Source organism: Stenotrophomonas sp. OVS01A (assembly GCF_019969775.1).
In the GTDB taxonomy this organism is placed as follows: Bacteria; Pseudomonadota; Gammaproteobacteria; order Xanthomonadales; family Xanthomonadaceae; genus Stenotrophomonas; species Stenotrophomonas indicatrix.
This window is the reverse complement of sequence record NZ_JAHXYV010000003.1, coordinates 114936-338328: the sequence shown is the minus strand read 5'-3', so window position 1 is coordinate 338328 and position 223393 is coordinate 114936. Positions and strand designations below refer to the sequence as shown.

Sequence of the window (223393 nt, the reverse complement as noted above, 5' to 3'; positions counted from 1 at the left end):
GCGCAACCCACCCGCCCGGCCACGGACAATTTCCGTGCGCGTCCACCACGGAAAAGAAAGAGAAGATCAAAAGCCGAAGCGGGTCGCTCCGCTCGGCATCCACGCATGGCGTGGATCTACTGGCCGTCATCGGAAACTGTCGGGGGTGGGGCGGTGTGGGGCTGCAGGACCGTTGGCGCCATGGATGGCGCCATCGAGCCCCCATGGATGGGTTAACGGCGTGTCCTGCAGCCCCACACCCCCCACCAAACCCACAGAAATCCAGAGCCGCTGTTGCAGTTGCAGTTGCAGTTGCTTCCAGCGGGTGCAGGGCGGCAAGCCCTGCAGAAAAGCACAACTAGGTCACCCAGCCCGCGATCACCAGCAGGGCCAGCACCGCCAGCCACAGCAGCAGCATCCGCCACACCAGGCTCATCGCATCCCGCAGGTCCGGCAACCGCTGCCACACCGGCAGCAGGCCCGCTTCGGTGTAATCGTGAGCGTCCTCGCGCAGCTCGGCATTGACGCTGGCACGCGCCACCGCGCCCAGGAAACCAATGCCGCCGGCCAAGCGCTCACCATGCGCCTGGCGCCATGCCTTCCAGGCCGTGTCGAAGTTGCCGACCAGGGCCATCGAGAACGCCATCAACTGTGCCACCGGCCACTCGATCCAGCCCAGCAGCCGCTGTGCCAGCGCCAGCGGCTCCACCGGCACGCGCGCACGCATCGGGCTTTCCGCCATCAGTGCCAGCAGGCGATAACCGAGAGCCCCCACGGGGCCCAGCAGCAGGAACCAGAACAGCACCGCGAACCAGCGCCGCAGGGCGTTGAGCACGGTCGCCTCGACCAGTGAAGGAACATCCTCGCGCAGGCTGCCACCGGCCGACTGCAGGTTGCGTACCGCCGCCTGCCGGGTCGGCGCATCGTCGGCATCGATGATCGCTTCGATGTCGCGGTCCAGATCGCGCGGGCCCCAGCACCAGGCCAGCACGGCCACGCCCAGCAGCAGCGCCGGAAGGCCGAACAGCACCCCGCGCAGCAGCCAGGCGACCAGCGCCATCAGCAGCAGTGGCGGTACGATCGCCAGCGCCACGCCGGCGGCCCCCTGCCAGGCCCGACCACCGCGCGCGTCCAGCCAGCCCAGCCAACGCCGGAAGCCGTCGAAACGGCGCAGCGACGCGGCAGCGGCCGGGGCGACATGGCCAAGGGCCAGTGCCACCAACACGGCGACCAGGGTGGTGAACATGGCAGGTCTCCCTACGAGCGAGCGTTCGGCGTCGCTACCTTACCTGTCGCAGCGTCGCCGTCAGCGGTGAACCGTACTGTAACCGGCAGCGTGTTCAGGTGGCGGCAATGCTGGCGCCGCCAGATGCCGGTTGCTGGCGGTACCAATGCTCGATCAGGCCCCGCGAAATGGAAATCGGCGGTGACAGACGGATGCCTTCTCCATCGTCCTCGACGTCACGCGCGAGGGCCGCGCCGACTTCCTCGGCGCTGAACCAGCGCGCGTCTTCCAGTTCGCCATCCACGGTCGGCACGTCGTCGTGTGCCTGCGCACGGAATCCGACCATCAATGCGCCGGGGAACGGCCAGGGCTGCGAGCCCAGGTACTGGCAGGCGGTCACCCGCACCTTGCTCTCTTCGTGCACTTCGCGCGCTACGGTCTGCTCGAAGGTCTCGCCCGGCTCGACAAAGCCGGCCAGCACCGAATAGCGGCGCGGCGCCCAGTTGGACTGGCGGCCCAGCAACAGCCGGCCCTGGTTTTCAACCGCGACGATCACGGCCGGGTCGACGCGCGGATAGTGTTCGGTCGCGCACTGCGGGCAGCGGCCGACGAAGCCCCCCCGGGCGAACGTCACGGCGCTGCCGCAGACACCGCAGAAGCGGGTACGCGATTGCCAGTAGGACATGCCACGGGCGTAGCTGAAGGCGGTCGCATCGGCCACGGTCCACAGCAGCGCGGCCTGGCGCAGATCGAGCCGGCGTGGCGCGGTGACGGTCACGCTGGCCGCTTCCACCGAGAACCACGCCTGCTCGCCACGCAGGCCGAGGAAGATCGCAACACCCGGCCCGCCACCGACATCGGCGCCGGTCAACGCCAGCGGCTGGTCGTCATCACCGGTGAAGGCGGTGCCGTCCTGGTCCAGGACAAGAATGCGCGCATCGGGCCACAGGCGCGCCAGAGCATCGGCATCTTCGCGCATGGCATCGGCGCGCTCCAACGGTTCACCCACGAAGGCAAAACCGGAAAGCGGCGAAGGAGAATTGAGCATCCAGCTAGCCTGCCGCCAATCACGGCAAGTGGCAAGCCGCAGACTGTGCAGAAACCCGCCTGTGGTTGCAGGAAAGGCCATCCACGCATGGCGTGGATCCAGCGAAGGCAGCGCGCGGGGTGCATGCCCCACGCCCTGCAATTACATGCTGAAACTGCTGCCGCAGCCGCAGGTGGTCTTGGCGTTCGGATTGCGGATCACGAACTGCGCACCGGTCAGGCTCTCGGTGTAATCCACTTCGGCACCCATCAGGTACTGCAGGCTGAGCGGATCGACCAGCAGGGTGACCCCGCTGGTCTGCACCGCCAGGTCATCGCCGGCACGGTTCTCGTCGAACTCGAACCCGTACTGGAAGCCCGAACAGCCGCCACCCTCGATGTACACACGCAATGACAGGTCGGGGTTGCCCTCGTCCTGGATCAGTTCCTTGACCTTGGCCGCAGCGGCCTCGGTGAAGTTCAGCGGCCGATCCAGCGACTGGTAGTCGGGCGCGGCGGCCGGCGTGGCGCCGGGGAGGGAGACGAGCGTGTTCATGGGCTCAGCATGGGGGCGCCGGCGCTGGCTTTCAAGCCATCGCCTCGGCCAGCTTGCGGCGGGCGGCGGTGTCGCCCTTGCCGTCAGCGGACGCTTCGCCTTCCGGCGCCGGCAGGGCCTGCATCGGGGCGCTGGCATGGATCAGCCGGCCGTTCAGCTGGGCACCCGCATTCATTTCCACCACCTGGTAGTGAACATTGCCGTTGACCCGCGCACTCGGGGTCAGTTCGACCTTCTCGGTGGCATGGACATCGCCGTCCAGGCGGCCACTGATGACCACCACCTGGGCGCGGATCTCGCCTTCGATCACGCCATGCTCGGCGAGGGTCAGGGTCGCCGCGCTGGCGCCCTCCTGGGCAATCACCTTGCCGTGGATGCGACCTTCCACGTACAGGCCACCACTGAATTCCACATCGCCACGGATCACCACCTGGTTGCCGATCAGGGCATCCACCACCAGTTGGCCATCACGGCTGGATTTGCTGCTTCCGAACATCTGCCTACTCCCCTTTGCTGGCCGGTGCGCCGGCCTGTTTCCAGTCGAATACCTGCGTGGTGCCCCCCGCACCACTCCCCAATGTCACCTTCACCCGTTGCGGGGTGAAGTCAGCCGGCAGCATCACGCTGCCGGTGAGCTGCTGGAAGTACCGGAACGAGTAATCCTGTCCCGGCACCTTGCTGCGCTGGTGCAGCTCGTCCCAGCTGATGGTGGCCAGCTTGCCGTTCTTCACGCCTTCCACCGTGAAACGCATCTGCCCTTGGCTGATCGCTCCGCGGTTGAGGTTCTGCGTCAGCACCACGCTGTACTGCCAGGTGCCGGCCGATTCCGGGCTGAATTCAATCGAATGGGTGTTCAGGCCCTTGCGCTGGCTGGTCGAGCCCACCAGGCGTTCGTAGAAGGCGACGTCAGCGCGCAGGCCGGCGATCTCTTCATCGCGCTCGGCCAGCGAGGACTGCACTTCGTTGTTGGCGGCGCGGCTGATGCGGTCCGACGCTTCCAGCGTGGCCTGCTTCTGGCGCAGTTCGGTCAGCTGCGTCTGCAGCGTATCAGCGCGCTTCTCGGCAGCTTGCACGCGCTGGCCCTGTTCACCGCGCGGCGTGCCCAGCCAGCAGCCACCCAGCACCGCAAGCACCAGGCTCAGCAGCCAGATGCCGGCGATCACCAGCAGGCGACGGCGGTCGGCGGGTGGTTGCGCGGCACCGGGAAGGCGGACCTGCACGCGCATGGGAGGGCGGTTGTTCATGGGTAGTCTCCGTGGCAGCGCCGAAGCGCCGCCAGTACGGCCCCTGGGGCAAACGACGGGCTAGTGTATGACAGGAACGGCAGGTTTCCCCGGTGCCGGCCGGTACCGGGCGGTGGCATTCAGCCACTCCATGGTCGATAGTGTGGCACCCCGCACAGTTCCGCCGCCGGAGCACGCCATGACCGAAGCCCACCTGTTCGTGATCGGCATCCTGCTGGCCTGGCTGGCCGGCATCCGCGTTTACCTCACCGTATTCGGCGTCGGCATCGCCGGCCTGCTCGGCTGGGTCGACCTGCCACCGGCGCTGCAGGCCACCGAGTCGTGGTGGGTGCTCGGCACGTCGGCGGCGCTGGCCATTGCCGAATTCTTCGCCGACAAGATTCCCGGCGTGGATTCAGCCTGGGACCTGGTGCAGACCCTGGCGCGCGTGCCCGCCGGCGCCTTCCTCGCGGCAGCGACACTGTCGCCCGATGGCGACCTGGGCACCGGCGCACTGGTCGCCGGCGCGGGCGTTGCGCTGGCCAGCCATGGCCTGAAGGCCGGCACCCGCGCCCTGCTCAATACCTCACCGGAACCGGCCAGCAACTGGGTCGCCTCTGCGGCCGAAGATACCGTGGTGATCGGCGGCTTGGCGCTCGCGCTGGCGCATCCATGGATCGCGCTGGTGGTGGTGCTGGCCTGCAGCCTGGCCGGCGCATTGCTGGTCTGGCTGGTCTGGCGCACCCTGTGGAAAAGCGTGCGCTGGTTGGCACGTGGCGGCAGCGACGACGGACAACGGCAACCGCGTACCGGCTGATCGGCAGGCTTGTCGCATAATGGCCGCGAACACCAGGAGCATCGATGGCCGCAAACGAATCCGCCGCGGGCCCCCGCCCGGGACGCGCTGAAACCCCTCCGGCCGATCATTGGCAACGTTGGGCCGCCCCCTTGGCTGCGGCAACGCCTGCCGAAGCAGTACCGGCGGTGTCAGAGACACCCGCCCTGTCGGTGCCCGGCGACGGCGCCCGACTGGCGGCTCCGCCGCCCCTGCCCTCCACCGCCGCACTGCCCGAGGCGGGCAACAGTGACATCCCGCCTGTCGATGCCGACTCGCCCTACCGCGTGCTGATCGTCGAAGACGATCGTGCCCAGGCCCTGTTCGCACAGAGCGTGCTGCATGGCGCCGGCATGCAGGCGATCGTGCTCGGCGATGCCGATGGCGTGCAGCAGGCCATCCGCGAGCAACGCCCTGACCTGATCCTGATGGATCTGCACCTGCCCGGGCTGGATGGCATGCGGCTGACCGCGATGATCCGCCAGCAGCCCGCCATGCAGCTGCTTCCGATCGTCTTCCTCAGCGGCGACCCGGATCCGGAGCGCCAGTTCGAAGTGCTCGACTGCGGTGCCGACGATTACCTGAGCAAGCCGATCCGGCCGCGCCACTTGATTGCCGCGGTGGCCAACCGTATCCGCCGCGCACGCGCGCAGGCAGCGACCCTGCCCGGTGCCAACGGTGCACCGGCCACCAGCAACCCGGAAACCGGGCTGCCCACGCGCCACCACGTGCTGCAGCAACTCAACGCGACGCTGGCGCAGCACGACCGCGGTGGCGTGTTCTTCGTGGAAATCTCCAGCGCGCTGGGCCTGCGCGAGCGCTATGGCTATGCGGCCTTCGAGCGGCTGATGGTGCAGGCCGGGCAACGCCTTGCCGAGGCTGGCCATCCGCACCTGCTGGCGCGCCTGAACGACAACAGCTTCCTGCTGCTGGCGCGCAACGCCGATGAGGACAGCCTGGAAGCGATCGCCGGCACCCTGCGTGAGCAGCTGTCCGCGCGCGCCTTCGTGATCCGCGACGACGAATCGGTACACCTGCGTGGCGTGGTCGGCTACGCGCCGCTGTCGCCGGGTTTCGACGATGCCAGCAGCGCCCTGGAAGCGGTCGAACGTACCACCCTGCAGGCACGCCTGCTCAGCGCCGGCGTGGCCGGCCACGTGCATCGCCAGGTCACGACCGAGCAGGAGCACCTGGCGTTGCTGGAAGGCCAGCTCGAGCTCGCTTACCAGCCGATCGTCGCCGTCGCCGGCGGCAGCAGCGCGCAGTACCAGTTGTTGCTGCGCCTGCGCCGGACCGATGGCAGCGTACTGACCGCCGGCCAGGTGATTCCGGCCGCCGAGGCGGCCGGCCGCATCGCCGACCTCGACCAGCAGGTGCTGGAGCATGCGATGGGTCTACTCGACCTGTATCGCCACGCCACCCAGCCGCTGAACCTGTTCGTCTCGCAGTCGCTGCGTACCCTGCAGCGCGATGCCTTCGCCGACTGGCTGCTGGAATCGCTGCAGCAACGCCGCCTGCCCGGCAGCGCGCTGGTGATCGACGTGCGCCTGCCCGACGCGCTGATCCACACCGTGCCGTTGCAGCAGTTCTGCCAGCGCATGGCCAGCGTCGGCGTGCGCTTCTGCCTGAGCCAGTTCGAACCGGGCAGCGAAGCCCTGGCCCTGCTCACCCAGCTGCCACTGTCGTTCGTGCGCATGGCCGCACGCTTTTCCAGCAGCCACTCCAACCCCGATACGCGCGAAGAACTGCGCCGATCGATCGAGCAGGCGCATGCAGCCGGCCTGCAGATCATCGGCCAGCAGATCGAGGACCCGCAGGCAGCGGCCGCGATGTGGGTCGGCGGTGTCGATTACATCCAGGGCAACATGGTGCAGTCGGCCGGCAGCGACCTGAACTTCGACTTCCACAACGCGGTGCTCTGAGTGTCACCGACGGTCGCGCTGTTGGCGGTACTGGCGCTGGCCATCGTCGCCCTGCTGGTACTGGGCCTGCGATTGCGTTCGCGCAATCGCGCGCTGGCGGCATTGCAGCGCGAACGCATCACCCTGACCAGTGAACGCGACCAGCTGCGGCGCACCACCGAGCGCCAGGGCCAGCTGGAACATCAGCTGCTGCAGGCCAAGCAGGCTGCAGAAGCAGCCGTGCTGGCCAAGGGCGAATTCCTGGCCACCATGAGCCATGAAATCCGCACGCCGCTCAACGGCATCCTGCCGATGCTGGAGCTGATTGCCCGCGGACCGCTGGGCGAAGACCAGCGGCAGATGCTGGCCACCGCCTCGGCCAGCTCGCAGCAGCTGCTGCGCATCGTCGATGACATCCTCGATTACTCGCGCCTGGAAGCCCAGGCGCTGGAGCTGGAGATCACCAGCTTCAACCTGCGCGAACTGCTCGATGGCGTGGTGCAGCTGCTGCAGCGCGCCGCCGAGGCCAAGGGCCTGACGTTGAGCCTGCAACTGGATCCGGCCGTGCGCCTGCCGGTACGCGGCGACCCGGTGCGCCTGCGCCAGGTCCTGGGCAACCTGCTGGCCAATGCCATCAAGTTCACCGCACGCGGCCAGGTGCAGTTGCGAGTGCAGCGGCTGGGCGAAGGCCCCGCCCAGCACCAGCTGCGTTTCGAAGTGGTCGACACCGGCATCGGCATCGATGAGGCCCTGCAGGCGCGGCTGTTCCAGTCCTTCAGCCAGGCCGACGCGTCCACCACCCGCATCTACGGTGGCACCGGCCTGGGCCTGGCCATCTGCAAGCGCATCACCGACCTGATGCATGGCGACATCGGCGTGCATTCCACCCCAGGCCAGGGCGCAACCTTCTGGTTTGAAATACCGCTGCTGAAGGTTCCCGGCGACCTGCCGGCGCTGGCCCGCTCGCCGGCAGCGCTGCTGCTGTACACCGCCGATGCACAGCTGCAGCCACGCGTCGAACGCATCGCCGCGCACCACGGCCTGCAGGTGCAGCCGCTGGCCAGCATTGATGAGGCAATGGAACGCCTGCGCGCAGCACCACGCCCGGGCCAGAGCACACCGGCATGGTTGCTGGTCGACGCGCGCCACCGCCGCAATGGCGAGGTGGCCCTGCAGCGCGCCTTGGCCGAGCGCGGTGCCGACGACGCACTGCAGGTTCTGTGGCTGCAGGATGATCCGGTTGCAGCACGGCCGCGCCAGCAGCAGCTGCACAGCACATTCAACGATGCCGACCTGCACGCCCTGCTGGCCCAGCCAACAGCCACTGCACGCCCGGCAGCCCTGCTGGCCAACGCCGAAGACGCCAGGCCGGCCGCCGCGCTGCCACCGCTGGATCTGCATGTGCTGCTGGTCGAAGACAACACGGTCAACCGGATGGTGGCCGAGCACCTGCTGCGGGTCTTCCAGTGCCGGGTGCGCAATGCCGCCGACGGCGAGCAGGCCCTCGCACTGCTGCGCGAAGGTGGAATCGACGTGGTGCTGATGGATTGCCAGATGCCGGTGCTCGACGGCTACAGCGCGACACAGCGCTGGCGCAGGGAGGAAGCCGAAGCGGGGCGCACGCGGTTGCCGATCATCGCGATGACCGCCAACGCCATGGCCGGTGATCGCGAACGCTGCCTGCAGGCGGGCATGGACGACTATCTTTCCAAGCCGATCACGCGTGAAGCGCTGCATGCGCTGCTGCAACGCTGGGGCCGGGTTTCCGTGGATCGCGGACATGCACCGCTGCCGGAACCCGTGCAACCTGCCGCAACCCCGAGCGTGCCCGACGGCGAAAGCCTGGACGATGAACGAACGCGCGCGATCCCGATTCCGCAGCCGGTGCTTGATCGCAGTGTGCTGGATGAACTGCAGGCGGTGATCGGCGATGCCGCCGCGCAGATCGTAACGGTGTTCCTGGAAGACGCACCGCAGCTGGTGCAGCAGCTGCAGCAGGCGGCGCAGGGCAACGACATCGAACGCCTGCAGGCGCTGTCGCACAGCCTGAAATCCTCCAGCGCCAACGTCGGCGCGCTGTCGCTGTCAGCGGTGGCGCGGCGGATCGAACTCGAAGCCCGCAGTGGCAGCCTGCAGCGCCCTGCCGTGGCAGTGGCGCTGCTGGTGGCGGAGTTCGCCCGCGCGCGCGTGGCGCTGACCGGCTACCTCGCCGACCAGGCCCGTTGAATCACTCTTCGAGCTTGCTCAGCAGGTACTTCGGCTCACCGATGCGCTCGATCAGCTCCAGCTGGGTTTCCAGCCAATCGATGTGCTCTTCCTCGGAGTCGAGGATCTTCACGAACAGCTGGCGGCTGACGTAGTCGCCGACCGAATCGGCATAGGCCACGGCCTCGCGCAGGGTGACCACGCCATCGCGTTCCAGCGACAGATCGCACTGCAGGATCTCGGTCGGGTTCTCACCGATGCGCAGCTTGCCCAGCGCCTGGAAGTTCGGCAGGCCTTCAAGGAACAGGATGCGATCGGCAAGCATGTCGGCATGCTTCATTTCCTCGATCGATTCCTTGTACTCGTGTTCGGCCAGTTCCCTGATGCCCCAGTTCTTGAGCATCTTGGCGTGCAGGAAGTACTGGTTGATCGCGGTCAGCTCGTTGTAGAGGACCTTGTTGAGGAATTCGATGACCTTGGTGTCGCCCTTCATGGGGATGCTCCTGCACGCTGAAATCGCGGGCACTGTAGCGCCTTGAGCGCGCGCGTGAAGGAACGCGAATCGTGCGCATTGGCCACTGCGGCCAACAATGAAGACCAGGAGAGCGCGGCGTCAACGCGCCGCGAAGCGACTCAGGCGACCTGCGCCAGGCCCAACACCGGCAACGGCAGATCGTGGGTGGCACGCGCCTTGGCCAGCAGCTCGCCGGCCATGTCCAGGCAGGAACCGCAGGTGGCGCCGCATCCGGTGCGCATGGTCAGCTCGGCCACCGACGTGACGCCATGGCTGGCGGCTTCGCGGATCTGGTGGTCGGTAACACCGTTGCAGATGCAGACGTACACGGGCGGGAACCAGGGCAGCAGGCCAGTAGCGGCCTGGTCGCTATTCCAATGGAAACGAGAATGGTTGTCAATCAGAGACCTGAACCATTCTCGATACGGTTCAGAGTACCGTCGAATCCACCCGGTACGAGGCGGCTACAGGGACAACAGCCCAAGTGCCAGCACCGGTGTACTGAAGAAGACGATCAGCCACTGCACACCACCACCTGCCGCTCTCAGCCGCAGCAGGTAGTCCGCCAGGAACAGCGCACCCGCACAGGTCGCGGAGGCGAGGCAAACGCCCAGCGCAAGCGGCATCCATGCGATGCCGCCGAGGACCACCACGCTCAACAACAGCCAGGGGAGGCTTGCCAGACGGACAGCCAGTCCCTGCCGGAAATACCCGGCAGACGTGCGTTGCGACCGTTCGGCCCGCTCTTTGCGCAACCTGCCCGTCAAAGGGCTCCCGGTTCACCCTTTGCTTTCCGCGGCCAGTACCCGCCGCGCATGGGCGTGCGCTTCCTGGGCCTGTCGTGGCCGGCCGCGTGGCCTGGCATCCAGGCCTCGGCAGCGCTCTTGGGCATGGCACTGATGCCCTGCCCCGCCACCCCCTGGGCCAACGGCGCCAGATGTCGCAGGGCGCGCGCATAGACGCCACGCTTGAACACCACCACATGCTCCACCGGATACCAGAAGTCGACCCAGCGCCAATGATCGAACTCAGGCGAGTCGGTATGGTCCAGGCTGACGTGGGCCTCATCACCGGTCAGGCGCAGCAGGAACCAGACCTGCTTCTGGCCGATGCAGACCTGGCGTTCATTGCGGCGGATGGCACGCGCCGGCAGCTTGTAACGCAGCCAGCCCGGTGTCGCCCCAAGCACTTCAACGTGCTCCGGCAACAACCCGGTCTCTTCCTGCAGTTCACGATACATGGCCTCGACAGGCGTCTCGTCGGTGTTCATGCCACCCTGCGGGAACTGCCAGCCATCCCGGCGCACACGTCGTGCCCAGAACACCTGCCCGTCCTGCCGCATCAGCACGATGCCGACGTTCGGTCGATAGCCGTCCGGATCGATCACGATGCGGACTCCTAAGAAAATCTACTGGTTGGGACTATCCCATGCCGTCTGTCGGGCCACAAGCACGATACAAAGGTGTTGACAGTCCTTGTACACATCAGCAGAATAGCGGGCTCACCAAGGCTATGTAGCTCAGCCGGTTAGAGCACAGCACTCATAATGCTGGGGTCGGTGGTTCGAGTCCACCCATAGCCACCACGTTGAAGTTGTTTTTCAACGTGAAAAGTGAGAAAATAGTTACACGTTACATTGCCCCTTAGCCAAGCGGTAAGGCACCTGACTCTGACTCAGGCATCGGTGGTTCGAATCCATCAGGGGCAGCCAAATTAAAAAGAAAAAGGCCTGATCGAAAGATCAGGCCTTTTTCTTTTTAATTTGGTCACGCATCCCACCTTATCCCCGCGCCTGTCGGCGCGCGCCCTTGAACAACAAGGGGGCTCTCCTCCAGAGAGGGATCCGGGGTCGGATCCTTTTCCAAAGGAAAAGGCCCTGACCCCACCCCATCGCCAGCCGCTGGCCGGCAACCTTGAAATGCGCAGCCCCAGAACGACAAAAGCCCGGCCGAAGCCGGGCTTTTGCTTTTCCATCCAGCGGGCTCCCGAAGGAGCCCAACCAGGCGCGGTAAATCAGCGCTTGGAGAACTGGGTGGCGCGGCGGGCCTTGTGCAGACCGACCTTCTTACGTTCGACTTCGCGGGCGTCGCGGGTCATGAAGCCAGCCTTGCGCAGCTCGGACTTCAGGGTTTCGTCGTACTCGACCAGAGCGCGGGCGATACCCAGACGGATCGCACCGGCCTGGCCGGTGGTGCCGCCGCCAGCGGCGGTGACCAGGATGTCGAAGCTCTCGGTGTTCTTGGTCAGCTCGAGCGGCTGGCGCACGATCATGCGAGCGGTCTCACGGCCGAAGAACTCGTCCAGCGGACGGCCATTGACGGTGATGTTGCCCGAACCCTTGCGCAGGAACACGCGAGCGGTGGAGGACTTGCGGCGGCCAGTGCCGTAGTTTTGAGTGATAGCCATGATTAGATATCCAGAACCTGCGGCTGCTGTGCGGCGTGCGGATGCTCAGTGCCGGCGTAGACCTTGAGCTTGCGGTACATCTGGCGACCCAGCGTGCCCTTCGGCAGCATGCCCTTGACGGCGGTCTCGATCACGCGCTCCGGGTGGCGCTCAAGCGCCTGGGCGAGGGATTCGGTCTTCAGGTTGCCGATGTAACCGGTGAAACGGTGATACATCTTGTCCTGCAGCTTCTTGCCGGTGACGACAATCTTTTCTGCATTGATGACGACCAGGTAGTCGCCGGTATCAACGTGTGGGGTGTAGACCGGCTTGTGCTTGCCACGCAGACGGCGGGCCAGCTCGGTGCAGAGACGGCCCAGGGTCTTGCCCTCGGCGTCGACGAGGTACCAGTCGCGCTGGACGGTCTCGTTCTTGGCAGTGAAAGTGCTCATGAAGAACTCTTGGTTAGGTCGGGCTCATTGCGGCGAAGGACTCGCCGGAACTCTGCCACGCGTTGTGAAAGGTGGAGCGTAAGGGGCGGCATTGTACGCAGCTTGGCTGGCGGGTGCAACCGGTCCCCTGCCCCGGGTTGGCAGGGGACCGGGGCCGGGCGAGAATCGGGCCTCCCCCCGCTCCACGTCGTGCCGCCATGACCGTGCTTCGCCAGACCACCCCGCTGGACCACCTGCTGACCGAGGCGCAGCGCGCCCTGGACACGGTGTTCGGCAACCCGCCGGCCAGCCGCCCCTATCCGGCCACGGACACCGGCGAGCCCGGCATGGACAGCGCCCAGCGTCGCCACGCGGCCGGGCTGATGCGCATCAACCATGTCGGTGAGGTCTGCGCCCAGGGCCTGTACTTCGGCCAGGCCGCGGTGGCACGCGACCCGGCGACCCGCGAACATCTGCTGGAAGCGGCCCAGGAAGAGACCGATCACCTGGCCTGGTGCGCCACCCGCCTGAGCGAGCTGGACAGCCGCCCCAGCCTGTTCAATCCGCTCTGGTACGCCGGCAGCTACACCATCGGCACCCTGGCCGGGCTGCGCGGCGACGGCTGGAACCTGGGCTTCGTGGTCGAGACCGAGCGCCAGGTGGAAGCCCATCTGGACGAACACCTGGTCGACCTGCCGGCCGGCGACCTGCGCAGCCGCGCGGTCATCCGGGTGATGAAGGAAGACGAGGCCCGGCATGCCGAACATGCCGAGCAGGCCGGCGCGCGCCGCCTGCCGTTCCCGATTCCGGGCGCGATGGCGCTGGCCTCCAGGGTGATGAAGACCATTGCCTACCGGCTGTGAGGCCACCTGACGGTAGTGCCGGCCGCTGGCCGGCAGCCCCGCATGGGTCGCCGCAGGTCATGAGGTTGCCGGCCAGCGGCCGGCACTACCAGGGCTTAGTTGGGTGACACCAGCTTCAGGCCGATCACGCCGGCCACGATCAGGCCCACGCAGGCCAGGCGTGCCGGCGAGGCGCTGTCGTTGAACAGGTAGATGCCCAGTACGGTCACGCCCATGGCGCCGATGCCGGTCCAGATCGCATAGGCCGTGCCGACCGGAATGTTCTTCATCGCCTGGCTCATCAAGTACAGGCTGATCAGCGCCGACACCACCGTCAGGGCGGTCGGCACGGGTTTGCTGAAACCTTCGGAGTACTTCATTCCAAGGGCGAATCCGATCTCGAACAGACCGGCCAGCAGCAGGTAGATCCAGGGCATGGGTGGGGGCTCCTTACCTTTTTGGGAAAAACGAAACGGCCCGGTGTTTTCACACCGGGCCGTAGGTCGGTACATCGCCGTGGAACTGAAGATTGCGCCAAGCGCAGGCTCCACGGGGCGGGGCGTCCCGCCTGGGTGGCGATGCCCACCGGCATCGCACATGGGTCACTCAGCCAGGTTGCGGCCGTGGAACAGCTCTTCGATCTCACGACGCAGCAGCGCTTCGATCTTCATGCGTTCCTTGAACGAGATGTTCTTGGCCTTTTCCTCGAACAGGTACTGGTCCAGGTCGAAGTCCTTCAGGTGCATCTTCGTGTGGAAGATGTTTTCCTGGTAGACATTGACGTCGAACATCTCGTAACGCGACTTGATGTTCTTGGCCAGGAAGTTCTGGATCGAGTTGATCTTGTGATCGATGTAGTGCTTCTTGCCCTTCACATCACGCGTGAAGCCACGGACACGGTAGTCCATGATCACGATGTCCGATTCCAGGCTCTCGATCAGGTAGTTCAGTGCCTTCAACGGCGAAATGACGCCACAGGTAGCCACGTCGATATCGGCGCGGAAGGTGGCAATGCCTTCCTGCGGGTGCGTTTCCGGATAGGTGTGCACGGTGATGTGCGACTTGTCCATGTGCGCGACCACGGCATCGGAAATCAACTCCTTGCCGGCCTGCTTCTTGTCGATCACCGGCTCTTCGGAGATCAGGATCGTCACCGAGGCACCCTGCGGATCGTAATCCTGGCGCGCCACGTTGAGGATGTTGGCGCCGATGATCTCAGCGACATCGGTCAAGATTTGAGTAAGCCTGTCGGCGTTGTACTCTTCATCGATGTATTCAATGTAACGCTGACGCTCCTCTTCGGTGCGCGCGTAACACACGTCATAGATGTTGAAGCTCAGCGCCTTGGTGAGGTTGTTGAAACCCTGCAACCTCAGGCGAGGCAACGGCTTGACCACGGCGGTCGATTCCTGTGTAAGAAGGGAAAGGGGGAATTATGCGGCATAAGTGTCTCCAGGGGGAACGTGAAGACGCTCAGGTTCTGGCACACTGTTTGCCCTTAACAATTGCGCTGGTTAAGCTCCGCTATCGACCCCGTGAATCCGTTCATGCGCAGAGGGAGCGCCCCTATCGTGTCAACCGTGCGCCTAGCTAGCAGCCCATTGGCCTTGGACATCGCAACAATCGACCGCTTCCTGGCACACAGCCACCGGCGGCGCTATCCCACCCGTACCGACGTCTTCCGACCCGGTGACCCGGCGGGGACCCTGTATTACGTCATCAGCGGCTCGGTTTCGATCATGGCCGAGGAGGAGGAGGACCGCGAGCTGGTGCTGGGCTATTTCGGCGCCGGTGAGTTCGTCGGCGAGATGGGCCTGTTCGTGGAGTCGGACCGCCGCGAGGTGATCCTGCGCACCCGCACCGCCTGTGAGCTGGCCGAAATCAGCTACGAGCGCCTGCATCAGCTGTTTCTCGGCCCGCTGTCGGCCGATGCCCCGCGCCTGCTGTACGCGCTGGGCCAGCAGATCTCCAAGCGCCTGCTGGACACCAGCCGCAAGGCCAGCCGCCTGGCGTTCCTGGATGTCACCGACCGTATCGTGCGCACCCTGCACGATCTGGCGCAGGAGCCGGAGTCGATGAGCCATCCGCAGGGCAGCCAGCTGCGCGTCTCACGCCAGGAACTGGCCCGCCTGGTCGGCTGCTCGCGCGAAATGGCCGGCCGGGTGCTGAAGAAGCTGCAGACCGACGGCCTGCTGCACGCCCGCGGCAAGACCGTGGTGCTGTACGGCACCCGTTGACCACCCGGTGTCCGCCGGGCATGGCCCGGCGCTACCACAAGACCTGCGCCGGTAGCGCCGGGACATGCCCGGCGGACCGCCGTACGTGCGACGTACCATCGCATGTCCCGCACACCCGCTTCCGCTAGGCTCGATCCATGGAACTGAGCAGCGAATTCTGGTGGTTCATCCTCATCGGCCTTGGCGCACAGCTGGTCGATGGTGCGCTGGGCATGGCATTCGGGCTGGTTTCTTCATCGGTGCTGCTCAGCATGGGGCTGCCTCCCGCACAGGTCAGCGCCAGCGTCCATACCGCTGAGGTGTTCACCACCGGGGCATCCGGTGTGTCGCATCTGGTAGCAGGAAATGTCGACAAACGCCTGTTCTTCCGCCTCGCGCTGCCCGGCGCACTGGGTGGTGCACTCGGCGCGTACGTCCTGACACAGGTCCCTGGCGACCTGATCCGCCCACTGATCTACCTGTACCTGCTGGTGCTGGCCATCATCATCCTGGCCCGCGCGGCCGGCCGCTGGATGCCCAAGGGCGAGATCCGCCGGGTGCCGGTGCTGGGTTTCTTCGCTGGCCTGCTCGATGCCAGCGGCGGCGGCGGCTGGGGCCCGGTGGCCACCTCCACCCTGCTCGCCCGCGGTGGCCAGGCCAGGACCACCATCGGCACCGTCAACGCGGCCGAGTTCGTGGTCACCCTGACCATTTCGGCCACGTTCCTGCTGTCGATGGGGGTGCAGCACCTGCAGATCGTCGCCGGCCTGTTGATCGGCGGCATGATGGCCGCGCCGGTGGCGGCGGTGCTGGTGAAGCGGGTGAAGGAACGCTGGGTGCTGGTCGCAGTGGGCGTGCTGGTGCTGGGCATCAGCCTGTTCCAGGTAGGCCATGCGCTGTTCGGGTACCTGGGCCGCTGACCGCCCGCCGGGCGTGGCCCGGCGCTACCCGCGTGGGATTTGGTAGTGCCGGCCGCTGGCCGGCAACCTCATGAACTCCGGAAACGCGTGCAAGGTTGACGGCCAGCGGCCGGCACTACCGGGTCCCTGCCCGGCGGGCAGGCGGGATCGATTACGCCTTGTCGCCACCGCGGTCCACGCAGCCCCAGTTGAGGATGCGGGTACCGGCTGGCAGCACGCGGCGGAAGAATTCCACCTTGGCCGGCTTCGGGTTGACCACCACCGGCGCTCTCGCCGCCAGCAGCAGCGGCAGGTCGGCGGTGCTGTCGGAATAGGCGATGTCGATGTCGCCGTAGCCGCGCTCGCGCAGCATGCGCATCTTCTCTTCGTTGTGGCAGTGGCGGGTCGGCCCTACCCCGCCCAGACGCGGCCCCACTTCGGTGCCGATCACTGGCACGTCCTGGTGAGCGACAAAGGCCAGGATCGCGCGGGCCAGCTCCGGCGGCGCACCGGTGGCCACCACCACGCGGTCGCCCTTGGCACGATGCGCGGCGAACACCTCCAGCGCCTGCGGCAACAGCTTGGCGCGCATCTGCGCCTCGTTGCGCAGCACGTAGGCGTCGATCACCTTGTTGAACTCACGCGCGCGGTGCAGCCCGAAACTGCCGATCCAGACATAGACCGAGATACCGGCACGGCGGGTCGGCAGCATCGCCACCATCGGTCCGGCGATCGGGGTGACCAGCAGCGCCGCCAGCATCCGCAGCGGGTTGCGCTTGATCAGCGAGGCGAACAGGTGGGTGCCCGAATCGCCGTCATACAGGGTGTGGTCGAAGTCGAAGACCACCAGCGGCGCATCCTCGCGCGGCGTTGGATAGTGCGTTTTCATGCTGCGAAGAATAGCTGACGCAGACCCTCGCCCGGCTCTTCCACGCGCATGAAGGCCTCGCCGACCAGGAACGAGTGGATGCCGGCATCGCGCATCAGCGCCACGTCCTGCGGGCCGAGAATGCCACTCTCGGTGACCAGCAGGCGATCGCGCGGCACGGCCAGGCGCATGTCCAGCGTGGTCTGCAGCGACACCTCGAAGGTGCGCAGGTTGCGGTTGTTGATGCCGATCATCGGCGCCGGCACCTGCAGTGCACGTTCCAGTTCGTCGATGTCATGCACTTCCACCAGCACGTCCATGCCCAGCGACATCGCCAGTTCGGACAGCGTGGCCAGCTGCGTATCGTCCAGCGCGGCGACGATCAGCAGGATGCAGTCGGCGCCGAGCACGCGCGCCTCGACCACCTGGTAGGCATCGATCACGAAGTCCTTGCGCAGCACCGGCAGCGTGCAGGCATCGCGGGCCTGCTGCAGGTAGACGTCGGCGCCCTGGAAGAAGTCCACGTCGGTCAGCACGGACAGGCAGCTGGCGCCGCCGAACTCATAGCTGACCGCGATGTCGGCCGGGCGGAAGTCGGGGCGGATCACGCCCTTGGACGGGCTGGCCTTCTTCACTTCGGCAATCACCGCCGGATCGCCATTGGCGACGGCGGCCTGCAGCGCGCGCACGAAACCGCGCACCGGTGGCGCATCGGCCAGCGCGGCCTGCAGCTCCTCAAGCGGCCGCTGGGCGCGGCGCTGGGCTACTTCTTCGGCCTTGCGGGCCAGGATCGTCTGCAGGATATCGCTCATCGTCGTCGGGTCGGTGCTGGGGCGGTGAGGACGACCATTATCGGCCATCGGGTGGGTCAGGCTGAACCGCGCGCTCAGGCAACCAGCGCGCGGGTCGTATCGACATACTGCTGCAGGCGGGCACGGGCGCTGCCGTCGGCGATGACCGCGCGGGCACGGGCCAGGCCGTCGCCGATATCGCTGGCTACGCCGGCCACGTACAACGCTGCGCCCGCATTCAGGGCGACGATGTCCAGCGCCGGACCCGGCTCGTTGTCGAGCACCGCGCGCAGCATGGCAATGGATTGCTCCGGGCCGTCCACGCGCAGGTTGCGGCTGGCCGACATGGCGATGCCGAAGTCTTCCGGATGGATCTCGTACTCGCGCACCTTGCCGTCGCGCAGCTCACCCACCAGGGTGCCGGCGCCCAGCGAGATCTCGTCCATGTTGTCGCGGCCCCAGACCACCATCGCACGCTCGGTACCCAGCTCGCGCAGCACGCGCGCCTGGATGCCCACCAGGTCGGGATGGAACACGCCCATCAGCACCGACGGTGCGCTGGCCGGGTTGGTCAGCGGCCCGAGGATGTTGAAGATGGTGCGCACGCCCATCTCGCGACGCACCGGCGCCACCACCTTCATCGACGGATGGTGGATCGGCGCGAACATGAAACCGATGCCGGTCTGTTCGATGGCCGCGGCCACCTGCGCCGGCTGCAGCTCGATCGCCGCGCCCAATGCCTCGACCGCATCAGCGCTGCCGGACTTGGACGACACGCTGCGGTTGCCATGCTTGGCCACGCGCGCGCCGGCGGCCGCAGCAACGAACATCGCGCAGGTGGAGATGTTGAAGGTATGCGAGCCATCGCCACCGGTGCCGACGATGTCGACCAGGTGGGTGGTATCGGCGACCGGCACGGCCAGCGCGAATTCGCGCATCACTGTCGCCGCGGCGGCGATCTCGTCGATGGTTTCCTTCTTCACGCGCAGGCCGGTGAGGATGGCGGCGGTCATCATCGGCGAGACGTCGCCGCGCATGATCTGCCGCATCAGGTCGACCATTTCGTCGAAGAAGATTTCGCGGTGTTCGATGGTGCGTTGCAGGGCTTCCTGGGGGGAGAAGCTCATCGGAATACTCCTTGGATCAGGCAGCCGGGCGCTGCAGGAAATTGCGCAGCAGCGCGTGACCGTGCTCGGTGAGGATCGATTCGGGATGGAACTGCACGCCCTCCACCGGGAACTGGCGGTGGCGCAGGCCCATGATCTCTTCGATCGAGCCATCCTCGTTCTCGGTCCACGCAGTCACTTCCAGCGCATCGGGCAGGCTGTTCTTGTCCACCACCAGCGAGTGGTAGCGGGTGGCCTGGTAACCGTCCGGCAGGCCGGCGAATACGCCCTTGCCCTCATGGCGGATCGGCGAGGTCTTGCCGTGCATGATGTTGCCAGCACGGATGACCGTGCCGCCGTAGACCTGGCCGATACCCTGGTGGCCCAGGCACACGCCGAGGATCGGCGTGGTCGGCCCCAGGCGCTGGATCAGCTCCAGCGACACGCCCGCTTCGTTGGGCGTGCACGGGCCGGGCGAGATGACGATGCGCTCGGGTTTCTGCGCGGCGATCTCGTCCACGCTCATCGCATCGTTGCGCACCACCTTCACCTCGGCACCCAGCGTCTGCAGGTACTGCACGAGGTTGTAGGTGAAGCTGTCGTAGTTGTCGATCATCCACAACATGGTCAGGTTCCGTCGCTTATCAGGAAAATGGCGTACACGTTTTCGGTGTAGGTGATGGGGCCCGCTTCGATGGATTCGGGCAGGCGCGAGCCCGTGGTCTCGATGCTGTTCATCGGCGCCTCGGGCGAGGGCGGCGAAGGCGGCGTCCCCAGATCGCCGCTGCCGGGCCAGCTGCCTGCCTGGATGCCGTAGGCGAAGTTCGGCGCCACATCGGAAATGCTGTACAGACCGCGCAGCTGGGTGCCGTAGGCCTTGGCCAGGCCCTGCGCGGACTCGCGGGTCTTGGCTGCGGCCTCGCCCTTGAGTTCACGGCGCAGCGCCACCTCGCCCGAGTACGTCGGGGCCAGGCTGCTGACCTGTACGTTCTCGTTGGCCTTCAGCGCACCCAGCACATCCTGCATCGCCTTCACGCTGGCAAAGCTGGCGCGCAGCTGGCGTGACACGCGCGTACCGATGAAGACCTGCCGGTTCTGCTCATAGCGCGTCGCTGGGCCGATGCGCAGGTTGTCCGCGCGCACGCTGCCGTCCACCGCTTTGTGCTGCTTGAACAGCGCCAGCACGCGGGCGACGTTGTCCTGCACGCGGCGACGCGCGGCATCGGCATCCATATCTGTCTCTTCGATGTTCAATTGCAGGCCGAACCGGTCCGGCATCACCGTTCGCGCGCCCTCGCCCTTCACCAGCAGGTGCGGCTGCGAGGGAATGGTGTTGGCCTGCGCCCAGGCAGACGGGGCCATCGTGGCCAGCAGCGACGACCACAGCAATGCGCTCAGCAGCTTCATGCGGTACTCCTTGTCTTGAACGGAAACAGCGAGGGGTGCTGCGGCGCAGGCCACAGCACGGGGAAACTCACAGGCCCTTGGCGGCCTGGGCGACGGCACGGAACAGCGCGCGGCCCTTGTTCATCGTCTCGTCCCATTCCTTGTCCGGGTCCGAGTCGTAGACGATGCCGGCGCCGGCCTGCACGTACAGGCGGCCGTCCTTGATCACGGCGGTGCGGATCGCGATCGCGGTATCGGCATCGCCGTGCCAGCCGATGTAACCGATGCTGCCGGCGTAGACATTGCGCTTGATCGGTTCCAGTTCGCGGATCACTTCCAGCGCGCGGATCTTCGGCGCGCCGCTGACCGTACCGGCCGGGAAGGTGGCGCGCAGCACGTCGGCGTAGCTCAGGCCCGGCTGCAGCTGCCCGGTCACTTCGCTGACGATGTGCATGACGTGGCTGTAGCGTTCGATCACGAACTGCTCGCCCACTTCCACGGTACCGGCTTTGGACACGCGGCCGGCGTCGTTGCGGCCCAGGTCGATCAGCATCAGGTGCTCAGCGCGTTCCTTCGGATCGGCCAGCAGCTCGACTTCCAGCGCCTGGTCCAGTTCCGGCGTGGCGCCGCGCGGGCGGGTGCCGGCGATCGGGCGCACGGTCACTTCACCCACGCCTTCATGGGTATGTTGCAGACGCACCAGGATTTCCGGCGAGGAGCCGACCACCTGCAGGTCGCCGACATCGAGGAAGTACATATAGGGCGAGGGATTCAGTGCCCGCAGCGCGCGGTACACATCCACCGGGCGTGCCTTGAACGGCACGCTCAAGCGCTGGCTGAGCACCACCTGGAAGATGTCGCCGGCACGGATGTACTCCTTGCTGCGCTGGACCGCATCGACGAAGCCTTCGCGGGTGAAACCGGAAACGAAATCGGACTCGTCCAGCACGTCGCTGGTGAGCGGTGCAGGATAGCCGGCCCCCGGCGCGCGCAGCCTGGCCGCCAATGCGTCCAGGCGCGCCTGCGCCTGCTCGAAGGCGCCCGCTTGGCGCGGGTCGGCGTGCACGATCAGGTACAGCCGGCCCTTCAGGTTGTCGAACACCGCCAGCTCATCAGAGTGCAGCAGCAGGATATCCGGGGTGCCCAGTTCGTCGCGGCCGGCCGGCGATGCCAGGCGCGGCTCGATGTAGCCGATGCACTCGAACCCGAACCAGCCGACCAAGCCACCGGTGAAGCCCGGCAGGCCTTCCAGCTTCGGCACCGAGTGAGCACTGCGCAGCGCCTCGACCTCGGCAAACGGATCGGCCACCTCGCGGGTTTCCACCACCTGGCCGTCCTCGCGCACCGTCAGGGTGTGGCCGTGGAAGGCGTACACGCGACGTGCCGGCAGGCCGATGATCGAGTAACGACCAAAGCGCTCGCCGCCTTCGACGGATTCAAACAGGTAGGTATTGGGGCCGTCGGCGAGCTTCAGATAGACCGAAAGCGGCGTGTCCAGGTCGGACAGCACTTCGCGGACAACGGGAATATGGGTGTGGCCTTCAGCGGCCTGCTGCTGAAACTGAGCGTGCGAGATCAAGACGACTTTCCTTCCGGGACACAGCGTTATGGGGACGGACGACGGCAACAGGCCACCATCGCCACCAACGGCGTGCGGAAGAAAGGGTATGCGGGGTCGTCAGGCTGGACACGCAATGACTGTATCGCAGCTTTGGCCGCAGGGAAACCCTTTGGCGACGGGCGGTTTGCGCCGCCCTAGCCCATCCGCCGTGCCTGTTCCTGGGTCTCGTGCACCTGCTGCTGGGCCAGCGACACCCCCTGCGCCTGCTCGCGAGTGGCATTGATCGCGTCCATCTGGGCGGTGCTCGCGCTCAACGGCTGGGCCATGCCCGCCGCCACTTCGACGTGGGCATGGCGACGGTGCGCGGCGTTCAGGTCGGGCGTATCCACCGCGAAGGCGCGGCTGTGGTCGTCGCTGAGCACCACGTGGGAAATGGACTCCAGCCCCTCGCGCCTGGCCTGCACGGCCAGTGCGCCGGCGAGCTGGTCGCTCTGCAGGTCAGGCACCCGGTTGTGGGCGCGGTCCAGCGCGTGGACCCCGGTCTGGGCACCCACAAACAGGGGGTTGCCGGCATGGGAGGGATGATCGATGCCGATCGCCTGCGCCGAGGGTTCGGCGGCACGGCTGGCCTGCCGGCTTTCGGCGGCAGCCTGGACGTGCGGGGGCCGCTCGACCAGTTTCCGGGCGGCGGCCTCCTGCTTGATCAGTTCCGAGTCCAGGCTGGGGATGACCGTCGGATCCATGCCATGGCGGGCGGTCGCCTCACTGAAGGCCGGCATCATTCCGCGGATGACGCGTTCGGACTTGTCGAGGTTGTGCAGCTTCGCTGCGTCCAACGCCAGGTTGCCGGTCGGCAAGTGGGTCGCAGCGGCAGCCCCGATGCCCACCGCAGCACCCCCTACCGCGGACAGGGTGATCGGCGCCTTGTCGGTAATGCCCTTCACATGGGAGGCCACCAGGTCATAGCCGCGGTCAACATGGGCGCCGGCGGTGGCGAACCCGTTCTGCAGCTTGCCAGCGACCCATTGGCCGTCGTGGTTGATGGCGGCGGCCACGCGCTCGCCCGCCGCGCGCGTGCCTGCTGCATCGGCAAGGGCCTGTTTCGTCGCATGCTGCGCATGTTGCTCGCCGTGGTCACGGACGTCTTCGGCCTGCCTGGCAAGCCTGCCGGCGACGTTGTCCGCGCCCACCCGGCCAGCGACCCACGATAGTGCGGACAGGCCATGGGAGCGGGTCTGCGATTCGACGCGGTGCAGGGTGGATTCGATGCTTCCGGTCAGTTCGCGCCCCGAAGCAACCACCGTGCTCGTCGCCCGGGTACCCAACTGCAGGCTGGCCGAGCCCATGTTCACCACCTGGCCGATGACCATGCCTTCGGTCTTCAGCACACGCTCGACGCCATCGCCCGTTCTGTCCAGCACCTGGGCAGTGGCAGCACCCGCCCGCTCGACCTGCTCACCAGCCAGGCGACCGCTGCGCATACCGTAGGCCGTGGCGTGCAGCACGGTGGACAACGGCCCCGCCAGTTCCGCCACCTGGCTGGGCGGCGCCACGTGCGGGCGATCGACGAGTGCCCCTTGCGCGTCGCGGGTCTTGGGCTCAAGCAACAATTCCAGGCGCCCTGCCGCGAGCGGAATATCGCGCAACGCCTGCTGGCCCGGCTGGCTCGCCAGTTGTTCGATGAACTGGGCGGCGGAGGTCTGCGCTCCCGGGGGCAGCATCTCGCGCAGCTTTTCACCGACGACCTTCTGCATGGCCGGATCCTTCAGCACCATGCCCAGCTCGTTGGCAAGCACGCCGTAGCCACGACGCTGCTGCTCGCTCAGGCGGTGCATGCCGTTCTGCACATCGTTCAGCACTTCACCGGTGGTCTGGTAGGTGTGCACGGTCTGCTGCGTATCGAAGGTCGGCAGGCCGTTGTCCTTGGCGAAACGCGCCGGGGTAGCCGGATGCAGGCCGGCGGCGTTGAACGTGGTGGCACGTGCGCCGGTGACTGCGGACGCGGCGGACGCCATGCCGCCACCGAGGGAGTGACCGGCGATTTCGAAGCCACCGGGGCGCTCCTGATTGACGATGGAGGCAAGACGCATGGCGCGATCGTAGTAATCGCTGCGCATGCCAATGCCCTGCTGACCGTTGTTGAGGAAATCCTCGCCACCGGATTCGCGCCGTCTACTGGGCGAAGACGGATCGACAATTTTCCCCGTAGAGCCCTTGTACACGATGACGGGCTTCGCATCCTCGCCTAGAACGCGCTTGTCAGGGAGATAGATTTCAGCGCGAAACCCAGAGTACCTGGGCTGCAGCAACTCTTTGAGATCGTCATTCGAGATGTCGATTCCAGCGGCACGAAGTGCGGCTGGATCGCTGCTCGCACGCGCCCAGCCAACCGGCGCCTGGCCCTCATGATTCGCGGCTCGATACACATCAGCCGCCAGCCCTGACATTTCACGAGCGTGATACGTCTCTTGGAGACGATCCGCCTCCTTGTCATTCCCACTTTCACGCAGTTTCTGAACAAGAAGATTCTGTTCCTGGACGGCGCGCGAGCGCGCCTCAACGTCTGCACCACTCATGGCAAACTCCATTGCACTATGAAAGCCGCGTATCTCGATCCGCGAGACTTATGGATTATCAGAACATTTTGCTAATGTCACGTCTTCACCGGTTCAACAGGAAGACCATGTGCGTCGTTCTTCACAACATGACGACAAAGCTGCTCATTTGCGTGGCATGGGTCGCACTTCTCCTGGCTACGGGCTGCTCCGTCTCCTCCGCACACGGGGCCAGCGACTACTTTGACGGCGGGGCATTGCGACTCGCCATTGCCGCCGAGAATGGCGACGTCGAATCCATCCAGCGCCTTATCAAGGATGAAAAAATCGATCCGGATAAAACGTTCTCCAATCGGGATGGCATTCCGTTGATCGCGTGGCCCCTGCGAACCCGCAACATTGAAGGGCTCAGGGCACTGTTGGAGGCCGGCGCAGACCCCAATGCGCGCGAGTCAAAGCAGATGAATGGAGAACTGATCAGGTTCGACAACGCGATGGTCTACGCGGCCAAGATGGATGACCCGCGCTACTTGGAGCTTCTGCTGAAACACGGCGGAAACCCCAATACGCGAAACGTCAACAACGAAACGTTGCTTCTGCAGGCTTTCCTCAGCGGAAATCAGTGGAAAAATGTGCAGGTCCTGGTGGAAAACGGAGCGAACATCAATGAGTCCAGCCTGAAAAGCCTGGGCGATGACACGGTCCTGAGCTGGTACACGACGCGAGGCGGCTTCGACTACGCTTACTGGCTACTGGAACATGGTGCTGATCCAGCGATTGCAAAGCCGGAAGGGTCCAGCCAGCCTGGCCGGCAGAAGATGGTCGAGGACATCTACTGGGAAATCACCACACCGGACAACCTGCCGTGGCAGAAGAAGTGCCAGCAATGGCTGGCTGAGCGCAACATCCCCCGCCCGCCGATGCCCGAACACATCCGCAGGAAGCGCGAGGCCTTCAAATTCCCGAGCAAGGAAGAAGACATTCCGCTGCTCTGATTCCTGTCTCAGCTGCCGGAAAGCAGCACGCAGTCATCCGGCAGATGCATCCGCACCCTGCCCGCCACGCAGTCGATGCGGAAGCGGCGTGCCTGCACCGGTTCGCCGTCCAGGTTCAACGTCAACGGCTGCGGTGCGTCGATCTGCAGCCACGGCAGCTGCGCGCGCGTGGCGACACGTTCAAGCGCCGCCTCCTTGCCGCCGGTCAGCATCTGTCCAAGGGTGGCTGCGACTTCACCCTCCAGTTCCGGCACCACGGTGACGTCCAGCAGGCCGTCATCGATCAGTGCCTGGGGGCACAGCTGCTGGCCGCCACCGGCCTGACGGCCGTTGCCGATACCCAGCGCGATGAACCCACCTTCCCACTGGAAGTCCGGCCCGCTCAGGCGTGCGGTGATGGGTTCGATGCGGCCGAGCTTGGCGATACCGGTGATGACATAGGCCAGTCCGCCAAGCATCTTCTTCAAGCCGGCATCGGTTTCCACCGTGACCTGAGTACCGAAGCCACCGCTGGCGAGGTTTGCGCACCACCATGGCTTGCCGTCGGCATCGACGCGCAGCAGGTCCATGGGGCGTGGGTGGCCGCCGGCAATCAGCGCGAAGGCCTCCTGCGGCTCCACCGGAATGCCCGCAGCGGTGGCGAAATCGTTGGCGGTGCCCATCGGCACCAGCGCCAGCGAAGGCAGCGCCTCAGCCGGCTCGTCGCGATGGGCCAGCGTCTCGGCCACCGCGCTGAGCGTGCCGTCGCCGCCGGCCGCCACGATCACGTCCACGCCGTGGTCGATGGCTTCGGCGACGTAGCGCTCGGCATCACCGTCTTCCCAGGTCACCCGCACTTCCAGCTGCACGCCGCGTTCGCGCCAGTGGCCCACGGCCTCGCGCAGGTCATCGTTGCCTGCGGACTTGCCGTTGAGGATCAGGCGCCAGCGGGGGGTGCTCATGCGGTGCTTCCAGGGAAGGGCGGCACAGGCTAGCAACCGCGCGTTCGGGGCCAGTGAAAGGCGGCGGCCACCGTTCAGGTCAGGGCGCTGGGCTCGCCCGCGCGGCATGTCATGCAGGTGTCATCGGCCACCGGGAGAATGGAAGGCCATAGCAGGGACGACGGATGGAGGCAGGATCAGCCTCCCACGCATGCAGCAAGGCCACGCCAGCGTTTGGCGTGGCTTTTTTTTTGCTGCGCGGCGCTGCATATCGGCTCACAGGTAAGCCTCGATGGGACCGTGCAGGAGGCAGCTGTCGAAGGCATCGATGCTGCACAACATCGCTTCATCAATTGCGTACTCCTGCAACAGAAGGTTGAGCGCCGGAATTCCGGTCACGAACCTGCGTTCCACCCTGGTCTGCGCGTCCTGCATGGCGTAGTCGTAGTCGAAGCCATAGGCGGTCTCGGTGAAGCGTGCGGCATGGGTGATCATGCGCAGCTCGTAGGTGTCTTGTTCGCCAGAGATGACATGGGCGAAACAGCGCAACCCGGTGTCCGCCGAAGCCAGCTCCGCTGCCAGTGCCCATCCCTTTTCAAGCGCCGCGAATGGCCGCGGCGGCGGCGATGGGTGGCGGCGACGCCAAAGCATCATGGCGCGTTCCACGTCATGGCCAGCGGCCTGCAGCTCGATGGCGGCCTCGGCGACCCCCAACCCTGTGCGGTGCCCGTAATCGGCCACGAGCTGATCAACCACCAAGGCGTGCGCCTGTGACAGGTCACCGCCGGCAGCCTCCAGCGCCTGCCTGCAGACGGCAATCGGGGCCGGCAGCCGCTGGCGGAGTGCGGCAATGGCGTATTTCATCGGCACACCAGTCACCAGGAAACGACCTACCCGGCGAATGCCTTCAGCGCCTCACCTTCCAACCGGTACACCGTCCACTCGTCCTGCGGTCTGGCGCCGGCTGCGGTGTAGAACTCGATGGCCGGCGTGTTCCAGTCCAGCACCGACCATTCGAAGCGACCACAACCTTCAGCTACCGCCTGGCGGGCGATGTACTTCAGCAGCGCTTTGCCCGCGCCGGAGCCGCGTTTTTCCGGGCTCACGTACAAGTCTTCCAGGTAGATGCCCTTGCGCCCCAGCCAAGTGGAATAGTTGTAGAAATACACCGCGTAGCCGATGGCTTCACCGTTGGCCTCGCAGACCAGCGCGCGGGCGGTGGCGTCGGCGCCGAACAGGCTTTCGGCGATGCCGATCTCATCGGTCTGCACCGACTGCTCGGCCTTCTCGTAGATCGCCAGTTCGCGGATGAACCGAAGGATCAGGCCGGCGTCGGCGACGGTGGCCGGGCGGATGTTCAACAGTGCCATGGGCGAAGAGGGAACGGAGGGAATTGAACGAGCTTAATCCCCTCCGTCCCCTTTTTGTCAGCGCGCTGCAGCGACGTTGGCGCGCATCTGCGCGATCACGTCCTGGTAGCTGGTCTTGGCGTTGAAGATGGCCGAGCCGGCGACGAACGTGTCGGCGCCAGCGGCGGCGATCTCGCCGATGTTGTCGGCCTTCACGCCACCATCGATCTCCAGGCGGATGTCACGGCCGCTGGCATCGATCTTCTGGCGCACCACGCGCAGCTTGTCCAAGGCCGACGGAATGAAGGCCTGGCCGCCGAAGCCCGGGTTGACCGACATCAGCAGCACCAGGTCGAGGTCGTCCAGCACCCAGTCGAGGATGTCCACCGGGGTGGCCGGGTTGAGCACGATGCCCGGCTTGCAGCCCAGCGAGCGGATCAGCTGGATGGTGCGGTGCACGTGGCGGCTGGCCTCCGGGTGGAAGCTGATGTAGGTGGCACCGGCCTCGGCGAAGTCCGGGATGATGCGGTCGACCGGCTCGACCATCAGGTGCACGTCGATCGGCGCGGTGACGCCGTGCTTGCGCAGCGCCTGGCAGACCATCGGGCCGATGGTCAGGTTGGGCACGTAGTGGTTGTCCATCACATCGAAATGGACCCAGTCCGCACCTGCGGCGAGGACGTTGTCGACTTCCTCGCCCAGGCGGGCGAAGTTGGCCGAGAGGATGGAAGGAGCGATGAGGCAGTTGGACATGGCCGGGGCCTTCGGAACGGGGAAAGGGGTCTCCCGCCCGCAGGCGGGGCAATGGGGTCAGCGCTTGCGCAGGGTCTTGATGCGGTCGTAGGCGGCGTTGATGCGCCGCGACTTCTGCTCGGCCTGCTGCTGCAGCTCGGGGGCGGCGCCGCCCAGCTTGTCGGGGTGGTACTGGGAGATCAGCTTGCGGTAGGCGCGCTCGACCTCGGCATCGGTGGCCTCGGAGGTCAGCCCCAGCTCGCGGTACGGGTTCTCCTTGTTCAGGCGGAACCAGTCGCTGTCGAAGGCATGCCCCAGCAACAGGCCGACCACCGCGCCGAACAGCGGATTGGGCCGGAACAGCAGGGCGCCGGCGATGAATCCGAGCAGTTTTCCGTACCAGCGCATGGCGCTCCGGGGTCGGCCGACGAAATGGACGCTCATTTTACGTCACAGCGGGCCCGGACCGCTTTACACTAGGCCGCCCGCTGACCAGTTGCGGGCCCGCCGGGTCCCCTGGGCAGCCGTCTCGACGAAGCCCCAGGAGTGCCCGTGCCAACCACGCTGTTGCAATCCGATCTCCCCGGCCTGCCCTTGCGCCACCGCGGCAAGGTGCGTGATGTGTTCGATATCCCGCGCGAGCGACTGCCGGCCGGTACCCCACCGGGGGACTACCTCTTGATGGTCGCCACCGATCGCCTGTCGGCGTTCGATGTGGTCCTGCCCGACCCGATCCCGGGCAAGGGCGAGATGCTCTGCCAGGTGTCCAACTTCTGGTTCGCCAAGACCGCGCACCTGATGCCCAACCACCTGACCGGCATCGATGTGGCCAGCGTGCTGCCCGATGGCGTGGACGCGGCCCTGTACGCCAAGCGCGCGGTGATCACCCGCAAGCTGAAGCCGGTACCGGTGGAAGCCATCGCCCGTGGCTACCTGATCGGCAGCGGCTGGAAGGACTACCAGCGCACCGGCAAGGTCAGCGGCATCGAGCTGCCCGACGGCCTGCGCCAGGCCGAGCAGCTGCCCGAGCCGATCTTCACCCCCTCGACCAAGGCCGCCGTTGGCGACCATGACGAGAACATCGACTTCGACGCGATGGTGAAGACGGTCGGTGCGGAAATGGCCGAGCGGGTGCGCGACGCGACGCTGCGCATCTACAAGTTCGCGGCCGATTACGCACGCGAGCACGGCATCATCCTGGCCGACACCAAGTTCGAGTTCGGTACCGACGCCGACGGTCGCCTGTACATCATGGACGAGATGCTGACGCCGGATTCCTCGCGCTACTGGCCTGCCGACGAGTACGAAGTGGGCACCAGCCCGCCGAGCTACGACAAGCAGTTCGTGCGTGACTACCTGGAGACGCTGGACTGGGGCAAGACCGCCCCGGGCCCGAGCATCCCGGCAGAGATCATCGAGCGCACCCGCGCCAAGTACGCCGAGGCGCTGCAGCGCCTGGCCGGGATCAGCGTCGACTGATTCCCCTGCGCCCCCGGCCCGGGTGGCGGGGGCGTTCTGAGTGCGGTAGTGCCGGCCGCTGGCCGGCAACCCCGGCGAACCTGCAGCCAGGCATGGCCTGGCTCTACTGGAGGTTGGCAGTGCCGGTCGCTGGCTGGCAACCCCGCGAACCTGCAGCCAGGCATGGCCTGGCTCTACTGGCGGTTGGTAGTGCCGGCCGCTGGCCGGCAACCCCGGCGAAACTGCAGCCAGGCATGGCCTGGCTCTACTGGCGGTTGGTAGTGCCGGCCGCTGGCCGGCACCCCCGCGAACCTGCAGCCAGGCATGGCCTGGCTCTACTGACGGTTGGTAGTGCCGGCCGCTGGCCGGCAACCTCGGCGAAACTGCAGCCAGGCATGGCCTGGCTCTACTGACGGTTGGTAGTGCCGGCCGCTGGCCGGCAACCCCGGCGAAACTGCAGCCAGGCATGGCCTGGCTCACTGACGGTTGGTAGTGCCGGCCGCTGGCCGGCAACCCCGCGAACCTGCAGCCAGGCATGGCCTGGCTCTACTGCCAGTTGGTAGTGCCGGCCGCTGGCCGGCAACCCCGCGAACCTGCAGCCAGGCATGGCCTGGCTCTACTGCCGGCCCCGCCCGGGGTATGCTGGCCACATGCAGACCAGCACCCAGCTTGCGCGTCCGATCGACCGCTATTTCGCCAGCTACTCCGACGACCACCGCAATGTGGTCAACCAGCGCATCCACGTGGTGGCGGTGCCGGCGATCCTGTGGTCGGTGGTGGCCCTGCTGTGGTGCGTGCCGCCGCTGATCACCTGGTTCCAGTACGGCATCTGGTCGGCGTTCGCGATGTTCAGCGCGTGGTGCTTCTACAACAAGCTGTCGCGTCCGCTGGGCATCGGCATGCTCATCCAGTTCTTCGTGTTCGGCTGCCTGTGCCGACTGCTGGAAGCGGAAATCGGCCTGCACAACCTGCGCTCGCTGGCCATCGGCGTCTTCGTCGTCGCCTGGATCGCGCAGTTCATCGGCCACAAGTTCGAAGGCCGCAAGCCCAGCTTCCTGACCGACCTGACCTACCTGCTGATCGGCCCGGCGTGGGTGATGGCCAAGGCCTATCGCAAGCTCGACTGGCGCTACTGACCAGCGTCGCCGCGTCGACGCCTTCGTTTCCTGAACGGGCAGATCCCGTCACCGACACTGCACGGCGTGCCTGCCAGCCTGCCGCGGTGACCTCCTCACCTTGCCCCGCCCAGCGGCGGCGGTCCCTGTGCGACAGGGGCTGCGCTGTCCCTGCGTGGGCGTAGGGTGGACCTGCCCACCGGGTCCTGATGGGTCATCCGCGCGGCATGCTGCATCGCAGAAAAAATGAATCAGCGCACGTTACATGCAATTGATCGCTGTTCAATGGGTTTCGGCGACATTTGGCAGCCTGTTATGCTCCCTGACCTGCTCGTGAATCATGGATTCCCTGCATGCTCCCCAGCCTGCCCCTGCTGCTGGCCCTGCCGTTCCTCATGGCAGTGGCTGTCGCAGCCTTCCCCCGTAGTTCGCGCTCGACTGCTGCCTGGCTGGCGGCGCTGGCGCCGTTGGGCGGGCTGGCGATGCTCGCCTGGCTGACCCCATCGGTGCTTGATGGCCAGGTGGTGCGCACGATGGTGCCGTGGCTGCCGCAGATCGGCCTGGACTTCACCCTGCGCCTGGATGGCCTGGCTTGGATGTTTGCGGGGCTGGTGCTGGGCATCGGCGCGCTGGTGGTGCTGTATGCGCGCTATTATCTCAGCAGCCAGGACAACGCGCACCGCTTCTATACCTACCTGTTGCTGTTCATGGGCGCCATGCTGGGCATGGTGCTGTCGGGCAACCTGTTGCTGCTGATGGTCTTCTGGGAAATGACCAGCATCAGCTCGTTCCTGCTGATCGGTTTCTGGTCGCACCGCCAGGACGCGCGCGAGGGCGCGCGGATGGCGCTGGTGATCACCGGCGGCGGCGGCCTGGCGCTGCTGGCCGGCGTGCTGCTGATCGGCCGCATCGTCGGCAGCTTCGACCTGGACGTGGTGCTGGCCGCCGGCGAGCAGATCCGCGCCAGCGCGCTGTACCCCTACGCCCTGTTCCTGGTGCTGGCGGGCATCTTCACCAAGAGCGCGCAGTTCCCGTTCCACTTCTGGCTGCCGCACGCGATGGCCGCCCCCACCCCGGTGTCGGCCTACCTGCACTCGGCCACCATGGTGAAGGCCGGTGTGTTCCTGCTGGCGCGCCTGCATCCGGCATTGGCCGGCAGCGATCTGTTCTTCTACACGGTCAGCGGCATCGGTGCGATCACCCTGCTGATCGGTGCCTGGAACGCGATCTTCCAGCATGACCTGAAGGGCCTGCTGGCCTATTCGACGATCTCGCACCTGGGCCTGATCACCCTGCTGTTCGGCCTGTCCACGCCGATGGCGGTGGTCGCCGGCGTGTTCCACATCATCAACCACGCCACCTTCAAGGCCTCGCTGTTCATGGCCGCCGGCATCATCGACCACGAGACCGGCACCCGTGACATGCGCAAGCTGGGTGGCCTGCGCAGGCTGATGCCGTTCACCAGCGCGCTGGCGATCATCGCCTCGCTGGCGATGGCCGGCATCCCGCTGCTCAACGGCTTCCTGTCCAAGGAAATGCTGTTCGCCGAAGCGCTCTCGGCGGGCGGCACCGACACCATGCGCACGGCGGTGTCGATCGCCGCGCTGCTGGCTGGTGTGTTCGGCGTGGCCTACAGCCTGCGCTTCGTGCACGACACGTTCTTCGGCAAGGGCCCGCATGGCCTGGACCGCGTGCCGCACGAACCGCCGCGCTGGATGAAGGTGCCGGTGGAGATCCTGGTGGTGATCTGCGTGGCGGTGGGTATCGCCCCGGCCGTGACCGTGGCCCCGGTATTGCACGCGGCAGCCGCCTCGATCCTCGGCAGCGCGATGCCCGAGTACAACCTGTCGATCTGGCATGGCTTCAACCTGCCGCTGGCGATGAGCGCCGCTGGCGTGGTCGGTGGCGTGGCCCTCTACTTCGGCCTGCGCAAGCTGATCGATCTGCATGCGGTAACCAACACCACGCCGGGACGCAACGTCTTCCACCACCAGCTGGACCTGCTGTCGGCCGGTGCGCAGCGGTTGACCGCCGGCATCGCCAACGGCAGCCTGCAGCGCATGCTGCTGGGCCTGGTGCTGGTGGCGATCGTGGTCGCCGCCGCGCCCTACATCGCCAACCCGGCCTCGCCGGAATGGACCAGACCGCAGCCGATCCCGCTGCTGGGCTGGGCGTTGTGGCTGGTGATGATGTCCTGCGCGGTGGCGACCCTGCGCATGTACAAGCAGCGTCTGCTGGCCGTGCTGCTGGTCGGCGGCGTCGGCCTGATGGTGGCGCTGACCTTCGTGTTCCTGTCCGCACCGGACCTGGCGCTGACCCAGCTGCTGGTGGAGATGGTGACCCTGGTACTGATGCTGCTGGGCATGAACTACCTGCCGGCACAGTCCGGCCCGGAGCGGCCGCGCTGGCGCAAGCGCCGTGATGCGCTGATCGCGATCGTGGCCGGTGCCGGCCTGGGCGCGCTGGCGTACAGCGCGATGACCCTGCCGCCGAACACCATGGCCGGCGAGCTGCTTGCCCGCGCCCTGCCCGAGGCGTACGGCCAGAACGTGGTCAACGTGATCCTGGTCGACTTCCGCGGCTTCGATACCTTCGGCGAGATCACCGTGTTCGGCATTGCCGCACTGGTCGTGCATGCGCTGCTGCGTCGCACGCGGATGGCGCCGGAGCAGATCATGCCCGGTCCGCCGATCAAGCTGCCGGTGCCGGCCGATCTGGCCCAGATCATGTTCCCGCTGACCCTGACGGTCTCCATCTTCCTGTTCCTGCGCGGCCACAACGCGCCGGGCGGCGGCTTCATCGCCGGCCTGGTGCTGGCAGTGCCGCTGCTGATCCAGTACGTGATCCAGGGCACCGCCTCGGTGGAGTCACGCTTCGGCTTCGACTACATACGCTGCATCGGTACCGGCCTGCTGATCGCCATCCTCAGTGGCGCCGCGTCGATGCTGTTCGGCGTGCCGTTCCTGACCAGCGGCCACCTGGACCTGCACCTGCCGTTGATCGGCGATGTACCGCTGGCCAGCGCGATTGGTTTTGATATCGGCGTGTACCTGGTGGTGTTCGGTGGCGCGATGCTGATGCTGTCGATGATGGCCACCGTCAAACCCTCGCGGACGCGCACCGCGCGCAAGGGCGAGATCGACCTGCAACGCCGCTCGGCACGAACGGGGGAGATGCACTGATGGAACTGGCCCTGGCCTCTGCGATCGGCGTGCTGACCGCCATCGGCATCTACCTGCTGCTGCGCGCGCGCAGCTTCGATGTGATCCTCGGCATGACCTTCCTGTCCTACGCCACCAACCTGCTGATCTTCGCCGGTGGCCGCGTGGTGCAGGGCAAGGCGCCGGTGCTGCAGGAAGGCGTGGAGAGCCACCTGGGCAACTACACCGATCCGCTGCCACAGGCGCTGGTGCTGACCGCCATCGTCATTGCCTTTGCGATGACCGCCGTCAGCATCGTGCTGGCCATGCGCAGCCGCAGCGACAACCACAGTGACCACGTGGACGCGCACGAGCCGGACGACGATGCACCGCCGCGCCGGGGCGAGGACCGCGCATGAATCATCTGGTGATCCTGCCGATCCTGGTACCGCTGCTCGGCGCTGCGCTGTCGCTGTTCGTTGAACACCGCCGCTATGGGCCGAAGGTGCAGCGCGCCGTGGCGTGGACCGCGCTGGGCGCGCTGGCGGTGGTGGTCGGCCTGTTGTTCGCCGACACCGCTGGCGGCGACATCCGCGTGTACCTGCTGGGTGACTGGCCGTCGCGCCTGGGCATCGCACTGGTGGCCGACCGGCTGTCGGCGTGGATGCTGCTGACCACCCTGCTGCTGGCCATCCCCTGCCTGCTGCATGCGTGTTCGGGTTGGGACCGGCGCGCACCGCACTTCCATGCGCTGTTCCAGTTCCAGCTGGTCGGCCTCAACGGCGCCTTCCTGACCGGCGACATCTTCAACCTGTTCGTGTTCTTCGAGGTGATGCTGATCGCCTCTTACGGCCTGCTGCTCAGTGGCGGCCGTGGCCTGCGCATGCGCATCGGCCTGCACTACGTGGTGTTCAACGTCACCGCCTCGACCCTGTTCCTGATCGCACTGGGCCTGCTGTACGCCTCGCTGGGTTCATTGAACATGGCCGAGCTGTCGCAGCGCATCGCCGAAGTGCCGCCTGCGCAGCTGACCCTGGTGAAGGCGACGATGGGCCTGTTGCTGCTGGTGTTCTGTGCCAAGGCCGCGCTGATGCCGCTGTACCTGTGGTTGCCCGAATCGTATGCGCGTGCGCCGGCGGCGGTGGCGGCGCTGTTCGCGATCATGACCAAGGTGGGCCTGTATGCCGTGCTGCGCATCCAAATGCTGTGGTTCGGCGAGGATGCGGGGGCGATGGCCGGCTACGGCCGCGACTGGCTGCTGTGGGCCGGCGTAGCGACGCTGGTGCTGGGTGGCCTGGGCGCGTTGGCCGCCGCGCGCCTGCGAGTGCTGATTTCGTATCTGGTGATCGTCTCGGCGGCCACGTTGTTCATCGCCTTCTCGGTGGGCACGCCTGAGGTGCTGTCGGCCGGCCTGTACTACCTGCCGCACAGCAGCTTCGTCGCCGCCGCACTGTTCCTGGTCGCCGACCTGATCCGACGCCGCCGTGGCGGCGCCAGCGACCGCAAGGAAGTGATCGCACCGATGCCCGGCAAGGAGACCCCGGCCGTGCTGTTCCTGATTGCGGCGGTGTCGGTGGCCGGCCTGCCGCCGCTGTCCGGCTTCCTGGCCAAGGCCGCGCTGTTGGCCGGCATGCCGGCGCAGTACACCGGCGCGGTGTGGACCGCAGTGCTGGTCAGCAGCCTGCTGGTCATCATGGGCCTGACCCGCGGCGGCATCCGCCTGTTCTGGCGCGTGCCGCTGCCCGATCCCGATGCACCGCCACCGCGCAAGGCACCGCTGCGTCGTGTGGAGCTGTTTGCCGCCTGCATCCTGCTGGCCTACGGCATCGGCATGACCTTGTTCGCTGCCCCGCTGATGCAGCACACCGACGCCATCGCCACCCAGCTGCTGCAGCCGGGCGACTACGTGCAGCAGCTGCGCGCGACCACGCCGGAGATCCGCCAGCCATGACCGCCAAGCGTTCCCCGATCCGCCGCCTGCTGCCCTCTCCCGCGCTGAGCGTGATGGTGGTGGTGTTCTGGCTGTTGATGTCCGACAGCTTCACGCTCGGCCAGTTCCTGCTGGGCCTGCTGCTGGGCGTGGTCATTCCGCTGTTCGCCGCGCGCCTGGACCGCGAGTTCGCCCGCATCGGCACCCTGCGGCCGCTGCCGAAGCTGCTGTTCGTGACCCTGTGGGACATCCTGATGTCCAACATCCGCGTGGCCATCCAGGTGCTGGGCCCGGAAAAGAACATCCACCCCGGTTTCATCTGGCTGCCGCTGGACATCGCCAACATCCACGGCATCGCCGCGCTGACCAGCATGATCACCCTGACCCCCGGCACGGTGTCGGCCGCCCTCAGCGACGACCGCAAATTCCTGCTGGTGCACGTGCTGCACCTGGAAGACCCGCAGGAGCTGATCGACACGATCAAGCGCCGTTATGAAGCCCCGTTGATGGAGATCTTCCCATGACTGGATTCCAGATCATCCAGACCACCCTGGTGGTGTGCATGCACGTGGTCGGCCTGGCCATGCTGCTGGCCACTTGGCGCCTGCTGCGCGGGCCGACCGTGCCCGACCGCATCCTTGCACTGGATACGCTGTCGGTGACCGCCATCGCCGAGTTGATGCTGTTCGGCATGTACCTCAATTCGGCGATCTACTTCGAGGCGGCACTGATCATCGCCATGCTCGGCTTCGGCAGCACCGTGGTGCTGAGCAAGTTCGTGCTGCGCCGGGACATCGTCGAATGATCACCTTCATCCAGATCGCGCTGTCGATCCTGCTGCTGTTCGGCTGCTTCTTCATCCTGGTCGGCGCACTGGGCCTGGTGAAGCTGTCCACCTTCTTCAAGCGCCTGCACGCACCGACCAAGGCCAGCACGCTGGGCGTGGGCTGCGTGCTGGTGTGCTCGGTGTGCTACCACATCTTCCTGGGCCAGGACCCGCAGCCGCGCGAGCTGCTGATCACCGTGTTCCTGTTCATCACCGCACCGATCAGCGCGCACCTGATGGCCAAGGCCGCACTGTCGCTGCTGATGGAAACGCGCCCCAGCCTGCCGGGCAACGAGCGGGCCGAAGACGAGCAGCTGCCCCCGCCGGAACCGGAGCGGGAAGAGGAAACCACCGCGCGTTGACGGTGGGTGCCGACCGTTGGTCGGCACGACCCCGGATAACCGCCAGTAGAGCCAGGCCATGCCTGGCTGCGAGTTCGCCGAAGTTGCCGGGCAGCGGCCGGCACTACCTCAGACCGGTGTGACCAGCGCGATTTCCAGCCCCAGCCAGGCCACGAACGCGCCCAGCAGTACCGCACCTTCGATGCGGCTGATGCGCAGGTCGCCGCGCAGCATCGGGTACAGCACCAGTGCGAAGGCCAGCACCGCCGGCAGTTCCAGGCGCACGAACGAGGCTGGCAACGCCAGCGGCTGCAGCAGCCCCATCGCACCGATCACCAGCATCAGGTTGACCACGCTGGAGCCGAGCACGTGGCCCAGCACCATGTCGCCGTGACCACGGCGTGCTGCCGCGACCGCGGCCGCCACCTCCGGCAACGCAGTGCCGATCGCCACCGGCAGCAGACCCACCAGCAGCGGCGTCCAGCCCAGCGCGGCGCCGAAATCAGCGGCGGCACCGACCACCAGGCGCGCGCCCCAATACAACGCCAGTGCGGCAACCAGCAGGCGCAGCACGTTCAACGGCAGGCTGGTGCGGCTCAGGGCCGACTCGGCAATGATCGCCTGTACCTCGGCGCTCTCATGGCGTCCGCGACGCAGCAGCAGGAACTGCACCACCACGAACCCGGCCACCAGCACGCCGGCCTCCCAGCGCAGCAGGCGGCCATCGAGCCCGAACACGATCAGCAGCAGGCCCGCGGCCAGCAGCCCCCACCACAGCACGGCCTGCAGGCGCGCGCGCAGCAGCAACGGCGCCACCATCGCGGCCACCGCCAGGGTCAGGCCGAGATTGACCACGCTGCTGCCGACGGCATTGCCCAAGGCCAGCTCCGGCTGGCCCACCACCAGCGCGCGGGCGTTGACCGCCAGCTCCGGCAGCGAGGTGGTGATACCCAGCAACAGCAGGCCTGCGGTGAATGCACTGGCGCCGAAACGCTGCGCCAGGCCGGACACGGCTTTGACGATGGAGTCCCCACCCAGGGCCAGCAACAGCAGGCCGAGCAGGAACCAGGCAATAGCAATAGCGATCATCGGGCGCTCCCCAGCGGTCGTGGCGCGATTCTACGCTCGGCCCACCCGCGGCGGGTGAGCCGAGGATGGCCGATCAGCCGCAGCCTTCGGCGTAGTCCACCTGCGGGGTCCTGCCGACCCGCCAGGCGCCGACCTTGCCGTCAGCGCCGAGGGCGAAATCGATGATCGCCGCCCCCTCCTGCGCCGGGCGCACGCGCAGGTGCTGGGCCTTGTCGTCGTACTTGTCAGGACCGACGTCGGCGCGCTCGGGATAGAGCACCTGCAGCTCGCCCAGGGTCATGCCGACCCGGCCGCCACCGGGAGCGACGATGGACGGGCTGCGTACGTCGTAGCGGACCAGCTTGCGCGCCTCGAACATCAGGCGCGGGTCTTCGGCCCCCTGCGGGTGCAGGAAGTAGCAGCCTTCATTGGCATCGTCGGCAGGCAGCGGCTTGCCCGTGGCGTCGGTACCCAGACCCTGCAAGGGGGTGCCGAAGCCACTGCGGACCTCGGCGATGCCTGCGCCCAGCGTGGCGCCGCCAAAGCCATCCAGGCGTGCCGGGCTGTCCCTGCGCGGATCCACCGGCGAAGCGGTGGCCAGGTCGGCGTCGGCGGGAACGGAGGCATCCTTCGCCGGTGCGGTGGCCGCGGGCGGCGCTGCCGGTGCGGCGGTCTCGGGACTACGGTTGCAGGCGGCCAACGACAACAGCAGCAGGCCGGCCATCGGGAGATGCTTCATCGGTGCGGATCCTTGGCACAGGGTGGGTGCACGCTACCGCAGCCGGCGTGCAGGCGCTGCATTGTCATCGCGGTTTCATCGCCCTCATTCAGGCTGGGCGAGCACCGACTTGGCTGTCCTCCCCATGCAACCGCGCAAGACCGACCTCGCCCGAACCGCGCTGCAGGCCCACCGCGCACCGCTGGACATGCGCCAGCGACGCCTGCTGATCCTGTGTGATGGCCAGCGCAGCATCGCCGAGCTGACCGCACTGCTTGGGCAGGACGCGGCAGCGATGGTGATCCAGCTGATCCAGGGCGGCTACCTGGTGACCGCTGCGGACGCACCCGCCTCCACGCCAGTTGCGCCGGTTGCGATGACGGCTCCGCTGGCGCCGTCAGTCACTGCCGCTTCTGCGGCGCCGGTCGAGCGCCGCCGCTCGCTGGTCGCCGCGCGCATCTATGTGCTGGGAATCCTGGAGATGCAGCGGCATCCCAACGCAGCGGCGCTGTTCCGCGACCTGCAGCAGGCGCGTGCCGAAGGCGAGGTGCTGCGGGTGATGCAATCGGCGCTGCAGGTGCTGCCGGCGCTGACCTCGGAAGGGTACTGCCAGCGCGTGCGGCAGCGGCTGATGGAGGCGCTGCCGGTGGAGCATTGCAGTGCGTTCGCGGCCATTGCCTGAACCGGCGAACAGCATCCACGCATGGCGTGGATCTACTACATCACGTGCCCGGATGGATCCACGTCACGCGTGCACGCGATATCGCGATTCCCGGTAGATCCACGCCATGCGTGGATGCGATATCGCGCTTTCCGGTAGATCCACGCCATGCGTGGATGCAGACGATCAACGGAAATTGTTGCGCAGGCCGTTCCAGCACTGCTGGTAATCGCCCTGCCGGTGGCTTGCTGCCAGCGCCTGCGCCGTCGGGCGGATCACCCCGCGGGTCTCGAACATGAAGGCCATGGTGTCCTTGATCACATCCGGCTTGGACAGGTCCGCATTGGAGGCTTTGTCGAAGGTCGGGGCATCCGGACCGTGGCCGCTCATGCAGTTGTGCAGCGACGCACCGCCCGGCACGAAGCCTTCGGCCTTGGCGTCGTAGGCACCATGCACCAGGCCCATGAACTCGCTGGCGATGTTGCGGTGGAACCACGGCGGGCGGAACGTGTTCTGCGCCACCAGCCAGCGCGGCGGGAAGATCGCAAAGTCCATGTTGCTGGTGCCCGGGGTGTCGCTGGGCGAGTGCAGCACCAGGAAGATCGACGGATCCGGGTGGTCGTGGCTGATCGAGCCGATGGTGTTGAAGCGGCGCAGATCATAGCGGTACGGCGCGTAGTTGCCGTGCCAGGCGACCACGTCCAGCGGCGAATGATTGATCGGCGCACGCCACAGGCGGCCGTCGAACTTGGCAATCAGTTCGAAATCGCCGTCGACGTCTTCGAACGCGGCATGCGGAGTCTCGAAATCGCGCGGATTGGCCAGGCCGTTGGAACCGATCGGGCCCAGGTCGGGCAGCTTCAGCAGTGCGCCGAAGTTCTCGCAGATGTAGCCACGGCTCGGGCCATCCGGCAGCTCGACGCGGAAGCGCACGCCGCGCGGAACCACCGCGATCTGCTGCGGTTCGATCTCGATCACGCCCAGCTCGGTCAGCAGGCGCAGGCTGCCCAGCTGCGGCACGATCAGCAGTTCGCCGTCGGCGTCGTAGAAGTAGCGGCCGACCATGTCACGGTTGGCCGCGTACAGATGGATGCCGACACCGGCATGCGCGTCGGGCGAACCGTTGCCGCCCATCGTGTACAGGCCTTCGACGAAATCGGTGGGCAGTTCCGGCAGCGGCAGCGGGCTCCAGCGCAGCTGGTTCGGCGAAGCCGGCTGTGCACTGAAATCGCACTGCAGCTGCGACTGCGCGAAGGGAGTGAACTCACCGTGGGTAACCGCCGGACGGATCCGGTACAGCCAGCTGCGGCGATTGCTGCCGCGCGGTGCGGTGAATGCGGTACCGGTCAGCTGCTCGGCATACAGGCCATGGGCCACCTTCTGCGGCGAGTTCTGGCCGACGGGCAGCGCACCGGGCACGGCCTCGCTAGCGAACTCGTTGCCGAAACCGGACTGGTAGCCGCGGGCGGTGATGGAGGGAGACATGGGGGTTCCTGGAAGCCTGGGGAAAGCCGCCGGGCATGGCCCGGCGCTACCGGTGGAGAAGGTGCCGTTGTGGAAACCTTACAGCACGCCGCGGCGGATCTGGTCGCGTTCGATGCTCTCGAACAGCGCGGTGAAGTTGCCTTCGCCGAAGCCTTCGTTGCCCTTGCGCTGGATGATCTCGAAGAAGATCGGGCCGATGCAGTTCTGGGTGAAGATCTGCAGCAGCTTGCGCTGGTGGGTTTCCGGGTCGGCGTCGATCAGGATCTTGTTCTTCGCCAGGCGGGCGACGTCCTCACCGTGGTTGGGCACGCGCTGGTCGATCACATCGAAGTAGGTCTCCGGCGTGTCGAGGAAATCCACGCCCTGCGCGCGCATGGCTTCGACCGTTTCGTAGATGTTCTCGGTGAAGCAGGCGATGTGCTGGATGCCCTCGCCCTTGTACGCGTCCAGGTACTCGTTGATCTGGCTCTTCGGGTCGGACGATTCGTTCAGCGGAATGCGCACGATGCCATCCGGCGCGGTCATCGCCTTGGACACCAGGCCGGTCTTCAGGCCCTTGATGTCGAAGTAGCGGATCTCGCGGAAGTTGAACAGGCGCTCGTAATAGTCCGACCACTGCTGCATGTTGCCGAAGTACAGGTTGTGGGTCAGGTGGTCGATGAAGGTCAGGCCGAAGCCCTTCGGGCGCAGCTCGGCGCCGGCGATCAGCTCGTAGTCGCCATCGAAGATGCTGCCGGCATCGCCGTAGCGGTCCACCAGGTACAGCATGCAGTCACCGATGCCCTTGATGACCGGGGCGTTGACCGCCTTGCTCTCCGGCTTGAAGGCGATGGCTTCGGCGCCATTGCCCAGCGCGGTCTGGTAGACCTCCGCGCCCGGCTTCTTGAAGCGGATGGCGAAGCCGCAGGCGCACGGGCCGTGCTTTTCAGCGAAGTCGGCGGCGAACGAATCGGGGTCTTCATTGACCAGGAAGTTGACGTCGCCCTGGCGATAGACGGTAATCGGACGCTGCTTGTGCTTGAGCACCGCGCTGAAGCCCATCTTGCGGAAGTACTCGTGCAGCTCGGCACCACGGCCGGCCGGTGCGGCGAATTCGACGAACTCGAAGCCGTCGATGCCCATCGGGTTTTCGAAGGTGGTGACCTGCATGCCGGGGTTGGGATGCGAGGCGGACGGGACTGCGGTATTCATGGCGTGGCTCCGAATCGGTGCCGCATCGGCACAAACCAGGTGCGGGCGGGGTTGGACCCGGCGAGAATGCAGGGTACGGACCCAACACTTATAGTTACACTTGAAACCACCAGCAAGGTGCACCGCAACATGAGCCCCGCCGATCCCGTTTCCACCCGCCTGCGTGCCTCCCACGTCCTGCTCGACCTGGAACAGTTCCTGCCGTACCGGCTGAGCGTGCTGTCCAACCGGGTCAGCGGCAACATCGCCAAGCTGTACGGCGACCGCTATGGCCTGGCCATTCCGGAGTGGCGGGTGATCACCATCCTGGCGCTGTACCCCGGGTCGTCGGCCAGCGAGGTCTCCGACCGCACGGCGATGGACAAGGTCGCGGTCAGCCGCGCGGTGGCCCGCCTGCTGGAGCGCGGTTTCATCAAGCGTGAGACGCATGGCGATGACCGCCGCCGTTCGGTGTTGGCGCTGTCGGCGGCGGGGTTCGAGGTATACGAAACGATCGCGCCGATGGTGATCGAGATCACCCGCAAGCTGATGTCGGTGCTGAGCGAGGAAGAGGAGCAGGTGCTGGAGAAGCTGATCCTGCGCCTGGCCGGCGATGGCCTGGAGCGGATGGGCGAAGGGGTCTGATCCCTTCGGGGCGGCGCCCTCGCCGCCCTTGGTAGGTGTCGACCTTGGTCGACACTTGGATCCACGCCACGCGTGGATGATGTCGCGGGCTGCGCTGTGAGGGATCCGGCGCAGGCCATTGATGACGTGCAACGCGCGGTGTTCATGGCCCGCCGACGAACGGTCTTTCGGCCGGGTTCGACTCAACGTGTCGCATTTACCACCTGATGTTTCGGCATCGGGCCGGTAGAGTCCTGACCGACAGAGCGGCTGTATCGACATTCGCGTATCGAGTGGCATTGCCTATTGGACGGCGGGCTGCACAGGCCTGAGGGTGGGAACGCAGCGGCGCTCCGCTGCCGGGGTTGAAAGCCCGTCACTCAAACGCGTAACGACGCTGCACCCATGGTGCCCATCTTACGGTGGGCGCCATTCTGCAGCCGGGTCTGCCCTATGGCGGGCGGTGCGTGGGGCCTGGTGCCCACCGTTTTCGCGTTTGAGCGGTCTTTCAACCACGCACCGCCTGCCGCCTTCCCGGCGGCCCGCTACGGAGCTTCGCCATGACACGCCCCCATCACCCCACCACCGGGCCCATCGACCGCGATGCCGACCTGCAGCGCATCGATGAGGCCTTGGCCACATTGGAAAACGTCACCGAGGCCTGGCTTGAGCATCATCGCCTGAAGGCCTGCCAGCCAGGCCTGCTGCTGTCGTTGAACCGGCTGCTTGACCTGACCAGTCTCGCCAAGGGCTATGCCAGTGCGTTGCGGGTGATTGCCGAGCCCTGACCCTGATGGAAAGCACCTCATGGATGACACACCGCGCCCCACCCTGCCGCATACCAACGACCTGCTGGCTGATATCCGGACACTGATATCCACGGCCCGCGCCGGAATGGTCAGGACCGTCAATGCCGAACTGACGCTGCTTTACTGGCGTATAGGACGTCGCATCCATGTCGATCAGATGGGTGGACATCGGGCACGCTATGGGGAGGTCCTGTTCAAGCGCATCGCAAGAACGCTGTCTACCGAGTTCGGCGGCTCGTTCGGTGAAAAGAGCCTGCGCAGGATGGTGCAGTTCTCCATCGCATTTGCCGACGAGCAGATTGTCGTATCACTGCTACGACAATTCAGCTGGACCCATTTCATCGCGCTGATTCCGCTGTCTGATCCACTCAAACGCGACTTCTACGCCCAGATGGCCAGCACGGAAGGCTGGAGTGTCCGCATGTTGCGCCAGCGCATCGATTCGATGCTGTACGAACGCACAGCACTCTCCAGCCAGCCCGAACAGACAATCGCCAATGAGCTGTCGGCGTTGCGCAGGAACCAGCAGCTCTCCCCGGGCCTGGTCCTGCGCGACCCGTACGTACTGGATTTTCTCGGGTTGAAGGACTGCTGGGACGAACAGGAACTGGAAGGCGCCATCCTGCGTGAAATGCAGGGGTTCCTGCTTGAACTCGGGGCAGGCTTCAGTTTCGTCGCCCGCCAGAAACGCATCCAGATCGACGACGATGACTTCCATCTCGACCTGTTGTTCTACAACCGCCGCCTGCGCAGGCTGGTGGCCGTCGAATTGAAGATCGGTGACTTCAAGCCAGCGTACAAGGGCCAGATGGAGCTCTATCTGCGTTGGCTGGATCGTTATGAACGAGAGGAAGGGGAAGAGGCGCCGCTGGGCATCATCCTTTGCACAGGCAAGAAGGCAGGCCAGATCGAGTTGCTGGAGCTGGACCGCTCAGGCATCCATGTGGCGGAGTACCTGACCTCCCTTCCCTCCCGGGAAGTCCTCAAGCAACGACTGCAGGCCGCCACCGAGCGTGCCCGGCAACGCATGGAACTCACTGCTGAAGACATCGATCCCTAGCCTCCACTCAGCAAGGATCGACAGATCCACGCCATGCGTGGATGACCCACTCGATCAGCTCAGATGCTTGCGCCGCGCATGGATCCACGGCACCGCAAGCGCGCCGATGGCGCCACCGGCAAAGCCCAGCGAGGCAGCAACAGTCGCCGCTTCAACCGCCCCGGGCAACGCCAGTGCGGCAGTGACCAGCAGCAGCGACGGCAGGCCGACGAAGGTGCCCAGGAAGAAGGGCCAGCGCGGCGACCAGGTGTTGAGCTGCAGCAGGCTGACCGGCTGCCACGCTTCGGACGAGGCATCTTCGGCGATCTTCGCTACCACTCTGCCCAGATCCACTTCCGGCAACAGCTTGCCCGGACGCGCGGCGGCAATCGCCTCGGCCACGGCCTCGACGGGCGGGAAGCTGCCCGGCCACGCCACCGGTGCCGGCACGCCATAGGCGGTCAGCAGCGGCACGCTCAGCCATGGCGCCACCAGCGGACGCAGCCTGCGCCGCCCATGCACACACCAGATCTGCGGCTGGCCGTGTGCGGTCACGCTGTACAACGCCAGCTCGCTCGGCGGCGGGTAGCCCAGCATGGTCACCCGGGCCGCCAGGCTGTCCTGGTCCATCGCACGCAGGAAGCCGGGACGGCTGCGCCCTTCCTGCATCCAGGCCAGGCCAAGCGCGCCGACCAGATAGGCCTCGGCGACATCCTTGCTGCCCGCGTTGGCGCGGTCATCGCTGGCCAGGTACCAGGCCAGTGACTTCGGTTCGGGCACGTCGGCCAGGCCCCAGCGGCTGTCGTCGCCCAGCACATGGCGCACCGGCAGGCGGGCTGGTGCGGTTTCACCACGCTCAGCGGGCTGCAGGAACGGCAGCACGCCCTGCACGAAACTGGACAGGTCGATGGCACGCACGCCGTTGCCGTGCCATTCCGGCGGCAGCAGGCCGGCCAGCTGTCCTTCGGCGGCGAGTCGATCCAGCCGCGCCTTCTGTTCCACCAGCTTCTGCACCGCGCCTTTCAGCACCACGTTGTCGGGCAGGGCGATCTGCGGCAGCCGATGCCGCGGCGGTGCCAACTCCAGCGTGTCGTCGCCGGTGCCGGCGTCATCCAGCAGGGCTTCCTGCGCAGGCAGGCTCACGCCATCGGGTGCCTCTCCTTCGGCCAACGGGCTGGCAGGTTCGGGCAGGCGTTCGGCGTGGTCGCTGTGCATGGGCGCTCCGGTCGCGCCGGGTGGCGCAGTGAGGTCCTTGCCATTAACGGCCGAAGGGTAATGATCTGTAGATCCACGCCACGCGTGGATGGCCGGGCAGCGGGCGGGAAACGCCGGGCGCTACCGATCAGGTGCCCACTGCTTGAGGAACGCCATCACGCGTGCGGTCTGCACGGCATTGCCCTTGCGCATTGCTTCGCTGGGCTGCGGCGCCAGCAGGGTGCCGTCGGCATCGATCACCAGCAGGTGCGGGTGCTCGCCTTCGAGCGGCGGGAACTGGCCGAGGAACGCCGCGTTCGGGTTCTCGGCGCTGTCGTTGACCTTCACCCACACGTAGTGGGCATCACGGAAGCGGCGCAGATCGCCATTGCCTTCCACGGCTTCATCCAGCGCATGGCAGGGCTCGCACGCGGCGTTGCCCACTTCCAGGATGATGCGTTTGTTGCCGCGCTGGGCCTCGACCTTGGCCGTTTCCAGGTCGGCAACGGGATTGCGGGCCGGGTCGAACTGCGCGCCAAGCCCGGCAATGGCGGCGATGTCGGCCGCCGCCGGGGTGTTCCCCGAGGCCACCGGTTCGCTGGGGTCAGCGACCGGTGGCTCGGTGGGGCGGGTGTCGAGGGGCTGCGTGGGCTCGGGGGCCGCGGGAGGTTGAGGCTGCGAACAGGCGCCGATCAGCGCCGCACACACCACTGCCACCACTGCACCACCGAACGTTGTACGCATGCCCACTACCCTCTCATTACTTCACGCCATGCATCAGCTTGTTGATCAGCGGCGCGACCAGGAACAGGACCACACCCGAACCGATCAAGGCCCAGAACCCGAAGGTATACCCCTTCAGGGCCGATTCGACCGTCATGCCGCCTTCACCGCTGACCGCACCGGCAAAGATGCCCGACAGGTTGTTGCCGATGCCGGTGGACAGGAACCAGCCACCCATGCCGAAACCGACCAGGCGCACCGGGGCCAGCTTGGTCACCATCGACAGGCCGATCGGCGACAGGCACAGCTCACCGACGGACTGGATGACGTAGACCATGAACAGGGTCCAGAACGGGATCTTGCCGTCCACGACCATGGTCGACAGGGCGAACATCAGCAGGGCGAAGGCCGCGCCGTTGAACAGCAGGCCGAGGCCGAACTTGCGCGGGATGGACGGATTGGCGCGGCCCAGGGCCACCCAGATCCAGGCGATGATCGGCGCCAGGGTGATGATCGCCACCGAGTTGACCGACTGGAACCACGCGGTCGGGAAGGTCCAATCACCCAGCTGGCGGTTGACGATGTTCTCGGCCAGGAAGGTGAAGGAGCTGCCGGCCTGTTCGAAGAACATCCAGAACATGACGTTGAAGGCGAAGATGATCAGCATGGCGATCACGCGGTCGCGCTGCACCTTGCCCTCGCGGATGCCTTCCACCAGCAGCAGCACGGCCAGCGCGGCAAACATCACGCCGAGGATCCAGGCCAGCGCGGTGGCGCCGGTGGCGAGCAGGAAGTAGGCCACCGGAATGGCGAACAGCGAACCGACCAGCACCATGACGATGCGGCCGAAGCCTTCGGCACCGGCCGGCGGTGCGCCGATGCCCTTCAGGCCGGCACGACCGATGTAGAACCACACCAGCGAGATCAGCATGCCCACGCCGGAAGCGATGAACACGACCTTGTAGGACGGCATTTCCGAGGTGCCGAAGACCTTGCGGGCCAGGTACTCGGTCAGCACCGGAGCGATCATCGCGCCGATGTTGATGCCCATGTAGAAGATGGTGAAGCCCGAGTCGCGGCGTTCGTCCTTCAGGCCGTACAGCTTGCCGACCATGGTCGAGATGTTGGGCTTGAACAGACCGTTGCCGACGATGATCGTGGCCAGGCCGAGCTTGAAGATGTGCTCCTGCGGCAGCGAGATCATGAACAGCCCGACGGCCATGATGATCGCGCCGGTCAGGATCGATCGCTGGTACCCCAGCACGCGGTCGGCCACGTAACCGCCGAAGATGGCTGCGGCGTACACCAGCGCCAGGTAGGCGCCGTAGATGCGGCTGGCGTCGCCTTCACCGGCGGCATTGCCGTTGTAGAACTGGGCAACGATGTACAGCACCAACGCCCAGCGGATGCCGTAGAACGCAAAGCGCTCCCAGAACTCGGTCATGAACAGCATCCACAACGGGCGCGGGTGGCCCATCGTGGTGTTGAAGTCCGGCAGCGCCGGCTCTGGGGTGTTCGCAGTGGCGTTTACGCTCATGCGGAATTCCTGGTTCGGTGGATGGAGGCACGTCCGATGTGCGGTGAAGCAACGCGCGAGGATCACCGACTTCTGGCGTTCACGTCAAATACACGCCGTTTGAGGCAGGTCGCAGCCTGCTCGCTGAACTTGCATCTGAAACGATTCAGCCAGCCGCGGGCGGCCAAGCTGAATGGGGATCAGGCCAGATCCGGCGGGGGCGCAGCCTGCAGGGTGGTGCGTACCTGGAACAATTCAGGGAAGAAGGTCAGTTCCAGCGCCTTGGCCAGGAAGCCCACGCCGGACGAGCCGCCGGTGCCGCGCTTGAAGCCGATCACCCGCATCACCGTGCGCATGTGGCGGAACCGCCACAACTGGAAAGCCGTTTCCAGGTCCACCAGGTCCTCGCACAGCGCGTACTCGCGCCAGTAGCGGTCGGTGTCCTGGTAGATGCGTTCGAAGACCGGCTGCAGGCTGTCGTCGGCCACGTGTGGCTGGGTCCAGTCGTGCGCCTCGTACACCGCCGGCACGGCGTGGCCGAAGCGGGCCAGGTACTTCAGGAATTCCTCGTACAGGCTCGGCGCCTCCAGCACGGTGCGCAGCTGCGCCTGCCCGGCCGTGTCGTGCTCGAACACCTGCAGCATCTGCGCGTTCTTGTTGCCCAGCAGGAACTCGATGTAGCGGTACTGCAGCGACTGGAAGCCCGAGGACGGACCCAGCACGTCGCGGAAGCCCATGTACTCGGACGGGGTGAGCGTTTCCAGCACCGACCACTGCTCGGTCAGCTGGCGCAGCACCTGCTTGCTGCGCGCCAGCACCTTGCGGCACTGCCAGACCTCATCGCGCTGCAGGAAGCCGATCGCCGCACCCAGCTCGTGGCCCAGCAGCTTCAGCCACAGCTCGGAGGTCTGGTGCTGGATGATGAAGAGCATCTCGTCGTGATGCGGCGGGTTGGACAGCGGCTGCTGCGCGCTGAGCAGCTGGTCCAGCCGCAGGTAGCCGCCGTAGGTCAGCCGCCCCTGCAGATCGGTGTGGATACCGGCTTCGAGATCGCGTTGGTTGTTGTCGACGGACATGGGCGGGACCAGATCGGGGGCGGCAAGGGTAGCGCGTTGCCGCCGCGCTGGCAGCCGCGATGACCGTACCGGGGCGTGCGGTAGGCCTGTGGAACGGTGGTTGCGCGTGGAACCGTTTGCGCCGTTCTACTGGCGCTCAGCCCAGCGTCGCTTGTGATGCTTTGCAGCAATGGCTGAATACGTTGAAGTTATTGGCATCATGCGCCCGGAAGGGGGTACAAAGGCCGGTGGGCCGTGCTGCGCCGCAGGACGGCTTTTTCGTACGCATTCCTTAACATGGCGATTCATATCATTTGTAACTTCTCTGTCGAAGGTGCAGTACGCAATGACGGTTGCCGCTGAGTTCAAGATCGAATACCTGCAGTATCTGGACACGGACGGCACGCTCGTCCGCGATGACCTGCCCGAAGCCCTGCGCGACCCACGCGCGTTGCTGCCGATGTTCAAGCAGATGCTGTTCGTGCGCGTGTTCGACGGCAAGTCGATCGCGCTGCAGCGCACCGGCAAGCTGGGCACCTACGCGGCCTGCCTCGGCCACGAAGCCGCGCATGTGGGCATCGGCGCCTCGATGCAGAAGGACGACGTGTTCGCACCGTCCTACCGCGAGTACGGCGCGATGTTCATGCGTGGCGTGCGCCCGCACGACGTGCTGATGTACTGGGGCGGCGACGAGCGCGGCAACGACTACGGCGGCAATGCCGCCAAGGACTTCCCGTTCTGCGTGCCGATTTCCACCCAGTGCCTGCACGCCGCAGGCGCTGCGCTGAAGTTCAAGCTCAACAAGGAACCGCAGATCGCGGTGGCCGTATGCGGCGACGGTGGCAGTTCCAAGACCGACTTCTACGCGGCCTTGAATTCGGCCGGTGCCTACAAGCTGCCGCTGATCCTGTGCATCGTCAACAACGGCTGGGCCATCTCGGTCCCGCGTTCGGCCCAGACCGGTGCCGAGACGCTGGCACAGAAGGGCCTGGCCGGCGGCCTGCACTGCCTGCAGGTGGACGGCAACGACCTGATCGCGGTGATGGCCGCCATGCTGCAGGCGCGCGAGCGTGCGCTGGCCGGCGACGGCGGCACCGTGCTGGAACTGATGACCTATCGCCTGTCGGACCACACCACCGCCGATGACGCCCGCCGCTACCGCGACGACGCCGAAGTGAAGGATGCCTGGCAGCGCGAGCCGATGCTGCGCCTGCGCAAGTACCTGACCAACGCCGGTGTCTGGAGCGAGGAAGAAGAAGCTGCCTGGACCGCCGAGTGCGGCAAGCGCGTGGACGAGGAAGTGAACCTGTACCTCAACACGCCGGTGCAGCCGGTCGAGGCGATGTTCGATTTCCTCTATGCCGACCCGCCGCAGGACCTGCTGGCCCAGCGTGCCCAGGCGATCGCCCTGGAGCAGCGCCATGGATGAGATCAAGAACGGCGCGTCCAGCGCGCATACCAACGCCGCCGACAGCGCTGCCGTCGCGCGCGGAGAACAAAACATGACCGACACCCCGATCACCCTCATCGAAGCCATCACCCAGGCGCTGGCCTGGGAGCTGGAGCACGACAAGTCGGTGCTGGTGCTGGGCGAAGACGTGGGCGTCAACGGCGGCGTGTTCCGCGCCACCGCCGGCCTGCAGCAGCGCTTCGGCGCCGACCGCATCCTCGACACCCCGCTGGATGAAACCACCATCGCCGGCCTCACCATCGGCCTGGCCGCACAGGGCATGAAGCCGGTGGCCGAAGCGCAGTTCGATGGCTTCATGTACCCGATGGTCGACCACATCATCTGCCACGCCGCGCGCCTGCGTTACCGCACCCGTGGCCGCCTGCACTGCCCGATGGTGCTGCGCGTGCCGTGGGGTGGCGGCATCCGTGCGCCGGAGCACCACAGCGAGGCCAACGAAGCGATCTTCACCAACGTGCCGGGCCTGCGCGTGGTGCTGCCGTCCTCGCCGCAGCGCGCGTATGGCCTGCTGCTGGCCGCGATCCGCGAGCCGGATCCGGTGATCTACATGGAGCCCAAGCGCATCTACCGCCAGTACAAGGAAGTGGTCGTCAACGACGGCGAAGCCCTGCCGCTGGACGTGTGCTTCGTGCTGCGCGATGGCACCGACGTGACCCTGGTGACCTGGGGCGCGCAGGTGAAGGAAGCGCTGGAAGCGGCCGACAAGCTGGCCGGCGAAGGCATCAGTGCCGAAGTCATCGACGTAGCCACGCTGCGTCCGCTGGACTTTGCCACCATCGCCGAGTCGGTGGCCAAGACCGGCCGCTGCGTGATCGTGCAGGAGGCCCCGAAGACCGCGGGCTTCGGCGCGGAAATCGCCGCACGCCTGGCCGAGGAATCGATCTACGACCTGCTGGCTCCGGTCGAGCGCGTCACCGGTTACGACACCCACATTCCGCTGTTCCGCCTGGAGATGAAGTATCTGCCGAGCGTGGAGCGGATCGTGGCGGCGGCCAAGCGCGCGGTGGCGGCAGGCTGACATGCGGGCCCGCCTTCTCGGGGCTTACCGCAGCCAGTATCCCAACCCGCTCCGGTTCCGCACCGGCCAGATCGTCGAAGTAGGTGTACGTGACGAGGAATGGCCGGCGTTTGCCTGGGTGCGCACCAGCGATGGGCGCGCCGGATGGGCACCGGTAGCGTGGTTGCAGCTGTTGGACGATGGTCGCGCGGAAGCCCTGCGCGACTACGACGCCCGCGAGCTGGATGTGGAGAACGGCGAGATGGTCAAGCTTCATCACGAACACGGCGGGTGGTGGTGGTCCGAGCGCGCCAATGGCGCGACGGGCTGGTTGCCTGCCCGCGAACTGGAACTGCTGGAAGAGAACTGCAAATGAGCCAGACCAAGAACTTCAACCTGCCCGACCTGGGCGAAGGCCTGCCGGACGCGACCATCGTCGAGTGGTTCGTCAAGGAAGGCGATGTGATCAAGCTGGACGAGCCGCTGGTCTCGATGGAGACCGCCAAGGCCGTCGTCGAAGTGCCCTCGCCGTTCTCCGGCACGGTGCTGAAGCTGTCCGGCGCTGCCGGCGACATCATCCCGACCGGCGCGGTGCTGGCCAGCTTCGCGCTGGACCCGAACCTGCCGCAGCGCGCTGATGGCCAGGACACCGGCCACAGCCACGGCCATGCCGCTCCGGCTGCTGCGGCAGCACCGACGCCGCCGCCGCTGCCGACCGCAGCCGCCCCGGTGGCCGCTGAAGAAGCCAAGCCGGCTGCTGCCGAGCGTGATGACGCCGGCACCGTGGTCGGCGCGATGCAGAGCTCCAACGCTGTGCATGCCGAACAGGCGCTGGCCGTGGGCGGCGTCAAGGCCGTGCCGGCGGTGCGTGCCACCGCGCGCAAGCTGGGCGTGGACCTGAGCCGCGTACGTGCCACCGGCGCCGATGGCGCGGTGACCATGGCCGACGTCAAGCAGGCCGCCGCCGACGGCAGCGCGAAGATCGGCGCGGCACCGGCAGCGGTTGCTGCACCGGCTGCTGCCGCACCGGCCCCAGCCCAGGCGGCCGCACCGGTACAGTCCGACGCACGCACCCCGCTGTCTGCTGCCGGCAAGCCGATGCGCACCCAGCCGCCGGGCGTGGTCGCCAAGGGCCAGCCGGAACCGCTGAAGGGCGTGCGCCGCAACATGGCCCGCGTCATGGCCGATGCGCACAGCAAGGTCGTGCCGACCACGCTGAACGACGACGCCGACATCCACGCCTGGCTGCCGGGCAACGACGTCACCGCGCGCCTGGTGCGCTCGATCGTGGTCGCCGCGCAGAAGGTGCCGGCGATGAACGCCTGGTTCGACGGTGAAGCGCTGACCCGCACCCTGCACGCGCAGGTGGACATCGGCATCGCCGTGGATACCGACGACGGCCTGTTCGTTCCGGCCCTGCGCAACGCCGACATGCTCGACGCCCGTGGCATCCGCGAAGGCGTGAACCGCCTGCGTGAGCAGGTGGAAGCGCGTTCGATCGCGGCCTCGGAACTGAGCGGCTACACCATCTCGCTGTCCAACTTCGGCATGTTCGCCGGCCGCTACGCGACCCCGGTCGTGGTGCCGCCGTGCGTGGCCATCGTCGGTGCCGGCCGTGCCCGCCACCAGATGACCCCGGTGATGGGCGGCGTGGAAGCGCACAAGGTCATTCCGCTGTCGGTGACCTTCGACCACCGCGCCGCCACCGGCGGTGAAGCGGCCCGCTTCCTGCGCGCGATGATGGACGATCTGGCGCTGGCCAGCTGATCGGTAGGTGCCAACCTTGGTTGGCACATGAGTTGAAAAAACGCCGGGCATTGCCCGGCGTTTTTTTGTGCCTGCTCCACTATGTCGCCCAGCCATGCTCGGCTGCTTTTCAGTAGATCCACGCCATGCCTGGATGAAGGCATGAAACAAGCCGAGCTTGGGCTCTGCTATACGAAATTCCTGGATCAATCGCGCGCGACCATGCCCTCGGCGCGGCTGTAGACACGCAGCCGGTGACCATCGGGGTCGACACCGACGAAGGTGTGGCCGAATTCCAGCGTTACCGGCGCCTGCAGAATCTGCACGCCGAGTGCGCGCCACGCATCATGCATCTGCTGCACGGCGTCGGGGTTGGCGACCACCATCGCCAATTCGGCGGCGCCAGCCCGCGCATGCACTGGCGGCTGCACGTCGTCGCGCTGCCACAGGCCAAGTGCGGCGCCATCGCCGAGCAGGAACAGGGCAAAGCCGGGCGACTGTTCGACCGGTGCCGTGCCGAGGATGCCGCTGTAGAAGGTGGCGCTGGTGGCAACGTCGCGCACGTACTGCAGCAGGGTGCTTGGCTTGAACATGGGAAAGCTCCTTGGTTGGGAGCGGTCATGGTGGCCCTGCCCTGCTGACAGATCCTGTCAGCAGCGTCGACCCTGCTCGACTGCTGCTGCTTCCGCTTTGGTAGATGTCGAGCTTGCTCGACTGCTCTCCGCGAAGAGCAAGAGCGTCGAGCAAGCTCGACACCTACCAAAGCCAGAGCAACGACCTGAAGCGGTCGAGTAAGCTCGACCTCGTCACGAACGGTCCAGCCAATCCGGAGCGATGCCCTGCGCCTTCTGCCAGCGCCGCAACAAGGTCGCGCGTGGCACCAGGTAGTGCTCTTCCAACGCACGAGCATGGCGAATGCGATCCAGGCGGAAATGACGGAAGTCCTCGCGGCCCTCGCACCACGCCGCCAGCATCGGCACTTCATCGAAGTACCCCAGTGCGAACGGCCAGACCACGCGCTCGGTACGCCGGCCCTGCGCATCTTCATAGGCGAACTGCAGCCGCTGCTGCGTGCCCACCGCTTCGCGTACGGCCTGCAGCCGCGCCGGGGGTACCTTGGCCGTCGTTCGCGATGGCCCCACCCGCAGGCCGCTGTCACGCAGCGCCTCGCGTCGCGCCGCCGGCAGCACGTGCGCGATCCGCGCCAGGGCATCACGTGCAGCCTCGGCCAAGGCCGGCTCGGTGCGTGCCGCCACCCAGCGCAGGCCCAGCACCAGCGCGTCGATCTCGGCCGGTGGCAAGGTCAGCGGCGGCAGCACATCGCCCGGTTCCAGCTGGTAGCCGACACCGGCTTCCCCGCGCAGATCGGCGCCCTGCTCGCGCAGCGTTTCAATATCGCGGTACAGCGTACGCAGGCTGATGCCCAGTTCTTCGGCCAGCGCCTGCCCGGCCACCGGCCGGCGGTGGCGGCGCAGCACCTGCAGCAGCTGGTTCAGGCGCAGCGCGCGGGACATCAGCCGACCAGATCGCGCGACGGCACCACGCGCTCGCCCGGCTTTGCCGCCAGCGCCGCATCCACCAGCGCGTGGGCAATAACCGGTGCCGGATTGATCCGCCACGCACGTGGCAACACCGGTCCCAGCACACCCAGCACCTGCAGCGCGAAGTGTTCGCCACGGCGGACCTCCTGCCGCTCACCGCCGATCAGCCCCGGCCGCACCAGCGTCAGCGATGGGAAACCCAGCGCGCGCAGGTCGCGCTCCAGCTCGCCTTTGACCCGGCTGTAGAAGATCGACGAACGCGGGTTGGCGCCTGCGGCCGAGTTCAGCGCGAAGGCCTGGGCCCCCTGCGCAAGGGCCAGGCGGGCGAAGGCCAGCGGGTAATCGTGGTCGATGCGATGGAACGCCTCGCGGCTGCCGGCCTGGGCGATGGTGCTGCCCAGGGCGCAGATCACCGCGTCCACCCGGGCCCAGTCCGGCGCATCGGGCAGCCGGGCGAAGTCGAGCACCGGGTTGTGCAGTTTCCCGTGCGGCGCAGCCAGCGGGCGACGGCTGGGCGCGACCACGGCGCTGCAGCGGGGGTCGGCCAGCAGCCGCGACAGGGCGTGGCCTCCGACCAGTCCCGTCGCCCCCAGCAACATCACACGCATACCCACCTCCACTGCGGCATCCTGTCGCCCATCCTATCGGTTCAAGCCACCGCCGGTTGCGCCGATATGCTGTGACCAGCCCCCCTGCCATCCCAGGATGCGTTCCATGACGGACCAGCCCGACCCCCGCCCTGCCCCCGGCACCGCCATCGGGCCGCCTGCGCGCGTACGCGCGGTGGTCGATGACGGGCGCGGCGATCGGGTGGTACTGCAGGGCGGTAGCAGCGTGGCGTTGCAGCAGCTGTTTGCCGGGGCCGATGCCCCCGAGCCGCTGCTGGCCGCCTTCGCCAATGGCATGGCCACCCTGCCGGGCGAGCTGGGCGACATGGGTGATCGCCTGCAATCGGCGCAGGCCAGTGCCGACTGGCCGCGCTATGGCCGGGCGATGCGGCAGCTGATCGATAAATACATCCGCACCATCGACCAGCACTCGCCCGATGGCCAGCCCGACAGCCTGCGCCTGTCCGAGCAGCTGCGGTTGCTGCTGGGCGGCGCGGTGGTCGCGCTGCTGCAGCACGATCCCGACCTGCGCGAGCAGGCGCAGGCCCTGGCCGTACGCCTGCGCCAATGGCAACCGGGCGCAGCACTGGAGCCGATCGAACAGGGCGCGCGCGAGCTGGGCCACCAGATCGGCGTGCGCGCCGAAAGCTGGCAGGAACAGCAGGCGTTGTTGCTTGAGTTGTTCGCCCTGCTGCTGGAGAACGTCAGCGAGCTGCTGGATGACCGCAGTTGGCTGCAGGGCCAGATCGCGGCCGTGCGCCAGTTGCTGGCCGGGCCGCTGGAAGCCGAATCGGTCGAGCGCACCCGCGCCGAGCTGCGCGAGGTGATCTACAAGCAGGGCCTGCTGCGGCAGGGAATCGACGATTCGAAAGCGGCCATGCGTAGCTTGATGGGCGAGTTCATCGAGCGCATGGATGGCATGGCTGCCAGCACCGGTGAATACCACGACCGCATCGGCAGCTACGCGCTGCAGTTGCGCGAGGCGCGCAGCATCGCCGACCTCAACCACCTGCTGCAGGAAGTGATGCAGGACACCGGTAAAGTGCAGCAGCAGGCGGCGCAGGCGCGCGATCACCTGGCCAGCGCGCGGCAGGAAGTGGAACGCGCCGAACAGCGCATCAACCAGCTGGAACAGGATCTGCGCGCGGCCGGCGATCTGGCGCGTATCGATCCGTTGACCCAGGCCCTGAACCGGCGTGGCCTGGATGAACTGCTGCAGCGCGAGCTGGCCCGCGCCGCACGCAACCACTCGCCGCTCGGACTGGCGGTGATCGACCTGGATGATTTCCACCAGACCAACGACGAACACGGCCATGCCGGCGGCGACGCGCTGCTGCAGCACCTGGTGGCAGTGTGCCGCCTGCTGCTGCGTGCCACCGATGGCATCGCCCGGCTGGGTGGCGACGAATTCGTGCTGGTGCTTCCCGAAACCCCCGGCGCGGACAGCATGGCCACGGTGCAGCGGCTGCAGCGCTCACTGGCGCATCGCGTGCTGACCCTGCAGGAGCGGCGCATCCCCGTGCATTTCAGCGCGGGCCTGGCGCAATGGCAGCCAGGCGACGATGCCGATACGCTGCTGCGGCGCGCCGATGACGCGCTGTACGCAGCAAAGCGCCAAGGCAAGAACCGGGTACACGCGGGCTAGCTCGCGGGTGGGTGCCAACCTTGGTTGGTGCTTGCGGGAATAAAACCGCCGACCAAGGTCGGCCTCTACCGGGCAAGGCACCGGAAACCGCTGGGTAGGTGCCAACCTTGGTTGGCACGCGCGGGCAACAAACCGCCGACCAAGGTCGGCCTCTACCGGGCAAGGCGCCGGAAACCGCTGGGTAGGCGCCAACCTTGGTTGGCACGTGCGGGCAACAAACCGCCGACCAAGGTCGGCCTCTACAGGGCAAGGCGCCGGAAACCGCTGGGTAGGTGCCAACCTTGGTTGGCACGCGCGGACAACAAACCGCCGACCAAGGTCGGCCTCTTCCGGGCAGCGGGCCGGCGCTTACTTGCCGCGCAGCTTCTGGAACCCGGTCACCGCCGCCAGCACGATGGCACCGGCGATGATGCCGACCACCATGTTGCCCAGCGCGTTGACCAGCCAGCCCCACTGGCCTTCACCGCCCAGCGCCTGCACCGCGTGGTGCAGCGCCGGCACGTTGTGCACCAGGATGCCGCCACCAACCAGGAACATCGCTGCGGTACCGGCCACCGACAGGAACTTCATCAGCCACGGTGCCGACACCAGCAGGCCACGGCCGACTGCCGCCAGCGCCGCGCCCTTGCGCGACAGGTACAGGCCCAGGTCGTCCAGCTTGACGATGCCGGCGACCAGCCCGTAGACGAACACGGTCATCGCCAGCGCGATCACCACCAGGGTGCTGACCTGGTTGATGAACGACGCCGTGGCAACCACGCCCAGCGACAGCACGATGATTTCGGCCGAGAGGATGAAGTCGGTGCGGATCGCGCCCTTCACCTTGTCCTTCTCCCACGCGACCATGTCCACCTGCGCATCAGCCAGCGCCTTGCGCCGCTCGGCCTGGTGTTCGGCGTCCTCATCGGCGGAATGCAGGAACCGGTGCGCCAGCTTCTCCACGCCCTCGAAGCACAGGAAGGCGCCGCCGATCATCATCAGCGGCACGATCAGCGGCACGTTCCAGCCGCGGCTGTGCAGCCAGGCTTCCAGCGCGCTGATCGCCAGCGCCGCCGGCACCAGGATCACCTTGTTCACCAGCGAGCCCTTGGCCACCGCCCACACCACCGGCAATTCACGGTTGGCGTTGACGCCGGTTACCTGCTGCGCGTTCAGCGCCAGATCGTCGCCCAGCACGCCGGCGGTCTTCTTGGCGGCGACCTTGGTCAGCACCGAGACGTCGTCGAGCAGGGAGGCGATATCGTCAAGCAGGGCAAACAGGCTGGCACCGGCCATGGGGGATCCAGTAAAGGGAATGAGCGGATTCTGACCGATCCGGCGCCACCTGCGGTAGCGGGTTCACCGCGCGCCCACCGGGCGGCAGGGACACTGGAAGCGTAATCCGGTCCCGCCGGCGGCGGGATCACGGACACCGGGTCGTCGTCTTCGAGGAGTGTCGTTTGAGCAATCCGTCCACCGCCACGGGCAATCCCCCGCTGATCCGGGGCATGAACCGGCGCAGCCAGATCCTGCGCCTGCTGATGCGCTACCGCCATTCCGGCGTGTTCTCCGGCATGAACCTGGACGCTGCCGGCAGCCACACCGACGTGCCACCGGACGGCAATCCGGAGCAGTTCGTCAGTGACCTGGAAGCGCTGGGGCCCACCTTCGTCAAGCTGGGGCAGATGCTGTCGACCCGCCCGGACATGGTGCCGGTGGAGTTCGCCACCGCGCTGGAGCGCATGCAGGAGAAGGTGGCGCCGATTCCGGTCGAACGCATCCACGCCATCGTCGAGCAGGAGCTGGGGGCGCCGGTGAACAAGCTGTTCGCCGCATTCGACCCACAACCGCTGGGCTGCGCGTCGATCGCCCAGGTGCACCGCGCGGTACTGCATGACGGCCGCGAGGTAGCGGTGAAAGTGCAGAAGCCCGAGGTGGCCGCGCAGCTGCGTTCGGATCTGGAGGTGCTGCGCAGCTTCGCCCTGGCCGCCGACCATCTGACCCAGATCGGTCGCCGCGTGCGCCTGCGCGACTGGCTCAACGAATTCGCCAAGACGCTGATGCAGGAGCTGGACTACCACGCCGAGGCCGAGAACCTGTCGCGCTTCGGCCGGCACCTGAAGCCGTTCCGGCGCCTGTGGATTCCGCAGCCGCTGTGGGACTACAGCAGCCATCGCGTGCTGACCATGGAACTGGCCACCGGCGTGCGCGTGGATGCCATTCCCGATGTGCGCCGCACCGAACAGGCGATGGACCCGCTGGCGGCGGCGCTGATCCGCGGCTATCTGGACCAGATCTTCGTGCACGGCGAAATCCACGCCGACCCGCACCCCGGCAACCTGCGGGTGATGCCTGATGGGCGCTTGGCCATCTTCGACCTGGGCATGGTCGCGCACATGCCGCCGCGGCTGCGCGAGCGCCTGCTGAAGATCCTGTTTGCCGCCGTCGATGGCCGCGGCGAGGAAGTGGCCGACGACCTGATCAGCATCAGCACGCGGCTGGAGGCATTCGATGAGGAGCGCTACCTGCGCGAGACCGGCCAGCTGATCGCGCGCTATGCCGCCAGCGCGAATTTCTCCGAAGGGCGCGTGGTGCTGGACATGGTGCGCATCGCCACCTCATCCGGGTTGCGCACGCCGCCGGAGCTGAGCCTGCTGGGCAAGGCGCTGCTCAACCTTGAAACCGTATGCCGCCTGCTGGCACCGGATCTGGACACGCGCCGCATCGTCGAACGCCAGCTGCAGCACGTGATGCGCGCGCGCCTGAAAAAATCGCTGTCGGCCGCCAACCTGGCCAGCGAGGCGATGGAGCTGCAGCAACTGCTGCGCGACGGGCCGCGCAAGCTGTCGGACATCATGGCGCTGCTGGCCGAGAACCGCCTGCAGATGAAGGTGACCGGGCTGGAAGAATCGCGGCTGATGGAGAACCTGCAGAAGATCGCCAACCGCGTGGCCGCCGGCATCATCAGCGCCGCGTTGATCATGGCGGCGGCAATGATGATGAAGATCGACACCGGCTGGCATGTGCTGGGCTATCCCGCCATCGCACTGGTGCTGTTGCTGATCGGCGTGGTGCTTGGGCTGGGCATCGTGACCAGCGCATTGTTGTTCGATCGCCGTGCGCGTTCGCGCGAGGAACGCGGGCATCGATAGTGTCGCATCCACGCTCGACGTGGATCAGCGAAAACAGTGCATTCATGCAGTTTTTTAATGCAATCGAGCGTGAGTTTTCACGCTCGATTTACGTTAGCGGCGTGATATCGCGCGCACGATTTCAACAAACATTTCAGTCAGGTTCGTGCATGCACTATCGGGTCATCGGCCTGTCATGCAGATGTGCTTGCAGCAGCGCCGGTCGGATGGACACGCGTCGGTACGACGTCCATCGCCACCCCGTCACTGCCGAAGCTGCCTATGCTCTGGATTCTGCTGCTGTCGCTGTTGCTGCTGTCCTGGTTGTTCCTCGCGTCCGCAAAGTGGGTGTGGTGGAAAGCAGGCTTGTTCTCGCTGTTGCTGCTGGCGCTCAGTGCCTGGTGGCTGATCGACAAGCTGTCCGGTGACGGACTCAACGCCGCCACCCTGTACCACCTGGGTGCGGACATGGAAGGCGCCGGTGTCGCCGACTTCAAGGGCTATATCGCCGGCTTCATCGTGCTGGCCGCCGTGTCGCTGCTGCCGCTGTTCGCTACGCGGGTGAAGCGTTGGCGCCGCCCCACGGCCGGTGGTGCGTGGTTTGCCGGTTTCGCCGCGCTGTGGGTGGCCACGATCATGATCAGCCCACTGGCCCGCGATGGCCAACGCCTGTACCAGCAGCTGCGCCCGGTGGATTTCGCCCGTATCGCCCCCGAATACCAGGTGCCCACGCAGGCCCTGCAGCGCCCACGCAACATCGTCTGGATCTACGGCGAGAGCCTGGAGCGCACCTATCTGGATGAGGCCGTGTTTCCCGGCCTGATGCCCAATCTCAACCGCTTGGCGGCCAGGTCGCTGGATGTGCGCGGGCTGGCCTCGGCCGAAGGCGGTGGCTGGACCATCGCCGGCCTGGTGTCGTCGATGTGCGGCGTGCCGCTGACCACCTCGCAGGGTGATGAGAACAGCATGGACCGCATGGGCAGCTTCCTGCCCAAGGCCGTGTGCCTGGGCGATTACCTCAAGCAGCAGGGCTACACCAACCATTACCTGGGTGGTGCCAACGGCCAGTTCGCCGGCAAGGGCCAGTTCCTGGCGAGCCACGGCTTCGATGAAGTGCATGACCTGGCGTGGTTCAAGCAGCAGAAGAAGATCGGCCGTATCCACTACTCGGCGTGGGGCGTGCATGACGACGTGCTGCTGGACACCGCCTACCAGCGCTTCGAGCAGCTGTCGCGACAGGATGCGCCGTTCATGCTGACCACGCTGACCATGGACACGCACCACCCGGCCGGGCACCTGCCGGTGGCCTGCAAGGGCGAGCGCTACCAGAGCCAGTACGGCAACATCGGCATGCTCAATGCGCTCAAGTGCACCGACCGCCTGATTTCGCAGCTGGTCGAACGCATCCAGGCCAGCCCCTACGGCAAGGACACGTTGATCGTGATCGCCTCCGATCACCTGGCCATGCCCAACGACCTCAGCCATATCCTGACCAGGCAGAAGCGCGAGAACCTGCTGTTGTTCCTCGGTGATGGCGTGGCCCCGCGCCAGCTGGCCGCCGAAGACGGCTCGACCCTGGATTCCGGGGCCACCCTGCTCAGCCTGCTCGATCCGAACCTGCAGACGATGGGCTTTGGCCGTTCGCTGCTGGACGACAAGCGCGCGCCGAGTGCCAGCGCCGCGGCACGCCGCGATGGCGGCCGCGACTATTCGCAGTACCTGGCCTTCGCCCGCTCGCTGTGGCTGGGTGAGCCTACGCGGCAGCTGAAGATCGACGGCGACGACCAGGTGGTGGTGGGCCTGCAGCACGTGCAGCCGCCGGTGCTGCTGGAATACGACAAGGACTGGGACCTGAAATCGGTGTACCTGGAAAACACCTCGCGCCAGTTCGACGATGCCGACCCGGACAACACGCTCGCCTACGTTGATCGCTGCACCGCGTTCGAGGATGGCTCGGCCGACGGCGACTGGTGCGCGCTGCTGGTGAACCGCGACAACGGCATCAAGCTGTACCGGGACGGCCAGCTGCGCAACGGCATCGACGTGGATGCACCCCTGGATGCCTTCCAGGGCCCCCGCCCCAGCGTGCGCCAGGCACACATGATCACGCAGAAGGGCCGCCGTACCCGCGCCGGCCAGTACATGCTGCAGCTGGTGGCGAGCACGCGCCCGGATCGCGGTTTCTGGATCGAAGCGGTGTCCTCGCAGCGCAAGGTGGTGCTGGCCCAGCAGTGGGTGCAGCCTGATGCCGATGGCAAGATCAACGTGTCATTCGGGCTCGACCACGAAGTGGATGATCTGGAAATCCGCGCCTGGTTGAACCATGCCGAGAAGCTGGCGGTGGATACCTTCGCACTGGTGCCCTCCCGCGGCCGACCGCGGGGGTAAAGGGGTCGGCAGGGCTGCGCCCTGCACCTGCCGAAGCAGTAGTGCCGGCCGCTGGCCGGCAACCTCAACGGCAACAGCCAAAGCAACAGCAACAGCTGGGGTTCCGTGGGGTGGCGGAGCGGTGTGGGTTGGCAGAACACGCCGTAAACCCGTCCTTGGGGGCTCGATGGCGCCATCCATGGCGCCAACGGTCCTGCCAACCCACACCGCCCCGCCTCTGACAGATTCCTGCAGCTGTCGGTAGCTGTCGACCTTGGTCGACACTTCTGTCAGATATGGAAATCAATCCGGGGTCAGATCCGTTTTCTTGCGGAAAATGGATCTGACCCCATCTGCATGAAATCGAATATTTCGATAGTTCATCGAAGAGCATCCACGCATGGCGTGGATCTACGTGTCGACCAAGGTCGACACCCCAGGAGCACGCCATGCAATTCCGCCAGATCGCAGAAATCTGTCGAAGGCGGGGTGGGTCCGGTTGCGGGGGTGTCCGCGGCATGGATGCCGCGGCCAAGCCCCCAAGGACGGGTTTACGGCGTCCCCCGCAACCGGACCCACCCCGCCATCCCACAGGAAACCCGCTGTTGCTGTTGCTGTTGCTGTTGCTCCTGAGGTTGCCGGCCAGCGGCCGGCACTACCGCTTCGGCGGGTGCAGGGCGCAGCCCTGCCGACCCACCCTCTTACTGCGGCGGATCGCGGGTGATGTGGATGTCGGTCGGCGTGGACAGCGGGATGTTCCGCTCGGCCAGGATCTGCAGCAGGCTGAAATACAGATCGCTGCGCGTGCCATACACCTGCCGCGGGCTGGCCACGTAGGCAAAGCTGTTGATGGTGATCTGGCCGCCAGCGATGCTGTCGATGTACACCGACGGCGCCGGCTGCTGCAGCACCGTGTTGTGGGCACCGTAGGCATCCAGCAGCGCCTGCCGCAGTCCTGCGACATCGGTGCTGGCCGGCACCGCGAACTGGATCTGGATGCGGCCTTGGTTGTTGCCCATCGTCATGTTGCGGATGGTCTTGGTGATCAACTCGGAATTGGGCACGATCAAGGTGGACTTGTCGCTCACCTGGATCTCGGTGGAGCGCACGTTGATGCGGCGGATGTCGCCTTCCTGATCGCCCAGCTTCACCCAGTCACCGATCTTCACCGGCCGCTCGGTCAGCAGGATCAGGCCGGAGACGAAGTTCTGGATGATCGCCTGCAGGCCGAAGCCGATACCTACCGAGAGCGCACTGACCAGCAACGCCAGGTTCTTCAGGTTCAGGCCCATGGCGGTCAGCGCCCACAGCGCCACCAGGATGATGCCCACGTAGCGGGTGATCGTGCTGATTGAATTGCGCGCGCCCAGGTCCAGTTCGGTCTTGGGCAGGTAGGTGTCGGTCAACCAGCGCTGCAGCAGCTGCGTCAGCCCCAACCCGACCAGCATCACCAGCAGGGCGATGGCGATACGCGCAGGCTTGAGCGTGATGTCGCCGATGGAAATGCCGTTGGCCAGCGAAGCGACGCGCTCGACCACCGAGCCGATGTTGCCGAACGGCGCCGCCAGTGCCAGCAGCGCGATCAACACCACAAACGTGCGCAGCACGGCAGACAGCAGCACACCGGCCTGCTCCAGCCGCGACACGCTCAGGCCGGTGCTGAGCAGGATGGTCTGGCCGACCTTGCTGTCGGCGTTGAGCAGCCAGGTGGAGAAATCGTCGACGAACTTGAACAGCAGCGTCGCCGCCAGCACCACGATGCTGCCGCCGATCAGCTGCTGGTTGACGAACTTGGCGAAGTTCACATAGCCCATCAGGGTGGCGATGATCGCGGCCACCACGGCGATGTTGCCGGCCACCCGTGCCAGCACCAGCCAGCTGCTGCGCCGCACCGGAACGGCCGCGCCCTGGCCGTCAGCCTGCGCTTCCAGCTTCGCCTCGGCCTCGGCGGTCTGGCGCCGATGCAGGCGCGCCAGGGTGACCAGCATGGCCATGATCAGGCCCAGATAGGTCAGCGCGATCACGCCGTCCAGCGCCACCGTGGTGACGTCGCTGGTGCGGGTGGCTTGGTCGACAGCCACCAGCACCGTGCTCAACCAGGCCAGGGCCGCCGCACCCCAAGCGTATTTGCGCAGCTTCAGCGCGGCGGTGTCATCGAGATTCAACAGGCGCCATGACGGGCGCTGGGGCACCAACATGCAGGCGCTGAGCGCGGCAATGAAGGCCGCGCGGAAGGTGGCAGTCTCAATCCCCTCGGCCACCACCTGCAGGCGCGGTGCGATCGCATTGATCGCATCCAGTGCCGCCATCAGCACCACCACGGCGTAGCCGGGCAGCAGCGTACCGACCAGCAGCAGCCACATGGCGAGCCCGGAACGGCGCAGTCGGCCGTCAGGCGCACGTTCGGATGCAGCAAACCGCCGCCCCAGCGCGCGCAGCCACAGGCGCAGCGGGAACATCATCACCAGTGCAGCTGCCACGCCCAGCAGCAGGGTGCCCCAACCATGGGTACGGATGCCGGCGACCAGCGCGTCCCGGCCCATCTGCGCCAGCGGGGCGACGCGTGCGATATCGATCGGCAAGCGCTCGGCCACCTTGGTCCACAGCGCAGGAGACAGCGGCGAGGCCACCTTCTGCCCCAGTTCCTCCGTGCGCTGTGCCGTGCGTTGCTGGTCGATGTCGGCAGCCATCTGCTGGGCGCGCACCGCGCTGGCCTTTGCCTGCGCCATTGAGGCCATCAGGCCATCGCGCTGGCGGGTAATGGTCCGCCGTTGCGTCACCAGCTCCGGCGGCTCGGTGGTTCCCTCGGCGGGCGTACCCAACTGCGCCAGCTGTTCGTCGAGCCGATCCAGCTGCGGCTGCAGCGCTTTCTCCAGGGCTTCAGCATCGCGTCGCGCCTGCGAAGCCTCCTCGGACAGCATCGACAGGGTTTCCACCGCTGCAGCATCAACACGCTTGCGCTCAACATCCTTCAGCGTGCTGTCGATCTGCGCCAGCTGCTGCTTGGGCGTGGGGTCGTCATCCTGGGCCAGCGCCGGCACAGCCAGCAGCAGCGTGCAGCACAACAGCAGGGCCAACCAGGGGCCACGCACCAGGATCGTTCGGAAGAAGGAAGACAAGCCAGCCACACCGTTTTGCGCGGACCACCGCGCCTGCGCGCGACTATACGGCAGGTACTGTAAACGGCGGATGCGCAGGCGCTTGCCGCTGGCTGCGGCTCAGTACTTCAGGCGCAGCTCTTCCACCTGCGGCTGCTGCAGCGCGTACCAGTCCTGGAATTCTTCCTCGGTGATCTCATCCGGCGCATACACCGCGATCGGGTGCCAGGCGTGGTCGGTCGGCAACGGCTGGCGCGGCCCGGCGCGCAGGCTGTAGGCCACGCCTTCGTAGTCCACCAGATCGTCCACCTGCGGCCACTGCTCGCGGGCGAACTGGGTTTCACTCTTCAACAGGATCACCTGGTACATCGGCACCTCCACTTCGGTTGGATCGGAAAAACGCGGCGCTGGCGGAAGCATACCGCTGCGCCGATGACGGCACGCGCTCCGCCCGGGCGACGGAATGTTCTGGACATGGCCCTCGCCCCGGCTTCACCCGCCCGTGGCAGTGTCCTCGGCATCGTGGAGGTCCTCTCCTGCCACGCCTGACAATGACCGACCTGCCTCCCCTGAAGACCGTCACCGACCTCAAGCTGCCCCGCTACCTGGGCACCTGGTACGAGATCGCCCGCCTGCCGATGCGCCACGAGCCGGAGGGCTGCACCGATGTGTCGGCCCATTACCAGCTGCTCGACAACGGCAACGTGGGCGTCACCAACCGCTGCCGCATGGACGGCGAGATCGAGGAAGCCACCGGAGAGGCCTGCGCGATCGACAACGACAGCGCGCGGCTGGAAGTCAGCTTCCTGCCCAAGGGCCTGCGCTGGCTGCCCTTCGCCAAGGGTGACTACTGGGTGATACAGGTGGCGCCGGACTACAGCGTTGCCCTGGTCGGCAGCCCGGATCGCAAGTACCTGTGGCTGCTGGCACGTGAGCCCCGGCTCGATGCCACCGTGCAGGAACATTATCTGGCCAGTGCACGCCTGCAGGGCTTCGATCTGTCCGAACTGATCCTGACCCCGCATACCGGCCACCCCACCGCCTGAGCACGAACCCGCATGGACCTGAAGAGTGGTTACCCGTGGTGGGCGGTGCGCAACGGCCTGATCCAGGCCTTTCCGCCGCTGGAACAGGATCTGCAGAGCGATGTGCTGGTGGTCGGTGGTGGCATCACCGGCGCGCTGATCGCCGATGAGCTGTCGGCCCATGGCCACGACGTTGCGCTGATCGAGCAGCGTGACATCGGCTGGGGCAGCACCGCAGCCAGTACCGCGCTGCTGCAGTACGAGATCGATACCCACCTGCTGGAGCTGGCCTCGCAGTATGGCCAGGACGCTGCGGCACTGGCCTACCGGGCCTGTGCGGACGCGATCCCTGCATTGGGCGAGGTCGCGCGCGGCCTGAAGGACGTCGACTTCAAGCAGATGGACAGCCTGTACCTGGCCAGCCGTCGCCGTGACGTACCGCGGCTGATGGCCGAAGGCGAGGCGCGCCGTGGCATCGGCCTGGATGCGCGCTGGCTGGACCGGGATGCGCTGCAGGAACGTTTCAGCGTCGATGCCGGAGGCGCCCTGCTGACCCGCCAGGCCGCACGGGTTGATCCCTACTGCTTCACTTACGGGCTGCTGCGGCGGTTGCAACGACGCGGCGGCGTGGTGCATGACCGCACCGTGCTGCATACCCTCACCCCCACCGCGCGCGGCGTAACCGCCCGCACTGAATCCGGCATGCAGATCCGCGCCCGCCACGTGGTGCTGGCGATGGGCTATGCCAACCAGCAGTGGCTGGACCCGCGCGTCGCCCGCAACCGCAGCAGCTATGCGTTCATCACCGACCCGATCAACGCCGATGAACTGGGCTGGCTGCAGCGCACGATGGTCTGGGAGAGCGCGCGCCCCTACCTGTACCTGCGTGCCACTGGCGACCGCAGGTTGTTGGTTGGCGGGCTGGACGATGCCATCGATATTCCCGCCCGCCGCGATGGCCGGGTGGACAGCAAGGCCCGCAAACTGATGAAGCAGCTGCTGCAATGGTTCCCGCACCTGCAGCCGACTCCGGCGTTTTCATGGGGGGGCACCTTTGCCGAGACCGCTGACGGCCTGCCGTTCTTCGGGCCGCATGCGCAATGGGGGCCACGGGTACAGTTCGCCATGGCCTATGGTGGCAATGGCATCACCTATTCGATGATCGGCGCCGGGCTGCTGCGGGCACGGATCGAGCGGCGCCGGCACCCGCTGCAGGACCTGTTCGGGTTCGGGCGGTTGTAGCGTGAAGCCAGGCATGGCCTGGCTCTACCGCAAACGGGCGCCGACAGGCATCATTCAAGCAACGCCTGCTAGCGTCGGCCTGTACCGCCGCGTGCTGCGCGGCCCCTCTGCGCTGGAGTGCCGTCATGATCCGCCCCCTGACCCTGCTGCTGTGCCTGGCCGCCCTGCCCGGGACCGCGTTGGCGCAGTCCGCCGCCGGCGCCACCGCGCCGCAGGCGTCCGGCCTGGACCTGTCCGTGCCGCAGACGCCTATGCGCTATCTCAACGATCCGACGCTGCAACAGGATCCGCCCGGCACGTTCTACGGCGACAAGACCGGCCCGCGCGTGCACGGCGACGGCAGGATCGCCGACGTGCAGGATGACAAGGTCAAGGTTTCCGGCAGCTTCACCACCGGCATCGGCTATGCCAAGAATTACGGCAACACCCACTACAACGCCGCCACGCTGAATCTCAGCAAGAACTACACCAACGATGAAGGCAAGACCCGTGGGGTCAACGTCAACATCCACGTGAGCGAAGGCAAGGGCCCGGGCTTCTTCGGGCCGTACGGCGGTGGTGGGTATTACGGTGGTGGCCCGGGCTATTGGGATTACCCGCCGCCTTACGGCTGGTAAGCCCCGCGTCGGGCCTGGGCCGACCAAGGTCGGCCTCTACTGGTAACAGCGGAAGGTAGCGCCGGGCCATGCCCGGCGGCCTGATGCGTCCGCTGCGCTCGCCGGGCATGGCCCGGCGCTACCAGCGACACGCCCCATCCCGAAGCAGGCGTCAATCCAGCCAGCCATCGCGCTCGCTGTGCAGGATGCGGCCGTCATGACCGCTCAGGCGCACTTCCACCTTCTGGTTGCGGGCATTGCGCGCTTCCAGCGACCACGTCGCACCGTCGCGCTCCAGCGAATGGATCTCGCGCAGGCCCTGCGACTGCGCCTTGGCCAGCACCTGCTCGGTGCTCAGCTGCGCACGCCCATCGTGCTCGTCGAAGATCTCGCCGGTCTTCGGGTCCACATACACCTCGCTGAAACGACCGTCGGCACGGCTGACATCGGCTTCCCACAGGCCATCATCCCGCTCGATCTCATGGATCTGGGTGTAGCCGGCCTTGCGCAGGGTCTGTTCGACCTGGGCCATGCCCAGCGGCGCGGCCTGTACGGCGGGGGCCACGGCCAGGGCGACAACGGTGGCGAGGGTGAGCGACTTCAACATGGGGGTTCTCCTGTTCGGTGCCGGACCATCCCGGCAACGCCACGATGCACGGCGTGGTTAACAGCGGCCTAGCCAGCGCTGTTAGCCAACCGTTAGTCGGCCGCGGCACACTCGCGCCTGTCACTTGTTCCCATGCTCCCAGCCACTCACGTGCCGATCCTGCCCTCCCTGTCCCTGCTGCTGGCCCTGGCCAGCGCCCCGACCGCCGCCGGCCCTGCCCAGGACCCGGCGCAGCAGGTCGCGCGCCGCGCCGTGCAGCAAGGCCGCTACGTGCCGCTGGAAGGCGTGGTGCGCGATGCACTCAAGCGCCACCCCGGCCAGCTGCTGGAAGTGGAACTGGACGATGGCGTGTACGAAGTGGAGATCCTGCGCGCCGACGGCGTGGTGGTGGAGCTGGACTATGATGCGCGCAACGGCAGGCTGTTGAAGACGGAGCTGGACGACTGATGCGCATCCTGTTGGCCGAAGACGATGCCGCATTGGCCGAGCGCCTGCAGCCGCTGCTGGAGCAGGCCGGTTACGTGGTCGAGGTGGTGGCCGATGGTCGCCAGGCCGAGGAGATCGGCCAGGTGGAAGACCTGCAGGCCGCCATCGTCGATCTGGGCCTGCCCGGGCTGGACGGCCTGAGCGTGATCGAACGCTGGCGCGGCAACGGCCGCGACTTTCCGGTGCTGGTGCTGACCGCGCGCGGGCGCTGGCACGACAAGCTGGCCGGCTTCGACGCCGGTGCCGACGACTACCTGACCAAACCTTTCCAGGCCGACGAACTGGTGCTGCGCCTGCGCGCGCTGATCCGCCGCAGCCACGGCCATGCCAGTCCACGGTTGCAGTGCGGTCCGCTGCAGCTGGACGTCAATGCCGGGCGCTTCGACCTGGATGGCCAGGCGTTGGCGCTGAGCCCGCAGGAATTCCGCCTGCTGAGCTACTTCATCCACCACAGCGGCCAGGTGATCGGCCGCGACCGCTTGGGCGAACATGTGTTCGATGGCGGTCATGACCCGGATTCAAATGCGCTGGACGTATTGCTGGGGCGGGTGCGCCGCAAGCTCGGCACCGACCTGATCCAGACCGTACGCGGCCAAGGCTGGCGGTTGGCCGCGCCGTGAGCCGGCAGCCGTCATTGCGACGCCGGCTGCTGCTGGCCGGTGGCATCGGCCTGCTGCTGGTCTCGGCACTGGCCAGTGCGCTGCTGGGGGAACTGTTCAAGCGCAGCGCGCGCGACCGCCTGGACAACGAACTGCAGCAGGACATGCTGACCCTGCTGGCGCAGGCCGAGATCGATGCCGATGGCCAGCTGCAGCTGCGCCAGGAACCCAACGATGCGCGCTTCCAGCGCGTGTTCTCCGGCGCGTACTGGCAGATCGCCGATGGCAGCGGCAAGGTGCTGCTGCAGTCACGTTCGTTGTGGGACGAAACGCTGCCAGTGGCCGCCACTGGCACGGCCGAACGCAATCTGCCGGGCCCGCTGCAGCAATCGCTGCGCGCGCGCGTGCAGCCGGTGCGCCTGCCCCGCGCCAACCAACCCTATGTCGCCGTGGTCGCCACCGACCGCAGTGCACTGGATGCGGACGTCGCCGCATTCCGCCAACGCAGCGCAATGGCGTTGGCCGTGCTGGTAGCGGCGTGGCTGGCGGTACTGGCCAGCCAGGTGCATTTCGGCCTGCGGCCCCTGCAGCGTCTCGGTGCGCAGCTGGAACGCGTGCGCCGCGGCGATGCACAGCGCATCGATACGGCCGGATTGGGCGCTGAAATCGCGCCGCTCGGCGAGGAGCTCAATACCCTGCTCGACCACCAGCAACGGATGGTGGGCCGCGCCCGCACCAGCGCACAGGATCTGGCGCATGCGCTGAAAACACCGCTGAGCGTGCTCGCCGCCGAAGCCGATGGCGAGGGCCGCGCGTGGCGGGCGACGCTGCGCGAACAGGGCGCACGCATGCAGGCCAGCGTCGATCGCTACCTTGCCGCCGGGCTGACCGCCGACCATCGCGAACGCACGCCGGTGGCCACGGTTGCACAGGCGCTGTGCGGGCTGATGGCGCGCGTGCATGGCGACCGTGCGCTGCAGTTCCAGGCCGAAGGCATTGCCGACGACCTGCAGTTCGCCGGTGCCAGCGCCGACCTGGAAGAGATGCTCGGCAACCTGCTCGACAACGCCGGCAAGTGGGCACAGCGGGAGGTGACGGTTATTGCGCGCGTGGACGACGAACAGTTGCGCATTGATGTGCGCGACGACGGTCCGGGGCTGGCAGCCGAGGCGCTGGCGCAGGTGACCCAGCGTGGCGTGCGGCTGGATGAGCGCGAAAACAGCAGTGGCCTGGGCCTGGCCATCGTGGGTGATATCGCCGCCAGTTATGGTGGACGGCTGGCGCTGGAGAATGCACACCCGGGATTGCGCGCCACGTTGTGGTTGCCGATGGGGTGACGCGCCGCTGCGCTCGCCGGGCATGGCCCGGCGCTACCGGATCATGCGCCACCCGGCAGGTGTCGACCGTGGTCGACGCGCATCAAGAGCGCCGACCAAGGTCGGCATCTACCAAGCCTCAACGGTGATGCATCCACCAGCAGTCGATGGCATCGAGCACGATGTGGATCATCAAACCGATGCCCACCAGCCGCGTTTTCTTCGGCACGCACAGCCCGGCATACACGGCAATCGCCGGTGCGGTATGCAGCGGGTGGAAGCCGATGCTGCAGCGGTTCGGGGCGTAGATCGGATCGGCCAGCAGGTGGTCCAGATCGATGATCCAGCCCAGCAGCAGCAACACCCACGCCGAGGCGAAGCGCTTGCGCCAGAACAGCCATGCCAGCAGAGCTGGCACGGCGGCATGCAGGAACAGATGAAAGATCGCGCGGGCGCCCATCAGCACCGGTAGCGCCGGGCCATGCCCGGCGTTCCCGTCACCCTTAGATCAACGGTTCGTCGGACAGGTAGGTGTAACCGGTCAGGCCCGCTTCCAGCGCTTCGGACAGCTCCTGCGCGCGTTCCGGCGACAGGTCTGCCGATGCCACGCGTTCGGCGTAGGCCGCACGCAGGTCATCCAGCTTGTAGCCCACGTAGTCCAGCATCACGTCGGTGGTATCGCCGCGGCGCTGCTGGGTGATGGCATAGCCATCGGCATCGGCCAGCACTTCCACCGCGTCGGTATCGCCGAACAGGTTGTGGATGTCGCCGAGGATTTCCTGGTAGGCACCGACCATGAAGAAACCGATGCGGTAGCTCTCGCCGTGCTTGATCGCGTGCAGCGGCAGCGAGCTGTCCAGGCTTTCGTTCTCGACGTAGGTCTTGACCATGCCATCGGAATCGCAGGTCATGTCGGCGATGATGCCGCGGCGATCCGGCATCTCGTTCAAGCGCTCGATCGGCACGATCGGGAACACCTGGTCGATCGCCCACGCATCGGGAATCGACTCGAACACGCTGAAGTTGACGAAGTACTTGTCGACCAGGCGCTCGTTCAGTTCATCCAGCGCCGGGCGATGGCTCTTCTCGTCGTAGCTCAGGCGCGCACGCACGCCATGGGCGATGGCATAGAACAGATCGTCGATGCGCGCACGCTGCGGCAGGTCGATCTGGCCCAGCGCATAGCTGGACAGGCCTTCGGCGTGGAAGTGCTGTGCTTCCTGGAACAGTTCCACCGCCGGACGCACGTCCAGTTCTTCGTGGATCTCGCGCAGGTGACGGATCGAGGCCGGCTCGTCATCGTGCTGGTCCGGCACGCGGCCTTCCTGCGCCTGTTCCACTTCAGACACGTTGGCGATCAGCACCGCGTGGTGCGCGGTCATCGCGCGGCCGCACTCGGTGACGATGCGCGGCGGGGTCAGGCCGTGTTCTTCGCAGGCATTGGCCAGCGGCTGCACGATGTTGCTGGCGTACGAATTGAGGCCGTAGTTGATCGAGCAGAAGCTGCGCGAACGGGTGCCTTCGTAGTCCACGCCCAGGCCACCGCCCACGTCGACGTGGGTGATCTTCGCACCCAGCTGTGACAGCTCGACGAAGTAGCGGGTGGCTTCGCGCATGCCGTTGGCGATGTCGCGCACGTTGGAGATCTGCGAGCCCATGTGGAAGTGCAGCAGGCTCAGGCAGTCGGCGTATTCGGTATCGCGCAGCGACTTCCACAGGTCCAGCAGCTGGCGCGGCGACAGCCCGAACTTGGCCTTGTCGCCACCGCTGTTCTGCCACTTGCCGGCGCCCAGCGAGGCCAGGCGCATGCGCACGCCCAGGCCCGGCTTCACGTCCAGCGCCTTGGACTCTTCCAGCACCAGCTTCAGCTCGGACGGCTTCTCGATGACGATGAAGGTCTGCAGGCCCAGCTTGCGGCCGATCAGGGCCAGGCGGATGTACTCGCGGTCCTTGTAACCGTTGCAGACGATCAGGCCACCCGGGCGCGACAGCGCCAGCACGGCCATCAGTTCCGGCTTGCTGCCCGCTTCCAGACCGAAGCCCTCACCGTGGTGGCTGGCCAAGGTTCCGGCCACGCCGCGGTGCTGGTTCACCTTGATCGGGTACACGGCCGTGTAGCCGCCCGGGTAGTCCCAATCCTGCTGGGCCTGGGCGAACGCCGCCTGCAGCTTGCCCAGGCGCTGGCCGAGGATGTCCGGGAAGCGCACCAGCAGCGGCAGCTTGGCACCGGCCGCGCGCGCGGCATCGACCACCTTGGGCAGCGACACCACCGGGCCATCCGCCCCGGTCGGTCTCACCACCATGTGCCCGGCCTGATCCACGTCGAAATAACCATCCGCCCAGTGCGGGATCGAGTAGGTCTTGCGGGCTTGGTCGATGGACCAATCGGTCATTGCAGTCGGCCTTGTGGCAAATAAAAGGGGGGGCATGATAACGCCTATATGCCCACAGGTTCGTTATCATGCGCGCCCGCGCCCGTGGCAGGTCTGAACCTGAACGGGCCGATCCGTCCGGATGCGTGGCACCCCGCCTTCAGCCCGGCTCCATCCCCTCCGAACAGGAATGCTTTCCCATGACTGACAACAGCAACTGGTACATCGAACACTTCGAGCGCACCGGCTCGGCCATCGGCTACCGCATCACCGGCAAGCTGGACGAAGTGCAGTCGCCGTTCCAGAAGATCGAGATCTTCCAGACCACCGACTGGGGCAACCTGATGACCATCGATGGGGCCATCATGCTGACCAGCAAGGACAACTTCTTCTACCACGAGATGATCAGCCACCCGGTGCTGTTCACCCACGCCGCGCCCAAGCGCGTGGTGATCATCGGCGGCGGCGACTGCGGCACCCTGCGCGAAGTGCTCAAGCACAAGGGCGTGGAGAGCGTGACCCAGTGCGACATCGACGAGCAGGTGACGGTGATGGCGCGCAAGCACTTCCCGGAACTGTGCGATTCCAACGACGACCCGCGCGCCGAGCTGATGTTCGACGACGGCGTGGCCTACATGGCCAACTGCCCGGCCGGCAGCGTGGACGTGGTGATCGTCGATTCGACCGATCCGGTTGGCCCGGGTGAAGGCCTGTTCAACAAGGCGTTCTACGAGAGCTGCTTCAAGGCCCTGAAGGACGACGGCATCCTGGTGCAGCAGTCCGAGTCGCCGCTGATGCAGCTGGAGCTGATCAACGAAATGCGCACCGAGATGGGCAAGGCCGGCTTCGGCTCGTTCAAGACCCTGCCGTTCCCGCAGCCGTGCTACCCCACCGGCTGGTGGAGCGTGACCCTGGCGCGCAAGGGCGACAGCAGCTTCGACTTCCGCCAGGCCGATTCGGCCGCCAAGACCTTCGACACCCTGTACTACACCGCCGCGCTGCACACCGGCGTGCTGGTGACCCCGCCGTTCGTGAAGGCGGCGTTGAAGTAAGGCGTGCCGACCAACGGTCGGCACCCACCGGGGTTGGGATGTGCCAACCAAGGTTGGCACCTACCAAAGCAAAAACCCGCGCTGGCGACAGCGCGGGTTTTTTCGTTTTCCGGTAGCGCCGGGCCATGCCCGGCGGCCGTCCGCTTACAGCGCCCAGATACCGGCGATCACCGCCACCACCAGGCCCCACTTGATCACCTGATAGGCCACCACGCTGCGCTCGCGCAGCGCCTTGGCCTTCAGCCGCACCTTGTAGACGCTGCCGAAGGCCTTGTTGACGCCACCGGTCGGGTCGCCCGGCAGGTTCGGCGAGGCGCCACCGGCCAGCAGCGTGGACGCCACCAGGCGGTTGAACAGGCCCGGCAGGCCGAAGCGCAGCGGGCGGGCGATATCGCAGAACAGGATCACCCGGTCATCGGGCGTCTCGTTGTGCGCATGGTGGATGTAGGTTTCGTCGAACATCATCCACTCACCGTCACGCCAGCTCTTCTTGATGCCGTCCACTTCGATGTAGCAGGCATCGTTGTTGGGCGTGGCCAGGCCCAGGTGCAGGCGCAGCGAACCGGCGAACGGGTCGCGGTGCGGGCGCAGCTCGCTGCCCGAGGGCAGCTGCGCGAACATCGCCGCGCGCACGTCCGGCAGCGATTCCAGCAGCGCGGTGGTCTTGGGGCACATCGCCTTGGCCGACGGGTGCGAGGGGCCGTACCACTTCAGGTAGAAGCGCTTCCAGCCGCGGCGGAAGAACGAATTGAAGCCGGCATCGTTGAACGTGCTGGAGGCAGCGATCGCCTGCGCATCGCGCAGCGCCAGTGCCTCGTCGCGGATCATCTGCCAGTTCTGCCGCAACGGCTCCAGCTGCGGGAATTCCTTGCCCGGGTCCAGGAACGGCGTGGTCGGCACCTTGGAGAACATGTACATGACCACGTTGATCGGGGCCATGAAGCTGGAGTGGTCCAGCAGCTGGCGCGACCAGCGCGCACGGACCTTGCCACGGAAGTGGATGTACAGCACGCAGGACACGAACAGCGCCGCAAGTACGATTTTGATGATCAAAGCACTTTCCTCCAGCACGCGCCGGACAGGGAAACAGGGCGATGCGGCCGCAGGGCCGGCATCAGTGGGGGAACGCGGCAGGAGACGGGGACGTGCCGGGTGGGTGCGGCCGTCGATGTCGCGTGTAACAGCTTATGGTCGGCAGGCCGTGCGCCGGGGTCAAGCCAAGCGTGCGTGGGCCGCAGCGCCGCGCCGCGAGCGCTGCCGGACGCATCTGCAAGCTATTGAAATCAAATTGCTTTTCGAAAAGTGAGACAGAATTGTCCGAAAAAGCGCGACGAACTGTTCCAGCCACGACGCCGACATTTCTCCGACAAATCGTGGAATAGCGAACTTGCCGGTACTAAAATTGACTTAACGAAAGTTTAGCCAGTTCCCCCCGTCGTACCGGTTCGCTTGACGCTTCAGCGCCGCCCACCGGGTCGCCCGAGACCCCACATGATCCCTTCCATCACTCCCTCCCCGTCCTGCGGCGATGACGCCGTGGCGCCGCTGCTGCTCAAGCGCGGCGAGCGCTTCCTCGCCCCCGATGTCTACCGCACCTGCCTGGACGGCCGTCCGGCGGTGGTGAAGGACTACTCCCGCTACCGTGGCACCCCGGTGTCGCCGATCGCCCGGCTGATGGTGCGCCGCGAGGCACGCATGCTGGAGCGGCTGGGCGGCTGGAAGCACGCCCCGGCCCTGCTCGGCACCCTCGGTGGCCTCGCACTGGGCATGGAATTCATCCCCGGCCAGACGTTGAGCACCGCGCAGGCCGTGGGCAATGAAGTGTTCGAACAGCTGCAGCACGCGCTGAGCCGCCTGCATGCCGCCGGCATCACCCACAACGACCTGCATGGCACCAACGTGGTGGTCAGCGCCGGCGTGCCGGTACTGCTGGATTTCACCTCGGCCTGGCGCGTACCGCGCTGGCTGCGCCGCAACCCGCTGAGCCGGCAGCTGAGCCGCAGCGACATGAAGAACCTGCTGAAGATGCGCCAGCGCGTGACCGGGCAGGCGCCGAGCCCTGCGCAGGCGGCCATGGTGGCCGACCCCGGTTGGGTGGCGGCTGTGCGCCAAGGCTGGAAGCGGTTCTACAAGTGGGCCAAGCGTCGGTAGGCGCTTCGCTCTGGTGGGGGTCGAGCTTGCTCGACCGCTCTTCGTTCCGGCGACGCAAAACCTCGCCGGTCCCGTCCCTCTCGGCGGCTTACAACGCGTCCGCGTCCAATTCACCGGTACGAATACGCACCACACTGCCCAGATCGTAAACGAACACCTTGCCATCGCCGATCTTGCCGGTGCCCGCCGCTTTCACGATGGCTTCCACCACCACCTCCACCTGATCGTCGGTCACCGCCACTTCCAGCTTCACCTTCGGCAGGAAGTCGACCACGTACTCGGCGCCACGGTACAGCTCGGTATGGCCCTTCTGGCGACCGAAGCCCTTCACTTCCGTCACCGTGATCCCGGTAACCCCGCGCTCGGCCAGCGCTTCGCGCACGTCGTCGAGCTTGAACGGCTTGATCACCGCCATGACCATCTTCATCGTCTATCTCCTGTATTCCGGCGTGGAGGATAGCGCCTGAACGCGGCCGGTGCGAAACCCGCAGCGCCTGTCCGGCAGGCCGGGGCCGGCAGTATCCTTACGGCCGAACAGCCGTGGCCGCGCCGGATGCGCAGGCCCACCACCCCACGGAGCACCCATGATCGACCTGAACCAAATCGATGACCTCGCCCGTCGCCTCAGCGACCTGGTGCCGCCGGGCCTGCGCGAATCGCGCGAGGAGCTGCAGGCCACCTTCAAGAGCGCACTGCAGGCCGGCCTGGCCAAGCTGGACCTGGTGACCCGCGAAGAGTTTGAAGTGCAGCGCGCAGTGCTGCTGAAGACCCGCGAGAAGCTGGATGCACTGGAAACGGCGGTGCGCGAGCTGGAAGGCCGCAGCAAGGCAGAATGAAAAAGGAGGCGCACCGCGCCTCCCACTTACAGAGTATTTCCCTGATGGGGCCTTGCCGCAAGGCCCGTCCGACGCCCTAGACTCGCCGGCCTGTCGATCCGGCAGGACAGTCAGGGGCAGTGCCGATGGCGCAGGACACCGAATGGACACCCGTTTCGCATGACACCTGCGAACAGGTCGCCGGGCCGTTCTACCACGGCACCCGCGCTGACCTCGCGGTGGGCGAGCTGCTGAGCGCGGGCTTCCGCTCCAACTATCGCGACGGTGTGGTGATGAACCACATCTACTTCACCACGATTGCCAAAGGCGCTGGGCTGGCTGCGGAGATGGCCCGGGGCGAGGGGCGACCGCGTGTGTATGTGGTGGAGCCGACCGGGTCGTTTGAGGACGACCCGAATGTCACCAACAAGAAGTTTCCCGGGAATCCGACGCGGTCGTATCGGAGTGCGGAGCCGTTGCGGGTTGTTGGGGAGATTACGGAGTGGGAAGCCTACGATGCAGACTTCATCAGGCAGATGAGGGAATTTGTCGCCTCCGGCAGCGGCAAGATCATCAACTGATGGAGGGGAAGGCTCCTGCTTTGACTGACGGACGAGCAATGCAGCAGCTTTTCGGACGATGTCCGCTCTCGGCCAGAAGCGGCCACAAAGCACAGCCAACACCACGCTGCTGGCCAGCGTGCAGTAGGCTTGCTGGATCTCAGACGGTGTAAGAACCTATCCGGTCACGTGACCATTGCAGCAACCAGCTGCGATTCCCTTGGAAATCTCCCCGAAGGGATCAGTTCCGCAATCACTAATGGTGAATTCTCGTGAGCATAGAAACTGTCGCGGGTTTAACAGACTTGCAGATCCGCCTCTTCACCGCACTTGGCCAGACTCTCGTTCCTCTAGCGGTGGGCGCAATTGCCGCGCTTATCGCTTGGCGTCAATGGAAGACCGCCGAACAGCAGGCAAAAACTGCACGCAGTAGGCTTCGCTTCGACCTATACGAACGACGCCTGAATTTAACCATGAGGTGAGGTTAGTAGCGCTATCGAATTCGATCAAGACCTTGCTTGAGAGCAAGCAGTTGCTCTACGGACTCGTCAACGGCCTGCTTGGACGACAGGCCACCCACACGCTTCAATGCCAACCATCCGTAGTTCTCGCTACCGACCCGAATTCCGCTCTGCGCACGCATTTCGTTTGCGAAGGAAAGAAGTGCCTCACGCTTTTCCGGTTTAACGTCCGAAAAATCCACATAGCACACAACGCTATACTTATCGTTGGAGCAGCGTACCTTTACGCCAGCAATGTAGTACCAAGCATCCTTTCCTTCCTTTTCAACCAGCCGATCCCAATCATCTAGAGAGAAGGTAGTGACTACACGCCGAGGGTCAACTGACAAGCCACTGAACTTCTCACGAAGCGCCGTTCTGAACGGGCCGAACAAGGTCTGTTTGAAGCATTGCTCCCACAGCGCCGGCCGGGTGCAGTACAGCTGGAACAATCTCATCTTTGCCTTGGCCTGGCTCTTGGCGGGCCCTTCCTTCACGATTGCCGCTAGCCCTTTGGCGCGCTGAGAACGCGCGGAAGGCTTGGCCAGAGCCTTCATTTGATCAAGTACGTCACGATGCTTACCGGCAACGTGGCTAATTAGCGTGCCGAGGGGGCTTTGCGCAGCCGAGTCTTCATCCTCCTCTTCGACGATCATCCGAAACTGGGCCAATGTCTCTCGGACATGCCGTGCCGTCGATTCGCGCTGCTCACTCGACTTGAGGAACTCCGCCAGCCAGTCATAACCCACTGCCAGCCACGCATCATCCTTGGGAACTGCCTCATTGCTATCGAGATAGATGTGAATTCCTCGATATCTTGGAAACAACTTCTTGAGCCCGTTGTGATAGCTCTTTGTCTGATCAGCACCTTCTTTAGAACCAAATTTGTTTTCGATGGCGACGTATAGGCGAGCAGATGGGTCAAGAATCAAGATGTCAAGCGATTTCTTTTTCTTCAGGCCCACATCTACCTCAGTACTGACAATTACCGAAGAGAATGACTGGGTATATACGTTGGAAGGACTCAGGAAACGTCGTTCGTTATACGAAAGATGCTCGGCCCGATCTGACTGCCCAGCTCGTACAAGCAAAGACCGCAGCGCGTGGTCACCAAGGCCGTGTCCTTCGCTCGGATCCATGAGCCAGGCCAAGAAACGAGAGACGTTCACTTCACGCGGGTAACAAATTCGCAACGGAGCAGCAGTAGCCGCCAAGGAAAGCATGCGCTGCACATCCATGTCTGCGTACAACTCATCTACCTGCTCCTCAAGTGCCATCGAATGTTTCCTGATTCGTGATTTCATTGGGATCCAAACCTAGAGCTATCGTTCAAAGCTATGCAATAGGCCAACCCTATCTAATTTACGCTAAAACAGGATTATTGTTCCCGCACAGCGCGCTAGCCGCCCCCCCCCCACAAGGTGCGGAGAACGCCCTTCGGCGGAGGTCTAGTGTGAGTCGAAAGTAGACGTTAGCATCGCTTGGGCCGGAAGCTGCCCCAGTGTCCTCTTCCGGCCAGGAGCGGACATCAATCGCGAGAGCAAGAGCCCTCCATATCGCGAAACACCGCCGCGAGGCTATGAGCTCCGTCAGGCCCGGCTGGATACGCGATGCGCGATTCTCAAGCTCAAGCCTTATCTCGCTAACGCAAGATGATTACCGGCTAGCGACCTTGGTCTCCGGAGCTGTTCCATGCCGTAGCTCGGCATCTTCTCCAGCGATTCGTCACTCCTGCCTTTCCGCCTGAATATGGATAGACGAAACGCCGGAAACCATGGAATGACTGGACCAAGCATCCAGCTCCTCTGCAATTGAGCCACTCAAGAGCCATCCGCGGCCGGTGGACTGAGCCGAGGCCAGGGCAAGAACCACAAATTCAGGCCACGATTGAGCGGCATGACTCGAGCAAGTACTCACCATGAAGCCGCCCTTGTGATATGGCTCGGCGTGGAGATTGCTGACTCCAAGACCAGCTTGCTGAAAGATCCGCGCCGCGACCTTGAGAGCCGCCTGCTGCGATGTGCAATTGGTGAACAAGCGCCAGTGCAAATCCATGCGTCCGCAATCTAATTGAAGGCCCTCTGGGCGCGGTTGCGTCACTTATAGCAGAAGGGGCGCGCGACCATGCACCTCTCTCGCTACCCGAGGCGCCAGCATCGAAGAACAGCTTGGGAGCGTTGCAACCTCGATAGACGAAGGATCGCGAGGCGAAGGATCGCGTGACTCGGTGCCAGAGATGACCTGATCGAAACCAAGCTCGTGCTCCCCCAGCGCCAAAGAACCTTGCGCCCTCCTCGTCGAGATCTTGAATCGCCCACCCTGTGCTATTCCGTGGTGGCCCGCGCAGAGCGGAACATCTCCGCAACTTCGCCGGCATAAGCAATGGCATCCGGAACCCGGATCCTTCTCAAGTAGCTTTTCATTCCAGCCGCTTCATCGCGAAGCACGAGATACTCGATCAGGTGGCCGATAGGCATGTGCAGCGTTGCGGGAAGATTGACAAGGTTGTCTGGCCCTCCGTCTGCCTCCGAATAGGCGGCTAGTTTCTGCGCTATGTAGCTGAACGTCTGAACTCGCTCGGCACCGATCAAGTAAAGAAGTGCATCTACCTTGATATTGGCATGCCCCATCCACGCCTCGTGTACACGGACGATGACCGGCTCGATCGGCGCCTCATGCTTGAAGGGCTGCTTCTTCAGATACGCGTCCAAGGCGAGTAGATAGTCGCGGTAGGCGGCAGAAGCCAGTAGGTCCGTCAGAGTCATGCGTGCAATCACAGCTTGGGAACTCCACCTATATCAAACATGGATAGCAGGGTGAAGCCGTGATCTGCACTTCGCCTGGAAGTGAAGCCCGCAACACGCCAGGAGCGCTTGCGCCATCAATTGACCGCATCGCAACTCGTGTTCTATTGCCAGTGTCACGAGGAACCGCTCGTCGAATGCTGTCGCATTTGCCGCACTCTGCGTCTTTGGCGGAAGGTTCTGACGACTCCGTTCCAGAAGTGCCAGTCTTCCCGTAACACAAGGCTCTCGCCACTTTCCACGCTATGCGACAATGCCAAAAACGTCTCGGGCTTTGGCGGCTTTGGCCCCAACCCCTTGGCATTCCAAACAACATCAGGCAACTCTGGTAGAGCCACCGACAACGGGTGGCCGGGCGTCGAAAACCCGAGCTATTAGGAAGTTGTTTACGCTTGTCAGCCGGCACCACCACGCGTGGTGCCGGCTGGCAATCCGTCTGCCGGCTATGGCGGGCGGTGCGTGGGGGCCTTGCGCCCGCCGGTTGTCCTAATAGCCCGGTTTTCGAGCCACGCATCGTCCGCCACCTTAATCGGTGGCGGCTTCTGCCTGCTTGCACGGAGCCTGCCATGACCAAGCCGCACTCCCCTCCCCCGCGCCCCATCCAGGAAGCGCCCTCGCCCGCCCCTGCGCTGGACCCCAACAGCCTCATCGCCATCCTGCACAGCATTGGCGCTGGTGCTGCAGCCGATGGCCAGCCGTGGCCCGAGCGCCATCACCTGCGCAGCCGGCAGATGGCGTTGTCCGACGCCGACTGCGCCCTCACCGGCCAGCGCGTCGTGCAGGAGATCCTGCTGGCGGCCGAGCGCACGCGCCAGAACGGCGAGCCCGACCAGTACGTGGGCGACCGGGTGATGGAAGGGCTGGTGATGGCCGACATCGCACTCACGGCCTTCATCCACGAACGGGTGCGGCCAAGAGACTGAGGGCACGCTTGTGGGCGTGACGTTCTGTCTTTGTGCGGGGTGATGAATGAAGAAACACGGCCTTGCCGCGGCGGCGGTGTGCATCGCGGTGATCGGCGCGGTATGGGCGGAGTGGCCCGAGCCAGCGGGCGATCAGGTGTGGGCCTACCAGAAGCAGCAGCCAGTCGACTACCGGCTGCTGCACAGTGATGCACTCGGCTTCGTGACCGCCAAAGCAGATGAGGGCTTTGAACTGCACACGCGCTATGCCGGGGTGACGTCCTTCGAGATCCGATGCAAGGGCGTTCTGGTGATGGACGTGGAGAACGCCCCCTCACGCGTGCTGATCCGGGTGCCCGCCGATGCACTTACGCGGGCACCGGATATCGAGCGCCTGCGCCTCAGTTTCGAGCGATGGTTGGACTACCACCAGAGCCAGGGCGCGTTGCTGGTGGAGAGTGCAGGAACATCGTGGATCGAAGCGCTGTTTGGGCGCTTCAGTGGGGCGGTCCCTGATGGGCAGCGGTGTCCAACTAGAGCTTGAACTCCAAATCGCCCTGCTACTCAAAATCGGGGGGACGTCGGCCTGACTACGTTGAGGGAGTCCAAGTTCGGACGAAGAGGGTTGCCGTTCGTGATCGAACTTGAGCGCCCGGACATCGGTCTCAGAACTTTACTCTGCTGTAAACAAGGTCCAGCTCTTCATCATGCATGACCCAGCGACCAGCAATGCCCTCCGGACACAGGTAGAACTTTCCGGCGTAATTTGACGCGCGCGACCAAGCGCTTCGGGCGAACTGGGGAAACCGCCGCATGACTCGCGCGTCCGGCATCTCCGGCCTGCTTGCCAGCGTGCAGTCTTCAGGCAAGGTAAGAATCCCGCTGGTTAAACGAAAGACCAACCACGACTCATTGGTGTCCATGTCGTGCGTCTCTTGTATGTTGACAGCATCCTCAGGCAACCACCCGGGCAACCACTTCGATTCACCGATTGCCTGTCTTGAAACGGCTTGGTTTCGGTCTGCATATTGAGTGCTTGCAACTTCCGAACAGCCAGAAAGTGCGAGTGCCAGCGTGACCATCAGGAAGAGCTTGCGAGTGTTCATTGGAGGCATGCAAGTCATCAGTAGGGGAAGTTTCCACCGGGACGATAGCTCCCGCAGATCTGCGAGCAACTCCCAGCAAGGCTATTCGTCCAGATGATCGTCCAAGGCGATTTGCCAATTGATCCGCAGCGGAGTCAGCGGCAGAGTCGCCCTTGATGTTCTGATCGAACCACTCGCGCCCGTCGCTTATGCACTGAGAAGCAGCAGATCCGCCCATGCCCTTCTGTGCGGCTTGGCAGTTTGCCATGCAATGGAAGTACTTGTCTTGGCCACTCCATCCATTGTGAGACCCACCAACCACGTGTGTGGCTCACCATCTGGTGATAGATGTGGAAAACGCCCCGTCACACGTGCTGAACCGGATGCCCGCAGATGCACTTACGCGGGCGCCGGATATCGAACGCCTGCGTCTCAGTTTCGAGCGATGGTGGGACTACCACCAGAACGAGGGCGAGTTGCTAGTGGAGAGTGCAGGAACATCGTGGAACGAAGCGCTGTTTGGGCGCTTCAATGAGTACGTGCCTGATGAGTAGCGTTGTTTGTTGGGGACCGCGGGCCGCCGTTGGTCGTAATCCCCTCTAGCCGCTCCGCCAACGACTCCCGATCGCAGCCCGCAGAGTGCCCGTCGCACCATCGTGCGTTCTCTGTCCACCCTCCGCAGACCATCAGATTGGGCTCCGTCGCATTAAACGAATTGCGACGCCGTCATTGATCAGATTCGCGTCCGGCCAGAGGCTGACCTCTCCGGGTACTGGACGAACCCAGCGCCCCACGTAGCAATCCTACCGCCCAGTGACGCTGGCCCGATGCTCGAGCATCAGGGGCAGCGCCGACATCATGGGCGGTCCGTACTGACGGAAACGGAGCCGTCTTCCCTCAGCCGGACGCTTACATACACATCTGGCGGAGGTATCCGATTGATCGACGCCCCCACAGGAAGGATCCCCCAGCTGGTGATCGAACCGCAGACTGTTTTATGAATCAACCTGCGACTATCCAACCCCCGTCTGGAAAGCTCGGCAACAGCCCCTTCAGGGGGGTGGCGATCAAAGCCCTTGTAGGCAGTGCAGGTCTTTCCGGTCTGACCCATGGGATACGTTGAACTCTCCACCTCGTCCCTGCACCCCAGCAGGCCCAGGATGAGCGAGAGGATGGTTGGTATCCGAATGCATCGCATTGCCGGTTACTCCTTTCCTCCACTGCCGTGTTACACGCCTTGTCCATCGCAGCGCCTCCGAGTCGCCATCGCGTAGCCGTAAGGAACGGTGCTTTGGCGCGAGCACTGGCCGGATGACAGACCCGTCCGGGTCAGGCGCTACGCAGGATCGCCACCGGGGCCTCTTTGGCTGCTCGTCGGGCCGGAACAAATGCTGCGGCCTGGCCCAACAGAAGCACGGTCAGTACGCCAATGGCGAGAAATGGCGCCTCGATCCTGGCCACCTCGTAGTACCGGGCCACGGCCATGTTCAGGCCGATGGCCAGTACGGTGCCGACAACAGACCCGGTGGCGGTGAGAATCAGGTTCTCCACCAGGAAGTACCGGAGGATGTCGGATTTCCGGGCGCCCAATGCGCGCCGGATACCGATCTGACGATACCGCTTGCGAACCCAGAAGCTGGCCAGTCCGTACACGCCCGTAGCCGTTACCACCAACAGCGCCAACCCGGAGCTCAGGAACATGATCGCCATGGTCTGATCGTGGCGGAAGTAGTCGGCGCGCAGTTCCCGGAACGAGGTGCTGCGGGCGATGGTGCGGTTTGCGTCGCGCTGCGACAAGGTCGCCTCACTGGACGCAATCACATCCGCCACTCGCCCATCCGCGGCACGGATGGCGAACATCACGCGAGGCCCGTCCGGAATCAGCGGCAGGATGAGTGACATGTCATTGTCTGCATCGGTCTTCAGAACAGGCCGGGAAAGCGTCTTGACGATGCCGACCACCTGGATGGGGTGCTGCGCATCGGCATACAGGAACTTGCCGACTGCGCCGCCCTCCGGAAACAGCTTGTCTGCCAGTGCCTGCGAGACAACGGCCTCGCTTGCCTTGTAGAGCCCGGCATAGTCGGCGCTGGCCTCCATCGGCACGAACGCTCCCGCAGACAGGTCACGGCCGGCAACAAGGGTCAGGCCCAACACCTGGACTGCTGGCGAAGATGCCGTGTAGACAGTCGGTTCGGCCTCTACGATGCCGGAGATATCATTTCCTTCAAGCACCTTGTTGGTGAATCCCACCGACCAGCTGCGCTGGGAGAGGGGAAGCGACTCTGCTGCGACTACCTGTTCGACGCCTGGCTGTTGCCGGATGGCCTCCAGGTCGGTCCTGATCGAGGCTGCAGGGTTGGCTGCTGCAGGCCCCAGGTACTCTGTCTCGATGACGCCCAGGTTCGCCTCTTCCAGGCCCGTCTTGTAGGTGAGGGTTCCCAGCCGCTCGGACAGCAGAAACGCAAGGTTCGTCACGCACGCCGTGGCAACCAGCACCTGCACCAGGAGAATGGACGCGATGACGCGGTTGCGGGTGAGCGCACGGACGATAAGGGGGACTTCTGCAATGCTCATTCTGACGCCTTGATCTGCATGGCCAGACGGCCTGAGGTAGCGCGCAGCGCAGGGAAGAACGCAGCGATGACACTGGAGACACACGCCAGGCCCACGGTGAGGGCGGCCATGCTCAGATCCATGTTGGCCAACGAGGCGTAGTCTTCCGGCTGCATCCGCACAAGGTAGAGGCCGGCCTCTGCAACGATCAACCCTACCGCCCCGCCCAAGCCGCCGATGATCAGTGCTTCAGTGCAGAGCTGATAGATGACGTCCTGCCGACGCGCACCCAGCGCCCGACGGACCGATATTTCATGGGACCGGCGGATGAAGCGGGCGAAGATCAAGGCACTCATGTTCAGCAGGCAAACGATCAGGAACCCCAGGCACAGCGCCAGCTGCAGCTTCACCTCGTTGGGGATGATGCGATGCTCGACCAGGAAGTCCTTCAGGGACACCATCCGCGGTGCAGTTGTCCTGTCAAACCTTCCCGCCTGGTGCTGTGTACGTGCGTAGTTGCCCAGGAAGCGCTCGTACTGCTCGACACTGGCCGCGTCAGGCAACTCGGCCCAGAACTGGACCCATGATGTGCGGGCGTCCTGCAGGCGATTGAGGGGCTTGTCACTGCTCCATGAGAAGACGCTGCTGGACACCGCCATCTGCATTTCCGCTGCAACACCAATCGGGATGAAGAAGTCTTCGCGCCCCTTGAAGACATCCTGCTGAAGGTCCGTATAGAACCGGGGGCGCGGGCTCCACGGACCGGCGACACCGACCACCCTGAATGCTTGGCCGCCAAGCCGGACGGTGGCTCCCACCAGGCCTTCACTGCCCAGACGAGCAGCCAGATCCTGGCCCAGCACGACAACCCGGGCGTGGGCAGCATCATCTTCACGCGTCCAGGCCCTGCCCTGCGCCATGGGAATGCCGAACATGGCGAACGCATCTGCAGTGACATACTGCCCCTGCGTGAAGAATGGAATCTGCACGCTGCGCTGCGCATCCACCAGCAGACGGGCAGACGCCAGCGCGGTCTGATGGGAGGCGGGGGCCTGCCGAAGCAGGTTCTGCGCATCCATCCAGGTGAGAGCCACGCGCGGGTCCATGCCCGGCCTGACGTCGTAGGACGTGGGAAGCGCGTCAATGAAGGGGTGATAGAGATGCTCGCTCCGCCCCGGCAGTGGATCCCACGTCATTGTCCGCACGACAGTCAGCATTGTCATGCTTGCGCCGATGCCCAACCCCAGCGCCAGGATCAGCGCTGCGCTCATCCCCTTGGTTTCCATAAGCCTGGTGCGGGCCAGCGCAAAGTAATAGCCGAACATATACATCTCTCTAATGCAGGAAGGTGGCCGCAGTCGGAATCACGTCCACCGGTTCAATCGAGATCCACGCCGTGCTGTTCTGCGCCCTATCGCAGGCTTCCAGCAGATGCATCAGCCGGAAGCGCGAGCGTTGGACCATACGCAGCAGCGCGTCAATGTCCTGCTCGCTGCGATCCTTGATGAACGCCCTGGGTATCTTATTCTGATTCAGGGCGTCCACAACGGCCTCCAGGGTCAGGTAACCAAGCCGCTGGGTAGAGGCACTGTCGATGAAGATCGAGGCGCTTTCCGCCATGCGCGGCAGAAACGCCGCCAGCAAGGCCTGGATGCTGTCCTGGGAGTGATTGAAGTCGGAGAAGACCATGTCTATTCCGCCGTCAAAGGCGGGGGCCTGGGCAATCTCGGCAAAGCCGATCTCCTGCCAGTTGGCGACAACGTGATTCTCGACCCCGGCCCACTGGAATACGTGCTGCAGGAAAGCGGGATAGTCCTGCCCCATCTCCCGCAGTGAATCGGCAAGCGGCCCCTGCAGGCCGTCCACAAACCTGATGCCTGGCTCGCTGGAGAAGTGCGAGCCATTGTCGTAGGTGTGAATGACACCGCTGCCGTTCTCCCGCAGCGCACCGGCCATCCAGGCTGCAGTGACGCCAAAGCCGGTACCCAGTTCAACCACGATGCGTGGGCGCATCCGCTTGACCAGGCTGTACAGCAGTACGCACAGATCCTCGCTTCCGTAGACCCAGCCCATGGACTCGCGCAGCGAGCTCAGCTTCTCAAGCAGCATTCACACCTCCGGCGTTGCCGGCAAGCAACCACGCATCCAACGCATCCTGCACTGCCGCGTCGGCGGCGACGGAACGAAGGTAAGGCGAGAATGCATGGAAGGTGACCGCCTCGTCCGTCACGTACAGGAGCATCTCTCCCGCTTCGGATCGGAAGGCCTGTGCGGCCGCTCGCGTCAGCTGCTCGCACACACCACCATCGACCTCAACGCGTTCACGGGGAAAGTGGATTCCGTTGTAGTCCCGCCCAAGGAACCACGCAACCACAGGGACGCCCTTCGGCCTGGAAACGTGGAACTGGTGTCTGCGGCGCTCTTCATCATCAAGCTGCCGTTCCTGCCGCCAGTCAAAAAGTGACCATACCGACTTCTGCATGGGGTCTTCGATGCGGGACAGGTCTGGTTCTTCGTAGCCAAAACTGTAGGCGAAGTCAGGCGTGTTCGCGTCTGGAAGAGCGCGTTCGAGTTCAAACCACTGCACGTTCAACGGAGCCAGGCACCGGGACACACCGCGCGTGCCCGTGTCGTGACAGAGGCTCACCCCCAGCGCCAGAAGCGGCTGCAGGCGGATATGGAACCAGCGGGCGTCCACTCCGCGCTCGGCCAGAAACTGTTCGATCTGCGTTCCTGCCAGTGAGAAGACCCGGTTCACCACATTGGCTCCGCGGAACAGATGCTCGAGATGCGCACCTGGGCTCAAGCGGAGTACTTCGGGCCAGGGTTGGCGTTCCATTACCGGGATCAGTTCATCAATGTGCATGGCAGGGACACCCGTAGCCATGGCCCGCAGGGCGACCGGGTCAAGGTGATCCGCATGGATGACGACCGTTCTGCTCATTGCTGCCACTCCCCGTAGCGATACTGACGCTTCATCTCGGCCTGCATCTGATCGATCATCTGCCCGACCTCGCCATTGATGGCGTCCTTGGTCATCAACCGACCGCTCAGATCCTGCTCGATCAGGAAGCCGGCGGCGCAGACGGCCAACCTGCGCTGGACGTGGCGCTTGGCGGCTTCACCCAGGCCCGGAGAGATCTCAAGATGACGCTTGAGCAGGCGATGACACACGTAATAGACGAAGACCGCGTGGATGTAGGAGGAGTTGGGAATGGGATTGCCGGACCACGGAGACACGACACGGTGCTGGTAGTCATTGGCAACGAAGAACCCGTTGGCAAGCTCCCACGCGGCCAGATAGTTGTGCGTGCTTTCATGCATGATGCTCTCCATGCACGCCTCAACCAGAAGCTCAGGGTTATGCGTGTTCAGCAGCCGAATGGAACCCGGCTGCCTCGGCACATGCTCGGAGCCGTAGCGGCCGGCTTCGTCGGACGTGACTTCTGCCGACTTGCGTACGGTGATCCGCCGGACGAAGTTGCGGATGAGAAGGCCGTACATGGGTTCTGACCGATCAATCGCCGCCAGCGCCTCTGCCAGCTTTCGCGAGACATGCTCACGCTCCGCATCGGTCAGCGGCAGGCACGGTTGGCTCAGCACTCCAGAGCGTGGCTCATGGTGCCGCGCCGGTGGGCTCTCAAGATCCAACGCGATACAGTCACCCAGCTTCGGCAACTGCCGAAGGGTCCACACGCCCGTGGCATCCTTTTCCGCAACGCAGTCTCCAACCGGACTGTAGAGCTGCCACTGCCGCGCCTCCCTCAGGTACCTGCCGGTCCGTCCCTGTGCCAGTTCGGCGATCGACTTCTCCCGAGCGATGATGTCGTGCAGCGCGCCAAGCGCGCGGGCCTGTTCCTCTGCCCTCTCCTGCTCGTCGGCTCCGGCCTCCAGCCTGCCCTTCCGCGCGGACTCCAGGCACAGATACTGCTCGCAGAACTCGGAACTCAGCAGTACGCGAGCCTGGCGATCGGCACTGATTGACTGGTACATCTGGTGCATGGCACGAGCCATGGCCCCGTACTGCTGGTCGGCAAGCACTTCCTGAAGTCGCGCTCTCATCCTGCGGAGTCTTGACCAGAGGATGCCCTCGACGACCGGCTCCATGCTTTCTGTTGTATCTGCGATTTCCATCAGGCAGATCGGGTTCTTTACATCTGGCGGCTGCGCCTGGGCCATCGAACTCATTCTCCTACTCCATGTGGTGATCGCCGTCCTCGCCACTTGCTCCTGGCCGCTCTTATCCACCCTTCAAATCCACTTTGAGGCCCAATATAAAAAACCACCTCCGGCCTCCATAGGCTCTGCATGACAGTGATTCACGTGCAAGGGGCGGAGAGATTCCCGCCCCTCTCTCTTCAGACGTCGAATCGGGAATCCGCGGCGATGCGCGAGGCAAATGCCATCTGCTTGCTCGCCGTGTCATGATGGTGATGGGATCCGAAAGAATCGGAGTGATGGTGCCCATCTGCGAGAAGCGCAGATTTTTCGTCTCTGAACTCACTGATGCTCAGAGACTGCATATCCGCCTGGATGGACGTCGACGCCGCAATGTCATTGGCGAAAGTTCCGTTCGATGCAGCAGCAGAAGCCGAACCTGCGGCCGCGACACCCGCAATGATCAGCGTGAGGGACGAGAGAGTCTTCACAGCAGTGCGTTGGGTCATTTTTCTTTACTCCATGTAATGGTGGGCATTTGATCTTCTGAGCTGCGAACGTGATCAGCGTTGTGGCTCAACTTGATTCAACGGCCCGCCGGCATCCAGCTGCAACCTCGCTGCTGTGCCGCGCACAGCTTCCGCCGCGCTTGGGCGGTTGCGCCCCAGCTTTCACTACGTGCAGAGGGCAACCATCACGGGGCGAGTGCTTGCATTTGCACTTGCGTGTTGGCCCTGAAAGGACGTCACTGTCGCTAACGTCTTGGCCAAGGATAGGGAGGACGCGGCGTTCATCCCGCATCGCCACGTGTCAGAAGCAGCCTCCTCAGCGCATTCAAGAAGAGATTCATGCGAGAACCGACATATGTAGAACTGCTACAGAATTGACGATCTGTATTGGCGCTCACACACTTCCCCGCACACCCTGTGCAAGGCAGCATAGGAAGGGGAGTATTCATGGAGTTCCGCACTGATTCACTGTCCGCCCGGATCCGCGTTGCGCGTATCAGCAACGGGCTATCTCAAACCGATCTCGCCAAAGCCCTGAACGTAAACCGGGCGACGGTGGGCCACTGGGAACGCGAACTAGGCTTCGTGCCGTCCATCGACCATCTGCATGCGCTGAGCAGGGTCACGTGCGTGAGCGTATCTTGGCTGATTACGGGGGACACCATCGCCGACGGTGGGAAGCCAGAAGGTATGCGCCTGCAAATGGAAGCCCACATGTTGACGGCATCGCGCAACCTTCCGATCTCCCTCCTCGACAACATTGTTGAGTTGATGAGGTCTGCCGAACGCCATATCTGACGTCGTCCCGACGACTGAACCACACGTAGTGGCTGGCCGGACAAATCCTATATACCCCGCCGGAGTACTCCGATGGTGATCGGCGCACCACCGCCGCACCATCAAGCGCCCCTCCGCAGGAAACCACACATGAGCCTGGCGCTGGTCCACAGCCGTGCGCGCGCCGGGGTCGACGCCCCGCTGGTGCGCATCGAAGTACATCTCTCTGGTGGCCTGCCCGTCACCCAGATCGTCGGCCTGGCCGAGACCAGCGTGCGCGAGTCGCGCGAGCGCGTGCGTGCCGCCATGCTCTGTGCGCGCTTCGACTTTCCGCAGCGGCGCATCACCTTGAACCTCGCGCCCGCCGACCTGCCCAAGGAAGGAGGCCGGTATGACCTGGCGATTGCCTTGGGCATCCTCGCTGCCAGTGGCCAGGTCGATCCGCAGTCGCTGCTGCAGTATGAATTCCTTGGCGAGCTGGGCTTGACCGGTGAGCTGCGCCCGGTGTCCGGTGCGCTGCCCGCCGCCATTGCCGCCGCCGAAGCGGGGCGAATCCTGATCGTGCCGCCAGGCAACGCTGCCGAAGCCGCCCTCGCCCAGCACGCCGATGTGCGCGTTGCACGTACCCTGCTGGAATGCTGCGCCGGGCTTGGCAATCCACGCCTGCTGCCACAGGTGGAACGCGTGGACACCACACCGCTACCATTGCCGGATCTGGCCGACGTACGCGGGCAGGCGCTCGCACGCCGAGCGTTGGAGGTGGCCGCCGCCGGTGGCCATCATCTGTTGCTGATCGGCAGCCCCGGCTGCGGCAAGACCCTGCTGGCCTCGCGCCTGCCCAGCCTGTTGCCGGATTCCGAAGAGATCGATGCCCTGCAGTTGGCGGCCATCACCTCGGTCAGCGGCGAAGGGCTGGACCCGAAGCGTTGGCGACAGCGGCCGTTCCGCGCGCCGCACCACAGTGCGAGCGCTGCGGCTTTGGTGGGGGGCGGTAATCCACCCTGCCCCGGCGAAATCTCGCTGGCGCACCACGGCGTGCTGTTCCTGGATGAACTGCCGGAGTGGAACCGCAGTGCGCTGGAAACCCTGCGCGAGCCACTGGAGTCGGGCCACATCCGCATCTCCCGCGCAGCGCGCAGCGTGGTCTACCCGGCACGCTTCCAACTGGTGGCGGCGATGAACCCGTGTCCCTGTGGCTGGGCCGGCGACCGCAGCAACCGTTGCCTGTGCAGCGACGAGCGCATCACCCGCTACCGCGCGCGGGTATCGGGCCCGTTGCTGGACCGCATCGACCTGCACATCAACGTGAGCCGCATGGATGCGGTGGAGCTGCGCGAGAGCACGCCGCTGGGTGAGCCCAGCGCCAGCGTGCGTTCGCGGGTGGAAGCGGCACATGCGCGGCAGCAGTCGCGCGGTGGCCTCAACGCGCACCTGCCGCCTGCTGCGCTGCGTGCGTGCACGCGCTTGAGCGAAGCGGACCAGGACCTGCTGGAGCAGGCCATCGAGCGCCTTCAGCTGTCGGCGCGGGCGATGCATCGCATCCTACGCGTGGCACGCACCATTGCCGATCTGACCGAAAGCGAGACCATCCAGACCGCGCACCTGGCCGAGGCCATTGGCTACCGGCAGCTGGACCGGGGCAAGCCAGGTGCATAGCACTCTGTTGCATGCACGAAGGAATCAGATTCATCTGATATCTGCCATGCCACCTGCGCCCTGACCATTTCCGCGAGCCCATACACAAGGAGACGCGGTTTGCTCAGGATGCTCATCATGGGCGGGCAGGAGGCCGCCCGTCAGCGGATATCACGGACGATAGGACGGCGCGGCCTGATCCGCATGGAATCGATCTACAGCGTGGACGGCGGCCTGTCGGTGCTGGAGTGGCGCAACTACGACCTGGTGGGAACGTTCCTGGCGGCCGGCCTCGGTACGCGCCTGCAGGAATCGTTCGTGCTGCGCGATGCGAAGGTGCAGCTGGTGCTGTTCGGCATGGGGCTGAGCGAGGAAGTCGCCAGTATCCGCCTGCGCCTGCGCGCGCAGGGTCTGCCGTCGCCGATTCTGGTCCGGACCGACTTCGACAGCTACGACGAGTCGCTGTTCTGGCGATCGCTGACGTCGCACATGATCCTGCCGTCGGTACTGGAGGGCACCGGCCCCCTCCCCGCCGTGGGCGACGCGTGCGACCATGCAGGGCCCAGTCCCTAGCGGAGCCTGTCTTGCCAGGTGCCCGCCCAGCCATACATGAGCACTCCCCAGCCGCCGCACCTGCCGACCTCCGATGCGTCCACCCCGCTGACACCTGCGGCAACCGGCGGCGGCGGGCCTCTGGGTGAAACGAAGATGCGCGAAATCGCGGTGCGGATCTCGCAGTACTTCCGCGATTTCCTTGAATCGGATTTCAAGCGTGCGCAGGCACCGCGGCGCCGCATCGTGCTTACCAGCGATTCCGGCTTCCGCGCGGGCATGCGCACCGCGCCGTATCCGGCGTTGGACAAGGAGCTGTGGAAGCTGCTCAGCCGGCCCTCCGGCGAGGAGCTTTCGTTCACCATCGGCCCGCGCAGCTATACCCGGCCGATCAGCGCGACGCTGCGCCGCATCGTCGAAGAACAAGTGAACGCCATCACCGAGACCGCCATCGCCACGGTGCGCGTGGCCGTGCTGGACAAGGCGCGCGCCAGCATGGCCGGTGCACTGGAAGACCCGGAAGCCTGGGTGGAATCGGTGCAGGGCACCCTGGTGGATGCGATGTGCGTGCAGGTGGTGCGGCCGCTGATCGCGCATCTGGCCGGCCCACTGCAGGGCCAGGCGTACTGGGTGATGGATTCGCTGCACGCGGCTGAATCGGACCTGGTCACCCGTGCCGTTGTCGATCTGTACCAGACCCTGCCGGAGGTGCTGGCGCGCTTGCTGGCCACCGGTGACGAGCTGCCGCTGCAGCAGGCCTGCGAGCATCAGCTGACGCGCGACGGCACGATCAGCGCGCTGATGGCCTTCTTCGAGAACTTCGTGGCGGCCGACGCCTTCCATGAGTTCCGCGACCTGGAAACCTATGTCGCCACCGGCGATGGCCTGCAGCTGTATCTCTACGTGGGCACGCTCAAGTACGCGGGCGTGCAGTACCCGGTGTTCTACCTGCCGCTGGACGTGGTGCGGGCCAAGGATGGGTCGGGCTACACCCTGACCCTCAGCAACCGGCTGTTCGCCAACCGCCGCGCGATCGACTTCGTGCTGCAGGAACTGGCCGTAGGCATGGCCCGCGAGTGGGTGTCGCCGATCCAGGAGCGCATCCAGTACCTCGACCCGGCGCAGAGCTTGTTCGAAGTGGCGGCGTCGCTGTTCCGGCAGGTGGCCAACGCGGTGGATCTGGGCGGCGAAGTCTCGCTTTCCTCGTCTGCCAGCGAGGCGTCCACCGCCACCGTGGCGCTGTCGCCTGCCCTGCACCTGGCTGCGTTCGAGCGCGCGGACGAGGCGCTGCTGAATGATTTCGAGGAGATCATCGACCAGGCCCGCAATGGTGGGTCGAAGCTGGTGGATCTGTTCCACGGCATGGTGGAAGGCGTGCTGATGCGCAACCCCGAACCCATCGGGGAACGGGTGGAATCGGCCTGGGATGCGCTGCCGCTGGTGGAGCGCATGGTGTTCGATTCGCCCATTCCGTTGAACGAGGAGCAGCGCAAGATCCTGCTGGCCGTGCGCGAGCCGCAGGGGCGGATCGTGGTGGTCGAAGGCCCGCCCGGCACCGGCAAGTCGCACACCATCACCGCCATCGCCGCCGACTGCGCCTTCAACAAGAAGAGCTGCCTGGTGCTGTCGGACAAGACCGAAGCGCTGGACGTGGTGTACGACAAGCTGTCCGATGCGATGAGCCGGGTTCGCCATGATCGCGATTTCCCCAACCCGATCCTGCGGCTCGGCCAGCAGGCGGCCAACTTCAAGCGCCTGACCTCCACCGGCACCATCAGCCAGATCTCGGCCTTCGCCAAGGCCATGAAGGCCAACCAGCCCGCACTAGAAAGCGAGCGCCAGGACACGGCGCAGACACTGCGGCAGGCCATCTCCAACACCGTGCAGACGCTGGGGCGTGTATCGCTTGCTGCAGTGAAGACCATGCACGAGCAGGAAGCGGCGCTGGGCGAGCGCGCCCCCGCGGTGCTGCAGCAGGTGCACGCGGTGATGGATGCCAACGTGCTATCCGAGCTGGAAGCGGTGACCGCGCAGGCGGACGCACTGGAAGCCTATCTTGCCGACCTGTTCGGCAGCACCGACTACACGCCGGCCTCACTGGACGAACGTATCCGCCGCGATGCGGTGACCACCGCCTTTCTTGCCGACCGACCGGTTGACGGCTGGGCGCTGTTCGAGTCGTTGGATGCCGAGAAGATACGGCTGCTGGGCACGCTGTTGCTGCAGTACCAGCAGCTGAAGATGCCGCTGCTGGGCTATCTGCTGCGCGGCAATGCGGTGCGCGGGCTGGAGCTTCAGCTCAACCAGCTCGGCACCACCCGCCCGCTGCTGCTCAAGCAGGATGCAGCCGCCCTGCAGGACATCGTGCAGGGCGCAAACGCGCTGCGCATGAAGCTGGAGGCCGAAGGCCTGGGCACGCAGCTGCCGGCCAGCTATCGGCAGATCGCCCACGGCGCCGCGCCGGGCCCGGGTGCGGCGGTTGCACGGCAGGCGATGACCCTGCTGGCGCGGCTCAATCCGGCCATCGTCGAGGCCCTGCTGGCCGAGCCGAAGGACGATCCCGCACTGTGGGCGCTGACCCTGCGCTTCCTGCAGGGCTGGATGGCCACGCGCAAGGCCTTCGTCGACGCGCCGCAGTACGACTATGTGGGCACCAAGACCAAGCTGGAGCGCCTGAACACCTCGGTGATGAATGCCCATGTGGATGGGCGCCTGATCAGCTTCATGGATCATCACCGCGCCGATGCGCGGGCATTGGCGGGCGTGATCGCCAACCGGCAGAAATTCCCGGTGGACAAGTTCGAGAGCGTGCGCGAGTCGTTCCCGGTGATGATCGCCAGCATCCGCGAGTTCGGCGAATACATGCCGCTGGCACCGGACCTGTTCGACGTGCTGGTGATCGACGAAGGCTCGCAGGTCTCGGTGGCGCAGGCGCTGCCGGCGCTGCTGCGCGCGCGCAAGGTGGTCGTACTGGGCGATTCCAAGCAGTTCTCCAACGTCAAGGCCGCCAACGCCAGCATCGCGCTGAACGACAAGTACCGCTCGGACCTGGTCAACTACTTCCGCACCAACGTCAGCCAGCAGGCCGACGTGCTGGAACGGTTGGCCATGTTCGATGTGAAGCGCTCGGTGCTGGAGTTCTGCTCGCTCTCGGCCTCGTACTCGGTGATGCTGCGCAAGCATTTCCGCAGCTATGCGGAACTGATCGGGTTTTCGTCCTCCACCTTCTACAACCACCAGCTGCAGGCACTGAAGATCCGCAGCCGGCCGCTGCAGGAAGTGATCCGCTTCAGCCAGGTCGATGCCAGCGGGCACCGCACCAGCCGCAGCACCAACGACGCCGAAGCGGCCTTCATCGCCGAGCGCCTGGTGGAACTGCTGGATACGGATGCGCCGCCCACGGTCGGCATCATCACCCCGTTCCGCGAGCAGCAGACGCTGTTGTCCAAGACGCTGTTCAACCATCCGCGCGGCCGCGAGTTCGAAGAGCGGCTTCGCCTGAAGGTGATGACGGTCGACTCCTGCCAGGGTGAGGAACGCGGGCTGATCTTCTATTCGATGGTGGCGACTGCCGGCCAGGATGCGCTGAACTACATCTTCCCGGTCAGCCTGAGCGGCGCGGTGGATGCGGTGGAAGACAAGCTGAAAGTGCAGCGCCTGAATGTCGGCTTCTCCCGTGCGCAGGAGGCGATCTGGTTCGTCCATTCGATGCCGGTGGATGCGTTCCGCGGCGCGATTGGCCATGCGCTGCGTTACTACGCCAGCCAGCTGGACCGTCCCGCGCCCGACGCCGCGCAGACCGATGCGCGCAGCCCGATGGAATCGAAGGTACTGCAGTGGCTGCAGCAGACGCCGTTCGTGCTTGCCCATGGCGATGCGGTCGAGATCATTCCGCAGTTCCCGGTGGGCGACTACCTGCGCCAGCTCGACCCGACCTATCAGCACCCGGCGTGGCGGGTGGACTTCCTGGTGACCGTGCAGACCGTGCGCGGCGCGCTGCAGATCGTGATCGAGTACGACGGCTTCGAATTCCATTTCCGCCGCGACAAGCCGGTGCATGTGGGCAACCACGAGCGCTATCTGGTGGAGGCCGACGTCGAGCGCCAGCTGACCCTGGAAAGCTACGGCTACCGCTTCCTGCGCATCAACCGGTTCAACCTCGGCAGCGACCCGGTGCAGACACTGTCCGACCGGCTCTATCGCCTGATTGAAGTGGCCGGCACGGAGATCCGCTCGGCAGCGGTCGATCAGGTGATCGAGCAGGTGCAGGGGCTGGAATCGAAGGAGAAGAAAGTCTGCAGCCGCTGTGGGCAGATCCGCAGCCAGGAAGAGTTCTTCGACCCTGACCTGCGCGCCGGTGCCGGCGGGGTGGGACGGATCTGCATGCCCTGCAAGGCGGGCTAGGCGGTGCTGCCGGGTGCCAGCGTGCGCACGGCCACCGCCGCCAGCCTGCGGCTGACCAGCCCGTAGAGCTCTTCCAGTTCGGCCGCGCGCGCGTCGGTCATGTTGGTACCGAACAGTACCCGCGACAGCGCCGCCTTGTGGGTGTCGGCGGGATAGCGCGCCCGCGCCCGGTACACGGCCTGCAGCACCAGCCAGGCCAGGCGGAACTCGCCTCCGGGCAGGGGGCGGACTACGCGGTCATAGACCTGCCAGAACTGGTATTCGGCCTCCAGGTCGACCGCCGGTGCTGCGAACGGCACCGGACGCGCACGTCCATGGGCGCGCCTGCGAACCGGAGGGAAACGGGGGTTGTGCTGTGCCATGCGTACAGGATGACCCAGCAACATTGTGGGAACCTTGCGTTGGTGCCGGAATATCAGTGCTGATTGTGCAAAGTGCGGCGGATGGCCCGCTTGGGTGGAGCGATTCCGCCGGGCATGGCCCGGCGCTACCGGATTGCGTGCGGCGAAGGGCCACGCTTGGGTAGATGCCCACCTTGGTTGGCAAGGCGCGTCGGCGCCGGAGCGATTCCGCCGGGCATGGCCCGGCGCTACCGGATTGCGTGCGGCGAAGGGCCACGCTTGGGTAGATGCCAACCTTGGTTGGCAAGGCGCGTCGGCGCCGGAGGGATTTCGCCGGGCATGGCCCGGCGCTACCGGATTGCGTGCGGCGAAGGGCCACGCTTGGGTAGATGCCAACCTTGGTTGGCAAGGCGCGTCGGCGCCGGAGCGATTCCGCCGGGCATGGCCCGGCGCTACCGGATTGCGTGCGGCGAAGGGCCACGCTTGGGTAGATGCCAACCTTGGTTGGCAAGGCGCGTCGGCGCCGGAGGGATTTCGCCGGGCATGGCCCGGCGCTACCCAGCCTGCCGCGAAGTGCATCCACGCGTGGCGTGGATCTACTTAGAAGGTTATCGAGGTGCTGAACATCACCTGCCGGGGGGCGCTGCGCTGCAGGGTCTGGTAGTCGCCCGAGAACGACGAGCCGGCGATGGTGGCGGTGCCGATGTTGTTGCGGTTGAACAGGTTGCTCACGTCCAGCCGCAGCTCCAGCCCCGGCAGCAGGCTGTCCGGGCCCAGGGTGTAGGCCGTGTACGCGTTGACCTGCCAGAACGTCGGCACGCGGATGTCGTTTTCATAGGTGAAGGGCTGGCGCAGGTATGAGGTGCTGGTGGCACCGAAACGCCAGTCGCCGAAGTGCGCGGACAGGTCGCTGACCAGCGACAGCTGCGGGTAGCCCGGCTGCGCGTTGCCCTTGATCGGGTACACGGTATCGCCCACCACGAAATCGCTGTCGTAGTACGAGCGCGCCAGCGCGATGCCCTGGTAGAACTGCAGGTGGTCGGTCAGGTCGGCGGTGATGCCGAGATCGGCGCCGATCACGTGCATCTTCGGCATCAAGCGCACCGTGTTGATCTGCGCGAATTGTGTGCCGATGGCCGCCGACAGCAGGCGGTTGCGGATGTCGTTGTAGAACACATCACCGGTCACGGTCAGGCGGTCGAAGCGGTGGCTGGCGCCCACGGTCAGGTTCCAGTTCTTCTCTGGGCGCAGGGTGCCGGCCACGCGGTCGAACTCTTTCTGGTCACTGATGGTCCAGGCCGACGCGGTGTAGCCGATGTTGCCGCGCTGGGCCACGCGATAGCCGTTCATGGTGTTGACCAGGTCGATGAAGGCATCGGTCCGCTCGGTCGGGCTCCAATACAGCGACACGTGCGGCAGGAAGTTGCTCTTGGCGCGCAGCGTGCCGGACACCGGCCGCTCCGCTGCTTCGCCGATACCGCCACCGGTGGTGGTGAAGTCCACGGCCTTGAAGCCCAGCCCCAGCACCAGCGTGTCGGTGACGGCGTAATTGTCATGCAGGTAGAACTGCCTCGAGCGGGTCACCCAGCTGGATGCGTTGTCGGTCTGGAACGCCGGCCCGTACACATCGAACGGCCCGGTCGCCTTGAGTGGTTTGCCCTGCCCCAGCAGCGGCTGCTGGTACCACTCGGTCTTTGCGGCCGCCTTGCTCTTCTCCTGCCAGAAACCGGCGGTGAGGGTGTGCGCACCGGTCTCGAACTGCAGATTGAACATGCCACCGAGGCGATTGAGGTGCGGCGTCTGCACCTGTTCGGAGAAAGGCGCGCCGTTGGGCGAGGGCACGGTCGGGTCGGTCAAGGTGGCCTGGGTGTGGCTGTTGGCGTTGTACAGCTGCACGTTGCCGCTGAGCGCGGGCGTGATCTGGAAGCGATGGTTGATCGACGCGACGCGGTCGCGGGTCACCTGGCCGGTGTCGTAGGGAATCAGCTCGGACAGCTCGCCGCAGGTGTAGGCGCCGCAGGACGTGTCGGCGTTCTCCGGCGAGGCCACGTAGTACGCCCATGCATAGTCCGGATAGAAGCTGTCGGCCTTCCAGCCCAGCTTGCGGATCATGTCGAAGGAGATGTTGTTGTAGCCCCACACCGCGGCCTTGCTGTCGGACAGGAACACGGTGAAGTCACCCCACGCCACATCCTGCTGCGCCTTCAGGTCACCGCGCAGGAACTTCTGGGTGCCGGCGCCCTGGTACTTGTCGGCCGACACGCGCTGCAGGTCGACCAGCAGCTTCGGGCCGTGTTCGCCCAGCTGGCCGCTCTGGCCCGAGACCATGGTGACCCGCGTGTTGTTGCTGCCCACGCCCTGCTTGATGCGCAGGCTGGGGGTGTCCTGCAGGTCGCGCAGGCGGTACTCGAGGCTGCCGCCATTGACGCTGCTGGAGAACACGCTGACCGGTGCACCGCCCGGGCTGACCGTGATCGAACCGATGCCATCGGGCACACCGACGTTGACCACGCTGGTGCCGGTAAGCGAGAGGAAGCCGTTGTCGTTCAGCGGCACGCCTTCGAAGGTGATGCCCATTTCATTCATGCGGAAACCGCGCACGAACAGGCTGGTGGCGGAAATATCCAGCCCCAGCCCGTCGGTGGCGGTGTAGCTGGCACCCGGCACGTTCTTCAGCATCGACAGGCCGTTGTTGCCCGAGACCATCGCATCCAGGTCGGTGGCGTTGATGACGTAGCGGTTCGGGCCCACGACCTGGGTGGAGGCAACGGCCGCGCCGCGTGGGGTGGCGATGACCTGCAGCGCATTCAAGGTGGTGGGGGTGTCGTGCGCGGCGTCGGTGGATTCGGCAGCGTGCAGCGGTGCAACGAGGGCGATGCCGATTGCCAGGGCAAGAAGCGTAGGTGGAGTGTTCATGGCCAGATTCCAAGGTGCAGGGAGAAGAGGACGCAGGCGCACGCCCAGCGCGATGCAGCGCCGGATGGCGATGCAGTGGCTGGTGACGCGATTGCGTTGAAGGCGGGAACGGCGCAGCGCGCGCCGGTCAGCGGCAGACGAAGACGATCAGCTGCCGAACGATTCGATGGCGTGATTTCGACGTGCGGAAGTGTTGCATCGGACCGCCACATCCGCCATTGCACCGTGGGAAAGCGCGGCTATACGCAGGTATCGCTTTCGATGCCGCGCTATCACCTGCACGTTGCAGCGTGATGTCTGTGCGCTCGGTCAGCCTTTCGACCACTCGTGCCTGGCTCGACTTGCGCCGCCCTGGATGCTGAATGATCATGTCGACGGCGGCCGCGCGGATATCTGCGATGCCTTCCGCACGCACTGCCATGCAAGGCTCCGACGCGTTAACTCGACACTTCAAAGGACGAACGTCATGTTGAATGGATTGAAACCGCTCGCCGCAACTGCACTTTGCCTGCTCGGCCTGTCTGCCTTCGCCGAAAATGCCGCCGCTGCGCAATGGGTCGACAGCGGCCGCACTGCGTACTTCAAGCAAAGCCCCTTCTCCAGCGCATGGGAACACACCTGCACGACCGGCGGCACGCCGATCCAGGACTTCCCGGGCACCTGCGCCAACGATCCGTTCAGCGGTTGGACGACCAACTACAATGCCGCCAGCGCATCGGCCAACAACCAGCTCAATGCCTGCCACTTCGACTCGCAGAAGCTCGGCTCGGCCTGCTACGGCCTGGCGTATGCGATCAATGGGCAGGTCTACGCTGGCGGCCTGCCTGCCAGCTGCAACGTCGGTGCCCGTGCGGTGGTTGTTTCGACCCGCATGGAAACGATCGAGATCCAGAACCATGAGCTCGATGTAGAGAGCGTCCAGTCGGGCAACGAGTACGTCTGCCAGTAAAACCGTTGGTGGGACGCCGCCACCGTGCGTGGCGGCGTCCTTCTTCGTATTGCCGGCTTCTTACTGCAGCACGAAGCGCTCGATCGCCCTGGCCACGCCTTCATCGGCGTTGGTGGCGGTCTCGAAGCGCGCCACGGCCTTTACCGCATCGATGGCATTGCCCATCGCCACGCTGGTGCCGGCGTACTGCAGCATGGTGAGGTCGTTCTCCTGGTCGCCGATGGCCATCACGTTGGCGCGGTCGATGCCCAGGTGCTCGGCCAGCTTCTGCAGGCTGGGCCCCTTACCGGCGCGGTGGTCGAACACTTCCAGGAAGAACGGCGCGCTCTTCAGCACCGCGAAACGCTCGGTCAGCGCGGCCGGCAGGCGCGCGATGGCGGCGTCCAGCACGTCCGGTTCGTCGATCATCATCAGCTTGATGAAGGACATGCCAGGGTCCATGTCGGCCACGCGGCGGTACGACAGTGGCATGCGCGAAAGATGCGAGTCGGCCACGGTGTAGATGCTGATGTCCTGGTTGGGCGTGTACATGCGCTGCGCGTCCAGTGCCTGGAAGTGCACGCCGATCTCGCGGGCGACCTGTTCGCAGTACACGAAATCGTCGAAGCTGAGCGGATACTCGACCACGGTTTCGCGCGGGCCGATGCGCTGCACCAGGCCGCCGTTGCAGGCGATGCAGTAGTCATCGTCGCCATCGATGCCAAGCTCATGCAGGAACGGCGCCAGCCCGGGAACCGGGCGGCCACTGGTCAGCACGATGTGCACGCCCAGCGCGCGCGCCTGGGCGATGGCCTGCTTCACGCGCGCGGTGAGCTTGTGGGCGGGATCCAGCAGGGTGCCATCCATATCGATGGCGACCAGTTCGATGGTCGATTGCCTGCGACCCATGTCCATCATCTTCAACCAGTGCGGGGGACGCCCATTTTAGGCCAGGCCGCCTGGCAACGCCGGCCTCATGCATCGTTCACCTCTGCGCGGCGCTGGCCGGGGATACTCGTGGGGCCTGTGCGTCCCCCACCGCAGGACGGCCCTATCGACCGCCCTTCCCTGGACACTCTTTCGACGCATGACCTACCAAGCGCCCGACGCCACTGACACCGCCCCTCTCGCCCAGCAGATTGAAGACCTGATCGACGGCCTGCCCGGCGACCATATCCGCGTCGGCACGCTGCTGCATGCGCTGGGCGACGAAGGCCTGATGCTGGTGGTGATCCTGCTGTCGGCGATCTTCCTGATTCCGGTATCGATTCCCGGGCTGAGCACGGTGTTCGGTGCGTCCATCCTGCTGATCGGCCTGAGCCGCGTACGCGACCGTCCGTTGTGGGTGCCGCAGCGATTGGCCGACAAGCAGATCGCCACCGACAAGCTGAAAGCCAACCTGGGCCGTGCCCTGAAATGGGTGCATCGGATGGAGCGGTTGTCCCGGCCGATGCGGCTGGCAGCGATGGTGCGCTCGAAGAAGATGATGCGGTTGAACAACCTGGCGCTGGTGTTCGCCACGATCCTGCTGATGCTGCCGGCCGGGCCGATTCCCTTCAGCAACACGCTGCCGGCGCTGGCGCTGATGTCCTTCGCCATCGGCTTCATCCAGCGCGATGGCGCAGCGGTGGCAGCCGGCTACGGCTTCGTGGTGGCGTCGGTGGTGTACTTCGGTGTGTTGCTGGGCGGCGTGGGCTTTGCGGCCGAATCGGTGTTCAGTGGCTTCCGCAGCGGGTCATCGGCGCTGTAGAGCCGAGCATGGGCTCGGCTCTACAGCACGGGTGATGCGCGGGCAGCCGGCTACTTCGCCGACACCCGCCACACCACGTCGCCCACATCGTCGGCGACCAGCAGCGCGCCCTCCGCATCGATGGCCATGCCCACCGGCGCGCCCATCAGCGTCTTCTCGTCCTTGGACGCGAACCCGCTCACCACCGCTTCCGGTCGGCCGGCCGGCTTGCCGTCCTTGAACGGCACGTACACCACTTCGTAGCCGCTCAGGGGCGAACGGTCCCAGCTGCCGTGCTCGCCGATGAAGGCACCGCCGTGGTACTTCGCCGGCAGTGCCTGGCCGGTGTAGAACAGCAGGCCCAGCGGTGCCACGTGCGAGCCGATGGCGAAGTCCGGGCGGATTGCCTTGGCCACCAGGTCCGGCCGCTGCGGCTGCACGCGCTCGTCCACATGCTGGCCGTAGTAGCTGTAGGGCCAGCCGTAAAAGCCGTGCTCCTGCACCGAGGTGAGGTAATCGGGCACCAGGTCGGCACCGATCTCGTCGCGTTCGTTTACCACCGCCCACAGCTTGCCGGTGCTCGGCTCCCAGTCCAGGCCGGTGGGGTTGCGCAGGCCCGAGGCGTAGATGCGGCTGCCGCTGGTGGCCACGTCCACTTCCAGCACCACCGCGCGGCGGTACTCGACGGCCAGGCCGTTCTCGGTGATGTTGCTGTTGGAGCCCACGCCCACGTACAGCTTGCTGCCATCGCGGCTGGCCAGCAGTTCCTTGGTCCAGTGGTGGTTGATGGTGCTGGGCAGGTCGGTGAACTCGCTGCCCTTGTCGGACATGCGGGTTTCGCCCGGCACGTAGTGGTATTTCATGATGTTGCCGGTGTTGGCCACATACAGCGTGTCACCGATCAGCTGGATGCCGAACGGCGAGTGCAGGTTTTCGATGTACACGTGCTGGGTCCAGGTGCCGGTGCCCGGCGCGCGCCGCAGCAACGTGACCCGGTTGCCGCCCTTGCCGGCCTTGCCCGAGCGCGCCTTCACCTTGCCGGCGATCCACTGCTTGGGCGTGGTGACCGGCTCTTCGCCGGGACCGTTGCCTTCCACTACCAGCACATCACCATTGGGCAGCGACAGCAGCCGGCGCGGGTGCTGCAGGTTGGCGGCGATGCGTTCGATCTTCAGGCCGTCGGCCACCGACGGTGCCTGTCCTTCGGCCCAGCCCACGCCCTTGGGCACCTGCATCGGCGGCAACAGGTAGTTCTCGGGTTTGGGCAACGGCGGTTGCGCGCCGGACTGGTCGGCCGGGTGGTATTCGGCCTTGCCGGCACAGGCGACCAACGCCAGGGACAACGAGAACACGCCCACGGCGGGCAGAATGCGCTTAGCCATGACGGGCTCCTTGCAGCACCGGTTGCTGCAGCGAAAGCACGATGAAGCCAAGCGCGATCAGTGCCACCGTCAGCGCGGAGAGGATGGTGCCCGGCACGGCCGCCGCATAGGCGTCGCGGCTGTGCACGAAGGCGTTCCAGACGGCCAGCACGATGGCGACCAGGTTGAGCAGGAAATCGAGGCGGTCGGTGCCGGTGGCGGTGCCGTTGCGGCCCCAGACCGCGAACAGGTTGATCAGCCGCGGCAGGATGGCGATCAGCAGGCCGAAGGTGATCAGCCACGCCGCCGACTTGCCCCACATCACTTCAGCGGTGTTGAGGTAGAGGATGTCGAAAATGAGGCCGGCCACGAAGAAGCCGAACGGTATCGGATTCAACAGGCTGAAGAGTGTTGTGCCGAGGCCGCGATTGGCCTGGGCGACGGGGTTGACCATGGTCGTGCTCCGTTCGGGGAAGGGGTGCACGGGCTGTAGTAGCACAGGGGGGCGGGAGGGGGTGCGATGATCTGGGCATCGGATGGCCTCGACGCTATGGCGATGCCCAATGCGAAGTCCGCACGACGTGGCCAGTGCCATCCAGCTCCACCGACCACGCCTCGATATGGGGCAGGAATGGATTTTCGTACCACAGCCGTTCCACGCAGGTGCCACTGCATGGGGTGCTGGCATAGCGGGAAAACCGTTGTCCACGCGGCTCTGTGACATCGGGTGCGCCCAGCGCATCGATGACCGCCTCTCGACGGTCCCCGGGCTGCAGGGAAGCGATGCCGCGCTCGGCCAGGATGGAAGTAGCCGAGCATCCCCCCACGTAAAACACGGCTGCCATCGCCAACAGCCACGCCAGGTTCTTCACGTCTGCGCCGCCGCATCCAGCTCCATGGCAGCGTCCCGTATCTCATGGAATGGCAGCATGGTCTCGAAGCCGAATTCGTGTTCCATGCTGATGCGGACCAGGCCGCCAATGGCGAACCAGCTGGTATTGGCGTGCACATCGATGCCATGCCAACCGCCCCCTGCCAGCAGATCCAGCGTCTGCGCCCGGGGCATCTTTGTGCTTTCCTCCCGCAGCAGCGCGCGGCGGTGCCGTTTCATCAGCAGGCGCAGCTGCTTCACCGTGGTGATGTTGAATGCGGTGAGCTCCGGCAGCAGCTCGGCGATGTCGGCGTCGGTCCAGTAATCGTGGCGACGGTGATACATCGACAGCACCACCTTGCGGATGGTGGCCACGGTGAGTGGGGCCAGATCGGCGCGGGCGCGGGCATTGGGGCGTTTCATCCGGTGTCCTCCGGGGAGCCTGGGCATGGTGGCATGGCGGTGGGGTTCCGGTGCGGGTGGATTGTGCCAACCAAGGTTGGCACCTACCGGGGCACCGACCAGAGCGGCGCAGTCGTCATTCCAAAGCGGCATGAGTGTTTGTGACGTATTTGGCACATCCGCACATCGGCTGCGTGAAGAGGTAGGGGGTTGTTCGTTGTGTCGCGTTTGGCTCGTTGCGATGGGGCAGATCCGCCCCGCCGTCCTGCCATGCCGATTCACAACAGAAGGATTCGTGTATGAAGCGACACACGCAACGCTCCGCGCCACCGCGCTCTGCGCGCCTGGCCCTGGCCACTGCCCTGGTACTCGGCAGCCTGGCCGTTACCGCCCAGGCGCAACAGGCCGACCCACTGGCGGGTATCCAGTGGCATCTGCTCAATACCGGGCAGACGGTGCCGGCCGATACGCTGCCGGTGGCCGGCAACGATCTCAACGTCGATGGCCTGTTCCGCAATGGCATCCGTGGCCAGGGCGTGGTGATCGGCATCGTCGATGACGGCCTGCAGATCGCCCACCCGGACCTGGCCGCGAACGTGGCGGCGGTAGCGGGCAAGAACTTCGCCAACGGCTCCAACAATCCCACGCCGTCCAATCCCGATGCCGACAACCACGGCACGATGGTGGGCGGCATCGCCGGTGCGGTGGGCGCCAACAACCTGGGCGTGCGTGGCGTGGCCCCGGCGGCAACGCTGAAGGGCTTCAACGTGCTGGCCTCCAATGCGCAGGGCAACCAGCAGAGCAACATCGAATACGCCTGGTGGGATGGCGCCGAGTCGGCCGATGTGCAGGTGTTCAATAACAGCTGGGGCGCTGGCCCGGGCAACCCCAACCTGCCCGTGGCCTACAGCCAGAACACGGTGAGTTCATATGAGCAGGCACTGTCGGGCACGCGCGGTGGCCGCGGCGGCATCTACGTGAAGTCGGCCGGCAACAACTTCAACAACGCCTCGATCAGCCAGACCCAGGACGTCTGCACCACCGATACCAAGAACCGCAACACCGGCTGTGTGCCGGCCGGCCGCGATCCACGCAACAATCTGTTCAACGTGATCACCGTGGGTGCAGTGCGCGCCGATGGCGTGCGTTCGTCGTACTCGTCCACCGGTTCGGCACTGTGGGTGTCGGCCTTTGGTGGCGAGTACGGCCTGCAGGCGCAGTACGCCCCGAACCTGGTGGCACGTGCGTACGATCCGGCCATCGTCACCACCGACGTGACCGGCTGCACGCAGGGCAGCAACAAGAACACCAACCGCCAGAACACGCTGGACAGCAACCTGTCGGCGATCGACAGCACCTGCAACTACACCGCGAAGATGAACGGTACGTCGGCGTCGGCGCCGATGGTGTCGGGCGTGGCGGCGCTGGTGCTGGAGGCCAACCCGAACCTGTCCTACCGCGATGTAAAGTACATCCTCGCCACCACGGCCACCCGCAACCATCCGAACCAGCCGGCGGTGACGCTGGCCGACGGCCGCACGCTGGTGCCGGGCTGGACGGTGAATGCAGCCAACCGCGCTTACAGCAACTGGTACGGCTTCGGTGTGGTCAACGCGGCGCGCGCCGTGCAGGTCGCCGAGAACTTCCAGTCGTTGGGCCCACTGCTGGATACGGGTTGGCGCACCACCACGCGCACGGTGGCCATCGGCAACACCTCCGCCGCCGCCGCGCGGTTGACCTTCCAGCTGGCCAATGGCGCACGCAACATCGAGTCGGTGCAGCTGGGCTTCCGGGTGAACCACAGCAATACCCGCCAGCTGCAGTTCGTGCTTGTTTCGCCCAGTGGTACGCGCAGCGTGGTGCAGCCGGCCTTCACCGCCATCGGGTCGGGTACCAATGGCGTGCAGCGCAACTTCACCAACTGGGATCTGCTGTCCAGCAATGCCTTCCTGGATGAAAGTGCCACCGGCACCTGGACGCTGGAAGTGACCGACATGGGGCAGGCCGCGAATGCTGCATCGCGCGGCAACCTCGAATTCTTCAAGATCCGCGTTCTGGGGCACTGATGATGAAAACGACCATTCTGTTGAGCACGCTCGCCTTCGCGGCGATGACCTCCCCTGCCTGGGCACAGAGCTCGGGGCAGACCCCACCGGCACGGAGCCTGTCCACCGTGGATGCACAGGAACTGAAAGCTTCGGCCACCGGCCGTTCGTTCGACGTGGGCGGCACGCGTTTCCAGCTGTCCCCGTCGACCACGGTGCAGCAGGCTGCGGGCGGCCAGTTCCGGATCACGCCGCAGGCAGCGGCTACCACCAGTTCGCGCAGCAAGCGTTCGCTGGATGGCGCGGCAGCAGCTGGCGCTGATGCCGGCGCCGGCAAGTTCGCCGCTGCGGTGTCCAACGATGGTGCGCCGGTGGTGGCGACCTCGCGGGTGAAGGTGTTCTTTACCGATGCGGCATCTGCACAGCGCGCGGCGAAGGCCACTGGCGGCACCGTGGTGAAGGTGTCCAAGGCTGCCGGTCTGGCCATCGTCGAGTACCCGTCGGTGAACGCGGCGCTGGATGCGAGCACCCGGCTGCTGTCGACTGCGGGCGTGCGCGCGGCCGAGCCGGACGTGGTGCAGTGGGAAGAGAAGAAGTGATCTAGGGCGTTGCGTGGTGCCCCCGGCCGGTTGGCTCTCCTGGCCGGTCGGGGGATTGGCGAGCGGGAGGGCGTGCCGACCAACGGTCGGCACCCACCACAATCCAATGGCATCCACCACAATCCAATGGCACCCACCACATTCCAATGGCATCCACCAGATTCCCAACGGTCGGCATGCACCAGGTTCCCAATGTCGGCACCCGCCAGAATCAGGATGTCGGCACCCGCCAGATTCATTCATCGCGTGTCGACCAAGGTCGACACCTACCAGGGCGATGCGTCGTTCAGCGTGCGGCGACGCTCGCGCTGTGCGGCAGCTTGCACGCCGCCAACGCTTCACTGCCTGCGGCCGGATGTTCCGGCTCCAGCAGCAACCGCTGCACGTCCGAGAACAGCTGCTCCACCGGCATGCCGTAGGGCGCGAACAGGCGCAGGCGACCTTGGCGGTCGAACACGTAGCCGCCGGCGATGTGGCTCATCGTGTAGGTGTCCGGCAGCTGCCCGGGCTCTTTCTCGTAGAACGCCTTGAAGTCACTGGCCATCGCCGAGAGCTGAGCCTCGTCACCGACCAGTGCCATCGCCTTCGGGTCGAACGCGTGCACATAGGTGTGCGCGACTTCGGGGGTATCGCGCGCCGGATCGACGCTGACGAATACCACCTGCAGCTGGTCGGCATCCTTGCCCATCAGGTGCTTGACCTGGCTCAGTTCGACCATGGTGGTCGGGCACACGTCCGGGCAGCTGGTGAAGCCGAAGAACAGGTAGGTCACCTGCCCCTGCAGGTCCTTCGGGCCACGCAGGGTGCCGGCGCTGTCAGGCATGGTCCAGTGCTGGCCCAGTTCCTCGCAGGCGATGTCCTTGGAATAGAAATCCATGCGCGACTGCGCACTGCAGCCGGCCAGCAGGCCGAGTGCGAGGCCTGCGGCAAGCAGCGGCAGGCGCAGGGAACGAACAACGGAAGCAACACGCATCACGGGTACCACCAACACGAGGTGGGCGCGGTCTCGGTCAGGCCTGCCCTGGGGGAAGAGAGGGCTGAGGTGCCAGGGCGATCGCGCACTCCTTGCTGATCGCCCCGGCCACGGTCAGTTGATCATCATGTGGTAGTGCATGCTCCAGATGATCCAGATCGACAACGCGACCACGATGAACAGGATCACCAGGGTGAACACGAAGCTGGCGAGGTTCCAGCCACCTTCGGACTTGCGGTCCATGTGCAGGAAGTACACCAGCTGCACCAGGATCTGCGCGACCGCGAAGCCGACCAGCAGGAACAGGGTGACCGGGCGCGACAGCACCGGGTTCATCACCAGCGCGAACGGCACCACCGTCAGCAGCGCGCACAGCACGAAGCCGATCAGGTAGGACTTGGTGGAACCATGCGCATTGCCGGCGCGCGAGGTTTCGACGTGGGCCATGTCAGAAGGCTCCGATCAGGTAGACGAAGGTGAAGACGCAGATCCACACCAGGTCCAGGAAGTGCCAGAACAGGCTCAGGCAGGACACGCGGGTGATGTTGGTCGGGGTGAGGCCGCGGCGATACACCTGGTGCATCACCACCGCCATCCAGATTAGGCCGCTGGCCACGTGCAGGCCGTGGGTGGCAACCAGGGCGAAGAACGCCGACAGGTAGGCACTGGTGCTGGGACCGGCACCTTCATGGATGAGGTGCGAGAACTCGTACAGCTCCATGCCGATGAACGAGGCGCCGAGCACGAAGGTCACGCCCAGCCAGCGCAGCACCGCCGCCTTGTCCAGGCGGTGCATGGCCAGCACGGCCTGGCCATAGGTGATGCTGGACACCAGCAGGATGAAGGTCTCGGCCATCACGAACGGCAGCGAGAACAGTTCCTTGCCGGTCGGGCCGCCGGCGTAGGCGGTGCTGAGCACCGCGTACGAGGCGAACAGCGAGCCGAACAGCACCAGGTCGGACATGAGGTACACCCACATGCCGAACACCTTCATGCCGCCCTGTTCGTGGGCGTGATCGTGCCCGTGATGGTCGTCGTGGACCAGCACATCGCTGTCCAGTTGCGGACGGGTCAACAGGTTCATGCGCCTGCCTCCTGCAGCTTGGCGTGGTTGGCCGCTTCGGTACGCGCCACCTCTTCGGAGCTGACGTAGTAATCCACGTCCTCGTTGTAGGAGCGCGCGATCAGGGTGGCGATCATCGCGATGAAGCTGGCACCGGCCATCCACCAGATGTGCCACACCAGGGCGAAGCACAGCACCAGGATCCAGACGTTGAGGATCAGCGGCACACCGGTGTTCTTCGGCATGTGGATCGGTGCGTACTTCTTCGGCGGCGGCGGCAGGCCACGCTTCTTCGCTTCGTGGAAGGCGTCCAGCTCATCGGCCTTGGGCACCACGGCGAAGTTGTAGAACGGCGGCGGCGACGGCGTGGCCCATTCCAGCGTGCGTGCATTCCACGGGTCGCCGGTGAGGTCGAGGTTGCGCTTGCGGTCGCGCACGCTGACGTAGATCTGCACCAGCATCAGGATGATGCCCGCAAACACGAACAGCGCACCGATGAAGGCGGCGATCAGGTACGGCGTCCACGCCGGGTTGTCGTACTGGTTCATGCGCCGGGTCATGCCCATGAAGCCCAGCATGTACAGCGGCATGAAGGCCAGGTAGAAGCCGATCACCCAGCAGGCGAAGGACCACTTGCCCAGGCGCTCGTTGAGGGTGAAGCCGAACACCTTCGGGAACCAGTAGACGAAGCCGGCCAGGTAGCCGAACAGCGCACCGCCGATGATGGTGTTGTGGAAGTGCGCGACCAGGAACAGGCTGTTGTGCAGCAGGAAGTCCGCGCCCGGAATGGCCAGCAGCACGCCGGTCATGCCACCGATGGTGAAGGTGACCAGGAAGGCGATGGTCCACAGCATCGGCACGCTGAACTCCACGCGGCCGCCGTACATGGTGAACAACCAGGTGAAGATCTTCACGCCGGTGGGGATGGCGATGATCATCGTCATGATGCCGAAGAAGGCATTGACGCTGGCACCGGAGCCCATGGTGAAGAAGTGGTGCAGCCAGACGATGAAGGACAGGATGCCGATCGCGAGGGTGGCGCCGACCATCGACTTGTAGCCGAACAGCTTCTTGCGCGAGAACGTGGCGGTCACTTCAGAGAAGATGCCGAACGCCGGCAGCACCAGGATGTACACCTCCGGGTGGCCCCAGGCCCACACCAGGTTCACGTACATCATCGGGTTGCCACCCAACGTGTTGGTGTAGAAGTTGAAGTCCAGGTAGCGGTCCAGGGTGAGCGCACCCAGGGCTACGGTCAGGATCGGGAAGGCGGCGATGATGATCACGCTGGTGACCAGCACGGTCCAGGTGAACACCGGCATCTTCATCAGCGTCATGCCCGGCGCACGCATGCGCAGGATGGTGATGAACAGGTTGACGCCGGTCAGCAGGGTACCGATGCCGGAGGCCTGCAACGCCCAGATGTAGTAATCGACACCGACCCCGGGACTGAACTCGATGCCCGACAGCGGCGGATAGGCGACCCAGCCGGTCATCGCGAATTCGCCAACACCCAGCGAGATCATCATCAGCGCAGCGCCGACCACGAAGATCCAGAAGCTGAAGGCGTTGAGGAACGGGAACGCCATGTCGCGCGCGCCGATCTGCAGCGGCACGATGATGTTCATCAGGCCGACCACGAACGGGGTGGCCACGAAGAAGATCATGATCACGCCGTGCGCGGTGAAGATCTGGTCGTAGTGTTCCGGTGGCAGGAAGCCATCGCTGCCCGGCCCGGCCGCCGCCAGCTGTGCGCGCATCATCAGTGCATCGGCGAAGCCGCGCACCAGCATGACCAGCGCGACGACCACGTACATGATGCCGATCTTCTTGTGGTCCACCGTGGTGAACCAGTCGCGCCAGAGCACGCCCCACAGCTTGAAATAGCTCACCGCGCCGAGCAGCGCGAGGCCGCCCAGCACCATGGCCGCCAACGTGACCACGACGATCGGCTCGTGCAGCGGCACGGCCTCCCACGTCAATTTACCCAACATGTTCATTACTCCTGGGAAACCTGGGCACCGCCGGCAGCGCCCGCCGGGGTTGCAGCAGCGGTGTTCTCACCGACGCCGATGAACTGGTCGATGACCTTCTTGAACAGCAGCGGTTCGACGCTGGAGAAGTGCTGCACCGGCGCGTTCTTCGACGGTGCGGCCAGCGCCTTGAACTGCTCGAAGCTGAGCGCATCCGGCGCGCTGCGCACCTCGGCCACCCAGCGATCGAAGTCTTCGTTGCTGCTGGCGGTGGCGATGAACTTCATGTTCGAGAAGCCATGGCCGCTGTAGTTGCCGGACATGCCACGGAACTGGCCGGGCTCGTTGGCGATCAGGTGCAGCTGCGTGCGCATGCCGGCCATCGCGTAGATCTGTCCACCCAGCTGCGGGATGAAGAAGGTGTTCATCGTCGAGTTGGAGGTGATGTTGAACGCCAGCGCGCGGTTGGCCGGGAAGTTGAGCTGGTTGACGGTGGCGATGCCCAGGTCCGGGTACACGAACACCCACTTCCAGTCGGTGGCGATCACGTCCACGTGCAGCGGTTCGCCGGCCACGTCCAGCGGCTTGTACGGATCGAGCTCGTGGGTGGACTTCCACACGATCACCGCCAGCACCGCGATGATCAGCAACGGCACGCCCCAGACCACCACTTCCACCTTGGTGGAGTGCGACCAGTCCGGCGTGTACTTCGCCTTGGTATTGCCGGCGCGGAAGCGCCAGGCGAACACGAAGGTCAGCACGATGGCCGGCACGACGACGATCAGCATCAGGCCGATGCAGATCAGGATCAGGTCGCGCTGTGCGATCCCGACCATGCCCTTCGAATCCAGCAGCACCCAATCGCAGCCCGTCAGGGCGATGCAGGCCAGGGCGACCAGCGCCAGGCGGATGCGGTTCCAGCAGATATTCATTGGTGGTCAACCCTGTTGAAGATGCGCGCTTGACCGGCTCGCCTGCGCGCAGCGCCCGGGCGTGGAGCGGCTACACTGTGGGTACGAGGTCGCCTACAAAAAGGCGAGCCACTCCAATCAAGCCCATACAAGATACAGCATTGTATGGACTTGTGCATCTGCACGTATGGAAAAATCCGACCGATGACGCCTCCTGCTGCCGGCCGCCGCCTGAAACACCCCAACCGGACCTGGGTCCGCCCGTTCCGTGAGGGCGCAGGACCGCTGTACCTGCAGATCGCCCAGCAGGTGCGTGAGGCGGTGGACGATGGCGTGCTGCGGCCGGGCGATCGCCTGCCGCCGCAGCGCGACCTGGCCCAGCAGGTGGGGGTGGACCTGACCACGGTCACCCGCGCCTTCGCCGAACTGCGCCAGGCCGGCCTGCTGGACGCGCAGGGCGCGGGCGGCACCTTCATTGCGATGTCCGCCGGCAACCGCAGCACCTCGGTCGACCTGAGCATGAACATCCCGCCGCTGCTGGGCAGCGCGCCGTTCGCACAGGGCATGGAGGCCGGGTTCCAGCACCTGGGCCAGCAGCTGGGCCAGGGCGAGCTGATGAGCTACCACGTCGGTGCCGGCAGCCGCGACGACCGCGCTGCGGCCGTGCAATGGCTGGCGCCGGTGCTCGGCCCGGTGGGCGCCGAGCGGGTGGTGATCTGCCCCGGCGCGCAGACTGCGCTGTGCGCACTGATCCTGGCCCGCACCCAGCCGGGCGAACTGATCGCTGCCGAGCAACTGACCTATCCGGGCCTGCTGGCCGCTGCGCGCGTGCTGCAGCGGGGCGTGGTGCCGGTGGCGATGGACGCCGAGGGCATGCTGCCCGATGCCCTGGACGAAGCCTGCCAGCAGCGCCGGCCGCGCCTGCTGTACCTGGTGCCGACCATCCAGAACCCGACCACGGCGACGATGTCGGCGCAGCGCCGGCAGGCCCTGCTGGCGGTGGCAAGGCGGCACGAACTGACCGTGGTCGAGGACGATCCCTACTGGCTGCTGGCCGGCGATGCCGCCCCGCCGCTGGCCGCGCTGGCCGACGGTGGCTGCCCGGTCTACTACATCTCCACCCTGTCCAAGTGCCTGGCCCCCGGCCTGCGCACGGCCTACCTGGTGGTGCCGGGCGGCGAGCCGATGGAGCCGGTGCTGGACGCCCTGCGTGCGATCGCGCTGATGCCCACCCAGTCGATGGTGGCCGTGGCCTCGCACTGGATCCGCACCGGCCAGGCGCAGGCGATGGTGCAGCGCTTCCAGCAGGAACTGCGCGAGCGCCAGGCCATTGCTGCCCGCTACCTGCCCGCCCGCCGCCAGGCCCACCCGGCCGGCCTGCATGTGTGGCTGCCGTTGCCGCCGCGGCTGGACCAGTACCGGCTGATCCAGGCGGCACAGGAACAGGGCCTGGGCATTGCCAGCTCCGACGCCTTCAGCGTGGAGGAACCGCCACCGGGCAACGCCATCCGCCTGTCGCTGGGCGGTGCGGTGGACCAGGAGGCACTGGCCGGCGCGCTGGCCAAGCTGAACGAGATCCTGTCCGAGGCGCCCGACGCGCGGCATTCGGCGATCGTCTGAGCCATCCCGTGGGCCATGCCCATACAAGATGATATCTTGTATGCAATGTATGGACGGAGGATGTGCCGCAGATGGCCGCCGACAAACTGAAGTTCCACCTGGTGATGGCCGGCTGCGGCGGGTTCGTCGTGCTGATGCTGGCCGCCCTGGCCTGGGTCTGCCTGCAACCGCAGACCGTGGATGTGCAGGCCGCCGAGCGCCACGCCATTGAACAGTGCCTGCACCGCAGCGAGGACGCGGCGCGCAGCGAGATCCAGCGCCGCGCCCAGGCCGACTCCTGCCGCGAGATGCGCAAGCAGTACGTGCACAAGTTCGGCGCGGACGGCTCCTGATGGGCACAGCCGCGCCGCAGCGTTCGATGCTGCCGGTGATGATCGCCCTCGCCTGCCTGTTCATGGCCGGCGTGGCGGCGGCACTGTGGCAGTACTTCGGCTATGGCGAGCAGGCCACGTTCGCCGAACAGGCCATCGTCTTCGATGACTCGCAGCTGCGGTTGCCGGCGGAACTGGCCGGCGACACCGGCCGCATCCGCGTGGTGCATTTCTGGGACCCGGCCTGCAGCGTCTGCAACCGCGAAACCGGTGCGCACCTGAGCTACCTGATCAGCATGTATCGCCGCGCCGGCATCGACTTCTATGCCATCCGCCGCCCCGGCACCCAGGGTGAACTGCCCGAGCCGCTGCGCAGCAAGGTGATCCCCCTGCCGACCATCGACGGCATCGGGAACATTCCGGCCAGCCCGGCGGTGGCGATCTGGGACCGCCAGGGCCACCTGGCCTATGCCGGCCCTTACAGCATCGGCATGGTCTGCAATTCGGCCAACAGCTTCGTCGAACCGTTGCTGGACAAACTGGTGCGCGGGGAAACCGTGCGCCCGAAAGGACTGCTTGCCGTGGGCTGCTACTGCCCCTGGCAGGCCCAGCGCTGAGGACGCGCGATGACATCACCGACGCTGGCCGGCGCAGCCGCCACACACAACAACGGCGGTCACCTGTCCGAACCGACCGATGGTTATGGACAGGCTCCCGCCGTTGGAAGCAACGATACGCCCCGACATCCTCCGTACATGCCGCGACCCGATGTCGCAGGGCCTGGCGTTGCAGGGCTGGGCTGGGTGCAGGACGTGCACGTGCACAGCGGCCCGATCTACCTGCGCATCGTCAACACGCTGGAACGCACCATCAATCGCGGTGGCCTTGCGCCCGGGCAACGGCTGCCCTCGCAGCGCGCGTTGGCGCAGCAGCTCGGCGTGGATCTGACCACGGTGACCCGCGCCTTCGATGAAGCACGCAAGCGTGGACTGATCGAAGCACGCGGGCCACAGGGCAGCTTCATCGCGCCGCCCAAGGCGGGCTTTGACCAGGCCGTCGATCTCAGCATGAACGTGCCACCGGTACCCGACGCCGATGCACTGGCGGAAATGCTGCGTCGAGGCGCCGCGGCGGTGCTTGCGCGCAGCAATGCGCCGAACCTGATGACCTATCACCTGGGCGGTGGCAACCCGACCGACCGCCACGCGGCGGCGCGCTGGCTGCAGCCGATGCTGGGCACGGTGGACGACGCACGCCTGCTGCTGACCGAAGGCGCGCAGGTGGCGCTGGCGGCGATCCTGCTCAGCCAGGGGCGCGAGGGCGATGCGATCCTCTGCGACCGGTTGGTGTATCCGGGTCTGCTGCAGGCCGCCGCCGCACTGGGACGGCGGCTGGTCACGGTGGAGGGCGACGAACACGGCATGTGCCCGGAGGCGCTGGCCCGCCGGGCGCGGGAATGTGGCGCGCGACTGGTCTACCTCAACCCCACCTGCCAGAACCCAACGGCACTGACCGTGCCCACCACGCGGCGCGAAGCGCTGGCGCGGGTGCTGGAGCGCGAAGGCCTGCTGGCGATCGAGGACGATCCGTACTGGCACCTGGCCGTCACCGCGCCCATTCCGCTGGCGACGCTGGCACCGCGACACGTGTTCCATGTGGCCACGCTGTCTAAGGTGATCAGCCCCGGCCTGCGTACCGCGTTCGTGCAATGCCCAAGTGCCGCCCACGCTGAGGCGATGGCCACCGCACTGCGTGCCACGCGGTTGATGGGTCACCCGCTGGTATCCGCGCTGGCCAGCCAGCTGCTGCTGGATGGCTCTGCACAGGCGCTGCTGGCGCAGGTGCGCGATGAAGCGCGCGAGCGCACGCGGATGGCGCGGTATCTGCTGGCGCCCTCGTTGCTGGAGCGCGCCGATGGGCTGCATGCGTGGTGCCGGGTGCCAGCGCCGTGGACCGACGCCACGCTGGTGCGTACGGCGCAGCTGCAGGGCCTGGCGATCGCGCCTTCATCGGCGTTCTGTCCGCCGGGCGCGCCGTTCGCGAGCGGGGTGCGGCTGTCGTTGGGATTGGCTGCGGACCGGCGGCAACTGGAAAACGCGCTGCGGCGGATCGATCGGTTGTTGTTGTCCGATGCGTTGCCGGCGATTGACCGGTAGTGGAAGGGCATCCACGCATGGCGTGGATCTACTGGGCCTGTTCCGGTAGTTCCGGTAGATGCCAACCTTGGTTGGCAATGCCCGTTCACGCCATGCGTGGATGGGTGTTGCGCCTGGTAGTGCCGGCCGCTGGCCGGCAACGGCATGCACACTACGGTCATGAGGTTGCCGGCCAGCGGCCGGCACTACCCCAGCGCGGCCAACGCCTGCACCAGCGCATCCATCTGCGCGGGGCGGGTGAACACCGATGGTGTCACCCGCACGCAGGCGCCGGAGTCCAGGCCATCGCGATGGGTGGTGAATATCCGATGTTCATCCAGCAGCCGTTTCTGCAGCGCCAGGTTGTCTTCCACCGAGTCATGGCCACGCAGGCGGAAGCTGGCCAATGCACTGGCCAACGCCGGATCCGGCGACGACAGCACCTCGATATGCGCCATCTGCCGCGCCGCCACCGTCCAGCGCTCACGCAGGTAGCGCAGCCGCGCCTGCTTGTTCGCTGCGCCGATGCGCTGATGCAGCGCGATGGCCTCCGGCAGCGCCAGAAAGGCGGCGAAGTTGACCGTGCCGGTGTGCACGCGACTGCCCACGCGGCCGTCGTCGGTCTCGCCCATGTACGGATCCAGGTCGGCCACGCGTCCTTTGCGCACGTACATCGCGCCCACGCCCACCGGTGCGCCGATCCACTTGTGCAGGTTGATGCCAACGAAATCGGCCTTCAGGTCCGGCACCGCGTAGTCGATCTGGCCAAAGCCATGTGCGGCATCGACAATCACGTCGATGCCGCGCGCACGCGCACGCTCGGCGAGCTCGGCCACCGGCAGCACCAGCCCATGGCGGTGGCTGACCTGGGTCAGCAGCACCAGTTTCAGGCGCGGCAGGCGCGCGAATGCCTCATCGTAGGCCTGCAGGATCTGCTCATGGGTGGGCACCACCGGCAGTGCGATGCGCTCGACCTGCACGCCACGACGCTGCTGCAACCAGCGCATCGCGTTGATCATGCTGTCGTAGTCGATGTCGGCGTACAGCACCTGGTCGCCCGCGGCCAACCGGTTGTAGCCGCCGATCAGCGCGAGCATCGCTTCGGTGGCGCCACGGGTCAGCGCGATCTCGTCGGCGCCGACGCCAAGCATGTCGGCCACCTGACGATGCACGGCCAGGTACTGCGCCGGGAACGCGTGGCGACCGTACCAGGCATTGCCCCGGTTCACTTCGGCGGTATGCCGCTGGTAGCTGGCCAGGGTCTGCTTGCCCATCGCGCCCCAGTAGCCGTTCTCCAGGTGGTTCACTTCATCGGTGATGTCGAAGTGGCTGGCGACGGCGGACCAGTACGACTCGTCACGGGCCAGCACATCCGGCGTCGTGGAAGGTGCAGGAATGTCCATCGGCACAGCGTAGCGCGCGGCCGTCGGAGCAGCCAGCGCGGCAAGCGCCGCACTGGCCGGCAGCAGCGCGCCGGCACGCAGCAGGGAACGGCGGCGGCTGTCCATCAGAAGGTCAGCCGGTACTGCGCGTACACGTTGGCACCATCGGTGTCGTACGGCGCGTTGCGCGAATAGATCAGGCCACGGCTGGCCTGGAACGTGGCTTCGTCCGGGTAGCGGTCGAACACGTTGTCGGCGCCCACGCGCAGGCTGTGGTGTTCGTTGATGCGATAGCCCACGGCCAGGTCGAGGAAGGTCATCGCACCGAACTGCTGGTAGATGTCGCCGGTGGCATTGCCGGTGGAGTCGGTCCACTTGCCGTAATAGCGCACGCGTGCCATCAACGACCACGCGCCGACGTCCCAGCTGCCGGTGAAGCTGCCCTTGTGCTCGGGCAGGCGGTCTTCGAACAGCACGCGCTGGGTCTCGTTGGTGGCCACCGAGGTGCTGCCGTTGTCGACGCGGGTCTGGTTGTAGTTGTAAGCCAGGGTCAGCGTCATCCGCCCTGCGCCGAGGTCGCGCAGGTAGTTGCCGACCACATCCACGCCGGTGGTGGTGGTGTCGAAATCGTTGGTGAAGTAGTTCACCGAGGTATAGCCCAGCGGGTTCGGCGTGCCGGCCGGAATGGCGAAGCTGGCCGACTGGCTGAAGCGGTCGCTGAGCGTGATCCGGTAGACATCGACCGACCCGGACAGGCCCAGGTCGGTGCGCCAGGTCAGGCCCAGCGAGGCCGTACGCGATTCTTCCGGGGTGAGCGGCTTGGCACCCAGCAGCTGCGCCAACGGATCGCTGGGCGACAGGCGGCCGCTGGTGAAGATCTGCAGCGTGCGCGTGTCCAGGCCCTGGGTGGTGCTGGTGGTGTTGAGCTGGGCCGGCGTGGGCGCGCGGAAGCCGGTGGAGAGCGTGCCGCGCAGCGCCACGTCCGGGGTGATCGCAAAACGTGCCGACAGCTTGCCATCCACCGTGCTGCCGAAGCTGGAGAAGTCTTCATAGCGACCGGCCGCGCCGATGCTCCAGCGCTCGCCCAGCGGCACTTCCATGTCCACGTAGGCGGCCTTGCTGCGCTGGCTCCACTGCCCGGCCTGGCTGGCCGAGAAGCCCGGCGCGCCATTGGAATTGGCTTCCAGGCCCGCCGCAGCGCCACGGCCCACCGCATACGAGGCCGGGTCGCCGGCGCGCACCTGGTAGGTCTCCTGGCGGAATTCGGCGCCGAAGGCGACGTTGACCGGCTTCGACAGCGCAGCCACGTCCCATTCGTAGTTGAAGTCCGCATTGGCGTTCTTCTCGGTCTGGGTCAGCCGGCCGAGGTCGAAGGAGGTCGGGCTGTCCGGGCCCAGCGAGGCGTTGATGGAGTTGTCCAGGCTGTAGTCGATGGCATTGCGGCCATACGAGGCGCTCAGGTCCCAGCGCAGCTTGGGCGTGATCTCACCCCGCACGCCCGCGACCAGCTGCAGGTCGTTCTGGGTGTTGCCGTACTGCGGGCTGAAGCCCACCGGATACAGCGAGCGCAGGTTCCAGCCCGGGAAGATGCTGGTCGTACGGTACGCGCCGGTGGTGGTATCGGGGTTGCGCCAGTTGAAATCGCTGACGCCGTCGCTGTGGCTGTACAGGCCGAAGGCATACAACTCCAGCGTGTCGCTGGCATTGGCCTTCAGGTTGAAGCCCACGCGGCGGCTTTCCAGCTCCGGCTGGCCCCAGCGCTGCACCGGGTTGGGCACGTCCAGTTCGGGATGCGCGGCCTGGAAGGCGATGGCGTCGGGACGCTGGCGCGTGCGTGAGGTCGCATCGGAGTTGGACGATTCGGCGAACAGGGCGAGGCTGCCGTAGTCACCCAGCGCCCAGCCGGTGCGCGCACTGAAGTCGCGCGAGCCGCCATCGCCCTGCGCGTACTGCGAATAGCCCGCAGTGATCTCGGTGCCCGGGCTGTCCTCCAGGATGATGTTGATGACACCGGCGATGGCATCCGAGCCGTACTGCGCCGACGCCCCATCGCGCAGCACTTCGATGCGCTTGATGGCGCTGGTCGGAATCTGGGCCAGGTCGGCAGCCTGTGCTCCGCGGTTGCCAAGCAACGCACTGCGATGGAAGCGGCGGCCGTTGACCAGCACCAGCGTCTGGTCCGGCGACAGGCCACGCAGCGTGGCCGGGCGCACGAACACCTGGCCATCGGCCATCGGCAGGCGCTGCACCACGAACGAAGGCACCAGCTGTGCCAGCACGTCCTTCAGGTCGGTGGAGTCGACCGACTGGATGTCCTGCTTGGTGAACACGTCCACCGGCGCCAGGGTTTCAAACTGGGTGCGGTTGGAGGCACGGGTACCGGTGACCAGCATCGCATCGAGCTGGGTGGGCGCAGCGGCGTTGCCACTGCTGCTGGTGCCTGCCTTTCCGGCATCTGCAGCGATCGCGCCTCCTGCGCTGACCAGACCAAGGGCGAGGAGGATGGAACGCGACAGCTTCGAACGATGCACGGCAGGACTCCGGGAAGGCACGACAGGGCCAGGTGGGACCTGGACAAGGCGCGCAGTCTCGGGGCGGGATGTGAAGCAGCGATGACGTGGAGACGACAGTTGCGACCGCTGGAGGTGCAGCCGCCACCCATGCCGGGCTCTGCGCTATGCAGTGTCGTCGTCGAAGCCGAAGACGGCGGGCCGCGCCGTGCGCAGCGGGATGAACAGCGCGATCGCGAAAACGAACAGGAAAGGCGCGGAGAGGATGGCAGTGTCCTCGGTTCCGAAGGCAATCAGGTTCACCTGCAGTTGGCCGATCCACTCAAGGTCCATGAGCACCAGCACAAGGCCACCGATGGTCGGGCACGGCAGGCCGCCATGGCCTGCCATCAACAACGTGGGCGCCAGCAGTGCTGCCAGCAATGAGAACATCACCCGGTACAGCCAGGGGTCCCCGCGCCAGCGCGGTGCCCGCCGCCACATGAGCACCAGCAGCGCCAGTGGCAGCAGCGCCGGCAGCAGGGCAATCGCAATGATCATCACCATGCGGCGATCCGCGCGGTCTGGCTGATAGCGGTGACTTCCGGCATGTCCCTGGCCTCGATCGTGTCCATGAAGACCGCATTGTTGCCGGTGCAACGGCAAACGCAAAGCCCTGCCGGCGCAAGAACTGCTAAGCGCCCCACCCCGTCGATCCGGTACGCTGCCCGGCATTCGAACGAGGGAAAGCGCGATGAGCGCAGCCGGCAAAGCGTTGTGGTACATCGAAAGCCATGCCGACAAGCCGCTGGCGCTGGCCGACATCGCGGCAGCCGCCGGACTGTCGCCCTTCCACCTGTCACGCCTGTTCCAGGCCCGCACCGGCACTTCGGTGGTGCGTTACCTGCGCGGACGCCGCCTGACCGCCGCCGCGCAACAACTGGCCAACGGTGCCGGCGACATCCTGCAGGTGGCGTTGGCAGCCGGTTACAGCACGCATGCCGCGTTCACCCGTGCCTTCTGCGATCAGTTCGGGCAGACCCCGGAGCGCGTGCGCGAGCGGGGCCTGCAGGAACTGGCACTGGTGCACGCGATCCGCCTCGACGACGCGCCACAGGCCTGCACCGAGGCGCCCAGGCTGATCGACTGCACGCCCTTCCAGGTGGCCGGCATCGGCATGCGCCACAGTCGCGACAGCGGCGGTGCGATTCCCGGGCAGTGGGCACAGCTCAACCGCGAATGGCCAACACCGGCGCCGGTCAGTTTCGGTGTGTGCTGCAACAGCGACGACGAGGGTGGCTTCGACTACATCGCAGCCTTGCCGGTGAATGCACTGCCATCGGTGCCTGCACACTGGCAGCGGGTGGATGTGCCTGCGCGCCGTTACCTGGTGTCCTGGCATGGCAGCCATATCTCCACCATCCGCTCGACCTGGTTCTGGCTGCTGGACCAGTACCTGCCGGCCAGCAACCTCCACCTGGCCAACGCGCCGGATCTTGAACGCTACGACACCCGCTTCGACGAGCATACCGGCCATGGCGGCGTGGAGATCTGGCTGCCGGTCGATCACAGCCCTGACTGACCCGGAGAAACCAATGATGCGCGCAACACGATGGATGCTGCCCCTGCTGTTGGCTGCTCTGGCGCCGGTGGCGATGGCGGCCACTCCCACCATTGCCGGTGAACGTCATGGCGTGACAACGCTGAACAGCTTGGCGATCCGCGACGGTGCTCAGCGCGAGGTGCTGCGCTTCACCGTGTGGTACCCGGCAATGCCAGGCAGCGAAGAAACGCCGCTGACCATCGGGCCACCGGATGCGCCGCTGTTCGAGGTGGGGCGCGCGGCGAAGGATGCCCCCATTGCCGGCGGGCGCCTGCCAACCCTGTTGCTGTCGCATGGCAATGGCGGCACCGCGCGCATGATGGGGTGGCTGGGCACCGCGCTGGCGCGGGCTGGCTACCTGGTGATCGCCGTGGACCACCCCGGCAACAACGGCGCCGATGAGATGACGCTGGCCGGTAGCGTGCTGACCTGGCTGCGCGCCGACGACCTGAAGGCGGCGCTGGCGGCCGTGCAGGCCGACCCGCAGCTGGGGCCACATGTTGATGCGTCGCGGCTGGGCGTGGTGGGTTATTCCGCCGGTGGCTTCACCGCACTGCTCAGCGCCGGCGCACGGCCGGACATGACGCGGCTGCTGGCGTTCTGCCAGGCGCACCCGGACGACGGCGTGTGCAGGCCGCAGCAGGAAGCGGCCGCGCATACGATGGCGGCGCGTCTTGCTGCGGCGGCGTCACCACAACTGCAACCGTACGTGCAGCATGCACAGGATGATCGTTCGATTGCCGGCGTGCGCGCGGTGTTCGTGCTGGCGCCCGCCATCGTGCAGGCGTTTGCACCGGAGCAGCTGAAGGCGTTGCGACAGCCGGTGATGATCGTGCTGGGTTCAGCGGATGAAGTGGCGCCGCCGGTGACCAACGGTGATGTGGCGGCGGCGCTGATTCCGAAAGCAACGCTGCACGCGCTGCCCGGTGTCGGCCACTACGATTTCCTGTCTGCCTGCACGCCACTGGCAGATGAGCGGCTGCAGGCGCTGTGCATGACTGCGGTACCGAAGGTGCAGACGCATGCGGTGGCGGTGGAAGACGCGGTGCGCTTCTTCGGGGAAGCCTTGCGCTGAAGACAGTCGAGCACGGCTCGATGCCAGGGCTGGCAACAACGATTCGTTGCACAGGTGATGACGCGGCGCAAAGGTGCGCGGGACTACACTGCCCCCAGCGCTCCACGGAGGATCGATCATGCGCCTGTTGCATCTTTCTCTGCCGGTATCCGATGTTGCCAGCGTCGCCGCGTACTTCCGCGACGTGCTGCAGCTGGAGGTGGCCGGCGACCAGGTCCGCATTAGCTGGAGCACGATCCAGCTGCAACCGGCGAATGGCCGTCCGGTAGGCGGCGTGCACCTGGCCTTCAATGTGCCGGACAACCGCTTCGCCGACGCCATGAGCTGGCTGCGTGCACGCACGCCGTTGCAATGCAATCCGGAAGGGCTGGACTACTTCGCACTGGAAAGCAGCTGGCAGTCGCAGTCGGTGTATTTCACCGGACCCGATGGCCTGATCCTGGAACTGATCGGCCGCAGGCGCTTGCCGGCCAGCGACCGCACTGGCGCCTTCCATGGCAGCGAACTGACCTGCCTGAGTGAGGTCGGCCTGCCCAGCCATGATGTCGATGCGGTGCGTGAACAATCCAACCAGCGCTTCGGCCTGCGGCCGATCAGCCCGCCGTCGCCCCAGTTCGCGCCGATGGGCGATGACGAGGGCCTGCTGATCGTGGTCGCTGCCGATCGCCGTTGGTTCCCCGAGCAGAAGGACCTGCCCAACGCGCAGGGCCTGCAGCTGCAGGTGGCCGATGTGAGCGGCAGCGGCGAGCTGCACGATGCGGCGCTGGGCTGGCGGGTGCAGGCGGCCTGAGTTACCAGCTGCCCGAGGCGCCACCGCCTCCGCTGCGGCCGCCACCACCGGACCAGTCGCTGGAACTGCTCGAGGAGGAACTGGACGACGAGGTGCTGGACGAGGAGCGGTAGCCTCTGGACGCCCCCCGGCCGCCGCGGGCTTTTTCGCCGGGCAGCAGAGTGAACACCCAGATGAAGTACAGGAACAGCGTGCCCATGCTGGACACGATCGTCGCCAGCACGCGGGCGTTCTCGTCGCCGGCACGGTCGATGGCCAGCAGCGCGCCCAGCGCATAGCCACCGCTCAGCAGCACCAGCACCACCAAGCGGATGGCGAAGCTGTTGCGGTTCTTCCGCCAACGCGCGCGACCGGCCTGCACCAGGAAGAACACCAGCATGGCGGCGATGCCGACTGCCAGGTTCAGCAGCGTGTGCAGCGCAAGGCTGGGCGGCAACTGGCCGCGCACCAGCATCACCGCGAAGAAGCCGGTGCTGACGGCCAGCATGCCGTACAGCACGATGCGTACGCCGCCGCTGCGACGCCAGCACCAGCCCAGCAGGGTTGCCACCGGTACGGCGGGCAGCAGCACGAAGACCAACGCCGGCAGCACATGGCGCGGCAGCAGCAGCGACGCAGAAAGCCCTCCCGCGGCGATCACCGCCGTCACCAGCAGCGGCCTGCCCCAGGCAGGCAATGTCGGCCACGTTGACCTGGGCACCGCCGCATTGGCTGCCAGTGCCTTGCGCCGCCGCTCGCGGCGGTTACCGGTGAAATCGGCTTCGGTCCTGGTCGCCAGCAGACGCGGTGGCGATCGCCACAGACCGGCCAGGAAGCCCGCCAACAACGTCAGCGCGACGACCGAATCCCCCGTGCGCCAGTCCGCGGGCAACACGTTGCGTGCCGACGGATCTTCCCAGGGCGGCATTTGCTCGCCGTCGACCAGCGCCACCAGCACCGCGGTGCCGTCCAGCACGCCCTGGTCCAGGTCTCCCTCGCGCAGCCGCGGCACGATCGCCTTGTCGATGATGCGCGCGGCATACGCATCAGGAATGGTGCCTTCCAGGCCATAACCGGTCTGGATGCGTACGCGCCGATCCTGCACCGCCACCAGCAGCAGTACGCCGTCATCGACACCAGCGCGGCCCAGCTGCCATTGGTCGAACACTCGCTGCGCATAGGCTTCGATGCCTTCCTCGCCAACGCTGGGCACCACCAGCACCTGCAGCTGCGCGCCCTTGCGTGCCTGCAGCTGCAACGCCTGCTCGCGCAGCGCGGCGCGGGTGCTGGCGGACAGCGCATTGGCGGTGTCCACCACCGGGTCATTCAACGCTGGGACCGGGGCTGCCGCCAGCGCCAGCAGCGGCAGCGGCAGCGGCAGCAGGCAGAGCAGCAGTGCAAGCCATGCCCACGGCCTGGCAACGCGCGCCTGCGGCACCGGGCTCATGGGGCTGCCGCGCTCTGCACGTGCAGAGCACGACGTGGGGCCGACCCGTTGCTCGGCAATGACGGTGGTACACATGCTTCGGAACGGCATCCGTGTATTTCCTCACCCCGGAAAGGGAAAGCCGGCCGGGTCGCCCCGGCCGGCCTCCTTTGCCACACACCTCTTGTCAGGCGGCGGTCAACGGCCCATGGCCACTCGCTGCTGCTCGTCCTGTACGTGCTGCTGCGAGGGCTCATGCTTGGCCAGCAGTGCAGCACTGGTCTCCTGCACGCTTGGCGCCGTCTGGGTCATGTCCACCGCAGTGCGGAAGCCGGGAACGGTGCCCATCACGAATGCCTTGCCATCCTGCAAGGTCACGCCCTGCAGCTTCTCCGGCGAATCGATGCCGGCGGCCTTGGCCTGGGCAGTCACATGGGCGGCCATCTCGTTGCAGATCATGCCCGGCATGTGGCCGCGGATCGCGTTGTGCAGCGGCGTATCCGGATGCGCCTTGTCGCCCAGTTGCGGCCCTTTCGGCGCCGCCTCGGCATGGCTGCGGCCTTCGGCCAGCTTGCCCAGCGTGGCCGGACCGGCCACGCCGTCGGCGGAGAGCCCATGCTGCTTCTGGTAGGCAGTCAGCGCATCGCGGGTATTGGCACCAAAGTTGCCATCCTCGCTCAGCCGGTTGCCGTGGCTGTCGCGCACGCCCAAGCGGTTGAGCTCCTTCTGCATGGCAGTCACTTCCTCGCCCTTGGCGCCCTGGCGCAGTACACCGCCGTGGTCGCCATCGTGCGCATGGCCACCCTTGCCGGTTTCCTTCAGCTTGCCCTGGTCCCAGAAATCCTGCGGGCTGACCAGCTTGCCGTGCGGATCCTTCAACTGGTAATGCACGTGCTGGGCATACTGCCCTGCACCACCGGGGCCACGCCCACCCATGGTGCCGATCGGTTCGCCGGCCTTGATCGGCTGGCCCTCCTTCACCTGGGTCGACTGCAGGTGCAGGATCTCGTGCGAGTTGCCCTGCGCATCTCTGATCTTCACCGTGCCGTAGTCGCCACCGACGAAGGTCACCGTGCCGGAAATCGGCGCATTGACGGTCGGATGCTGCAGGTTGCGGCCGTGCTGGCCACCGACGTAGTTGAAGTCGGTGCCGCCGTGCGGCTTGTGCGCACGGTGTTCGCCGAACTCACCGGTAACGTGCGGCTTGACCCCGTTCTGCGGGGGCAGCATCACCTGCATGGTCTGCTCGAAGTTGCGGGTCTGGCCTTCAGCATGTGCCGCTGCCGGCTTGGCCTGCGCCTGTGCAGCGGCGCCCACGGCGGCTGCGGTCTGGCCACCATGGGACTGGCCGTGGGTCTGCGCCAGGCGCTGCTCCACGAACTGCTCGTACCTGTCCACGTATGGCATCACCTTCTTTTCGGAAAGGTTGAGGCCGCCGTAATCGCGGGTCGGGCCATCGTGATGGTACTTGTAGATGTATTCCTCGCCCTGGCCGCGCTTGTGTGCCAGGTTGCGGTTGTCAATGTAGTGGTCAACCAATGCATCGGACTGGGCGCCGACGTCGAAGCGGTTACGGTTGTTGAGGTGGTAGTGATTGCCGGTCTTGTCGATGAACTGGCCCAGGCCCGAGGCCGAGGTGGTGCCTGCGGCAGCATCGGGGTTGAATCCCGATTCCACGCGGGCGATGGCCAGTACGTGTGCGGTTTCGCGCGGGGTCAGTCCCTTCTCGCGCGCCGACTCGATGAGCGTGTCGATCACCCGTGACTGCACCTCCGGGCTCGCATCGCCCCACCGGCGGGAGTTCCCGTGCAGGCGCCCGTCGCTCTGGTCGATCGGCTCGCGGTAGTGGCTCCACGATTTGATGCGGTCACTGCTGTAGGCCGCCCCGCGGGGCTGGACCATGTCCTGGTAGATGTCTGCCATGTCTGTGCTATCCATTCTATGAAAAAGGGAATTTCCTTAAGGGGTACTGCTCCTGGTACTTCCGGTGTTGCGGTACTGCGCTCGCAGCGCACATGCGACGTCCTGCCGCTGCGCTCAGTCTTCGATGTAGTTCACCTCCGGGTGCTTGATGCCGAGCGTGTCGATCAGCTTCTCGTACTCGTCGTTGTTGGGCTCCTGCTCATCGCCTTCCGTGCCACGCAGCGGCGGCGTGCTGTGGGTCAGCTGGCGGCCACTGGCGTCGTACAGGTAGTACCACTCGCAGAAGCTGCAGCCGAACGGCAGTTCACCGTACTGCACAACGAAATACGGCGTGCCGCTCCGGTCCTGCACGCAGGCCAGGCCGACGGCGGTGTAGCCGTCCATTTCCTTGGGTACGGCAATGGCCTGGCGTGTGCCGTCCTTTTCGATTTCCAGCGTGGTCAGCCGGGAAGCGTCCGTGTCTTGGGTGGGCAGGGCCGCCAGGTGCAGGCGGGTGCCTTGGCAATCGATATGCATGCCGGTCTCATCGCGCGTAGGGGAGGTGGGAAGGGATGCGGCCGCGGCGGCAGGTGCGGCCGGCGTCGTTGCCGGGTTCGAAGAAGCAGGGGTAGCCGCCGGCGCGGATGCCTCCGGGCCGCTGCAGGCAGCGAGCATCAGGGCCAGCACGGGGGCAACGGGAAACAGGCGCATGCGATGCTCCTTGGGGTGAACCACGCGACCCCCGCAGGCGGTCGCGCGGAGGATCAGATCGATTCGTCCTCACGCTTGACCAGCTGCCAGCACGGCTTCTGGGCAAAGGTGTAGGTCTGCTGGTCGCTGGTATCGGGAGTGCGCATCTGCACCTGCACCTGTCCGTCGGGCAGGCGGGTGACCTGCATCTGGCGACCCTGCCGCTGCAGCGTGGCCGGATCCGGCATCACCGGCCATTCGACCTTGGCCAGTGGCACTTTCTCCTCCACCTTGCGCGGCTCCGGCTCGGCTTCGGCGTCGATGTGGCTGTCCAGCAGCGGATCGGCCGTGGACGTTTCCTGCAACGCGATCTCGTTGCCGAAGTGCTTGAGGAACTCGTCGAAGGACGGATGGGGGCAGTTGCCAGTGCCAGCGGCCTCTGCCGCGGTCGTGGCGCCCGGTGCGACGGGCGTCGTGGCCGCAGCCGTGCTGGTCGGAGCGGGTGCGGCGGCATCAGCGGGGGCAGCCTGCGGGGCGGGCTTGCAGCCCGACAGCGCAAGCCCCAACGCAAGGGCAAGCAGGGCAACGGGGCGAAGCTGGTTCACGGGATCCTCCTGATTCCGGGCGGTCGCGCGCGGTTCCGGCGCGGTAGGGAGGCAAGGATAGCCATGCCTTTGTCAATTCAGTTTCAACACACGCTGTCAGGAATATCCCGACACTCAGAAATGAGATGGGTATCACATTACTATTGAAGCCATCGTCGTCGCGGCTGCCGCTAGACTACCCCGCCCCCCCCCCGCTTTGACCCTGGCCCGATGCGCGTATTCCTGCTTGTCTTCTCCCTGCTGGTACCTGCGCTGTGGCCCTGCTCGGTGGCCGCGTTGGAGGTCCAGGAAGGCGACCTGCTGTTCGTCACCGCCGGCCATGGCGGCCTGAGTGCGGCCATCGACGATGCGACCGGAAAACAGGGCGCGCCGAGTTTCGACCATGTCGCGCTGGTGGCTTCCGCACCGCAGGGCTGGGAGGTGCTGCACGCCGATGAGAAGGGCTCGCGCCGGCAGACGCTGGAACAGTTCCGCGAGGACGCGAAAGGCAAGCAGCGGCAGATCGTGGTCTATCGCCTGCGTGCGCCGCCGGACAATGCCATCGCCGATGCCGTGGCCACCGCGCGCACGATGCTGGGCAAACCGTACAACACTGCCTACGTGTTGAACGACGACAGTTACTACTGCTCGGATTTCATCGAGCGCGCGTTCCGTGCGCACCATGTGTTCGCACTGCAGCCGATGAACTTCCGCAACCCGCAGACCGGTGAAATCTCCCGGCACTGGGTTGATCTGTATCGCGGCATGGGCATGGAGGTGCCGCAGGGCCTGCCCGGTACCAACCCCAACGACATGGCTGCAGCACCGGTGCTGCAGCGGATCGGCGTGCTGGAATAAGCGAAGCCCCGCGCGGGGCGGGGCTTCGTCGGTGATGGATGGCGGCTGCCAGGATCACTCTTCCTCGTCCTGCCCGCCCTGCTGCTGGTTCTGGTTGCGCTTCTGCTGTTCCTGCTGCTGTTGCTGCTGCTGGTCGCGGCCGCGCCCCTGCTGCTGATCCTGCTGGTTCTGCTGGCCCTGCTGCTTCTGGTTCGGGTTCTGGTTCTGCTGTGCCATGTCCGATCTCCAAATGCCACGCGCGGAATGCGGTGGACGGGGCCATCGTCGGCAGCGATGGGTTAACCATGCGTTGTGAGCGGGCTACACCCATGTGTACGTGCGTGAATGAACCGGCGCCAGCCCTTGCGGCACAAGCGACTGAAGGATTCATGCGGGTTTGGCATGTCGTCATGCTGCAGCCGGAAACGAACGCATTCAGCGTGCCTGCCCGCCGCGGCGCGCGCAGCGGCGGCCTACGCCCATGGTCCCATTTGCAGCATGCAGGGCCGCCGCCTATCGTCGGAATGACGTCACCCCGGAGATGCGCATGGCCCGCGACACTGCAGCACGCCCCACCTACGAACAGGCACTGGCCGATTTCAGCATCGAGCGCGGACAGCGACAGTTGCACGGTGACCTGCAGACCGGCATCAACGCCTGCGTGGAGTGCTGCGACCGACACTGCGGCCGCAATGCGCTGGCGCTGCGCTGGGTGGACGCCCACGGTGCCCTGCATCGGTACACCTTCGAGGACCTGCGCGATGCCTCTGCGCGTGTTGCCCAGGTGCTGGCCGCGCAGGGCATCGGCAAGGGCGATGTGGTGGCCGGCCTGCTGCCGCGTACACCGGCCCTGCTGGCGACCATCCTCGGCACCTGGCGGGTGGGTGCGATCTACCAGCCGCTGTTCACTGCGTTCGGCCCCAAGGCCATCGAAACACGGTTGAAAACCGGGCGCACCGCATTGGTGGTGACCGACAGCGCAAACCGCAGCAAGCTGGACGAGGTCGATGGCTGCCCGCCGGTCGCCACCCTCCTGGCACCGGAGCAGACACTACGTGCCGGCGACATCGACTGGACCGCACGCACCGCCGATGCCACACCTGATTTCGCGCCGGTGATGCTGCGCGGAGAAGAGCTGATGGCACTGCTGTCCACCTCCGGCACCACCGGCAGCCCCAAGGGCGTGCCGGTGCCGCTGCGCGCATTGCTGGCCTTTGCCAGTTACATGCAGTTGGCCGTGGACCTGCGCCCAGAGGACGTGTTCTGGAACATCGCCGATCCCGGCTGGGCCTATGGGCTGTATTACGCCGTGATCGGCCCGCTGCTGCTGGGCCAGGCCACCACCTTCAGCGAAGCCGGTTTCAGCGTGCAGGGGCTGAACGACATCGTCGCGCGGCTGGGTGTCACCAATCTTGCCGGCTCGCCCACAGCGTACCGGCAGATCATCGCCGCCGGGCCCGAGGCCAGTGCGGCCATCAACGGCAAGCTGCGGGTGGTGAGCAGCGCCGGCGAACCGCTGAACCCGGAGATCGCCCGTTGGTTCGCCGCCCATCTGGGCACCACGGTGCTCGACCACTACGGCCAGACCGAGACCGGCATGGTGGTCAACAACCACCACGCACTGGACCACGCCGTGCGGCCGGGATCATCGGGCTTTGCGATGCCCGGTTACCGCGTGGCGGTACTGGATGATGCCGGCAACGAACTGCCGCCGCGCACGCCCGGCATCCTCGCCGTGGACCTTCAGCAGTCGCCGATCATGTGGTTCACCGGCTACTACGGTGCCGACACACCGGCGCTGGGCGATCGCTACTACCTCACCGGTGATTCGGTGGAATGCGAGGACGACGGCTCGATCAGTTTCATCGGCCGCTCGGACGACCTGATCACCTCGTCGGGCTATCGCATCGGTCCATTCGATGTGGAGAGCGTGCTGATGGAACACCCTGCGGTGGCGGAAACGGCGGTGATCGGCGTACCCGATCCAGAGCGCACCGAAATCGTCAAAGCGTTCGTGATCCTGCGCGCTGGATTCAGCGGCAGCGACACGCTGGCGCAGGAACTGCAGCAGCATGTGCGACGCCGGCTGTCCGCCCATGCGTACCCGCGCCAGGTGGCGTTCGTCGCGGAACTACCGAAAACGCCCAGCGGCAAGCTGCAGCGCTTCCTGCTGCGCAAGGCCGAGATCGAAAAACTGGCGCCGGCTGGCTGAGGGTCTCCGGGGTCAGAGCCCTTCCTTCGAAAGGGATCTGACCCCGGGGTCGGATCCTCTCCAGCGGAGAGGCTCTGACCCCACATGACCCCGTGCTTGCGCTACGGCATCACCGGCGGCACGTAGGCCAGGGTCATGCCCAGCAGCCACAGCAACCCCAGCACCAGCGGGATGTGCACCAGCAGCTGGATGAACGTGAAGCCGACGATGTCGCGGGCCTTCAGGCCGAGCACGCCCAGCAGTGGCAGCATCCAGAACGGATTGATCAGGTTCGGCAGCGCTTCGGCCGCGTTGTAGACCTGCACCGCCCAGCCCAGGTGCGCCTTCAGTTCGTTCGCGGCCTGCATCACGTATGGCGCTTCGATGATCCACTTGCCGCCACCGGACGGTACGAAGAAGCCCAGCACCGCCGAGTACACGCCCATCACCAATGCGAACGTATCGGTGCTGGCCACGTGCACGAACAGGCTCGACAGCCGGTGCGCCAGCGTCTCACCGTCGCCACCGGCAGCGTGGGTGAGGATCATCGCGATGCCGCCGTACAGCGGGAACTGGATCAGCACACCGGTGGTGCTCGGTACCGCCTTGGCCACCGCGTTGAGGAAGCTGCGCGGGCGCCAGTGCAGCAGCAGGCCCAGCGAGATGAACATGAAGTTGTAGGTGTTGAGGTTGGCGATCGCGCTGACCAATGGCTTGTTGGCGAACTCGTTGAACAGCCAGCCGAAGGCCAGCAGCGAAAGCAGCACGGTCAACAACGGGCTGTACTCCAGCCACTCGCCCGGACGGGTACGGCGCTGCAGCGGCTCCGGTTCGGCCTGCGCCGCGCCGGGGAAATCTTCGGCGGTACGCGCACTGCCGGCGGCCGGCGCGGTCAGCCAGGCGATCAGCAGCGAGACCACGATCAACACCGAGGTCAGCGCGATCGACTGCCACAGGAAGATGGTTTCGGTGAACGGCAGCACGCCGGTGATCTCCACCAGCCCCGGCGGCATGCTGGCCGGGTTGGCCTGCAGCTGTGCCGCCGACGAACTCAGGCCCATCGCCCACACCGCGCCCAGGCCCAGGTAGGCCGAGGCACCGGCAGCCCGATAGTCCATGCGCAGCTCGGTGCGGCGGGCCAGCGCGCGCACCAGCAGGCCGCCGAACACCAGCGAGAAGCCCCAGCTGAGCAGCGAGGCCAGCATGCTGACCAGGCCGACGTACACCACGGCACCACGACCGGTGCGTGGCACCCGGGCCAGGTAGTCGATGAAGCGCGCGACCACCGGTGCGGTGGCTACCGCATAACCACCGATGACCACGAAGGCCATCTGCATGGTGAAGGGAATCAGGCTCCAGAAGCCGTCGCCGAAGGCGCTGGCGGTAGCCTGCGGGGTGGCGCCGAAGCCCATCGCCGCCAGCGCGACGATGACCACGCCGAGCACCGCGAATACGTACGCATCGGGGAACCACTTTTCCGCCCAGGCGGCCGAGCGCAGCGCGGCGCGCGCCATCCAGCCGTCCTGTACTGCTGCCGTCGAGGCCATCACCTACCCTCCCAGGTTCGATGGCCTGATTCTGGGCGGTGGGGTGCGGGCTGTCAGCCACCTATTGGTCGTAGGTGGCCGCCCGCCGGGCATGGCCCGGCGCTACCAGTTCGGCCGAGGATTCTGATCCGTGCACATGGGCGCCGGGTAGCGCCGGGCCATGCCCGGCGGTCTTCTCAACGCAGCGCCAGATCCACGGCGATACCGGCAAACAGCGCGGCACCCACCCAGTTGTTGTGCAGGAAGGCCTTGAAGCACGGCCCACGCTCGCGGTTGCGGCAGATCCAGAACTCGTACACCACCAGCAGCGTGGCCACCGCTACGCCGGCCAGGTAGTACCCACCCAGCCCGCCGCGCACGCCCACCAGCGCCATCGTGGCCAGGAACAGCGCGTACAGCACGCCCTGGATGACCAGGTCCAGATCGCCGAACAGGATCGCAGTGGAGTGCGAACCCATCTTCAGGTCTTCTTCGCGGTCGACCATGGCGTACCACGTGTCGTAGGCGGTGGACCACAGGATGTTGCCGGCATACAGCAGCCAGCCCAGCATCGGCACCTCGCCCTGCACGGCGGCGAAGGCCATCGGGATGCCCCAGCCGAAGGCCATGCCCAGGTAGACCTGCGGCAGATGGGTGTAGCGCTTCAGGTAGGGATAGCTGGCCGCCAGGAACACGCCGATGAAGCTCAGCGCGATGGTCAGGCCGTTCAGGGTCAGCACCAGGCCGAAGGCCACCAGCATCAGCACCGCGAACAGCACCAGCGCCGCCCTGCCGCTGATTGCGCCGGTCGCCAGCGGTCGCGCCTTGGTGCGCTCCACGTGCGGGTCGAGCCAGCGGTCGGCGTAGTCGTTGATGACGCAACCGGCCGAGCGGGTCAGCCAGACGCCAGCGGTGAACACGAACAGGGTCCACAGCGGCGGCAGGCCGCCAGCGGCCAGCCACAACGCCCACCAAGTGGGCCACAGCAGCAGCAGCGTGCCGATCGGGCGATCGGCGCGCATCAGGGACCAGTAATGCCGCCAACGCGGCGTCGGCGCCGGATGCGGCGCGGAAAGGGGGGTATCAGCCATGACACTAGGATACTCCTGTGCCTTCGGACCGACTTTGCCGGCGGGGGGAGATTTGTGCGGCGAAACTGGATAGAATGCCCATCCCGCACCGCCTCATTGCGTTGCGATGCCCGCCCCGGCCCTGGCCGACGGCGCGGCGGTTCCACCACGCGCTCGTAGCTCAGCCGGATAGAGTAGTGGCTTCCGAAGCCATTGGTCGGGGGTTCGAATCCCTCCGGGCGCGCCATCTTTCTCTGCTCGTACCCGTCACTCCAGGCCTCTCGCTTGCGCTTCCACGTCAACGCGGCTCAGGAGCGAACGGCATCGAGCGATGTGCGCAACCTTGAAGATCGCGCACGACGATGGAAAGCTCCTGCCCTTTCTGCACGGCACCGGGCAGGAAGGCGCCCTTGCCGTCGTACAGGAAGGTTTCAATCTCACCACGTGCAACTACCAGGTCCGCCGCCGGCGGCTTGAGCTCTTCCAGAACAACACTGAAGGGACGCCAGGCCAGACCGTGTTCGTCGCGGATATCGGTCGATACCGCGTGTGCATGCGCCTGCCGATCCACGCTGGCCAGTGGCAGCCGTAGTGCCTGCGATCCCTCCGTAGTGATCTGGAACCTGCCAAGGACCACGGCATCCACGGTTTCACTGCCGACGTAGGTGATCGTGGCCTCGGGACACTGCACGGCATCGGCCGGGTGCGATGCACACGCGGCCAGGCTTGCAGTCAGGAGGAGAATGATCGGTCGGATCATGGGCTGGCACCTGGCACATCGCTACCCTGCCCAGAGTTTGCAGCGGCGCGCGTAGTGGTGTCGCCCGGCCTGCGCGCATAGCTGTAATCGGGATCGCGCCAGGCGCGCACGATCGGACTTCGTGCGTGCCTGATCACGCCGGGGAACCAAGACAACACCAACACCACGGCCCAGATCGCAGCCAGCCAGAACCATCGGCCCGAGGCATACGCCGAGATCATGGGCAATGCAGCCAGCAGCACGACGATCTGCGTATAAAGCAGGTAGAGCGTATGCAGTCCCAAACGGGGATCCGAGCGCAGCACCACGCCACATCCCCTGCATGCCGTCTTCGCCTGCCGTCTCGATGCGGAAAGCAGCGGGAATCGCTGCCCGGCAGCGCCGCAAAGTGGACAGGTGAAGGTCAGCAGGCGCATCAGGCAGCTCCTCTCTGTCGATTGACATCAACTGTCCGGCACGAAGCCGAGCCTAACATGGGCTTGGTAGGGGGGCGCCACATACAGCAACGCCGGGCAGTGCCCGGCGTTTCCGTCACAGCGTGGAAGGGTGTAGACCTCAGTACTTTCCGTCAAACGCAAAAATCGGCTTGCGCTTCTGCCACAGGCCCGCAGTGAAATCCGGGAACTCCAGCGTCTGGAAACTGTTGGCGATCGACTGCTCGCTCAACGGGGTAATCGCGCTCCACGTCACTGCGTCGTAGATGTCGATCGGCATCGGCGCCTTGGCCTTCAGCGCTTCCACGAACGCATGGATCACGAACCAGTCCATGCCGCCATGGCCGGCGCTGGCAGCGGTATCGGCATTCTGCTTCCACAGCGGATGTTCGTACTGGTCCTGGTACTTCTTGAACTCTTCCCACTGGTGCGGCGGGCTGCGGCCTTCGATGTGGATCGAATGGTTCACGTCCATCCACAGGCCCTTGGTGCCCTGCACGCGGAAGCCCATCGAATACGGTCGCGGCAGCGAGGTGTCGTGCTGCAGCAGGATGGTCTCGCCGTTCTCGCAGGCCAGCGTGGTGGTGACGATGTCGCCGAGCTTGAACTTCACCTTGGTGCTCGGATGGGTGGTACCACCACTCTTGGCTACGGTGTATTCGTGCAGGCCACGCGCCTTGGTGGCGAATGCGTTGATGTGGGTGAAACGGTTGCCGCGGTTGATGCCGGTATACATCGCGCACGGGCCGATGCCGTGGCTGGGGTAGAGCTCACCATTGCGCTCCACCGAGTGTTCGGTGCGCCAGCGTGCTTCGCTCCAGCCCTTGGGGCCGAATTCCACGCCACTGTCGTAGGGCTGGTTCGGGTCGCCGGAGTTGAACTTCACCCCGCGCAGGTCGTGCTGGTAACCGGCCTGCAGGTGCACCAGTTCGCCGAACAGACCCTGCCGCACCATCTGCAGGGCCGCCATCACGTCACGGCGGTAACAGACGTTTTCCAGCAGCATGTACGGGGTGCCGGTGCTCAGCTGGGTCTTCAGCACATCCCAGTGATCCTGCAGGGTGATGCCGGCCACCACTTCGCAGCCCACGGCCACGCCGGCCTGCATCGCGGCAATCGCCATCGGTGCGTGGTACTCCCACGGCGTGGCGATGATCACGCCATCGATGCCCTTCTGCTCCAGCAGGCGCTTCCAGGCGTTGATGTCGCGGTCCTGGCCGTAGGTCTTCGGCGCAGGCTTGCCCGCCTTGCTGACCATCTCCACGGCGCGGCCGAGCATGATCGGCTCGATATCGCACAGAGCAACGACCTCCACGTCGTCGCGGCGTACCAGTTCCTTCAGCAGCACCAGGCCACGCATGCCGGTACCGATCACGGCCAGGCGTACCTTGCGGCCACGTGCCCATGCCGGGGTCTGCGGCAGCAGGCTGCTGGCGGCGACAGCGGCGCTGGCCGCGATGAATTCCCTACGCTTCATGGCAAACACTCTCCTCTTGAAGGCGCGCCAGCCTGGGCCGGCGCGCCTGGTCACGCAAACGGAATTACTTGAACCGGTAGCCGATGGTCACACTGTAACCACGACCGAAGATGGTGGCGTAGTCACTGGAGTCACCCAGGAAGCTGTTGGGATCGTAGAACGGCAGGCGGTTGAACAGGTTCTTGACGGTGAAGCTCAGGTTCCACGCGTCATCCGGGCGCCAGGTGACGCTCATGTTGGCGGTCCACCACGACGGTGCTCCATCGCACTTGCTCTTTTCCAGGGCCAGGTAACCGCCGGTGCAGGTTTCCTTGTTGTTGCTTTCTTCGTCGATCTGGTCGGTGGCCCACTTGGTGCCGCCCACGTAGTTGACGAACATGCTGGTGGTGACCTGCTTGTAGGTCCAGTCGGCATTGAGCGTCGCACGCAGGCGCGGGTTGTTGTAATAGCCCACCACGTCGCCGTAGTACCAGCCGTTCTGTTCATCCATGTAGAAGCGGTTGCGGTTGGCGATGGTGGCGGCCAGGCCGATGTTCAGCCCGCCCCACTCACCCAGCGAGAAACGGCTGCGCGCATCGATGTCGAAGCCATCGATCAGGGTCTTGCCGCGGTTCTTGTACTGGCCCACCACGCTGGCCACGTTGCCGGCCGAGTAGCCCGGCAGCGTTCCCGGGCAGCTCACACCACTTGCCGGGTCGGCGCACATCGCCGCCAGCTGCGCCAGGTTGGCGCGGTCGCTGTCGGTGATCGGCGAGCGCGACGAGGAGATGATGTCTTCGGCGCGGCGGTAGTCCGGAGCAACGATTTCGTTGTCGCGGTAGATGAACCAGTAGTCGGCCGACACCGACAGCCAGCTGGCCGGCTCGTAGACGAAGCCCAGCGTGGCGATCTTCGCCTTCTCCGGCTTCAGGTTCTGGTTCGGCTGGGTCATGCGGGCCACGGTACGGCTGCAGTCCACGTTGAGCAGGCTCTTGCCCAGGTCAACATCGCCGCCGCGCTGCGATTTCAGCAGCAGGTTGGCGATGGCGTTGGTCTCGGCGCAGCGCAGTTCATCACGGTAGCCGCCCAGCTGCGCGTACACGCCGCCGTTGCCGGACTCGGCCAGGCTGGGGGCGCGGAAGCCGGTGGAATAGGTACCGCGCAGCATCAGCTGGTCGAACGCCTGGTACTTGAAGCCGATCTTCGGCGCGACGTTGGCGCTGAAGTTCGGGTACTTGTCCACGCGCACGGCCGCATCCAACTCCAGCTTCTCGGTAATCGGCGCCACCGTTTCAGCAAACAGCGCATAGGTGTTGCGCGCGCCATCGAACCACGAGCCACCCTGCTGGGTGATCAGGCCGGCGGCCGCGTCGGCGTTGCCGGGGGTGTAGAAGGTTTCACGGCTGGCGTTGAAACCGAACGCGGCGCGCATGTCACCGGCCGGCAGCTGGAACAGCGGGCCTTCGATCTTGCCGTCCAGGGTATGCAGGCGCGTCCACGACTGGATGTCGAAGGTCGGGAAGGCGCCGCGGATCAGTGCGGCGTTGGCCTCGCTGATCTCGCCGAACTTGTACGCCGGATGATCGGAGATGATCACGCGGCCCGTGCCCGGGTCGATGCTGTAAGGACCGAAGGCCTTCTCGAAGCCCTTCACGTTGACGTTGATCGTCTGGTAGGTGGTCGAGTGCGTGCCGGCGGTGGCGAACGCGGTTTCCCAGTTCCAGTCACCGACGTTGCCGCGCGCGCCGGTCAGCACGCGGTAGCTCTTGTCGGTGTTGCGCTGGCCGAAGTAGTTGGCGCCGGCATCCTGCAGCAGGTACTGCAGGCCGACCACGCCACCCATCATGGCCTTCAGCTCGGGGCTGGCGTGGTTGTACTCGTTGTTCGGGCCCAGGAACGGATACAGGAACTGGTTGACGTTGTTGCCGGTATCGCGCGAGAACCAGCTGGTCGGGTTGCCGGTGGTGGTGCCGTAGCTGCGCGGGGTACCGCCGTTGGCACGCAGGTCGATATCGGTATAGGTGGCCTCGGCGAAGATCTCGGTGCTGTCGCCCACCAGGAAGGTGCCGTTGAGGTAGGCGGTGTTGCGCTCGGATTTGGCGCCGGCGTCGATCTCGTTGTTCATCCAGGTTTCCCAGACGCAACGCGGGCCGGCCGCTTCACTGGTCAGCACGTTCTTGCAGCCCGGCGCGGCTTCCTGCACGCGGCGGCCGGTCACCGGATCGAACGCGAAATAGCTGCCCGGGTTGAACTCACCCGGCTTGCTGCCCACGCCCAGGCGCAGGTTGTTCAGGTAATTGGGGTTGTTGACGTAGTACTGGTCCGGGCGCTTGTCATAGAAGTCGGCCAGCGGAATCGCGTCGCGGCGGTACATGTTCACCGCGCCGTAGATGTTGAAGCGGTTCTCGGTGAGGTCACCGAAGCCGGCGGTGATGCTGGCCTGGCGCTCGCCGTAGGAATCGATGCGCGAGGAGGTGTCGTTGGTGAAGCTGATCTCCGCGCCCTGGAAGTTGCGCTTGGTGATCACGTTGATCACGCCGGCCACCGCGTCGGTGCCGTACACGGCCGAGGCGCCGTCGGTCAGCACTTCCATGCGTTCGATGGCGGCGGCGGGAATCGCATCGATGTTGACGAACTGGGTCTGGAAGCCCGCCGGCGCGCCGTAGTACGACAGGCGACGGCCATTCAACAGCACCAGCGTGCCCTGTGCGCCGAGGCCGCGCAGGTTGGCCTGCGAAGCGCCGTCGGAGCCGGTGAACAGCGAGCGCGAGTCCTGCTGCGCTGGCCGGGCGGCCGGCAGGTTGTCGAGCACCTGCAGCAGCGTGCGCGCACCCATGTTCTGGATGTCCTGCTTGCTGATCACCTGCACCGGCGAGGCGGTTTCAACGTCGGTGCGGCGGATGTTGGAACCGGTGACCTCGATGCGGGCCAGGTCGGTGGCCTTGTCCTTGCTCTCCTGGGCGAAGGCAGGAACGGCGACCGACAGCAGCACGCCGGCGATGGCCAGCGACAACGGTGCGATCGAACGACAGGGGGGGCGGTGGTGGCGGGCGGGCAACATCGGGGTTCTCTCCTGGCAGGGGTGCGGCGCGAATGGTGGATCGGCGGGCAAAACGCTCCCGGGCCACGGCTCCCACCGTCGTGGTTAAGCCGTAGTCGGAATGGGCGGGGGAGGAGCGGTGTTACGTGGCGGTCATGGGGCGACGATGCTGGCGGAGTCGCCCTCCTGGCCGATCAGCACGGCGTTGGCCCAGTTGGCACAGACCTGGGCGGGTTGGCTGCCCTGCGCACCCAGCGTGCGCAGGCTCAGGGTGGAAAGGCCACGGATGTCCAGCTCCGGCTTGACCACGCCGGGTGCCTTCACCAGGCCGCTGTCATACAGCAGGCGGTTGTCGCCCCAGACCTGGAACTGCAGGCCACCGGCCGTGCGGCAGGCGTCGTCAATGCCGAGGTCGGCACGCAGCAGGCGCCATCCCCCCTGCAGGCGCAGGTCGATGCGGCTGTTGGCGGACACGCCCAGGCCGCGGCGGAACTGCAGGCCGTTCATGCGCATGCCGGCGTCGCCGGTGAACGCCTTGTCGGCGTGCACATGGCTGGCCAGCGCGGCCGGCACCGGCAGCTCGGAGAGATAGCGCTGCCGGGCCGGTCGCTCCGGTTCCTGGTGTTCGAGGATGTGGAAGGTGGACAGCGCAATCGGGCCGACGTCGCGCGGTTGCAGCGCGTCGAAGGCACGCGCACTGCCCTGTGCAGCGGTCACCATCGGATCGGCGCTGGAGGCACCGTCACCTTCGGGGTTCTGCACGCTCAACACGCGGAAGCGCAGCAGGCGGCCGGCGTGGGCCGGGAAGTCGATGCGCTGCGTGCCTTCCTTCAGCTGCAGGTGGCCGCGGGCAATCGGTTCACCCCACTCGCCGTTGCTGTCGCCCAGGTACACTTCGTAGTCGCGCACCTGGCCGTGCTTCCAGTTCTTGTCGTTGCGCGGCGCGATGTCGATGCCATCAATCATCTTCCGTTCGCCGAAGCCGATCACCCACTCATGGGCACCGGTGCGCACGGCCTGGTTGCGCACGCTGCGGAACCAGGTGGCCGGATCATCATCGAAGGCATTTTCCAGCGCATGGCCGGGTTCTTCGGCCGGGCGGTTGACCACCAGCAGGCTGTCGGCCGGCAGTTCGCGGCCCAGCACCGGTGCAGCCGGATAGGCATCGTCAGCGGCCGCTGCGGCGACGGCGAAGTCCAGCTGCAGCTGCAGCGGCTGGCGGATGTCCTGCGCTGCGGTGCGTACATGCAGGGTGCCGCGACGCTCCTTGGCATCGAAGTACCAACCCTCGCTGGCGCTGTTGAATGCGGTCGCGTCGGCCAGCGCCGGCAGCGCGCGGCCAGCGGCCTGCACCGCACGCGGCGCCTGCCGGCTGAGCACGCGCAGGCCATAGCGGCGCTGTGCCAGCTGGCCGTTGTACTGGCCCTGTACCGCATCGATCTGCACCTGTACCGGGCCGCTGCCCTGTGCCGGCGCCTGCACACTGATCCGCTGCGTGCTCGATTCGCCCTGCTGGTAGCGGCGGGTGTTGCCGTCATCTTCGTACAGCGTGTACTGCGAATCACCCTGCGGGTACAGGTCGAAGGTCACTTCATCGAGCGGTTTCTCGCCGTCGAACAGCATCGACGGGTACATCGGCAGGATCGCACCGGCACGCACGAACACCGGCAGCGTGGCCAGGTCCACCTGGCGGTCCAGCTGGCGGCCATCGGCGGCGGCCTGCACGCGGCGGCCATCCCAGTAGTCGATCCAGCCGCCGGCTGGCAGGTGGATGTCGCGGCGCCAGCCACGGCTGGCGGCCTGGCTGCGGTACACCGGCGCAACCAGCAGGTCGCGGCCGAGCAGGAACTGGTACTTGTAGGTTTCATCCTGCGCGTGCGGATCGCGCGGGTTGTCCCACATCAGGCCACGCACCGGCGGTGCACCGGTCTGCGCAGCCTCATGCACCAGCCCATACATGTACGGGGTCAGGCGCATCTTCAACTTCAGGTAATCGCGGTTGATGCTGCGGTAGGGCTCGTCGTACCACCACGGGTGCTTGCGCGCATTCGACGACCAGCCGCTCATGCCCATCAGCACCGGGGTGAACGCCTTCCACTGCAGGTCGCGGGTGAAGGTCTCGGCGCTGCCGCCGAAGATCGCGTCCACATCGCCGCTGGCGTAGGCCATGCCGGACAGGCCCGAACCGACCAGGGTCGGCACATGCCAGCGGATGTAGTCCCAGCTGCTGCTCTGGTCGCCGGTCCAGGCCACGGCATAGCGCTGGATGCCGGCCCAGCCCATCACCGTCCACAGGAACGGGCGCGAATCGGAATTGTCGAGGATGCCGTTGAACGCCTGGCGGTTGGCATCCATCGCGAACTGGTAGCCCTTGCCGGTCCAGGCCACGTCCAGTTTCTGCACGCGGCTGCCGGCCTTGCCCACTTCCCAGGCGATCTTGTCGACGCCGTTCTCGGTCCACAGGCCGGTGCGGAAGCCGTACCCGGCCAGGCCCTTCACCGTCTCCGGCAACTGCTTGTAGCCGCAGCCATAGCCATCGTTGGGCAGGATCCAGCCGCCGGGCATGTCATTGGCGCGGTACTGCTTGGCTACGCTGTCGATCACATCGGGGGTGGTGCCGGTCGGGCCGTCGCTCCAGCCCTCGGGCACGGTGCCGGGCTTCTTGCTGTTGTCGCCGTCGTTGTAGCAATCGGCATCGCCGTAGGACAGCGCCCAGCGCGCGACCATGTTCGGGCGGCCGGTCAGCTGGGTGTAGCGCTCGATCAGCTTCGGCAGGTCAGCGCCAACGAAGTAGTACGCGTCGAAGCGGTCTTCACGATGCAGCAGGGTGGCCTGGTCGCTCTGCCGCAGGTCGTAGCTGCCATCGCTCCACGTATTGCGCAGCATGCCCCAGCCACGGCTGCTCAGCAGCATCGGTGCCGGGCTCGGGCGATCCCCCTCTTCCCAGCCGCCGGAGTACGAGACGTCCAGTTCGCGGCCCTTGAACTGGTAGCGGCCGTTCTGCTGGCCACCGCCGTAATAGCCTTCATCGGCCTGCGAGGACAGCACCTGCACGCTCTGCGCGGCATCCAGGTCCAGCGGCTGCAGTTCCTGCCACAGCGCGGTGGGCTGGCCGTTGTCCAGGCGCTCCAGGCGCAGGCGCAACGGCTGCCGCTGCACATGCAGCACGAGTGCAGCGGTACGCACGCGGATCTCCTGCGCGTCTTCTTCCAGCTGTGCCTGCACGTTGGCCTTGGGCTGTGGCAGCACGATCGGCGCGGCCTTGTCGCCGGCACCGGTCAGCTTGCCGTTGCGGCCGGCCTGTACGCGGATGATGTCGGTGGCCGGCAGTTCAATGCGGATGCGCGTGCCGTTGTCGGTCTGCAGGTCCCAGCCATTTACACCGTCGGTGCTGGCACTGGCGCTGACCGAGCGCAGGTTGCCGACCGGTGCGGCCTGGGCCGACAGGGACGCCGACAGCAGTGCCGGCAACAGGGCCAGCAGCAGTGGCGAACGACGAACGCAGATTTCCACACGGACTCCCAACCCGTTCACCGGGCGTTTCGAAAGCGGTTGGGCCGACTCTAGGGCAGCGATTCGAAAGATGTCAACAAATTGAAAGGAAAAAGGAAGATATATTTAGATGAAACGAAAGTTGTTGCGGTGCAATACTTTGTGTAATCGCTTGCAGCCGCCTGTTAAGCATTGTGCGATACGGCATCCGGCGGTTTCTTTCGTTTCCAGAGTGATGCCGCGCGAGGAAAGTCATCACCGCGATATCTTTCTTTTTACTTTCGGTATTTGACATTTCGAAAGAAAACGCAGATGGTGCGCTGGCCCAACTGGAACCTCCGAATGGACGTCACCCTGCTTTCCGATGTGTCCGCCTGGCAGCGCCGCGGCGGAGCCGATACCGCTACCGAAATCGCCCAGCAGCCGGCGCTGTGGGAAGCCCTTGCACAGGATCTGTCGCGTGCCCGCGACCGCCTGCAGGCCTTCCTCGGCGACAGCCTCAACGACCCGAACCAGCGCGTGCTGTTCACCGGCGCCGGCAGTTCCGGCTTCATCGCTGAAATGGTGGCCGATGCCATCAACGCGCAGTGGCCGGCCGAGGTGCGCGTGGTGCATACCACCAGCCTGCTCACCCATCCTGCGCTGTACCTGCAGCGCGATCGCCCGACCCTGCTGGTGTCGTTCGGCCGCAGCGGCTCCAGCCCCGAAAGCGTTGCCGCCGTCGACCGCGTGCGCAGTGACGTGGACGATGCGCGCTTCCTGGACATCACCTGCAATGCCGAGGGCGAGCTGGCCCGCCGTGGCGCCGGCCGTGCCGACACCTGCACCCTGCTGATGCCGTCGGCCAGCTGCGACCGCGCCTTCGCCATGACCAGCAGCCTGACCTGCATGCTGCTGGCGGCATTGACCGTGTTCGACCGTTCGCCGTGGGATGCGCGCATCGCACGCCTGCAGCAGATTGCCGGTCTGGCCCGCGAAGGTCAGGCCCAATGGGATGCAGCTGTGGCCGCGCTGGCGCAGCGCCCGTTCAACCGGGTCATCTACCTTGGCAGCGGCCCGCTGGAAGCCCTGGCGCGCGAGGCTGCGCTGAAGGTGCTGGAGCTCACCGCCGGCCGCGTGCTGGCGCTGGCCAACACCCCGCTCGGCTTCCGCCATGGACCGAAGTCCACGCTGGACGGCAGCACCCTGGTGGTCGTGCTGCGCAGCGTGCAGCCGCTGGCACGCCGCTATGAGCAGGACCTGCTGGAAGAACTGCGCCGCGACGGCGTCGCCGGCCAGGTGCTGTCGATCGGCCCGCATTCGGATATCGGCGCCGACGATGACTACACCCTCACCGTGCCTGCCCTGGATGACCCGTGGCTGGCCCCAGTGTGGTTGGGCTTTGCGCAGCTGTACGCGCTGCAGCGTTCGGCCGCACTCGGCCTGACCCCCGACAATCCGTTCCCGGACGGCACCGTCAACCGCGTGGTCAAGGGTGTCACCATCCACCATGGCTGAGCTGATCGCCAACGCCTGCTACGGCATCGACATCGGCGGCACCAAGATCGAGCTGGTGGTGTGCGATGCGGCGATGCAGGTCACCTGGCGCCGCCGCGTGGCTACCCCGCAGGGCGACTACGACGGCTTCCTGCAGGCGGTGGTGACATTGGTTGCTGAAGCCGATGCTGCGCTGGGTCGCAGCGATGCGGCCATCGGCATCGCCCTGCCCGGCGTGCGTGATCGTCGCAACGGCCGCCAGCTCAGCGCCAATGTGCCTGCGCTGACCGGTCAATGCGTGGCGGCTGATCTGCAGGCACGCCTGCAGCGCCCGCTGCATTTCGGCAACGACCTGCAGTGTTTTGCGCTCTCTGAAGCGCACGGTGGCGCCGCCGATGGCTACCCCAGCATGTTCGGCGCCATCCTCGGCACCGGTGCCGGTGGCGGCTTCTGCCTGCAGGGGCGCCTGCTGTCCGGCTTCAACGGCCTGGCCGGCGAATGGGGCCACTGGAGCGTGCCGGGTCACCTGCTGCAGCGCCATGGCCTGCCGCTCATCGATTGCGCCTGTGGCCTGCAAGGCTGCGTGGAGCGCTACGTGTCCGGGAGTGGCCTGGCGATGATCGAGCGCCACCTCGGTGGCAGCGCTGCCGATGCCAGGGTGGTGGTCGCCCTGGCCGAGGCCGGCGATGCGCGTGCACGGCAGGCACTGGACATCCATCGCGACCTGCTCGGCCACAGCCTGGCCGCCCTGGTGCTGGCGCTGGACCCGCACGTGATCGTGCTCGGTGGCGGCCTGTCCCAGTACGCACCGCTGTACCAGCTGTTGCCTGCGGCCATCGCCGCGCATCTGTTCAACGGCGTGCAGGTGCCGCCCATCGTGCCGCCGCGCTTCGGCGATGCCGGTGGTGCACGCGGTGCCGCCCTGCTGGCCTGCCAACCCTCGTTTTCCTGATGTCCGGAGCTTGACCATGTCCCCGTTGCAGACCCTGCTTGCCTCCCACCGCGCCGGCCACAACGTCGGCCTGTACAGCGTCTGCTGCAGCAACGAACAGGTGCTGCGCGCGGCCATGCACGTGGCGTTGGCGCACGATACCGTGCTGCTGATCGAAGCCACCTCCAACCAGGTCGACCAGTTCGGCGGCTACACCGGCATGACCCCGCCGCAGTACCGCGACTACGTCGGCACCCTGGCCGATGAGGAAGGCTTCCCGCGCGAGCGCTTGATCCTCGGCGGTGACCACCTTGGCCCGAACGCCTGGCAGAAGCGCCCGGCCGCCGAAGCGATGACCCATGCGCGCGTGCTGATCGAGGCCTACGTCGCCGCTGGTTTCCACAAGATCCACCTGGACTGCAGCATGTCCTGCGCCGATGACCCGGTGCCGCTGCCCGATGCCATCGTTGCTGCACGTTCGGCCGAGCTGGCCGAGATCGCCGAGCGCACCGCCGCCGAGCACGGCCTGCCGCCGCCGGTCTATGTCATCGGTACCGAAGTGCCGATTCCCGGTGGCGAAGCCTCGCTGGCCGGTGGCCTGCAGGTGACCACCCCGGCCGCCGCTGCGCAGACCCTGGCCATCCACCGGCAGGCCTTCGACACCCCGCTGCTGCGCGATGCATGGCAGCGTGTGCTGGCCATGGTGGTGCAGCCGGGCGTGGACTTCGACCACAGCAGCGTGCACGAGTACGACGCGGCCGCCGCCAGCGAGCTGGCCGACTTCCTCGAACAGCAGCCGCGCATCGTGTTCGAAGCGCATTCGACCGACTACCAGCGCGAAAGCGGCCTGCATGCCCTGGTGCGCGACCATTTCGCCATCCTCAAGGTCGGCCCCGCGGCCACCTTCGCCTACCGCGAAGCGTTGTTCGCACTCGCTGCCATCGAAGCCGAGCTGCTGCCGGCCGCGCAGTGCTCGCGCCTGCCGCAGGTGCTGGACGAGGTGATGGTGGCGCAGCCGAAGTCCTGGCAGTCGTACTACCAGGGCGACGAAGCGACCCTGCGCCTGCTGCGCAGCTATTCCTTCAGCGACCGCTGCCGCTACTACTGGGGCGAGCCGGCGCTGGTGCAGGCCGTGCACACCCTGTTCGCCAACCTGGAACAGCACGCGCCGCCGCTGGTGCTGCTCAGCCAGTACCTGCCCGAGCAGTGCCGCGCCGTGCGCGAGGGCACCCTGGCCAATACGCCTACCGCGCTGGTGCAGCATCGCATCGGCCTGTGCCTGGGCGAATACGCCCGCGCCTGCAGCGCCAACCAGGCTGGAACCCGCAAGCACAACGCAAGTCCGGCTGCCGCCGATCTTGCGAACGGCTAATCTCTACCTTTCCCTGCGAAACCGAGAATGGCCATGCGCAACACCCGCTCCCGCCGGCAACAGATCCTGCAGCTGCTGATCGAGCACGGCTCGGTGCAGGTGGCCGATCTGGTCGAGCGCTTCGGCGTGTCGGCGGTGACCATCCGTGCCGACCTGACCCACTTCGAATCGCAGGGGCTGGCCACGCGTACCCACGGCGGTGCCACCCTGGTGCGTACACCGCCGCAGGAACAGGACATCCACGAAAAGGATGCGCTGAACCTGCCGCTGAAGGACTCCATCGGCACGGCGGCCGCGCGCCTGGTGCAGGCCGGTGACAACATCATCATCGACTCCGGCTCCACCACGATGACCCTGGCCCGCCACCTGCGCGAACACCGCGATGTGACGGTGATGACCAACGGCCTGAACATCGCCTGGGAACTGGCCAACGCCGCCGGCATCACCGTGTTGCTGACCGGCGGACTGCTGCGCCAGCAATCGCTGTCGCTGCAGGGCAGCCAGGCCGAAGCCAGTCTCAACTCCTACAGTTTCGACACGCTGTTCCTGGGCGTGGATGGCCTGGACCTGCAGTTCGGCCTGACCACCCACGACGAAGCCGAAGCCCGCCTCAACCACCGCATGGTCGAACGCGCGCGGCGCATCGTGGTGCTCACCGACGCCTCCAAATTCGGACGCGTCAGCCTGCACCGCATCGCCCGCCTCGATCAGATCCACGCCATCATCACCGACGCCGGCATCGACGACGCGACCCGCGAGGGGCTGCAGCGGCTGGGCATCGAAGTGATCATCGCCGAGCCCCCCGCATGACCGATATCCGCTCCCTGCACGGCCGCATCCTCACCCCGTTGGGCTGGCGTCGCGGCCAGGTCCAGTTCGATTCACACGTGCGTCAGCTGCGGGTAGATGACCACAGCGGCGGCGATGACCCGCAACAGTCGGTGATCCTGCCCGGCTTCATCGACCTGCACGTGCATGGCGCGGCCGGCGTCGACCTGATGCAGGGCGGCGACGTGGCCCGCACCATCGCCCGCACCCATGCGCGCTTTGGTACCACCACGCTGCTGGCGACCACCATGACCGCTGGCCTGGACGAGATCGAATACGCGCTGCAGGGCGTTGCGGCAACGATGGCAACGCCCGATGCCGATGCCGCCTGCATCGCCGGCGTGCACCTGGAAGGCCCCTTCATCAGCCCGCAGCGGCTGGGCGCACAACCCAACCGTACGATCGAGGCGACGATGGCGCTGGTGCGGCAGCTGCACGCGCTGGCACCGATCCGGGTGATGACGCTGGCGCCGGAGATCGGCGAGCACACCGCACTGATCCCCGCGCTGTCCGCACTCGGCATCCGCGTGCAGCTCGGCCACAGTGCCGGCACCTACGAGGAAGGCGTGGCCGCATTGCAGGCCGGCGCTTCCGGTTTCACCCATCTGTTCAACGGCATGACCGGCGTCGACCACTACCGGCCGGGCATCGCCGCCGCTGCCCTGGCGCATGCGCAGTACGCCGAGATCATTCCCGACCTGCAGCACATCCATCCCGGCGTGATCCGTCTGGCCGCACGCGCGATTCCGCGCCTGTATGCGGTAACCGACGCGACGGCCGCCACCGGCATGCCCGATGGCGAGTACGCACTGGGCGAGCAGCGCGTACACAAGTGCGGCGGCTGCGTGCGCCTGGCCACCGGCTCGCTGGCCGGCAGCGCGCTGACCATGGACCAGGCGCTGCGCAACCTGGTGCAGGTGGGTCTGGATCTGGCTGACGCATCGCAGCGCGTGTCCACCTTCCCGGCCGATTACCTGGGCTTGAGCGATCGCGGCCGCATTGCGCCCGACGCTCGCGCCGACCTGGTGGTGCTGGATGCGGAACTGCGCCTGCAGCAGGTCGTGGTGGGCGGTCGATTGATCGATCTGGACTGACACACGCCATGCGGCCCGGATGCCGCACTCAAGGCGCGCAAGCGCATTGCATCAGCCACGCACCATCCCGTTAGTCCAGGAACGAGCCGATGACCGCAGCCACTGCACCTGCCGTACCCGCTTCCACCGCCCCGCGCTGGCCCGTACGTTACCTGCTCTTCATCGGCGGCCTCGGTGGCCTGCTGTACGGCATCGACATCGGCATCATCGCCGGTGCCCTGCCCTATCTTGAAGCCACCGCCAGCCACGCCTGGCAGCTCAGCAGCCAGCAGCTCGGCTTCGTCGTCGCCGCGGTGCTGCTGGGCAGCGTGCTGTCCTCGCTGTTCGCCGGCATGATCGCCGACCTCATCGGCCGCCGTGGCGCGATGCTGCTGGCCGGCGTGCTGTTCACCGCCAGCATCCCGATCATGGCGCTGGCGTCGGGTTACACCCCGCTGCTGCTGGGGCGCCTGCTGCAGGGTGTCAGCGGCGGCCTGATCGGCGTGGTCATTCCCCTGTACCTGGCCGAAGTGCTCAGCCCGGAACGACGCGGCCGCGGCGCGGCGATGTTCCAGCTGCTGCTGACCGTCGGCCTGGTGCTGGCCGCGTTGATCGGCCTGTACCACGCCCATGCCGTGGACGCTGCCGCAGAGTCGGTGCGCTCGCTGCCGGTCGCGCAGCAGGCGCAGGAGCTGTTCACGGTGAAGGACCACGCCTGGCGCACCATCTTCTGGACTTGCCTGGCACCGGGCCTGCTGTTCTGCGCCGGCATCTTCTGGCTGTCCGAATCACCGCGCTGGCTGGTGCGTCGTGGCCGCATCGATGATGCGCGCCGCAGCCTGCAGCGCGTGCTGCCCGCTGCCGACGTCGAGCCCACCCTGGCGCAGATCCAGGCTCCGGAATCGAGCAGCAGCAGCGGCAAGCGTGACCCGCTGCTCAGCCGCCGCTACGTGGTGCCGTTCGTGTTGGCCTGCGTGGTGCTGGCCTGCACCCAGGCCACCGGCATCAACTCGGTGCTGGCCTATGCGGTCAACATCCTCAACCAGGCAGGCCTGTCCGGCTCGGTGGCCAACGGCGCCGACGTGGCGATCAAACTGCTCAACGCGGTGATGACCGTCGCCGCGCTGCTGCTGGTCGACCGCAAGGGTCGCAAGTTCCTGCTGATGCTGGGCAGCGGTGGCATCTGCGTGGCCCTGCTGGCCGCAGCAACGCTGTTCTTCCAGGCCGAACGGGGCCGCGCCGACGTGCAGCCGCACCTGCAGGCCGCAGTGAGCGGCGATGGCCTGCAACTGGTACTGGATGACGCGCAGTGGCAGCGGCTTGCCGGTGGCGTCGACCGCGAGGGCCGGCCGCTGCAGCTGACCGTGTCCTACGCCTATGGCGACTTCACCAACGTGCGCGCGCTGCGCAGCGACAACCTGACCGACCGCGAGCTGCGCATCGAGCGCGCCGGCACCGTGCAACCGGACAGCGTCATCGGCGCGTTCTTCCGCACGTTGCACCTCAATCCGTTCGCCGACCCGGCCAGTGCCGCGCAGGCACCGCTGCGCATCGAGCAAGCCCGTATCGGCCCGATTCCGCCGCCCGCGCATGGCTGGGCCGTCGCTGCCTGCATCCTGGTATTCGTGGCGTTCTTCGCAGTTGGCCCAGGCGTGTGCGTGTGGCTGGCGCTGTCCGAGTTGATGCCCAACCGCATCCGCTCCAACGGCATGAGCATCGCGCTGCTGATCAACCAGTTCGTGTCCACCACCATTGCCGCCATCTTCCTGCCGACGGTGGGGCACTACGGCTACGCCAGCATGTTCCTGTTCTGGGCGGGCTGCACGTTCGTGTTCTTCTTGGTGGCCGCATTCTGGCTGCCGGAAACCAAGGGGCGCTCGCTGGAAGAGATCGAAGCCGGGTTTGCAGGAAAGCAGCGCTGATTCAGCGCTGCTGTGGCGGCGCAGGGCCGCCGTGCACGATGTAGCGCGCCATGTCGTGCACTTCGGCCACGCTTATGTTGGTACCGGCCACCTGCATGGACTCGCCAAAAGGGCCCGCTATGGTGGCCACGGACAGCACGTGGTCATCGACGGTAAGCGCCACCTGCTTGCCCACCAGGGCCTCGGTCGCGTGCAGCAACCGGCCGGCGGACTCCTTGCGGAACGTCAGTTCCAGTACGGGCTGGTGCGCGGCGTCCAACGCCGCTCGCACGTCGACGATATCGGCACTGGTGAGCATCGGCGGCGCTTTCACGGCGATGCTGCGCCCTTGCCACTGCAGGGTAGCGCGACCATCGGGATCGACCTCACGCATCTGCACCTGCACCCCCTCCCGCGGCGGATGCCGGGTCTCCGCCGGAAGCACTCGGTTGCAGCCCGCCAGCAGCAACACCGCGAGGCCGCCGCCGAGCAGCGCCCATCTGTTCCAGGCCCGCATCAGCGCAGCTTCCTCAGCTTGAACGCCACCAGCACCTGCAGCACGCCGTACAGCAGGCTGCCGATGCCGATCCACAACGTGGTTACCGCTACGCCGGCATACGGATTGGCCGCGAACAGCAGGCCCAGCACGATGGCCAGCACACCGCTGAGAATCAGCAACCACTCACCCTGGATCTGCCTGCGCACGCGGATGGCGAAGACGATGCGATAGATGCCTGCCACCAGCAGCCATGCCGCCAGGAACAGCACCAGCACGCTGGCGGTGGCCAGTGGATTGATCACCGCCAGGATGCCGAAGCCCAGCGAGGCGACCACATACAGCAGCAGCCAGCCACGCGAGGCGCCACTACCACCGGTAATCAACGCCAACAGGCTGATGACGCCTTCCACGATCGCCATCACACCCAGCGTCCACGCCAGCGCGATGGCCGCTGACATCGGCCAGCCGATCGCGATGATGCCGAAGCCCAGCGCGACCAGACCGTACAGCAGCAGGATCCACCAGCTGCGTCCAACGGCCGACAACAAGGGAGACAGAGGGGAATTCATGACCACTCCTTCGATCCGGGTTCGCGAACATCCTAGACCTACGGAATGAAAGGTGCGATCACGGCACCCGCGCACAGACCCATGCCCGCACATCTTCAGCCCCCACCAGCCGCAGCGTCTCGGCGACTTCCAGCACGGTGCTGCCGGTGGTCATCACGTCGTCGACGATCGTCAGCCGCGCAGGGACGGCACCGCGCACATCGAAGGCGTCGAACAGGTTGTCGCGGCGCTGCTCGGCGCTGCGTTCGGACTGCGGCGCGGTGTGGCGGCGACGGTACAGCCCGCGACACCTCGGCAACTGCAGCAGGCGACACAGTTCGGCGGCCTGGTCATAGCCACGCTGACGCAGTCGCTTGCGGTGCAGTGGCACGGGTACCAGCGGCGCGCACGACCATGGTGGCGGGTTGCGCAGCATCAACTGCGCAAGCAGGCGTCCGGCAGCCAGGTCCTGGTGGAATTTGTAGCGGACCAGCAGTTGATCGATCGGCGGCAGGTACAGCAGGCTGGCGTGGGTAGCGGTCTGCGGCGGCGGCTCGTCACGGCAGGTGCCGCAGATGGGCAGGGCGTCGTCCGGTAGCGGCAGCGCGCAGCGAAGGCAGGCGCGACCCGCCCACGGCAGGTCGGCGAGGCAGGCGACGCAGAGGTCGAGGGTGTCGTGACCGCGCTCGCTGCAGACCAGGCAGCGCAGGGGCAGCAACAGGCGAAAGGCGGCCTGCAACGGTTCACCAAGGACAGAAGGCAGTGGGAGGCGCATGCCGCAGCATCGCCCTGCAAGCGCAGGCTGCCCATCGGTGAAGGGGCTGCCTGCATGTCAGTACAGGGAGCGTTGGCCGATGGGGGCTGCACCTTGCCAGGCCGTAGACCTGCATCGCACCTGCTACCGCGCGCTTCCATCCACATACGGCCGGAACTGCAGAACCAGTACTGGCCGATCCTGCGCCAGCTATCATCAGGATGGGCGCAGTCGCCCTGGATGGACCTCTACTGCATGGACGGACTGACGCTGGTCAAGGCAACTGCGCAGGACGCAGATGTGGTCTTCAGATTGATGCAGCTGTACTACTTCGAAGCCTCTGCCTGGAGTGGTGAGGAGATCCTTGCCGATGGTCTCTACGACTGCGCACTTGCCGATGTCCGGGCCCGCCTGCAGGAAGAGCCGGAGTGGACCCGTCTGCTCTGGCTCGATGGCCAGCTGTGCGGATTCGTCCAGGTGGATGAAGTCGAGTTCCAGGGGCGGCGCCTGCCAGAGTTGGCCGATCTGTTCATCCTTCCAAGGCATCGGGGCAAAGGCATCGCGTCCGCAGTGGTCGCAGAGCTTGTGCGGCCAACGGCGGGAGAATGGCTGCTGGCCACATTCCGCAAGGATCATGTGGCGCACGCATTCTGGGAACGGAATCTTGCAAGGATGGGCATGGCGTGCAGCATCCCAGCCGGGTCAGAAGGAACAGACTTCCGCTTGTTCCTGATCAGGGCGATATGACGATGGGGAGCCCCCCAGCTCCCCGGTCAGCACTCGCCCGCGCCAGGATGGCCAATAGGACGGTGCAACCACGCAAGGGCTTGCCCTGCTCCTGGCGGCGGCAGCCCAAGGCTGGACGTGGCTGGCTTGGGCTCACCGGGGGTCAGCCGCACGCAGCGGATCGACCACCGTGAATTCCCCTCAAAACTCGATCCCGTTGGCTGCACGCTGGCAGGCAGGCAGTCCCAGCGCGATACGCGTTCGCCCGACCGTGGCCGCGATCTCCTGTTCAAAGCCAGCCCCTGACTCCAGGCAATGCAGCAGCCCGACAACCCTCTGCTTCAGCTCAACGGCCCATGGCACGTCATTTGGATCGGCGATCACTTCTGTAAACAGCAACCCACTGCGTTCGACCTCACCCGCCAACCCCGCCAACACCGCCGAGTGGTACGTGTTCCATAGCGTGGGCGATGCATTGGCAGTGGTCCACGCCAGCGCGTGGGCGATCGAGGGGAAGCGATCGCGCAGCGCAACGACTTCCTGCGCTGCACGCCTGGCCAGCATCGTGGCCTCCGCCGAGAACTGCTCCTCGTCGATGAATTCGTGGAAGGTTCCCACTCTGTGCCCGGCGTCGAATGAAAGGAAGTCCTTCTCATGCCAGAGCCAGCACGCTCCAACATTCAGATAGCTTCCCTTCCGTCCCGAAGAGGGCTGGAATTCAACCACGCCGATCCACCATACCTGGTCGTCAATCCAGATTCTGGAGCGTCCCTTCTGCACGCAGCCCAGAGGGCGCAGCACCGTTCTGGCAGCAGCGTTGATCATTCGAGAGTGCTGAGCGGTCGACATCGAAGGCATCCTTGCGCTTGCGAACGTTCGCGGAATCGTACTGGAAGGAACGTCGGCCAGCACCATTGAATCGGCGAAGAACCCGCCCACTCGTCCCTTCAACATTGCTGGTCGTCCGCTTCATACGAAAGCGCAGAGACGTTGGTGAAACCAGAAAGGGGGCCGGCTGCGGGCACCGCGCACAGGAGTGCGGTGGTGTGCGCAGCGTGACACTTCCGCAAACGACACTGGAAGCGGGTGAATCAATGATCCTGCCGATTCACTCCATCATGCGCTCTCGCCAACGGCGCTTCTCCACGGTCCGGATGTTGGGCTGCGCGCGCAGTACATCCAGATATCGAGAAAGATGAAGCAATTCATCGTCGCAACCATCACCAGTGAACTCCCGCACCTGTATCAGATTTCCGTAGTTCTTGGCGTACTTGCTGGGAGTGTCGTCAATGCCGATCATCTGCTCCAGCGCAAAGCCTAGACGTTTCAGTTTGGCCAGGCGCTTCTGGCTGGTGTAGCCACCGGTCTCCCAATCACGCGCAGTACTGCAACGCTGGGACGACCACAGGAACTCCAGCGTGCGCCCTGGCATCAACCATGCCACCAGTGGCTCGGCATACAGACTGCCGGAAGATGTCCACACCCCTACGCTGAAGTGCGCGAATGCGAAATCCAGGAAGTCGTCAACGTAGGGCCGCTTGTAGACGTGATAGCCCACCACTTGAGTGTCAGCAGGACGGTGCAACTGACGCGCACTGGCATGAACCAGCGTTTCATCGAGATCGAGCACCAGGAGCTTTCGGTCAGTTGTGGGCATGCTTCCGGTCTGGTCTCGTTCCACGCTCAGCGGCATCGATAAAGTAAAAGTACTCGACAAGGTAGCGGCTGGGTCCGCCGCCTTTCAACAACATACCCCACAGCGTCAGCAGCATGCTGGACGCCCTGGGCCTACCCACACTGGTGGCGAGATGCCTGGTGGCAGCCCGGCTGGGGGACTGGTTGCCTAGGCTGAGATACCCGTCCGCTGCTTGACAGGCTGCCGGGATGTCCGGACCCTTCGCGGCATGACAATCGACGTCGAACACCTGAGCCTGCGCGAACTGAACGCCCTTGTGACTGCTGCCGAGCAGCGGAGGGCGCTGGTTGCCAGCCGCCGCCCCGTGGCCGTTGTCCGTCGCAAGCTGATCGCCTTCGCCGCGCAGTGCGGCTACACGATTGAAGAGCTGATCGGGGCCGCGCCCGCCGAGGCCGCTGCACCGGTCCGCAAACCTGCCACACGGCGCAAGGCGGGCAAGGTGGCGGCCAAGTACCGCGACCCGGACAACAAGCGCAATACGTGGTCGGGCCGCGGCCGGATGCCGCGCTGGCTTGCCGAAAAGACCAAGCATGGCCGCAGCCCTGCCGATTTCCTGATTCCCGGGCTGGGCCGGTCCGACGTTCGAAAGTCCAGCGCGATCGGGCAGAGAACCGTCTTCAAGCAGAGCTGAGCCGGCGCACTTCGCTGTAGCGCATGCGCGACAGGTCGCCGGCAGCCTGCAGCGCGCCACGCTCGACCAGCTTGCGCACACGCCCTGCGTAGAACACATCTGGAATTCCCGGCGGACGTTCGGGATCCAACGACATCGCCGTGCCCACGATATAGGCGACTTTGCGGAACTGACCGTCACAGTGGGAAAGCAGCTGCTGATCGATCCGCGCGACGTCCTCCTCGGTCAGCGCTGCGATGCGGTGCCGCTGTTCGTTGGTGAGGTGCGCATCGCAGTCCGGCGCGTCGTCAGTGTCAGCCAGCCGGCCATTTACAGCCAGCAGGCGGACCAGCACGAAGAAGCCAAAGTCTGCCAACTCCGCTTCGGACAGGCCTACCGGGTCGGCAAGCATGCCTGGTGGATAGTCCTTGAACGTAACGAACGTGCGGTGCTGCCACATACCGGCGGTGTCCGATTTCCGCAGGTCATCCATTACCACGCGCAAGCCTCCATCGGGCAGATCAGCCAGGCTGCACAGCACAGCGTTGCGAAGGGTTGCGGCGTTCTTGTGCGTGTCCATGCCGATTCTCACGTTCCATGCGTAGCGGCGAACTTAGCACCGCTGCAACTGACCCGGGCGACGACTTCCTGTAAACCACTATTTTATATTAATAGTTGACAGCGTTCCCAACCCCACCCAGACTGCGCCCTCGCTCCAGCCCTTCCAAGGTCCCGCCATGGCAACCGCCATCCGCCACGACTGGCACCACGACGAACTGCAGGCGCTGTTCGACCTGCCTTTCCCGGAACTGCTGTTCCGCGCCGCCGCCGTCCACCGCGAGCACTTCGACCCGGCCCAGGTGCAGGTCTCCACGCTGTTGTCGGTGAAGACCGGTGGCTGCCCGGAAGACTGCGCGTACTGCCCGCAGGCGCAGCGCTACAGCACCGGGGTCAACGCACAGAAGCTGATGGACACCGATGCGGTGCTGGCCAAGGCCCGCCAAGCCAAAGCGGCCGGTGCCTCGCGTTTCTGCATGGGTGCAGCGTGGCGTTCGCCGAAGGACCGCGACATCCCCAAGGTGGCGGCAATGATCGCCGGGGTGAAAGCGCTGGGCCTGGAAACCTGCGCCACGCTGGGCATGCTCGGTGGCGAGCAGGCGCGCGCGTTGAAGGACGCCGGCCTGGACTACTACAACCACAACCTCGATACCGCGCCGGACTACTACGAGTCGATCATCCACACCCGGCAGTACCAGGATCGCCTGGATACGCTGGGCCATGTGCGCGATGCGGGGTTGAAGACCTGCTGCGGCGGCATCGTTGGCATGGGTGAAACACGCGCGCAGCGGGTCGGCCTGCTGCTGGCGCTGGCCACCTTGCCGGCGCATCCCGATTCGGTGCCGATCAACAAGCTGGTGCAGGTGGCCGGCACGCCGCTGCATGGCAGTGCCGAGCTGGACCCGTTCGAGTTCGTGCGCATGATCGCCGTGGCCCGCATCGCCATGCCCCGTTCGATGGTGCGGCTGTCGGCCGGCCGCGAGGCGATGAGTGATGAGCTGCAGGCGCTGTGCTTCCTGGCCGGCGCCAACTCCATCTTCCATGGCGACAAGCTGCTGACCACCGGCAACCCGGAGAGCGAGCGCGACATGGCCCTGTTCACACGCCTGGGCCTGCAGCCGATGGCGGTGCAGGTGGACGCCGACGGTCATGACCATGGCGGCACCGTGCATGCCGATATCAGCGCCGATGGCCCCGGCTGCGGCTGCGCCCACGCGGCCTGAGCCGGCGGCCAAGCAGGCGTCGCGGCAACGCGCTACCCTAGCCGCCCCGTCGCCGCATCCAGCCGCCATGGCACGCCCCGACCTGACCGCCCGCCTCCAAGCCCAGCGCGCGTTGCGCGATGCACAAGGCCGTCGCCGCCCGCGGCGCACGGTCACCCGTCGCGATGGCGTGCGCCTGGAAGTCGATGGGCGCTGGCTGACCGGCTTCTGCAGCAACGATTACCTGGGCCTGGCCCAGCAGTTCAGCGTGGTCAACGCACTGCAGGATGCCGCCGCGCGCGAAGGTGCCGGTGCCGGTGCTTCGCACCTGGTCTGCGGCCACCACGCGCTGCACGACGCATTGGAACGCGAAGTGGCCGAGTGGCTCGGTTACCCGCGTGCCTTGCTGTTCGGCAGTGGCTTCACCGCCAACCTGGCCGTGCAGCAGGCGCTGCTGGGCGAAGAGAACGATGTCTGCGTGCAGGACAAGCTCAACCACGCCAGTCTGCTCGATGCCACCCGGCTGGCCGGCGCGCGCCTGCGCCGCTACCCGCACCTGGACGCGGAAGGTGCGATGCGCCAACTCAAGCATGCGCCCGATGGCGCAGCGATGCTGGCTACCGACGGTGTCTTCAGCATGGATGGCGATGTCGCGCCGCTGCGTGCGCTGTCGCTGGTCGCGCGCCTGCAGCAGGCGCTGTTCTACGTGGACGATGCGCATGGCGTGGGCGTGCTCGGCGATGGTCGTGGCGCGGTCGCCACCGCCGGCCTGGGCGTGGACGATGTGCCGCTGCAGCTGGTCACCCTGGGCAAGGCGCTCGGCGGTTCCGGCGCGCTGGTGCTCGGCCGCGAAGACCTGATCGAGCACCTGGCCGAAACCGCACGCCCCTACATCTACACCACCGCCATGGCGCCGGCGCTGGCGGCATCCGCATTGGAAGCGGTGCGCCTGGCCCGCCGCGATCATTGGCGGCGGGCGAAGCTGGCCGATCTGATTGCCCTGTTCCGCAGCGAAGCGCGACGTCATGGGCTGGATCTGATGGCATCGGAAACGCCGATCCAGCCGCTGTTGTGTGGCGACGACCACACTGCCATGGCGATGTCGCAGGCGCTGGAGCAGGCCGGCTGGCTGGTCGGCGCGATCCGCCCACCGACCGTGCCGGAAGGCAAGGCGCGCCTGCGCGTCACCTTGTCCGCGCTGCACACCACTGAGCAGGTACGCGGCCTGGTCGAAGCCATCGCCGTTGCACGCGACCGCGTGGCCTTTGCCGCGCGTGAAGTGCTGCCGCCGTCGTTGCCGGCGCTGGCCTGAGTGATCGTGTAGTTCCCCATGCATATTGAAGTGACCGGCCATGGGCCGGACCTGGTACTGATCCACGGCTGGGCCCTGCAGGGCGGCGTGTTTGCGCCGCTGGTGCAGCGCTTGGCCGATCGATTCACGCTGCATCTGGTCGACCTGCCCGGCCATGGCCACAGCCGCGACGACAGCACCCCGCTGCGCCTGCCGTTCGTGGTCAATGCCATTGCCGCGGCCACGCCGCCAGCGGTGTGGTGCGGTTGGTCACTGGGCGGTCTGTTCGCGCTGCACGCGGCGGCCACGCTGCCGAAGGTGCGCGGTCTGGCGATGATCGCCGCCACGCCGCGCTTCGTGCGCGGTGATGACTGGCCGCATGCGGTGGAGCCATCGGTATTCGAGCAGTTCGGTCGTGACCTTGCGCAGGACTTCAGTGGCACCCTGGAACGTTTCCTGGCACTGGACGTGATGGGTTCGGCGCATGCCCGCGAGGAACTGCGCACCCTGCGGCAGCGCCTGGTCGAACGCGGAGCGCCCACCGAACGCGCACTGCACGAGGGCCTGCAGCTGCTGGAGAACACCGACCTGCGCGGTGCCCTCCCCGCACTGGGCAAGCCCAGCCTGTGGATTGCCGGCCAGCGTGACCGTCTGGTCTCGCCGGCGGCGATGCAGGCCGCTGCCGCGCTGGCGCCCGGGGGGCAGTCGTTGACCGTGGGTCATGGCGGCCACGCCCCCTTCCTCGGCCACGCCGATGACGTTGCAGCCGCCCTGCAACACTTCGTTGCCGGCCTGTCACCGGCCGATGGCGGACAATGAGCCTTCCTAAGCTTGTGCAGGACTGACGCATGGATCTGGGCATTTCCGGCCGCTGGGCACTGGTCTGCGGCGCCAGCAAGGGGCTTGGCCTGGGCTGCGCGCGCGCATTGGTGCGCGAAGGCGTGAACGTGGTCATCGTCGCCCGCGGTGACGCTGCGCTGCAGGCCGCGGCTGAAGAACTGCGTACGCTGCCCGGTGCCGCTGAAGTGCGTGCGATCGCCGCCGACGTCACCACCGAGGCGGGCCGCGCCCAGGCGCTGGCCGCCTGCCCGCAGGTCGACATCCTGGTGACCAACGCCGGCGGCCCGCCGCCGGGCGACTTCCGCACGTTCGAGCGCGACGACTGGATCGCCGCGCTGGACGCCAACATGCTGGCGCCGATCGCGCTGATCCGCGCCACCGTGGACGCGATGATCGAGCGCGGCTTCGGCCGCATCGTCAACATCACCTCGTCATCGGTGAAGGCACCCATCGACGCGCTGGCGCTGTCCAACGGCGCGCGCAGCGGCCTGACCGGCTTCGTCGCCGGGCTGGCGCGGCGCACCGTCGTCCACAACGTCACGATCAACAATCTGCTGCCCGGCCAGTTCGATACCGACCGCCTGCGCGCCAACTTCGCCCACGCCGCCGGCCAGGACGGGGACGTGCAGGCGGTGGCCGAACGCCGCCGCCAGCAGATTCCCGCCGGCCGCTTCGGCACGCCGGACGAATTCGGCGCCGCCTGCGCCTTCCTGTGCAGTGCACAGGCCGGTTACCTCACCGGGCAGAACCTGCTGATCGACGGCGGCGCCTACCCCGGTACGTTCTAAGAGACTTCTGCAATGCCGTCCCACTTCGATGCCCGCCATGTCCGCCGCGCCTTCGCCCGCGCCGCCACCAGCTACGACGCTGCCGCCGCCCTGCAGCGCGAGGTGCAGTCGCGGCTGCTGGAATCGCTGGACTACCTGGAGGCACGCAAGCCGGAGGTGGTGCTGGATATCGGTGCCGGCACCGGCCATGCCAGTGCGCTGATGAAGAAGCGCTGGCCGAAGGCGCAGGTGATCGCGCTGGACGTGGCACTGCCGATGCTCGACCAGGCCAAGCGCCAGGCCGGCTGGTGGAAGCCGTTCCAACGCCTGGCCGCCGATGCCACGGCGCTGCCGTTGGCCGACAACAGCGTCGATGTGATCTTCAGCAACCTGTGCCTGCAGTGGGTGGACGACCTGCCGGCGGTGTTCGCCGGTTTCCGCCGCGTGCTCAAGCCCGGTGGGTTGCTGGTGTGTTCGACGTTCGGGCCGGAAACGCTGGTCGAGCTCAACGAGGCCTTCGCCGCCGCCGACGACCGCCCGCACGTGAGCCGCTTCGCGCAGATCGCCCAGTTCGGCGATGCGCTGATGATGGCCGGCTTCCGTGATCCGGTTCTGGACCGCGACCTGTTCACCCTGACCTACGACGACCTGCCCTCGTTGATGCGCGAGCTGCGCGCGATGGGCGCGACCAACGCACGGGTCGATCGCCGCCATACGTTGACCGGCCGGGGGCGGTTCGCGGCGGCAGCGGCGGCGTACGAACCGATGCGCCGTGCCGATGGCAAGCTGCCCAGCAGCTGGGAAGTGATCTACGCCCATGCCTGGGCGCCGGATCCGGGCGCGCCGATCCGCGAAGGTGGGCATGACATTGCTTCCGTGCCGGTGTCGGCGATCCCGATCCGGCGCAAGCAGACCTGATTCGAAGGCGCCGCCGGGCATGGCCCGGCGCTACCAGCCGACCTTGATCGGCGCTGTGCTTCCCGTGCCGACCAAGGTCGGCAACTACCAAAAGCAGGTCCCGGCCAGGCGCGCGTTATGGGTAGCGCCGGGCCATGCCCGGCGAGCGCAGCGGCAGCCGCTCAGGTATTGGCCGGTGAACTCAACGGCGGCCGTACCAGGTCGCGGTGGAAGAAGTAGATCTCCTGCACCAGGAAGCGCCAGCTGGTATGGAAGCTGCGGAAGCGCGTGCTCGGCGTGGACGAGGCCAACGCCTGGATGCCCAGCGCCTTGCTCAGGCGCAGCGCGCGCGCCATGTGCAGCGGGTCGCTGACGATGATCACCGAATGCAGCTTGCGCTGGTCCATCAGCCGCTTGGCCTCGACCAGGTTCTGCACGGTATTGCGCGAGGCGGTCTCGATGAGGATCGCCTCATCGGGAATGCCGTGCTTGAGCGCATAGCGCCGGGCCACCTGCGATTCCGAGAAGCGCGCACCGGTGCCGCCGTAGCCTCCGGTAAAGATCAGCAGTGGCGCGTAGCCGGCGTCGTACAGATCCAGGCCGTGGCGGATGCGCTCTTCAAACACCGGCGAGGGCTTGGCATCGTAGGCCGCCGCACCCAGCACGATGATCGCGTCCGCCTTGGCCGCCTGGTCGCGCTCGCCGACCCAGACGATCCAGGCGGTCACGCCCAGCAGCCAGATCACCAGCAGTACGAACAACCGCCACACCCAACCGAGCAGGCCGGTACGTTCGCGATGGCGGCCGCGGCTCATGGCGCTCCCCAACGCAGGGCAGGCAGATCGACATTGCCGCCGGACAGCACCAGTCCAACGCGCAGGCCGGCGAAGCGCGCAGGCTGCGCAAGCACCGCTGCCAGCACGATCGCCGAGGACGGCTCGACCACCTGCTTGAGCACGTCCCACAGCAGGCGCATCGCCGCCACGGTGGCGGCATCGTCAACCACGATGACCTCGGCGCCCGCGGCCTGCAGCAGCGCGAAGTTGGGTGCGCCGATCAGCGTGCGCAGTCCGTCGCAGATCGTGTCCGGGGTAAATGCCTCCTGGCGCTTGCCGGTCGCCAGCGAACGGGCGGTGTCGTCGGCACCGGCCGGCTCGGCCAGCACCAGCCGCGTGCCCGGGCTGGCGTGCTGCAGGGCCAACGCAGTGCCACTGGCCAGGCCACCACCGCCCACCGGCACCACCAGCACGTCGAACGGCCCCTCGCTGTGCAGCAGCTCCAGCGCGGCCGTGCCCTGCCCGGCGATCACCGCGGGGTTGGTGTACGGATGGACCAGAGTGGCGCCGGTATCGGCCTGCACCTTGGCGCAGGTGGCCTCACGGTCGGCAATGGTGGCCGGGCAGCGCCAGAGGGTGGCGCCATGCCGGGCGATATTGGCCAGCTTGGCGGCCACGGCCCCTTCCGGCACCACCACATGGCAGGGAATGCCCCGTGTGCGGGCAGCCAGCGCCAAAGCGGCACCGTGATTGCCGGAGGAATGGGTCACCACACCGGCACCGGCGTGGTCGGCGTCCAGCGACCACACCGCATTGCACGCACCGCGGAACTTGAACGCGCCGCCGCGCTGCAGGTGCTCGGCCTTGAACGCCAGTTGCGCACCGGCCAACGCATCCAGCGTGCGCGAGCGCAGCACCGGGGTCACGCTGGCATGGGGCGCGATCCGCGCGGCGGCGGCGAGGACGTCATCAGCGCGGGGCAACAGTGAATCGCTCATGACGCAAGATTAACGTATGGCCCCGCGCTGGCGAGGGCGCCATCGGTCATGCCAGCATGCATGCCTACACCGCCATTCATCCTGGCCGGCGGAATTAAGGGCTGATTCAACGCCGGCGGCTGAAGCTGCCTGCATACCCGTCCTCTGGGGGGACCCATCATGAAAACGCGCCTGATGCTTGCCGGTGGCCTGCTGCTGGCCCTGACCGGTTGCACCACCTATGACTATGTCGGTGGCCGCGGCGGTGGCTACTACCACGGTGCGCCGTCGGTGGAGTACCGCTACCCCTATGGCTACCCGGCCGACTACGGCTATCCGTATTACGGCGGCGGTGGCTATTACGGCTATGGCGGCCCGTACTACCAGCGGCCGATCTACCGCCCGCCGCACCACAACCACCGCCCGCCACCGCGTCCCGGCAACGGCGGCGAAAACCGCCCGCCACCGCCGCCGCGCCAGAACAATGGCGGCTCGCCCTGGCGCAACATGGATTCGATGCGTCGACCGCCGCAGCCTGCACAGCGGGTCGAGCGCCCCTCGCCGCCGCCGCAGGCGCGTCCGGCTCCGGCTCCGCGTGCGCCGAGGATGAACAGTTCCCCCTGGCGTGCCATGGATCGTGAGAGATAGCGCACAGTTGACGCTTGTTCCATCTTGCATTTCACACGGTCCAAGCCTCAATCTACGCAGGTGGTGACGGCCAGCGTCACAAAGTGACAAAAGCGTTAAGGGCCCGTCCCAAACAGCTCTACGTCGATATCCGACAGGAACATCTGGATCCCCCCTGTTCCGGCCCTGTCGGATGTCGGCACCTTTAAAGACGAACGGCCCCGCACTGCGGGGCCGTTTGTTGTTTGGGACACCAGGGCGCGCGGGCAGTAGATCCACGCCATGCGTGGATGCCGCGTTCCCAGCCGCCCCAAAAAACAGGGCCGGACAGTCCCCCGACTGCCGGCCCCTCTGCTTCCCCACCGTGCGCCTGTACCGGCCCCTGTTCCAATTCCGGTCACCAGCGCCTGCGGCGCCAGCCACGGTGGGTGCTATTGGGTTATCTGCAAAAATCCTGCCAACTTTAGGGTTGATTTCGACGCCGGCCGGCCGGCGCCAACGTCCCTGCCCCGATTGGCGCTAAAATCGCCACCCCGGCGCCGTCTCCGGCTGCGCCTGCCCCTTGCTGAACAGCTCCCATGATCGATTCCTTCCATCGTTACGACGTCATCGTCATCGGCGGTGGCCACGCCGGCACCGAGGCCGCGCTGGCTGCGGCCCGTACCGGCGTGCGCACCCTGTTGCTGACCCACAACATCGAAACGGTGGGAGCGATGAGCTGCAACCCGGCCATCGGTGGCATCGGCAAGGGCCATCTGGTCAAGGAAATCGACGCCCTCGGCGGTGCGATGGCGCATGCCGCCGACCGCGCCGGCATCCAGTGGCGCACCCTCAACGCCTCGAAGGGCCCGGCCGTGCGCGCCACCCGCTGCCAGGCCGACCGCAACCTGTACCGCATGGCGATCCGCGCCATCGTCGAGGGCCAGGCCAACCTGACCGTGTTCCAGGCGGCGGTGGATGACCTGGTCATCGAGGGCGACCACGTGCGCGGGGTCATCACCCAGACCGGCCTGCGTTTCGATGCCGAGGCCGTGGTGCTGACCGCCGGCACCTTCCTGGCCGGCAAGATCCACGTCGGCCCGACCCAGTACGCAGCCGGCCGCATGGGCGATCCGCCTGCCACCACGCTGGCCGCACGCCTGCGCGAGCGGCCGTTCCAGGTGGACCGCCTGAAGACCGGCACGCCACCGCGCATCGACGGCCGTTCGCTGGACTACAGCGTGATGGACGAGCAGCCCGGCGACACGCCGCGCCCGGTGATGTCCTTCCTCGGCTCGGTGGATGAGCATCCGCAGCAGGTCAGCTGCTGGATCACCCACACCAGCGAGCAGACCCACCAGATCATCCGCGACGCCCTGCACCGTTCGCCGCTGTACAGCGGCCAGATCGAAGGCATCGGCCCGCGCTACTGCCCCTCCATCGAGGACAAGGTGGTGCGCTTTGCCGAGAAGGCCAGCCACCAGATCTTCGTCGAGCCCGAAGGCCTGGGCATCGTCGAGATCTATCCCAACGGCATTTCCACCTCGCTGCCGTTCGACGTGCAGCTGGAGATGGTGCGCAGCATCCGTGGTTTCCAGAACGCGCACATCACCCGCCCCGGCTATGCCATCGAGTACGACTTCTTCGATCCACGCGGGCTGAAGGCCTCGCTGGAAACCAAGCTGGTCAACGGCCTGTTCTTTGCCGGCCAGATCAACGGCACCACCGGTTATGAGGAGGCTGCCGCACAGGGCCTGCTGGCCGGCCTCAACGCCGCTCGCCAGGTGCGTGGCCTCGAGGGCTGGTGCCCGCGTCGCGACGAAGCCTACCTCGGCGTGCTGGTGGATGACCTGATCACCCACGGCACCAACGAGCCGTACCGCATGTTCACCAGCCGCGCCGAGTACCGCCTGCAGCTGCGCGAAGACAACGCCGACCAGCGCCTGACCCCGGCCGGCCGCGACATGGGCCTGGTCGATGATCGTCGCTGGCGTGCCTTCGAAACCAAGCAGGCTGCCGTGGCCGCCGAGCGCACGCGCCTGGGTGCGCTGTGGGCCACGCCGGCCAATGCGCTGGGCCGCGAAGTGCAGGAAACGCTGGGCGTGGCGGTCAGCCGCGAAACCAACGTGCTGGACCTGATCAAGCGCCCGGAACTGGATTACGCGCAACTGATGCGGGTGCCCTCGCTCGGCCCGGCCGTGGCCGATGGCAAGGTGGCCGAACAGGTGGAGATCGGGGTGAAGTACGCCGGTTACCTGGATCGCCAGCGCGAGGAGATCGAGCGCCAGCAGCGCCATGAAGCAACGCCGATTGCCGGCGATTTCGACTACGCCATCGTGCGCGGGCTGTCGGCCGAAGCGCTGCAGAAGCTCGAGCGTGTGCGTCCGCAGACCATCGGCCAGGCCCAGCGCATTCCGGGCATGACCCCGGCGGCGATCTCGCTGCTGCTGGTGCACCTGGAGCGCGCACGGCGCGGACGCGTGGCATGAAAAAACGGTAGTGCCGGCCGCTGGCCGGCAACCCGATACACCTTCGACAGAACCTCTGCGGGTGCCGGCCAGCGGCCGGCACTACCGACAGGGCTGCGTGCTGCACGCGGTATCATCATCGCGATTGCCCTGATCTGCCGGAGATGCCGATGACCCCGCTGCGCCCCTTCCGCGACAAGATGCCGGTGCTCGGCCAGCGCGTGTATGTCGATCCGGCCTGCACGATCATCGGCGATGTCGAACTGGCCGATGACGTATCGATCTGGCCGGGCACGGTCATCCGTGGCGACGTCAATTTCGTGCGGATCGGTGCACGCACCAATGTGCAGGACGGCACCATCATCCACGTCAGCCACCACAGCCCGTACAACAAGGCCGGCTACCCGACCCTGATCGGCGAAGGCGTCACCGTCGGCCATGGCTGCATCATCCACGCCTGCAGCATCGGCGATTACACCCTGATCGGCATGGGCGCGTGCATCCTCGACGGTGCCCGGGTCGAGCGCCATGGCTTCGTCGGTGCCGGTGCGGTGGTCGGCCCCGGCAAGGTGGTGGGCGAAGGCGAACTGTGGGTGGGCAACCCTGCCCGTCCGGCGCGCACGCTCAGCGACAAGGAGATCGAGTCGCTGCACTATTCGGCCGACCACTACGTGCGGCTGAAGGACGAATACCTGGGCTGAGGCCGCCTCGCCAATGGCCGGGCTCTGCTAAAGTCTGGGCCCGACCAGGAACCGTCGAGACCCCCATGCCCGTGGCTGCACGCCGGAGAGGACTCCAGCGCCCACTTCGGCGGCCATCGCGCTGATGGCCGCGCCGATGCTCGATACCTACCGCGAGGTGGTAACGCCGGAAGGCGTGCCGCTGCAGTTGCCTGCGGCCGGCCCGATGCCGCGTGCGCTGGCCTGGCTGATCGACCTGGCCGTCCGCTTCGGCGCGCTCACCGCGCTGTCCATTCCGCTGGCCCTGCTCGATGAGTTCGGCCGCGGCCTGTACATGGCGCTGATGTTCCTGCTGATGTGGGCCTACCCCATCGTCTGCGAAGCGCTGTGGGGCCGTACCCTCGGCAAGCGCGTGCTGGGCCTGCGGGTGCTCGCGCAGGATGGCGCGCCGGTGGGCTGGATGGCCTCGATCACCCGCAACCTGCTGCGCACCGTGGACATGCTGCCTTTCGGCTACGCACTGGGCCTGATCAGCAGCCTGTTCGATCCGCATGGCCGCCGCCTGGGCGATCTGGTTGCCGGCACGATGGTGGTACATGCACCGCCGCATTACCTGCCGCCGCCGGCCACCATCGACAGCGCGCTGGCGCCGCCGCAACCGCTGCGGCCGGAGGAACAGGCGGCGGTGATGGCCTTCGCCGAGCGCGCGCCACGCCTGTCACCCGCACGCCAGCAGGAACTGGCCGGCATCGCCGAGCCGTTGACCAGCGCGTCCGGCCAGGTCGGTGTGCTGCGCCTGTATGCAATGGCCAACTGGTTGCTGGGACGACGATGAAGCAAGAGCAGTTCGTCGCCCGCCATCAACAGGAATGGCATGACCTGGAGCAGTGGCTGCAGCATCGCGCCGGTGCCTCGCGTCGGCGTCGGCGCAGGCCGGGCGCGGAAGAAGCCGGCGATGTCAGCTTCCCGCAGCGTTACCGACGGCTGTGCCAGCAGCTGGCGCTGGCCCGCGAACGCGGCTACAGCCCGCAGCTGGTGCAACGCCTGCAGCAGTTGATGCAGCACGGCCATGGCGTGCTGTACCGCACGCCGCCGACCCGCTGGCGGCGCGCGCTGGAATTCCTGGTTGCTGATTTTCCGCTGCTGGTGCGCAGCCAGGCGCGCAGCATGTGGGCAGCGCTGGCGATGTTCGCAGTGCCGGCGCTGGCCTGCTTCGTGCTGGTGCAGGTGTACCCGGACAGCATCCACCTGCTGATGGACAACGGCCAGATCGCCGAGATGGAGCGCATGTACGATCCATCCGCCGAGCGCCTGGGCCGCGACAGCGGCACCGACTGGATGATGTTCGGCTACTACATCATGAACAACATCAGCATCGCCCTGCGCACCTTCGCCAGCGGCCTGCTGGCGGGGTTGGGCACGCTGCTGGTGCTGCTGTTCAACGGCATCACCATCGGCGCGGTCGCCGGCCACCTGCAGCACATCGGCCATGGCGGCCCGTTCTGGCGCTTTGTGGCCGGCCACGGTGCGTTCGAGCTGACCGCGATCGTGATTGCCGGCGGCGCCGGCCTGCAGTTGGGCATGAAACTGCTGGCTCCCGGGCGGCGGCGCCGAGTGGATGCGCTGGTCGAAGGCGGGCGCATCGGCGCGCGGCTGTGCCTGGGCGTGGCCTTCATGCTGCTGCTGGCCGCGTTCGTGGAAGCGTTCTGGTCCTCCATCGCCGACATTCCGGCCGCAGTGAAGTTCAGCGTGGCCGGGGTGCTGTGGGCCGGCGTGCTGCTGTGGCTGTGGCGCGGTGGACGCGGAGGTGGCCATGCGGATTGACCATCTGGACGTGGTGCTGCGCGCGCGCAGCAGCTGGGAAGCGATGGAGCTGGGCAGCGCGCTGGCCCGCCGCCACGCCCGCGGTGTGTGGGGCAGCTGGCTGCTGGCCAGTGCACCGTTGTTCGTGCTGTTCAATGCACTGGCCTGGTGGCTGGATGCCTTCGGCTGGGCGTGGCTGGCGATGTGGTGGTGCAAACCGTTGTTCGAACGCGCACCGCTGTACGTGCTCTCGCGCGGCATCTTCGGCGAACGGGTCGGCCCGCGCGATGCGCTGCGCGCACAGCGGCAGTGGGGCGGCAGCGGCTTCTGGGGCTATCTGGGCTGGCGCCGTTTCAGCGGCCTGCGCAGCCTGTGCCTGCCGGTCAATCTGCTGGAGGGCAATGCGCCCGCCCAGCGTGGCCCACGCAGGCGTGCAGTCGCCGCCGGCGCTGCGGGCCCTGCGCTGGTGCTGGCGGTGATCTGCCTGGCATTCGAACTGGTGCTGGTGGTGGGCGCGATCGCCACTATCTTCATCTTCATCCCGCTGGAACTGCTGCCCGAATCCTGGCGCGCAGCGTGGGCGATGGTCAGCGTGGAGGCGCCTGCGTGGGCCAAGCTTGGCTTCAACCTGTTGTGCTGGCTGGCGGCGGCGCTGATCGGGCCGTTCTACGTGGGCGCCGGCTTCGGCCTGTACTTGAACCGACGCACGCAGATGGAAGCCTGGGACGTGGAAATCGCCCTGCGCCGCCTGCGCGAACGCCTGCTGCCGGTCGCCTCTTCGTTGGTGCTGCTGTTGTGCCTGGCGCTGCCGTTGGCGCCCGTGCACGCACAGGACGCCGACACGCCGGACGCCGCGCAGACCGCCACGGCCAACGCCGATGAAGACGAAGAAGCGGAAGACGCTGAAGAAGCCGAAGAAGCGGCCACTGCGGAAAACGATCCGGCCAATACACCGGCGCTGATCTTCGGCGACACGCCGGTGGATACCGCTGGCTTCCGCCAGGCCGTGAACCGCGCCTACGAAGATCCGTTGCAGCGGCCGACGCGGCAGGTCAGCCGATGGAAGCCGATCGAAGACGCCGCCGAGAAGCAGAAAGACAAGAAAGAGCTGCAGAAGGACAGCAGCAGCAACGCGGACCGTACGTCGCGCAAGAGCGGCCAGTTGTGGCTGGCCCGGCTCGCCGAATGGGGCCTGTGGGGGCTGCTGGGGGTCCTGCTGCTGGTGCTGCTGTTGACCGCGCGGCTGTGGCTGCCGTGGTTGCGCGGTTCCGGCCGCCGCAAGGAAAAGCAGGCACCGCAGATCACCGAAGAGCAGGTGGAAATGCCGGTGGTGCTGCCGCCGGATGTGGCGACCCAGGCCGGGTTGCTGTGGGACCAGGGACGGCCACGGCAGGCGCTGGCGCTGCTCTATCGTGCCAGCGTGCGCACGCTGGTGGAGCGCACCGGCATCGCGTTGCCGCCCGGTGCCACCGAAGCACAGTGCCTGCGTGCCTCGCGGCGCATGTCCGACAGCACCGACCGTGAACTGTTCGCGCGCATCGTGCGCATGTGGCAGTACGCCGCATACGGCGGGCGCCTGCCCACCCGCAGCGATTTCGACGCGTTGGCCAGCACGCTGCGCCAGCAGTACGGGTGGCAGGCATGAGCCCGCGCCTGTTCTGGTCGTTGCTGCTCGGCGCGCTGGTCCTGCTCGGGGTGCCGCTGACCATCCTGTTCCTGCGCACGCATGAAAAGGTGACCGAGACCATCGTGCTGCCGCCGCAGGGCGAAGCCAGCTACAACCCGCTGTATGTGCTGGGCCAGGCGCTGCGCGCCGACGGCATCGAGGTGCAGTCCCGGCAGCGGCTGGACCTGGCACAGATGCCACTGGCGGCCACCGATACGGTGGTATTGCTGCAGGACACCGCCGACATGCCGCCGCGCACCGCACAGGCCCTGCTGGACTGGGTCGGCACGGGTGGCCATCTGCTGCTGCGCACGCAGCCACCGGCCGAGGACGATGCCAGCAGCACGCAGGGCCCCCTGCTGGACAGGATCGGCGTGGACAGCCTGTTCCATGGCAGCGACTGCCAACCCTTCCACGTAGTCGATGATCCCAGCCACGTCGAGTTCTGCGGCGGCCGGCGCTTCAGCCTGGGCTTCCAGGCCAACGCCACGGCCGAGCGCCGCTGGGGTGGCCAGGAAGGACTGGTGTTCGCGCGCCTGCCGCACGGCAAGGGCCGCATCGACGTGCTGGCGGACATGGACGTCATGCGCGGTGAAGGCCCGTCCGCATCAACACGCCGCCGCGCGGTCGACGCCGATGCCGTTGCCCGCGATGGCCTGCATGACCTCTCCCACCGCGACCTGACGCGCTACCTGCTCGATCCCAACTATGGGCGCGGCACGATGTGGCTGGTATACGGCAGCCGCCCGCCCTCGCTGGGCGCGCGCATCTTCTACCAGGGCTGGCCGCTGTGGGTGCCGCTGCTGCTGGCGATCCTCGGCTGGCTGTGGTCACGCGCGCAACGCTTCGGCAGTGCCCTGCCCGCGCCGGTGGTCGAACGCCGTTCGTTGCTGGAACACGTCCGCGCCAGTGGCGAACTGCTGCTGCGCTTCGGCCATGGCACGCGCCTGTACCTGGCCGTGCAGGCGCTGTTCCTGCACCGCCTGCGCCTGCGCGCGCCCGTCGCTGCGGCACTCGACGGTGCTGCGCGCGACCAGGCCATCGCCGCAGTGTTGCAATGGCCCGTCAGTCGAGTCGCCAGTGCCCTCACTCCGCCTTCGCCGCATGATTCCTCCGCCCTGCGCGAGCGCATCCGCTTGCTGCTCCAGATGAGATCCCTGCTATGACCGATGCCCCTGAACTTCCGGCGGCCGCCACCGCCCGCCTGATCGAACGCGTCGACGCCATCCGCCAGGCCGTCGGCCATGCCTTCATCGGCCAGGCCGATGTGCTCGACCAGATCCTGGTCGCCCTGCTGGCCGGTGGCCACGTGCTGATCGAAGGCGTGCCCGGCCTCGGCAAGACCCTGCTGGTGCGCGCGCTGGCACAGGCACTGGAGCTGGACTATGGCCGCGTGCAATTCACCCCCGACCTGATGCCCAGCGACGTCAGCGGCCATGCGGTGTACGACCCGAAGAGCGAGAGCTTCAAGATCCGTCGCGGCCCGGTGTTCACCAACCTGCTGCTGGCCGACGAGATCAACCGGGCCCCGGCCAAGACCCAGTCCGCGCTGCTGGAAGTGATGCAGGAAGGCCAGGTCACCATCGAAGGCAAGGCCTTCACCCTGGCACCGCCGTTCATGGCGCTGGCCACGCAGAACCCGCTGGAACAGGAAGGCACCTATCCGCTGCCGGAAGCGCAGCTGGACCGTTTCCTGCTGAAGGTGCTGATCGACTATCCGCAGCTGGAGGACGAGAAGCGCATGGTCGCGGCGATCACCAGCGGCCGTGCCGCCAGTGATTTCGACCTGAGCCAGGTGCCGCGCGTGCTCGGTGCCGGCGAACTGTTGGCGTTGCAGCAGGCCACCGCGGCAATCACCGTGGATGACGAAGTGATCGACTACGCGGTGCGCATCGTCGCCGCCACCCGGCAGTGGCCGGGCATCGCCGTCGGCGCCGGCCCGCGCGGCAGCATCGCCCTGGTGCGTGCCTCGCGCGCGCAGGCGGTGCTGGCCGGTCGTGACTTTGTCACCCCCGATGATGTGCGCGACATCGCCCGCCCTGCCCTGCGCCACCGCATTGCATTGGCACCGGAGCTGCAGATCGAAGGCCAGGGTGCCGACGACGTGCTGGGTGCGCTGCTGGCCAAGGTGGAAGCGCCGCGCCGATGAGGCCTGCGCCGCTGCTGCTGGCGTTGCTGTTGGCCTGGGCTGCGCTGGGCGGCGTGGTGCTGGCCGGGCTGCTGCCACGCTGGAGCTGGGCGCTGGCCGGCGCACTGGTTGCGGTGCTGGCACTGGTTGATCTGTGGCGGCAGCGACGACGACCATCGCCCAGCGTCGAGCGCGACGTGCCCGAAGCCCTGGCACTGGGCGTGCGCCGCGAGATCGGCCTGCGCCTGCAGTCCGGGCAGGCCATGCAGGTACAGGTATTCGATCTGGTGCCAGGCGGTTGGCCACTGGAATCACTGCCGCAACGCGTGCAGTTGCGGGCGGGCCATGCCAGTTCGCTGCATTACCACGTGCAGCCGCAGCAGCGCGGCCGCTTTGCCTTCGAAGGCGTGCAGCTGCGCATCCGCTCGCCATGGCGGTTGTGGTGGCAGCAACGCACGCTGCCACCGGCGCTGGAGGTGCGGGTCTATCCCAACTTCGTGCCACTCACCCGATTTGCGCTGTTCAGTGCCGACCAGGCCTCGCGACTGGTCGGTGCACATGTGAAGCGCCGCCGTGGCGAAGGCACCGACTTCCACCAGATGCGCGAGTACCGCATCGGCGACAGCCTGCGCCAGCTCGACTGGAAGGCCACCGCCCGCGCCCGCAAGCTGATCTCGCGCGAGTACCAGGACGAGAAGAACCAGCAGCTGCTGCTGATGCTCGACAGCGGCCGGCGCATGCTGGCCAGTGAAGGCGGACTCTCGCATTTCGACCATGCCTTGAACGCCTCGCTGGTGGTGGCCTACCTGGCATTGCGCCAGGGCGATGCTGCCGGCCTGTTCGCGGTAGGCGGCGAGCGTCGCTGGGTGGCGCCGCAGCGCGGCATGGACACGGTGCAGCATCTGTTGCGCGCCAGCTACGACCTGCAGCCGCAGGCCGTGGCCACCGATTACCTGGCTGCCGCCACCGAAGTCTCACTGCGCCAGCCCCGGCGCGCGCTGGTGATGCTGGTCAGCAACGTGCGCGACGAGGACATCGAAGACCTGCTTGCGGCGGTGCGCCTGCTGCAGCGCCGTCATCTGGTGTGCGTAGCCAGCCTGCGCGAGCGCGAGCTGGATGCTGCGCTGGAAGGTGAGGTGCACACGGTGGAAGATGCCGCGCAGGCCGGTGCCGCCGCGCTGTACCTGCAACAGCGCGCGCAGGCGCATGACGCGCTGCGTGCCGAACGGGTGATGGTGCTGGACGTCACGGCCGATGCCCTGCCCGCCGCGCTGGTGGAGCGCTATCTGGCGGTGAAGCGCGAAGGGCTGCTGTAACCGGTAGTGCCGGCCGCTGGCCGGCGGATCACCACAACCGCCGGGCATGGCCCGGCGCTACCGACGCTCCGCCTTGGTAGATGCCAACCTTGGTTGGCACACCATCAACGGCGCCGACCAAGGTCGGCCTCTACCCACAACGGTTGCCGGCCAGCGGCCGGCACTACCCCTGCAGCAAGCGCTTCTGCAACCGCTCCACCGCGCGCTGCAGCAGCACGCGATGCCGCGCCAATTTCATCCACTGCGGCAGCCGCGAGAACATCGAGCGATGATGCCCTTTGGTTTCACGCAGTGTCGCGACGGCGTACTCATGAAGCGCCTGCAGATGCTCCGCGTTGTAGGCCCACAGCAAGCCCGCACGGGTGGGTTCAACAAGATGCAGCGGCAGGCCGAAGTGCGGATCAGCCGGCTCGGCATCGCGCAGCGGGGTGGCCGACACGTCGACATCGCTGCTGCGCCCACATTGCCCACATCGCGCGGGAAAGGTGGCCAGCGAACGAACGCCCGACGCTATCCGGCGCTGCACGTACAGCCATTGGTGCCCGCAGTACCCGCACGGCCGGCGTCCCTGCATGCACACCGCGCCCACCCAGTCGCCACTGTCCAGCGCAACGCTGCAGCCGGTGCAGCGGAAACGCACCGTCCAACGGTAGGGCTGCCAGCTCGCCAGCACCCAGCCCGGCGTATCGCAGCGGTGGCAGCGCACCGCGATGCGGTCGGCGAACGCATTCAGGCCGCGACCATCGTCGAAATGACGGCCCGGCACGGGAGCAGGACGCCCGCGCCGACCGGGCGGGCGTTGCACCGCCATCAGACGTAGATCCGCGTCGGCGCCTCGTCGACGATCGCGTGCGGCACGAAGCGCGCGCTGTCGCGGGTGATCGCGCTGTCGTCCTCGCGGATGCCGATGCCGCAGGCGTGGTCGCCGATCACCCAGCTGCCGATCAGCGGGTAACCGCCTTCGAAGCGGGTGAGCGGATGCGCGCGCTGGAGAATCGCCGGACCGTCGTAGGGGCCATCACTACGCTGCGTGCTGCCGTCGGCCAGGTGCATCTCGATGTTGGCACCTTCGCGCGAGAACAGCGGTTTGCGCACCCAGCCCGATGCCAGCGCGCTGCCGTCATCGAAATGTGCTTCCAGCAGGTTCGGGTGACCGACGTTGCGCTGCCACAGCAACGGCAGAATGCCCTTGTTGCTCAACACCGCCTTCCATGCCGGTTCCAGCAGCTGCACGCCCGAGCCCGGCAGCGCACGACCGAATTCCTCGGCCATCAAGTCTTCCAGCGGGTACAGCTTGAACAGCGTGCCGATCACCGTATCGTCCAGCGCGGTGAAGCGCCCGTCTTCGGACAGGCCGATGTCCTCGATGGCGATCGCCTGCCCGTGCAGGCCCGTCTGCGAAGCGCAGTCGCGCAGATACTCGACCGTACCGCGGTCTTCGTCCGAGCTGCCCACCGCACTGAAATACAGCGGCGGCGGCAGCTGCGTGGCCAGTTCGCCGAAGCGTTCGACCAGGGCTTCATGGATCGCGTTGAACTGGTCGGCGTGCTGCGGCAGGCGGCCGGCGTTGCGCTGGTCCTCCAGCCACTGCCACTGGAAGAAGCTGGCTTCAAACAGCGAGGTCGGCGTGTCGTAGTTCAGTTCGTACAGCTTGGCCGGGCCGGTGCCGTCGTAGGCCAGGTCCAGGCGCCCGTACAGGTGCGGCTGGCGCTGGCGCCAGCTGTCGGCGATCCAGTCGCGGTAATGCGCGGGGATCGCCAGCTGGTCCATCAGGCGCTCGCTGGCGATGACATCGCCGACCAGGTCCATCGCCATCTGGTGCAGTTCGGCGCTGGGGTCTTCGATGTCCTGTTCGATCTGGCGCAGGGTGAAGGCGTAATACGCGCTTTCATCCCAGTACGGCTGGCCGTCGATGGTGTGGAAGCGGAAACCGGCTTCCTCCGCACGCGCCCGCCACTGGGCGCGCTCGGCAATACGGATACGTTGCATGGGTCGATCAGCCGCCGACGCTGCTGCCGCTGCGGCGCGCACTGGTGCTGCCGAAGCCGCTGCGGCTGGCGGTCACCGCACGGTTCGGTTCGCTGCTGACCGGGGCCAGCCCGGCCTTGCCCGCGCCGATGCCGCTGGCGGTGTTCAGGCCGCCGCTGCCGCCCGGGGCAGGACGCGCCCAACCGGCGCTCTTGTCCTGGTAGGCCGGCGCCGAAGCCGGCGCCTGCGGGGCCAGGCCACCGCGGTTGCTCAGCATCTGCGACATGAAAAAGCCCATCATCATCGGACCGATGAACGAGGTGCCGGCCGAGGTGTGCTGCTGCACGCACTGCTCAGGCTTGTAATCCTGTTCGCAGGCTTCCTTGGTCGCGTACTTCGGCGCTGCGTCGGCAGACTTCTTCTGCGCCTCGGCAAACGCATTGCGGCACGCCGAAGGATCAGCGGTAGCCGTGGTGCAGGCCTCCACCGAGGTATACAGGCCTTCCTGCACCTGCACCTGCTCTTCCTTCTGGCAGGCAGTGAACAGCAGCGGCGCAGCGCTCATCAGCAGCAGCGCGGTGGTGCGGGAACGTTTCATGGCCTCATGCCTTCAAGTCGGAACAATGCCCCATCATGCCAAATCCGGGCCAACAACCGGAATCGGCAAAGTAGGAAAGATGAACGGAATTTCATTTTCGTTGTCCTCTCCCTCGATCCATCCACGCATGGCGTGGATCTACTGGCCCACGGCCACCTGTCGGAGGCGGGTGGGTCCGGTGGCGTCCCCTGCCGCCGGACCCACCCCGCCATCCCGCGGATAGCCCGCTTTTGATTTTGACGTTGATTCGGCAGGTGCAGGGCGCAGCCCGGCCGGACCGCCTCCGGTGGTTGCAGCAGCAACCGAAAAAATTGGCCATGATCAACCGACCCCCACGTCGTACGGCCCGCCCGTTCCGCCAGCCATGCCCGAATACCGCTCCCGCACCTCCACCGCCGGCCGCAACATGGCCGGTGCCCGCGCCCTGTGGCGTGCCACCGGCATGAAGGATGGCGACTTCCACAAGCCGATCATCGCCATCGCCAACTCCTTCACCCAGTTCGTGCCCGGCCACGTGCACCTGAAGGACCTTGGCCAGCTGGTCGCGCGCGAGATCGAACAGGTCGGCGGCGTCGCCAAGGAATTCAACACCATCGCCGTGGACGACGGCATCGCCATGGGCCACGACGGCATGCTGTACTCGCTGCCCAGCCGCGAGATCATCGCCGACGCCGTCGAATACATGGTCAATGCCCACTGCGCCGATGCGCTGGTGTGCATCAGCAACTGCGACAAGATCACCCCCGGCATGCTGATGGCGGCGCTGCGCCTGGACATCCCGGTGGTGTTCGTCTCCGGCGGACCAATGGAAGCCGGCAAGACCAAGCTGTCCGAGCACAAGCTGGACCTGGTCGACGCGATGGTCGTCGCTGCCGATGACAGCGCTTCGGACGAGAAGGTCGCCGACTACGAGCGCAGCGCCTGCCCGACGTGTGGCTCGTGCTCGGGCATGTTCACCGCCAACTCGATGAACTGCCTGACCGAAGCACTGGGCCTGTCGCTGCCGGGCAACGGCACCACCCTGGCCACGCATGCCGACCGCGAAGCGTTGTTCCGTCGCGCCGGCCGCCTGATCGTCGAACTCTGCCACCGCTGGTATGGCGGCGAAGACCCGCGTGCGCTGCCGCGCGGCATCGCCACCCAGGCCGCGTTCGCCAACGCCATGACCCTGGACATCGCCATGGGCGGCTCGACCAATACCATCCTGCACCTGCTGGCCGCCGCGCAGGAAGGCGAGGTCGACTTCGACCTGACCCACATCGATGCACTGTCGCGGCGCGTGCCGCAGCTGTGCAAGGTGGCACCGAACACGCCGAAGTACCACATCGAGGACGTGCACCGCGCCGGTGGTGTGTTCGGCATCCTCGGTGAACTGGATCGCGCCGGCCTGCTGGATACCTCGGTGCCGACCGTGCACAGCGCCACGCTCGGTGAAGCACTGGATCGCTGGGACGTGATGCGCAGCGACAACGACACCCTGCACACCTTCTTCAAGGCGGGTCCCGCCGGCATTCCCACCCAGGAGGCCTTCAGCCAGGCCACGCGCTGGCCGTCGCTGGACCAGGATCGCGCCGAAGGCTGCATCCGTGCACTCGAACATGCCTATTCGCAGGAAGGCGGGCTGGCCGTGCTGCGCGGCAACCTCGCCGTCGACGGTTGCGTGGTGAAGACGGCAGGCGTGGACGAATCGATCCACGTGTTCGAAGGCAATGCGCGCGTGTTCGAAAGCCAGGACGCCGCCGTGGCCGGCATTCTTGCCGATGAAGTGAAGCCCGGCGACGTGGTGGTGATCCGCTACGAAGGCCCGAAGGGCGGCCCGGGCATGCAGGAGATGCTGTACCCGACCAGCTACCTGAAGTCGAAAGGCCTGGGCAAGCAGTGCGCATTGCTGACCGACGGCCGATTCTCCGGTGGCACCTCGGGCCTGTCGATCGGCCACGTTTCGCCGGAAGCGGCCAGCGGCGGTGTGATCGGACTGGTGGAGGATGGTGACCGCATCCGCATCGACATCCCGGCGCGGCGCATCGACCTGCTGGTGGAGGAGGCGACGCTGGTCCAGCGCCGCGCCGACGCCGATGCACGGGGCTGGAAACCGCGCGCACCGCGCCCACGCAAGGTCACCAGCGCGCTGAAGGCCTATGCCCTGCTGGCCACCAGCGCCGACAAGGGCGCCGTGCGCAACACCGCCCTGCTGGGCGACTGAAGACCGGTAGTGCCGGCCGCTGGCCGGCAGCCTCCCTCGTAGTCCGCTAAGGTATCCCAACATCACCGACACGGAGGTTGTGATGACGTCACTTTTCCTCGCACTGGCCGTGGCCATGGGCGCGAGCGCCGAACCGCCGCAGGCCCCTGACTGCAGCTACGACCGCGCGGCGATGCTGGCGATGGAACCGGGCATGTTCGACCAGGACATGGACGGGGGCTGGCGCCCGCTGGCCGATCGCGGCTGCACCCAGGAAGCCGCGGACCTGCTGGCCGCGTATGCGGCATTGCCCAAGGCGACGGGCAACACCACCCTCGTCTGGCACGAAGGGCAGCTGCGCGCGGAGCTTGGGCAAACCGCGCAGGCGATTGCGCTGATGCAGCGCACCTACAAGCCGAAGGACACCGACCCCGGCTACTGGAACGCCTACGTGGACGGCACGATCGCGTTCCTGCGGCGTGATCGCAGCGGACTGGAAAAGGCACGTGCCGCGCTGGTCGCGATACCGACGCCACCCACGATGGCGGAGAACATCAGGAGCGGTCGTTTCCACTTCACTACCAAAGGCGGGCAGCAGGTGGATGCCCCTTGGCCGCCGAATCTCGATGTGCTCGATGCCTTCCTGCGCTGCTTCGACCGCGATTACCACAATGCGATGGGCAACCCGGCCTGCCGGAAGCCGGAAGGCGGTTGAGGCTCTCCGCCGGGCATGGCCCGGCGCTACCAGTGCGGGCTCAGCCGATGGTGCGCTTGAACGGCGGCAGCGCGTCGATGATGCGCTTGCCGTAACGGCGGGTCAGCAGGCGCGAGTCGAGGATGATCACCCGCCCGGTGTCGGTGGAGGTGCGGATCAGGCGGCCGGCGAACTGGGTCAGCGTGCGCAGCGCATGCGGGATCGCGATCAGGTTGAACGCATTGAGCCCACGCGCTTCCACCCATTCGCTCAGGGTGGCGGTCTGCGGATCGGTCGGCACCGCGAACGGCACCTGGGTGATCACCACCGTGGTGCAGGCCTCACCGGGAAGATCCAGGCCTTCGCCGAACGAGTTCAGCCCGAACAGCACCGAACCCTCGCCGGCGGCGACACGGCGCAGGTGTTCGTCGATCATGCGCGTCTTCGACATCTCGCCCTGCACCAGCACCTGCTTGCGCTTGGCGGCCGGCATCAGGCCCGCCACCTTCTCCATCTTCCAGCGCGAGGTGAACAGCACCATCGAGCCCTTCGTCCAGTCCAGTTCCTTGCCGATGTAGCGCGCCACTTCGCGCGGATGGCCTTCGCGGTCATCGGGCGTGACCGGGAACGGCGGAACGATCAGCTCGGCCTGGTTGGGCAGGTCGAACGGCGAGGACAGCGAGACCATCTCGGCAGTTTCGGGGATGCCGTTGTCGATCGCCAGCGCCTGGAAGTCGCCGCCACCGGTCAGCGTCGCCGAGGTCATCACCACCGAATCCACTTCATCCCACAACAGCTTGCGCAGCACGTGCGCGGCCGACACCGGCGAGCCATGCAGCACCAGGTCGCCATCGCGGGTGGCGGTCACCCAGCGTGCCATCGGGGGCGCGCCTTCCTTGTCTTCGCGGCGCCAGACCTGCCACAGGTTGTACTGCTGCTCGATCATCTCCAGGGCCATGCCGAGGTTGCGCTGCAGGCGCTCGCGCGCCGGATCGTCCGGCTTGCCCTTGGCGACCTGCGCGGTGGCCGCGTGCGCCCAGTTGTAGAGGCTGCGGGTATCGTCGGCCAGCGCCTCGATCGGCTCGCGCCAGGCCTCGGGCAGGCGTCCGTTGGCCGCGCGCCACATCGGCTCCTCGTCGGCCGGCGCCGGCATCCATACCGCCTCGACGTGGTCGCGGAACGCACGCAGGCCCTTGGCTACGTTGCTGGCCGCGTCGATGGCTTCGTTCGGCAGAAGGTTGCCGAGGCGATCCTTGTCGACCGCGCGGTAGGCACCGGCGATCAGGATCTGCAGGCGGCCGGTGCGCTTGGCCATTTCATCCAATGCCAGGCTGGCCGCGCCCTGGTCGATGGCCACGTTGCCCACGTGGTGGCCTTCGTCGAGTACCAGCAGCATGTCCGACGGCGCGGCGATCATCGGCTGGCCGTTGTCGCTGTCACCAATGGACAGCGCCGACAGCAGCAGCGCGTGGTTGGTGACCACGATCTGCGCATCGCGCACGGTGTTGCGCGAGCGCAGCACCGCGCACTGCGCCGAGTACGCGCAGCGTCGCCCCGCGCAGCCTGAGGCCGGGGTGGTGATGCGGCTACGCAGGCCAGGACTGATGGTTTCCGGTGCGTTGTCGATGTCGCCGTCCCAGCTGCCGCTGGTGAAGGCCACGGTGAGGCGCTTGGCGATGTCCATCTCGATCGGCGCCAGCGGGCGGTCGAACAGCGGCTGCTCGTCCTCGAACATGCCGTTCTGCGCGCCCTCGCCGTGCGCCTCGGCGGCGTTGCGCGTGCACAGGTAGCGGGTGCGGCCCTTGGCCAGGGCAACGGTCGCCTCCAGGCCGGTGGCCTTGAGGAAGTTCGGAATATCGCGCTCGACCAGCTGCGACTGCAGCGCCACGGTACCGGTGCTGATCACCAGCTTCTTCTTGCTGGCCAGGGCAATCGGCACCCCGGCGGTCAGGTAGCCCAGGCTCTTGCCAACGCCGGTCGGCGCCTCGACCACGCCCACGCCACCGCTGGTGGACAGCGCACGCGACACCACGCCGATCATCTGGCTCTGCGAGCGGCGGGTGGAGAAGCCGGGGGTGTTGGCCTGCAGCGTCGTGTACGCCTTGCGGATCGCGTCCTTCAAGGTGTCATCGAGCTTGCGTGGAGCGGCGACGGTTTCGGTCACGCCAGAACTACCGTAGCGGGGTCAGGCCGGCCATTGTCGCATGGCCGGCCACGGGCTCCGAGGCGCGGGCGCTGAACAGGGTCAGCCGCGTCGCGCGATGGCTGGATGCGCGCCCCGCAACGCTACCGACGCGGCCAAGGCCGCCATCGGAGTCAGGGCGTAGCGGCGCGCTGCCGCAGCAACCGTACCAGTGCCCAGACCAGCAGGACCGTGCCGACGGCATCCAGCATCGCCAGGCCGAAGTGCACCACGCCCAGCACGGTGCTCAGCTGCGAGATCGCGCCGAAGTCACCGTTGCTGACCATCCACATCGGCACCAGGTTGGCCAGCAGGCTGCCCATGCTGGACGCCAGCAACAGCAGCAGGCCGGTCAGCGCCCCGGTACGTGCCGGATCGCGCGGCGCGCCCATCACCCAGACCAGGCCAACGCACAGGGCAATCAGCACCGGCAGGCGCACGCCGACCATGGTCAGCAGGGAGACCATCAGAGCCTGGGTATCCATCGATCAGTCCTGCCCGGCGAAGGCGCCTGCACCGGCGCGCAGCTGCTGGTAGACCTCGTCGGTCTGCGGGCGTACGGCATGCCACTGCAGGAAGCTCTCCGCCGCCTGCTCGACCAGCATGCCCAGGCCATCGACCGTGTTGCGGCACTGCGCGGCGCGTGCCCAGGCCAGGAAGGCGATGGCGGCCTCGCCGTAGTTCAGGTCGACGGCCGTGGTCATCGAATTGACCAGCGACAGCGGCAGCTTGAACTCGGCGTCGCGATCGCGGCCGGCCGAGGTGGCGTTGAGGATCAGTTCGAAATCACCGAGGTCGCGCAGATCGTCCCAGTAGCGGCTGAGCGCGCGGCCCGGCTCGCCCATGGCATCGATCAGTTCATCGGCACGTTCCGGCGTGCGGTTGACCACCACCAGTTCGGTGATGCCGGCATCCAGCAGCGCCGGAGCGACGCTGCGCGCCGAACCACCGGCGCCCAGCAGCAGCACGCGGCGGCCGCGCAGGTCCAGACTGTGGCGGTCGGTGAGGTCACGCACCAGGCCGATGCCATCGGTGGTGTCACCGTGCCAGCGGTCGCCCTTGCGCAGCAGGGTATTGACCGAGCCGGCGCGGCGCGCGCGTGCGGTCAGCGTAGTGCACACCGAGAACGCCGCTTCCTTGTGCGGCGAGGTGACGTTGGCACCGACCCCGCCTTCGGAGGCGAACGCCTCCAGCCCGGCCAGGAATGCGTCCGGGGCGAGATCGATGCTGCGGTAGTCGAGGGAGATGCCTTCCTGGCGACCGAACGCCGCATGGATCTGCGGCGACTTCGAGTGGGCGACGGGGTGTCCGAAGACGGCGTAACGATCGGTCATGGAATCCTCAAGCTGGCTAGACTGGTGCTCTTTCGTGCATGGACCTGGATGATGCGTATCGCCCCGACCCTGCTGGTGCTCGCCGCCAGTCTACTCTCTGCCCCGGTGGCGATGGCGTTGAACGAGTACGGCATCGAAGGCATGGGCGTGGTCTCCACCCGTGCCGATGAAGGCCGGGCCACGATCAGCGCCGATGGCCAGCGCATCGTCTTCGCCCGCCGTGGCGAGGCCGGCTGGGGGCTGTGGCAGGCGCGCGTGGTCGACGGCCGCTGGCAGCAGGCGCAGGCGTTGCCGCTGGCGGTGTCCGGCGAGGTGCGCGATCCGTATTTCAGCCGCGATGGCCGCTGGCTGCTGTTCGCCGCAGGCCGCGAGGGCCGGTCGGGGCTGTACCGGGCGGCGATCGCCGCCGATGGCAGCGTGGGGGCGCCGCAAGCGCTGGCAGGCGATGGTGGCCGCCATGAAGAGCGCGGGCCGGCATTGAGCGCGGACGGGCGACAGCTGCTGTTTGCCCGCCAGCAGGGCCGTGGTGCCGGCTGGGACCTGTTCGCGGCCTCATTGGACGCGCAGGGCGTGCGAGGCCCGGCGACGGCATTGCAGGCATTGAACAGCCCCGCCGATGAAACCGATGGCGACTGGCTGGGCAGCGCTGGCGCGGTGGCCTTCAGCCGGGGCAGCGGTGACACCGCGCAGGTCTGGACCAGCGGTTGTGCATGGACGGGCGCTGCGCTGCAGCCGATCGGACTGTCGTTCAACCAGGCCAGCGGCTGGACCGGCGCGCCGATGGTCGACAACGCCAAGCCGGGCGAAATGATGGTGGCCAGCAGCGCGGCGAAGTCGCCCCGCGCCGGTGGCGTGGATGTATACCGGCTGGCCGTGCCGAAGGTGGCGGCAGTGCCCGGGTGCATGCAGTAGATCCACGCCATGCGTGGATGATGGTTCGGTGGATACCGACCGCCCCCCCCCCGCTCCGGTAGGTGCCGACCTTGGTCGGCACAGAAACAAAACCGCCAACCAAGGTTGGCGACTACCAGTAGATCCACGCCATGCGTGGATGGCCCGGGTCCCGGGCCACGGCGCTCAGCGCGACAGTACCTTCGCGCGCTGCTGTTCGTACTCCGCTTCGCTGAGCTGGCCGTTGTCCTTGCGCCGGTTCAGTGCGGCCAGTTCGGCCTGCACGCTTTCCGGCACGGCCTGCTCGCGGGCAACCCGGGCCGCAGCGGAGAGCTGCTCCGGCGGGCGCCGCGCGGCGCGCCAGGCAGCAACGAACACGCCGACGATGATGGCCCCGAACACCAGCGTACCGGTGCCCCAGATCAACCATTGCATCCAACCCATTTCAGGTCCCATCGCGTGTTCCTCCGTCCGTCGTGGGCGCTATTGTCAGCGCTCGCGCAGCCAACGCGCCACCTGCGGCGCGAAATAGGTCAGCACGCCATCGGCGCCGGCACGCTTGAAGCCCAGCAGCGATTCCAGCACGCAGGCGCGCTCGTCCAGCCAGCCGTTGGCGAACGCCGCCTTCATCATCGCGTACTCGCCACTGACCTGGTAAGCGAAGGTCGGAACCCCGAAGGTTTCCTTCACCCGCCGCACCAGGTCCAGGTACGGCATGCCCGGCTTGACCATCACCATGTCCGCGCCCTCCTCCAGGTCCAGGGCGATCTCGCGCATCGCCTCGTCACCGTTGGCCGGGTCCATCTGGTAGGTCTTCTTGTCGGCCTTGCCGAGGCTGGCCGCGCTGCCCACCGCATCGCGGAACGGACCGTAGAACGCCGACGCGTACTTGGCCGAGTAGGCCATGATGCGCACGTTGAGGTGGTGGTCGGCGTCCAGCGCACGACGGATCGCACCGATGCGGCCATCCATCATGTCCGACGGCGAAATGATGTCCGCGCCTGCCTCGGCATGCGACAGCGACTGCTTGACCAGCGCTTCGACGGTGATGTCGTTGAGCACGTAGCCCTTGTCATCGATGATGCCGTCCTGGCCGTGCGTGGTGTACGGATCCAGGGCCACGTCGGTCATCACCCCCAGCTCCGGGAAGCGCGACTTCAGCGCGCGGATCGCACGCTGCGCCAGGCCGTCCTCGGCCCACGCCGCCGAGGCGTCCAGCGACTTCTGCGAGGCATCCAGCACCGGGAACAGGTCGATCACCGGGATGCCCAGTTCCAGCGCTTCCTCGGCCACCTTCAGCAGCTCTTCGATCGACAGCCGCTCCACGCCCGGCATCGACGGCACCGCAACGCGACCGGCCGGTTCGTGCACGAACACCGGATAGATCAGGTCGTCGGTGGTCAGCGTGTTCTCGCGCATCAGGCGGCGCGAGAATTCGTCATGGCGCATGCGCCGCGGGCGGTAATGGGGATGAGGCATGGCAGGCTCCGGGGAGTGGCTATTGCAACAGGTAGCCCTGCGGCAGCAGGGGTGCGGGCAACGGGCGTTCGCCGAGGGCGTCGAGCTGGTCGATCTCGATGGTGCGCACCAGCGCGTCCAGCGGCAGGTCGTTCGGCTCCAGGCCGAACGGGTCTTCCATTTCTTCACCCAGCTGGTCCAGGCCGAAGAAGGCGTAGGCCAGCACCGCCGACAGCACCGGCGTGGCCCAGCCCAGCGAGCTGGCCAGGCCGAACGGCAGCAGCACGCAGAACATCCACGCGCAGCGGTGCAGCAGCAGGGTGTAGGCGAACGGCAGCGGGGTGGTCAGGATGCGTTCGCAGCCAGCCTGGATCGAGGACATCGCGTGCAGGCGCTCTTCCAGCTGGACGTAAAGAATGGAATCGAGCGTGCCGGCGCGACGGGCCTGGGCCAGTTCGGCGGCGATCATCGCCAGCAACGCATCGGGCACGTTCCCGCGCTGGGCGAGCTGCCCGCGCTGTTCCTCGTCCAGCCATGGCACCGCCGCCAGCGCGACGTCGCGGGCGCGCAGGCGCGCGGCCAGTGCATGGGCGAAGGCGGTGGTCAGGTAGCCGAGGCGCTGGCGGCGCGGTGCGTCATCGGCCAGCAGCACCTGTACCTGCCGCGCAAGCGAGCGCGATTCAAACACCAGTTGGCCCCACAGCTTGCGGCCCTCCCACCAGCGGTCGTAGCAGGCGCTGTTGCGGAAGCTGAGGAAGATCGACAGGACCAGGCCGAGCAGGGTGAACGGGGTGACCGAGACGCGCTCGATGCCGATCGGCGGCGCCATTTCCACCACCGCGGCGACCGCGATGGACAGGACGAGGATGGCCAGCACCTTCGGCGCGATGGCCGGAACGATCGAGCCACGCAGGATGTACAGCAGTTGCCAGCCGTGGGGACGGGAACGAATGATCATGGGAGCAGCCGCGCAGGGCGCGGTTCGACAGGCACGCGGGGGGCTCGCGCAGCCGCCCATTCTACTCCCTGCCCGGCCGGCGGCCGTGTCCCTGCGACGCCCGGTCGCACCGGCCCGGCCGGCTCAGATCACGCCACCGCCCAGCCCCAGGCGCAGGATGCCGACCACCACCACGATGCCGTTCAGGATCAGCCCGGTCCACGCCCGGCCGCGCTTGCTGGGGTGGGTGAACAGGATGCCGAGCGCGGCGATGATCGCGCCGACCGCGGCGAACGGGATCAGGAACCAGTTGCCCCAGCCCAGCAGCGGTATCAACGCCAGGATCATCCACAGCAGCGCCAGCACGCCCCACAACAGACTGATCACACCCATAGCGCCCTCCCGTGGTTGTTCATGCGCCAACCATAGCCGTTCCCGGCAGCGCCGCCTACCGCCGTTGCCGTCAGCCTCACCGGCCCCGTGCTAGCGTGCGGCCATGGGTCGAGCCCCGATGTTGGCGCCGATTCAGAGTGCCCGGCTGATGATCCGAACCAGTCCTACAGGGGTATACGCCATGAACATCCGTTGGGTCGCCTTGGCGGCCATGCTGCTGACCGTTGCCGGTTGCGCCAGTACCTCCAAGGTCATGCTGGGCCGCGCCCGCGCGCCGATCGATCCGTCCCAGGTGCAGATCTATTCGACGCCGCCCGCCGGTTCGCAGGAAATCGCCCAGCTGGAATCGTCTTCGGCGGTGGGCTTCGGCACGCAGGGCCAGACCGATGCCGCCGTGGCTCGCCTCAAGCGCGAAGCGGCGGCACTGGGTGCCAACGGCGTGATCCTGATGGGCGTGGGCAGCAGCGGCTCACCGGTCGGCATGTCGGTGGGTGCCGGCAGTTACGGTTCGCACGTGGGCGGCGGCGTGGGCATCGGCATACCGACGACGCAGAAGCGCGCCGCCGGCGTGGCGATCTGGGTACCGGATCCGGCGCCGCCGGCACGCCTGCCGACGCAGACGATCACCCCGCAGCGCTGACGTGGCGGTAGTGCCGGCCGCTGGCCGGCAACCGCAGGCAAAGGCAATGCCGGCCAGCGGCCGGCACTACCGGTCAGTTCTTCCTGTATTTCGGAACGAACTGCTGCTGCACGGCTTCGGCCAGCTGGTCCGGCGGCAACAGGCCCTGGTCGAGCAGGAAGTTGTTGAACGCCAGGCGGTCGAACTTCGCGCCCAGTGCCAGCTCGGTCTGCATGCGCAGTTCGAGGATGCGGGTGTAGCCGTAGAAGTAGCTACCCGCCTGGCCCGGCATGCGCACCATGTAGCGGTCCAGTTCCTGGGTGGCCATCGCCTTGGACAGACCCACCTGCTCGATCAGCACGCGCTCGCCGTTGGCACGGTCGGTCAGGCCGAGATTGAGCATCGGGTCCAGCATCGCGCGGGCGGCACGCAACAGGCGGAACTGCAGCGCGATCATCTGCCCGTCCAGCGGCTCGTACGGCACCATCTCCGCCTCGGCATACAGCGCCCAGCCTTCCACGTTCACCGAATTGAACGCGAACATCGTGCGCGCCAGCGACACGCCACGCTCGACCATCGCGGTGAACTGCAGCTCGTGGCCCGGACGGCCTTCATGCGCGCTCAGCGTCCAGGCCGCCGAACCGAAGTTGAAGTCGTCGTACTGCGCACCCGCACCGGCAGCCGGGTTGCCCAGCGGCAGCACGAAGGTGCCCTGCTGCCCGGTGTTGTTGACCAGCGGCGCAGGCAGGAAGTGCGGTGCCGGGCTGGCAGCGCTTTCGGCGGCCGAGCCCAGGCGCATCTGCATCGCACGCTGCGGCACATCGACGATGCGGTGTTCGCGGATCAACGGATCGATGGCATCGATCACCTTGCGGTAGTGGCCTTCAAGCTGGTCATCGGCAATCTTCTCGCCCTTCAGCGCGCGGATCACCGCCACCGGGTCGCTCGGATCACTGACCTTCAGGCCCTTCTCTTTCACCACCAGCGGCGCCAGCTGGCGCATCGCCGAGCGGGTTTCCATGAACTCCAGCTGCGCGCGCTGCATCAGCAGCTTCGGGTCGATATCAATGCCGACCTGCTTGAGCTGGTAGGCGTACAGCGGAGCCGGCAGGCGCGCATCGGCACGTGCCTTCGGCAGCACCTCCTTGCGGGTCCATGCGGCGTAGTCCTTCATCTGTGCGGCAAGCGCCTTCATCGCCTCGTCGGCACCAGTGACCTGGTACTTCTTCAGCAACGACTCGATGCCGGTGATGTAGGTCTCGACGTTGTCCAGCGACTGCTGCACTTCGATCTTCGTCGGCTGCAGCAGTGTGCTGTCCTTCAACCGCTCTTCGTAACGCTGGCGGGCCAGCGTGGTGAACGCGGTGCCGCCCGGCTGCAGGCCCGCATACGCCTTGAGGCGATCGACTGCCTTGGCCCGGCGCTCGGCCGGCACCTGGTCGGACAGCAGCAGGTTGAGGCCGCTGAACACGCTCTGCGGCGCATCACGCCACGGCAGCAGGTACTTCTGGTTGAGCTCGCTGCCTTCGATGCTCTGGTTGGCGGCGGCGATCATGATCTCCAGGTCCTGGCGGACGTTGGGATCCTTCTCGCTGGCCAGCTTGGCCTTCAGTTCGTCGCGCGCCTTGGCCATCGCGGCGCGGTAGCGCTGGTCGTTGTCCGGGCCGAGGTCGGCGACCTTGTCGTCATAGCCGGGCACGCCGAAGAAGCCGGTCTCCTCGGGCTGGAACGGCCCCTGCGCATCCAGCAGGATCTGCGCCAGTGCATTGCTGCGCGCGACCCAGGCCGGGCTGGCCGGCGTGGAGGCCTTGGCGGCCGGTGCGGCCAGGGCCGGTGGGGCCGACAGCAGCGGGGCGGCGGTCAGGGCCAGGGCGATGGCAAGCGCGATCGGCTTCATGGAGCACTCCAGGACAGGGTTGCCCGCACCCTACGCGCTCACGGCGGTGGCGACAATCGGCCGGAGGTCACGCCATCTACAGCGCTGCCGTCAGCGCGCATTCGCCACGATCGCGACAGGCCTGCAGTTCGCATTCGCCGGCCGCCTCGGCATCATCCAGCGCGCTCAGGTCGAAGGTCTGCTTGTCTTCGGCCAGCACGTACATCACCGGGTAATCCCACACGTCGTCGCTGCGGGTGCCCTTCACGAACAGGCGGCCGTGCGCATGCGGCCCTTCCAGCGCCACGGTCAGGCCGACATCGCGCTCGCCGTTGATGGCGGTCTGCATGCTGCCCAGCGGCAGCGTGCCGGCCTGCAGCGGTTCCCCGAATACCTGCACCAGTTCGACGCTGCAGCCGGCACGGCGCATGGCCTCACGCATCGGCGCACTGTCGTGCGCGGCCTCGGTCCAGCGCAGCACGCTCCAGGCGATGGCGCCGCCCAGTGCGGCCAGGAACAGCAGCACCGCCAACGGCATCGCCCAACGCCAATGCCGGCACCACCAGCCGGAAGCCAGGGTGGAGGGAGCAGGAATCGGCGGCGGCAGGGTCATGGGCGGGCTCCTTCCCGGATGATGATCAAGGTTTCAGGCAACGCCCCAGGAAAGCTTCGGCAACGCGGTAGCGATGCAGTGCGTCGGCACCGGACAGGCCGTGCTTGGCACCGGGGTAGGTCATCAGTTCAAACGGCTGGCCGCGCTTCTGCAGCGCGCTCATCAGGCTGGTCGAATTGGTGAACAGCACGTTGTCGTCGGCCATGCCGTGGATCAGCAGCAGCGGCGAGCGCAGGCCCTCGATGTGGGTCAGCACGCGTGCTTCGCGGTAACCGGCGTCGTTGCGCGACGGCAGGTCCATGTAGCGCTCGGTGTAGTGGCTGTCGTAAAGGCCCCAATCGGTGACCGGTGCGCCGGCCACGCCACAGGCGTAGCTGTCCGACGCCTTGGCCAGCAGCATCAGGGTCATGTAGCCGCCGTTGGACCAGCCCTGCACGCCGATGCGCGCCGGGTCCACCCACGGCTGCTGCTTCAGCCACGCCACGCCGCGCAGCTGGTCGGCCACTTCCACCGTGCCCTGCTTGCCATACAGCGCGCCGCCGAAGTCACGGCCGCGGCGCGGGGTACCGCGGTTGTCCAGCGAAAACACCACATAGCCCTGCTGGGCCAGGTACTGGTTGAACAGATGGTCGCCACGCCCAGGCCAGCTGTCGGTGACGGTCTGGCTGGCCGGGCCGCCATACACGTACACCGCCACCGGATAGCGCTTGGCCGGATCGAAGCCTGCCGGCTTGATCACGCTGTAGTTCAGCGGCGTCCTGCCGTCGGCCGCGGTGAGCGTGCCGAATTCGACCGGGCGCTGCGCGTCGCGGTAGCGTGCATACGGATGCTTGGGATCGGCCAGATCGTTCTCGACCAGGGTGGCGATCTTCTCGCCATTGGCGCGGAACAGTTCGATCTGCGGCGGGGTGCTGTTGTTGGACCAGCTGTCCACGTACACGCTGGCGTTGCGCGCGAAACTGGCGCTGTGCATGCCCGGTGCCTTCGACAGGCGCTGCGGCTGGCCGCCCTGCAGCGGCACGGCGTAGATCTGGCTTTCGCGCGCCGATTCGATGCCGGCACGGAAGTACGCCAGGCCGGCCTTTTCATCGACCGCCAGCAGTTCATCCACCGACCAGTTGCCGTGGGTCAGCGCGGTGGCCTTGCCCTTGCTGTCGATGCGGTACAGATGCTGGAAACCGGTGCGCTCGGACGACCACAGCACGCTGCCGTCATCGAGGAAATGCAGGCTGTTGTGCAGCGGCACCCAGGTCGGGCTGGTCTCGTGGGCCAGCACGCGCTGCTGGTTCGAGGCCAGGGTGACTTCCACCAGGTCGAGCTTCTTCTGGTCGCGCGACTGGCGCTGGAAGCTCAGGTGCTGCGGATCGCGCCAATCGACGCGGGCCAGGTAGATGTCCTGTTCCTTGCCAAGGTCGATCCACTGCGTCTGCGCATGTTCGGCCGGCGAGATCACGCCCAGCTTCACCTGCACGTTGGCATCGCCGGCGGCCGGGTAGCGCTGTTCGATCACATCGGTGCGGTCGGCATAGACCTCGTAACGCTTCTGCACCGGCACCGGGCTTTCATCGATGCGGGCGTAGGCGATGGCCGAATCGTCGGGTGCCCACCAGTAACCGGTATGGCGATCCATCTCCTCGTCGGCGACGAATTCGGCGATGCCGTTGCCGATGGTCGTGCTGCCATCACCGGTCAGCTGCATCTGCTTTCCGCTGGCCAGGTCGATCACCCACAGGTTGCGGCCGCGGATGAAGCTGACGAAGCCGCCCTTGGGCGACAGCTTGGCGTCGGTGGCAAAGCCTTCGCCGTGGGTCAGCTGGCGCACCGCAGCCTTGCCTTCCTGCTTGAGGTCGTACAGGTACAGCTCGCCGCCCAGCGGGAACAGCAGGCGCTGCGCGTCCGGCGACCACTGGTAGTCGACGATGCCGGTCATGGCGGCGATGCGCTGGCGCTCGCGGCGGGCCTTTTCCTCGTCGCTGAGGGTTTCGGTGCCGGGCAGCACCACCTTCGAATCCACCAGCAGGCGGGTCTGGCCGCTGCCGATGTCATAGCTCCACAGGTCCAGCTGGTTGCGGTCGCTGTCCTTGCCGCGCAGGAAGGTCACGCGCGAACCATCCGGCGCCACCTTCGGCTTCATCAGGGTCGGGCCGGACAACGGCAGCGGGCCGGTGATGGCTTCCAGGGTGAGTTTTTCAGCGTGGGCGACGGTACTGGTGGCAAGCATGAGGGCGAGCGAGGCGAACAGATGGCGCATGGAGGGTCCCGGCAAACGGCAGGTCCGCCACCGCGACAGGCGCGGGACGGTCAGCGTCCATCCTAACCAAGGCGGTGCAGGAAGACAGCATGACCTTCTGCCCATGAGGTCTTCCCATAATGAGTGCCGACCAACGGTCGGCACCCACCTTCCCGGGTCAGCGCTTGCCGAACAGGTGCCTGCGCTCTTCGTCGCTGAGCGGCTTGCCCGCGTCCGGGTTGACCTGCTGGCGCAGCGCATAGGCGCGCTGGGTCGCCGGGCGGGCGGCGATGGCCTGGTGCCAGCGCTTGAGGTTCGGGAACGCGTCGAAGTCCGCCGGCAGCTTGTCGTAGGCGCCAACCCACGGGTAGCTGGCCATGTCGGCGATGGTGTACTCCTCGCCGGCCAGGAAGGCGTGCTCGGCCAGGCGCTTGTCCATCACCCCGTGCAGGCGGCGCACTTCATTGTCGTAGCGCTCGATCGCGTACGGGATCTTCTCCGGCGCGTATACATTGAAGTGGCCCATCTGCCCGCTCATCGGGCCCAGCCCGGCCATCTGCCAGAACAGCCATTCCAGGGTGGTGACGCGGCCACGTGGGTCGGCCGGCAGGAAGCGGCCGGTCTTCTCGGCCAGGTACAGCAGGATCGCACCGGACTCGAACACGCTCTGCGGGGCACCGCCGTCGGCCGGGGCGTGGTCGACGATGGCCGGCATCTTGTTGTTGGGGGAAATGGCCAGGAATTCCGGCTTGAACTGGTCCCCCGAACCGATGTTGACCGGATGGATGCGGTACTCCAGGCCGGCTTCTTCCAGCAGCAGGGTCACTTTGTGGCCGTTCGGGGTAGGCCAGTAATACAGGTCGATCATGGCGGCGGCTCTGGGGTACGGAAAGGAACCTGAAGTCTAGTGCGTGCGTTGGCTTGGCACCGTCATGGCGGGCCGGTAACCTCGCTTCTCCCCCGAAACGCAGCATCCTCCGCATGAGTGCAAACCGACCGCTACTGTCCCCGCTGTCCAGCCTGATCTTCGCTACCCGCTGGCTGCAGCTGCCGCTGTACCTGGGTTTGATCGTTGCCCAGTGCGTTTACGTGTTCCTGTTCGGCAAGGAACTGTGGCACCTGATCTCGCACTCGGTGTCGATGGGCGAGCAGCAGATCATGCTGATCGTGCTGGGCCTGATCGACGTGGTGATGATCTCCAACCTGCTGGTGATGGTGATCGTCGGCGGCTATGAAACCTTCGTCTCGCGCCTGCGCCTGGAAGGCCACCCGGACCAGCCGGAATGGCTGAGTCACGTCAACGCCAGCGTGCTGAAGGTGAAGCTGGCGATGGCGATCATCGGCATCTCCTCGATCCATCTGTTGAAGACGTTCATCGCCACCGGCGCGCTGGGCGGTATCCCGCTGTGCACCCCGGAGCAGATGAGCGTGGCTGCCGCCAACATCGGCGTGGCGCGCTGCTCGATGCTGACGGCCGACGGCGTCCTCTGGCAGACCATCATCCACTGCGTGTTCATCCTGTCGGCCATCGGCATCGCGTGGACCGACAAGCTGATGTCCGGCAGCCACGACAAGGCTGAGAGCCACGGCAAGTCTGCCGTCCATTGATCCCAATCCCGGTGGCGGTACCTGTGCCGCCACCGGCCCGCTATGCCTGCCCTTGTGCGCAGGTGAGGCCGGGATGCTAGATTGCACCCTCGCTACAGGCGACGGTGACGCTGGGAAACGTCCCCCGCCACGCCCGGACCTTGCGTCCCGGCCATGCGTATCTACGTTTTTCGTAACGTCGTCTTCTTAGAGGGGAGCAGGATGTCGCACGTCGCAATGATCGCTGCCGCGCGCCGGTGGTTGCCGGTCGCTCTGGCTTTGGCCCTGGCTGCCTGCTCGGGCAAGGATGAAACACCGGCTCCGGCCGCGCAGGGCGCCGCCGCTCCCGCCGCTGCAGCACCAGCCGCACCGGCAGTGGCCGCCAAGGTGCAGTCGATGGGTACCGAGCAGCTGCGCGAATCGGCCAGCCAGGCACTGCGCGAGAACCGCATGTACGCCCCGGCCGGCGACAATGCCATCGAGTACTACCTGGCACTGCGCGACAAGACGCCGGACGATGCCTCGGTGAAGAGCGCGCTGACCGATCTTCTGCCGTACACCCTGATCGCCGCCGAGCAGCATCTGGGTCGCGAGGATTTCACTGAAGCGCAGCGGCTGGTCGCTCTGATCGAAAAGGTCGATGCCTCGGCCCCGGCCCTGCCGCGCCTGAAGGAAGGCCTGACCAAGGGCGTGCAGGTTGCCGCCAAGCGCACCGAAGACGAGACCGAGAAGGTCAAGAAGGACGCTGAAGACCGCACCAAGCAGCTGGCCGAGCAGCAGCGCCTGACCGAACAGCGTGCCAAGGAAGCCGAAGCGGCCAAGCAGATTGCTGCGCAGCAGGACGTTGCCCGCCGTGACAGCGAGCGCCAGGAAGCCGAGCGCCAGGCTGCCGCGCGTCGCGATGCCGAGCAGAAGCAGCAGCAGGCCGCTGCGCAGCAGGCCAACGCCGCCCGCCAGGCCGCGACCGCCGCTGCGCCAAGCCTGCGCCCGGTCAGCACGCCAGCCCCGCGTTACCCGGCCGAAGCACTGCGTTCGGGTACCTCCGGCGAAGTCCTGGTGGAGATCACCGTCGGCACCGACGGCTCGGTGACCAATGCGCGCGTACTGCGCGCCACGCCATCACGTGTCTTTGATCGCGAAGCCCTCAACGCGGTCAAGCGCTGGCGCTTCGAGCCGGTCACGGCCCCGGTCACCACCCGCCGCACGCTGGTGTTCGCACCGGGCGGCTGATGCCCAAGGCGGTAGCGCCGGGCCACGCCCGGCGGTTCTGGAGCAAGGCCCGGCATGTCCGGGCCTTGTGCGTTTCAGGCTGCGTTGTCGATCAACCGTTGCAGCGCAGGATCACGCGCGGTCAGCACCCGGAACAGGCCCAGCGCGTGCAGCCCGGGCAGCAGGCCGCGCAGATCAGCTTCGGCGGCGGCACGGAGGTCGGCATCACGGGCCGGGTCCTGCCACTCCCGCACGGTGGCGAGAAAGGCGCCGACGCTGCCCTTGCGTATGGTGAGGCCGTTCACCTGCACCTCGTTCTGGTGGTCGGGAAGGATGTCGTGCGGCTGCATGGCGTGCTCCTGGGAGGTGGACGCCCAGTGTCGACGCTCGCCACCGGCGGTTCTGCCGTATAACTGCCAATGGATATGGCAGAACAGACATTCCAGACACCACTGATCGACCCTGCGTTGGCTGAGGCCAGCGGCGGGCCGGCCCTGCTCGGCACGCAGCTGGCGATGCCGGGTTCACGGCGCACCGCCCGCCACCAGCACGCGCGCGGGCAACTGCTGGGCGCCCACACCGGCCTGTTGCGGATCGAGGTGGGCGACACCCACTGGCTGCTTCCGGCCGGGCACGTGGCGTGGCTTCCGCCGCAGCACCCGCATGCACTTTCCAGCATCGGCAGCTTCGATGGCTGGAGCCTGTACTTCAGCAAGGAGGCCTGCGCGGACCTGCCCCCCGCACCGCGCATCTTCCAGCCCAGTGCCCTGCTGCAGGTGGCGGTGCCGCGGGCACTGCACTGGTGCGGGCAGGCGTTGGATGCGCGGCAACAGCGCTTGGTCGGGGTGATCGCCGATGAGATCGCTGCAGGCACGCCGTTGCCACTTGCGCTGCAGCAACCCGGTGACCGCCGCCTGCGCCGCATCGCCGCCGCCCTGGCACGTGCGCCACATGACACCCGCACCGTCGAGGACTGGGCAGCCGCCAGCGGCCTGTCCAGTCGCAGCCTCGCCCGCCGCTGGCAGGCCGAAACGAACATGACCCTGACCCGCTGGCGGCAGCGCCTGCGCGTGCTGCTGGCGCTGCCGCGATTGCTGGCCGGTGAATCCGTCACTACCGTGGCGCTGTCATTGGGCTACGACACGCCCAGCGCTTTCATCGCGGTATTCAAGCGCGAGATGGGAGTGACGCCGGCGCGGTATGCAGACGGAAACGCTTCACAGCGCTGAAATGCACGAGGCCCGACATCACCGGGCCTCGTGCCACATCCGCCGGGCATGGCCCGGCGCTACCGGTTCCACTCAGCCGGAAATCGCCAGCCGCTCGTTGTGGTAGCGGCGCACGGCGGCGAACCACAGCACGGCGGCCAGCGCCAGGCTGGCGCCGAGGTAGATCGCCCAGATGGTCGGGCTGATGTCCTCGTGGCGGATCACCTTCAGCAGCATCTGGTTCTGCGACAGGAACGGCACCGCGTACTGCCACAGCTCGCTCTTCACCGGGTAAGCCATCAGCGCGTAGCCGGGCAGCATCGGCAGCAGCACCAGCCAGGTCATGTGGCTCTGCGCTTCCTTCATGCTCTTGGCCGCAGCCGAGAGGAAGGTCAGCAACGAGGTGCCGATCAGCAGCATCGGCACCATCACCAGCAGCATCTGCAGCATCGAGCCGATGTTCATGTTGAGCTGCCGGCCGACGTTGCCGGGCGCGATCTGTGCGCTGGCCTTGAACGCGATCAAGGTCAGCAGCAACGAGGCGAACCCGACCACGCAGGCGGCGGCGATCTTGCCGCTGACGATGGCACTGCGCGACCCCGGGGTCGCCAGCAACGGCTCCAGCGATTGCCGTTCGCGCTCGCCGGCGGTGGCATCCATCACCAGGTAGGCGCCACCGATGAACGAGGTCAGCGTCAGCAGCACCGGCAGCAGCATCGACAGCATCATGCCGCGCTTGGCCTCGGCACTGGCCATGTCCTGGGTGGCCACATCCAGCGGTCGGGCAACCTGTGCATCGACGCCACGCGCCATCAGGCGCAGCGCACCAACCTGGCCGTTGTAGGTTGCCAGGGCCGCCTGCAGCCGCGCACTGGGCACTTCGGCGGCACGACGGGTGCTGTCACGGATCACTTCCACCAGCGCAGGCTTGCCATCGGCCCAGTCCTTGCCGAACTCAGGGCTGATGCGCAGGGCCACGTCGATCTCCTGCGAGCGGATCGCTTCGGCCAGATCCTTCGGTGCCGGCGCGGCGTTCAATCCCTGCGCCGCCAGGAAGCGCACCAGGTTCGGCGCATTCTCCGCACCGATGGTCGGAATCTGCAGCGGCTGTTCGATCTGGATCCGCACGCGGCTTTCAGCCAGCTTGCCCATGCCCAGGATCAGCAGCGGGTACAGCACGGGGCCGAACAGCAGGGTCAGCAGCAGTGTGCGGCGGTCACGCGAGAGGTCGCGCAGTTCCTTGCGCATCACCGTCATCAGGGTCGACATCATGCTCATGCGTGCAGGCCCTCTTCGCTGCCGATCAGTTTCACGAACGCATCTTCCAGGTTGGGCTCGCCGGACTGCGCGCGCAGTTCATCGGCACTGCCGGCGGCCATCACCGTACCCTTGGCGATGATCACGATGTGGTCACACAGCGCGCCGACCTCCTGCATGATGTGGCTGGACAGGATCACGCAGCGCCCCTCCTCGCGCAGGCCCAGCAGGAAGCGGCGCAGCGCGCGGGTGGTCATCACGTCCAGGCCGTTGGTGGGTTCATCAAGGATCACGTTGCGCGGGTCGTGCACCAGCGCGCGGGCAATGGCGGTCTTGGTGCGCTGGCCCTGCGAGAAGCCATCGGTCTGCCGATCGAGGATGTCGGCCATGTCCAGCGCATGCGACAGCACTTCGATGCGTTCGCGGATGCGCGACGCCGACAGGCCATGCAGCTCGCCGAAGTAGGCGATGTTCTCGCGTGCGGTCAGCCGCTTGTAGACGCCACGTGCATCCGGCAGCACGCCGAGGTGGCGACGCACTTCCACCGGATCGCGGGCCGCGTCGATGCCATCGACGGTGATGCTGCCTTCATCGGGCGTCATCAGCGTGTACAGCATGCGCATGGTGGTGGTCTTGCCGGCGCCGTTCGGCCCGAGCAGGCCGGTGATGCGGCCATCCTCGGCGCGGAAGCCGACATCGGCCACCGCCTGGATGCGACCGGTGCGGGTATTGAAGGCCTTGTGCAGGTTGTCGGCGACGATCATGGGGCCCATCCGTTGAACGAGGTGAACGCCGGCACGTAGCTCAGCGTGTCCAGGCAGCTGGCATCCAGCGCCTTGGCATCGGTGGTGTCGATGAACTGGCCGAGCAGGCGTGGCATGCAGCCGGCGGTGAGGGTGCCGTGGCCTTGGCCGCGGGCAACCAGCGCGCGTCCCTTCGGCAGGCCCTTGAGCACCTGCTCGGCGTAACGCGGCGGCGTCACCGGGTCCAGTTCGCCGGACAGCAGCAGCACTGGCAGGTCGCTGTGCAGCGGCACTGCCGCAGCCGCCGCAGCCGGTTGGTGCGGCCACACCGGACAGGCGGCGAAGAACGCGCGCGCCACTTCCGGGCCGACCAGACTGTCGCTGCTTTCGACCGGCGCCTGGTAGCGCGGAGCGTCTTCGCTGCAGATCACCGACCACTGCATGCCGCGGTTGATCTGGAAATCCATGCTGCGGGTCGCACCGCGCGCCAGCGACGCCAGTGGTGCATAGCGACCCTGTGCCGCTTCATCCAGCACCAGCGGCAACAGCGAGGAGTACTGCGGTACGTAGGAGAAGGCGAACGCCAGGCCGACCACGCTGTCCGGGGTCAGCACGTCCTGCCGCGGTGCGTTGGTGCCGGGGTCGCGGTAGTCGACCGTGACCGGCGCGCGGCGCAGGGTTTCCACCACGCTGCGCAGCTGCGCACGGGTGTCGACCGGGAAGCGCTTGCTGCAGACAGCATCCTTGCGGCACTGCTCGGACTGCAGGGTGATCGCGTTGTCGAAGGTCGTGGCGAAATCGCCGCCGACCACCAGCTCGTTCGGTACCACGCCATCGATCACGATGCTGCGGGTGTGCTGCGGGTACGCGGCCGCGTAGCGCTGGGCAACGCGGGTGCCGTACGAGCCACCGACCAGGTTCAGCGTGTTGGCGCCCAGCGCCTGGCGTACCGCGTCCAGATCGGCGATGGCTTCGGCGGTGGTATAGAAGCGCGGATCGGCACGGCCCTTCAGCGACGCAGCGCAGCGCTCGGCGTACTCGCGCAGCAGCGCCTCGCTGGGCGCAGCGTCTTCATCCATCGGCAGCTCCTTGCCGTCCGCGCCCAGGCAGCTGAGCGGATTGGAGCCGCCGGTGCCGCGCTGGTCGATCAGGAAAATGTCGCGCTGCTTGCGCACCTGGCGCAGTGCCGTATCGACGATGACGGCCACCTCGCTGGCCGCCTGGCCAGGTCCGCCGGCCAGGAAGAACACCGGGTCCGGCAGGCCCGAACCGCTGTTGCCCGACTCCAGCCAGGCCACGCGCAGATCGATCCTGCGGCCATCCGGCCTGCTCCGGTCTTCGGGCACCTGGAACGTCGCGCACTGCGCCTCGACGTTGGCATTGGCGCCTTCGGTGGCCAGCGTGCAGGGGCGGAAATCGATCTGGCCGTAGCGGCGGCTGGGTGTATCGCCCGCGCCGTCGGACCCTGCCTGCGGCGGTGCACTGCAGCCGGCAATCAGCATGCTGGCCAGCAACCCGGCCCGCGCGAAATGGTGTCTTTGCATCGTGCGTGATTCCCCTGGGGATGTTCCTGTCCACCACGACGGTGTGCCGCGGCAGATGTGACCAATCGAATGTGACCCAACTTACACGCGCCGGACGCTGGCGGCGACAGGCGGATGTCCTGGGCCGGCGTCGGCACGGCCACCAGACGGTTGCGACCCTCGGCCTTTGCCCGGTACAGGGCGGTATCGGCCAGCGCGATCAGGTGGCGAAAAATGGCGAGCAGGCGGCCCGTGGCGCCGGCAGAATGCGCGCAGAACCAGGAGACACTCCATGCATCCGTGGCAACTCAGTGGCATCGACCACCAGCCGTTCGAGACGCTTTTCGAATCCAGCGACGATGCGCTGGCCGCGCGGGGAATCGTGCGCCGGCGCGCCGGCGACAGCGGCGGCTACCCCTGCAGGGTCAGCCTGACCGACGCGCCTGCCGGTGCAGAACTGCTTCTGCTGCCCTACACACACCTGGCCACGCATTCGCCATACCGCGCCTCGGGCCCGATCTTCGTGCAGCGCGGTGCAACCCGCTGCGTGCTGCCAGCGGGCGTGGTACCTGCCTACGTGCAGCGTCGGCTGATCTCGGTGCGCGCCTATGACAGCGCGGACTTCATGCTGAGCGGCCTGGTCTGCCAGGGCACCGAGGTTGCCACGCACCTGGACCGGCTGTTCGCCGATACAACGGTGGCCTTCGTGCAGCTGCACAACGCAGGACATGGATGCTTTTCGTGCCAGGTGAATCGGGTCGGCCACCCGCGGCAATGACGTTGCACGGGAACGTGATCGTCGCCGCGCCGCAGGCGTGACCGCCAGCGTGTTCGTTCAGTGTGGCGTGAAGCCTGCGGGAAGGGCTTCACACACGTAGTCACGGATCGGCATTGACGTGGTTTCCCACTGCGTGTTGCAGCTCGATACTCGCGGCGGTACCGCTCATCGTCCGTCGCGCGATACGGCGTGGGTGCTGCGGTCACCGCTCCCTTCGACGACCACAAGGATGCGCCATGTCTCTGCGATACACCCCATTGCTGTTGGCCACCGTCTTCGTTGGCGCCGGTGTTGGCGTTGCCGGCAACGCCACTGCACACGGCACGATGATCACCCCGGTCAGCCGCGTCTATGCCTGCTTCCAGGGCAACCCGGAGAACCCCACCAACCCGGCCTGCGCGGCCGCCAAGGCAGTGGCCGGCTCGCAGGCGTTCTACGACTGGAACGGCATCAACCAGGCCAACGCCAACGGCAACCATCAGGCCGTGGTGCCCGACGGCAAGCTGTGCAGCGGCAACAACCCGACCTTCCGCGGCCTGGACCTGGAGCGCAGCGACTGGCAGACCACACCGATCCAGCCCGATGCGAACGGCAGGTTCACCTTCGTGTTCAAGGCGACCGCCCCGCACGCTACGCGCGACTGGAAGTTCTACGTCACCCGCGCCGGCTGGCAACCGGGCAGCCCGCTGCGCTGGGCCGACCTGCAGGAATTCTGCTCGCTGGGCAACACGCCGCTGTCGGCCGATGGCACCTACAAGCTGCAGTGCACGCTGCCGCAGCGCAGCGGCCAGCATGTGATCTACAACACCTGGCAGCGCGCCGATTCCACCGAAGCGTTCTATACCTGCATGGACGTGCGCTTTGAAGGCGGCGGCGGTACCACGCCGGTGCCGCAGTGGCAGGATGCCGGGCCGGTGACTGCACGTACCGAGCTGCCGGTGGGCACCACCCTGGCGCTGCGTGTGTTCAATGCCAACGGCAACGACGTGGAACGCGTGGAAGCCACCTTGGCCGCAGGCCAGACCACGCCGGCGCAGTGGCCGTTGGCGCTTGCGCGCAAGGTCAACGCCATTGCCCAGCATGCGCGCGTCGGCGTACTCAGCAACGGCGCGATCACGCCCACCGCCTCGGCCACCGACAACCGCGTGTACCTGAAGGATGGCAATCGCTTCCAGCTGGACACCAAGGTGCCAGATCCGGGTACGCCGTCACCCGGCGGTGATTTCGACCATGTGTATCCGGCCGGTATCGGCAGCTACGTGCCCGGGCAGACCGTGGTGAAGAGCAGCGACGGCAAGCTGTACGCCTGCCGCCCGTTCCCGGAAGGCGCGTGGTGCAACGTCAATGCCGAGGCGTACCGGCCGGGTGTGGGTTCGGCCTGGCGCGATGCCTGGGTGCCGTACTGAGTGACTGAGTGACTGAGCGGGGGCGGCGCGCGCGTGCCGCCCCGCTTCTGCAATGGGGCAGAGGCAGGCCTGCGGGTCCGGCTTGAAGTGTTAACCCGTTCGCGCAGGCACTGCACATCCCGTCGCAGCCTGCAGCTTTTCGGAATCGTTGAATGGTTGGCGCTGTGCATCGTGTGGAGACTCGCTGGACCTTCCACCGTCCACAGGACCCCATCATGCAACCGCTCAATCGACTTGCTCTCGCGGTGGCTGCCATCGCCAGCCTGGGCGCCTCTGCCAGCGCGCTGGCACACGGCACCATGTCCAAACCCACCAGCCGGGTGTACGCCTGCTACCAGGGCAATCCAGAGCAGCCGACCAACCCCGCCTGTGCTGCGGCCAAGGACATCGGCGGCGCACAGCCCTTCTACGACTGGGCCGGCATCAACCAGGCCAATGCCAATGGCAACCACCAGGCAGTCGTTCCCGACGGCGAGCTGTGCAGCGGTGGCAACAGCAAGTACCGCGGCCTGGATCTGGACCGGTCCGATTGGTCGACCACGCCGATCCGCGCCGATGGCAACGGCCGTTACACCTTTGAATTTCTTGCCTCCGCCCCGCATGCCACCCGCGAATGGAAGTTCTACGTCACCCGCGATGGCTGGCAGCCGGGCAGCCCGCTGCGCTGGGCCGACCTGCAGGAGTTCTGCACGCTGGGCGACGTCCCGTTGTCCGCGGGCGGTGTCTACAAGCTGGACTGCCCACTGCCCCAGCGCAGCGGCCAGCACCTGATCTACAACACCTGGCAGCGCTCGGATTCGGCCGAGGCCTTCTATACCTGCATGGACGTGCGTTTCGAGGGAGGCGGTGGCGTCGAGCCGCCACCGCAATGGCAGGATGCCGGTCCGGTCACCGCCCGCGGCGCGCTGGAAGTGGGCACCACCCTGACCCTGCGCGTGTTCAACGCCCAAGGCAACGATCTGGAGCGCCCGGAGATCACCCTGGCCGCCGGCCAGACTGCGGCGAACCAGTGGCCGCTGGCTCTGGCCCATGCGGTCAACGCCAGTGCACAGCAGGCGCGCGTTGGTGTGATGAACAATGGTGTGATCAGGCCGATCGCCTCGGCCACCGAGAACCGCGTCTATCTGAAGCCGGGTCATCGGTTCCAGCTCGACACGCGCGTTCCGGATCCGGTCGATCCTGTGGATCCACCGCCGGGTGGCGACTACGACTTCGTGTACCCGGCCGGACTTGGCAGCTACAAGCCCGGCGAGACCGTGGTGAAGGGCACCGACGGCAAGCTGTACGCCTGCCGCCCGTTCCCGGAAGGCGCGTGGTGCAACGTCAACGCCGAGGCCTACCGGCCGGGCGTGGGTTCGGCCTGGCGCGATGCGTGGGTGCCGTACTGACCGGGAAGGAGCCGGAGGCAGCCGCTGGCTGCCTCCACTGATCACCGCGGCCTGCACTCGCAACGGCCATCCGGAGGGCAGAAGCAGATGAACTACCTGAAATGGGACCTTGGAATCCTGCAGGCGGGTGACGTGATTGAAATCACTCTGACCCGCGCCGCCAACGTGCGCTTGATGACACCAAGCAATCTGGCCAGTTACCGGAATGGGCGAAGGCATCAGTTCCACGGCGGGCTGGTCAGCACGTCACCCTTCCACCTCACGGTGCCCTCTTCGGGCCCATGGCATCTGACCATAGACATGGCCGGACTGGCGGGCAGCACCCAAGCCTCGGTGCAGGTGCTGCCGCGCCCCTTGCCACCTGCCTGATCCCGGCGGCAGCGGTCTTATTTGCTGCTGACGTACTTCTCGCGGCGGATCTGCGGATTACCCAGGCCCGCCGCCTTCAGCGCTTCGGCGCAGGCGTCGACCATGTCCGGATTGCCGCACAGGTAGGCGATGTCGGTGGCCGGGTCCGGCGTGAACGCCGCCAGCGCCTGCTGCACATAGCCATGGTGTACGTCCGGGTGCGGCTCGGCCGGCAGTTCCCGCGACAGGCAAGGCACATAACGGAAGTTCGGGTGCTTTTCGGCGAAGCTGTAGAAGTCTTCGCTGTACAGCAGTTCCCCCGGGCTGCGGGCGCCCTGCAGCAGGACCACCTGCACGCCACGCTCGGCCATCGCCGTTGCCAGCAACGGCAGCATCGAGCGGTACGGGGTGACGCCGGTACCGGTGGCGATCAGCAGGTAGCGGCCGTTGTGGTCGCCGGGGTTCAGGCAGAACCGACCGTAGGGACCGGACGCGCTGACCTGGCCGCCGATGTCCAGCGCCTCGAACAGCGCCGTGGCGGCGCCACCGGGTACGAAGCTGACCGCGATATCCACCGCCTCGCCTGGCCCCAGCGCGTGGTCATGGATGGTCGCCAGCGAATAGCTGCGCTTGGTTTCGGTGCCATCGGCGTAGCTGAAATGGACCTGGATGAACTGGCCGGGCTGGAAATCCAACGGCTGGCCGTCGTCACGCACGAACTGGTAATGGCCGATGGAGGGCGCCAGCATGCGGCGGTCGACCAGTTTGATGGGGAATTGGACAGGCACGACTTTTCGGGACAGTGTGTAGCCGGGGCAAGCCCTCGGGGTCTTCTATAATAGACCTTCCCCGCCCCTCTCCAGCGCCAGCCCATGGGCGCGAAGGCTTCGAGCTTGGCTTCCCTGAACGATACGGCGCCCGCCCTGCGCGTGCGCGACCTGCGTAAAACCTATGACAACGGCACCCAGGCCCTGAAAGGGGTCTCGCTGGAAGTGGCCCCGGGCGACTTCTTCGCCCTGCTGGGCCCGAACGGTGCCGGCAAGTCCACCCTGATCGGCATCATCAGTTCCCTGGTCAACCTCAGCGAGGGCCAGGTGGAAGTGTTCGGCAGCGACCTGGTGCGCAACCGCAGCGCCACCATGCGCCTGATCGGGCTGGTGCCGCAGGAGATCAACTTCAACCTGTTTGAAAAGCCCTTCGACATCCTGGTGAACTACGCCGGCTTCTACGGCGTGCCGCGCGCCGAAGCCGAGCAGATGGCCGAAGTCGAGCTCAAGCGCGCCCACCTGTGGGAGAAGGCGCAGGTGATGAGCCGCACCCTGTCCGGCGGCATGAAGCGCCGGCTGATGATCGCCCGCGCGATGATGACCCGACCGCGCCTGCTGATCCTGGACGAACCGACCGCTGGCGTGGACATCGAGATCCGCCGCGACATGTGGCGGGTGCTGAAGGAGATCAACGCCGCCGGCACCACGATCATCCTCACCACCCACTACCTGGAAGAGGCCGAGCACCTGTGCCGCAACCTGGCCATCATCGACCACGGCCAGATCGTCACCCAGGGCCCGATGCGCGAACTGCTGGCCAAGCTTGACGTGGAAGGCTTCCTGCTGGACATCGACGGCACCCTGCCCGCCCAGTTGCCGGTGATCGAGGGGGCAACCCTGACCGCCACCGACGGCCATACGCTGGACATCGACATGCCGCGTGCGATGGACCTCAACCGCGTGTTCGAGGCACTGAACGCGGCGGGCATCCGCGTGCGCTCGATGCGTACCAAGAGCAACCGCCTGGAGGAACTGTTCGTGCGCCTCACCGGCAACCAGGAGACGTCCGCATGAGCAGCACCCCGACCCCGGTCCTGACCGACGGCCAGCGCAACCGCATCGCACTGATGACCATCGTGCGCCGCGAAGTCGCCCGCATCATGCGTATCTGGGGCCAGACCCTGGTACCGCCGGCGATCACCATGACCCTGTACTTCCTGATCTTCGGCGGCCTGATCGGTTCGCGCGTGGGCGACATGGGCGGCTACACCTACATGCAGTTCATCGTGCCTGGCCTGGTGATGATGAGCGTGATCCAGAACAGCTACGGCAACATCAGCTCCTCGTTCTTCGGCGCCAAGTTCGGCCGCCACGTGGAAGAGCTGCTGGTCAGCCCGATGCCGAACTGGGTGATCCTGTGGGGCTACGTGGCCGGTGCGGTGCTGCGTGGCCTGATGGTGGGCGTGATCGTGCTGATCATCGCGATGTTCTTCACTCCGGTGCGCATCCCGCATCCGCTGGTGACGCTGACCACGGTGATCCTGGGCGCGACGATCTTCTCGCTGGCCGGCTTCATCAACGCGGTGTATGCGAAGAAGTTCGATGACGTGGCGATCGTGCCGACCTTCATCCTGACTCCGCTGACCTACCTGGGCGGCGTGTTCTATTCGGTGGAGCTGCTGCCGCCATGGGCGGAGGCGGCCACGCACGCGAACCCGATCTTCTACATGGTCAACGCGTTCCGCTATGGCCTGCTGGGCAGCAGCGATGTGCCGGTGGTGGTGGCGTATGCGCTGATGATCGGTTTCGTGGTGGTGCTGACGGCGCTGGCGCTGTGGTTGTTGCGCCGTGGCGTGGGCATGCGCAGCTGAGGCTGTTCTGCAGGGCCTGCGGCCCTGCACCCGCGGTGGTAGTGCCGGCCGCTGGCCGGCAACAGCAACAGCAACAGCAACGTCAACGTCAAAAGCGAGATATCCGTGGGATGGCGGGATGGTGTCGGGTTGCGGGGACGCCGCAAGTACGTCCTTGTAGGCTTGGCCGCGCCATCCATGGCGCGGACACCCCGCAACCCGACACCACCCCGCCTTCGACAGTTTTCCGCTGCTGTCGGAACGGCGTCTGTGCTGCTGTTGGTGGGTGTCGACCCTGGTCGACACAGTAGATCCACGCCATGCGTGGATGAAGCATTCGCGATGGAGCCGAGCATCTGCTCGGCTCTTTTCGTTTGTGAGCTGATGGATATAGATCCATCGGAAAGATGATCGCGTGGAACGAGCGAAGCGACCCGCTGTTGCTTTTGATTTTCTTCTTTGTTTTCCGTGGTGGACGCACACGGAAACCGTCAGGGGTCGGGCGGGGTGGGCTCGCGGGGGTGTCCGCGCCATGGATGGCGCGGCCAAGCCTACACGGACGTACTTGCGGCGTCCCCCGTGAGCCCACCCCGCCCGACCCAAACACAGCTTGCGCTTCAAACCACCACGAGGGGCTCAGCCGTTGGCCGCAAACTCCGGCACAATCGCTGCAGTGAATCCCCCAACTGCAGTGAGCGTGCAATGCGTATCCTGATCCTCGGCGCCGGCGGTACCGGCGGTTACTTCGGTGGTCGCCTGGCCCAGGCTGGCGTGGACGTGACCTTCCTCGTGCGCCCCGCGCGCGCCGCACAGCTGGATCGTGATGGCCTGGTGCTGCGCAGCCCGGTGGGCGATGCCACGTTCCCGGTGCAGCACGTCACCGCAGATGCCCTGCCTGCGCTGGCCGCGGACAAGCCGTTCGATCTGGTGATCCTCAGCTGCAAGGCCTACGACCTGGACAGCTCGATCGATGCCATCGCCCCGGCGGTGGGCGCGGGCACCACCGTGCTGCCGATCCTCAACGGCCTGCATCACTACAACGCGCTCGACGCGCGCTTCGGCCGCGACGCCGTGCTCGGCGGTCTGTGCTTCATCAGTGCGACCAAGGCGCCTGATGGCGCCGTGCTGCACCTGGGCAAGCCGGCCAAGCTGACCTTCGGCGAACGCGATGGCGGTGCGATCTCCGCGCGCGTGCAGGCGTTCGCAGCAGCGTGTGCGCAGGCCAATCTCGATCATCTGGCCAGTGAGCACATCGGCCAGGAACAATGGATCAAGTACACCTTCCTGACCGCGTTGGCGGCAGCCACCTGCCTGCTGCGTGCGGACATCGGCACGATCGTGGCCACCGACGACGGCGACGCCATCGTGCGTGGGCTCTATGACGAATGCCTGGCGGTGGCCGAAGCAGCGGGTGAGCCGGTGCCGCAGGCGGCGCAGGACACCGCGCGTGGCACCCTGACCCAGGCCGGTTCGGCGTTGAAGGCGTCGATGCTGCGCGACCTGGAGGCAGGCCAGCAGGTGGAAGCGGCCCAGATCGTCGGCGACATGCTGGCGCGTGCGCGCGCCGCGGGCCAGGAAGCGTTGCTGCTGCAGGTCGCCTACAGCAGCCTGCAGGCCTACCAGGCCCAGCGCTCGGTGTGATCCGATGAACATGCCTGGCCCGTTGCCGAAGCGCGTACTGATCCTCGGCATGGGCTGGAGTGGCCGCGTGTTGGCCGCGCGCCTTCAGGCCCAGGGCGTACACGTGGAAGGCACGGTGCGCGATCCGGCGTCGGCACCTGGCGATGGCCTGCCGCGTCATCAGCTGCGTGCCGACGCCGCGCTTGCCCCGAGCCTGCTCGCTGCGATTGCCCATGCCGACGCGGTGCTGTGCAGCGTCCCTCCCGATGCCGAGGGCGACCCGGCGCTGCGCCTGCTGCATGCCGCGTTGCGCGACAGCAGTTCACTGCGTTGGCTCGGTTACCTGTCGTCGACCTCGGTCTACGGCGACCGCGACGGTGGCTGGATCAATGAGCACAGCGTGGCCGATGCCACCGGGCCGGCAGGCATGCAGCGTCGCCTCGCCGAAACGCAATGGCGTGCGCTGGCGGATGCGCGCGGTATCGCCTCGGCGATGTTCCGCCTGCCGGGCCTCTACGGACCCGGGCGCAACGCGCTGCTGCAGCTGGCGCAGGGCCGCACGCGGCACGTGGTGCGGCCAGGGCTGGTGTTCAATCGCCTGCACGTGGACGACCTGGCTGCGGTGGTGATCGCCGCGATGCAACGCCCCATGGCCAACGCACTGTATCTGCCGAGCGATGACGAACCGGCGCCGCCGCAGGATGTACTGGCCTTCGCTGCGCAGCTGGGGGGATTTACCCTGCCGCCCGCGGTGGCCTGGGACGATCCATCAGTGAGCGCGACATTGCGGCGCTTCTACCAGAGCAGCAAGCGCATCGACAGCCGCAGCACGCGCGACGCGCTGGGCTGGACGCCGCGGTTTCCAACGTATCGGGAAGGGCTGACGGATCTTGCCGCTTCGCTCGCCGGGCATGGCCCGGCGCTACCGGATCCGGACGCTCCCCGCTGACGGATATGACCGCTTCGCTCGCCGGGCATGGCCCGGCGCTACCGGATCCGGGCGCTCCCGGCCGGCACTACCGTTTGCCGATCAGGCGGCGTCCGGCAACCGGAAGAACGCACGCGTGGCAGCCGTGGCGTTTGCCGCCGTGGTCTGCACATCCTCACCACGGTCCCGCGCCAGCTCTTCCACGATGTGCGACAGGAACACCGGTTCGTTGCGGCGGTCCTTCGGCATCGGCTTCAAGGTGCGCGGCAGCAGGTACGGTGCGTCGGTCTCGATCATCAACCGGTTGGCCGGAATGTTCTTCACCAGCTCGCGCAGGTGGCCACCGCGCCGCTCGTCGCACAGCCAACCGGTGATGCCGATGTACCAGTCCTGGTCGAGATAATCGAACAGCTCCTGGCGCTCGCCGGTGAAGCAGTGCACCACGGCCGGACCGATGCGGCCTTCGAAGTTCTTCATCTGCGCCATGAAATCGGCATGCGCGTCGCGCTGGTGCAGGAACAGCGGCTTGCCATTGTCTGCGGCCAGCTGCAGCTGGCGCTCGAACGCGCGATGCTGCGCCGGGCGCGGCGAGAAATCGCGGAAGTAATCCAGCCCGCACTCTCCCACCGCCACCACTTCGGCATGGGCGTGCAGCGCGCGCATCTCCGCATCGCACTCGTCGGTGTACTCCACCGCGTGGTGCGGGTGCACGCCGGCGGTGGCGTACAGGAAGCCCGGGTGCTGCTGCGCCAGCTGCAGGGCCAGCGGCGAATGCTCGCGGCTGGCACCGGTGATGATCATCTGCACCACACCGGCCTGGCGTGCGCGGTCCAGCACGGCGTCGCGGTCGCGGTCGAAGGAGTCGTGGGTCAGGTTGGCGCCGATATCGATCAGATGCATGGGGGCAGCAGAGGCAGGAAAACCCGCGCATTGTACCCGTGCCCGCCATGGCCCCTTATCCTTTGCAGATGAACGCCCCGCAATTCCCCATCTCTCCGCTGCTGCCGCAGATCCAGCAGCACCTGGCCGTGCACCCGCGGCTGGTGCTGGAAGCCCCGCCTGGCGCGGGCAAGACCACCCAGGTGCCGTTGGCGCTGCTCGATGCGCCGTGGCTGGAGGGCCGCAGGATCATCCTGCTGGAACCACGCCGGGTGGCCGCGCGCAGTGCCGCGATGTTCATGGCGCGCCAGCTCGGTGAGGAGGTCGGCGGCATCGTCGGCTACCGCATCCGCTTCGAGAACAAGGTATCGGCGCGCACGCGCATCGAGGTCGTCACCGAGGGCATCCTGACCCGGATGCTGCAGGACGATCCAATGCTGGAAACCGTGGGTGCGATCCTGTTCGATGAATTCCACGAGCGCCACCTCAGTGGCGACCTGGGCCTGGCGCTGGCGCTGGACGTGCAGTCGCAGCTGCGCGATGACCTGCGGTTGCTGGTGATGTCGGCGACGCTCGATGGTGAACGCCTGGCGCGCTTCCTCGATGCACCACGACTGAGCAGCGAAGGCCGCAGCTATCCGGTGGCGATCAGCCACTTCCCTGCCCGGCGTGACGAGGCGCTGGAACTGCAGGTGCGGCGCGCGGTGCAGCAGGCGCTGGCCGAGCACCCCGGTGACCTGCTGGTGTTCCTGCCCGGCCAACGTGAGATCGCACGCGTGCAGGCAGGCCTGCAGGACAGTCTTGCTGGCGCTGCGGTGGACGTACTGGCCCTGCACGGTGAACTGCCGGTGGAACAGCAGGCGCGCGTGCTGCAGGCCGCCAGCGACGGCCGCCGCCGCGTGGTGCTGGCCACCAACGTCGCCGAATCCTCGGTGACCCTGCCCGGCGTGCGCGTGGTGATCGACAGCGGCCAGGCGCGCGAGCCCCGCTACGACCCCAACAGTGGATTCACCCGCTTGGACGTGGTCGCCATTGCGCAGGCCTCGGCCGACCAGCGTGCCGGCCGTGCCGGGCGCGTGGCCGAGGGCGTGGCCTGGCGGCTGTGGCCGCAGTCGCAGCGGCTGGAACCGCAGCGTCGCGCCGAGATCGACCAGGTTGAACTGGCCGGCCTTGCGCTGGAACTGGCCGCCTGGGGCAGCAGCGACCTGCGCTTCCTTGACCCGCCACCGACCGGGCCGATGGCCGCCGCACGCGAACTGCTGCAGCGCCTGGGCGCGTTGTCCAGCAGCGGCGCGATCACTGCACTCGGCCGTCGCGTACTGGCGCTGGGCACCCACCCGCGGATGGCCGCGATGCTGCTGGCCGCAGCTGATGCCCGCGCGCAGGCGTTGGCCGCCGATCTGGCGGCATTGCTGGAAGCTCGTGACCCATTGCGCCAGGGCGGTGATGCACTGGCCGCACGCTGGCGCGCACTGGCGGCCTTCCGCAACGGCCGTGCGCCGGCCGACGCCAATCGCAGTGGCCTGGCCGCCATCGATGCCGCTGCCAAACAGTGGCGCCGTCGCCTGCGTTGTGACGCTACACCGCCCGCCAGCATCGAGGCCCACGAACTGGGCGACCTGCTGGCCCATGCCTTCCCCGATCGCATTGCCTTCCAGCATCCGAACGACCCGCTGCGTTACCTGCTGGCCAACGGCCGCAGCGCCCGCCTGCATGAACTGAGCGACCTGCGGGGCGAACCGTGGCTGGTGGCCAGCGAACTGCGCTTCGAGGCGCGCGACGCGCTGCTGCTGCGCGCCGCACCGGTGGATGAAGGCTATCTGCGCAGGCACTGGCCCGAGCGCTTCGTAACCGAAGACGCGGTGCGCTGGGATGACACCCGCCGCGCCCTGGTCGCGCTGCGCGAAACACGCTTCGACCGCATCGTGATGGACAGCCGTTCGGCTGGCCGGGTTGATCCGCAGCTGGCGGCGCAGGCACTGACCGACGCCGTTGCCGAGCTTGGCCTGCAGGCATTGCCATGGACCGACGGTCTGCGCCAGTGGCAGGCACGGGTGGAATCGCTGCGGCGCTGGATGCCGGAGCTGGGCCTGCCCGACTGCAGTGATGCCGCATTGCTGGCCAACCGTGCGCAGTGGCTGCAGCCGGCGTTCGCGGGCAGGACACGGCTGGATGCACTGGACGAGGCCAGTTTCGGCGAAGCGCTGAAGTCGCCACTGGAATGGTCGCAACGGCAGCTGGTCGAGCGCCACGCGCCCACCCGGATCACCGTGCCGTCAGGGCTGGAGCGGCCGATCAGCTACGCGCTGGACGGCGAAAGCGGCGAGCCGTTGCCGCCGGTGCTGGCGGTGAAGCTGCAGGAGTTGTTCGGCCTGGCCGATACGCCACGCATCGCCGATGGCCGGGTGCCGCTGACCCTGCACCTGCTGTCGCCGGGTGGCCGGCCGTTGCAGGTCACCCAGGATCTGCGCAATTTCTGGGAAAACACCTACGCCGAGGTGAAGAAAGAGATGAAGGGCCGTTACCCGCGCCACCCGTGGCCGGACGACCCTTGGACGGCTACGGCGACCCACCGGGCCAAGCCACGCGGGACGTAATGCGCGCCGACACCCCGCCCGTTCCTGAATGGCTGCGGTAGAGTCACACCACGCGCCCGCCTGACTGACATACCGTTTACGGGCAACAGGCGACACTGGACTTCGACCCGAGGCAAGGACACCCCCGCATGAGCAAGCTGACCGTAATCACCGACCGCGCCCTGGAGCGCGCCCTCGACCTGGCCCATACCGCAGGCGATGGCCTGAAGAGCGCGGGCGGCAGCCTGCGTCACCTCGGCCCGCAGGCCAGCGACTGGATCAAGACCGGTGCCGCCCTTGGCGCGGTGAAGACCGGCGGCAAGGTCGCCACCAAGTTCGCCCGCCGCAATCCGGCGGTGACCATCGCGGCAGCTGCCGTGGGCGTAGGCCTGCTGGGCTATGCGCTGTACCGCAAGCAGCAGAAGAAGAAGGCCGCCAATGGCCATGTGGTCAACGGCCAGGCCCAGCGCATCAACGCGCGCGATCGGCGCAACGACACCGTGGTCGACGAGCACAGCGATATCGGCAGCGATGCCTGATTGACCGGGGTCGGATCCCTTCCGCAGGAAGGGCTCTGACCCCATGACGCTGCACGAGGGTCGGACGCCGCAAGGCCTCCGCCCTTTTTTTTCAGCCGATCTGCCGCCACTGCCCGGGCTGCAGGTCATCCAGCCGGTATGGCCCCATTGCAGCGCGTACCAGGCGCAGCGTCGGCAGGTTCACCGCAGCGGTCATCCGCCGCACCTGGCGGTTACGCCCCTCGCGGATCGTGATCGCCAGCCAGCTGTCGGGCACCGTCTTGCGGAAGCGCACCGGCGGATCGCGCGGCCACAGTTCAGGCGCAGGATCGAGGCGCTCGATTTTCGCCGGCAGCGTCGGCCCGTCATTGAGCACCACGCCATCGCGCAGCTGCTGCAGCTGCCCATCGCTGGGCGTGCCTTCCACCTGCACCCAGTAGAGCTTGTCCGCCTTGTGCTTCGGGTCGGTCAACTTATGCGCCAGCCTACCGTTGTCGGTCAGCAGCAGCAGGCCTTCACTGTCATGGTCGAGGCGGCCGGCAGCGTAGACGCGCGGCGGCAAACCGAAGCCGGCCAATGTCGGCCGCGGCGGCACGCTGCGGTCGGTGAACTGGCAGAGCACGTTGAACGGCTTGTTGAAGGCAATCAGCATCGCGGGGACGGCAGGCGGCGGGCAGGGCATTGTCCCATGCCACGCCGCGTGCTCGCCGGGCATGGCCCGGCGCTACCGGGTCACGGCTTCACGAAACGCAGGGTCATGCGATCGCTTTCACCGATGGCCTGGTACTTGGCGTCATCCGCCTTGTCATGCTGGTTGGTCGGCGGCAGGGTCCACACGCCATTCGGATGGTCCTTGGTATCGCGCGGGTTGGCATTGACCTCGGTGCGCGCGTCGAGCTTGAAACCGGCGGCCTCGGCCATCGCGATCACCTGCTGCTGGCCCACATAACCGGTGTCGTCAGCGTCGGCCACGTCGGCCTTGGCGCGGTGCTCGACCACGCCGAGCACGCCACCCGGCTTGAGCACGTTGAAGAAGCCCTGGAACATGCCCTGCGCCTGGCCGGCCTTGCGCCAGTTGTGCACGTTGCGGAAGGTCAGCACCACGTCCGCCGAGTTGGCTGCACCGAACACCGGCTTGGCCGGGTCGTAGGCAACCACGGTGGTTTTGTCGAACTGTGCCGGTGCGGCGGCGTACTTCTTTTCCAGGCTGTCGCGGCTGCGCTGCTGGTAGTCGCGGCCACGACCTTCAGCCACGGCCTGCGGATCGACCACCGCGGCAATGTAATGACCCTTGTCGCGCAGCAGCGGCGCCAGGATCTCCGAGTACCAGCCGTTGCCCGGGGTGATCTCGATGACGGTCTTTTCCGGCGCGACGCCAAAGAAGCCCAAGGTCTGCGCAGGATGACGGAAACCGTCGCGCTTGACGTTGGCGGGGTCGCGGGTCGAGGCCTTCACCGCGGCATCGATCGCGGGCGACACCTGGATCTTTGCCGGTGCGACCGTGGCCGGCGCGGCGAATGCGGGAACGGCAACCAGCAGCGCCGAAGCAAGCAGCAGGCGGCAACCACGCAGGGATGAGGCAGCAATCATCGGGGCGACTCCAGCGGAAGATGCGGCGAGACTAGCAGCCGCCGCGCCGCAGGTGTTCACAAAACGTTAGCCGCGTGCGCGGTGCGGAACACAGTTTTGTGGTCAGCGCCGCAGCGCGGTCACACATCGCGTTCTATCCTGAAGGACTTCCCCCAAGGAGTCCGTGCCCATGACGGCAAACCGCGAACTGGGCCGTTCAGGCCTGCATGTAGCTCCGCTCGCCTTCGGTGGCAACGTGTTCGGCTGGAGCGCTGATGAGAAGGCCAGCTTCGCCCTGCTGGATGCCTTCGTCGATGCCGGCTTCAACCTGGTCGACACCGCCGACGTGTACTCGGCGTGGGTGCCGGGCAACCAGGGTGGCGAGTCGGAGACGCTGCTGGGCAAGTGGTTCGCGCGCAGCGGCAAGCGCGACAAGGTGGTGCTGGCGACCAAGGTGGCCAAATGGGCCGAGCGCCCCGGCCTCACCCCGGACAACATCAATGCGGCGGTGGAGGAGTCGCTGCGTCGCCTGCAGACCGAGGTGATCGATCTGTACCAGGCTCACGAGGACGATGAATCCACGCCGCTGGAAGCGACCCTGGCCGCGTTCGGTCGCCTGATCGAGGCGGGCAAGGTACGCGCGATCGGCGCGTCCAACTACAGCGCCACGCGTCTGGCCGATGCCTTGAAGGTCTCCACCGACTACGGGCTGCCGCGCTATGAAACCCTGCAGCCGGAGTACAACCTGTACGACCGCGCCGGCTACGAGAAGGAACTGGAACCGCTGGTGCAGCGCGAGCAGATCGGCGTGATCAACTACTACGCACTGGCCAGCGGCTTCCTCAGTGGCAAGTACCGCACGCCGGACGATGCCGGCAAGAGTTCCGCGCGCGGCGCCACCGTGGTCAAGCGTTACCTGAACCCGCGCGGCCTGCGCATTCTGCAGGCACTGGATGACGTGGCCAGCAAGCACAACGCCACTGCCGCGCAGATCGCGCTGGCATGGCAGATCGCACGGCCGTCGATCACCGCACCGATCGTCAGTGCCACCAGCGTGGAGCAGCTGCACGACCTGCTGGCGGCGGCGAACGTGGCGTTTAGCGTGCATGACGTGGCACAGCTGGATGCGGCCAGCGTGGAAGGTTGAAGGCGGAGGGTGCCGGCCAACGTCGGCACCCTTCAACGGATCCGCGCCATGCGTGGATGCTTTGCCTCAGCGCGGCAGGCTGTCCTCGGCCACCAGCGCATGGTGCATGCCGATGCCCGCGCGCACGCCTTCTGCCATGGCCAGGGTGATGTTGCCGACCGTGGTCGCATCACCGGCGGCGTACACGTTCGGCACCGAGGTCTGTTTCATCATGTCCACCTCGGCCAGCACGCCCAGCGGACTCTCCACCAGCGCGCAACCCAGCTGCTGCACCAGCGGCGTGGCCATCTGCTGCATGGCCGGCACGAACAGCGCACGCTGGGCGACTCGGCGACCGTCGGCAAGTTCCACTTCCAGCCACGTCGGCTGCTCGCCGTGCACACCTACCACCGGCGTGGTTTCCACCTGCACGCCGCGCTGCTGCATGGCGGCCAGCTCCTCCTCGCTGATCGGCAGGCCCTGGCTGAAGAAGGTGACGTTGCCCCAGTCGGCGAACAGCGGCGCCTTGCCGGCCGACATCGGATGGCCGCCGAGCAGGCCGATCGAACCGCCACCCACTTCATAACCATGGCAGTACGGGCAGTGCAGCACGGTGCTGCCCCAGCGCTCGGCAAGGCCGGGCAGATCGGGCAGCTGGTCGGCGATACCGGTGGCCAGCAGCAGCTTGCGCGCGGTCAGTACCTGGCCGTCGGCCGTACGCACCTCCACACCTTCGGTGCGGAGCGTGGCCTGCACCGCTTCGGCATTCAGCCAACGCACGGTCGGGTAGTCCAGCAGTTGCTGGCGCGCGTTCTTCAACAATTCGGCGCCACTGATGCCGTCCAGGCCCAGCACGCCGTGCGAATGGCTGGCGAAGCGGTTTCGCGGCGAACCCGCATCGATGATCGTGACCGGCCGGCGCGCACGCGCCAGGATCAGTGCGGCGGCGATGCCGGCGTAGCTGCCGCCGACGATGAGGACATCAGGATTCATGGTGACCTTCCAGGGAACGGTGATGGGCAAGATGGCGGGCGAAGTCGGCGCCAAGCTGGTCGAGGGTGGTTGCCTGCAGCCGCTGCTCGAGCAGGCGCTGCGCTTCGCGGGCACTCTCCAGCAGGGCCTGGTTGACCAGCTGCTGGATCGGGCAGCCGCCCCTGCCTTCGCGGGTACCGACCCGGACCATCGGCGGCGCGCCGATGGCTTGGTAGACGTCATGCAGGGTGATCGTCGCCGCATCGCGGGCGAGCTGGCTGCCGCCACCGTGGCCGCGCGTGCTGCGTACCAGGCCGGCCTTGTGCATCTGCGCCAGCAGGCGGCGGATCACCACCGGATGGGTCGGCAGGCAGGTTGCCAGCTGTTCGGAGGTTCGCGGCCCGTGCTGGCCGACCAGATGGGCCATCACGTGCAGGGCGTCGGAAAGCGGGTTCGCGGATTTCATGTAACAACAATGGTTACATTTAAACCACCTGTCGAGGGTCTTCTTTCGTTCCATATGGACACATTTGTCCAATGAAACACATTCTTCACATCACTAAACAGAACGGGAATGTGACACGCATCGCACTTCAGAGCGCTAAAGGACGGTCGATACCGCATCGCACCCCTTCCGAGATCTCGTCCCATGAAAGCCTCTTCCCATGCGCCGCGGCTGCAGTCGAAGCTGCTCGGTGCCGTTTCTGTTGGTCTGGCTGTTGTCCTGGTATGCGCCCTGGCGGGCCTGGCGTCGGCCTGGTTGAAGCTGTCCACCGACGTACCGCCGGAGGTTGCCCACAGCCGTGACGCCGAGCGCCTGCAACGCGAATTCCGCGGACAGGTACAGGAGTGGAAGAACGTGCTGCTGCGCGGCCACGATGACGCGCTGCGCCAGCATCACCTGCAGGCCTTCGACAACGAAGGCCGCGTCGTTGCCGAACTGGCCACGGGCCTGGCCGCCAGCCCCGATGCGCGCACGCGCGAACTGGCGCAGGCGTTTTCCGGCCTGCACGCACAGTTGCAGCAGGACTACCACGCCGCACTGCAGGCCTTCGCTGACGCCAGCTACGACCCGGCGGTTGGCGATTCCCTGGTGCGCGGCAAGGACCGTCCGGTGGCCAGTGCGCTGGATGCCCTGAGCGTGCGTGCCACCGAGGTAGCCGAGGCTGCAGTGACCGCGCGTTCGCAGGATTCCCGACAGGTGCTGGTGGTATGCGCCGCGCTGACCATCGGCGCCGCCGTGCTGCTGCTGATCGCCCTTGGCTGGTGGCTGCGGCGCGCCGTGGTGCAGCCGGTGCTGGCGGTGGAAGCGGCCGCGCGTGCGGTTGCCGCCGGTGACCTCGACCACGTGGTGCAGGTGCGCAGCCGCGACGAGATCGGTCGCCTGGCACAGGCGATGCAGGCCGTGCAGAGCACCCTGCGTGGCGTGCTTGATGCGCAGACCGCGATGGCAAGGGCACACGACGCCGGCACGATCAGCCACCGCATGGACAGCAGCGCCTTCCCCGGCGCCTACGGCACGATGGTGGCCGACACCAACACCCTGGTCGATGCGCACATCCAGGTGAAGATGCGCGCGATCACGATCATGGGCCGCTATGCAGTGGGCGATCTCAGCCTGGACATGGAGCGCCTGCCCGGCGAGAAGGCCGTGATCACCCAGGCGCTGGATGCGGTGAAATCCAACCTGGGCGCGATCAACGGCGAGATCCGCCGCTTGGCCGAAGCTGCGGCAGCGGGCGACTTCAGCCAGCGCGGCGACAGTGCGCGCTTCGAGCATGATTTCCGCGCGATGGTCGATGGCCTGAACCGATTGATGCAGACCACCGAACAGAACCTGGGCGAGGTCTCGGCCATGCTGCGTGCCATTGCCGAGGGTCGACTGGGTGCGCGTATGGACGGCGACTTCCAGGGCGTGTTCGCCCGCATTGCGGGGGATGCCAACGCCACCGCTGCACAGCTGGCGACGATCGTCAGCGACATCAAGCACGCCTCCGGCAGCATCCATACCGCTGCTGCGGAAATTTCCGCCGGCAACAACGACCTGTCGCGCCGCACCGAACAGCAGGCGGCGAACCTGGAAGAAACCGCCGCGTCGATGGAGGAGCTGACCTCCACCGTGCGCCAGAACGCCGAGCACGCGCGGCAGGCCAACCAGCTGGCGATCGGTGCGCACAGCGTGGCCTCGCACGGCGGCGAAGTGGTCGGCCAGGTCGTGGCGACGATGGATGCGATCGAAGGCTCGTCGCGGCAGATCGCCGACATCATCAGCGTCATCGACGGCATCGCGTTCCAGACCAACATCCTGGCGCTGAATGCCGCGGTGGAAGCGGCGCGTGCCGGCGAGCAGGGCCGCGGGTTCGCAGTGGTCGCCAGTGAAGTGCGTACGCTGGCGCAGCGGTCGGCGGCGGCGGCCAAGGAAATCAAATCGCTGATCGAGGCGTCGGTGGAACAGGTTGGCCACGGTGCGCAGCGTGTGCGCCAGGCCGGCGACACCATGGCCGAGATCGTCGCGTCGGTGCAGCGCGTGACCGACATCATGGCCGAGATCTCCGCTGCGTCACAGGAGCAGTCGGCCGGCATCGAGCAGGTCAGCCAGACCATCATCCAGATGGATGGCACCACCCAGCAGAATGCCGCGCTGGTGGAAGAAGCCAGCGCCGCGGCACGCAGCCTGGAACAGCAGGCGGATCGCCTGATCGAAGCGGTGGATGTGTTTGATCTGGGAACCGCGACGGCGAGCAAGGGTGCGCTGGCGCGCGCGGCCTGACGGATCCACCGGGCAGTGTGGGGGTTGCCGGCCAGTGGCCGGCACTACCATGCGTGCGATTCCCGGTAATGCCGGCCGCTGGCCGGCAACCCGGACACTCCATCAGCGCAGGTAATCCGAGGCGGCCATCGCCTCGCCCAGGTAATCCAGGAACGAGCTGATCCGTGCCGATACGGCCGTGTTGCGGTAGTACACCGCATGGATCGGCTGGTACACATCCAGCGTCTGCGCGGCCAGCACCGGCACCAGGCTGCCGGCCGCGCGGTCGCGTTCGGTCACGAAGTCGGACAGGCAGGTGATGCCCACGCCCTCCACCGCCAGCGTGCGCAGGGTCTCGCCGCTGGACACCGCGATGTCCGGCCGCACCAGCAGCTGCCCCTCGGCATCGCCCGGCAGCGGCCAACGGTTCAATGACTCCGGCTCGTTGAACCCCAGCAGCGTGTGCTGACCCAATGCCACCACGCTGGCGGGCTGGCCGTGCGTGGCCAGATAGGCCGGGCTGGCCAGCACCTGCAGCCGGCAGCGCCCCAGCGGCCGCGCATGCAGGGTGGAATCGGCCAGCGGGCCGATACGGATCGCCAGATCGGTGCGCCGTTCCAGCAGGTCGATGTAGCGCTCGGAACTGTTCAACTCCAGCTGCACGTCCGGATAGCGCGCGCGGTAGCCAGCCACCAGCGGCGCGATCACGTGCAGCACGAACGGCATCGCTGCATCCACCCGCAGCCGGCCGGCCGGACGCTCGCGCCGCGCCGCCATCTGTTCCTCGGCCGATTCCACTGCATCGATGATCGCCCGCGCATGGCGCAGGTAGGCCTCGCCCTCGGCGGTCAGGTGCAGGCGGCGGGTGGTACGGGTCAGCAGGGTCGTGCCCAGCTTGTCCTCCAGACGGCCCAGCGCGCGGCTCACGCCCGAAGGTGTCTGCCCCAGCTGCTCGGCAGCCGCGCTGATCGAACCGCTGTCGATCACCGCCAGGAAGGCCTGCATTTCGTCGAGGGTGGTTTTCATGGCGCCATTATTGACCACGCGGCAAGAGTGATTGGCGTGAAGACCGGTTTTTCGGCAAAGGTCGGCCGCGCACACTGCGCGCCTTCCTTCCCTCTGGACACTGTCATGATCCGTGGCATTCCGCTCGCCCTGCTGGCGCTGACCCTCGGTGCCTTTGCCATCGGCACCACCGAATTCGTCATCGTCGGCCTGATCCCGACCATCGCTGCCGACCTGCAGGTCAGCCTGCCCTCGGCCGGCCTGCTGGTCTCCCTGTATGCCCTGGGCGTGGCCGTCGGCGCGCCGGTGTTGACCGCGCTCACCGGCCGCGTGCCGCGCAAGACCCTGCTGGTGGCGCTGATGGTGCTGTTCACCCTCGGCAACGTCATCGCATGGATGGCACCGGGCTACACCTCGCTGATCGTCGCCCGCATCCTCACCGGCCTGGCCCACGGCGTGTTCTTCTCCATCGGCTCGATCATCGCCACCGCCGTGGTGCCGAAAGAGAAGGCCGCCAGCGCGATCGCCATCATGTTCACCGGCCTGACCGTGGCGCTGGTGACCGGCGTGCCGCTGGGCACCTTCATCGGCCAGCACCTGGGCTGGCGCGCCACGTTCCTGGCCGTGGCCGGCCTGGGCGTGATCGCGCTGCTGGGCAGCCTGCTGTTCGTGCCGCGCAGCCTGGCACAGAGCGCGCCGGCCACCTTCCGCCAGCAGCTGGGCGTGCTTGCGCAGCCGCGCCTGCTGATGGTGTATGCCATCACCGCGCTTGGCTACGGCGGCACCTTCCTGTCCTTCACCTACCTGGCGCCGATCCTGCAGGACGTCACCGGCTTCTCGGCCAACGCGGTCAGCCTGGTGCTGCTGGTGTATGGCGTGTCGGTGGCGATCGGCAACCTGTGGGGCGGCCGCATGGCCGACCGTATGGGCCCGATTCCCGCGCTGAAGCGCATCTTCGCGCTGCTGGCCATCGTGCTGCTGGTCATGACCTTCACCGCCCACAACACCTGGCTGATGCTGCTGACCGTGCTGGCACTGGGCGCGGTGGCGTTCGGCAACGTGCCCGGCCTGCAGGTGTATGTGGTCAAGCAGGCACAGCGCTACGCACCGCAGGCGACCGATGTGGCCTCGGGCCTGAACATCGCCGCCTTCAACATCGGCATCGCGCTGGGTGCGTCGCTGGGCGGCCTGGTGGTCGAGCACATCGGCCTGATGCATACGCCGTGGCTGGGTGCGCTGGTGGTGGTCGGTGCGTTCGCACTGACGGCACTCAGCGGCCGCCTGGACCGTCGCGACGGTATCGACGATCGCGCCGAAGGCATTGCGGTGAGCGCGCACTGATGCATGCAATGCACCGTTGCCGGCATGCACACGGCCCCTGCCCTACCCTTTGCGATCACCTCCTTCCCCCGCTTTGGAGTTCTCCATGACTGTCCCCGCTTTCGGCCTCGGCACCTTCCG

Annotated in this window: 212 protein-coding genes, 3 tRNA genes and 1 pseudogene (1 of these 216 running past the window's edge); 102 read left to right on the top strand and 114 right to left on the bottom strand. The window is 66.5% G+C overall.

From position 1 onward, the window contains the following. Positions 1 to 337: 337 nt before the first annotated feature. The 5 genes from ampE to LC407_RS14430 all read right to left on the bottom strand — a co-directional run bounded on the left by ampE (position 338) and on the right by LC407_RS14430 (position 4030). Positions 338 to 1225, bottom strand: coding sequence for a regulatory signaling modulator protein AmpE (gene ampE / locus LC407_RS14450; protein WP_025874633.1), 888 nt, complete (start codon positions 1223 to 1225; stop codon positions 338 to 340). A 94-nt stretch (positions 1226 to 1319) separates the two neighbouring features. Then, entirely contained in the window at positions 1320 to 2252 is a 933-nt protein-coding gene (nudC, locus tag LC407_RS14445) for an NAD(+) diphosphatase (protein WP_025874632.1), read from the bottom strand. 141 nt (positions 2253 to 2393) lie between these two features. Next, complete coding sequence (erpA, locus tag LC407_RS14440) at positions 2394 to 2786, bottom strand: iron-sulfur cluster insertion protein ErpA (protein WP_025874631.1); 393 nt, start codon at positions 2784 to 2786, stop codon at positions 2394 to 2396. A 31-nt stretch (positions 2787 to 2817) separates the two neighbouring features. Then, positions 2818 to 3282, bottom strand: coding sequence for a polymer-forming cytoskeletal protein (locus tag LC407_RS14435; RefSeq protein ID WP_025874630.1), 465 nt, complete (start codon positions 3280 to 3282; stop codon positions 2818 to 2820). 4 nt (positions 3283 to 3286) lie between these two features. Then, positions 3287 to 4030 carry a DUF6776 family protein gene (locus tag LC407_RS14430; RefSeq protein ID WP_025874629.1) on the bottom strand — a complete coding sequence of 248 codons (744 nt, stop codon included), beginning with the start codon at positions 4028 to 4030 and terminating at the stop codon, positions 3287 to 3289. 178 nt (positions 4031 to 4208) lie between these two features. On the opposite strand from LC407_RS14430, the gene LC407_RS14425 reads away from it, so the two are divergent. The 3 genes from LC407_RS14425 to LC407_RS14415 are packed head-to-tail and all read left to right on the top strand — an operon-like array spanning position 4209 to position 8971. Next, the gene (locus tag LC407_RS14425) at positions 4209 to 4826 is read left to right on the top strand and encodes a DUF4126 domain-containing protein (RefSeq protein ID WP_025874628.1); all 618 of its coding nucleotides are present in this window, start codon (positions 4209 to 4211) and stop codon (positions 4824 to 4826) included. Positions 4827 to 4870: 44 nt separating this feature from the next. Further along, the gene (locus LC407_RS14420; protein WP_223483068.1) at positions 4871 to 6766 is read left to right on the top strand and encodes an EAL domain-containing protein; all 1896 of its coding nucleotides are present in this window, start codon (positions 4871 to 4873) and stop codon (positions 6764 to 6766) included. Further along, positions 6767 to 8971, top strand: coding sequence for an ATP-binding protein (locus LC407_RS14415; RefSeq protein WP_154881161.1), 2205 nt, complete (start codon positions 6767 to 6769; stop codon positions 8969 to 8971). It begins immediately after the preceding gene. Position 8972: 1 nt separating this feature from the next. Here the strand turns inward: LC407_RS14415 and bfr are convergent, their stop codons facing one another. From bfr to LC407_RS14395, 4 genes are all read right to left on the bottom strand, one after another. Further along, entirely contained in the window at positions 8973 to 9443 is a 471-nt protein-coding gene (bfr, locus tag LC407_RS14410) for a bacterioferritin (RefSeq protein ID WP_223483067.1), read from the bottom strand. 140 nt (positions 9444 to 9583) lie between these two features. Beyond that, positions 9584 to 9793: a bacterioferritin-associated ferredoxin gene (locus LC407_RS14405; protein WP_032951724.1), complete on the bottom strand. Its 210-nt coding sequence runs from the start codon at positions 9791 to 9793 to the stop codon at positions 9584 to 9586. A gap of 135 nt (positions 9794 to 9928) precedes the next feature. After that, positions 9929 to 10231, bottom strand: a complete 303-nt coding sequence (locus LC407_RS14400) for a hypothetical protein (RefSeq protein ID WP_223483066.1) — start codon at positions 10229 to 10231, stop codon at positions 9929 to 9931. Next, positions 10228 to 10851 (bottom strand): RNA pyrophosphohydrolase, encoded by a 624-nt coding sequence (locus LC407_RS14395; protein WP_140225228.1) that lies wholly within the window; start codon positions 10849 to 10851, stop codon positions 10228 to 10230. Before LC407_RS14395 ends, LC407_RS14400 begins: the two co-directional genes overlap by 4 nt. Before the next feature lie 121 nt (positions 10852 to 10972). Here LC407_RS14395 and LC407_RS14390 point away from each other — a divergent pair. Beyond that, a tRNA-Met gene (locus tag LC407_RS14390) sits at positions 10973 to 11049 on the top strand. 52 nt (positions 11050 to 11101) lie between these two features. Continuing rightward, positions 11102 to 11175, top strand: a tRNA-Gln gene (locus tag LC407_RS14385). A 302-nt stretch (positions 11176 to 11477) separates the two neighbouring features. Here the strand turns inward: LC407_RS14385 and rpsI are convergent. Together rpsI and rplM are read right to left on the bottom strand one after the other, a co-directional pair. Continuing rightward, positions 11478 to 11870 carry a 30S ribosomal protein S9 gene (gene rpsI / locus LC407_RS14380; protein ID WP_005411311.1) on the bottom strand — a complete coding sequence of 131 codons (393 nt, stop codon included), beginning with the start codon at positions 11868 to 11870 and terminating at the stop codon, positions 11478 to 11480. 2 nt (positions 11871 to 11872) lie between these two features. Then, entirely contained in the window at positions 11873 to 12301 is a 429-nt protein-coding gene (gene rplM / locus LC407_RS14375) for a 50S ribosomal protein L13 (RefSeq protein ID WP_025874623.1), read from the bottom strand. A gap of 197 nt (positions 12302 to 12498) precedes the next feature. Here rplM and coq7 point away from each other — a divergent pair, with 197 nt between their 5' ends. Continuing rightward, positions 12499 to 13143, top strand: coding sequence for a 2-polyprenyl-3-methyl-6-methoxy-1,4-benzoquinone monooxygenase (gene coq7, locus LC407_RS14370; RefSeq protein WP_032976655.1), 645 nt, complete (start codon positions 12499 to 12501; stop codon positions 13141 to 13143). A gap of 95 nt (positions 13144 to 13238) precedes the next feature. Here the strand turns inward: coq7 and sugE are convergent, their stop codons facing one another. Both sugE and speD read right to left on the bottom strand, forming a co-directional pair. Continuing rightward, positions 13239 to 13559, bottom strand: a complete 321-nt coding sequence (sugE, locus tag LC407_RS14365) for a quaternary ammonium compound efflux SMR transporter SugE (RefSeq protein ID WP_025874621.1) — start codon at positions 13557 to 13559, stop codon at positions 13239 to 13241. 165 nt (positions 13560 to 13724) lie between these two features. Beyond that, entirely contained in the window at positions 13725 to 14519 is a 795-nt protein-coding gene (gene speD / locus LC407_RS14360; protein ID WP_025874620.1) for an adenosylmethionine decarboxylase, read from the bottom strand. A 150-nt stretch (positions 14520 to 14669) separates the two neighbouring features. Between speD and crp the strand changes: the two genes are divergently transcribed. Both crp and LC407_RS14350 read left to right on the top strand, forming a co-directional pair. Beyond that, positions 14670 to 15359, top strand: a complete 690-nt coding sequence (gene crp, locus LC407_RS14355; RefSeq protein ID WP_025874619.1) for a cAMP-activated global transcriptional regulator CRP — start codon at positions 14670 to 14672, stop codon at positions 15357 to 15359. A gap of 137 nt (positions 15360 to 15496) precedes the next feature. Continuing rightward, a complete protein-coding gene (locus LC407_RS14350; protein ID WP_025874618.1) occupies positions 15497 to 16258 on the top strand; it encodes a sulfite exporter TauE/SafE family protein in 762 nt (253 codons plus the stop codon). A 151-nt stretch (positions 16259 to 16409) separates the two neighbouring features. Here the strand turns inward: LC407_RS14350 and LC407_RS14345 are convergent, their stop codons facing one another. From LC407_RS14345 to LC407_RS14315, 7 genes are all read right to left on the bottom strand, one after another. Further along, positions 16410 to 17126, bottom strand: a complete 717-nt coding sequence (locus LC407_RS14345) for a haloacid dehalogenase-like hydrolase (protein ID WP_080149682.1) — start codon at positions 17124 to 17126, stop codon at positions 16410 to 16412. Next, positions 17123 to 17917 (bottom strand): indole-3-glycerol phosphate synthase TrpC, encoded by a 795-nt coding sequence (gene trpC / locus LC407_RS14340; RefSeq protein ID WP_059065380.1) that lies wholly within the window; start codon positions 17915 to 17917, stop codon positions 17123 to 17125. Before trpC ends, LC407_RS14345 begins: the two co-directional genes overlap by 4 nt. Positions 17918 to 17991: 74 nt before the next feature. After that, a complete protein-coding gene (trpD, locus tag LC407_RS14335) occupies positions 17992 to 19023 on the bottom strand; it encodes an anthranilate phosphoribosyltransferase (protein ID WP_025874615.1) in 1032 nt (343 codons plus the stop codon). Positions 19024 to 19039: 16 nt separating this feature from the next. Then, a complete protein-coding gene (locus tag LC407_RS14330; protein WP_088101793.1) occupies positions 19040 to 19627 on the bottom strand; it encodes an aminodeoxychorismate/anthranilate synthase component II in 588 nt (195 codons plus the stop codon). 2 nt (positions 19628 to 19629) lie between these two features. Next, positions 19630 to 20409: an SIMPL domain-containing protein gene (locus LC407_RS14325; protein WP_223483065.1), complete on the bottom strand. Its 780-nt coding sequence runs from the start codon at positions 20407 to 20409 to the stop codon at positions 19630 to 19632. 67 nt (positions 20410 to 20476) lie between these two features. Continuing rightward, complete coding sequence (trpE, locus tag LC407_RS14320) at positions 20477 to 21967, bottom strand: anthranilate synthase component I (protein WP_025874612.1); 1491 nt, start codon at positions 21965 to 21967, stop codon at positions 20477 to 20479. Positions 21968 to 22143: 176 nt separating this feature from the next. Beyond that, positions 22144 to 24537 (bottom strand): XVIPCD domain-containing protein, encoded by a 2394-nt coding sequence (locus tag LC407_RS14315; protein ID WP_223483064.1) that lies wholly within the window; start codon positions 24535 to 24537, stop codon positions 22144 to 22146. 95 nt (positions 24538 to 24632) lie between these two features. Here LC407_RS14315 and LC407_RS14310 point away from each other — a divergent pair, with 95 nt between their 5' ends. Continuing rightward, positions 24633 to 25499 (top strand): ankyrin repeat domain-containing protein, encoded by an 867-nt coding sequence (locus LC407_RS14310; RefSeq protein ID WP_223483063.1) that lies wholly within the window; start codon positions 24633 to 24635, stop codon positions 25497 to 25499. Positions 25500 to 25507: 8 nt separating this feature from the next. On the opposite strand, the gene yegS is transcribed toward LC407_RS14310, so the two are convergent. The 5 genes from yegS to LC407_RS14285 all read right to left on the bottom strand — a co-directional run bounded on the left by yegS (position 25508) and on the right by LC407_RS14285 (position 28908). Then, on the bottom strand, positions 25508 to 26440 hold the full coding sequence (gene yegS / locus LC407_RS14305; protein WP_105164779.1) for a lipid kinase YegS: 933 nt from the start codon (positions 26438 to 26440) through the stop codon (positions 25508 to 25510). A gap of 255 nt (positions 26441 to 26695) precedes the next feature. Continuing rightward, the gene (locus tag LC407_RS14300) at positions 26696 to 27283 is read right to left on the bottom strand and encodes a hypothetical protein (RefSeq protein WP_223483062.1); all 588 of its coding nucleotides are present in this window, start codon (positions 27281 to 27283) and stop codon (positions 26696 to 26698) included. 26 nt (positions 27284 to 27309) lie between these two features. Then, on the bottom strand, positions 27310 to 27789 hold the full coding sequence (locus tag LC407_RS14295; RefSeq protein ID WP_025874607.1) for a GNAT family N-acetyltransferase: 480 nt from the start codon (positions 27787 to 27789) through the stop codon (positions 27310 to 27312). 57 nt (positions 27790 to 27846) lie between these two features. Beyond that, complete coding sequence (gene rpe, locus LC407_RS14290; RefSeq protein ID WP_025874606.1) at positions 27847 to 28521, bottom strand: ribulose-phosphate 3-epimerase; 675 nt, start codon at positions 28519 to 28521, stop codon at positions 27847 to 27849. A gap of 57 nt (positions 28522 to 28578) precedes the next feature. Then, on the bottom strand, positions 28579 to 28908 hold the full coding sequence (locus tag LC407_RS14285) for a DnaJ domain-containing protein (protein WP_025874605.1): 330 nt from the start codon (positions 28906 to 28908) through the stop codon (positions 28579 to 28581). A 144-nt stretch (positions 28909 to 29052) separates the two neighbouring features. Here LC407_RS14285 and LC407_RS14280 point away from each other — a divergent pair, with 144 nt between their 5' ends. From LC407_RS14280 to LC407_RS14245, 8 genes are all read left to right on the top strand, one after another. After that, a complete protein-coding gene (locus LC407_RS14280) occupies positions 29053 to 29979 on the top strand; it encodes a phosphoribosylaminoimidazolesuccinocarboxamide synthase (RefSeq protein WP_223483061.1) in 927 nt (308 codons plus the stop codon). Positions 29980 to 30608: 629 nt separating this feature from the next. Further along, positions 30609 to 31094, top strand: coding sequence for an Mpo1-like protein (locus LC407_RS14275; RefSeq protein WP_025874603.1), 486 nt, complete (start codon positions 30609 to 30611; stop codon positions 31092 to 31094). A gap of 332 nt (positions 31095 to 31426) precedes the next feature. Beyond that, complete coding sequence (locus LC407_RS14270; RefSeq protein WP_223483060.1) at positions 31427 to 34255, top strand: monovalent cation/H+ antiporter subunit A; 2829 nt, start codon at positions 31427 to 31429, stop codon at positions 34253 to 34255. Then, positions 34255 to 34632 carry a Na+/H+ antiporter subunit C gene (locus tag LC407_RS14265; RefSeq protein ID WP_025874601.1) on the top strand — a complete coding sequence of 126 codons (378 nt, stop codon included), beginning with the start codon at positions 34255 to 34257 and terminating at the stop codon, positions 34630 to 34632. Before LC407_RS14270 ends, LC407_RS14265 begins: the two co-directional genes overlap by 1 nt. Continuing rightward, positions 34629 to 36164 (top strand): monovalent cation/H+ antiporter subunit D, encoded by a 1536-nt coding sequence (locus tag LC407_RS14260; RefSeq protein WP_025874600.1) that lies wholly within the window; start codon positions 34629 to 34631, stop codon positions 36162 to 36164. Before LC407_RS14265 ends, LC407_RS14260 begins: the two co-directional genes overlap by 4 nt. Further along, on the top strand, positions 36161 to 36667 hold the full coding sequence (locus LC407_RS14255) for a Na+/H+ antiporter subunit E (protein WP_025874599.1): 507 nt from the start codon (positions 36161 to 36163) through the stop codon (positions 36665 to 36667). Before LC407_RS14260 ends, LC407_RS14255 begins: the two co-directional genes overlap by 4 nt. Beyond that, positions 36664 to 36948 carry a K+/H+ antiporter subunit F gene (locus tag LC407_RS14250; RefSeq protein WP_025874598.1) on the top strand — a complete coding sequence of 95 codons (285 nt, stop codon included), beginning with the start codon at positions 36664 to 36666 and terminating at the stop codon, positions 36946 to 36948. Before LC407_RS14255 ends, LC407_RS14250 begins: the two co-directional genes overlap by 4 nt. Beyond that, a complete protein-coding gene (locus LC407_RS14245; protein ID WP_025874597.1) occupies positions 36945 to 37331 on the top strand; it encodes a Na+/H+ antiporter subunit G in 387 nt (128 codons plus the stop codon). The genes LC407_RS14250 and LC407_RS14245 overlap by 4 nt, the downstream gene beginning before the upstream one ends. Before the next feature lie 108 nt (positions 37332 to 37439). Here the strand turns inward: LC407_RS14245 and LC407_RS14240 are convergent, their stop codons facing one another. Both LC407_RS14240 and LC407_RS14235 read right to left on the bottom strand, forming a co-directional pair. After that, positions 37440 to 38399, bottom strand: a complete 960-nt coding sequence (locus LC407_RS14240; protein ID WP_033832407.1) for a sodium:calcium antiporter — start codon at positions 38397 to 38399, stop codon at positions 37440 to 37442. A gap of 73 nt (positions 38400 to 38472) precedes the next feature. Beyond that, a complete protein-coding gene (locus LC407_RS14235) occupies positions 38473 to 39117 on the bottom strand; it encodes a hypothetical protein (protein WP_223483059.1) in 645 nt (214 codons plus the stop codon). A gap of 124 nt (positions 39118 to 39241) precedes the next feature. Here LC407_RS14235 and LC407_RS14230 point away from each other — a divergent pair, with 124 nt between their 5' ends. Continuing rightward, on the top strand, positions 39242 to 39778 hold the full coding sequence (locus LC407_RS14230) for a hypothetical protein (protein ID WP_218788108.1): 537 nt from the start codon (positions 39242 to 39244) through the stop codon (positions 39776 to 39778). 165 nt (positions 39779 to 39943) lie between these two features. Here LC407_RS14230 and hmgA read toward each other — a convergent pair whose 3' ends face one another. Then, positions 39944 to 41242, bottom strand: coding sequence for a homogentisate 1,2-dioxygenase (hmgA, locus tag LC407_RS14225; RefSeq protein ID WP_223483058.1), 1299 nt, complete (start codon positions 41240 to 41242; stop codon positions 39944 to 39946). 78 nt (positions 41243 to 41320) lie between these two features. After that, entirely contained in the window at positions 41321 to 42433 is a 1113-nt protein-coding gene (gene hppD, locus LC407_RS14220) for a 4-hydroxyphenylpyruvate dioxygenase (RefSeq protein WP_170919610.1), read from the bottom strand. 129 nt (positions 42434 to 42562) lie between these two features. On the opposite strand from hppD, the gene LC407_RS14215 reads away from it, so the two are divergent. The 3 genes from LC407_RS14215 to LC407_RS14205 all read left to right on the top strand — a co-directional run bounded on the left by LC407_RS14215 (position 42563) and on the right by LC407_RS14205 (position 44905). After that, positions 42563 to 43057 (top strand): MarR family winged helix-turn-helix transcriptional regulator, encoded by a 495-nt coding sequence (locus LC407_RS14215; protein ID WP_049467584.1) that lies wholly within the window; start codon positions 42563 to 42565, stop codon positions 43055 to 43057. A 539-nt stretch (positions 43058 to 43596) separates the two neighbouring features. Next, positions 43597 to 43824 (top strand): hypothetical protein, encoded by a 228-nt coding sequence (locus LC407_RS14210; protein ID WP_025874590.1) that lies wholly within the window; start codon positions 43597 to 43599, stop codon positions 43822 to 43824. Between the two features lie 19 nt (positions 43825 to 43843). Then, complete coding sequence (locus LC407_RS14205; RefSeq protein WP_223483057.1) at positions 43844 to 44905, top strand: PDDEXK nuclease domain-containing protein; 1062 nt, start codon at positions 43844 to 43846, stop codon at positions 44903 to 44905. 54 nt (positions 44906 to 44959) lie between these two features. Here the strand turns inward: LC407_RS14205 and LC407_RS14200 are convergent, their stop codons facing one another. From LC407_RS14200 to LC407_RS14185, 4 genes are all read right to left on the bottom strand, one after another. Continuing rightward, entirely contained in the window at positions 44960 to 46099 is a 1140-nt protein-coding gene (locus LC407_RS14200; protein ID WP_033832410.1) for a hypothetical protein, read from the bottom strand. A gap of 120 nt (positions 46100 to 46219) precedes the next feature. Further along, positions 46220 to 46822 (bottom strand): thioredoxin family protein, encoded by a 603-nt coding sequence (locus tag LC407_RS14195; protein WP_033832411.1) that lies wholly within the window; start codon positions 46820 to 46822, stop codon positions 46220 to 46222. A 16-nt stretch (positions 46823 to 46838) separates the two neighbouring features. Continuing rightward, a complete protein-coding gene (locus LC407_RS14190) occupies positions 46839 to 48338 on the bottom strand; it encodes an oligopeptide:H+ symporter (RefSeq protein ID WP_033832413.1) in 1500 nt (499 codons plus the stop codon). Between the two features lie 179 nt (positions 48339 to 48517). Continuing rightward, positions 48518 to 49393 (bottom strand): tryptophan 2,3-dioxygenase family protein, encoded by an 876-nt coding sequence (locus LC407_RS14185; RefSeq protein WP_025874586.1) that lies wholly within the window; start codon positions 49391 to 49393, stop codon positions 48518 to 48520. Positions 49394 to 49718: 325 nt separating this feature from the next. Here LC407_RS14185 and pdhA point away from each other — a divergent pair, with 325 nt between their 5' ends. The 4 genes from pdhA to LC407_RS14165 are packed head-to-tail and all read left to right on the top strand — an operon-like array spanning position 49719 to position 53607. Further along, positions 49719 to 50801: a pyruvate dehydrogenase (acetyl-transferring) E1 component subunit alpha gene (gene pdhA / locus LC407_RS14180; protein WP_032976633.1), complete on the top strand. Its 1083-nt coding sequence runs from the start codon at positions 49719 to 49721 to the stop codon at positions 50799 to 50801. Continuing rightward, positions 50794 to 51861: an alpha-ketoacid dehydrogenase subunit beta gene (locus tag LC407_RS14175; protein WP_025874584.1), complete on the top strand. Its 1068-nt coding sequence runs from the start codon at positions 50794 to 50796 to the stop codon at positions 51859 to 51861. Before pdhA ends, LC407_RS14175 begins: the two co-directional genes overlap by 8 nt. 1 nt (position 51862) lies before the next feature. Beyond that, a complete protein-coding gene (locus LC407_RS14170; RefSeq protein WP_025874583.1) occupies positions 51863 to 52216 on the top strand; it encodes an SH3 domain-containing protein in 354 nt (117 codons plus the stop codon). Then, a complete protein-coding gene (locus tag LC407_RS14165; RefSeq protein WP_223483056.1) occupies positions 52213 to 53607 on the top strand; it encodes a dihydrolipoamide acetyltransferase family protein in 1395 nt (464 codons plus the stop codon). The genes LC407_RS14170 and LC407_RS14165 overlap by 4 nt, the downstream gene beginning before the upstream one ends. A 185-nt stretch (positions 53608 to 53792) precedes the next feature. Here the strand turns inward: LC407_RS14165 and LC407_RS14160 are convergent, their stop codons facing one another. From LC407_RS14160 to LC407_RS14150, 3 genes are all read right to left on the bottom strand, one after another. Beyond that, the gene (locus LC407_RS14160; protein ID WP_223483055.1) at positions 53793 to 54179 is read right to left on the bottom strand and encodes a VOC family protein; all 387 of its coding nucleotides are present in this window, start codon (positions 54177 to 54179) and stop codon (positions 53793 to 53795) included. 213 nt (positions 54180 to 54392) lie between these two features. Then, positions 54393 to 55100 carry a YafY family protein gene (locus LC407_RS14155; RefSeq protein ID WP_140228453.1) on the bottom strand — a complete coding sequence of 236 codons (708 nt, stop codon included), beginning with the start codon at positions 55098 to 55100 and terminating at the stop codon, positions 54393 to 54395. Next, entirely contained in the window at positions 55100 to 55735 is a 636-nt protein-coding gene (locus LC407_RS14150; protein WP_223483054.1) for an NAD-dependent epimerase/dehydratase family protein, read from the bottom strand. Before LC407_RS14150 ends, LC407_RS14155 begins: the two co-directional genes overlap by 1 nt. A gap of 106 nt (positions 55736 to 55841) precedes the next feature. Here LC407_RS14150 and LC407_RS14145 point away from each other — a divergent pair, with 106 nt between their 5' ends. Next, complete coding sequence (locus tag LC407_RS14145; protein ID WP_032976627.1) at positions 55842 to 57380, top strand: GGDEF domain-containing protein; 1539 nt, start codon at positions 55842 to 55844, stop codon at positions 57378 to 57380. Positions 57381 to 57728: 348 nt separating this feature from the next. Here the strand turns inward: LC407_RS14145 and LC407_RS14140 are convergent, their stop codons facing one another. Continuing rightward, the gene (locus LC407_RS14140; protein WP_025874576.1) at positions 57729 to 58655 is read right to left on the bottom strand and encodes a DUF808 domain-containing protein; all 927 of its coding nucleotides are present in this window, start codon (positions 58653 to 58655) and stop codon (positions 57729 to 57731) included. 212 nt (positions 58656 to 58867) lie between these two features. Here LC407_RS14140 and LC407_RS14135 point away from each other — a divergent pair, with 212 nt between their 5' ends. Next, complete coding sequence (locus LC407_RS14135; RefSeq protein ID WP_223483053.1) at positions 58868 to 60511, top strand: AarF/UbiB family protein; 1644 nt, start codon at positions 58868 to 58870, stop codon at positions 60509 to 60511. Between the two features lie 261 nt (positions 60512 to 60772). Then, complete coding sequence (locus LC407_RS14130) at positions 60773 to 62878, top strand: phosphoglycerol transferase I (protein ID WP_223483052.1); 2106 nt, start codon at positions 60773 to 60775, stop codon at positions 62876 to 62878. 680 nt (positions 62879 to 63558) lie between these two features. Here the strand turns inward: LC407_RS14130 and LC407_RS14125 are convergent. Together LC407_RS14125 and LC407_RS14120 are read right to left on the bottom strand one after the other, a co-directional pair. Next, a complete protein-coding gene (locus LC407_RS14125; protein WP_105164788.1) occupies positions 63559 to 65985 on the bottom strand; it encodes a DUF3772 domain-containing protein in 2427 nt (808 codons plus the stop codon). Between the two features lie 90 nt (positions 65986 to 66075). Continuing rightward, a complete protein-coding gene (locus LC407_RS14120; RefSeq protein WP_025874572.1) occupies positions 66076 to 66324 on the bottom strand; it encodes a hypothetical protein in 249 nt (82 codons plus the stop codon). A gap of 182 nt (positions 66325 to 66506) precedes the next feature. Here LC407_RS14120 and LC407_RS14115 point away from each other — a divergent pair, with 182 nt between their 5' ends. The 3 genes from LC407_RS14115 (at position 66507) to LC407_RS14105 (ending at position 68839) form a co-directional block, all read left to right on the top strand. Further along, on the top strand, positions 66507 to 67001 hold the full coding sequence (locus tag LC407_RS14115) for a lipocalin family protein (RefSeq protein WP_025874571.1): 495 nt from the start codon (positions 66507 to 66509) through the stop codon (positions 66999 to 67001). A 12-nt stretch (positions 67002 to 67013) separates the two neighbouring features. Then, positions 67014 to 68222: an FAD-dependent oxidoreductase gene (locus tag LC407_RS14110; RefSeq protein ID WP_223483051.1), complete on the top strand. Its 1209-nt coding sequence runs from the start codon at positions 67014 to 67016 to the stop codon at positions 68220 to 68222. A gap of 125 nt (positions 68223 to 68347) precedes the next feature. Further along, the gene (locus LC407_RS14105; protein ID WP_025874569.1) at positions 68348 to 68839 is read left to right on the top strand and encodes a hypothetical protein; all 492 of its coding nucleotides are present in this window, start codon (positions 68348 to 68350) and stop codon (positions 68837 to 68839) included. 151 nt (positions 68840 to 68990) lie between these two features. Here LC407_RS14105 and LC407_RS14100 read toward each other — a convergent pair whose 3' ends face one another. After that, entirely contained in the window at positions 68991 to 69425 is a 435-nt protein-coding gene (locus LC407_RS14100) for a PepSY domain-containing protein (protein WP_025874568.1), read from the bottom strand. A 156-nt stretch (positions 69426 to 69581) separates the two neighbouring features. Here LC407_RS14100 and LC407_RS14095 point away from each other — a divergent pair, with 156 nt between their 5' ends. From LC407_RS14095 to LC407_RS14085, 3 genes are read left to right on the top strand one after another with little or no spacing between them, the layout of a single operon-like run. Continuing rightward, entirely contained in the window at positions 69582 to 69872 is a 291-nt protein-coding gene (locus LC407_RS14095) for a PepSY domain-containing protein (RefSeq protein ID WP_025874567.1), read from the top strand. Further along, a complete protein-coding gene (locus LC407_RS14090) occupies positions 69872 to 70531 on the top strand; it encodes a response regulator transcription factor (RefSeq protein WP_025874566.1) in 660 nt (219 codons plus the stop codon). Before LC407_RS14095 ends, LC407_RS14090 begins: the two co-directional genes overlap by 1 nt. Continuing rightward, positions 70528 to 71847 carry a HAMP domain-containing sensor histidine kinase gene (locus tag LC407_RS14085; RefSeq protein ID WP_223483050.1) on the top strand — a complete coding sequence of 440 codons (1320 nt, stop codon included), beginning with the start codon at positions 70528 to 70530 and terminating at the stop codon, positions 71845 to 71847. Before LC407_RS14090 ends, LC407_RS14085 begins: the two co-directional genes overlap by 4 nt. Before the next feature lie 118 nt (positions 71848 to 71965). Here LC407_RS14085 and LC407_RS14080 read toward each other — a convergent pair whose 3' ends face one another. Beyond that, complete coding sequence (locus LC407_RS14080; RefSeq protein WP_105165055.1) at positions 71966 to 72286, bottom strand: DUF6122 family protein; 321 nt, start codon at positions 72284 to 72286, stop codon at positions 71966 to 71968. 43 nt (positions 72287 to 72329) lie between these two features. Continuing rightward, positions 72330 to 74219 carry an arginine decarboxylase gene (speA, locus tag LC407_RS14075; protein WP_223483049.1) on the bottom strand — a complete coding sequence of 630 codons (1890 nt, stop codon included), beginning with the start codon at positions 74217 to 74219 and terminating at the stop codon, positions 72330 to 72332. Between the two features lie 179 nt (positions 74220 to 74398). Between speA and speE the strand changes: the two genes are divergently transcribed. Next, positions 74399 to 75250, top strand: coding sequence for a polyamine aminopropyltransferase (gene speE / locus LC407_RS14070; protein WP_025874562.1), 852 nt, complete (start codon positions 74399 to 74401; stop codon positions 75248 to 75250). Positions 75251 to 75394: 144 nt separating this feature from the next. Here the strand turns inward: speE and LC407_RS14065 are convergent, their stop codons facing one another. Beyond that, a complete protein-coding gene (locus tag LC407_RS14065; protein WP_049465655.1) occupies positions 75395 to 76300 on the bottom strand; it encodes an aspartyl/asparaginyl beta-hydroxylase domain-containing protein in 906 nt (301 codons plus the stop codon). Between the two features lie 441 nt (positions 76301 to 76741). Here LC407_RS14065 and LC407_RS14060 point away from each other — a divergent pair, with 441 nt between their 5' ends. Beyond that, the gene (locus LC407_RS14060; RefSeq protein ID WP_032951715.1) at positions 76742 to 77401 is read left to right on the top strand and encodes an RIO1 family regulatory kinase/ATPase; all 660 of its coding nucleotides are present in this window, start codon (positions 76742 to 76744) and stop codon (positions 77399 to 77401) included. A gap of 88 nt (positions 77402 to 77489) precedes the next feature. Here the strand turns inward: LC407_RS14060 and LC407_RS14055 are convergent, their stop codons facing one another. Then, positions 77490 to 77828 (bottom strand): P-II family nitrogen regulator, encoded by a 339-nt coding sequence (locus tag LC407_RS14055; RefSeq protein WP_032977217.1) that lies wholly within the window; start codon positions 77826 to 77828, stop codon positions 77490 to 77492. 157 nt (positions 77829 to 77985) lie between these two features. Here LC407_RS14055 and LC407_RS14050 point away from each other — a divergent pair, with 157 nt between their 5' ends. Both LC407_RS14050 and arr read left to right on the top strand, forming a co-directional pair. Next, positions 77986 to 78237 (top strand): accessory factor UbiK family protein, encoded by a 252-nt coding sequence (locus LC407_RS14050; RefSeq protein ID WP_089237467.1) that lies wholly within the window; start codon positions 77986 to 77988, stop codon positions 78235 to 78237. A gap of 125 nt (positions 78238 to 78362) precedes the next feature. Then, the gene (gene arr / locus LC407_RS14045) at positions 78363 to 78797 is read left to right on the top strand and encodes an NAD(+)--rifampin ADP-ribosyltransferase (RefSeq protein WP_223483048.1); all 435 of its coding nucleotides are present in this window, start codon (positions 78363 to 78365) and stop codon (positions 78795 to 78797) included. A gap of 472 nt (positions 78798 to 79269) precedes the next feature. On the opposite strand, the gene LC407_RS14040 is transcribed toward arr, so the two are convergent. From LC407_RS14040 to LC407_RS14030, 3 genes are all read right to left on the bottom strand, one after another. Then, positions 79270 to 80553 (bottom strand): PD-(D/E)XK nuclease family protein, encoded by a 1284-nt coding sequence (locus tag LC407_RS14040; RefSeq protein WP_223483047.1) that lies wholly within the window; start codon positions 80551 to 80553, stop codon positions 79270 to 79272. A 448-nt stretch (positions 80554 to 81001) separates the two neighbouring features. Beyond that, on the bottom strand, positions 81002 to 81331 hold the full coding sequence (locus LC407_RS14035) for a hypothetical protein (protein ID WP_223483046.1): 330 nt from the start codon (positions 81329 to 81331) through the stop codon (positions 81002 to 81004). Between the two features lie 269 nt (positions 81332 to 81600). Then, a complete protein-coding gene (locus LC407_RS14030) occupies positions 81601 to 82041 on the bottom strand; it encodes a hypothetical protein (RefSeq protein ID WP_223483045.1) in 441 nt (146 codons plus the stop codon). Between the two features lie 605 nt (positions 82042 to 82646). Between LC407_RS14030 and LC407_RS14025 the strand changes: the two genes are divergently transcribed. Together LC407_RS14025 and LC407_RS14020 are read left to right on the top strand one after the other, a co-directional pair. Further along, the gene (locus LC407_RS14025; protein ID WP_223483044.1) at positions 82647 to 83003 is read left to right on the top strand and encodes a hypothetical protein; all 357 of its coding nucleotides are present in this window, start codon (positions 82647 to 82649) and stop codon (positions 83001 to 83003) included. A 46-nt stretch (positions 83004 to 83049) separates the two neighbouring features. Next, the gene (locus tag LC407_RS14020; RefSeq protein ID WP_223483043.1) at positions 83050 to 83526 is read left to right on the top strand and encodes a cold-shock protein; all 477 of its coding nucleotides are present in this window, start codon (positions 83050 to 83052) and stop codon (positions 83524 to 83526) included. Between the two features lie 121 nt (positions 83527 to 83647). Here the strand turns inward: LC407_RS14020 and LC407_RS14015 are convergent, their stop codons facing one another. Further along, positions 83648 to 84088, bottom strand: coding sequence for a hypothetical protein (locus LC407_RS14015; protein WP_223483092.1), 441 nt, complete (start codon positions 84086 to 84088; stop codon positions 83648 to 83650). Positions 84089 to 84405: 317 nt separating this feature from the next. Here LC407_RS14015 and LC407_RS14005 point away from each other — a divergent pair. Further along, positions 84406 to 84621: pseudogene (locus LC407_RS14005) on the top strand (cold-shock protein); the annotation flags it as partial. A 775-nt stretch (positions 84622 to 85396) separates the two neighbouring features. On the opposite strand, the gene LC407_RS14000 reads toward LC407_RS14005, so the two are convergent. The 6 genes from LC407_RS14000 to LC407_RS13975 all read right to left on the bottom strand — a co-directional run bounded on the left by LC407_RS14000 (position 85397) and on the right by LC407_RS13975 (position 91290). Next, positions 85397 to 86644 (bottom strand): FtsX-like permease family protein, encoded by a 1248-nt coding sequence (locus LC407_RS14000; protein ID WP_223483042.1) that lies wholly within the window; start codon positions 86642 to 86644, stop codon positions 85397 to 85399. Continuing rightward, entirely contained in the window at positions 86641 to 87954 is a 1314-nt protein-coding gene (locus LC407_RS13995) for an ABC transporter permease (protein ID WP_223483041.1), read from the bottom strand. The genes LC407_RS14000 and LC407_RS13995 overlap by 4 nt, the downstream gene beginning before the upstream one ends. A 4-nt stretch (positions 87955 to 87958) precedes the next feature. Beyond that, a complete protein-coding gene (locus LC407_RS13990) occupies positions 87959 to 88732 on the bottom strand; it encodes a class I SAM-dependent methyltransferase (RefSeq protein ID WP_223483040.1) in 774 nt (257 codons plus the stop codon). Then, the gene (locus LC407_RS13985; protein ID WP_223483039.1) at positions 88722 to 89567 is read right to left on the bottom strand and encodes a hypothetical protein; all 846 of its coding nucleotides are present in this window, start codon (positions 89565 to 89567) and stop codon (positions 88722 to 88724) included. The genes LC407_RS13990 and LC407_RS13985 overlap by 11 nt, the downstream gene beginning before the upstream one ends. Continuing rightward, complete coding sequence (locus tag LC407_RS13980) at positions 89564 to 90811, bottom strand: hypothetical protein (protein WP_223483038.1); 1248 nt, start codon at positions 90809 to 90811, stop codon at positions 89564 to 89566. Before LC407_RS13980 ends, LC407_RS13985 begins: the two co-directional genes overlap by 4 nt. Before the next feature lie 170 nt (positions 90812 to 90981). Continuing rightward, entirely contained in the window at positions 90982 to 91290 is a 309-nt protein-coding gene (locus LC407_RS13975; RefSeq protein ID WP_059065428.1) for a hypothetical protein, read from the bottom strand. A 447-nt stretch (positions 91291 to 91737) separates the two neighbouring features. Here LC407_RS13975 and LC407_RS13970 point away from each other — a divergent pair, with 447 nt between their 5' ends. The 4 genes from LC407_RS13970 (at position 91738) to LC407_RS13955 (ending at position 98658) form a co-directional block, all read left to right on the top strand. Continuing rightward, entirely contained in the window at positions 91738 to 92088 is a 351-nt protein-coding gene (locus tag LC407_RS13970; protein ID WP_025874546.1) for a helix-turn-helix transcriptional regulator, read from the top strand. 129 nt (positions 92089 to 92217) lie between these two features. Then, positions 92218 to 93723, top strand: a complete 1506-nt coding sequence (locus LC407_RS13965) for a YifB family Mg chelatase-like AAA ATPase (protein WP_223483037.1) — start codon at positions 92218 to 92220, stop codon at positions 93721 to 93723. A gap of 183 nt (positions 93724 to 93906) precedes the next feature. Beyond that, entirely contained in the window at positions 93907 to 94275 is a 369-nt protein-coding gene (locus LC407_RS13960) for a hypothetical protein (protein WP_025874544.1), read from the top strand. 36 nt (positions 94276 to 94311) lie between these two features. Next, the gene (locus tag LC407_RS13955; RefSeq protein ID WP_223483036.1) at positions 94312 to 98658 is read left to right on the top strand and encodes an AAA domain-containing protein; all 4347 of its coding nucleotides are present in this window, start codon (positions 94312 to 94314) and stop codon (positions 98656 to 98658) included. Here LC407_RS13955 and LC407_RS13950 read toward each other — a convergent pair. The 3 genes from LC407_RS13950 to LC407_RS13940 form a co-directional block, all read right to left on the bottom strand. Then, entirely contained in the window at positions 98655 to 98957 is a 303-nt protein-coding gene (locus tag LC407_RS13950) for a hypothetical protein (protein WP_223483035.1), read from the bottom strand. The two genes, LC407_RS13955 and LC407_RS13950, sit on opposite strands and share 4 nt — an antisense overlap. 642 nt (positions 98958 to 99599) lie before the next feature. Further along, complete coding sequence (locus LC407_RS13945) at positions 99600 to 101915, bottom strand: TonB-dependent receptor (protein ID WP_223483034.1); 2316 nt, start codon at positions 101913 to 101915, stop codon at positions 99600 to 99602. A 127-nt stretch (positions 101916 to 102042) separates the two neighbouring features. Then, positions 102043 to 102336 (bottom strand): hypothetical protein, encoded by a 294-nt coding sequence (locus LC407_RS13940; RefSeq protein ID WP_223483033.1) that lies wholly within the window; start codon positions 102334 to 102336, stop codon positions 102043 to 102045. A gap of 45 nt (positions 102337 to 102381) precedes the next feature. Between LC407_RS13940 and LC407_RS13935 the strand changes: the two genes are divergently transcribed. After that, on the top strand, positions 102382 to 102864 hold the full coding sequence (locus LC407_RS13935) for a hypothetical protein (protein ID WP_032976916.1): 483 nt from the start codon (positions 102382 to 102384) through the stop codon (positions 102862 to 102864). A 60-nt stretch (positions 102865 to 102924) separates the two neighbouring features. Here the strand turns inward: LC407_RS13935 and yidA are convergent, their stop codons facing one another. After that, on the bottom strand, positions 102925 to 103758 hold the full coding sequence (gene yidA / locus LC407_RS13930) for a sugar-phosphatase (protein ID WP_059065441.1): 834 nt from the start codon (positions 103756 to 103758) through the stop codon (positions 102925 to 102927). A gap of 172 nt (positions 103759 to 103930) precedes the next feature. On the opposite strand from yidA, the gene LC407_RS13925 reads away from it, so the two are divergent. Next, positions 103931 to 104593, top strand: a complete 663-nt coding sequence (locus LC407_RS13925; protein WP_025877405.1) for an exopolysaccharide biosynthesis protein — start codon at positions 103931 to 103933, stop codon at positions 104591 to 104593. Positions 104594 to 104643: 50 nt separating this feature from the next. On the opposite strand, the gene LC407_RS13920 is transcribed toward LC407_RS13925, so the two are convergent. The 3 genes from LC407_RS13920 to LC407_RS13910 form a co-directional block, all read right to left on the bottom strand. Then, entirely contained in the window at positions 104644 to 105954 is a 1311-nt protein-coding gene (locus tag LC407_RS13920; protein ID WP_025877406.1) for a sorbosone dehydrogenase family protein, read from the bottom strand. Next, positions 105947 to 106387 carry a DUF2231 domain-containing protein gene (locus LC407_RS13915; protein WP_223483032.1) on the bottom strand — a complete coding sequence of 147 codons (441 nt, stop codon included), beginning with the start codon at positions 106385 to 106387 and terminating at the stop codon, positions 105947 to 105949. The genes LC407_RS13920 and LC407_RS13915 overlap by 8 nt, the downstream gene beginning before the upstream one ends. A gap of 414 nt (positions 106388 to 106801) precedes the next feature. Continuing rightward, a complete protein-coding gene (locus LC407_RS13910) occupies positions 106802 to 107227 on the bottom strand; it encodes a hypothetical protein (RefSeq protein WP_223483031.1) in 426 nt (141 codons plus the stop codon). 278 nt (positions 107228 to 107505) lie between these two features. Between LC407_RS13910 and LC407_RS13905 the strand changes: the two genes are divergently transcribed. Together LC407_RS13905 and LC407_RS13900 are read left to right on the top strand one after the other, a co-directional pair. Further along, entirely contained in the window at positions 107506 to 109272 is a 1767-nt protein-coding gene (locus LC407_RS13905) for a S8 family serine peptidase (RefSeq protein ID WP_025877415.1), read from the top strand. Continuing rightward, positions 109272 to 109850, top strand: a complete 579-nt coding sequence (locus tag LC407_RS13900) for a hypothetical protein (RefSeq protein ID WP_025877417.1) — start codon at positions 109272 to 109274, stop codon at positions 109848 to 109850. The genes LC407_RS13905 and LC407_RS13900 overlap by 1 nt, the downstream gene beginning before the upstream one ends. A 286-nt stretch (positions 109851 to 110136) precedes the next feature. On the opposite strand, the gene LC407_RS13895 is transcribed toward LC407_RS13900, so the two are convergent. The 5 genes from LC407_RS13895 to cyoA form a co-directional block, all read right to left on the bottom strand. After that, complete coding sequence (locus tag LC407_RS13895) at positions 110137 to 110823, bottom strand: SCO family protein (protein ID WP_051501687.1); 687 nt, start codon at positions 110821 to 110823, stop codon at positions 110137 to 110139. A 114-nt stretch (positions 110824 to 110937) separates the two neighbouring features. Continuing rightward, a complete protein-coding gene (gene cyoD, locus LC407_RS13890) occupies positions 110938 to 111270 on the bottom strand; it encodes a cytochrome o ubiquinol oxidase subunit IV (RefSeq protein ID WP_025877422.1) in 333 nt (110 codons plus the stop codon). A gap of 1 nt (position 111271) precedes the next feature. After that, on the bottom strand, positions 111272 to 111907 hold the full coding sequence (gene cyoC / locus LC407_RS13885) for a cytochrome o ubiquinol oxidase subunit III (protein ID WP_223483029.1): 636 nt from the start codon (positions 111905 to 111907) through the stop codon (positions 111272 to 111274). Continuing rightward, positions 111904 to 113880: a cytochrome o ubiquinol oxidase subunit I gene (gene cyoB / locus LC407_RS13880; protein ID WP_025877427.1), complete on the bottom strand. Its 1977-nt coding sequence runs from the start codon at positions 113878 to 113880 to the stop codon at positions 111904 to 111906. Before cyoB ends, cyoC begins: the two co-directional genes overlap by 4 nt. A gap of 5 nt (positions 113881 to 113885) precedes the next feature. Continuing rightward, positions 113886 to 114791 (bottom strand): ubiquinol oxidase subunit II, encoded by a 906-nt coding sequence (cyoA, locus tag LC407_RS13875; RefSeq protein WP_025877429.1) that lies wholly within the window; start codon positions 114789 to 114791, stop codon positions 113886 to 113888. A gap of 183 nt (positions 114792 to 114974) precedes the next feature. On the opposite strand from cyoA, the gene LC407_RS13870 reads away from it, so the two are divergent. The 4 genes from LC407_RS13870 (at position 114975) to LC407_RS13855 (ending at position 118857) form a co-directional block, all read left to right on the top strand. Continuing rightward, positions 114975 to 116390, top strand: a complete 1416-nt coding sequence (locus tag LC407_RS13870) for a PLP-dependent aminotransferase family protein (RefSeq protein ID WP_025877430.1) — start codon at positions 114975 to 114977, stop codon at positions 116388 to 116390. Between the two features lie 71 nt (positions 116391 to 116461). Further along, positions 116462 to 116722, top strand: coding sequence for a hypothetical protein (locus LC407_RS13865; protein ID WP_032976966.1), 261 nt, complete (start codon positions 116462 to 116464; stop codon positions 116720 to 116722). Next, on the top strand, positions 116722 to 117318 hold the full coding sequence (locus tag LC407_RS13860; RefSeq protein ID WP_223483028.1) for a DUF6436 domain-containing protein: 597 nt from the start codon (positions 116722 to 116724) through the stop codon (positions 117316 to 117318). The genes LC407_RS13865 and LC407_RS13860 overlap by 1 nt, the downstream gene beginning before the upstream one ends. Positions 117319 to 117327: 9 nt before the next feature. Then, positions 117328 to 118857 (top strand): PLP-dependent aminotransferase family protein, encoded by a 1530-nt coding sequence (locus LC407_RS13855; RefSeq protein ID WP_223483027.1) that lies wholly within the window; start codon positions 117328 to 117330, stop codon positions 118855 to 118857. 185 nt (positions 118858 to 119042) lie between these two features. On the opposite strand, the gene LC407_RS13850 is transcribed toward LC407_RS13855, so the two are convergent. From LC407_RS13850 to LC407_RS13840, 3 genes are all read right to left on the bottom strand, one after another. Next, on the bottom strand, positions 119043 to 120344 hold the full coding sequence (locus tag LC407_RS13850) for an aminotransferase class V-fold PLP-dependent enzyme (protein ID WP_223483026.1): 1302 nt from the start codon (positions 120342 to 120344) through the stop codon (positions 119043 to 119045). Then, positions 120344 to 122749, bottom strand: coding sequence for a TonB-dependent receptor (locus LC407_RS13845; protein WP_223483025.1), 2406 nt, complete (start codon positions 122747 to 122749; stop codon positions 120344 to 120346). Before LC407_RS13845 ends, LC407_RS13850 begins: the two co-directional genes overlap by 1 nt. Positions 122750 to 122893: 144 nt before the next feature. Beyond that, positions 122894 to 123379, bottom strand: coding sequence for a hypothetical protein (locus tag LC407_RS13840; protein ID WP_223483024.1), 486 nt, complete (start codon positions 123377 to 123379; stop codon positions 122894 to 122896). Positions 123380 to 123461: 82 nt separating this feature from the next. On the opposite strand from LC407_RS13840, the gene LC407_RS13835 reads away from it, so the two are divergent. The 3 genes from LC407_RS13835 to LC407_RS13825 all read left to right on the top strand — a co-directional run bounded on the left by LC407_RS13835 (position 123462) and on the right by LC407_RS13825 (position 126175). Next, positions 123462 to 124289: an AraC family transcriptional regulator gene (locus LC407_RS13835; protein ID WP_223483023.1), complete on the top strand. Its 828-nt coding sequence runs from the start codon at positions 123462 to 123464 to the stop codon at positions 124287 to 124289. Positions 124290 to 124305: 16 nt separating this feature from the next. Then, positions 124306 to 125385, top strand: a complete 1080-nt coding sequence (locus LC407_RS13830) for an alpha/beta fold hydrolase (RefSeq protein WP_223483022.1) — start codon at positions 124306 to 124308, stop codon at positions 125383 to 125385. Positions 125386 to 125503: 118 nt separating this feature from the next. After that, the gene (locus LC407_RS13825; RefSeq protein WP_223483021.1) at positions 125504 to 126175 is read left to right on the top strand and encodes a VOC family protein; all 672 of its coding nucleotides are present in this window, start codon (positions 125504 to 125506) and stop codon (positions 126173 to 126175) included. 1 nt (position 126176) lies between these two features. Here the strand turns inward: LC407_RS13825 and LC407_RS13820 are convergent, their stop codons facing one another. The 4 genes from LC407_RS13820 to LC407_RS13805 all read right to left on the bottom strand — a co-directional run bounded on the left by LC407_RS13820 (position 126177) and on the right by LC407_RS13805 (position 130777). Continuing rightward, entirely contained in the window at positions 126177 to 127601 is a 1425-nt protein-coding gene (locus tag LC407_RS13820; protein WP_223483090.1) for a TPM domain-containing protein, read from the bottom strand. A 177-nt stretch (positions 127602 to 127778) separates the two neighbouring features. Beyond that, positions 127779 to 129503: a peptidoglycan-binding protein gene (locus LC407_RS13815; protein ID WP_223483020.1), complete on the bottom strand. Its 1725-nt coding sequence runs from the start codon at positions 129501 to 129503 to the stop codon at positions 127779 to 127781. A 114-nt stretch (positions 129504 to 129617) separates the two neighbouring features. Further along, positions 129618 to 130193 carry a hypothetical protein gene (locus LC407_RS13810; protein WP_223483019.1) on the bottom strand — a complete coding sequence of 192 codons (576 nt, stop codon included), beginning with the start codon at positions 130191 to 130193 and terminating at the stop codon, positions 129618 to 129620. Positions 130194 to 130246: 53 nt separating this feature from the next. Continuing rightward, entirely contained in the window at positions 130247 to 130777 is a 531-nt protein-coding gene (locus LC407_RS13805) for a hypothetical protein (protein WP_223483018.1), read from the bottom strand. Positions 130778 to 130987: 210 nt separating this feature from the next. Between LC407_RS13805 and LC407_RS13800 the strand changes: the two genes are divergently transcribed. After that, complete coding sequence (locus LC407_RS13800) at positions 130988 to 131614, top strand: YiiX/YebB-like N1pC/P60 family cysteine hydrolase (protein WP_223483017.1); 627 nt, start codon at positions 130988 to 130990, stop codon at positions 131612 to 131614. A 54-nt stretch (positions 131615 to 131668) separates the two neighbouring features. On the opposite strand, the gene LC407_RS13795 is transcribed toward LC407_RS13800, so the two are convergent. Beyond that, positions 131669 to 131830 carry a hypothetical protein gene (locus tag LC407_RS13795; RefSeq protein WP_164745118.1) on the bottom strand — a complete coding sequence of 54 codons (162 nt, stop codon included), beginning with the start codon at positions 131828 to 131830 and terminating at the stop codon, positions 131669 to 131671. A 310-nt stretch (positions 131831 to 132140) separates the two neighbouring features. Between LC407_RS13795 and LC407_RS13790 the strand changes: the two genes are divergently transcribed. Then, positions 132141 to 133805, top strand: a complete 1665-nt coding sequence (locus LC407_RS13790; RefSeq protein ID WP_223483016.1) for an AMP-binding protein — start codon at positions 132141 to 132143, stop codon at positions 133803 to 133805. A 101-nt stretch (positions 133806 to 133906) separates the two neighbouring features. Here LC407_RS13790 and LC407_RS13785 read toward each other — a convergent pair whose 3' ends face one another. Beyond that, positions 133907 to 135331 carry a TIGR00366 family protein gene (locus LC407_RS13785; protein ID WP_177177048.1) on the bottom strand — a complete coding sequence of 475 codons (1425 nt, stop codon included), beginning with the start codon at positions 135329 to 135331 and terminating at the stop codon, positions 133907 to 133909. Positions 135332 to 135507: 176 nt separating this feature from the next. After that, positions 135508 to 136401, bottom strand: a complete 894-nt coding sequence (gene ubiA, locus LC407_RS13780) for a 4-hydroxybenzoate octaprenyltransferase (RefSeq protein ID WP_223483015.1) — start codon at positions 136399 to 136401, stop codon at positions 135508 to 135510. A gap of 149 nt (positions 136402 to 136550) precedes the next feature. On the opposite strand from ubiA, the gene LC407_RS13775 reads away from it, so the two are divergent. Further along, positions 136551 to 136627 (top strand) — tRNA-Arg (locus LC407_RS13775). 51 nt (positions 136628 to 136678) lie between these two features. On the opposite strand, the gene LC407_RS13770 is transcribed toward LC407_RS13775, so the two are convergent. The 5 genes from LC407_RS13770 to LC407_RS13750 form a co-directional block, all read right to left on the bottom strand. Beyond that, positions 136679 to 137140 (bottom strand): hypothetical protein, encoded by a 462-nt coding sequence (locus LC407_RS13770; protein ID WP_059065485.1) that lies wholly within the window; start codon positions 137138 to 137140, stop codon positions 136679 to 136681. Continuing rightward, positions 137137 to 137556 (bottom strand): hypothetical protein, encoded by a 420-nt coding sequence (locus LC407_RS13765; protein ID WP_223483014.1) that lies wholly within the window; start codon positions 137554 to 137556, stop codon positions 137137 to 137139. The genes LC407_RS13770 and LC407_RS13765 overlap by 4 nt, the downstream gene beginning before the upstream one ends. A gap of 139 nt (positions 137557 to 137695) precedes the next feature. Then, entirely contained in the window at positions 137696 to 139051 is a 1356-nt protein-coding gene (locus LC407_RS13760; RefSeq protein ID WP_049465753.1) for a Gfo/Idh/MocA family oxidoreductase, read from the bottom strand. Between the two features lie 64 nt (positions 139052 to 139115). Beyond that, positions 139116 to 142091 carry a TonB-dependent receptor gene (locus LC407_RS13755; RefSeq protein WP_032976876.1) on the bottom strand — a complete coding sequence of 992 codons (2976 nt, stop codon included), beginning with the start codon at positions 142089 to 142091 and terminating at the stop codon, positions 139116 to 139118. A gap of 132 nt (positions 142092 to 142223) precedes the next feature. Continuing rightward, complete coding sequence (locus LC407_RS13750; protein ID WP_223483089.1) at positions 142224 to 145583, bottom strand: TIM-barrel domain-containing protein; 3360 nt, start codon at positions 145581 to 145583, stop codon at positions 142224 to 142226. A 321-nt stretch (positions 145584 to 145904) separates the two neighbouring features. On the opposite strand from LC407_RS13750, the gene LC407_RS13745 reads away from it, so the two are divergent. From LC407_RS13745 to LC407_RS13720, 6 genes are all read left to right on the top strand, one after another. Beyond that, positions 145905 to 147059, top strand: coding sequence for an SIS domain-containing protein (locus LC407_RS13745; protein WP_025877469.1), 1155 nt, complete (start codon positions 145905 to 145907; stop codon positions 147057 to 147059). After that, positions 147052 to 147990: an ROK family protein gene (locus LC407_RS13740; RefSeq protein ID WP_223483013.1), complete on the top strand. Its 939-nt coding sequence runs from the start codon at positions 147052 to 147054 to the stop codon at positions 147988 to 147990. Before LC407_RS13745 ends, LC407_RS13740 begins: the two co-directional genes overlap by 8 nt. Before the next feature lie 16 nt (positions 147991 to 148006). Then, a complete protein-coding gene (locus LC407_RS13735; RefSeq protein ID WP_223483012.1) occupies positions 148007 to 149341 on the top strand; it encodes a D-tagatose-bisphosphate aldolase, class II, non-catalytic subunit in 1335 nt (444 codons plus the stop codon). Between the two features lie 33 nt (positions 149342 to 149374). Beyond that, positions 149375 to 150151 (top strand): DeoR family transcriptional regulator, encoded by a 777-nt coding sequence (locus LC407_RS13730; RefSeq protein WP_032976943.1) that lies wholly within the window; start codon positions 149375 to 149377, stop codon positions 150149 to 150151. Beyond that, complete coding sequence (gene nagA, locus LC407_RS13725) at positions 150148 to 151263, top strand: N-acetylglucosamine-6-phosphate deacetylase (protein WP_223483011.1); 1116 nt, start codon at positions 150148 to 150150, stop codon at positions 151261 to 151263. Before LC407_RS13730 ends, nagA begins: the two co-directional genes overlap by 4 nt. 89 nt (positions 151264 to 151352) lie before the next feature. Beyond that, positions 151353 to 153164: an MFS transporter gene (locus tag LC407_RS13720; protein WP_088101831.1), complete on the top strand. Its 1812-nt coding sequence runs from the start codon at positions 151353 to 151355 to the stop codon at positions 153162 to 153164. Between the two features lies 1 nt (position 153165). Here LC407_RS13720 and LC407_RS13715 read toward each other — a convergent pair whose 3' ends face one another. Genes LC407_RS13715 through LC407_RS13705 form a run of 3 tightly spaced genes read right to left on the bottom strand, consistent with a single transcriptional unit; the run spans position 153166 to position 154965 of the window. Next, positions 153166 to 153660, bottom strand: coding sequence for a hypothetical protein (locus LC407_RS13715; protein WP_223483010.1), 495 nt, complete (start codon positions 153658 to 153660; stop codon positions 153166 to 153168). After that, positions 153660 to 154211: an HdeD family acid-resistance protein gene (locus tag LC407_RS13710; protein ID WP_025877483.1), complete on the bottom strand. Its 552-nt coding sequence runs from the start codon at positions 154209 to 154211 to the stop codon at positions 153660 to 153662. The genes LC407_RS13715 and LC407_RS13710 overlap by 1 nt, the downstream gene beginning before the upstream one ends. A 58-nt stretch (positions 154212 to 154269) precedes the next feature. After that, a complete protein-coding gene (locus LC407_RS13705) occupies positions 154270 to 154965 on the bottom strand; it encodes a ComF family protein (protein ID WP_223483009.1) in 696 nt (231 codons plus the stop codon). 234 nt (positions 154966 to 155199) lie between these two features. Between LC407_RS13705 and LC407_RS13700 the strand changes: the two genes are divergently transcribed. After that, a complete protein-coding gene (locus LC407_RS13700) occupies positions 155200 to 155691 on the top strand; it encodes a GNAT family N-acetyltransferase (RefSeq protein ID WP_189487025.1) in 492 nt (163 codons plus the stop codon). A 180-nt stretch (positions 155692 to 155871) separates the two neighbouring features. Here the strand turns inward: LC407_RS13700 and LC407_RS13695 are convergent, their stop codons facing one another. Then, positions 155872 to 156519 carry a hypothetical protein gene (locus LC407_RS13695; protein WP_223483008.1) on the bottom strand — a complete coding sequence of 216 codons (648 nt, stop codon included), beginning with the start codon at positions 156517 to 156519 and terminating at the stop codon, positions 155872 to 155874. 259 nt (positions 156520 to 156778) lie between these two features. Further along, a complete protein-coding gene (locus tag LC407_RS13690) occupies positions 156779 to 157300 on the bottom strand; it encodes an HAD family hydrolase (RefSeq protein ID WP_167552096.1) in 522 nt (173 codons plus the stop codon). A 274-nt stretch (positions 157301 to 157574) separates the two neighbouring features. On the opposite strand from LC407_RS13690, the gene LC407_RS13685 reads away from it, so the two are divergent. After that, positions 157575 to 157997, top strand: coding sequence for an H-NS histone family protein (locus LC407_RS13685; RefSeq protein ID WP_032976866.1), 423 nt, complete (start codon positions 157575 to 157577; stop codon positions 157995 to 157997). Here LC407_RS13685 and LC407_RS13680 read toward each other — a convergent pair. Next, on the bottom strand, positions 157984 to 158556 hold the full coding sequence (locus tag LC407_RS13680) for a DUF3658 domain-containing protein (RefSeq protein ID WP_032952018.1): 573 nt from the start codon (positions 158554 to 158556) through the stop codon (positions 157984 to 157986). The two genes, LC407_RS13685 and LC407_RS13680, sit on opposite strands and share 14 nt — an antisense overlap. A gap of 157 nt (positions 158557 to 158713) precedes the next feature. On the opposite strand from LC407_RS13680, the gene bioB reads away from it, so the two are divergent. From bioB to bioC, 5 genes are all read left to right on the top strand, one after another. Further along, a complete protein-coding gene (gene bioB / locus LC407_RS13675; protein WP_223483007.1) occupies positions 158714 to 159757 on the top strand; it encodes a biotin synthase BioB in 1044 nt (347 codons plus the stop codon). Positions 159758 to 159824: 67 nt separating this feature from the next. After that, positions 159825 to 161048 carry an 8-amino-7-oxononanoate synthase gene (gene bioF / locus LC407_RS13670; protein ID WP_059065509.1) on the top strand — a complete coding sequence of 408 codons (1224 nt, stop codon included), beginning with the start codon at positions 159825 to 159827 and terminating at the stop codon, positions 161046 to 161048. Positions 161049 to 161066: 18 nt separating this feature from the next. Then, a complete protein-coding gene (gene bioH / locus LC407_RS13665; RefSeq protein ID WP_059065511.1) occupies positions 161067 to 161846 on the top strand; it encodes a pimeloyl-ACP methyl ester esterase BioH in 780 nt (259 codons plus the stop codon). Positions 161847 to 161875: 29 nt separating this feature from the next. Next, on the top strand, positions 161876 to 162655 hold the full coding sequence (locus LC407_RS13660) for an SDR family oxidoreductase (RefSeq protein ID WP_033832482.1): 780 nt from the start codon (positions 161876 to 161878) through the stop codon (positions 162653 to 162655). Positions 162656 to 162667: 12 nt separating this feature from the next. Continuing rightward, the gene (gene bioC, locus LC407_RS13655; protein WP_025877501.1) at positions 162668 to 163552 is read left to right on the top strand and encodes a malonyl-ACP O-methyltransferase BioC; all 885 of its coding nucleotides are present in this window, start codon (positions 162668 to 162670) and stop codon (positions 163550 to 163552) included. Between the two features lie 161 nt (positions 163553 to 163713). Here bioC and LC407_RS13650 read toward each other — a convergent pair whose 3' ends face one another. Together LC407_RS13650 and LC407_RS13645 are read right to left on the bottom strand one after the other, a co-directional pair. Further along, positions 163714 to 164346: a YdcF family protein gene (locus LC407_RS13650; RefSeq protein ID WP_025877503.1), complete on the bottom strand. Its 633-nt coding sequence runs from the start codon at positions 164344 to 164346 to the stop codon at positions 163714 to 163716. Continuing rightward, positions 164343 to 165305 carry a pyridoxal-phosphate dependent enzyme gene (locus LC407_RS13645; protein WP_025877505.1) on the bottom strand — a complete coding sequence of 321 codons (963 nt, stop codon included), beginning with the start codon at positions 165303 to 165305 and terminating at the stop codon, positions 164343 to 164345. Before LC407_RS13645 ends, LC407_RS13650 begins: the two co-directional genes overlap by 4 nt. Positions 165306 to 165464: 159 nt before the next feature. Between LC407_RS13645 and LC407_RS13640 the strand changes: the two genes are divergently transcribed. The 9 genes from LC407_RS13640 to LC407_RS13600 all read left to right on the top strand — a co-directional run bounded on the left by LC407_RS13640 (position 165465) and on the right by LC407_RS13600 (position 175951). Beyond that, a complete protein-coding gene (locus LC407_RS13640) occupies positions 165465 to 165932 on the top strand; it encodes a hypothetical protein (protein WP_032952020.1) in 468 nt (155 codons plus the stop codon). 557 nt (positions 165933 to 166489) lie between these two features. Continuing rightward, positions 166490 to 168379, top strand: a complete 1890-nt coding sequence (gene mnmG, locus LC407_RS13635) for a tRNA uridine-5-carboxymethylaminomethyl(34) synthesis enzyme MnmG (RefSeq protein WP_080149610.1) — start codon at positions 166490 to 166492, stop codon at positions 168377 to 168379. Between the two features lie 149 nt (positions 168380 to 168528). Then, positions 168529 to 169059, top strand: coding sequence for a gamma carbonic anhydrase family protein (locus LC407_RS13630; protein ID WP_132825857.1), 531 nt, complete (start codon positions 168529 to 168531; stop codon positions 169057 to 169059). Positions 169060 to 169183: 124 nt separating this feature from the next. Continuing rightward, positions 169184 to 169873, top strand: coding sequence for an RDD family protein (locus LC407_RS13625; RefSeq protein ID WP_032976856.1), 690 nt, complete (start codon positions 169184 to 169186; stop codon positions 169871 to 169873). Beyond that, positions 169870 to 170862, top strand: coding sequence for a stage II sporulation protein M (locus tag LC407_RS13620; RefSeq protein WP_033832487.1), 993 nt, complete (start codon positions 169870 to 169872; stop codon positions 170860 to 170862). The genes LC407_RS13625 and LC407_RS13620 overlap by 4 nt, the downstream gene beginning before the upstream one ends. Continuing rightward, the gene (locus tag LC407_RS13615; protein ID WP_223483006.1) at positions 170852 to 172486 is read left to right on the top strand and encodes a DUF4129 domain-containing protein; all 1635 of its coding nucleotides are present in this window, start codon (positions 170852 to 170854) and stop codon (positions 172484 to 172486) included. Before LC407_RS13620 ends, LC407_RS13615 begins: the two co-directional genes overlap by 11 nt. After that, complete coding sequence (locus tag LC407_RS13610; protein ID WP_099785795.1) at positions 172483 to 173673, top strand: DUF4350 domain-containing protein; 1191 nt, start codon at positions 172483 to 172485, stop codon at positions 173671 to 173673. The genes LC407_RS13615 and LC407_RS13610 overlap by 4 nt, the downstream gene beginning before the upstream one ends. Further along, positions 173670 to 174656, top strand: coding sequence for a MoxR family ATPase (locus LC407_RS13605; RefSeq protein WP_025877520.1), 987 nt, complete (start codon positions 173670 to 173672; stop codon positions 174654 to 174656). The genes LC407_RS13610 and LC407_RS13605 overlap by 4 nt, the downstream gene beginning before the upstream one ends. Next, positions 174653 to 175951: a DUF58 domain-containing protein gene (locus LC407_RS13600; protein WP_059065525.1), complete on the top strand. Its 1299-nt coding sequence runs from the start codon at positions 174653 to 174655 to the stop codon at positions 175949 to 175951. Before LC407_RS13605 ends, LC407_RS13600 begins: the two co-directional genes overlap by 4 nt. Before the next feature lie 163 nt (positions 175952 to 176114). Here the strand turns inward: LC407_RS13600 and LC407_RS13595 are convergent, their stop codons facing one another. From LC407_RS13595 to LC407_RS13585, 3 genes are read right to left on the bottom strand one after another with little or no spacing between them, the layout of a single operon-like run. Continuing rightward, positions 176115 to 176762, bottom strand: a complete 648-nt coding sequence (locus LC407_RS13595; protein WP_223483005.1) for a hypothetical protein — start codon at positions 176760 to 176762, stop codon at positions 176115 to 176117. Beyond that, a complete protein-coding gene (locus tag LC407_RS13590; protein ID WP_223483004.1) occupies positions 176762 to 177940 on the bottom strand; it encodes a glutathionylspermidine synthase family protein in 1179 nt (392 codons plus the stop codon). The genes LC407_RS13595 and LC407_RS13590 overlap by 1 nt, the downstream gene beginning before the upstream one ends. 7 nt (positions 177941 to 177947) lie before the next feature. Then, positions 177948 to 178517 (bottom strand): DUF1190 domain-containing protein, encoded by a 570-nt coding sequence (locus LC407_RS13585; protein WP_032976852.1) that lies wholly within the window; start codon positions 178515 to 178517, stop codon positions 177948 to 177950. A 364-nt stretch (positions 178518 to 178881) separates the two neighbouring features. Between LC407_RS13585 and ilvD the strand changes: the two genes are divergently transcribed. Together ilvD and LC407_RS13575 are read left to right on the top strand one after the other, a co-directional pair. Continuing rightward, positions 178882 to 180720, top strand: a complete 1839-nt coding sequence (gene ilvD / locus LC407_RS13580) for a dihydroxy-acid dehydratase (protein ID WP_025877530.1) — start codon at positions 178882 to 178884, stop codon at positions 180718 to 180720. Between the two features lie 82 nt (positions 180721 to 180802). Further along, entirely contained in the window at positions 180803 to 181414 is a 612-nt protein-coding gene (locus tag LC407_RS13575) for a hypothetical protein (protein ID WP_223483003.1), read from the top strand. A 40-nt stretch (positions 181415 to 181454) separates the two neighbouring features. Here the strand turns inward: LC407_RS13575 and dinG are convergent, their stop codons facing one another. From dinG to aroE, 3 genes are all read right to left on the bottom strand, one after another. After that, positions 181455 to 183557, bottom strand: coding sequence for an ATP-dependent DNA helicase DinG (gene dinG, locus LC407_RS13570; RefSeq protein WP_025877533.1), 2103 nt, complete (start codon positions 183555 to 183557; stop codon positions 181455 to 181457). Positions 183558 to 183709: 152 nt separating this feature from the next. Next, positions 183710 to 184060, bottom strand: coding sequence for a hypothetical protein (locus LC407_RS13565; RefSeq protein WP_025877535.1), 351 nt, complete (start codon positions 184058 to 184060; stop codon positions 183710 to 183712). A 3-nt stretch (positions 184061 to 184063) separates the two neighbouring features. Continuing rightward, positions 184064 to 184909 carry a shikimate dehydrogenase gene (gene aroE, locus LC407_RS13560; protein ID WP_033832490.1) on the bottom strand — a complete coding sequence of 282 codons (846 nt, stop codon included), beginning with the start codon at positions 184907 to 184909 and terminating at the stop codon, positions 184064 to 184066. Positions 184910 to 184957: 48 nt separating this feature from the next. On the opposite strand from aroE, the gene LC407_RS13555 reads away from it, so the two are divergent. After that, on the top strand, positions 184958 to 185821 hold the full coding sequence (locus LC407_RS13555; protein WP_223483002.1) for a hypothetical protein: 864 nt from the start codon (positions 184958 to 184960) through the stop codon (positions 185819 to 185821). Positions 185822 to 185986: 165 nt separating this feature from the next. Here the strand turns inward: LC407_RS13555 and LC407_RS13550 are convergent, their stop codons facing one another. The 4 genes from LC407_RS13550 to LC407_RS13535 form a co-directional block, all read right to left on the bottom strand. Next, positions 185987 to 186256: an SHOCT domain-containing protein gene (locus LC407_RS13550; RefSeq protein ID WP_025877541.1), complete on the bottom strand. Its 270-nt coding sequence runs from the start codon at positions 186254 to 186256 to the stop codon at positions 185987 to 185989. A gap of 33 nt (positions 186257 to 186289) precedes the next feature. Continuing rightward, a complete protein-coding gene (hemB, locus tag LC407_RS13545) occupies positions 186290 to 187279 on the bottom strand; it encodes a porphobilinogen synthase (protein WP_025877543.1) in 990 nt (329 codons plus the stop codon). 19 nt (positions 187280 to 187298) lie between these two features. Further along, the gene (locus tag LC407_RS13540; protein WP_223483001.1) at positions 187299 to 188216 is read right to left on the bottom strand and encodes a bestrophin family ion channel; all 918 of its coding nucleotides are present in this window, start codon (positions 188214 to 188216) and stop codon (positions 187299 to 187301) included. Between the two features lie 123 nt (positions 188217 to 188339). Next, on the bottom strand, positions 188340 to 188588 hold the full coding sequence (locus LC407_RS13535; protein ID WP_032952021.1) for a hypothetical protein: 249 nt from the start codon (positions 188586 to 188588) through the stop codon (positions 188340 to 188342). A gap of 181 nt (positions 188589 to 188769) precedes the next feature. On the opposite strand from LC407_RS13535, the gene LC407_RS13530 reads away from it, so the two are divergent. Beyond that, positions 188770 to 189228 carry a hypothetical protein gene (locus LC407_RS13530; RefSeq protein WP_025877548.1) on the top strand — a complete coding sequence of 153 codons (459 nt, stop codon included), beginning with the start codon at positions 188770 to 188772 and terminating at the stop codon, positions 189226 to 189228. A gap of 73 nt (positions 189229 to 189301) precedes the next feature. On the opposite strand, the gene LC407_RS13525 is transcribed toward LC407_RS13530, so the two are convergent. From LC407_RS13525 to LC407_RS13510, 4 genes are all read right to left on the bottom strand, one after another. Beyond that, on the bottom strand, positions 189302 to 191104 hold the full coding sequence (locus LC407_RS13525) for a DUF885 domain-containing protein (RefSeq protein ID WP_154881230.1): 1803 nt from the start codon (positions 191102 to 191104) through the stop codon (positions 189302 to 189304). 76 nt (positions 191105 to 191180) lie between these two features. Next, a complete protein-coding gene (locus LC407_RS13520) occupies positions 191181 to 191696 on the bottom strand; it encodes a cytochrome c oxidase assembly factor Coa1 family protein (RefSeq protein ID WP_080149602.1) in 516 nt (171 codons plus the stop codon). A 25-nt stretch (positions 191697 to 191721) separates the two neighbouring features. Next, positions 191722 to 193947 (bottom strand): DPP IV N-terminal domain-containing protein, encoded by a 2226-nt coding sequence (locus LC407_RS13515; protein ID WP_223483000.1) that lies wholly within the window; start codon positions 193945 to 193947, stop codon positions 191722 to 191724. Positions 193948 to 194104: 157 nt separating this feature from the next. Then, positions 194105 to 194794: a glutathione binding-like protein gene (locus tag LC407_RS13510; RefSeq protein WP_033832494.1), complete on the bottom strand. Its 690-nt coding sequence runs from the start codon at positions 194792 to 194794 to the stop codon at positions 194105 to 194107. Positions 194795 to 194907: 113 nt separating this feature from the next. Here LC407_RS13510 and LC407_RS13505 point away from each other — a divergent pair, with 113 nt between their 5' ends. Both LC407_RS13505 and LC407_RS13500 read left to right on the top strand, forming a co-directional pair. Then, positions 194908 to 195534 carry a TIGR00645 family protein gene (locus tag LC407_RS13505; protein ID WP_099844095.1) on the top strand — a complete coding sequence of 209 codons (627 nt, stop codon included), beginning with the start codon at positions 194908 to 194910 and terminating at the stop codon, positions 195532 to 195534. Between the two features lie 201 nt (positions 195535 to 195735). Further along, positions 195736 to 196743 (top strand): energy transducer TonB, encoded by a 1008-nt coding sequence (locus LC407_RS13500; protein WP_025877557.1) that lies wholly within the window; start codon positions 195736 to 195738, stop codon positions 196741 to 196743. 74 nt (positions 196744 to 196817) lie between these two features. Here the strand turns inward: LC407_RS13500 and LC407_RS13495 are convergent, their stop codons facing one another. Next, complete coding sequence (locus LC407_RS13495) at positions 196818 to 197072, bottom strand: hypothetical protein (protein WP_223482999.1); 255 nt, start codon at positions 197070 to 197072, stop codon at positions 196818 to 196820. A 75-nt stretch (positions 197073 to 197147) separates the two neighbouring features. On the opposite strand from LC407_RS13495, the gene LC407_RS13490 reads away from it, so the two are divergent. After that, positions 197148 to 197951 carry a helix-turn-helix transcriptional regulator gene (locus LC407_RS13490; protein ID WP_223482998.1) on the top strand — a complete coding sequence of 268 codons (804 nt, stop codon included), beginning with the start codon at positions 197148 to 197150 and terminating at the stop codon, positions 197949 to 197951. Positions 197952 to 198023: 72 nt separating this feature from the next. On the opposite strand, the gene LC407_RS13485 is transcribed toward LC407_RS13490, so the two are convergent. Genes LC407_RS13485 through LC407_RS13475 form a run of 3 tightly spaced genes read right to left on the bottom strand, consistent with a single transcriptional unit; the run spans position 198024 to position 201474 of the window. Beyond that, positions 198024 to 199208 (bottom strand): ABC transporter permease, encoded by a 1185-nt coding sequence (locus tag LC407_RS13485; protein ID WP_025877563.1) that lies wholly within the window; start codon positions 199206 to 199208, stop codon positions 198024 to 198026. After that, a complete protein-coding gene (locus LC407_RS13480; protein WP_025877565.1) occupies positions 199205 to 199951 on the bottom strand; it encodes an ATP-binding cassette domain-containing protein in 747 nt (248 codons plus the stop codon). Before LC407_RS13480 ends, LC407_RS13485 begins: the two co-directional genes overlap by 4 nt. Continuing rightward, entirely contained in the window at positions 199948 to 201474 is a 1527-nt protein-coding gene (locus LC407_RS13475) for an alpha/beta hydrolase (protein ID WP_032976837.1), read from the bottom strand. Before LC407_RS13475 ends, LC407_RS13480 begins: the two co-directional genes overlap by 4 nt. A gap of 271 nt (positions 201475 to 201745) precedes the next feature. Between LC407_RS13475 and LC407_RS13470 the strand changes: the two genes are divergently transcribed. From LC407_RS13470 to LC407_RS13455, 4 genes are all read left to right on the top strand, one after another. After that, positions 201746 to 202231 (top strand): DUF1203 domain-containing protein, encoded by a 486-nt coding sequence (locus LC407_RS13470; protein ID WP_134833245.1) that lies wholly within the window; start codon positions 201746 to 201748, stop codon positions 202229 to 202231. A 236-nt stretch (positions 202232 to 202467) separates the two neighbouring features. Further along, on the top strand, positions 202468 to 203637 hold the full coding sequence (locus LC407_RS13465; RefSeq protein WP_223482997.1) for a lytic polysaccharide monooxygenase: 1170 nt from the start codon (positions 202468 to 202470) through the stop codon (positions 203635 to 203637). A 215-nt stretch (positions 203638 to 203852) separates the two neighbouring features. Continuing rightward, on the top strand, positions 203853 to 205025 hold the full coding sequence (locus LC407_RS13460) for a lytic polysaccharide monooxygenase (protein ID WP_025877570.1): 1173 nt from the start codon (positions 203853 to 203855) through the stop codon (positions 205023 to 205025). 87 nt (positions 205026 to 205112) lie between these two features. Continuing rightward, positions 205113 to 205394 (top strand): DUF1883 domain-containing protein, encoded by a 282-nt coding sequence (locus LC407_RS13455; protein WP_025877572.1) that lies wholly within the window; start codon positions 205113 to 205115, stop codon positions 205392 to 205394. A gap of 17 nt (positions 205395 to 205411) precedes the next feature. Here the strand turns inward: LC407_RS13455 and LC407_RS13450 are convergent, their stop codons facing one another. Further along, the gene (locus LC407_RS13450; protein WP_080149594.1) at positions 205412 to 206161 is read right to left on the bottom strand and encodes a ferredoxin--NADP reductase; all 750 of its coding nucleotides are present in this window, start codon (positions 206159 to 206161) and stop codon (positions 205412 to 205414) included. Between the two features lie 84 nt (positions 206162 to 206245). On the opposite strand from LC407_RS13450, the gene LC407_RS13445 reads away from it, so the two are divergent. From LC407_RS13445 to LC407_RS13430, 4 genes are all read left to right on the top strand, one after another. After that, complete coding sequence (locus LC407_RS13445) at positions 206246 to 207214, top strand: ABC transporter ATP-binding protein (RefSeq protein ID WP_051501690.1); 969 nt, start codon at positions 206246 to 206248, stop codon at positions 207212 to 207214. Next, positions 207211 to 208011, top strand: a complete 801-nt coding sequence (locus tag LC407_RS13440; protein WP_025877578.1) for an ABC transporter permease — start codon at positions 207211 to 207213, stop codon at positions 208009 to 208011. The genes LC407_RS13445 and LC407_RS13440 overlap by 4 nt, the downstream gene beginning before the upstream one ends. 681 nt (positions 208012 to 208692) lie before the next feature. Next, positions 208693 to 209631 carry a 2-dehydropantoate 2-reductase gene (gene panE / locus LC407_RS13435; protein WP_025877580.1) on the top strand — a complete coding sequence of 313 codons (939 nt, stop codon included), beginning with the start codon at positions 208693 to 208695 and terminating at the stop codon, positions 209629 to 209631. Positions 209632 to 209635: 4 nt separating this feature from the next. Further along, positions 209636 to 210559, top strand: coding sequence for an NAD-dependent epimerase/dehydratase family protein (locus tag LC407_RS13430; protein ID WP_223482996.1), 924 nt, complete (start codon positions 209636 to 209638; stop codon positions 210557 to 210559). An 81-nt stretch (positions 210560 to 210640) separates the two neighbouring features. Here LC407_RS13430 and LC407_RS13425 read toward each other — a convergent pair whose 3' ends face one another. Then, positions 210641 to 211438 carry a TatD family hydrolase gene (locus LC407_RS13425; RefSeq protein WP_025877584.1) on the bottom strand — a complete coding sequence of 266 codons (798 nt, stop codon included), beginning with the start codon at positions 211436 to 211438 and terminating at the stop codon, positions 210641 to 210643. Between the two features lie 68 nt (positions 211439 to 211506). Between LC407_RS13425 and hrpB the strand changes: the two genes are divergently transcribed. Both hrpB and LC407_RS13415 read left to right on the top strand, forming a co-directional pair. Further along, a complete protein-coding gene (gene hrpB / locus LC407_RS13420) occupies positions 211507 to 214014 on the top strand; it encodes an ATP-dependent helicase HrpB (RefSeq protein ID WP_140228480.1) in 2508 nt (835 codons plus the stop codon). A 128-nt stretch (positions 214015 to 214142) separates the two neighbouring features. Beyond that, positions 214143 to 214532 carry a hypothetical protein gene (locus LC407_RS13415; RefSeq protein ID WP_025877588.1) on the top strand — a complete coding sequence of 130 codons (390 nt, stop codon included), beginning with the start codon at positions 214143 to 214145 and terminating at the stop codon, positions 214530 to 214532. A gap of 91 nt (positions 214533 to 214623) precedes the next feature. Here the strand turns inward: LC407_RS13415 and LC407_RS13410 are convergent, their stop codons facing one another. Further along, the gene (locus LC407_RS13410) at positions 214624 to 215163 is read right to left on the bottom strand and encodes a pseudouridine synthase (protein ID WP_223482995.1); all 540 of its coding nucleotides are present in this window, start codon (positions 215161 to 215163) and stop codon (positions 214624 to 214626) included. Positions 215164 to 215243: 80 nt separating this feature from the next. Continuing rightward, complete coding sequence (locus LC407_RS13405) at positions 215244 to 216101, bottom strand: class I SAM-dependent methyltransferase (RefSeq protein ID WP_025877590.1); 858 nt, start codon at positions 216099 to 216101, stop codon at positions 215244 to 215246. 169 nt (positions 216102 to 216270) lie between these two features. On the opposite strand from LC407_RS13405, the gene LC407_RS13400 reads away from it, so the two are divergent. After that, complete coding sequence (locus LC407_RS13400) at positions 216271 to 217227, top strand: aldo/keto reductase (RefSeq protein WP_223482994.1); 957 nt, start codon at positions 216271 to 216273, stop codon at positions 217225 to 217227. 66 nt (positions 217228 to 217293) lie between these two features. Here the strand turns inward: LC407_RS13400 and LC407_RS13395 are convergent, their stop codons facing one another. Both LC407_RS13395 and LC407_RS13390 read right to left on the bottom strand, forming a co-directional pair. Continuing rightward, positions 217294 to 218199, bottom strand: a complete 906-nt coding sequence (locus LC407_RS13395; protein WP_099785826.1) for an NAD(P)/FAD-dependent oxidoreductase — start codon at positions 218197 to 218199, stop codon at positions 217294 to 217296. Continuing rightward, on the bottom strand, positions 218189 to 218644 hold the full coding sequence (locus LC407_RS13390; RefSeq protein ID WP_223482993.1) for an Rrf2 family transcriptional regulator: 456 nt from the start codon (positions 218642 to 218644) through the stop codon (positions 218189 to 218191). The genes LC407_RS13395 and LC407_RS13390 overlap by 11 nt, the downstream gene beginning before the upstream one ends. 183 nt (positions 218645 to 218827) lie before the next feature. Here LC407_RS13390 and LC407_RS13385 point away from each other — a divergent pair, with 183 nt between their 5' ends. Then, positions 218828 to 220948 carry a methyl-accepting chemotaxis protein gene (locus tag LC407_RS13385; RefSeq protein ID WP_218788176.1) on the top strand — a complete coding sequence of 707 codons (2121 nt, stop codon included), beginning with the start codon at positions 218828 to 218830 and terminating at the stop codon, positions 220946 to 220948. 102 nt (positions 220949 to 221050) lie between these two features. Here LC407_RS13385 and LC407_RS13380 read toward each other — a convergent pair whose 3' ends face one another. After that, positions 221051 to 221953, bottom strand: a complete 903-nt coding sequence (locus LC407_RS13380) for a LysR family transcriptional regulator (protein WP_218788177.1) — start codon at positions 221951 to 221953, stop codon at positions 221051 to 221053. A gap of 105 nt (positions 221954 to 222058) precedes the next feature. Here LC407_RS13380 and LC407_RS13375 point away from each other — a divergent pair, with 105 nt between their 5' ends. Both LC407_RS13375 and dkgB read left to right on the top strand, forming a co-directional pair. Beyond that, entirely contained in the window at positions 222059 to 223273 is a 1215-nt protein-coding gene (locus LC407_RS13375) for an MFS transporter (protein WP_223482992.1), read from the top strand. Positions 223274 to 223358: 85 nt separating this feature from the next. Next, positions 223359 to 223393 carry the beginning of a 2,5-didehydrogluconate reductase DkgB gene (gene dkgB / locus LC407_RS13370; protein ID WP_033832513.1) on the top strand. The gene runs 775 nt beyond the window's last position, so the window shows 35 of its 810 coding nt (coding positions 1–35); its start codon is at positions 223359 to 223361; the stop codon falls past the right edge of the window.

What these genes read in the sequence shown, in the direction of transcription:
- LC407_RS14020 (WP_223483043.1), top strand. Translation starts at nt 83,050, where the DNA reads ATGAAGAAACACGGCCTTGCCGCGGCGGCGGTGTGCATCGCGGTGATC.
- LC407_RS13855 (WP_223483027.1), top strand. Translation starts at nt 117,328, where the DNA reads ATGACATCACCGACGCTGGCCGGCGCAGCCGCCACACACAACAACGGC.
- LC407_RS14115 (WP_025874571.1), top strand. Translation starts at nt 66,507, where the DNA reads ATGACCGACCTGCCTCCCCTGAAGACCGTCACCGACCTCAAGCTGCCC.
- LC407_RS14110 (WP_223483051.1), top strand. Translation starts at nt 67,014, where the DNA reads ATGGACCTGAAGAGTGGTTACCCGTGGTGGGCGGTGCGCAACGGCCTG.
- LC407_RS13520 (WP_080149602.1), bottom strand. Translation starts at nt 191,696, where the DNA reads ATGACCCTGCCGCCGCCGATTCCTGCTCCCTCCACCCTGGCTTCCGGC.
- LC407_RS13565 (WP_025877535.1), bottom strand. Translation starts at nt 184,060, where the DNA reads ATGGATACCCAGGCTCTGATGGTCTCCCTGCTGACCATGGTCGGCGTG.
- hppD (WP_170919610.1), bottom strand. Translation starts at nt 42,433, where the DNA reads ATGAATACCGCAGTCCCGTCCGCCTCGCATCCCAACCCCGGCATGCAG.
- LC407_RS14170 (WP_025874583.1), top strand. Translation starts at nt 51,863, where the DNA reads ATGCGGGCCCGCCTTCTCGGGGCTTACCGCAGCCAGTATCCCAACCCG.
- LC407_RS13615 (WP_223483006.1), top strand. Translation starts at nt 170,852, where the DNA reads ATGCGGATTGACCATCTGGACGTGGTGCTGCGCGCGCGCAGCAGCTGG.
- LC407_RS13990 (WP_223483040.1), bottom strand. Translation starts at nt 88,732, where the DNA reads ATGCTGCTTGAGAAGCTGAGCTCGCTGCGCGAGTCCATGGGCTGGGTC.
- LC407_RS13460 (WP_025877570.1), top strand. Translation starts at nt 203,853, where the DNA reads ATGCAACCGCTCAATCGACTTGCTCTCGCGGTGGCTGCCATCGCCAGC.
- LC407_RS13695 (WP_223483008.1), bottom strand. Translation starts at nt 156,519, where the DNA reads ATGTCGACCGCTCAGCACTCTCGAATGATCAACGCTGCTGCCAGAACG.
- LC407_RS13395 (WP_099785826.1), bottom strand. Translation starts at nt 218,199, where the DNA reads ATGAATCCTGATGTCCTCATCGTCGGCGGCAGCTACGCCGGCATCGCC.
- LC407_RS13625 (WP_032976856.1), top strand. Translation starts at nt 169,184, where the DNA reads ATGGCCGCGCCGATGCTCGATACCTACCGCGAGGTGGTAACGCCGGAA.
- LC407_RS13515 (WP_223483000.1), bottom strand. Translation starts at nt 193,947, where the DNA reads ATGCGCCATCTGTTCGCCTCGCTCGCCCTCATGCTTGCCACCAGTACC.
- ilvD (WP_025877530.1), top strand. Translation starts at nt 178,882, where the DNA reads ATGCCCGAATACCGCTCCCGCACCTCCACCGCCGGCCGCAACATGGCC.
- LC407_RS14175 (WP_025874584.1), top strand. Translation starts at nt 50,794, where the DNA reads ATGGATGAGATCAAGAACGGCGCGTCCAGCGCGCATACCAACGCCGCC.
- erpA (WP_025874631.1), bottom strand. Translation starts at nt 2,786, where the DNA reads ATGAACACGCTCGTCTCCCTCCCCGGCGCCACGCCGGCCGCCGCGCCC.
- LC407_RS13595 (WP_223483005.1), bottom strand. Translation starts at nt 176,762, where the DNA reads ATGGCGGTGCAACGCCCGCCCGGTCGGCGCGGGCGTCCTGCTCCCGTG.
- LC407_RS13685 (WP_032976866.1), top strand. Translation starts at nt 157,575, where the DNA reads ATGACAATCGACGTCGAACACCTGAGCCTGCGCGAACTGAACGCCCTT.
- nudC (WP_025874632.1), bottom strand. Translation starts at nt 2,252, where the DNA reads ATGCTCAATTCTCCTTCGCCGCTTTCCGGTTTTGCCTTCGTGGGTGAA.
- LC407_RS13400 (WP_223482994.1), top strand. Translation starts at nt 216,271, where the DNA reads ATGACGGCAAACCGCGAACTGGGCCGTTCAGGCCTGCATGTAGCTCCG.
- LC407_RS13605 (WP_025877520.1), top strand. Translation starts at nt 173,670, where the DNA reads ATGACCGATGCCCCTGAACTTCCGGCGGCCGCCACCGCCCGCCTGATC.
- LC407_RS13610 (WP_099785795.1), top strand. Translation starts at nt 172,483, where the DNA reads ATGAGCCCGCGCCTGTTCTGGTCGTTGCTGCTCGGCGCGCTGGTCCTG.
- LC407_RS13735 (WP_223483012.1), top strand. Translation starts at nt 148,007, where the DNA reads ATGTCCCCGTTGCAGACCCTGCTTGCCTCCCACCGCGCCGGCCACAAC.
- LC407_RS14330 (WP_088101793.1), bottom strand. Translation starts at nt 19,627, where the DNA reads ATGTTGTGGATGATCGACAACTACGACAGCTTCACCTACAACCTCGTG.
- mnmG (WP_080149610.1), top strand. Translation starts at nt 166,490, where the DNA reads ATGATCGATTCCTTCCATCGTTACGACGTCATCGTCATCGGCGGTGGC.
- LC407_RS14105 (WP_025874569.1), top strand. Translation starts at nt 68,348, where the DNA reads ATGATCCGCCCCCTGACCCTGCTGCTGTGCCTGGCCGCCCTGCCCGGG.
- LC407_RS14260 (WP_025874600.1), top strand. Translation starts at nt 34,629, where the DNA reads ATGAATCATCTGGTGATCCTGCCGATCCTGGTACCGCTGCTCGGCGCT.
- speE (WP_025874562.1), top strand. Translation starts at nt 74,399, where the DNA reads ATGACTGACAACAGCAACTGGTACATCGAACACTTCGAGCGCACCGGC.
- LC407_RS14160 (WP_223483055.1), bottom strand. Translation starts at nt 54,179, where the DNA reads ATGTTCAAGCCAAGCACCCTGCTGCAGTACGTGCGCGACGTTGCCACC.
- LC407_RS13830 (WP_223483022.1), top strand. Translation starts at nt 124,306, where the DNA reads ATGCGCGCAACACGATGGATGCTGCCCCTGCTGTTGGCTGCTCTGGCG.
- LC407_RS14080 (WP_105165055.1), bottom strand. Translation starts at nt 72,286, where the DNA reads ATGGGCGCCCGCGCGATCTTTCATCTGTTCCTGCATGCCGCCGTGCCA.
- LC407_RS14040 (WP_223483047.1), bottom strand. Translation starts at nt 80,553, where the DNA reads ATGGCACTTGAGGAGCAGGTAGATGAGTTGTACGCAGACATGGATGTG.
- LC407_RS13985 (WP_223483039.1), bottom strand. Translation starts at nt 89,567, where the DNA reads ATGAGCAGAACGGTCGTCATCCATGCGGATCACCTTGACCCGGTCGCC.
- LC407_RS13510 (WP_033832494.1), bottom strand. Translation starts at nt 194,794, where the DNA reads ATGATCGACCTGTATTACTGGCCTACCCCGAACGGCCACAAAGTGACC.
- LC407_RS14050 (WP_089237467.1), top strand. Translation starts at nt 77,986, where the DNA reads ATGATCGACCTGAACCAAATCGATGACCTCGCCCGTCGCCTCAGCGAC.
- arr (WP_223483048.1), top strand. Translation starts at nt 78,363, where the DNA reads ATGGCGCAGGACACCGAATGGACACCCGTTTCGCATGACACCTGCGAA.
- rpsI (WP_005411311.1), bottom strand. Translation starts at nt 11,870, where the DNA reads ATGGCTATCACTCAAAACTACGGCACTGGCCGCCGCAAGTCCTCCACC.
- LC407_RS14345 (WP_080149682.1), bottom strand. Translation starts at nt 17,126, where the DNA reads ATGAAAACGCACTATCCAACGCCGCGCGAGGATGCGCCGCTGGTGGTC.
- LC407_RS13760 (WP_049465753.1), bottom strand. Translation starts at nt 139,051, where the DNA reads ATGAAGCGTAGGGAATTCATCGCGGCCAGCGCCGCTGTCGCCGCCAGC.
- LC407_RS13965 (WP_223483037.1), top strand. Translation starts at nt 92,218, where the DNA reads ATGAGCCTGGCGCTGGTCCACAGCCGTGCGCGCGCCGGGGTCGACGCC.
- LC407_RS14270 (WP_223483060.1), top strand. Translation starts at nt 31,427, where the DNA reads ATGCTCCCCAGCCTGCCCCTGCTGCTGGCCCTGCCGTTCCTCATGGCA.
- LC407_RS14140 (WP_025874576.1), bottom strand. Translation starts at nt 58,655, where the DNA reads ATGGCCGGTGCCAGCCTGTTTGCCCTGCTTGACGATATCGCCTCCCTG.
- LC407_RS14255 (WP_025874599.1), top strand. Translation starts at nt 36,161, where the DNA reads ATGACCGCCAAGCGTTCCCCGATCCGCCGCCTGCTGCCCTCTCCCGCG.
- LC407_RS13640 (WP_032952020.1), top strand. Translation starts at nt 165,465, where the DNA reads ATGAAAACGCGCCTGATGCTTGCCGGTGGCCTGCTGCTGGCCCTGACC.
- LC407_RS13935 (WP_032976916.1), top strand. Translation starts at nt 102,382, where the DNA reads ATGTTGAATGGATTGAAACCGCTCGCCGCAACTGCACTTTGCCTGCTC.
- LC407_RS13810 (WP_223483019.1), bottom strand. Translation starts at nt 130,193, where the DNA reads ATGCGCCTGTTTCCCGTTGCCCCCGTGCTGGCCCTGATGCTCGCTGCC.
- LC407_RS13505 (WP_099844095.1), top strand. Translation starts at nt 194,908, where the DNA reads ATGAGTGCAAACCGACCGCTACTGTCCCCGCTGTCCAGCCTGATCTTC.
- LC407_RS13740 (WP_223483013.1), top strand. Translation starts at nt 147,052, where the DNA reads ATGGCTGAGCTGATCGCCAACGCCTGCTACGGCATCGACATCGGCGGC.
- LC407_RS14425 (WP_025874628.1), top strand. Translation starts at nt 4,209, where the DNA reads ATGACCGAAGCCCACCTGTTCGTGATCGGCATCCTGCTGGCCTGGCTG.
- bioC (WP_025877501.1), top strand. Translation starts at nt 162,668, where the DNA reads ATGCCGTCCCACTTCGATGCCCGCCATGTCCGCCGCGCCTTCGCCCGC.
- LC407_RS14155 (WP_140228453.1), bottom strand. Translation starts at nt 55,100, where the DNA reads ATGTCCCGCGCGCTGCGCCTGAACCAGCTGCTGCAGGTGCTGCGCCGC.
- trpC (WP_059065380.1), bottom strand. Translation starts at nt 17,917, where the DNA reads ATGAGCGATATCCTGCAGACGATCCTGGCCCGCAAGGCCGAAGAAGTA.
- LC407_RS13440 (WP_025877578.1), top strand. Translation starts at nt 207,211, where the DNA reads ATGAGCAGCACCCCGACCCCGGTCCTGACCGACGGCCAGCGCAACCGC.
- rplM (WP_025874623.1), bottom strand. Translation starts at nt 12,301, where the DNA reads ATGAGCACTTTCACTGCCAAGAACGAGACCGTCCAGCGCGACTGGTAC.
- LC407_RS13980 (WP_223483038.1), bottom strand. Translation starts at nt 90,811, where the DNA reads ATGAGTTCGATGGCCCAGGCGCAGCCGCCAGATGTAAAGAACCCGATC.
- LC407_RS13645 (WP_025877505.1), bottom strand. Translation starts at nt 165,305, where the DNA reads ATGAGCGATTCACTGTTGCCCCGCGCTGATGACGTCCTCGCCGCCGCC.
- LC407_RS14150 (WP_223483054.1), bottom strand. Translation starts at nt 55,735, where the DNA reads ATGCGTGTGATGTTGCTGGGGGCGACGGGACTGGTCGGAGGCCACGCC.
- LC407_RS14235 (WP_223483059.1), bottom strand. Translation starts at nt 39,117, where the DNA reads ATGAAGCATCTCCCGATGGCCGGCCTGCTGCTGTTGTCGTTGGCCGCC.
- LC407_RS14265 (WP_025874601.1), top strand. Translation starts at nt 34,255, where the DNA reads ATGGAACTGGCCCTGGCCTCTGCGATCGGCGTGCTGACCGCCATCGGC.
- LC407_RS13815 (WP_223483020.1), bottom strand. Translation starts at nt 129,503, where the DNA reads ATGGCAGACATCTACCAGGACATGGTCCAGCCCCGCGGGGCGGCCTAC.
- LC407_RS13660 (WP_033832482.1), top strand. Translation starts at nt 161,876, where the DNA reads ATGGATCTGGGCATTTCCGGCCGCTGGGCACTGGTCTGCGGCGCCAGC.
- nagA (WP_223483011.1), top strand. Translation starts at nt 150,148, where the DNA reads ATGACCGATATCCGCTCCCTGCACGGCCGCATCCTCACCCCGTTGGGC.
- LC407_RS13835 (WP_223483023.1), top strand. Translation starts at nt 123,462, where the DNA reads ATGAGCGCAGCCGGCAAAGCGTTGTGGTACATCGAAAGCCATGCCGAC.
- LC407_RS14350 (WP_025874618.1), top strand. Translation starts at nt 15,497, where the DNA reads ATGGAACTGAGCAGCGAATTCTGGTGGTTCATCCTCATCGGCCTTGGC.
- LC407_RS13925 (WP_025877405.1), top strand. Translation starts at nt 103,931, where the DNA reads ATGACCTACCAAGCGCCCGACGCCACTGACACCGCCCCTCTCGCCCAG.
- LC407_RS13540 (WP_223483001.1), bottom strand. Translation starts at nt 188,216, where the DNA reads ATGATCATTCGTTCCCGTCCCCACGGCTGGCAACTGCTGTACATCCTG.
- LC407_RS13900 (WP_025877417.1), top strand. Translation starts at nt 109,272, where the DNA reads ATGATGAAAACGACCATTCTGTTGAGCACGCTCGCCTTCGCGGCGATG.
- LC407_RS13970 (WP_025874546.1), top strand. Translation starts at nt 91,738, where the DNA reads ATGGAGTTCCGCACTGATTCACTGTCCGCCCGGATCCGCGTTGCGCGT.
- LC407_RS14230 (WP_218788108.1), top strand. Translation starts at nt 39,242, where the DNA reads ATGCAACCGCGCAAGACCGACCTCGCCCGAACCGCGCTGCAGGCCCAC.
- LC407_RS13385 (WP_218788176.1), top strand. Translation starts at nt 218,828, where the DNA reads ATGAAAGCCTCTTCCCATGCGCCGCGGCTGCAGTCGAAGCTGCTCGGT.
- LC407_RS14165 (WP_223483056.1), top strand. Translation starts at nt 52,213, where the DNA reads ATGAGCCAGACCAAGAACTTCAACCTGCCCGACCTGGGCGAAGGCCTG.
- LC407_RS14025 (WP_223483044.1), top strand. Translation starts at nt 82,647, where the DNA reads ATGACCAAGCCGCACTCCCCTCCCCCGCGCCCCATCCAGGAAGCGCCC.
- LC407_RS13765 (WP_223483014.1), bottom strand. Translation starts at nt 137,556, where the DNA reads ATGCGCCTGCTGACCTTCACCTGTCCACTTTGCGGCGCTGCCGGGCAG.
- ampE (WP_025874633.1), bottom strand. Translation starts at nt 1,225, where the DNA reads ATGTTCACCACCCTGGTCGCCGTGTTGGTGGCACTGGCCCTTGGCCAT.
- LC407_RS13590 (WP_223483004.1), bottom strand. Translation starts at nt 177,940, where the DNA reads ATGCAACGTATCCGTATTGCCGAGCGCGCCCAGTGGCGGGCGCGTGCG.
- LC407_RS13920 (WP_025877406.1), bottom strand. Translation starts at nt 105,954, where the DNA reads ATGGCTAAGCGCATTCTGCCCGCCGTGGGCGTGTTCTCGTTGTCCCTG.
- LC407_RS13485 (WP_025877563.1), bottom strand. Translation starts at nt 199,208, where the DNA reads ATGAGCATGATGTCGACCCTGATGACGGTGATGCGCAAGGAACTGCGC.
- LC407_RS13800 (WP_223483017.1), top strand. Translation starts at nt 130,988, where the DNA reads ATGCGCGTATTCCTGCTTGTCTTCTCCCTGCTGGTACCTGCGCTGTGG.
- LC407_RS13995 (WP_223483041.1), bottom strand. Translation starts at nt 87,954, where the DNA reads ATGTATATGTTCGGCTATTACTTTGCGCTGGCCCGCACCAGGCTTATG.
- LC407_RS13475 (WP_032976837.1), bottom strand. Translation starts at nt 201,474, where the DNA reads ATGCAAAGACACCATTTCGCGCGGGCCGGGTTGCTGGCCAGCATGCTG.
- LC407_RS13730 (WP_032976943.1), top strand. Translation starts at nt 149,375, where the DNA reads ATGCGCAACACCCGCTCCCGCCGGCAACAGATCCTGCAGCTGCTGATC.
- LC407_RS14430 (WP_025874629.1), bottom strand. Translation starts at nt 4,030, where the DNA reads ATGAACAACCGCCCTCCCATGCGCGTGCAGGTCCGCCTTCCCGGTGCC.
- LC407_RS13915 (WP_223483032.1), bottom strand. Translation starts at nt 106,387, where the DNA reads ATGGTCAACCCCGTCGCCCAGGCCAATCGCGGCCTCGGCACAACACTC.
- LC407_RS14210 (WP_025874590.1), top strand. Translation starts at nt 43,597, where the DNA reads ATGACACGCCCCCATCACCCCACCACCGGGCCCATCGACCGCGATGCC.
- bioH (WP_059065511.1), top strand. Translation starts at nt 161,067, where the DNA reads ATGCATATTGAAGTGACCGGCCATGGGCCGGACCTGGTACTGATCCAC.
- sugE (WP_025874621.1), bottom strand. Translation starts at nt 13,559, where the DNA reads ATGCCCTGGATCTACCTGCTGCTGGCCGGTCTGTTCGAGATCGGATTC.
- LC407_RS14185 (WP_025874586.1), bottom strand. Translation starts at nt 49,393, where the DNA reads ATGTCCGTCGACAACAACCAACGCGATCTCGAAGCCGGTATCCACACC.
- LC407_RS13820 (WP_223483090.1), bottom strand. Translation starts at nt 127,601, where the DNA reads ATGAGCCCGGTGCCGCAGGCGCGCGTTGCCAGGCCGTGGGCATGGCTT.
- LC407_RS14205 (WP_223483057.1), top strand. Translation starts at nt 43,844, where the DNA reads ATGGATGACACACCGCGCCCCACCCTGCCGCATACCAACGACCTGCTG.
- LC407_RS14100 (WP_025874568.1), bottom strand. Translation starts at nt 69,425, where the DNA reads ATGTTGAAGTCGCTCACCCTCGCCACCGTTGTCGCCCTGGCCGTGGCC.
- LC407_RS13445 (WP_051501690.1), top strand. Translation starts at nt 206,246, where the DNA reads ATGGGCGCGAAGGCTTCGAGCTTGGCTTCCCTGAACGATACGGCGCCC.
- LC407_RS13860 (WP_223483028.1), top strand. Translation starts at nt 116,722, where the DNA reads ATGGGCACAGCCGCGCCGCAGCGTTCGATGCTGCCGGTGATGATCGCC.
- panE (WP_025877580.1), top strand. Translation starts at nt 208,693, where the DNA reads ATGCGTATCCTGATCCTCGGCGCCGGCGGTACCGGCGGTTACTTCGGT.
- LC407_RS13550 (WP_025877541.1), bottom strand. Translation starts at nt 186,256, where the DNA reads ATGGGACCTGAAATGGGTTGGATGCAATGGTTGATCTGGGGCACCGGT.
- LC407_RS14190 (WP_033832413.1), bottom strand. Translation starts at nt 48,338, where the DNA reads ATGAGCGTAAACGCCACTGCGAACACCCCAGAGCCGGCGCTGCCGGAC.
- LC407_RS13870 (WP_025877430.1), top strand. Translation starts at nt 114,975, where the DNA reads ATGACGCCTCCTGCTGCCGGCCGCCGCCTGAAACACCCCAACCGGACC.
- LC407_RS13905 (WP_025877415.1), top strand. Translation starts at nt 107,506, where the DNA reads ATGAAGCGACACACGCAACGCTCCGCGCCACCGCGCTCTGCGCGCCTG.
- rpe (WP_025874606.1), bottom strand. Translation starts at nt 28,521, where the DNA reads ATGTCCAACTGCCTCATCGCTCCTTCCATCCTCTCGGCCAACTTCGCC.
- LC407_RS13620 (WP_033832487.1), top strand. Translation starts at nt 169,870, where the DNA reads ATGAAGCAAGAGCAGTTCGTCGCCCGCCATCAACAGGAATGGCATGAC.
- LC407_RS13530 (WP_025877548.1), top strand. Translation starts at nt 188,770, where the DNA reads ATGAACATCCGTTGGGTCGCCTTGGCGGCCATGCTGCTGACCGTTGCC.
- trpD (WP_025874615.1), bottom strand. Translation starts at nt 19,023, where the DNA reads ATGAGCTTCTCCCCCCAGGAAGCCCTGCAACGCACCATCGAACACCGC.
- LC407_RS13865 (WP_032976966.1), top strand. Translation starts at nt 116,462, where the DNA reads ATGGCCGCCGACAAACTGAAGTTCCACCTGGTGATGGCCGGCTGCGGC.
- LC407_RS13720 (WP_088101831.1), top strand. Translation starts at nt 151,353, where the DNA reads ATGACCGCAGCCACTGCACCTGCCGTACCCGCTTCCACCGCCCCGCGC.
- LC407_RS14245 (WP_025874597.1), top strand. Translation starts at nt 36,945, where the DNA reads ATGATCACCTTCATCCAGATCGCGCTGTCGATCCTGCTGCTGTTCGGC.
- LC407_RS13895 (WP_051501687.1), bottom strand. Translation starts at nt 110,823, where the DNA reads ATGCGTGTTGCTTCCGTTGTTCGTTCCCTGCGCCTGCCGCTGCTTGCC.
- LC407_RS14285 (WP_025874605.1), bottom strand. Translation starts at nt 28,908, where the DNA reads ATGCGCTGGTACGGAAAACTGCTCGGATTCATCGCCGGCGCCCTGCTG.
- LC407_RS13940 (WP_223483033.1), bottom strand. Translation starts at nt 102,336, where the DNA reads ATGGCAGTGCGTGCGGAAGGCATCGCAGATATCCGCGCGGCCGCCGTC.
- pdhA (WP_032976633.1), top strand. Translation starts at nt 49,719, where the DNA reads ATGACGGTTGCCGCTGAGTTCAAGATCGAATACCTGCAGTATCTGGAC.
- LC407_RS13525 (WP_154881230.1), bottom strand. Translation starts at nt 191,104, where the DNA reads ATGAAGCCGATCGCGCTTGCCATCGCCCTGGCCCTGACCGCCGCCCCG.
- LC407_RS13585 (WP_032976852.1), bottom strand. Translation starts at nt 178,517, where the DNA reads ATGAAACGTTCCCGCACCACCGCGCTGCTGCTGATGAGCGCTGCGCCG.
- LC407_RS13470 (WP_134833245.1), top strand. Translation starts at nt 201,746, where the DNA reads ATGCATCCGTGGCAACTCAGTGGCATCGACCACCAGCCGTTCGAGACG.
- speA (WP_223483049.1), bottom strand. Translation starts at nt 74,219, where the DNA reads ATGACCGATTGGTCCATCGACCAAGCCCGCAAGACCTACTCGATCCCG.
- yidA (WP_059065441.1), bottom strand. Translation starts at nt 103,758, where the DNA reads ATGGACATGGGTCGCAGGCAATCGACCATCGAACTGGTCGCCATCGAT.
- LC407_RS13390 (WP_223482993.1), bottom strand. Translation starts at nt 218,644, where the DNA reads ATGAAATCCGCGAACCCGCTTTCCGACGCCCTGCACGTGATGGCCCAT.
- LC407_RS14300 (WP_223483062.1), bottom strand. Translation starts at nt 27,283, where the DNA reads ATGAAATACGCCATTGCCGCACTCCGCCAGCGGCTGCCGGCCCCGATT.
- LC407_RS13705 (WP_223483009.1), bottom strand. Translation starts at nt 154,965, where the DNA reads ATGCGCCTCCCACTGCCTTCTGTCCTTGGTGAACCGTTGCAGGCCGCC.
- LC407_RS13975 (WP_059065428.1), bottom strand. Translation starts at nt 91,290, where the DNA reads ATGACCCAACGCACTGCTGTGAAGACTCTCTCGTCCCTCACGCTGATC.
- LC407_RS13405 (WP_025877590.1), bottom strand. Translation starts at nt 216,101, where the DNA reads ATGATTGCTGCCTCATCCCTGCGTGGTTGCCGCCTGCTGCTTGCTTCG.
- LC407_RS14035 (WP_223483046.1), bottom strand. Translation starts at nt 81,331, where the DNA reads ATGGATTTGCACTGGCGCTTGTTCACCAATTGCACATCGCAGCAGGCG.
- cyoB (WP_025877427.1), bottom strand. Translation starts at nt 113,880, where the DNA reads ATGTTGGGTAAATTGACGTGGGAGGCCGTGCCGCTGCACGAGCCGATC.
- LC407_RS14090 (WP_025874566.1), top strand. Translation starts at nt 69,872, where the DNA reads ATGCGCATCCTGTTGGCCGAAGACGATGCCGCATTGGCCGAGCGCCTG.
- LC407_RS13455 (WP_025877572.1), top strand. Translation starts at nt 205,113, where the DNA reads ATGAACTACCTGAAATGGGACCTTGGAATCCTGCAGGCGGGTGACGTG.
- LC407_RS13650 (WP_025877503.1), bottom strand. Translation starts at nt 164,346, where the DNA reads ATGAGCCGCGGCCGCCATCGCGAACGTACCGGCCTGCTCGGTTGGGTG.
- LC407_RS14275 (WP_025874603.1), top strand. Translation starts at nt 30,609, where the DNA reads ATGCAGACCAGCACCCAGCTTGCGCGTCCGATCGACCGCTATTTCGCC.
- LC407_RS13600 (WP_059065525.1), top strand. Translation starts at nt 174,653, where the DNA reads ATGAGGCCTGCGCCGCTGCTGCTGGCGTTGCTGTTGGCCTGGGCTGCG.
- LC407_RS13375 (WP_223482992.1), top strand. Translation starts at nt 222,059, where the DNA reads ATGATCCGTGGCATTCCGCTCGCCCTGCTGGCGCTGACCCTCGGTGCC.
- LC407_RS13710 (WP_025877483.1), bottom strand. Translation starts at nt 154,211, where the DNA reads ATGAATTCCCCTCTGTCTCCCTTGTTGTCGGCCGTTGGACGCAGCTGG.
- LC407_RS14030 (WP_223483045.1), bottom strand. Translation starts at nt 82,041, where the DNA reads ATGACTCTGACGGACCTACTGGCTTCTGCCGCCTACCGCGACTATCTA.
- LC407_RS13795 (WP_164745118.1), bottom strand. Translation starts at nt 131,830, where the DNA reads ATGGCACAGCAGAACCAGAACCCGAACCAGAAGCAGCAGGGCCAGCAG.
- LC407_RS13495 (WP_223482999.1), bottom strand. Translation starts at nt 197,072, where the DNA reads ATGCAGCCGCACGACATCCTTCCCGACCACCAGAACGAGGTGCAGGTG.
- LC407_RS14420 (WP_223483068.1), top strand. Translation starts at nt 4,871, where the DNA reads ATGGCCGCAAACGAATCCGCCGCGGGCCCCCGCCCGGGACGCGCTGAA.
- LC407_RS13465 (WP_223482997.1), top strand. Translation starts at nt 202,468, where the DNA reads ATGTCTCTGCGATACACCCCATTGCTGTTGGCCACCGTCTTCGTTGGC.
- LC407_RS13500 (WP_025877557.1), top strand. Translation starts at nt 195,736, where the DNA reads ATGTCGCACGTCGCAATGATCGCTGCCGCGCGCCGGTGGTTGCCGGTC.
- bioF (WP_059065509.1), top strand. Translation starts at nt 159,825, where the DNA reads ATGGCACGCCCCGACCTGACCGCCCGCCTCCAAGCCCAGCGCGCGTTG.
- LC407_RS13490 (WP_223482998.1), top strand. Translation starts at nt 197,148, where the DNA reads ATGGCAGAACAGACATTCCAGACACCACTGATCGACCCTGCGTTGGCT.
- aroE (WP_033832490.1), bottom strand. Translation starts at nt 184,909, where the DNA reads ATGACCGATCGTTACGCCGTCTTCGGACACCCCGTCGCCCACTCGAAG.
- hrpB (WP_140228480.1), top strand. Translation starts at nt 211,507, where the DNA reads ATGAACGCCCCGCAATTCCCCATCTCTCCGCTGCTGCCGCAGATCCAG.
- LC407_RS14060 (WP_032951715.1), top strand. Translation starts at nt 76,742, where the DNA reads ATGATCCCTTCCATCACTCCCTCCCCGTCCTGCGGCGATGACGCCGTG.
- LC407_RS13700 (WP_189487025.1), top strand. Translation starts at nt 155,200, where the DNA reads ATGGACGGACTGACGCTGGTCAAGGCAACTGCGCAGGACGCAGATGTG.
- LC407_RS14015 (WP_223483092.1), bottom strand. Translation starts at nt 84,088, where the DNA reads ATGAACACTCGCAAGCTCTTCCTGATGGTCACGCTGGCACTCGCACTT.
- LC407_RS13745 (WP_025877469.1), top strand. Translation starts at nt 145,905, where the DNA reads ATGGACGTCACCCTGCTTTCCGATGTGTCCGCCTGGCAGCGCCGCGGC.
- LC407_RS14135 (WP_223483053.1), top strand. Translation starts at nt 58,868, where the DNA reads ATGAACCGGCGCAGCCAGATCCTGCGCCTGCTGATGCGCTACCGCCAT.
- LC407_RS13945 (WP_223483034.1), bottom strand. Translation starts at nt 101,915, where the DNA reads ATGAACACTCCACCTACGCTTCTTGCCCTGGCAATCGGCATCGCCCTC.
- LC407_RS14055 (WP_032977217.1), bottom strand. Translation starts at nt 77,828, where the DNA reads ATGAAGATGGTCATGGCGGTGATCAAGCCGTTCAAGCTCGACGACGTG.
- yegS (WP_105164779.1), bottom strand. Translation starts at nt 26,440, where the DNA reads ATGAGCACCCCCCGCTGGCGCCTGATCCTCAACGGCAAGTCCGCAGGC.
- LC407_RS13715 (WP_223483010.1), bottom strand. Translation starts at nt 153,660, where the DNA reads ATGCGGGCCTGGAACAGATGGGCGCTGCTCGGCGGCGGCCTCGCGGTG.
- LC407_RS14250 (WP_025874598.1), top strand. Translation starts at nt 36,664, where the DNA reads ATGACTGGATTCCAGATCATCCAGACCACCCTGGTGGTGTGCATGCAC.
- LC407_RS14130 (WP_223483052.1), top strand. Translation starts at nt 60,773, where the DNA reads ATGCTCTGGATTCTGCTGCTGTCGCTGTTGCTGCTGTCCTGGTTGTTC.
- LC407_RS13955 (WP_223483036.1), top strand. Translation starts at nt 94,312, where the DNA reads ATGAGCACTCCCCAGCCGCCGCACCTGCCGACCTCCGATGCGTCCACC.
- LC407_RS13380 (WP_218788177.1), bottom strand. Translation starts at nt 221,953, where the DNA reads ATGAAAACCACCCTCGACGAAATGCAGGCCTTCCTGGCGGTGATCGAC.
- crp (WP_025874619.1), top strand. Translation starts at nt 14,670, where the DNA reads ATGCGCAGAGGGAGCGCCCCTATCGTGTCAACCGTGCGCCTAGCTAGC.
- LC407_RS13415 (WP_025877588.1), top strand. Translation starts at nt 214,143, where the DNA reads ATGAGCAAGCTGACCGTAATCACCGACCGCGCCCTGGAGCGCGCCCTC.
- LC407_RS14200 (WP_033832410.1), bottom strand. Translation starts at nt 46,099, where the DNA reads ATGCACAGCGACCACGCCGAACGCCTGCCCGAACCTGCCAGCCCGTTG.
- LC407_RS14295 (WP_025874607.1), bottom strand. Translation starts at nt 27,789, where the DNA reads ATGGCACTGTTGAACATCCGCCCGGCCACCGTCGCCGACGCCGGCCTG.
- LC407_RS13430 (WP_223482996.1), top strand. Translation starts at nt 209,636, where the DNA reads ATGAACATGCCTGGCCCGTTGCCGAAGCGCGTACTGATCCTCGGCATG.
- LC407_RS13425 (WP_025877584.1), bottom strand. Translation starts at nt 211,438, where the DNA reads ATGCATCTGATCGATATCGGCGCCAACCTGACCCACGACTCCTTCGAC.
- LC407_RS13825 (WP_223483021.1), top strand. Translation starts at nt 125,504, where the DNA reads ATGCGCCTGTTGCATCTTTCTCTGCCGGTATCCGATGTTGCCAGCGTC.
- coq7 (WP_032976655.1), top strand. Translation starts at nt 12,499, where the DNA reads ATGACCGTGCTTCGCCAGACCACCCCGCTGGACCACCTGCTGACCGAG.
- LC407_RS13785 (WP_177177048.1), bottom strand. Translation starts at nt 135,331, where the DNA reads ATGGCCTCGACGGCAGCAGTACAGGACGGCTGGATGGCGCGCGCCGCG.
- LC407_RS14000 (WP_223483042.1), bottom strand. Translation starts at nt 86,644, where the DNA reads ATGAGCATTGCAGAAGTCCCCCTTATCGTCCGTGCGCTCACCCGCAAC.
- cyoD (WP_025877422.1), bottom strand. Translation starts at nt 111,270, where the DNA reads ATGGCCCACGTCGAAACCTCGCGCGCCGGCAATGCGCATGGTTCCACC.
- bfr (WP_223483067.1), bottom strand. Translation starts at nt 9,443, where the DNA reads ATGAAGGGCGACACCAAGGTCATCGAATTCCTCAACAAGGTCCTCTAC.
- bioB (WP_223483007.1), top strand. Translation starts at nt 158,714, where the DNA reads ATGGCAACCGCCATCCGCCACGACTGGCACCACGACGAACTGCAGGCG.
- ubiA (WP_223483015.1), bottom strand. Translation starts at nt 136,401, where the DNA reads ATGGCTGATACCCCCCTTTCCGCGCCGCATCCGGCGCCGACGCCGCGT.
- LC407_RS13755 (WP_032976876.1), bottom strand. Translation starts at nt 142,091, where the DNA reads ATGTTGCCCGCCCGCCACCACCGCCCCCCCTGTCGTTCGATCGCACCG.
- LC407_RS13850 (WP_223483026.1), bottom strand. Translation starts at nt 120,344, where the DNA reads ATGGACAGCCGCCGCCGTTCCCTGCTGCGTGCCGGCGCGCTGCTGCCG.
- LC407_RS13790 (WP_223483016.1), top strand. Translation starts at nt 132,141, where the DNA reads ATGGCCCGCGACACTGCAGCACGCCCCACCTACGAACAGGCACTGGCC.
- hmgA (WP_223483058.1), bottom strand. Translation starts at nt 41,242, where the DNA reads ATGTCTCCCTCCATCACCGCCCGCGGCTACCAGTCCGGTTTCGGCAAC.
- LC407_RS14315 (WP_223483064.1), bottom strand. Translation starts at nt 24,537, where the DNA reads ATGGAGTTTGCCATGAGTGGTGCAGACGTTGAGGCGCGCTCGCGCGCC.
- LC407_RS13630 (WP_132825857.1), top strand. Translation starts at nt 168,529, where the DNA reads ATGACCCCGCTGCGCCCCTTCCGCGACAAGATGCCGGTGCTCGGCCAG.
- LC407_RS13575 (WP_223483003.1), top strand. Translation starts at nt 180,803, where the DNA reads ATGACGTCACTTTTCCTCGCACTGGCCGTGGCCATGGGCGCGAGCGCC.
- LC407_RS13770 (WP_059065485.1), bottom strand. Translation starts at nt 137,140, where the DNA reads ATGATCCGACCGATCATTCTCCTCCTGACTGCAAGCCTGGCCGCGTGT.
- LC407_RS14310 (WP_223483063.1), top strand. Translation starts at nt 24,633, where the DNA reads ATGTGCGTCGTTCTTCACAACATGACGACAAAGCTGCTCATTTGCGTG.
- LC407_RS14195 (WP_033832411.1), bottom strand. Translation starts at nt 46,822, where the DNA reads ATGCGTACAACGTTCGGTGGTGCAGTGGTGGCAGTGGTGTGTGCGGCG.
- LC407_RS13480 (WP_025877565.1), bottom strand. Translation starts at nt 199,951, where the DNA reads ATGATCGTCGCCGACAACCTGCACAAGGCCTTCAATACCCGCACCGGT.
- LC407_RS13960 (WP_025874544.1), top strand. Translation starts at nt 93,907, where the DNA reads ATGGAATCGATCTACAGCGTGGACGGCGGCCTGTCGGTGCTGGAGTGG.
- LC407_RS14120 (WP_025874572.1), bottom strand. Translation starts at nt 66,324, where the DNA reads ATGTACCAGGTGATCCTGTTGAAGAGTGAAACCCAGTTCGCCCGCGAG.
- LC407_RS14325 (WP_223483065.1), bottom strand. Translation starts at nt 20,409, where the DNA reads ATGAAGCTGCTGAGCGCATTGCTGTGGTCGTCGCTGCTGGCCACGATG.
- LC407_RS13910 (WP_223483031.1), bottom strand. Translation starts at nt 107,227, where the DNA reads ATGAAACGCCCCAATGCCCGCGCCCGCGCCGATCTGGCCCCACTCACC.
- LC407_RS13535 (WP_032952021.1), bottom strand. Translation starts at nt 188,588, where the DNA reads ATGGGTGTGATCAGTCTGTTGTGGGGCGTGCTGGCGCTGCTGTGGATG.
- LC407_RS14145 (WP_032976627.1), top strand. Translation starts at nt 55,842, where the DNA reads ATGACGGACCAGCCCGACCCCCGCCCTGCCCCCGGCACCGCCATCGGG.
- LC407_RS13410 (WP_223482995.1), bottom strand. Translation starts at nt 215,163, where the DNA reads ATGCTGATTGCCTTCAACAAGCCGTTCAACGTGCTCTGCCAGTTCACC.
- LC407_RS13680 (WP_032952018.1), bottom strand. Translation starts at nt 158,556, where the DNA reads ATGGACACGCACAAGAACGCCGCAACCCTTCGCAACGCTGTGCTGTGC.
- LC407_RS13555 (WP_223483002.1), top strand. Translation starts at nt 184,958, where the DNA reads ATGATGCGTATCGCCCCGACCCTGCTGGTGCTCGCCGCCAGTCTACTC.
- LC407_RS14240 (WP_033832407.1), bottom strand. Translation starts at nt 38,399, where the DNA reads ATGATCGCTATTGCTATTGCCTGGTTCCTGCTCGGCCTGCTGTTGCTG.
- LC407_RS14215 (WP_049467584.1), top strand. Translation starts at nt 42,563, where the DNA reads ATGAGCCCCGCCGATCCCGTTTCCACCCGCCTGCGTGCCTCCCACGTC.
- cyoC (WP_223483029.1), bottom strand. Translation starts at nt 111,907, where the DNA reads ATGAACCTGTTGACCCGTCCGCAACTGGACAGCGATGTGCTGGTCCAC.
- LC407_RS14435 (WP_025874630.1), bottom strand. Translation starts at nt 3,282, where the DNA reads ATGTTCGGAAGCAGCAAATCCAGCCGTGATGGCCAACTGGTGGTGGAT.
- hemB (WP_025877543.1), bottom strand. Translation starts at nt 187,279, where the DNA reads ATGCCTCATCCCCATTACCGCCCGCGGCGCATGCGCCATGACGAATTC.
- cyoA (WP_025877429.1), bottom strand. Translation starts at nt 114,791, where the DNA reads ATGAATATCTGCTGGAACCGCATCCGCCTGGCGCTGGTCGCCCTGGCC.